Genomic DNA, 227,445 nt, shown 5'->3' on the forward strand with positions numbered 1-227,445 from the left:
TCAGTGTGCACCCAGCCGCCCTCCGGTGGCACACGACACGCCGCGAGGGCAGCGAATCCTCCCCGGGGCTACTTGCGGGCCACGGCCTCGGCTTGTTAGCGTCGGCGCTTCCGACCCGTTCATCCACCGGTCTTCCACATCCTGTGGATAACTCTGGGGATGGCTCGTTGTCCCGTGTCAAACACCAGAGAGGGGCTGTGCCCGCCCATGAGCCCGCTCCCGGTCGACCACCAGGCCATCTGGCAGCGGGTGGTCTCCGACCTGGAGAAGAACGGGCTCCAGCCCCGGGAACGCGCCTTCCTCCGGCTGACCAGGTTGCTCGGGCTGCTGGACAGCAACGCCCTCCTTGCGGTGCCCTACCCGCACACCAAGGAGATGCTCGAGACCACCCTGCGTCGGCCCATCGAGGACTCGCTGTCCCGAGAGCTGGGGCACGACGTCCGGCTGGCGATCACCGTCGACGAGGACCTGCGCAAGGCCGTCGACGACGACAGTGACGACGTGGCCAGCGACCATTCCGTGGACTCCCGCGGGCCAGGCGCTGTCCCGGGAGCTGCCGTGCCGCAGACTCCGGCGGGTCCCGCCGGCCCGGCCGTCACGGGGGTCGCCGACGACGCTCGGCTGAACCCGAAGTACACCTTCGACACCTTCGTCTCCGGACCCTCGAACCGGTTCGCGCACGCCGCCTCCCTGGCGGTGGCCGAGTCCCCGGCCCGTGCCTACAACCCGCTGTTCATCTACGGCGAGTCCGGACTGGGCAAGACGCACCTGCTGCACGCCATCGGGCACTACGCCCGCAGCCTCTACCCCGGGGTGCGGGTGCGCTACGTGAACTCCGAGGAGTTCACCAACGACTTCATCAACAGCATCCGCGACGAGAAGGCGGGCGCCTTCCAACGGCGGTACCGCAACGTGGACTTCCTCCTCATCGACGACATCCAGTTCCTGCAGGGCAAGGAACAGACGGTCGAGGAGTTCTTCCACACCTTCAACACCCTGCACAACAGCGAGAAGCAGGTCGTGATCACCTCCGACCAGCCGCCCAAGCGCCTCTCCGGCTTCGCCGAGCGCCTGCGCAGCCGCTTCGAGTGGGGGCTGCTCACCGACGTCCAGCCGCCCGACCTGGAGACCCGGCTGGCGATCCTGCGCAAGAAGGCGGCGCAGGAACGCATGCAGATGCCGGACGACGTCCTGGAGCTGATCGCCACCCGGATCACCACCAACATCCGGGAGCTGGAGGGCGCCCTCATCAGGGTGATGGCCTTCGGGTCCCTGTCCGGGCAGCCGGTCACCAACGACCTCGCGCAGCACGTCCTCAAGGACATCGTCCCGGGCAGCGACCCCTCCCGGATCACCGTCACGACGATCATCGACGAGGTCTCGGACTACTTCCAGATCACCAAGGACGAGCTCTGCGGGACATCCCGCTCCCGCACCCTGGTCAACGCCCGGCAGATCGCGATGTACCTGTGCCGCGAGCTCACCGAGCTCTCGCTGCCCAAGATCGGGCAGGCGTTCGGCGGTCGTGACCACACCACGGTGATGCACGCCGAGCGCAAGATCCGCACCCAGATCGGCGAGCGGCGGGCCCTCTACGACCAGATCGCCGAGCTGACCGGCATCATCCGCAAGGCCTCTGCTCGCTGACCCGCGCTGGTCGAGCAGCCGCCCGGACCTCTCACTGTCCCCGGTTTATCCACAGGTTGTGGATGAGCTGTGCATTGTTGACTTCCGTTCACCTTCGTCACATCCGTCCCGCCGGATCCGTGTCTCGCTCGGCTTGGAAGCCCCTCTGGGGATGTGCACAAGGTTGTGGACAGGATGCGGATTTGCGCAGGTCAGGCTGGGGACGGGCGGTGCACGACCCGGTATGTCGTGGGGACGGAGCGGCGCCGTCCACACCCGCGGGGTGGTCGTCCACCGGGGTGTCCAGAAGGCATACACAGGCTGGCGGGTGGTGCAGAGGCGGTGCTTCACGCGGGGCCACCTGCACGGATGGCCGATCGGCCGAGGAGTTATCCACAGTGTCCACAGGCCCGATGACGACGACGAATCCCTAGAACGAAGCACAGTGTCATCCACGTCCCTGGGGCTCAGGGCGCCCGAGGCCGTGGGACACCATGGCGGGGGACGTGGCAGAGTTGGCATCCCACATCCATGTCCTGACCGCCGAAGGGCCACCGTCGTGAAGTTTCGTGTCGAGCGTGATGTCCTCTCCGAGGCCGTCGCCTGGGTCGTCCGCGGCCTGAGCAACCGTCCCCCCGTGCCGGTCCTGGCCGGTGTGCTGCTGACGGCCGACGAGGAGGGCACGCTCACCTTCTCCGCCTACGACTACGAGGTCTCCGCCACGGTGACCGTCGAGGCCGATGTCGAGGAGGGTGGGCAGGTCCTGGTCCTGGGCAAGCTGCTCGCCGACATCTCCCGCAACCTGCCGGTCAAGCCGGTACAGGTGGCGACCGAGGGGGCCAAGGTGCAGCTCACCTGCGGCTCCAGCCGGTTCTCGCTGATCCAGATGCCGGTGTCGGACTACCCGCAGCTGCCGGCACAGGCCCAGCCGAGCGGGTCCATCCCCGGCGACGTCTTCACCCAGGCGGTGCAGCAGGTCTCCATCGCTGCCGACCGCGGCGACACGCTGCCGATCCTCACGGGGGTCCGCGTCGAGGTCGACGGCGAGAAGGTCACCCTGCTGGCCACCGACCGCTACCGCCTGGCGATGCGCGAGCTGACCTGGAACCCCGGCACCTCCGACGCCAGCCACATCAGCCTGATCCCGGCCCGGACCCTGTCCGAGACCGCCAAGGCGCTGGGTGCCGCCGGCTCGGTCGACGTCGCCTTCGGCGACGCCTCGCGCAGCGACGGCCTGGTCGGTTTCGAGGCCGGCCAGCGACGGACCACCACCCGCCTGCTGGACGGCGAGTACCCCAAGGTCACCTCCATCTTCCCCACCTCGGTGGACACGGTCGCGGTCGTGGACACCCAGGGCCTCATCGAGGCGGTCCGCCGCGTCGCCCTCGTCGCCGAGCGCAACACGCCGATCCGGCTGCGCTTCACCGAGGACCACGTCGCCATCGAGGCCGGCACCGGTGACGACGCACAGGGCAGCGAGGCCGTCGAGGCCACCCTCACCGGGCCGCCCGTCGAGATCGCCTTCAACCCCCAGTTCCTGCTCGACGGACTGGGCGTCCTCGGTGCCCCGTACACCCGCCTGGCCTTCACCCAGCCCTCGCGACCCGCCGTCATCTCCGGGCAGAAAGAGGTCGACGGAGACTCCGACGAGTCCTACCGCTACGTCCTGATGCCGGTGCGGTTCGCCGGCTGACCCGAGCCCGCCGACGGGCCACGCCGGCCCGCGCGCGGCAACCCTCGACATACCCCATCCCCATCCCACCCCCACGACGAGGAGTCACGATGAGAATCGGCATGATCGGCCTGGGCAAGATGGGTGGCAACATGCGCGAGCGGCTGCGCCGCGCTGGCCACCACGTGGTCGGTTACGACCTGGACGAGAGCCTGCGGGACGTCGGCAGCCTGCCGGAGCTGGTCGAGGCGATCGACAACGACGGCTTGCGGGTGGTGTGGGTCATGGTCCCGCACGGCAAGCCCACCCGGTCCACGGTGGAGGACCTCGCCGAGCTGCTCACCGAGGGTGACCTGGTCATCGAGGGCGGCAACTCCAAGTACACCGAGGACCTCGAGCTCGACGCGCTGCTGGCGCCGAAGGGCATCGGCTACCTGGACTGCGGCGTCTCCGGCGGCATCTGGGGGCTGGAGAACGGCTACGGGCTGATGGTCGGCGGCCGTGCCGAGGACGTCGAGAAGGCGATGCCGATCTTCGACGCGTTGCGTCCGGAGGGACCGCGCGAGGAAGGGTTCGTGCACGCCGGCGAGGTCGGTGCCGGGCACTACGCCAAGATGGTGCACAACGGCATCGAGTACGGCCTCATGCACGCCTACGCCGAGGGTTACGAGCTGCTCGCCGCCAAGGACATCGTCAAGGACGTCCCGGGCTGCTTCCAGGCCTGGAGCCGGGGCACCGTGGTCCGCTCCTGGCTGCTGGACCTCGCGGTCAAGGCGCTGGAGGAGACCCCCGGCCTGGAAGGGGTCAGCGAGTACACCACCGACTCCGGCGAGGGCCGTTGGACCCTCGAGGAGGGCATCGAGATGGCGGTGCCGATGCCCGTGCTCGCCGCGGCGCTCTTCGCCCGGTTCGCCTCCCGTCAGGAGAACTCCCCGGCCATGCAGATGGTCGCGGCCCTGCGGGGGCAGTTCGGCGGGCACGCGGTGCAGATGCTCGACGGCCACGACGCGGGCCAGGTGGAGGTCCACCAGGGCGCGGAGCCGAAGCACGACGCGGATCGTGCGCGGGTGGACCAGGGCGGCGGACCCGGTGGACAGGGCGGTGACGTCAGGGCGGCCGAGGGCGCCGACGACGCCGGTCCCTCCTCCGGGAGCGGGTCCACCGGCGGACCCGTCGGCCCCACCTCGGGCACCGGTGACGTCGACGACCGGGGCTAGCAGCCAGCCCCAGGCGCCACGTCTGTGCACCTTTCTCACCTCTCCCTCGCCGACTTCCGCAGCTACCCCTCCGCCGACGTCGACCTCACGCCCGGCGTGACCGTCCTGCTCGGCCGCAACGGGCAGGGCAAGACGAACCTCGTGGAGGCGGCCGGGTATGTGGCCACCCTGGCCTCCCACCGCGTCGCCCAGGACGCCCCGCTGGTCCGGGCGGGGGCCGAGTCGGCCATCGTCCGCGCCACCGTCGTGCGTGAGGGCCGTGAGTCGCTGGTGGAGCTGGAGATCCTGCCCGGACGGGCCAACAAGGCCCGGCTCAACCGGGCGCCCGTCACCCGCCAGCGCGAGGTGCTCGGCACGCTGCGCACCGTGCTGTTCGCCCCGGAGGACCTGGCGCTGGTCAAGGGCGACCCGGCCGAGCGGCGGCGTCTCCTGGACGAGCTGCTGGTGGCCCGGCAGCCGCGGTGGGCGGGGGTGCGGGCCGACTACGACAAGGCCGTACGGCAGCGCGGGGCCCTGCTGAAGTCGGCGGCCCACCTGTGGCGCGAGCCGGGCCGGTCGAGCGGGTCGAGTGTGTCGAGGGGATCAGGAGCACGCACCGGGTCCGGACCCCGGTTGTCCCCGGGGGAGACCCTGGAGGAGGCTCGGGCGTCGGCGCTCGCCACGCTGGCGGTCTTCGACGAGCAGCTGGCGCAGATCGGCGGGGCGCTGCTCTACGCCCGGCTGCGGCTGCTGCGCGATCTCCGCCCCTACCTCGCCCAGGCGTACCGGACGATCAGCGACAGCGAGGCGGCCGCCGAGGCGACCTACCGCTCCTCCCTCGACCCGCAGTCCCCCGTGGCGCAGCAGGTTGCTGCCGGCCAGGTCCCCGGCCAGGACGAGCTCGTGGCGGCCATCCTCGCCACGATCGAGCAGGTGCGCCGTCAGGAGCAGGAGCGCGGGGTCTGCCTCGTCGGCCCGCACCGGGACGACCTGGTCCTCACGCTCGGCGAGCTGCCCGCCAAGGGCTACGCCAGCCACGGCGAGTCCTGGAGCCTGGCCCTGTCCCTGCGGCTGGCCGGCTTCCACCTGCTGCGTCATGACCTGGGCACGGACCCGGTGCTGGTCCTGGACGACGTCTTCGCCGAGCTCGACGTCGGTCGGCGGGAGCGGCTGGCCGAGCTGGTCGCCGACTGCGAGCAGGTGCTGGTGACCGCGGCGGTGGCCGCGGACGTGCCGGCCCAGCTGCTCGGCACTGACGGCCGGGTGCTGGACGTGGTGCTGGGTTCGGTCACGCCGCGCGAGGCGGGGGCGGGTGAGGATCCCGATGATCCCGACGATCCCGACGAGCGCCAAGGAACTGCCGGGGTTGCTGCTGGAGCAGCGGCGCCGGAGGACCCGGGGTCCCGGTGACCGAGCAGGAGCCGCCCGACCCGCTGCACGCCGCCCGGGAGGCGCTGGCGCGGGCCAGACGCTCGGCCCGGGAGAAAGGGCTGCGGCCCGGGTCACCGGCGTCCGCGGGACGGCGGCGCGGCGTGGGACAGGCGCCGGCCACCCGTTCCGGCCGCGACCCGCTCCTGGTCGGCGACGAGGTCGAACGGCTGGTCGCCAGCCGGGGCTGGGACGCGGAGGTGCAGGTCGGCTCCGTGGTGGGCCGGTGGCCCGCGATCGTCGGCGACCAGGTCGCCCGCAACGTGGAGGTGATCGCCTTCACGGGCACCATCCTCACCGTCCGGGCCAGGTCCAGCGCCTGGGCCACCCAGATGCGCCTGCTCCAGTCCTCGGTCCTGGCCCGGATCGAGGCGGAGGTGGGGGCCGGGGTGGTGACCGACATCCAGGTGCAGGGACCGGCCGGGCCACACTGGCGCAAGGGTCCGTTGTCGTCCGGCGGCCCCGGCCCGCGGGACACCTACGGCTGAGTGGTGATGGCTGAGGGTGACGTCAGAGCGAGGACAGAGGCAGATACGCGCGGAGCGGGCGGCGAGCCGGTGAGGGTGCGGGTGCGAGGGGGGAGTCCTGACCGGGGGGTCGAAGCCGTCAGAACCGCCTTCACGGGCCGCTGGCACGGCATACCCTCCCCGAATCACCCCGTGGAAAGTCGGGTTCCGGCCTCATAACGGGTAGACTGAGACGTCTTTGCCCATCCTGTGAAGGAGCCCCCTTGTCGTCTGTCGGACCCGAGATCGGACCGGAAGAGCCGGTGGAGCCCGCGATGCCCGAGCTGCCGGAGGCGCCCGCACAGGACGGAGAGCCGGAGTCCCTGGCGACCGCCTCGGCCTACGACGCCTCGGCGATCACCGTGCTGGAGGGCCTGGAGGCCGTCCGCAAGCGCCCCGGCATGTACATCGGCTCCACCAGCGCCCGCGGCCTGCACCACCTGGTGTGGGAGATCGTGGACAACTCCGTCGACGAGGCGCTGGCGGGGTATGCCGACCGCATCGACGTCACGTTGCTCGCCGACGGCGGGGTCAGGGTGCGCGACAACGGCCGCGGTATCCCGACCGACATCCACCCGGTGGAGAAGAAGCCGGCCGTCGAGCTCGTGCTGACCCAGCTGCACGCGGGCGGCAAGTTCGGGGGTGGCGGCTACAAGGTCTCCGGTGGTCTGCACGGCGTGGGTTCCTCCGTGGTCAACGCGCTCTCCGCGCGCCTGGACGTGCAGGTGCGCCAGCGCGACAAGGTCTTCGAGCAGACCTACCACCTCGGGGTGCCGCAGGAGCCCCTGGCCGAGCGGCCCGCGGCCGACGAGGGTGAGCGCTCGACCGGCACCACCATCACCTTCTGGCCCAGCGTGGACATCTTCGACGAGGTCATCTTCGACTTCGAGACGATCCGCGCCCGCTTCCAGCAGTACGCCTTCCTCAACAAGGGCCTGACCATCGCGCTGACCGACGAGCGGCCCCGCGAGGCAGCACCCGTCGACGCGCTGGACGAGGACCTTGACGACCTGGACGGTCTTGGCGACGTCGACGGCGGCACCGACGTCGACGGCGAGACGCTCACGGAGGAGAACGGCGGCACCGAGGCTGCCGGCGGTGGCGCGGGGCCCAGCGGCACCGGGACCACGGCCAAGCCGCGCACCGTCGTCTACCGCTACGACAACGGGCTGCTCGACTACGTCACCCACCTCAACAAGAGCAAGCGCAGCGAGCCCGTCCACCAGGACGTGATCGCCTTCGAGTCCGCCGACGAGGAGCGGATGCTCTCGGTCGAGGTGGCGATGCAGTGGACCAACGCCTACACCGAGTCGGTGCACACCTACGCCAACGCGGTGAACACGCACGAGGGCGGCACCCACGAGGAAGGCTTCCGCGCGGCGCTGACCCGGATGGTCAACGACTTCGCCCGCGAGAACAAGCTGCTCAAGGAGAAGGACGTCAACCTCACCGGTGAGGACATCCGCGAGGGCCTGACCGCGGTCATCTCGGTCAAGCTCGGTGAGCCGCAGTTCGAGGGCCAGACCAAGACCAAGCTCGGCAACTCCGAGGTCCGCGGCTATGTCCAGTCGGCGATGACCGACCAGTTCGGGCACTGGCTCGAGGCGCACCCGCGCGAGGGCCGGGAGATCGTCGGCAAGGCGGTGCACGCGGCGCACGCCCGGATCGCTGCCCGCAAGGCGCGGGACGCCACCCGCCGCAAGGGTCTGCTGGAGTCCGGTGGCCTGCCCGGCAAGCTCAAGGACTGCCAGACCAAGGACCCCGCCAAGTCCGAGGTGTTCATCGTCGAGGGCGACTCGGCCGGCGGCTCCGCCGTCTCCGGGCGCGACCCCCACCACCAGGCGATCCTGCCGATCCGGGGCAAGATCCTCAACGTGGAGAAGGCCCGGATCGACCGGGTGCTGGCCAACCTCGAGGTCCAGGCGCTGATCAGCGCCTTCGGCACCGGGATCGGCGAGGAGTTCGACCTCGACAAGGCGCGCTACCACAAGATCGTGCTCATGGCCGACGCCGACGTCGACGGCCAGCACATCCGGACCCTGCTGCTGACCCTGCTCTTCCGCTTCATGCGGCCGCTGATCGAGGCGGGCTACGTCTACCTGGCCCAGCCGCCGCTGTACCGGATCAAGTGGACCAACGCCGAGCACGAGTTCGCCTTCTCCGACCGGGAACGCGACGGTCTGATCCAGGCGGGGCTGGCGGCCGGCCGGCGGCTGCCCAAGGACTCCGGCACCCAGCGCTACAAGGGTCTGGGCGAGATGAACGCCCAGGAGTTGTGGGAGACGACCATGGCGCCGGAGACCCGGGTGCTGCTCCAGGTCTCCCTGGACGACGCGGCCAAGGCCGACGAGATCTTCTCCATCCTCATGGGCGAGGACGTGGAGTCCCGCCGCAACTTCATCCAGCGCAACGCTCGCGACGTGCGGTTCCTCGACATCTGAGGGGTCGCGCGACGACCCGCCCGCCCTATATACCTGCCTGCCTGAACCACGACGACACAAGGTGACCGATGGCTGACGACGAGACCCCAGACCTGCCGCAGAACCCCGACCCCACGACCGCGAAGGTCGACCGCTCGCCCGGGGAGATCGACAAGGTCGACATCGTCGACCTCAACACCGAGATGCAGCGCAGCTACATCGAGTACGCGATGAGCGTGATCGTCTCCCGGGCGCTGCCGGACGTGCGCGACGGTCTGAAGCCGGTGCACCGGCGCGTGCTCTACGCCATGTATGACGGCGGCTACCGTCCCGACCGCGGTTTCTCCAAGTGCGCGCGCGTCGTCGGCGACGTCATGGGCAACTACCACCCGCACGGTGACTCGGCGATCTATGACGCCATGGTGCGGCTGGTCCAGCCGTGGTCGCTGCGCTACCCGCTGATCCAGGGCCAGGGCAACTTCGGCACCCCGGGCGACGAGGGCGCCGCCGCCCCGCGGTACACCGAGGCACGGATGGCGACGCTGGCCATGGAGATGGTGCGCGACATCCGCGAGGACACCGTCGACATGGTCGACAACTACGACGGGCGCAACAAGGAGCCCTCGGTCCTGCCCTCCCGGTTCCCGAACCTGCTGGTCAACGGCTCGGCCGGCATCGCGGTCGGGATGGCGACCCAGATCCCGCCGCACAACCTGCGCGAGGTCGCGTCCGGCGCACAGTGGCTGCTGGAGCACCCGGAGGCCACCCGTGAGGAGCTGCTGGAGAAGCTGCTCGAGCTCATCCCCGGCCCCGACTTCCCCACCGGCGCCCTCATCATGGGCAAGAAGGGCATCGAGGACGCCTACCGCACCGGCCGTGGCTCGATCGTCATGCGGGCCGTCGTCGAGGTCGAGGAGATCCAGGGCCGCACCTGCCTGGTCGCGACCGAGCTGCCCTACCAGGTCAACCCCGACAGCCTGGCCAAGAAGATCGCCGAGCTGGTCAAGGACGGCCGGATCCACGGGATCGCCGACCTGCGCGACGAGAGCTCCGGTCGGACCGGCCAGCGGCTGGTCATCGTGCTCAAGCGGGACGCGGTCGCCAAGGTCGTGCTCAACAACCTCTTCAAGCACACGCAGCTGCAGCAGAACTTCGGCGCCAACATGCTGGCGCTGGTCGACGGGGTGCCGCGCACCCTGCCGATCTCCGCCTTCGTCCGGCACTGGGTCGACCACCAGGTCGAGGTCATCGTCCGGCGGACCCGCTACCGCCTGCGCGACGCCGAGGAGCGCATCCACGTCTACCGGGGCTACCTGAAGGCCCTGGACCAGCTCGACGAGGTCATCGCACTCATCCGTCGCAGCCCCAGCGCGGACGAGGCCCGGGAAGGGCTGATGGCGCTGCTGGAGATCGACGAGATCCAGGCCCGGGCGATCCTGGACCTGCAGCTGCGCCGCCTGGCCGCCCTGGAGCGCCACGAGATCCAGCAGCGTCACGACGAGCTGCAGGCGATGATCAGCCAGTACGAGGCGATCCTGGCCTCGCCGGAGCGTCAGCGGGAGATCGTCTCCGAGGAGCTGACCGAGATCGTCGACAAGTACGGCGACGACCGGCGGTCCACGATCGTGCCCTTCGCCGGCGACATGTCGATGGAGGACCTCATCCCCGAGGAGGACGTGGTCGTCACGATCACCCGCGGGGGCTACGTCAAGCGCACCCCGGTGCGGGAGTACCGTGCCCAGAACCGTGGCGGCAAGGGTCGCCGCGGGGCGGCGCTGCGGGCGGACGACGTGGTGGAGCACTTCTTCGTCACCAACACCCACCAGTGGATGCTCTTCTTCACCAACCAGGGCCGGGTCTACCGGGCCAAGGCGTACGAGTTCCCCGAGGGCGGGCCGACCGGCAAGGGTCAGCACGTGGCCAACCTGATGGCCTTCCAGCCGGACGAGCGGATCCGGCAGGTGCTGACCATCGAGGACTACGAGCAGGAGCCGTACCTGGTGCTGGCCACCCGCAACGGCCTGGTGAAGAAGACCCGGCTCACCGACTACGACTCCCGCCTGTCCCGCGGCCTCATCGCGATCAACCTGCGCGAGGGTGACGAGGTCGTGGGTGCCGCGCTGGCGTCGGCGCAGGACGACGTGGTGCTCGTCTCCCGCGGCGGCCAGTCGGTCCGCTTCACCGCCACCGACGAGGCGCTGCGCCCCATGGGCCGCGCCACCTCCGGCGTGACGGGTATGAAGTTCCGCCGGGAGGACCAGCTGCTCGCCATGCAGGTCGTGCCGCAGGGTGAGGACCCCTATCTCTTCGTCGTCTTCGAGACCGGGATGGCCAAGCGCACGCCGGTCTCCCAGTACCGCGTCCAGGGCCGCGGCGGCCTGGGCATCAAGGTGGCCAAGACCAACGGCAAGGGCGGCGACCTGGTCGGTGCCCTGACCGTCCATGAGGGCGACGAGGTCATGGTCGTCATGGAGCGAGGCAACGTCGTGCGCTCCCCCATCGACCAGGTGCGCTCCACCGGCAGGGACACCGCCGGCGTCATCTTCGCCACCCCGGGCCGGGGCGACTCGATCGTGGCCGTGGCCCGCAACCCCGAGGCCACCGCGGAGGTGGAGGAGGAACTGGAGACGGCCTTTGCCGAGGCCGAGGCCGCTGAGGAGCTCGCCGAGGAGCTGGTGGAGGACCACACGGTGGACGGCGCGGATGACGGCCCGGGCGCTGACGATGCCGTACCGTCGGAAGGGTCCGAGGCACACCTGGTCACGGACCTGCCGGACGCCGAGGAGGCGTCCGAGGACGATGACGGCACAGGAGACGATGCATGAGCACCACGCACGACCCGTCGGGGGGCCGGTCCTCGTCGTCGGAGGGTGACCCCGGCTCCGAGGGCCGGACGGGCGAGGGGTCCGGTGCGGACCAGGACCGCTCGGCCGCCGAACGGATGCGGGACGGCGCCATGGCGCGGACCGCGCAGGGTCGTGACCTCGCTGCACGCAAGGCCCGCGCGTTGCGCGGCACGACCGCGGGGCTGGCTTCCGGGTCGGCTGCCGGCGCGACCGCCGGCCGCGGCGGGCAGCAGGGTGCTCAGCGAACCGCGACCGCCGGTGGTGCACCGGGCAGCCGCCCTGGTGGCTCCGCGCCCCGGCCCGGCGGCCAGCGTCCGGCGTCGCGGCCGCCGCGGCGGGGTGCACCGCGCAGGGTGCGGCTCACCGCGCAGCGGATCGACCCGTGGTCGGTGCTGAAGATCAGCTTCCTGGTCTCGGTCGCGCTGGGCATCGCGGGTGTCGTCATGGTGGCCGTGCTGTGGACCGTGCTGTCGGGGATGAACGTCTTCTCCACGGTCAACGAGTTCCTCGCGCAGGTGACCAGCGGTGAGACCGGCGGTCCCTCGATCAACCTCGAGGACTACCTCGGCTTCACCCGGGTGACCGCCCTGGCGGCCGTGCTGGGCATCCTCAACGTCTTCCTGCTGACCGCCCTGGCCACGCTCACCGCCTTCCTCTACAACATCTGCGCCGCCCTCGTCGGCGGCGCCCAGCTGACCCTCTCCGACGAGTAAGACCGGCCCCGGCCCCGGACCGAGCGCACCATTCGCACCGACCGGGCGCACCATTCGCACCGACCGGGCGCACCATTCGCACCGACCGGGCGCGCGATTCGCACCGTCCGGGCGCGCTCAGCTGCCCAGGCGTGGGAACGGCTCGAGGGAGAAGATCACCTCGACCGGCACCTCGAAGTAGGCGGCCAGGCTCAGCGCCAGGTGCAGGGACGGGGCATACTCGCCGCGCTCCAGGTAGCCGACGGTCTGGTAGTGCACACCCAGGGCCTCGGCGAGCTCGCGGCGGCTGATCCCCCGCTCGGCGCGCAGCATGGCGATGCGGTTGTGGATGGACTCGGACGACGACGCAGTGACCATCCGCCCTCAGTACCCCCGCGCCATGACCCGCTCGCGGGCCGCGGCCACCGCGGACCCGGACTGCCGTCGCGCCATCCGCCGCAGGAAGACCGAGGCGAGGACGAGCCCGAGGACCGCCCAGCCCACCAGCACGAGCACGGTGAGCTCGCTGCGCCATACCTCCCCGATCTCCAGGGCGGCCGCCTCGTCGGGCAGCATCGCGCCCCGGATGCCGAGCCCGACCCAGTAGATCGGGGTCAGCTGGACCAGGGCCTGCGCCCAGCCGGGCAGCATCGTGACCGGGAAGAAGAAGCCCGAGACCGCGGTGACGCCGTAGATCACGAGCATGGCCACGCTGATGCCCATCATCGAGCGGAAGATCGAGCCGAGCACCGCGCCCCAGGGCAGCATCGAGGTGGTGCCGAGCAGGATGGTGGCCAGGAGCACGACCCAGCGCCCAGCACCCGAGGGCAGCGCCTCGGGGGCGATGAGGGCGATGCCGATGAGCAGCGGCACGATGGCGATCGCCAGCTCGATCGGCACCGAGATGAGCTTGGCCAGGAGGTGGCCGGTGATGCCGTGGGGGATCGCCTTGGCCCGCAGCAGGGTGCCGGACTCCCGCTCGAGCTGGATCTCGCTGGCGATGGTCAGCATGGCGCCGGAGACGACGGTCAGCGCCAGGAAGCCGGCGAAGAGGTAGGCCGCGGCGCCCACCGCATCCATGAACTCGGTGTCGCGGAAGAACCAGATGATGACCACGAGGAAGGCTGCGGTCCCGATGGCCCCCAGGCCCTGAGGGCTGGTGTACTTGCGGGTCATCGCGACCTGGGCCTGCCGGGCTGCGGCGCGGACGACCGAGGCGGGGATGCGGCGGTTCATCGGGCGGCTCCTTCGGCGAGCAGGTCGGCGACGTCGGTGAAGTCCTCGCCGGCCTCGGCGCGGCGGACTAGATCCAGGTAGGCGTCCTCAAGGCTCGCGCCCCGGACCTCGACCACCTCGACCTCGCCGGAGCGGGTGCCCAGCACCTCGGTCAGGTATGCGGTGGGGTCCGGCGTCGGGTGCACGCTCACCTCACCGGTGCCCCGGTGGCGCAGGCGCACCTCCTTGTTGGCCGAGAAGGCCAGGCGCAGCGCGTCGGGGCTGTCGTCGGCGATGAGCTGGCCGCCGGCCAGCACCAGCATCCGGTCGGCGACCACCTCGGCCTCGGCGAGGTCGTGGGTGGTCATCAGGATCGTGGTGGACAGGTCGGACAGGTCGGCGAGCAGGTGGTGGATGTCCCGCCGCCCGCCGGGGTCCAGGCCGGTGGTGGGCTCGTCGAGGAAGAGCACCTCGGGGCGTCCGACGAGCCCGACGGCGATGTCGAGGCGACGACGCTGCCCGCCGGAGAGCTTGTCGATGCGCTTGCGGGCGTGCTCGGTGAGGCCGACCCGGTCCAACAGCTCGTCCGTGGGCCAGGGCCGCTCGGTGCGCTCGTCCCCGTAGGGCTCGTAGTAGGCGGCGGCGACCTCGAGCAGGTCCTTGACCCGCCAGGTGGCGTTGTCGCGCCAGCTCTGCAGCACGATGCCCACCCGGGCCCGCCACGCCTCGGGGGCCCTGGCAGGATCCTGCCCGAGCACCTCGACCTGTCCGCTGGAGGGGCGGCGGAAGCCCTCGAGGATCTCGATGGTGGTCGTCTTGCCCGCCCCGTTGGGCCCCAGGAGCGCGACCACCTGGCCCTGCGGGATCTCCAGGTGCACGTCGTCCAGGACCACCTTGTCGCCGTACGCCATCGTCACTCCGTGAGCCCGGATGGCGGTCTGCTCAGTGATCATGCGTCAGAATGTAGTAGGAGTACTACAGACTGTGCAACTGTCACGGTGCCCGGCACGGCTGTCTCGGTCCTCACCGCCCGGCGGGCTGGGCTGTTTTGGTCCGTCGCGGTCTGTACGGTAATCTCGATCGTCGCGCGTGTTCACCTCGTGAGGACGTCGTCACGGGCCTATAGCTCAGTCGGTTAGAGCGCTGTCCTGATAAGACAGAGGTCACTGGTTCAAGTCCAGTTAGGCCCACCACCCTGCTGATCCCGACCCTTCCAGGGAGCTGATCGTATGAAGCGTTTCCTCCTCCTCGCCGCGGCTGCCGCCGGTCTGGCCGCGCTGAAGAAGATGCAGGACCAGCAGGCCGAGCGCGAGCTCTGGGCCGAGGCCACCGACGAGGTGCCCACCGACTCCGGTCGCTGACCGCGGCCAGCACCACCCTTCGCTGTCCGGGACGGGCAGCGGCAGGCACAACTGAAGACCCCCCGGGGGCGTGGCGCAATTGGTAGCGCACCTGCTTTGCAAGCAGGGGGTTAGGGGTTCGAGTCCCCTCGCCTCCACCCAGGTCAGAGGCCCTTCCCGCTTTGCGGGGAGGGCCCTTTCGTGCCCCGTACCCCAGGAAAGTACGGCTGCAAACGCGTCGATCATGGGCCTGACCTGCAGGTATGGGGTCATCTGCGGCGCCCCGAGACGTCCGGCGAGCTGACGGTCGCCTCATGTGCTGAGAAGGACGTCGAGGACGGCAGGGGCGAAGAAGCGGCGGCGGTAGGTCTCACCCGTTGACGAGAGGACGCCGAGGTCGACCAGCTGAGCGACGAGGCCGTTGGCCCGGCCGTAGGACAGCTCTAGGTCCCGCTCGACCTGCCGCACCGTGAAGGAGGGGTGTGCGACCGCGTAGTCGACGAGGGTGTGGGCCTTGTCCGCGCGGAGAGACGAGGCGCGGACCCTCTCCTTCAGCTTGGCATGCACATCGACGAGCCTCAGCATCTGCCCACGGGTGGTCTGGGCCGACTCCTCGAGGCCCTGGGCGAAGAAGGAAATCCACTGGTCCCACTCGCCGGCGCAGCTCACCGCCAGGAGGCGGTCGTAGTACTCGGTGCGTCGTGCCTCGAACCAGGGCGACACTGTGAGGGTCGGCTCGCTGAGGACCCCAGAGGCATAGAGCTGCAGGACGATGAGAAGGCGGCCGATGCGTCCGTTGCCGTCGTGGATCGGGTGCAGGGTCTCGAACTGGTAGTGCGAGAGCGCCGAGACGACCACCGGGTCCATGGTGTCCTTGTGGTCCGCGGCCATCCAACGCACCAGGTCGCACACGTTCGCCTCGAGGTCCAACCCGGGAGGAGGGGGGACGAACCTGGCGGCCTTGACCGGGAGCTCCCCGACGGCAGCCGTCCGGTGCTGCCCGATGACGACCTGGATCGTCCTGATCTGCCCGGACGAGGGGCTCTCCGCCGGGGTGCCGCGGACCAGCGTTTGCTGCAGCTCGGCGAGCATGGGGACGGACAAGGTGCGCCCTTCGTCCACCCAGCCGAAGGCCAGGTCGGCCATCCTCACGAAGTTGAGCACCTCGCGCATCGTGAGGCTCACCGGACCCTCGTCGTCGGCGGTCAGCACCGCGTGCAGAGGCTCGTACGTGCCCTTTAGCGCCGAGGTGCTCTGGGCCTCCCTCTGCAGCGAGGGTCGCCGGAGCAACTGGGGGTTGGGCAGCTGACGCGCCGTGCTGTCCAGTGCCGCCAGGGCAGCGCGCGCGTCGGCGACTCGCATCCATGTCTGAGAGCTCAGGTCGGGCAAGTCCTCCGTCAGGGGCGCGGGAACGAAGGCGGAGTGTGTCCACTCCCCGGATCGTGGGTCGACACCCGAGATCGGCACGAGAGTCCCGGTGCTCTTGGTCCCGATCATTTCGATGTCCACAATGTCAATCTACACGGACTTCACAGCAACTTCGTCGGTGTGATGTGCAGTAAGCGGACAAGTCTCACCCTGGCGCGTGGCTCGGCCGCGTGGGTGGTGTCCTGGCGCCACACGTGAGAGCACTCAGCGCAGCGGTACCAGCGGACGGTGATCAGCAGCGTGCTGGGGCGCCACCCGAACGGCTCGTGCGTCAGCTTTCTGGTCACGGTGTCCCGCAGGACGCCTTGGCAGCCGCATCGCCGGCACCAGTCGTCCGGTTCGACGACCCGGCAGGCGAGCACCGCACGGTCGGGTTCGAGCAGCTGGCCGGCGACCTCCAGTCCGAGGCCGTCCAGGCGGGCGAAGGTGGTTAGGTCAGGGCGCGTGAAGGTAGCGTCAGCCACGTCGACGTCTTTCGGATGGATTGCGTGAGAACTCCCATCTTCGGAAGACCTCGACGCCTACATCCGGACCGACGCGCCCGCGCCCGCTACACCCTCATCTGTGAAGAGCCACTCAACCTATCACCCCCACCGCAGTTGGGAAGAGCCCCTTTACCATCCTGGACCATCACGCCCTCGATCCGTGCGATTCTCTGGCTCGCTGAAACCATAAGACATGCCGCGAGGGGATCGAGAACCCGCGCTGACATGCTTGCGGCCTCCTCTCACCAACCAGCAGGACACGCGGACAAGAACGCCGAAACAGGGTCGGTCGACGTCGCAACGGCTAAGTACGAACGCCTTTCTGGAACTGGGAGGACGCTACCGACCATCCACACATTCGCCCAAGCTCCAACGACCGTTGCGGTTCGGCCGCATGCATCTTGAAAGTAGTGGCCGCGCAGATTGATGCTCCAGTGAACGTCGAACAAGGCCTGGCGGGCGGAATCCGCATCGCTGTTGGGAGGCATGCGTCTTAAACGATCGGCAAAAAGTTTGAGATCGTGAGCCACCTTGGCATGTCGGATATACCCAAACTGTTCCGCATCCCAGTCCCGCAGCCCTCCGTTTCGTAAGTTCGAACCTACGAGGCAAGTGTTAACTGCCAACAGTACGTCCACGGACATATCAGGCGGGTCAAAGCCATTCAGTAGGGCCACCGCAGCAAGGACGCGTCTTCGCACGTCTTCGGTCGAGCCTCCGGCGACCGGCCGCGGCTTGTGCGCTGAGGACGAGGTGTCCACAGACCCAGTTTCGTACGTTCGAGACAGCCTCGACACGCAGGCCAGCACACGCTCTTCCGATTGGCCAGCGATCACGAACCCCTCACAGGCGGCACCTGAGGATTGAGTCTGGCATATGCTCGAAGCAAGAAACCTCCGCGCATATCTTTCTTGATCCACCAGCGCAAACCGTACCCAGGAAGAGGTCCGTCAGCTGCTCTTTGCAATACGTGGCAGTGAACGTGCTCCACTGACTGACCCGCGAGTCCGCCGAGATTCCAAACGACGTTTGTACCAACCCCCCGCTCCGCAGCATTCCATTCTCTATGGACTTCACGGAGTGCCGCGTGGATAGAGAGTATATCCGCGTCCAGGAGTGCTTCAAATTCGGTCACGTGCCGGAGCGGGGCGATCATCCACGACCGGACAGCACTGTCCTCGTGTGGCCAAACTCCGACCTCTCCCAAGTGTCGAATTGGCCTGCGCGTACAGAATATACACGAACCAGGCGTGGTCGAAGTCGAGGTGTTTGGCACAGACTGTCCCGAATAGGATCGACTAACCAGCATATAACACACCAGGCACCCTGAGCATGCCCAGTTTACCGTTGGGTAAGGAAGCAGGACAACTAAGTGGAATACGCGGGCCGAAGCGTGCACCGCTGGCGAAGTTCAGAATTGATCCGCGCAACCGTTCAAGCCCACCACCGTCGTGGCCCTCAACATCCTTCACTACCACGGCAACGCGAGAACCCTCCACTACCGTGGGCGAATGGACGATTAGGATCAAGCCGTCGGAGCATTCGATACGAAACTCCCGTGCCGCTGAATCCGCGACGAGGAAGGTGCCCGCAGCAGAACTGTCCTGCTTAGGAGCCTCGACCTTGTACGCCGTACTCACCGTCTTCACATTCCAACCTCCGCTTTCAGGCTCCGAACCAGGAGCTGGGCCACTTGTTGGCGCATCTCGACATCGGCGACGAGATGTGAGAATCGAGGGCTAACAAAAATCCTGCTGATCTTGTTAACGTCTTCGTGCTGCTCCTTTAGCCCCCCATATAAGGGGGACTCCGTCTTGAGGTCGTTCCCTTGGCCTGCTACCTGCTTTCGGTCGTAAACGAAAACCTTCCCGCCGCGCTCTCCAGAGGGCTTCTCCCGCTCCTTAGAGGGAATGTCCAGTAAAAGCTCGCCCTCCCTGATTCCACGGAATTGCGAGATTGCGCTTAGTTCTTCCGCCAGGTTGGACTGGATTGCGAGAGTCTGATCATAGGAACGCTTGACGAGATGGTTATTCAGTTCCCTCGCTTCATCGACTCGGGAGGGGTGCACCTCGCATACTCGCTTATACAGAGAGCGACCCCCGCCGAGGAGCCCACGTATCGGATTCAATTCTTTGTCCCCCTGAACTGTGGAGAACAGTTCGCTGATCGAGTTCAGGCATTCGTCTCGCGAAGAGAATAGCGCCCTCGTAACGTAGTCGGGTAAGTTGAACGAGCCCTCCGCTAAGAGCCGCATGATCGGATACTTGACCATCGCAGTTATGGCGCGGTTATTATAGTGCCAGTACACCTGAGAGAGCATTTGGTTCCGGTTTACCGCCACTGATTGCGCTGCCTGCACCCCTGCTCGCCGTATGCCGATGACAGGGTTTGGCGCAACTCTAGAAAAGTCGTCGGGCGTGGGCATGCACACGTTGCCCAAGATGCCGTCCAGATCCACGCCCATCCCATAGGGGACCCCAGTTCGTTGGGCGTCCTCCACAAGGTAGGCAGTCTTGTCAGCGTCTATGTCGGACGAGAGAACCGCCGCCAACACCCTTTGGGCGGGGGTGGCGTCCTCCGGCTTCTTCTGAGCATAGATGACGTCGTGAAGGCGGATCAGCGAGTGCGCGGTGGACTCTCCGAATCCCTCGATGAGTATCTCCCAAAGCGTCGCATACGGCCCCTCGCTTTCTTCTGTGAACGATGCGGCGCGGGCCTGGATCGCCTCACCAAAGTTGCCGCGTAGACGGCTGTTAGGGCTGCCTAAGACATCGGCAAAGAGCGTATCGTCCGTGGGTATGTCTGCCTCGAGTTCGCGCCAACTGGCGGCCGTCCTGTCCGCAGCTTGATCAGTTGCGAGATCCTCGAACATATGGCTCAATTGAAAGTGGCCCACGTCATGAAGGAGCGCCAATAGCAGCGTGGCTTCGAGATCTTCTCGCTCGGCCTGACGGCGGAATCGACTATCGTTCAGGAGGTGGCTGACGTAGTACCGGGTGTTTCGCAGGACGGCGACGCTGTGACTAAAGCGCGTGTGTGTGGCACCGGGAAAGGTGAGGTAGGTCGCTTCTAATTGGTGGACTTGATGAAGCCGGTTCAGAAGACGATGGTCTGTCAGCTCACTGATACGTCGAGTCATTACAGCCCTGCCCGTGGCGGTGGGCACCGAATATTGGAACTCCGCAGCGAGTGATAATTCCGGAACACCAGCGGGCGAAAGGTAGTTGCGATGCAGCTTCTTGAAGTCAGCATACACCTCGTCGACTGTGCTGTAACCGTCCCCTGTGGGGGATGAGCGTAAGTCGAGAATCATTTCGTCTAGGACTTGGACGCCTTGTTCTCCCAAGGTCCGGCCCAGTTTCGTTCGAACCTCCTGGGACCACGGCTCAGCGGGCGAGATAATTTTCTCCAGCAGGACACCCAGAGTGTGCAGCTCATGTTGCGGAACGACGTCGCGCAACTCCTGTGGTGAGTAGGTCCCACCATTCAGGTATGGCAAATGCCGCGCGTGGGTGATGTCGGAAGTGCTTATAAATCTGCGGCGGCTACGTGGGTCAATGTCGAGCTCCAGCGTCGTTGCCGACGGGGTCTCGTTAGCTTCCGTGTGTAGAACTTGCGCAGCGCCCCAATCGAGCAAAACGACGTCGTATTGCTTGGGGCGGGCGGCCCGCATTCGTATGTTATCGAGCTTGATGTCGCAATGATATATGCCATGATGGTGTAGATAGCTAACTGCATCTAGCAAATCACTTACGATCTTGTAAACGTCGTCGCCAGTGATGGTGGTCTGCTTCAACGCGTCTTCTAGCATGGGACCCGCCACGTGATCCGTAATCAGATAGTGCCATTCCCGCCCGGCGTCATCGGTGTGTATGCCATCCTCGTGAAAGATCGAGATGTGGGAATGGGACAACTGCGACAGAATGGCCCGCTCGGCAGCGAACGTTTGCTCGAAATCTTCCTTTCTTCGACCCGTTCTGCCTTCATCTAACTTGTTCAGCGTAAGGAACTTCACGGCACGCGGCTGTTCATGCGTGCCGTATAGGCAGGGGTAGACACTGCCGGCCCCCCCTTTTCCAAGCGCCTGGGCCCTCTTGGTCCTTGGGGTCTTCTTTCGCTCCGCCGAGCAAATCACGTGGAGACGCCCCTCCCCGAAGGCTTCACCAAGGCGCAGGGTCAAGGTCGGCTCGGTCACCTTCGGCATCTGTCCTCCTGCTCGCGTGGGCCGCCCGTGCGACGTTGCATCGATCCTCTCACCTCACACCGACAGACGTAAGGGACACGCGCGCGGCGGGCCGAGGGGCCCGTTGAGGGAGGGGGAGGGCGGCGGCGGTTGCGTTTGCCCCCGGTGACGTCCCTTCCAGTGGTGCAAGTCGCGTCCTCGCTGACGTGAGGGGACCATCGCGCGAGTCTTCGCGTGTACCCGCCGAGGAAGACGTGAAGGGAAGCCACGCGATGGCCCTGTCCCAGTCTGCACTGCTAGAGATCCTCGACGCGATGAAGGAGGCCGATGTGGCCGAACGAGTCCGAGAGTTTGCAGCCACGATCTACCAGGCGCTGATCGAGGCCGAGCTGACCTCGATGATCCGGGCCGAGCCGCACGAACGTACCGAGGCCCGGACTGCTCAGCGCAACGGGCACCGGTCCCGGACCCTATCCACCGCCGCCGCCCCATGGTGCGCACTGGAGCATGGTCCCGGTCTTCCTCCGAACGATCTGCGTAGCGGGAACCTGGGCGGTGACAGGATGGGGCATGAGCTCCCATCCCTCCCGCGGCGTCCTGGTCACCGGCTCCTCCCGGGGGGTGGGGGCCGCGGTGGCCCGCGCCTTCGCGGCGCGGGGTGACCGGGTCGTCGTCCACTACCTGGGCAGCGAGGCGGCCGCGCACGAGGTATGCCGTTCTCTCCCGGGCGACGGGCATGCCGTCGTCCAGGCAGACCTCGCCGACCCGGACGCCGTTCAGCGGCTGGCGACCGAGGCGATCGGGGCCCTGGGCCGGGTCGACGTCCTGGTGAACAACGCGGCCATTCTCACCGCTCCGTGGGAAGGCAGGGGCCGGCGCGGCGACCACCCGCTGGAGGAGACCTCCTACCCCGAGTGGGTGAACATATGGCGGCGCACCCTGGAGACCAACCTGCTCGGCCCGGCCCACCTGACCTGGCAGGTGGCCCGCCACATGATCGACGCGCCGCCCGCAGACGGCGTCCCCGTCGGGCGGATCGTCAACGTCGGCAGCCGCGGCGCCTACCGGGGCGAACCGGACATCCCGGCTTACGGCGCCAGCAAGGCCGGCCTGCACTCCTTCGGCCAGTCGATGGCGCTGCGCCTGGGTCGGCACGGGATCGCGGTGACCTCGGTAGCCCCGGGCTTCATCGAGACCGAGATGGCCGGGTATGCGCTGGCAGGGGACCGGGCGGCGGCCACCCGGGCGCAGAGCCCGTTCGGCCGGGTCGCCCGGCCCCACGAGGTCGCCGTTGCCGTGCTCGCACTGGCCGACCCACGGGCGGAGTGGGCCTCGGGGGCGGTCCTCGACCTCAACGGGGCCAGCCACCTGCGCTGACATCTCGCCGGGCCGGTCGTGGTGTGCCTACCCGGCCGGGTCATCACCCAACCGTCCGCCGAGCTGGCGCAGCGCCCCGCGAGTGGCCTGGGACTCCGGCCACGCTCCCCAAGGCGGTGCCACAGGGTGACGATCACGATCAGCGGCAGCACCCTGCCCGTCTCTGGGTAGTCAATCTGGGGCCTGACCTGGTCGGTGGTGCTGTCTGGTGGGGGTGATCAGCATCGACGGTGACCTGCCGACGGTGCCCCGCACGCTCCGGAGAGCGCAGCCCGGGAGGTCGCCGAGAAGCAGTAGGGCGACGCTGGCCCGCACCGGGCTGGATTGCGCGCCGATATGTACATTCCGGCTGTTCGGCGCACACTGGAGCCGTGAAGGAACTGACCGTGACCGATGCGCGCGCACGCCTGGCGGACGTCGTCGACGAGGCACGAGTGCGTCACGACCCGGTCTACCGGACCAGGCGCGGCCAGCGGGTCGCCGCTGTGATCGACGCCGACGACCTAGATCGCCTCATCGAGGCGGCCGAGGACCTGGCCGATCTGGAGGCCGCTCGCCTCGCGCGTGCGGAGATCGCGGACGAGGGCACGATCCCCTGGGAGCAAGTGAAGGCTGACCTCGGTCTGGCATGACCTACAGGATCGAGTTGAGCCCGTCTGCGGCGAGCCAACTGGGCAAGCCCGACGGCTCGGCGCGTCGGCGTGTGCAGGCCGCGGTCGAGCTGCTCGCCCACGAACCCCGTCCCGCAGCAGCAAAGAAGCTGGTCGGAGGCGACGGGGAGTGGCGCGTCCGCACCGGTGATCACCGGATCGTCTACGAGGCCAGCGACGGAGTCCTGCTGGTCCTGATACTGATTGTCGGACACCGCTGGGGCATCTACCAACGCCGCTGACACCCGGGGCGCCGGAACCGTGACCTCTTCGCTCGCCCCACTGGCATGGAGGCCGCTTCACCCCGCCGAGCTATCACCCAACCGCCCGCCGAGCTGGCTCAGGGCCTCGCGCGTGGCCTGGGAGGAGACCTGGGAGTAGACCTCCATGGTCATCGAGATCCTGCTGTGCCGCAGCACCGCCATCGCCACGCGCGGGTGCACGTCGAGCGAGACGAGCAAGCTCGCGCAGGTCCCACGCGTGGCGTGGACCGGGACGATCGGGACACCGGCCTTGCGCGCCCGGGTCTTGAACGCCGTGTGGAAGTTGCGCGGGTCCAGCGGGTCGCCGAGGCGGGTGGTGAAGACGAGGCCGCAGTCGCCCCACATGTCGCCGGCGGCGAGCCGTCGCCGGCTCTCCTCAGCCCGGTGCCGACGCAAAGCCGCCACGGCGATCTCCGGCAGGGGCAGTGGCGCGTCCGAGGAGGGGGTCTTTGTCCGCCGCCGGAGCAGCTGGCCGTCGACCCGCTGGACCTGCCAGGCGATGTACGCCTCGCCCTGCTCCAGCTCGACGTCCTCCCACGCCAGTCCGAGCACCTCACCACGTCGCAGCCCGAGCACGAGGAGGAGCACGTAGGCGGCATACATCGCATCCCCGGCAACACGGGCGGACTCGAGGAACCGCCGTGCGTCGTCCACCGACCACACGGTCGATCGCTTCGCCCGGGGCACGGGCACGCGCACGAGCGCGGCCACGTTGCGGAAGACGAGCTCCTCCCGCATCGCCTGGGTCAGGGCTCCGCGGAGCACACGCCACGCCTGGTGGACCGTCCACTCCGAGGCGACCTCGCGGCAGCAGTGACCGCGTGCGCAGCACTGCGGCTCCGGTCGTGCGGCGTCCTTGCCCTGGAAGCAGCACTGGCACCGCACCCGCACCTCGTCGACCCAGGTCTGGACGTCGCGGACCGACAGCTTCTCGAGCTTGCGGTCCCCCAGGTCTGGGACGATGTACAGCCGGGAGAACATCTCGTAGTTGCTCGCCGTGGCCGGCGAGAGCCCGGGGCGGACGGTCTCCGCCAGCCACTGTTCGAGGAAGTCGCGCAGCTTGGGCGAGACCGGGACGACGGGGCCGCGCCGCGCCTGCTCGTGCAGCCGCAGCCACTTCTCGTGCACCTCGGGCCGAGTCTTCCCGTAGACGGACTTGCGCTGGCGCCGGCCCGCGGGGGTGGTGATCCACACGTGTGCTGCGAAGCCGTTCCGGTACGGGTAGATCGACCCCTCCCCGTTGGCCCGGCGGCTCACGGCCAGTCCGCCTCTGCCTCGGCCGCCCGCTTGGCGACGTACTCGTCGACCCACGCCGGCAGGATGCGCCGGGACCCGCCGTCCTTGAGCGAGCGCAGGTCGCCGGAGATGCACAGCATCCGCACCTTCGTGGGCCCGTAACCGAGCATCTCCGCCACCTCGGGCACGCTGTACCACCGCCGCTGCAGCGGCCCGACCGGTGCTTTGCTCCGCTGCCCCGAACTCCCGCTTGCCATCGTTGACATGTCCACTCCCTTCGTCAGGGACCAACCTCCAGTAGGCCAGATCCCGTACTTACCCGAAAGGCACTCAACCGTCCCTGTGGATAACCCACCCGACGACGAATTTGCCTCATCCCCTAAAGCGACGAGATCCCCCGCTGGGACTCACTTCTTGGTGACTGTTTTCGAGCAGCCCTGCGACCTGCGGTTATGTGAGTTCTCCGGTGGCCTCCGGACCGACAGGGGAGGACGACTGCCTGCACGCCGTCTTGTCCGCCGATCCACTAGCCTGGCGGAGAATGGGCGCCCAGACACAAGGAAGCCAAGGACTGACGATGCCGAACGACCCGGACCACGGCCAGGGGCGAACCGCCCACGAGGAGGCTCAAGCCCTCGGCGTGCAGAAGCACCCCCACGGTGACGTCGATGAGTGGCGTCACCGCAACGACGAGGACGAGGAGCGGGGTCCTGTCATCCACGCGGAAGAGCCGGACCGCGAGGGCGAGGTGTTCGACGAGCCGGGGTCGCGTGACGCGGGCGAGGGCACCCTGGTGAAGCTGCCGGTCGGTGCGAAGTTCGGGATGGACCACGAACCGTCCCCGCAGGAGCGCGAGGAGCTGGTCCGGTTCGCCGCCGAGGCCGACGCCGAGCTGCGCGGCCAGGACGACCAGGACGCGGAGGACGAGACCCCGGGGACGTGATGGCGTAACGCTGGTCGCTCCACATGTATGCCTCTTGGACGAAGTGTCCTCTACACGGTCACGACGGCTGACGACACCGACGACTGCCTCGAACACACGCTACGGCTAGACATCGTCACCTAGATCGAACCGACCCACCACCAGCGCCCACCAGCATCCGGCAAGACCACCCGATCGAGCTCGAGATCTCCTACTGGCCCCTCAGACGGCCTGGCCCACGACACCCGATCACGGCTCCCAAGCGCACGACCGGCCTGACCGACCGACAGCATCTGCAGGAGCAGATCGAGGACACACCCGGTGCACTCGGTCGCCGCGGTGAGACCCTGGGCCTCGCTCGTCCGCTTTCTATGGGTGTGATGACGTTGCACAAGCTCGCTGCGGGGTCCGGGTACACGTACCTGACGAAGCAGGTCGCTGCCCACGACGCCACCGAGAAGCGGCAGGCCGGTCTCGCGTCCTACTACGAGGAGAAGGGCGAGTCGCCCGGTCGGTGGCTCGGCACCGGGCTGGCCGGACTCGACCTGGCCGTCGGCGACGTGGTGAGCGAGGAGCAGATGAGGCTGCTCTTCGGGCAGGGCCGCCACCCCCGCTCCAGCGAGCACGACGCCGCCGCTAAGGACTGGGGTGCGTTGGGGCGGGCGTTCCCTACGTTCGACGCCACGTCCTTGCGGCAGGTCACGGCGCGGGCGTTCAGCGAGCACAACACCAACCAGGGACTGTCGTGGAACGCACCGATCCTCCCGGAGGAGCGAGCACGCATCCGGACCCAGGTCGCCCGGGAGGTCTTCGAGCAGCGGCACGGCCGCGCCCCCGTGGACGAGGCCGAGCTGACGACGTTCGTCGCCAAGGCGTCGCGGCCGGCACAGGTGCCGGTGGCCGGGTTCGACCTGACGTTCTCACCGGTGAAGTCAGTCTCGACTCTGTGGGCCCTCGCCCCACCGGAGATCGCCAGGCAGGTGGAGGCTGCGCACCACGAGGCAGTGCACGCGACCCTGGAGATGCTGGAGGCCGAGGTCGCGTTCACCCGTGTCGGCAAGGGCGGCATCCGCCAGGTCCCCGTCACCGGCCTGATCGCGGCGGCCTTCGACCACCGCGACTCCCGCACCGGGGACCCGGACCTGCACACCCACGTCGTAGTCTCAAACAAGGTGCAGTCCCTGCCCGAGGAGGGCGGGCGGTGGCTGACCCTGGACGGGCGGATGCTGTTCAAGGCCAAGGTGATGGCGTCCGAGCACTACAACACCCACCTCGAGGCCGGCCTCGTCGAGCGCCTCGGCGTCCGCTTCGCCGACCGCCCCACTCCGGAGGGCAAGCGCGCGGTGCGGGAGATCGACGGGATCGACCCGGCCCTGCTCGCGGCGTGGTCGTCCCGGCGGCAGGCGATCGAGGCCCGGCAGCGCGAGCTCGCCTCGGCCTTCCGGGCCGACCACGGGCGCACCCCCACGACCATCGAGTCGCTGGTCCTGGCGCAGCAGGCGAACCTGGAGACCCGCCCGGGTAAGCACGAACCCCGCTCCGAGGCCGAGCAACGCCAGACCTGGAGGGCACAAGCCGAGGCCGTGCTCTCCACCACGGGACGCCCCCTGGAGGAGATGGTCGCAAGTGCGGTGGGGGCGCTGTGGGGGCGCGACCGGATATGCGGTGGGGAGGCTGGCATCGTCGCAGGTGGATGGGTGGGAGCGCTCCCGGGACACCTCCGGGGACGCGGGGGTGGTGGGGACGTGCGCCCCCAGGTCGTCGCCGCCCGTGTCCTGTCGGTGCTCGAGGGGTCGCGGGCGACGTGGCAGGTGTGGCACGTGCGCGCCGAGACCCTGCGCCAGCTCCGCACCGCTCAGGTCCCCCTGGACAAGCTCGAGGCGTACCGCCGGAGCTGGGCGAGCCCGAGGTTCTGCGCCGCCCGGACGGGCAGCCCGCCCACGTCGTGCACGGCAGTCAGGCCTACACCTCGAAGGCGATCCTGGCCGCCGAGGACGAGCTACTCGCCCTGGGGCTGCGCCGCGACGGCCGCCAGGCCGACCCGGACGTGGTCGAGGCCGTCTTGGCCGCCTCGAGCGTGGACGGTCCGAGCCTGGACCGGTCGCAGGTGGCGATGGTCCGCAGTCTCGCCACGAGCGGGTGCCGGGCACAGGTCGCCCTCGCTCCGGCCGGGGCCGGCAAGACCGCCGCGCTGCGGGTGCTGGCCCGGGCCTGGGAGGCCTCCGGCGGGACCGTCCTCGGGCTGGCGCCCACCGCTGTCGCGGCCGACGAGCTCGGCCGCGCCACCGGCATCCCGGCCGACACCATCGCCAAGCACCTCCACCACACCCCCGCGGGCAGTGCGGTCGGTCCGGGGATGTTGGTGCTGATCGACGAGGCCGGGATGGCCGGCACCCGCGACCTGGCGGTCGTGGTCCGCCACGTCGTCGACGCGGGCGGTTGCGTGCGGCTGGTCGGGGACGACCAGCAGCTGGCCGCCGTGGCTGCCGGCGGGATCTTCCGGGACCTGGCCGAGCAGGGCCACTCGCACGGCACCACCGCCACGCTGACCGAGCTGCACCGGTTCACCGATCCCGCCGAAGGCGCGGCCACCCTCGCGATCCGCGACGGCGACCCCGCCGCGCTGGACCACTACCTCGACCGGGACCGGGTCCACGCCGGTGACACCCGGGACGTGATCGAGGCGGCGTACGCGGCCTGGGCCGCCGACCGGCACGCCGGCCGGTCCAGTCTGCTGCTGGCCGCGACCCGGGACACTGTGCGCGAGCTGAACCAGCGCGCCCGGCAGGATCGCCTCGACACCGAGTCACCGCCCGGACGCGAGGTGGCCCTGGCCGATGGCACCCGCGCCAGCGCCGGCGACACCGTGATCACCCGCCGCAACGACCGCACCCTCCGGACCGGTGACGGGTCCTGGGTCAAGAACGGCGACCGATGGCGCGTCGTCGCAGTCCACCTCGACGGCGCCGTCTCGGCCGAACGCCACCGCAACGGGCCGGGAACCAGGTTGGCCCACGTCACCCTCCCGGCCTCCTACGTGGGCGAGCACGTGCAGCTCGGGTATGCCAGCACCATCCACGGCGCCCAGGGCGCCACCGTCGACAGCACGCATTCGGTTCTCACCGGAGCGGAGTCCCGGCAGGCTCTGTACGTCGCCCTCTCCCGCGGGCGCCAGAGCAACCACCTCTACTTGGGCACGCCCACCGCCTCGCTGGACGACGTGGTGCCCGCGGTTCAGGACACGGCCGTAGAGCCGCGGCAGGTGCTTACCGACATTCTCGCCCGCGACGGCCGCGCCCAGTCGGCGACAACGGTCGAGCGCGGGGACGCAGCCCAACTGCTGCGGCAGGCGGTGCTGGCCTACCAGGACGCCCTACCCGTCTTGGCCCAGCAGCACCTTGGCGTAGAGCGCATGGTGGGGCTGGACGACGCGCTCGAGCGGTGGCTACCGGGCGTCACTGAGCAGCCGGCCTACCCGCACCTGCGCGGCCAACTCGCGCTGCGCTGGATCGACGGCACACCACCGCAGAAGGTGGTTGAAGAGGCGACCTGGTACCGCGGCACCCAGTCCCTCACCGAGGCCGACGACCCCGCCGCCGCCCTCGCCTGGCGCATCGCTGGCGCCACCCCACCCTCGTACCGGGACGCGCCCCTGCCCTGGCTGCCTGACATTCCACCCGTCCTGCGGCAGGACGCGGAGAAGTGCGAGTACCTCGACCGGCTCATCCAGCGGATCCACGACCTCGAGCAGCGCGTCGCCGACGAAGCCAAGCAGTCAAGTGTGTCCGACCGGGTGCCCTGGCAACGCACTCTGCCCCCGGACGTCGACGGCCAGCTCATCGGCGACCTCGCCGTCTGGCGCGCCGCGCAAGGCATACCGCCGACAGACCCCAGCCCCATCGGTCCGCCTTTGAAGGAACCTGAAACCGCCAGGCACCAGAGCCGACTCGTTCGGCGGCTCAGCGCGCCGTCGGCGGTTTCCGGCAGCCGCACGGCAGGCGCTCAGCGCGAGAGGTTGCGAACCAGCGAGCGACAAGCCGAGCGTCAAACCTTTCATGAACGCCCCGCACGCGAGGTGTCCGGTCCGTCGCGGTGAGCGGTCGTCCGCGCGAGAACCATTTCCGATGGCACCGCCGCGGTCGATAATTGCGTTACCGCCGAGTTGCGGATGCATGAGTCGAGGTCACATCAGACCGGCCGGCCGAGCGCTCTTATGGCTGACGTTTGTTACTACGCTTGTTCATGCCACGCCCCGGGTGTCTACGTCACCGAGCGTGAACAGGAATTAAGACAGTCCTACCCCAGCCCCCGCCGCCGCAAGTATCCACGCGTCGATCAACATATTTGCAAAATCGTCATCACTGGAAAGCCTCTCAATATCCGCCTCCGTGACAAGGATGAGGTGGATACCGTCGTTTGCTGCACCGAAGGCAATCGAATGCGCCGCGGTTTGATCCTTCGCGCTACCCGTCAGGCCGTTCTTAGAAAAGATGATCGCAAGTTTTGCCTTCCGACTGCGACAGATATTTATAAAGTACCCAACCGCCTTGCTGTCCACCTTATCTTCCCAGTACTTGCATTCGATAATGAAGAACGTGGGAAGCGGGTTCAGTGCCCCGAGGTGCACGCCAACGAGATCGAGTTGCTCGCTATGTAACGGGCTTGTGATGTTGCGCTTGGTGCGGCAACCGAGGCACTGAAATAGAAATTCTGCGAGGGCCTCAAACGCCTTTCCTTTGGCGTCACTCGTGGACTGGCCACGCACCAGCGCAAGCTGTCTGGTGACTGCACTCTTGCTGATGGAGCCCCCAGCCCCAGTCGCCGCGGCCCCGCCTGTCATAGTTTGTGAATCGCTTCGTTGCGGGCGTAGAGGAGCCAATCCTCCAGGCTCTGTCGGGACAGTCGATGTTCCAGTTCGTCTACGGAGATGACGACCGTCATAGGACTTCGTGGAGGGGTAACCACCGAGCCCTCGTAGATCAGTAGACCAAGGCCAGCACGGGACGCAAGAACGCGTGCGGACAATTTCTTTGCCGCCTCCGCCAATAGGCTTTTTGAGCCTTTGTGGCTGCCGCGCGCTGGCAAGGATTTCGCCTCCACAAGCACCACTCCAGGGTTTCTTCCGAACTTCGCGAAGTAGATCGCGAAATCAGGTTGGTTTGCGCCTTGAGGAAACTCTAAATGCTCGATAACTTCTGCTCCAGTCGCCTTCAATAAGGAGCCGACACGCAGCTCGAAGTCCTGGGCTTGACCTGCGGAGCGGGGATCGGTTGCACGGACGGCTCTCGCCGAGGTTGGCCTTGAGGACCACGCCGCCTGACGGGGCGAGCCTTCCTCCACCGCCTGGAGCAGCAGGTCCAACTGGGTCGCCAAGAGGTGCTCGTCGTCCGCAAGGTCGATACGCGGTATGCCCGTAAGGAAGGGGAGGGAAAGCCCCGCCTTAGCCACGAGCAAGATTGGCAAGCCGCGTTCTAGGGCGATGCCAATCTCAACCCCAACGGTGCCGAACCGCTGACGTGACGAACGGCCGGAAACCAGTGCGGCCACCATGACGTCTGCCTGCCACGTCGTGTTGGCAAGAAGGGTGCCCGCCCCAACGGTGCCTGTATCGAGCACCCGGTGCCCCAACTGCATCAGAGAGTCACGGAGGAGCTCGTTGCCGAGCTTGGAGTCGGAGGTGACGAGAACGTCCACACAGCGAACTTAGCCGACTGCGGCTCTTCCCCACGATGTCATCAGCCACCCGCGCTTGGCGCGAGCTGCAGCAAACCCAGAGTCGCTGACCTGTTCTCCATCCTCTGCGTCGGGTGCAAGGACCCGCCCTACAGCGTGGACGCCCCCCACGAGCGACGCAGGCCTCGCCTGATCCACCCATCCGCCGGGCGCGAGAGGCCCTTGGTGCCTCACAGTTCTGCACACTCAGCCGCGTACCCTCACCCCATGGATGCTGCAGGGTGGGCGAATATCATCGCGGTTATAGCACTCGTGGGCGCTGCCGTTGGGTGGTTCACGAACGCTCGGGCCACCCGTTACGCTGACGAGCGCGCGGGCAAAGCCCTGGAGGAGTCCCGGGGCGCACGGCAGGAGGCCGCCCGAGCGGCGAACGCGCTGGAGCGAATGGCCCGGGCAGCCGAACAGCAAGAAGAGCGAGCAGCCAAGGAGAGCCAAGTAAGCCGGGTAGCTTGGGCCATCCATCACCACCGCGGGTCCACGTTCCGACTAGAGAACACCGGTACAGCCACCGCGTACGACGTGGACATCACCGTCGACGTCGCCCGCTTCGACCCGCCGTCCGAGTGGACTCTCGACATGCCGACGCACATGGCCCCGGGGGAAGGCGTTACTTTCGGTGCCACCTTGGCTTTCGGGGACGACGACACAGCAGTCATCACTTGGGCTGACGCGGAAGGCGCCGAGCACCGACACACATGGCGGCGGCCTCTGCCGCCGAAGCCGACTAGCTGATCGCGCGCCTTCCCCATCGATCACCTCGCTTCCGACCCTGCGGCAACCGGGGCTGCCTTACAACTACCCAGGCAGCCGTGTGGCGCGGAGTGGTGGGCGGCGTCTAGAGCGGCCAGCAACGCCAGGGCGTTGTCGACCAGCGCGGTGACCAGCTCCTCCCGGCCGGTCTCGTGGTCCCAGACTTCCGCGGCTTGGCGGTGGCGCTGTAGTCCCGACCCGTCACCCCTCGCCAGCCGGGTGCAGTGCGCGGTGACCAGCACGGCCGCGTCCGGGACGTCGCGGCCGACCCGGCGGATGCTGGCGATCAGCTGGGTGATGGTGTCCTGCCGGGCGACCGCGTCGTCCAGCGCCGTGGAGTCCAACGCTCGCCGGGTCTATGCCCGTGAGCGCGCCGGTGGCGGTGATGACCTGCCGCACCGCCTCGAAGATCCGGTCCGGACGCTCGCTGGCGGCCAGCCGCCTGCGCCATGCCGTCAACGCCGTCGGGTGGAACCCGGGCCCCGTCGGCCGCGTACCCGCACGCGGCCTTCCAGCGCAGGTCGAACGTGAGCGCCTCGACCGCCTCGACCGCCTCACGGTCGGAATGCCCGTACAATACAAGGACTGCAGCACGAGCACCGAGGTGATGACCTCCGGCGGGATCGAGGGCCGACCCCGACCCGAGGGGAACAGGTCAGCAAACATCTCCGGCGGGAACAACCGCAGCCGATGCTCGGCCGGGAACGCGAACACACCCGGGCACCAACAGATGCCCCGCCAACGCCTCCACGTCCAACAGCTCCCGCTGCCGATCAGCCTCACCCTGCATGAAACTAGGATCGCAACCATGCCATCAGCCCGCGCGACGCGCTGATTGTTCAGCAGGGTCCTAGGGGTGGTCTTGAGAAGGCAGCCTAGGCACGGTCATGCATCGCGGAAGACGTCGGCCTCTACCGTCACATCCTCAACCATCCTCGTTGTTACACCGATCTCGTACTGCTTCAAGAGGTCACAGAGGCGGGACCCGTCGATCAGATCCACGGGCGGTGCGCCGTCTCGTGTGGCCTCCCGCTTGGCGTCGGCAGTGAAGGTTCCCGTGGTGATAAGCAGTCCCTTGTCCCCGCGTCCCGACATCGCGCCCCTGAAGTCCCTCACGGCGCCAGGTCCCACGCTTCCGCGGTATCTCTTACACTGGAAGAAGACCGGAAAACTGACCAATCCGAGCCTGTACACGCCCAAGCCATCGATGCCACCGTCCCCGGAGCGGCCCGTCACATTGACACTGTCGAAGTCGGCCTCCCTGAGGAGTCTCTGCGCGAGCCGCTCGAAACCTGCGGGCGCCATGGACATCAGCACGTCAAGCAACTCCTCCTGCCACGTCGCTCCTCCGTCAGCCATCCCCCCGTCCGTATCCACCTTCTTCCTCGGGTTGGTGAGTCGTCGCTTGTCGCGAGTTGTCGCGATGTACGCGGCCCTCATCTGCATCACGCGACGCTCTCTGCCCTTACTGTCTACAGTCGGGTCGGAGAGCAGCCGCTTGCCGGCTTCTGTAAGCGACCAGACGCCACGACTGCTGTTGTCGAGCAGTCCCATGCCTTTGAGGTAGGTGCGCGCCCAGGCTTGCCGGTACCGGATCTCGGTCTCAGGTCCGTCCTTTTGCAGGACAGCCTGCTGCTCCTCTGAAAAGCGCTCGCGCCGTTGCACCGCCTCGACGATCTCGTTGATCGACCCCGAGCCGCCCAGCTCGTCTACTGCCTCAAGCGTGGGCAGCAGGAGGGTCCTGATACGGCGGTAGCTTGGGTGGGGTCACGTGCACCAGCCTGCCAGACCCCGCTCTGCGAGTGGGGAACAGTCAGCCGATCGCGGGTGCATTCCCGGCTAGGCGCATCAAGTTCGCCGCGATGCGGGAGCAAGCGCATCCCGTCACTGCACTGCTGAGAGAAGAGAGGCAGCTCCGCAGGATACGAGCCTGTCGTCGCGCGCGGTGGCCCGTGCAGAGTCGCGGTCGTTCTGCCCGGACGACCCCTTGTGGTGAAGGGACGCTGCCCCCTCGAGGAGCGTCGCGGTAGCTTCTCTCTCACGGAACTGGGAAGCTCAGTTTATGCCTGACAAATCAGTCCTTGAAACGTGGATCGTCGAGGCTCTGCGGGAACATGGGGGCTCGGAGATCTACTCGTCGTCTGCAAGACGGTGTGGCGGAGGCACGAGGACGACCTGCGCGCCCCTGTGCGTCAGGATGGGGTGAGACACCAGCACTGTTGACCTTCGCACTGCACGGGGCGAGATCGGATCAATACTGAGATGACGATGACGACTGCTGATGTCGGCACCGATGATGGGGTCATGTCCCCTCGTGCTGACCAGCCGAAGCGGCGGAGGTTCACCGCCGAGTTCAAGGCCGCGATCCTTGCCGAGTACGACGCCGCGGAACGTGGTGAGCGGGGCGCGATCTTGCGCCGGGAAGGGTTGTACAGCTCGCACATCATCGAGTGGCGCAAGGCAGCGCAGGCCGGTGCGCAGGCCGGGTTGGGTGGCAAGCGACGAGACCGCCAGGAACGGGAGCTGCAGGCGCTGCGGGCACGGGCGGAGAAGGCCGAGGCCGAGCTCGCCCGCACGAAAGCTGCCCTGGATCTGGTGGGAAGAGCACACGCGCTCTTGGAGACGCTCTCCGAGAGCGCGGACAAGCCGCCGCGGTCGCGGCGGTGATCGACCCGGCCGTCGACGACCTGGCTGAGCAGGTCGGCACCGCAGCTGCGTGCGCCCTGCTGGGCCGCTCCCGCGCGGGTCACTACCGGGCCAAGAACCCGCCCCGGCCACGCCCGACGACACCGCGCCCGGCCCCGGCGAACAAGCTCACCGAGGCTGAACGGGCGCACGTGCTGGCGGTGCTGACCAGCCAGGAGTTCGCGGACAAGTCGGTCGCCCAGGCCTGGGCCACGCTGCTGGACGAGGGCACCTACCTGTGCTCGCAGTCCACGATGCACCGCATCCTGCGCGAGCACGACATGGCCGGCGAACGACGCCGGCAGGCCACCCACCCAGCCAGGACCAGGCCCGAGCTGGTGGCAACCGGCCCTGGACAGGTTTGGAGCTGGGACATCACGAAGCTGCGAGGACCGGAGCGGGGCGTGTACTACGACCTGTACGTCGTGCTCGACATCTTCTCCCGGTTCGTCGTGGCCTGGACCATCGCGGCCCGCGAGGACGCCGACATCGCCAAGAACATGCTCGAGCAGGCCATGGGCGTGCACGGTGTCCCGGACGCGGTGCACGCCGACCGGGGCACCTCGATGACCTCCAAACCGGTCGCGCAGCTGCTGGTGGACCTGGGCGTGGCCCGGTCCCACTCCCGCCCGCACGTCTCGAACGACAACCCGTACAGCGAGGCCGCGTTCAAGACGTTGAAGTACGCCCCGGTCTTCCCCGAACGTTTCGGGTCCCTGGCCGACGCCGGCGCGTTCGCCGAGCAGTTCTTCGCCTACTACAACCACGAGCACCGCCACTCCGGCATCGGGCTGCACACTCCCGCCAGCGTCCACTACGGCACCGTCGGTCAGGTCCGCGCCCAACGCCAGTCCACCCTGGACGCTGCCTACGCCGCCCACCCCGAGCGGTTCGGCCACCGCCGACCCCAGGCGCCCAAGCTGCCCCAGGCCGCGTGGATCAACCAGCCCTCACAGGAGTCCCTCATACAGACCGCCTGACGGAAACTGTCTCACCCGACTTGACACCTTCCGCGCCGCGGGAGACCTCTTCTACACGTGGCAGTACGACATACGATGGGCCGGCACCAAGCTCCGGCAGCGAGGAATCCTCGCTCCGGCCTCCAGAGAGAAGGCCCGGGAGCCCTGGCAACTGATGTAGTTGACGGTGTGCGGTCCTCTGCTGTGTGCAGAAAGGGAACGCTGACGTGACGACGAACTGCTACTGCGTATCCGCTCCCTTGCCGTCCGGAACGAGTTCTGTCGGCGACGGTTGAAGACTGTCCACTGAGCGACGGTGAGTGGAACACACCCCGTCGCAACCTGGATACTCTGCAACCGTCGTTGTCAAGTTCGTCAGTGCCCATGCCGCCCATCCCCCTGGTCGAACACACGCAGCGCTCTATCTCCCCGGGTTCGGGAAGAAGGGTCGTCATGACCAAGACACTGGCGGTTATGACTCCCCTTCCCTGGAGGAGAGCGAGCACCGGAAGCTGGCGCCGCTTGACCCAGCCGTGAGAACAGGATGGTGCCCTGGTGCCCAGGTGACGCTCCGTTGGTCAGTCCCGCGGGGTGGGTTCGGCGGTGCTGGACTGGCTCACCTCGCGCACAAGAGCGGGGTGGGCAGGAACCGCGGTCAATAGACCGGACAGGGCCTCTTGCCTTTGGCGGTCTGGCGGTGGTGCCCGGCGAAGCGGCCCGCGTCAGCAGCCGTGGCGGTCGGGATCCGCTTGACTGCCGACCACATAGTGCGCCACCGCACGCCCGACCTGGCGTTCCACGCCGACTCACACGAAGGCTTGCTCCCGATGATCTGGGGTGATCGCACACGCGCAGCGCGGGTGGTAGGCAGCACGCGGTCGACCAGATCGGGCACCAGCTCGGTGAGCGTGCTCACCTCGCCGTCCTCGCGGCAGCGTAGCGGCGCTTGTGCCAGATGACCACGACCGGGGTGTCGAGGCAGGGCGCGCCGACGAGGCAGACGACCCGCCGCCCGCTGCCGGAAGAGGTAGTTTCCTCCGATCTCCGGACCTTGCCCCATCACCGACCCAAGAACGAGCTGCGGTGGCTCGCGCGCTCCCCACCGCCCAAAGCGAAGAGTCGGTTATCCACAGATCGCTCGCTGCTGTCGACACCGTGCTGCGGTCAGACAAGCCTTGTCACCAACCAGAGACACAAGGAGGAACGATGGACCAAGCCAGCGAGCGAGTGGTCACGCCCACGAGCGAACGGTGGGAGGCGTCGCTCGATGACACCAGTCACACTCCGGCGTCGCTACGGGAGCTGTCGGTGCCAGGCCGTAGGCTTCACCCCATGACGAGACCGACCGTGATCGACCTATTCGCAGGGTGCGGCGGTATGACGGTCGGCTTTAGCCTAGAGGGATTCGACCCCATCCTGGCGGTGGAGCAAGACAAGTTCGCGGCAGCGACGTACGCGGCCAACTTCGGTGAGGATCATGTCCATGCCGGCGACATCGCCGATGTCATGAACCAAGAGATCCCGACTGCCGACCTCGTGATCGGTGGACCGCCTTGCCAGGGGTTCTCCAACCTTGGGCTCAAGCGACTCGATGACCCTCGAAACCAGCTCTGGCGCGAGTACATGAGGTTCATCACCATGGCGAAGCCCCAAGTCTTCGTCATCGAAAACGTGGATCGCTTCAGCAGTTCGCCGGAGTTCCACATGCTCTTGGCCGAGGTCGACCGCGGCGTCCTCAAAGATTACGAGATCTCTTACGGCGTTCTGAACGCAGCCGACTACGGAGTGTCGCAGCGCCGGCGCCGAACGATAGTGATCGGATCGCGCGTCGGGAAGATCCAGCTTCCAGAACCCACGCACGCACGCAAGCCCTCTCCTGCATCAGGCCTGTTGCCGTGGCGGACTGTCAAGGACCGCATCCATGGACTTCCTGCCATTCCCGACTCCACAGAGCTCCCGGATTCACTCACAGAGTTCTTCGGTGAGACTATGCCAGGGATGTTCAAGGGGCTTGAGATCCATTTTCGCCGTGACCCGAGGCCCATCTCACTTGCCCGCTACTCCTACGTCCCCCCAGGCGGCGGTCGATTCGACGTGCCCACCGACCTTCTCCCGCGGTGCTGGCGTGAGAAACCGACAGGAACTACCGACGTGATGGGGCGGATGCGATGGGACTTCCCGTCACATACTATCCGCACCGAGTTCTTCAAGCCCGAGAAGGGCTCGTATCTGCACCCTCAGTGGGTGCCCGGTCGGCCGCGACACGGCGAGGACGCCAGATGGATCAAAGGCGATCCGATGAAGTCCGTGAACCGCGTGGTGACCCACTACGAGGCGAGTCTTCTGCAGGACTTCCCCGAGGATTACCTCTGGGTGGGAACGAAGATCGCAATCGCAAAGCAAATTGGCAATGCCGTTCCCTCCGGCCTCGCACGGGCCATCGCCCGGCAGGTTCGACCCGCTGTCGCATGACCACGAACCTCTAGACGCTACCCGCGTGACCTCTCGAGGGCGGCGGCTGCAAGACTGCCCTGGTGACCGAAGAGAATGGCCAGCCGTGTGACAACCAGCCCCTGGCGGCCACGCAGGATTCTCGTGCCCGTGCCATCCGCCGGAAGCGCAACGTGTTCCGGTACCACGCTGTACCCACCAGGCCGATGGGCACGGTCCCTGCAGCTTGGGCCATCAGGAGCAACCTGAGTCAGGCAGACCTGAGTTGGGTCACAAGTCGCTGATTCTTCGGGGCGCGGGGCTGTGACCTGCGGTGATGTAGTGGCTTGGTGCGTCGTTTAGGCACTAACCGGGGCCCTAGGATCGGGTGATGGCGTGGATTCGGCGGGTGCGGACGGCCTCGGGTGCGACCGCGGTGCAGATCGCCGAGTCCGTGGGCGGGCGGCGGCGCATCGTGCGGCACGTGGGGTCGGCGCACGATGAGACCGAGCTCGGGCTGCTGATGGATCGGGCGCGCAAGCTGCTCGAGGACGACGCCCAGGGGCAGCTGGACCTGGGACTGTCGCTGCCGGTGACCAGGGCGGCCATGGTGCCGGCCCCGACCCAGACGCTGTTCGACGAGCCAGCCACCGTCCCGGCACGGCGCCCGGTGGTGGCCGCGCCGCAGGTGCTGCGCACGTCTTCGGCGGTGCTGTATGACGCCCTGGCCGGGGTGTACACCGACCTGGGCCTCGACGCCCTGGAGGATGAGGTGTTCCGCGACCTGGTCATCGCCCGGGTGGTGGAGCCGACCAGCCTGCTGGACGTCGACCGGGTGCTGGCCGACCTGGGCCGGACCTCGGCGAGCCTGTCGACCCGCAAACGCACGCTGGGCCGTTGCCAGGACGGGCCTACCGTGACCAGATCGCCGAGCTCTGCTTCCAGCACGCCCGGGCCAGCGGAGACGTGTCGCTGTGTCTGTACGACGTGACCACGCTGCACTTCGAAGCCGCCGAGGAAGACGCCTTGCGCAAGGTCGGCTACTCCAAGGAGCGTCGGGTCGACCCATAGATCATCGTCGGCCTGCTGGTCGACCGACACGGCTTCCCTCTGGAGATCGGCTGCTGGGAGGGCAACAAGGCCGAGACCCACACCATCGTGCCGATCATCGAGGCGTTCGCCGCGCGGCACGGCATCACCGACCTGGTCGTTGTCGCGGATGCCGGGATGCTGTCCGCGGCCAACCTGAGAGCCCTGGACGAGGCCGGGCACACCTTCATCGTCGGGTCCAAGACCGCCAAGGCCCCGATCGACCTGATCTCTCACTTCCGCTGGCACGGGGATGCGTTCACCGATGGCCAGATCATCGACACCGTGACCCCCAAGGTCGGCAAGAACACCGACAACGACCCCGCCCTGCGTCGCGAGCCGGCCTGGGACCCCGAGCAGCACCCCAGCTCCTGGCGGGCGGTGTGGTCCTACTCGGCCAAGCGGTTCGCGAGGGACAACAAGACCCTCACCGCCCAGGAGAACCGAGCCCGCGCGGCCATCGAGGGCGACAAACCAGCCCGCACCCCCAGGTTCGTCAAGACCCAGAGCGACGGCCTGGTCCTGGACGAAGCGGCGCTGGCCAGAGCCCGCCGGCTGGCCGGGCTCAAGGGCTTCGTCACCAACATCCCGGCCACGGCCCTGCCCGCGGCCGAGGTGATCGACTCCTACCGAGACCTATGGCACGTGGAGCAAACGTTCCGGATGTCCAAGAGCGACCTGCGAGCCCGTCCCTTGTTCGCCCGACGACGCGACTCGATCGAGGCGCACCTGACCATCGTGTTCACCGCCCTGGCGATCGCTCGCACCGTCCAGGCCCGGACCGGACTGTCCCTGCGCCGATTCCTGCGCCAGATCCGCCCACTGCGCTCAGCCACCATCGAGGCCAACGGCGCCGTCCAGACCCTGCCACCAGCCCTCAGCTCCAGCGATCAAGCCGTCCTCAACGACCTCAAGAACGGCGCGACCTAGGCACTAAGCCTTTTGACCCAACTCAGGTCCGCCGGAAGCGCAACGTGTTCCGGTACCACGCTGTACCCACCAGGCCGATGGGCACGGTCCCTGCAGCTTGGGCCATCAGGAGCAACCTGAGTCAGGCAGTGCCTGTCGACCTTGTGCCTTTCAAGGACTGGTTCGACGCCCAGGATGACGCCCGCGAGCGCTTCCGGTGGGCTCTCCGAGACTCACTTGACGAGCTGTTGGATGGTCAACGCACAGGGCGATGGGCCTACCAGCACCTCTCCAAGACCGAAAAGACGTACCTGGGCACCGCGGTTGAGGTTAACCTCACTAAGGAGTTTGAATTTCGCAACGGGGCTCATCTTGATTGGCAGATCGCTGGCGGCGACATCGACTGCAAGTTCTCCAAGGATCTCGGTGGCTGGGAAATCCCAATGGAGATGTACCTATGTGAAGACCACGGCGACCGTCAGGGCAAGGCCAACCAAGCTGCGCTGGTGACATGGCTCAACGACGACACCAGCCAGTGGGCCGCTGGACTCATAACGGTTACCGACGAGCGACTGCGCTGGCGTAGCGACACGACGACCGGCCAGCTCGTCCGCGCGTACAACCGGGACAACAAGCGCCGCCTTAACGACTCAGCACGTAAGGACATCCACTGGCTCTGGGGTGGTCTTCAAAATGACCTACCACGTAATCTCCTGCTCCACCTCAACGCTGACGTACGGGCTCGGGTTTTCTCTTTCCCGAAATCCGGACAAGCTCGTGTCAACCAGTTGTTCCGTGAAGTGCACGGGCGCATCGTGGGACGCCAAACCGTGCTCACGGTTGCTCAGCAGGAAGATGCCCCTAAGCGCGCCCGCGACGCCCGGTTGGGTCTACGCTCCGAAGGCATCCTGGTGCTCGGGCATCAGGACTCTCACCGGCATATCGCCCGTGCTTTAGAGCTTGCGACGCCAGTCAAGGGAGAGTGGATTGCGGTGCGCGTGGTGCCAGTGACCGAAGCTGATTCCCGGCCATTCTTCACGCTGAACGGCCTGCGGTGGGCGATGGCTCAGGACGCCGAGCCGGGATCCCCTGCACCCGAGTTGCCGAAGAAGGTCGTTTCGTAGCTTGTTGGGCTTGCCATAGTTAGGGAGAGCTGGCCGAGGCTCCGTCACCGTGCGCACTGCCACTCCAGACAAGAGCGGATCCTGCTGATGTGCGTGTCCGTATCCGGGAGCGAGCCCGGTTGCCAGCGAAGAGTCACGAGCATCCGCACCGGAGCGGCAAGCCGGGGCGAGGTAAGCCTGGCACGGGCCAGAGTCAAGCCTGGAACAGGTACTGTTGCGGTGAAGTTAACCCTCGGCTAACATTGGGAACGGCCGCGAGTCAGCGATCTGGTGGACTAGCTACTGGCAAGGGATGGAGCGACGGATGAAGGTGCACGAGCGGCTCGACCAAGAGCTGAGCAAGCAGGGCAAGACTCAAGCAGCGCTCGCCGAGGCGGTGGGCGTGTCCTCCGCAACCGTGTCGCAATGGCGGTCAGGCACCAAGACCCCCAGCGCCACGAATCTGGTGAAGGTGGCGGGTTTCCTCGGCGTCCAGCCGTCTTGGCTGTCTTACGGGGAACTTGGCGGGAAGACCAAGACTGTGGACCCGAAGCAGCGCGATGCCTACCGGCGCGAGTGTGTCTGGTACCACCGACCCGCACCGCAGGACGCCGGAAGGGAGCTCGGCAACGCTGCCGGCTTCGCGTTCCATGGTGGATTGTCGACCTTCGGACGGGAGACGAGCCAAAACATCCTCGACGAGGCGCAGCCGGGCCAGCCCACCGTGGAAGCCCGCTACACCCTCATTGAGATCTCCGGGTCACGCCTCAACAGCTTCCTAGAGGCCATCAAGTTCGACGACCTCAAGCCCCACCTCGAGGCCGCGGCCGACAGCCGCCAGAAGGTGGCAGCGGTCATTCGACGCGGGCTGAGTGCACTCGCTGACGACGGAAGGCTCATACTGCTGCGCGTCGAGGACTACGGGGCCAAGGGGCTCGTTGGGCCAGAGTACGACGACGGCAACTACATGGCCGTGGTACGCAACATCCTCGACTCGTTCAAGGGTGACAACGCAGGCGGCTCCTACGGGCTGGGCAAGTCCGTGATGTGGGCCTGCTCGCAGTTCGGCATGGTCCTCATCAACAGCACGCTCTCCGTTGCCCAGGACGGCAAGCGAGAAGGACGGTACATCGGCCGACTCGAGCTGCCCTGGCACCGTCTGACAGCCGCCGAAGCGGGCAGTCCCGAGGCCTATGCCGGACCGGCATGGTTCGGTGAGAAGGACGAGGCACGCGGCGATGTCACGCGGTCCTACTGGGGCAACGAGGCCCTCGCGCTCGACACCTATCTCGCCCGGGACGAGGATCAGCCTGGTACGTCGTTCCTCATCGTAGGTGCATACGACCCCGACGAGCGCTTCCAGACGATCGAGGACATGCACGACGAGCTCGTGAGGGCACTGGCGGCGAACTTCTGGCCAGCCATGGTGGAACGCGCAGGTGACGACCCCGGCATGATGACCGCGCTGGTCCGGTCCGAGCGGAACGGCGTCACCATCAAGTCCGACCTCGTCGACCCCCACTCGTACACACCCGCCAAGGCACGGATGCTCCGGATGCACCGCGACGACCTCACCGTTGACAGCCTAGAGCAGCCAGGTGACGTCGTTCGGCGCCGTATCACTCTCGAGGTACCAAAGCGCTTGTCCGACGGCGCGCATGGCTCTCAGCAGCACGAGGCGGTTCTGCTAGTGACCGAGGCCGACGAGGACGATACCGACGCCAACCGGGTCGCCTTTCTGCGCGGCAGCCACATGGTCATCCGCGAGGAGCTAGTGCCTGGCCTTCGCATGGGCAGCCGAACCTTCCACGCCGTGGTGCTCGCTGGCCTTGCTGCTGGCGGCGAGCCCGCCGACAAGGCTGCGGACCGCTTCCTCCGGGCCGCCGAGCCTCCTGAGCACGACGACTGGATGGTGACTCCCGATGTGTCGAGCTCCTACGCCCGGGGTTACGGCACGGCGCTCAAAAACTTCAGGATCGAGGTCCGCAAGGCCATCCGCGAAATCGTCGGGCGTCCCACCCGTGACCTTTCCGATGGTCCCGATGCGCTCAAGGAGCTGCTTCGCATCAACCCGCCGACTGTCGACACGACGAAACGTCCCCGGGTCAAGAGCGCCGTTGGGAAGCCGGACGCCGAGGGACGGTGGTCCCTCGATGTAAGGGTCAGCCTTCCGGCGCGCGAGGCCCCCTGGCGCTTCAGCCCGGTTCTGCGGTTCGGAACCGACTCCGGCGCGGCCATCCCGGTCGTGTGGGAAAAGCTGGTCCCCGAGACCAGGTGCACCGTGACCGGTGACGTCGTCGTTGCGGAGGCAGGGGCCCGCGAGGTCCGGTTCCACGGCACCTCCAGGGCCGACACCCACCCCGTTATGGCAAGTCTTGCGACGGCACTGGTTGACGTCCGCGTCTACAAGGAGGCGTCCAAGTGATCGCCATCTTCCCGTACGAGACGCTCGTCGGAGACGTCCGCGTCTCGATCGACAGCGTCGTCATCGACGGCAAGCCACTGTCAACCAACTACATTGACCCTGATCTGCCCGAGGTGGCGTTCCGTGATCTCGACGCGGACCACTGGGATGAGGCCCATATCGACATCACCGTCACGGCTCCCGCTGCCGAGCTCGCTGGCCACAGCAACTGGCTCGACCCCAAGGCCGCCGCACAGACGTTCTGCTCACACACGAACACGCGACGCGTGCTACCCCTCACGCCCGACCCCCACACCCCGGGCCGTTGGCACGGCACGGTCGTGTTGACCCGCGACGAATGGTATGGGCGTGCCACCTTGCGTGCCCTCGTGGCAGCCACCGTCGACGGCGTGGCGCACCGCGTCATCGGATCGAGCGAGTCTTGGGCTCTTTCCTTCGACGACCTGCCGCCGTCGCCGGTGCATGGCAGCATCGCAGTCCAGTGGGTGGACTTCGCCATCGACACCGAGCGCGGGCTCAAGAAGTTCAGCGAGGACGCTCACCACCTGCGGCTCGACCCCGACGCGCCCGTCCTCTACCTCAACAGCGGATTCCAGGGCTTGGAGGCACTGTTGGGTGACCGCCGGCGCAGGCCACGCGCGGAACAGGCTATGCACGACAGCACGCGGGTGGGTATCGCCAACGACGCATGGCAGGCCATGTTCGTCAACGCGCTCGACGCGGTAGAGATCCCTGAAGAGGGGCAGCCTGAATGGCCAGCCGAGGAGTGGAAGACGGTGGTACTGAAGACGCTCTTCCCGCGCATCTACGAGAACCTGGGCCCGGACGACGCCCTCATAGAGGCCGTGCAGGCGCGGCAATCGGGAGAGGGGTCCGGGGATCTCCTGGAGCGTCTCCTCCCGGCGGCCGCCAAGCAGGTAGGCGCCTCCCCCCTGTTGCGCCGCGGCATCTTGCTGCTGGAGAAGGATGCCGAAACGAAGGAGATGCCACAGTGACCGGACTCGCAACACCACTAGACGAGAAGAAGACCCTGGGCGGGGTAGCATCGTCGGTCCGCCTCACGCCTGCCTTCCGGCTCGGCAGCGCCGGTCTGGACGCCCAGGACTACCTGACAGAAGTCAGCGGCCTGCGGACCCACAAGCTGGAGCCGGTCCACGTCCTGCTGGAGGAGGTTATGGCGCGGTACGACCAAGCTGAGGCAGCCGCGTCCGACTCGTGGCTCGGTCCCAGGCTGCACGCTGTGCTGCGCCTTTCGCGGCGTGAGGCCGGAAACCGTGCCGTCTGGCGCTTCCTGGGCCTGTGGGGTGCCGACTACACCCGCTGGCGGTTCGGACCACCAGTTGGAGAGGACGACCCCGAGCAGGCCGCCAAATCGGAGCGCTTCGTGGGGCCAAGCAGCAAGCACGCACTCGCGCGCCTGTGGTGGATGGTCGAGGTCTTTCGCAACGGCAAGAACTACGCTCCGGCCGCGCTCGCCCTAACGAACCAGGACATCGTCAACAACCTGTTCCGCATGCGCATCTCGAACCACCGCCCAACAGCGTTGGCGGCTCTGGCGGTGCTCCCGTCGAGCGCGGACGGGACGATGCTCACCGGCGGCCGTGAAGCCAACGCTCTTGCCAAGGCCGCCAACGCTGCGGCCTCCACACTGGTGCTCGACCTCATAGGGCCGGACATCGAACTAGATGCCTCGGCGAGGGTGCAGTGGGAGAGCGTCCGTGGTGACCACGATCCTCGGGTGTACTTCGACAAGCTGCCCGAGGGCCCTGACGACGGGGAGGCGCCTGAGGAGTCCGTCGAGGCCATGAAGGTGTTGCTCACCGAGCTTATGACCGGGGCGAAGGTACGGGGCAGGAAGTCGTCGGACTGAGGCCGGCAGAGCAGGACCAATAAGCAGGCGGGGCTGGAGTTCGGCGAGCGAGCGAGCCTGCGTCGTTGGACCACGACGCGGGCCCCATGGGACCTGCGTCGCGAGCTCGCAGAACAAGGGCTTGCGCATGTCCTCTACCGCGGGCCCTGCCTGGCGCTGTGCGAGGGGCTTACCCCTTCCTCCCTCGGTTAAGGTGGCGTCTTTGTCGAGTCTGCTGGTGGCACGGCTGCCCTCGGTACGGTGGTCGCCTGATGACGTACGACGCCTCCCGCGCCGACAAGATCGAGGGCAACCGCATGGCCACGACGAGGGCCGCGCAGCGCCGGGCGGGCTCGCCTTGGTGTATGTACGCCATGCACGTACCCACCACGGCTAGTCGATCAGCTTGACGGCAAGGCAGGGGTGGTCGAACTCGATGAGTGAGCTGGGCGGGACTTCCGGCCCACGTCCGCTGTACCCAGGTTCGTACGCCAGAAAGTACTTGAACGCGGTACCCGACCGGCGCCCCTAAGGTGCCTCCCGCGATAGAGCCCCGCTGAGTGGTGGGCTTTGAGGTGATGCTCGTTGCCTACCGGTCGCTCTTTTCGAGGGCGACGCTTCCAGTATCGCTGGTGGGGTAGATCTTGGCCATGGAGCCTTCGGAGAGGTAGCGGCGGTCGTCGACCTGCCACTCGTCGTGGGTGTCGGTCAGGACGGCGCCGACGAGGCGGATGACGGAGGCCTCGTTGGGAAAGATGCCCACGACGCGAGAGCGGCGCTTGATCTCCTTGTTCAGCCGTTCCAGGGGGTTGGTGGACCAGATCTTGCGCCAGTGCTCTCGCGGGAATGCGGCGAACGCGAGCACTTCGGACTTTGCGCCGTCCATGAGCGGGCCGGTCTTGGGGTACCGGATGGCGAGGTCGTCACGGACCTTGTCCCACTGTTTGGCCATGGAGGCCAGGTCGGGTTGGGCGAAGATGGTGCGGAACACCGCGGCGACCATCTCGGTCTCGGCCTTGGGCACGTGCGCGAGCACGTTGCGGATGAAGTGGACCCGGCACCGTTGGTGGGACGAGCCCTGGAACACCCGGGTCAGGGCGGCGACCAGGCCGGCGTGCTGGTCGGAGATCACCAGCTGAACACCGCCCAGGCCGCGCTTCTTCAGGCCGGTCAGGAACGCCTGCCAGAAGACCTCGTCCTCGCTGTCGCCCACGTCCAGGCCCAGGACCTCGCGGCGGCCGTGCTCGGTGACGCTGGTGGCGATCACCACGGCCTTGGACACGACCATGGCGGCCTCGGTGCGCACGTGCAGGTAGGTCGCGTCCAGGTAGACGTAGGGGAAGCGGGCGTGGTCCAGGCTGCGGGTGCGGAACGCCCCGACGGACTCATCCAGACCCGCACAGATCCGCGACACCTCCGACTTGGAAATCCCGGTCCCGCCCAGCGCGACCACGAGGTCGTCGACCGAGCGGGTTGACACGCCGTGGACGTAGGCCTCCATCACCACCGCGTACAGGGCCTGGTCGATCCGCCGCCGAGGCTCCAGGATGCTGGGGAAGTAACTGCCGGTGCGCAGCTTGGGGATGGCGACGTTCACGTCGCCGCCCTTGGTCGTCAACAGCTTCGGCCGGGTGCCGTTGCGCTCGGTGGTCCGCTCCGGGGTGCGTTCGTACCGGGCGGCGCCGATCACCTGCGCGGCCTCGGCCTCGATCAGCTCCTGCAGGACCATGCGCACGGACTCGCGCACCAGGTCCACGCCGTCACCGGCGCGAAGTGCGTCCAGCAGGTCGGACACGGCAGACTTGGGAAGGGTCATCGGTGAGATCTCCTCTGGTGAGTACTTGGCGGTACACACCGAGCATCTCGCCGATGACCCCCCTACGTCAGGGAGCCACACCCACTCCCCAAACCCCACCACTCCACGGGACTCTTACCCTCCCGCTGCCCGGAAATACGCGGATTTAGCCGCGCCAGAACGACTCCCGTGGACTCTGCAATGGACGGGTTGTGGCTCAGGGGACCTTCGTGCCATCGTCAATCATGGCGAAGTCACGCGAGTCGTGGGCCACGTCACCGGCCGTCCGCCGCAGCATGCGATCCAACAAGCAGCGGGACACGGCGCCCGAGTTGGCCTTGCGCAGGGCCGTCCATGGACTGGGGCTCCGATACCGCGTGGATTACCGACTTCCGCTCCCGGGTGCTACGCGCCGGGCTGATCTGGCATTCACCCGGGTGAAGGTCGCGGTCTTTCTCGATGGCTGCTTCTGGCACGGCTGCCCCGAGCACTTCACGGTCGCTAGGGCTAATGCTGAATATTGGGCTGGCAAGGCGATGCGCAACGTTGAGCGGGATCGCGACACCGATCTTCGGCTGGCTGGAGTTGGCTGGATCTCGATGCGGGTGTGGGAGCATACGGACCCAGCGGAGGCCGCCGAGCGTGTCGCGGTCGTCGTGCGCGAGCGTCGCAGGGACGGAAGCTGAGAGTGTGCCTCGTAGGGTCCGGCGGCCGCGCCCCTCCCCGGGCGCTCAGCGGACTTTGACCCCGCATGGGCGGCGCCCCGCTGACGGGGCAAGGATGGCGCCGAGTCATGGTCCCTCCCGGGGAGGTGGTGATGGCCCTCCGCTTCGTCACCTACGCACGCGGACCGTACCCCAGAAAAGTACTGCAGTGGGGGAAAGCTTTGGCGCGGTTGGGTGCCCCGCAACGCGACATACCCGCAGGTCAGAGGGTTCTCGCGTACCCCAATCGTGGACTTTGCAAGCAGGGGGTTAGGGGTTCGAGTCCCCTCGCCTCCACCCAGGTCAGAGGCCCTTCCCGCTCCGCGGGGAGGGTCTTTGTCGCGGTCCTACCCCAGATAAATGCTGGAGCCTCCAGCGCGGCTGTCGTCGACGTGTGACACCTGGTTGCCTCCGCAACTCGCCCCCGCCGGGTGACAGGATGGGAGTATGAGCTCCCATCCCTCCCGCGGCGTCCTGGTCACCGGCTCCTCCCGGGGCGTGGGGGCCGCGGTGGCCCGCGCCTTCGCGGCGCGGGGCGACCGGGTCGTCGTGCACTACCTGGGCAGCGAGGCAGCCGCGCACGAGGTATGCCGTTCTCTCCCGGGCGACGGGCACGCCGTCGTCCAGGCAGACCTCGCCGACCCGGACGCCGTCCAGCGGCTGGCGACCGAAGCGATCGAAGCCCTGGGCCGGGTGGACGTCCTGGTCAACAACGCGGCGATGCTCACCGCCCCGTGGGAGGGCAGGGGCCGGCGCGGCGACCACCCGCTGGAGGAGACCTCCTACGCCGAGTGGGTGGAGATCTGGCGGCGCACGTTGGAGACCAACCTGCTCGGCCCGGCCCACCTGACCTGGCAGGTGGCCCGCCACATGATCGACGTGCCGCCCGCAGACGGGGTCCCCGTCGGGCGGATCGTCAACGTCGGCAGCCGCGGCGCCTACCGGGGCGAGCCGGACATCCCGGCCTACGGCGCGAGCAAGGCCGGCCTGCACTCCTTCGGCCAGTCGATGGCGCTGCGTCTGGGTCGGCACGGGATCGCGGTGACCTCGGTCGCACCGGGCTTCATCGAGACCGAGATGGCCGGGTACGCGCTGGCAGGGGACCGGGGGGCGGCCACCCGGGCGCAGAGCCCGTTCGGCCGGGTCGCCCGGCCCCACGAGGTCGCCGATGCCGTGCTCGCGCTGGCCGACCCGCGGGCGGAGTGGGCCTCGGGGGCGGTCCTCGACCTCAACGGGGCCAGCCACCTGCGCTGACACCTCCACGGGCCGGTCGTGGGTGCCTGCCCGGCAGCGGCCACACATGCCACGCGATGCCGGTGCACGGCCGCGCCAGCGGGAGCCGACCGCCTACCTAGAGCGAGATCGGCTGACCGTGCGGCGTGCGCCCGGCGGCGTCGTGCCAAGCCTGGGTCATCCGCTCCACGTCTTCCTCCGCGGCGATGCCACGGGCGGCGATCACGTCCTCCAGCGCAGCGGCCCAGCACTCGTAGTAGTCGCTGCCGTCGTCGGCGCCCGTCGCGACCCGGCGGCTGAGCGCCTGGGCCCACTCCGGCCACGTGAACACCCCGCGCTCGTGCAGGACCACGGTCATCGCGAACACCTGCGCCTGCCACGGCGCGGCGAAGACCTGCTCCTCCTCGGGTATGCCGTTCGCACCGTCTACGTACGTCGGCGGCAGCGGGAGGGCGTCGCCGCACGCGACGGAGATCTGCGAGAGGGTCTGGGCCGCGGTCGTCACGACGTCTCCTCCAGGTAGGGCTCCCAGGCGTCGATCGACACCGTGAGCGTCGGGTCGGCGTCCTCACCCCAGAGCTCGCGGCCGGCAAAGTCGACGGTGTAGAGCCACTCAGGGTCGGTGCCCGGCCGCTGACCCAGCGGCGCGGCGTTGCGGTCGGGGAAGACGTGGGCGCCGCGGACGGCCGCCACCGTGCCGACACGTCCGCGCGCGTAGCGCGGCAGCCGGGTGTGCCCGGCCGGGTTGAGGTTGCGGGCGCGCACCCGCTGCCCCACGGCATACCTCGGTGCACGGTCCGTGGGGCGCTCGTAGCTGCCGCGGCTGGAGAAGGCGGTGAGGAGCTCCTCCGCCGTCCGGGCGCGCAGACCCTGCGAGGCGGCGTCCTCCTCGAGCAGCCCGAGCGTGGCGACGGCGTTCTCCAGCGCCTGCTGCCAGATCTCGTAGTAGCTGCTGGAGAGGTACTGCGCCGGCGGCAGGCTCTCGCGCTCGTGGCGCATCTGGTCGATGTTCCACAGTCCGAGGGCACCCATCGCCAGCGTGACCGCAAGGGTGCGCCGCTCCCAGTCGTCGTGGAAGGGCGGCTCGTCGGGCTCGGGCTGCACGGGGCCGAAGCTCTGCATACCCCCGAGGTCGTGGACGCCGTTCACCGCGCCGGCTCCAGCGGCCGCCGCGCCAGGCCGGTGCCGATCATGCTGTCCCGGGTGACCAGCGTGGTCAGCTCCTCCTGCGACATACCCTCGGTGCCCTCGGGACGCATCGGCACGACGAGGTAGCGCACCTCTGCCGTGGAGTCCCACACCTTGATCTGCGTCGACTCCGGCAGTGTCACGCCGAAGTCGGCGAGGACGCCGCGCGGGTCGATGACGGCCTTGGAGCGGTACGCGGGCGACTTGTACCAGACCGGAGGCAGCCCCAGCACCGGCCACGGGTAGCAGGAGCACAGGGTGCAGACCACCATGTTGTGGCGCTCGGACGTGTTCTCGACCGCGACCATGTGCTCGCCCTGCCGGCCGATGTGACCGAGCGAGGCGATCGCGGCGTCGGCGTCCTCCAGCAGCCACGCGCGGAAGTCGGGCTCGTCCCAGGACTTCGCGACGACCTGTGCGCCGTTGTGCGGCCCCACCTCGTGCTCGTACCGCTCCACGACCGCGTCGAGGGCGGTGCTGTCGACGAGGCCACGCTCGGTCAGCAGCGTCTCGAGGGCACGGACGCGCGCGTCCATGGGGGAGAGGTGGCTGTATGCGGTGCCCCCAGCCTCGTGGTCGTGATCGTGGTCGCCGTGGTCGTGGCCCATCCTGCGACGTTACCTCAGCGGGGAGAGCGAAGCGGGTGAGTCCCTTCCCGGCCGTCACCCTCGCCATTGAGGCATGCTGGGCGCATGGGCGGCACGAACTATACCGGCACGTTTATCCAGGTCGCAGACGACTGCCCGACCGAGGTAGCAGAGCAACCGCCAGTCGGCGGGAAGGCCCCGACCGTCGCGGCGCTCCAGTACGCGCTCATCTCCGAGCACCCCTACGAGTACACCAGCGACGACGTGCTGTTCGACGTGTACGCCGCCCGGCAGGCCATCCCTGCCGCAGAGCAAGCCGAGGCCCGTCAGGCGTTCTTCGCCAAGGACCAGGCGTGCCTGCGATCCAGCCCGCTGGGCAAGCGGTACGGGTGGGGCATCCACCACGACTCCGACAGCCGCGTCGCCCTCGTGCCGCTTCGTTCTGACGAGTACCAGGCGCTCGCCACCGACCCCACGGTGAAGCAGCTCAAGGCCATGCGCTCCAAGCGCGCCTGACCGGCTAGAACGGCGGCAGCTCGCCCTCGCCCGGGGTGACCCGCAGGTCCGACTCCTCGATCGCCACGTCGTTGATGCTCGCCTCGCGCCGGCGCATGTAGCCCAGCTCGTCGAACTCCCACAGCTCGTTGCCGTAGGAGCGCCACCACTGGCCGTCGGCGTCACGCGACTCGTACTGGAAGCGCACCGCGATCCGGTTGTCCGAGTAGGCCCACAGGTTCTTACGCAGGCGGTAGTCGCGCTCACGCTCCCACTTGCGGGTCAGGAAGGCGACCACCTCGGCCCGGCCGCGCACGTGCTCGTCTCGGTTGCGCCATACCGTGTCCTCGCTGTAGGCGCCGGCCACACGCTCCGGGTCGCAGGAGTTCCAGGCGTCCTCGGCGGCCTGGACCTTGGCGGCGGCGCTCTCGTGGGTGAACGGCGGCAGCGGCGGTCGGGGCTCCACGGTCATCCTCCTCGTCGGGGTGCTGGGTGCTCCGGCCAGTCTAGGTGCGGCCGTCGCGGAGGGCGTCGATCGCGTCCTTGGCCTCCTTCAGGCCGGCGCCGGTCGCCTCGCGGTAGGCCTTGATGGCGGGGATGTGCTTGCCCTGGACCACCAGGGAGCGGATCTCGGGGGTGATCCCTGGCTGGGTCTGGCCGCGCAGCTGCGCCAGCTCGGCAGCACCGGCCCCGGCGCGGTGCGCCAGCCGGGCGACCAGGTCCTCCAGGACACGGACCTCCCGCGCGAGCTGGTCCACGCGCGTCTGCAGCTGCCTTGCTCGTCCGAACATGGCGCCCAACCTACCCGTGGGGCAACACCGAGCCACCCCTCCGTGCTCGCGCCACAGTTGCAACGGTGGCGGATGTCGCAAGACGTGGCGGGGTGAGCTCAGGTCCCGCAGAAGGTCCGGTAGGTGCGGCCGAAGTCCTCGGGTGCGGGTGTCGCGTAGCGCTCCAGCCCAGGACGCTCGCGGTAGGGGTCGGTGACCGCCTCCAGCAGCTGGCGCAACGGCTCGAGATCCCCCTCGGTGCCGGCGTCCAGTGCCTCCTCGACCAGGTGGTTGCGAGGTATGTAGAGCGGGTTCACGCGGTCCATCAGCTCCGCGTCCGGTCCCAGCGCGCGCCAGCGCTCGAGCCAGGCGTCGACGGCCCCGAGGTCGAGCACCACCTCGCGGACCGGCTCGGCGTCACCACGCGCCGCCGCTCCGAGGTTCCGGAAGAAGGACGTGTGGTCCACGCGTCCCTCGCGCATGATCGTGAACAGGTCGCTGACCAGCGGGACCACCGTCTCGTCCTCGACCTCTGCGCTCAGGCCGAGCTTGCGCCGCATACCGGCAGCGAAGGCGGCGTCGTACTCCCCGGGGAACGTCCCGAGCGCCTCCGTGGCCAGCTCGACCGCACGCTCCTCGTCGTCTGCGAGCAGCGGCAGCAGCGTCTCGGCCAGCCGGGCCAGGTTCCACTGGGCGATCCCCGGCTGGTTGCCGTACGCGTACCGCCCGCCGACGTCGATCGAGCTGTAGACCGTCGTCGGGTCGTAGGCCTCCAGGAAGGCGCACGGTCCGTAGTCGATGCTCTCCCCCGAGATCGTCATGTTGTCGGTGTTCATCACCCCGTGGATGAAGCCGACCAGCATCCACTGCGCCACCAGGGAGGCCTGGACGCCGATCACCGACCGGAACAGCGCGAGGTATGGCTGCTCGTCCTCGCCTGCCGCGGGGTGGTGCCGGGCGATCGCGTGGTCGGCCAAGCGGCGCAGCAGGTCGAGGTCCCCGGTGGCCCGGGCGTACTGGAAGCTGCCGACGCGCAGGTGGCTGCTCGCGACCCGGGTCAGCACCGCCCCCGGCAGCACGGTCTCCCGGCGCACCTCGCGACCCGTGCCCACGACCGCGAGCGACCGGGTCGTGGGGATGCCGAGGGCGTGCATGGCCTCGCTGACGACATACTCGCGCAGCATCGGGCCGACGGCCGCCAGCCCGGCCGCCCCGGGCGAACGGCGTGCGACCCGAGCCCTTCAGGTGCAGGTCGCGGAGCCGCCCGTCCGCGTCCGTCAGCTCGCCGAGCAGCAGCGCCCGCCCGTCCCCGAGCCTGGGTGAGTAGCCGCCGAACTGGTGACCGGCGTAGGCCTGCGCCACCGGCGTCGCACCGTCCGGCAGGTGATGACCGGTCAGCAGGCCCACCCCGTCCGGGCTGCGCAGCCAGGTCGGGTCCAGGCCGAGCTCGCGTGCCAGCGGCTCGTTGAGCACCAGCAGGGTGGGGTCGGGGACGTCCTCCGCCTGCCAGGGCAGGGCGAGGTCGGCCAGCTCCTGGGCGAAGCGGGCCTCCAGGTGCAGGGTGGTCGGACCGGCGAGGCTCACCTCATCGAGACTACGTCAGCAGGCTTCCGCTGACGCCCTGACCGGCCTGCGCCGGCCTCAGAGGAACTGCTGCGGGTCGAACTCCTCGATCGGGATGATCCGCAGGCGCGGTAGCGGGGCGTTGAACGCCTTGGTGTCGTGCTCCAGGTCGAAGAACTCCATACCCTGGCGCACCAGGTCGTGGAAGCCGGAGTTGCGGAACTCCTCGAAGGCGATCAGGCCGACCCGTCGCTGGCCGTCCATGAGCGGCGTGATCGCCTCGAGGAAGTCACCGTCGTGGCTGACCAGCATGACGTCGTCGTCACGGTCGCCGAGCGCCTCCAGCGTCCGCTGGATCGCGATGTCGACGACCTTGTCCTCGGCGCTGCCGGAGAGCGGGACCGGGACGTAGCCCAGCGCCCGCAGGGCCTGCACGAAGGCCATCGGCAGGCCGGAGCTGGCGTTGAGGAAGAACAGGCCCTTGGCCGGCTGCGCCCAGCGCTCCTGGGTGAAGGCGAGCAGCCGGTCCCACCGCGGGCGCTCGTCCGGGTGCGGACGCCGCCCGAGGATCGAGTTGCCCAGGGTCGCGTCGATGTTCTCCCCGTCGACGAGCAGGTATGACGTCTTCTCCATGAACTCCACCGTGCTTACCTCATACTTTCTCTAGGTCTCTACCATTATTCATAGACATACTTCTGCGGCCCGGGGAAGACCCACGACAGGCCGTCGCGGAGCCGGTCGCGCCAGTTCTCCCAGGAGTGCCCGTCCCGGGACTCCATGTACTCCACCTGGGCCCCGGTGCTCTCGAAGACCGGCACCATCGAGCGGTTGGGCACGATGAGCGGCTCGTAGACGCCGCAGGTGATGAACATCCGGTTCGCCACCTTGCGCGGCCTCTCCCGGTAGCGGTTCATGAACTTCACCACCGGGTCGAAGACCGGGCCGCCACCGTGGTCGGTGCCGATGTCGGTGAAGACGAACGACCCGGACTGCAGGAGGAGGTTGTCCCAGACCCCCGGGTTGCGGTAGGCGGTGGTCAGCGCGGCCACGGCGCCGAAGCTGGCCCCCATCAGACAGCGGGCGTCCGAGCGGCGGATCACCGGCCAGCGCTCCTCGATCGCGGGCAGCAGCTCGCGGGTCAGGTGCCGGGCGTGCGGGGCGTAGTTCGGGTACTCCCGCAGCCGGTCGCCGGGGTTGGAGAAGACCACGATGGTCTCGGCCATGTCGATGCTGTGGATGAGGTTGTCCAGCACCGTCTGCATCGAGGAGTAGTTGAGGAAGTCGTCGCCGTCGTGCACCACCAGCAGGGGGTAGTGGCTGCTGGGCCGGAACCGGGCCGGCAGGTAGACCCGGTTGTGGGTCATCCGGCGCAGCGCCTTGCTGGCCAGCGGGAAGTCGACCAGCTCACCGGCCCGCGTCTCGGGGTGCGGCAGGGACCAGTGCGGCACCTCGTAGCCGGCGGCCTGGCAGACGCTGGAGGAGCCGACCGGGCTGTGCGCCAGGCGCGGGTTGAGCGGGTCGTTGATCGTCTCGACCGCGTCCCCGAGGCGCACCTCGAGCTGGTACTCCACCCGGCTCTGCGCCGGCAGCTCGATCGTGACGTACCACAGCGAGGTGCCCTCCACCCGCCGCATCGGCACGTGCTGCGGCTGGTTGACGATGCGGTGCAGCACGGCGACCGCGTCCACCTCGCCCCGGAAGAGGAAGGTGCACCGCGAGCCCTCGACGATCGGCACCTCGCGCTCGTGCAGGAAGCCGTCGACCGCCGCCTCGTCGAGGTTCGGGCGGGTGCGTAGCTCGTTGACCGCCAGCTTGCCCTTGTGGCGGGGCGGGGTGGGGTATGGCGTGGACAGCAGGTTCATCCGGTCGCCTCCCGGGCTTCCCCGGACTCCTCGGCACGCGGGTCGTGGCCGACTTTCCCGGCCGCCCGGGCCTCCCGGTCGTGCCGGACGATCGTGCCGTCGTGGTCGACGACCCGGGCACCGGTCGGCACCTCGCCGCCCGCGGTCAGCGTCACCTGGGCGCCCGGGTCGAGCAGCAGGGGCAGGCGGGGGTCGCAGCGCTGGGCCAGGACCGCCATCCGCCTGCGGTCCTTGACCTCCAGCCGGGCGGTGGCGTTGGGCAGCGCGACCAGGCCCCTGGTCAGCGCCAGCCCGTCCATGAGCACCTCGGAGACACCGGGGGCCACGACCGCGTCGTCGTAGAAGAGCACCACCCGCTCCGTCAGCGCCATCGCGCCGGCGCCCCAGGCGATGATCGGCCGGTAGAGCGTCGGCGCGGGGTCCGGGTCGTCGGCCGTCTCGGGCGTGGGGGCGGCGAGCGCGGGCGCGAGGTTGGCGATGTGCAGGGAGCCGAGCAGGACCCCGACGTGGCCGCCCGGGATGACGACGGCGTCGCAGTCGGCGATCCGGCGACCGACCAGGAAGCGGGCCTCGACGACGGCCGGCCGGTGCTCGGGCTCGTGGGTGGCGTAGAACTCCAGGTGCACCTCCTCGACCCGCTTCCGGTGCCGGTCGTCCATGTCCCGCATGATCGCCAGGATGTCGTCGGAGGCCATCTGCATCACCCGCTCGTCGCGGGACTCCCGGGCGCGGATCTCGCGCAGCGCCTCGGCCGCCTTCTGCAGGCCGAGGACGTAGAGCTCCTGCATCTCGGTGAGCACCTGGCGCCGCCTCCGGTCCGCGGCCTCCAGCTCGGGGTCGGCCTCCCACAGCTGCTGCAGCAACCGCCACAGGCGCAGGTTGACGGTGTTGCCGCCGAGCTCGGCGTTCAGGACCTCGTCCTCCCCCTCCCGGTCCTGCCAGCCCGCGGTGATGGTCGCGAACCGGCACCCCTCCAGCTCCAGGGAGCGCACCACGTCCGCCAGGTGAGGCTCGCGCTGCGGGCCGAGCAGCGTGATGCGGGGCTCAGCCGGCATACACGTGCACCATGCGACCTACGTCGTCGAGCATCTGGCGGAGCGTGTCGAAGTCGGGGTGCCGCATCCGGATCCAGGCATTGGCCATGTAGCCCGCCGCCACGGGCTGGGTGCCGGTGCCGGGGCTGGGGATGTGGGCGTCGATGATCCACCGGCCGTAACGGTTCTCGACGTCCTGGAGCCCGCTGTAGCCGTGGATCACGCCGTCCTGCTCCGGGCGCAGGGCGATGATGCCAGCGCTGTGGCTGCGGCTGGGCCGCTGGCTGACCCGGCCGTGCACGATGGCCTCCGCCCACGCGGCATACACGTCCATGTCGTTGGCGGCGTTGTAGAGGTCCCAGCAGCCCACCCCGGGAGGGCGGGCGCCGATCTCGGAGAACTTCAGCCCCTTGGGTCCGTGGAACCACTCCATGTGGGTGGCGGAGGTGCCGATGCCCAGGGCGGCGCCGACCCGGCGGCCCATCTCCCGGATCTCCTCGTAGAGCCCACCGCCGTCGATGCGGTTGGTGGCCACGAACTGGGGGCTGATCCAGCGGGTCCGCATGGCCTCCAGGACGCCGGGGAAGTAGTGGGAGACGAAGTCGAGCTCGATGCGTCCGTCGATGGTGATGGTGTCGTAGAATCCCTCGTGGCCGGAGATGAACTCCTCCACCGCGATCGAGCGGTAGTTGCCCATCGAGGACAGCGCAGCGGCCATCTCGGTGTCATTGTCGACCCGGACCGTGTCGGCCGCGCCGGCGGCGTCCCGGGGCTTGAGGATGAGCGGGTAGCCGACCTGGCGGGCGAAGTCCCAGACCTGCTCGGCCGAGTCGGCGCCGGTGGAGGCCGCGGTCGGCACGCCGGCCCGGCGCAGGGCCTCCTTCATCGAGGGCTTGTCGCGGCACAGCCAGGTGGTGTGCACGGACGTGCCCGGTATGCCGAGCGCCTCCCGCACCTGCGCGGCCACCAGCTGGTGGGCCTCGATGGTGGACTCCAGCCGGTCGACCCAGACGCTGCCCTGGATCCGGCGGACGGTCTCGGTCATCTCCCCCAGGTTGGTGACCGATCCGACGTGCTCGTAGTGGACCATCCAGCTCTTCAGCTCGTCGTCCAGGTAGTCCCAGGGGGTCTCACCGATGCCGATGACGTTGGCCCCCGCCTGGGCCAGCACCCGCGGAAACTCGCGCTGGTTCCGCGGGAAGTGCGGCTCGACGAAGACGATGTTCACGGTCCAGAGCCTGCCACAATCCGGCCCGGACCGTCAGGTGCTCCGACGCGCCAGCTCGTCGAAGCCGCGGGCGACGACCTCGGCGTAGACGTGCATGCCGGCGATGTCCGGGTGGACGCGGTCGGTCTGCAGGTCCTGCGGGCGCTCGCTGATGGTTTCCGACCAGCGGCCGACGACGGCGTTGGGGTAGTCCGCGACCACGTCCTCGATGATCTGGTTGGAGGGGTCGGTGAAGGAGGCCTGCACGAAGAGGTTCATCACCACGATGTTGCGCTCGGCGCCCAGGCTGTCCAGGGCCGCCCTCAGCCCGGCCTCGTCGACGCCGGCGTTGGTGCCCAGGTGGAGCACCACGTTGTCCCGGATCGCGCCCTGCGCGAGCCCGGTGGCCAGCACCTCCTCGGCCTGCCCCCACTGACGGTTCGACTGGGCCAGGAAGTTGAGGCCGTCGAAGCGGTGGGCCAGACCGTCGGCGCTGGTCACGACCAGCGAGTCGCCGATCGCGGTGAGCTCCGAGCCGGCCGGGACCAGCAGGCCGTCCTCGTCGGCGGTGAAGGTCGCGCCGTTGACTGAGGTCCCTTCCCCCGCCGGCTCACCCGCCGATGCGTCGTCCTGCCCGCCCTCGTCGTCGTTGGCGTCGTCGTGGGCGTCGGCGTCGGTGTCCTCGGTGGTGCTCCCGCCGGAGGCGTCCTCACCGGCCGCCTCGCCACCGTCCGCGTCACCACCGGTCGCACCCTCAGCCCCGGCGGCGTCGCCGGCCGGCGCCTCGCGGTCGGTCGCCGCGGCCTCCCCGGCGATCCCGAGCTCTGCGCCCAGACCGGCGGAGTCGGCGCTGCCCGCGACGGCCGGGCCGCCCAGCAGTCCGCCGTCGGTGAGGCGCGACTCCGTCTCCTCGATCTGCCGCTGGGTCGCCGACTTCTCCGGCGCGGTGGCGATGGCCACCGCGGTGCCGACGAGCAGAAGGGCCAGGCCGGCAGCCACCAGCCGGGGCAGCCGGCTGACCTGCCACGGGGTGGTCACCCAGGCGACGAGCCTGCGGACGCTGGCCCGCATGCCGTGGCGGCGCACCGGCCGCTCGACCAGGCGCAGGGACAGCTCGGACAGGACGAGGGTGGCGAGCAGTGCGCCGAGCAGGACGGCATACCCGCGCGTGGTCCCGTCGGTGTAGGGCACCAGGGCCCCCGCGATGACGAGGACGGGCCAGTGCCAGAGGTAGATGCCGTAGGAGCGCTCGCCGATCCAGGTGAGCGGCGTCAGGGACATCACCCGGCGCCACGGGGAGGGCGCCTCCAGCAGGCCGGCGATGAGCACGAGCGTGGCCACCGTCGCCAGCGCGATGCCACCGCGGAAGGTGAACGCCGAGGTGAAGGTCGTCCACCGCATCAGCGCCACCAGGACGACGAGCGCGGCGAGGACCGCGAGGCCGCGCCAGCGGCGCCAGGCAGCGGTGCGCAGGCCTGCCCGCAGCTCGGGGTCGGCCCAGGCGAGGGCGAGGGCGGCCCCGGCCATGACGCCCATCAGGTGGGTGTCGGTGCCGTAGTAGACGCGGGTGGCGTCCTGGCCAGGGGTAGAGAGGACGGCCATCAGCACGGTCGAGGCCAGGGCCAGGCCGGCGGCCGTCCAGACCCGCTGGCGGGTGGTCCGGGTCAGCGCCAGCGCCACCACCAGGACCAGCGGCCAGAAGAGGTAGAACTGCTCCTCGACGGCCAGGCTCCAGAAGTTGACGAAGAGGATGGGGCTGGTGCTGTGGAAGTAGCTGGCCCCCGCCGCGATCTCCAGCCAGTTGCTGGTGAAGGTGAGTGCCCCGAGGGTCTGGCGGCCGATCCCGACGAGCAGGTCGCCACCGACCAGGCGGGCGACCGAGACGCTGGTGACGACGACCAGGACCAGGGCGGGGAGGAGCCGGCGGGCGCGTCGGCGCCAGAAGCTCAGCAGGGCGACGCGGCCCTGGGAGTCGATCTCGCGCAGCAGCAGGGTGGTGATGAGGAAGCCGCTGACGACGAAGAAGACGTCGACGCCGAGGAAGCCGCCCGGCAGGGTCGCCGGCAGGAAGTGGAAGAGGAGCACCGCGACGACGGCGATGGCGCGCAGGCCGTCGAGGCCGGGGATGTGGCCGGGGCGGGGGTTGACCCCGCGTGGGCCACGGCCACCCCTGCGGGGTCCGGTGCGGCGCGGCGTGGGCTCGAGCAGGGTGGCGCCGTGCGGGCCGCCCTGCACCCGTAGGTCGGGGCTGCGGTGCACGACGCGGCGCGGCTTCGGGTCGACGTAGGCGCGCGGGGCGTGGGGGGTCGACCGGGGGGTCGACGGATGCACAGGGTCACGTGCAGGCACGGACATCCGCCGACCCACCTCCTTTGTTGCTGTCCACGGGAGGGTTCATCGGCAGCCTAGGACGGCGGTCCCGCCGCTCCGGGGACGCGCGCGGTGTGTCGCCCCTGAACCGTGGCGCACTCCTTCGTGCGGGCAACGCGGTGAGGGCAGTGTGAGGCCGGGTGCGGGCCGGGTGAGGGCTGTGGCGTGGTCGGAGCATGCGCAAGGCGCCGCTCCCCGGTGGGAGCGGCGCCCTGTGCGAACGCGGGCCTGAGCCTCAGGCGCGGGGGGTGTCGGGCTCCTCGCCGTCCTTCGCCGTGTCCCGGGCCACGGGCTGGTCGGACTGGGCACGAGCCGCCTCGATCTCCTCGACCGGGGACTCACCCTCGCCCTGCTCCTCGACGGGCGCGCCCTCGTCGCGGGCCAGCTCGTCGATCTCGTCCGTCGCGAGCATCTCGACGTGGCCGTCGGTGCCGGCGCCGGAGGTGGTGCCTCCGCTGCTCGTGCCGCTGGTGCTGGCACCGGCCGCGATCTCGGAGTCGGTGAGGTGGGCGTCGGCGAGGGGCGCCGTGGCGGTGATGCCGGTGCCGGTCGCCGCGGCACCGGGGGCGCCGGGGACCTCGCTCGTCGGCGCCGTGGAGGCCCACGGGTCGGTGCCCGGGTCGACCGTGGCGGGCTGGGCCCAGGGGTCGGTCGCCGGCGCCTTGCTCTGCTGGGCCATCCAGTAGGCGACGCCCGCACCTGCGGCGGCCAGCAGGCCGAGGGTGATCAGCAGCCCGCCCTTGCGCTTCTTCTTCTGCTTCTTGGGGGCAGCGACGTCCTGCGTGGACATGGCCTTGGACATCGCCTTGTCCTTGCCCGCCTGCGCCTCACCGAGCATCGCCTGCAGCTTCGGCAGCAGCTCCTCGTTGATGACGTCGCGCAGCTGGTCCACACGCGGGCCCACGGCGGCCACGCTCTCCTGGGCGCGGGGGACGGCGGTCTCGAGCCCCTGGTCCAGGCCGAGCATCGCGCGGGCCCGGGTCTCGGCGGCCTTGTCCCTGGCGGCCGCCGCCAGTGCGGCGATCAGCGCGGCGCTCGCGCCAGCGGCCTGCCCCGCACCCTGAGCGGTGGAGTGGGCGGCCGTGCCGGCCCTGTCCGCGACGGCATGGGCGACACCACTGCCGCGTTCGCGGAGCACCTCGGCGGCGTGCCCGCCCTGCTCCCGGAGCAGCTCGGCGGCGTGCCCGCCCCGCTCCCGCACCGCGTCGGCGGCCTTCTGGCTCGCCCCGGTGGCCAGGGTCCCGGCGGTCCCGGCGTAGGTGGCCAACTTGCCGCCCGCCTCCTCGCTGCGCCGGTCGAGCTCCTTGCGGCCGTGCCCGGCGGCCTTGGCGCCACGGACGCGGGCCTTCTCCGCAGCCTTGGTCGCGGCCAGCTTGTTCTTCTCGGCCAGCTTCAGCGCCTTGGCCTTGGTCTTGCGCGCGTGCTTGCGACCCTTCTTGTCGTCCTGGGGCGCAGTGACCTCGGCCAGCGAGGCCAGGGCCGCGGCGCTGAGGTTGCGCGCGCCGGTGGCGACGCTGCTGCCTGCCTCCCCTGCGTCTTGTCTGGCCTTGGCGGCCTGTGTGGCTGCACGCTCGGCATCGGTCTTGAAGAACACGGGGAGCCTCCTGTCGTGGGTCTGCTGCCCATCCTGCCTTGTCACAGCCGTCAACTCCACCCGACCCCTGACCCCGTCCCGCACCTCCTACCCGTGGGTATGCCGTGCAAGGCCGCCCGGAGATGCCTGGGTATGCCCGCGCACCGGTCCCGACTGGACCGCCCGCCGACGCGTGCGAGACTGGGGAGCATGAACGTCACGTTGCACACCAACCACGGCGACATCAACCTGGTCCTCTTCCCCCACGCCGCACCCAAGACTGTCGAGAACTTCGTCGGTCTGGCCAAGGGCGAGAAGGAGTACCAGGACGAGGCGGGCCGGACCTCCCCGCAGCCGTTCTACGACGGGCTGACCTTCCACCGGATCATCCCGGGCTTCATGGTCCAGGGTGGCTGCCCCCTCGGCGAGGGCTTCGGCGGTCCCGGCTTCACCTTCGACGACGAGATCAGCCCCGACCACAACTTCAACCAGCCCTACATGCTCGCCATGGCCAACGCCGGCAAGCGTATGGGCAAGGGCACCAACGGCTCGCAGTTCTTCATCACCGTCGAGGCGACCACCTGGCTGCAGGGCAAGCACACGATCTTCGGCGAGGTGGCCGACCAGGGCTCCCGTGACGTCGTCGACGCGATCGCCGCGGTGCCCACCGGCGCGAACGACAAGCCGGTCGAGCCGGTCGTCATCGAGCGCGTCTCCCTCGGCGAGTGATCTCCTCGCCGAGCATGCGGTGACCAGCCCCACCCACGGGCCGCCCGGCGACCAGCCGGACGGCCCGTCCGCCGTCCCCGTCTGTCCCCGCCACCCCGGCGTCGTCAGCTACATCAGCTGTCAGCGCTGCGGCCGGCCGACCTGCCCGGACTGCCAGCGCCCCGCCGCGGTGGGCGTGCAGTGCGTGGACTGCGTCCGCGAGGGCGGTCGCACCGTCCCCACGCCGCAGACCCGGTTCGGGGCACCGGTGCGGGCCGACGACCGCCCGCTGGTCACCTGGACGCTGCTGGGCCTGTGCGTCGCCGTCTTCCTGGGCCAGCTGGCGAACCCGGCCTCCGTCACCGGCACCCTGGCCTTCCGCGGCGTCCTCGCCGGCAGCGAGCCCTGGCGCTTCGTGACCTCGGCGTTCGTGCACTCCCCGAGCAGCTTCCTGCACATCTTGTTCAACATGTACATCCTGTACGCCTTCGGTCCCATGCTCGAGCAGGTCATGGGGAGGGCGAAGTTCCTGGTCACCTACCTGCTCTGCGCCGTCGGCGGCTCGGTGGGCGTGCTGCTGCTGGCCGTCCCTAACCCCGGCTGGTTCGTCTGGGTGGTGGGGGCGTCGGGCGCCATCTTCGGGCTGCTGTTCCTGTATGTGGTGCTGGCGCTGCGCACGGGGTCGGTGCCCGGCTCGCTGCTGCTGATGATCGGGATCAACCTGGCGCTGCCCTTCTTCGTGGACGGCATCGCCTGGCAGGCCCACGTCGGTGGTGCCGTCACCGGTGCCGCCATCGGCGGGTTGCTGACCCTGACCTCCGCTCCGGGGCGTTCGGAGCAGGCCCAGCGCCGTCGGCGGCTGATCTGGCCCGCCCTGGCCGGCGTCGCCGTGCTGCTCGCGGCCCTGGCGGTGTGGCGCATCCTCGCCGTGATGGGCCCGGGCGCGTTCACCCTCGTCTGACGGGGCGCGTTCCGTCGAGTTACATCCGTGTAGTTATCCCCAGGTTGTGGATGACCTGGGGATAACCCGGTCGGCTGTGGACCAGCCCTAGCGCCAGCGGGTGGCCATCACGAAGCCGGCCATGATCAGACCCATCCCGATGCCGAGGTTCCAGTAGCCCCAGGCGCCGACGGGCCAGTTGCCCGAGGTGATGTAGAAGGTCGCCACCCACAGCACGCCGAGGATCATCAGCCCGCACATGACGGGCACGAACCACGAGGGGTTGCTGGGCAGGGACTGCGTCTGGGGACCGGTCTCGGTGGCCGCCCGGGCGCGCTGCCGGGCTCCGTCTCGGCCGCGGGACTTGGGCACGGCGTTCTCCTTCGGCGGGGGTCGTCGGCACTTGAGCGTGCAAGCTTGCAGGCAGGATACGCGGCTAGGGTGGAGACGATGGACACCGACCAGCCGAGCGCCGGCCCGCAGCCCGGGCCCAGCAGCGCCACCCGCCGTGCGAGGAGCCGGGTCGGGGTCACGGTGATCTGCCTGCTGGCGGGCCTGCTCTTCGGCACCAGCGCCTCCCTGGCGCGCGAGGACCCCACCGGGGCCCCGAGCGACCTGCCCGAGCTGATCACCGCCCGGGACGGCCAGGTGCGCGAGCTGACCCGGCAGGCCGAGACGCTGGGCCAGGAGGTGGAGGAGCTGCGCGACGCCCGCGCCAGCAGCCAGACCGGCCAGGTCCTCGGCGCCGCGGACACCATCGCCCCCGCCGTCGGCCTGTCGGCCGTCCGAGGTCCGGCGATCGCGGTGACCCTGGACGACGCGGGCTACACGCAGGACACCCTGCCCGAGGGCTACTCCGTGGACGACGTCGTCGTCCACCAGCAGGACCTGCAGGGCGTGATCAACGCCCTGTGGGCCGGCGGCGCAGAGGCGATCATGGTCCAGGACCAGCGGATCATCGCCACCAGCTCGGTGCAGTGCGTCGGCAACACGCTCTACCTCGAGGGCCGCGTCTACTCCCCGCCCTACACGGTCACCGCGATCGGCGACCCCGAGGCGCTGCACGCCGCGCTCGAGGCCGACCCCGTGGTGCAGACCTACCGGGACTGGTCGTCCGCCGTGGGGCTCGGCTACCAGGTCGATGACCTGGGCGAGACCGAGCTGCCGGCCTTCGTCGGCAGCGTCCGCCCCCAGCACGCGAGGATCCTCCAGACCGACGACGACTGAGTCGGCCACGCGAGCCGGGTCAGGCTCAGGGACGAGGACCGTTGCCCCGTCCGGGCGGGTCGCCACCCTGCCCTGGTGGCGTGCCACCCTGGCCCGGCGGGACACCGCCCTGCCCCGGCGGGACGTTCCCCGGACCCGTGGGGTCGGGGGGAGAGGTCGGCTCCGTCGGCTCCGGGCTGGTCGGGTCCTCGGTGTCGGTCGGGTCGTCCGTGCCCGTCGGGTCGTCGGTGTCGGTGGGGTCCTCGCTGTCGGTCGGATCCTCCGGACCGGTGGGCGTGGGCGTGGCCGTGATCGTCTCGCGGATCGTGGTCGGCGGGGCCGGTGGCACGGGCGGTTCGACCGCCACGGTCAGGGTGATCCGGGTGTCCTGCTCCACGATCTCCCCCGCCTCCACCGACTGGCGCAGCACGGTGCCAGGCTCGACGTCGGCGTTGGGCTCGTCCTCCATCTCGTAGCGCAGGCTCTGCTGGAACAGCGCCAGCACCGCGGCGTCCCGGGTCTCCCCGACGACGTCGGGCACCTCGACCTGGCCCGAGGAGACCGTGAGCACGATCTCCTGGTCGCGGCCGACCTGGTTGCCGGCGGCCGGGGTGGTGTCGATGACCTCGCCCTCGGCCCAGTCCGGGTCGTCCTCCTCCTCGACCTGCTCCCGCACGTTGGTGAACCCGGCGCGCTCGAGCCGGGCCCGGGCCGCCCTCTCCTCCATGCCCTGCACGGGTGGGATCGCCAGCGCGGCCGGCCCGGAGGAGACCACGAGCCGGACATCCGAGCCCTCCGGCGCCTCGCCGGTCAACGGCAGCTGGTCGATGACCGTCCCCGCCGGCTGCTCGTCCTCCTCGAACCGTGCCTCGGGAACCACGAAGCCCAGGCCCACGAGCTGGGTCCGCGCGGCCGCCTCGGTGCTGCCGACGGTGGAGGGCACCGCCACCATCGGCGGGCCGTCGTCGCCACCGGGACCGAGCACGAGGTAGAGCACCCAGGCCAGGCCGGCGACGGCCAGCAGCGACATCGCCCCGAGGAGCAGCACCGCGCCGGGGTGGCGACGCTCCCGGACGGGCAGCTCGTCGGTGCGCTCGTAGCGGTCGTCGTCGTGGGAGGCCCCGCCCGTGCCCATCCCCGCCAGCGGATCGCCATACCGACCCCGGTCCCCCTGGGACTGGGACCGGGCCACCGGCTGGGTGGCGTGCGCGACCGCGGCCGCCCCGACACCCCCCGTCACTGCGCCGCCGGCACCGCCGGTCGCCGCCAGGACCGACTGCAGCGAGGCGGTCGCCGCCTCGGAGACCGGCTCCCCGGCGCGGAAGGCGTTGAGGTCGGCCCGGAAGTCGTCCGCGTCCTGGTAGCGGTCCTCGGGCCGCTTCTCCAGGGCGTGCACGGTGATCGCGTCCAGCTCCTCGGGGACCGGTCGGTGCGTGCTGGGCACCTTGGGTGCCTCGCCGAGGTGCTGGTAGACGAGCGAGACCGGGTCGCCCTGGAACGGTGTCCGGCCCGCGAGCAGCTCGTAGAGCAGGCAGCCCACGGAGTAGAGGTCGGATCGGCCGTCGACGTCCAGGCCCTGGGCCTGCTCGGGGGACAGGTAGCGGGCCGTGCCCATGACGGCCTGGGTCTGGGTCATCGTGGCGGCGGTGTCGGCCAGCGCCCGGGCGATGCCGAAGTCCATCACCTTCACCGCGCCGGCCTCGGTCACCATGACGTTGGCGGGCTTGATGTCGCGGTGGACGAGCCCGCGCTCGTGGGCGTAGTGCATCGCGGAGAGCACGGTCGCGGTGATCCGGGACGCCTCCTCGGGGTCCAGGCTCTGCTTGTCGTTGAGCACCTCGCGCAGGGTCTTGCCCTCGATGTACTCCATGACGATGTAGGGCACGTGCAGCTCGGCCCCGCCCGACTCCTCGACGATCTCCTCCCCGGAGTCGAAGACGGCGACGATGCTGGGGTGGGACAGGCCGGCGGCGGCCTGGGCCTCGCGCCGGAAGCGGGACAGGAAGGAGGAGTCGCGGGCCAGGTCGGTGCGCAGGATCTTGATCGCGACGGTCCGGCCCAGGCGCAGGTCATGACCGAGGTGGACGTCGGCCATCCCGCCGCGGCCGACCAGCTCACCGATCTCGTAGCGGCCGCCGAGCAGGCGAGGGTCCTGCTGCGGCGGCGTGGGCGTCGCCTCGGTGGGCTCGTCGCTCATCGGTCCACTCCTGCCTGCAGCATGGCCCGCGCCACCGGCGCGGCGACCACTCCACCGGTCTCCCCGGTCCAGTTGTCGGTTGCCGACTCGACGATCACGGCGACCGCGATCTGGGGGTCATCGGCCGGCGCGAACCCGGTGAACCAGGCGTGCGCACCACCCTGCGCGCCGTACTCCGCGGTGCCCGTCTTGCCGGCCACCTCCACGCCCGGGACCTGGGCCAGCTGGCCCGAGCCGCGCTGCACGACCATCGTCATCATCTCCGTCAGCTCCTGCGCGGTCGACTGCGAGACCGCCCGGGACAGGGTGCGGGGGCTGGTCTGGTCGACCACCTCCAGGTCGGCCCCCCGCAGCGTCTCGATGAGGTATGGCGTCATCACGACCCCGTCGTTGGCGATCCCCGCCGCCATCATCGCCACCTGCAGGGGGGTGACGCGCACGTCGTGCTGACCGATGCCGGTCAGGGCCAGCTGGGGCTCGTCCAGCTCGGCGGGGTAGGTGGAAGGGGTCACCGGCAGCGGCACCTCCAGCGCCTGCCCGAAGCCGAAGTCCTCGGCCTGCTCACGCAGGGCGTCGGCGCCCAGCTCCCCCGCCAGCCAGGCGAAGGAGGTGTTGCAGGAGACCTGGATGGAGACGGCCAGCGTGGGCCGGCCCTCCGGGTCGCAGGCGGCGCCCTGGAAGTTGGGCAGGTCGGTGCTGGTGCCCGGCAGCGTGTAGGTGAGCGGCCCCTCGAGCTCGGTGTCCGGCTCGAAGTCACCGCTCTCCAGCGCGGCCGCCGCGGTCACCAGCTTGAAGACCGACCCGGGCGGGTAGAGGTCGCCACCGATGGCCCGGTTGACCAACGGGCGCTCGGGGTCCGCCGCAAGTTGCTCGTAGGCCTGCTCGACGGCGGTGAGGTTGTGGCTGGACAGTGCGTTCGGGTCGTAGGCCGGCCGGCTCACCATGGCCAGGATCGCGCCGGTGCGAGGGTCGAGCGCGACGGCGGCGCCGCGCCGGTCGCCCAGGGCGTCGACGGCGGCCTGCTGCACCGCCGGGTCGATGGTCAGCTCCAGGTTGGTGCCCGTGGCCGGTCGTCCGGTGAGCACGTCGGCGAGGCGCTGGTAGAAGAGGCTGTCGTCGGTCCCCGCGAGCAGGCTGTTGGTGGTGCGCTCCAGCCCGGCCCCGGCCCCGTAGATGAAGGAGTAGTAGCCGGTGATGTGGGCATAGCGGTTGGGGCTGTCGTAGACCCGCAGCCAGCGCAGCTCGTCGTTGGTGGGCTCGGACCGGGCCACGGCGGTGCCGTCGACGAGGATGGCGCCCCGGTCGCGGCTGTAGGTGTCTATCAGCGTGCGCCGGTTGTCGGCCCGTTCGCGCAGGTCGTCGGCCTGCACGAACTGGATCCAGGTGCTGGCCATGAGCAGTGCGGTGAACATCACGAAGATGACCACGGCCAGCCGGCGGATGGGGGTGTTCACCGGCCCACCTCCTGCTCGGTCGTGCGCGTCTGCCGGCTCTCGTTCTGGCGGCTCTCGTTCTGGCGGCGTTCGGACACGGGGCGGCGGGCGTGGTCGCTGATGCGCAGCAGCAGCGCGACGATGATCCAGTTGGCCAGCAGCGAGGAGCCGCCCGCGGACAGGAACGGCGTGGTGAGACCGGTGAGCGGGATGACCCGGGTGATGCCGCCGACGATGACGAAGATCTGCAGGGCCACGGTGAAGGACAGCCCCACGGCCAGCAGCTTGCCGAAGCCCTCACGGGCGCCGATCGCGGTGCGCAGCCCCCGCTCCACGAGCAGGGCGTAGAGCAGGAGGATCGCGAACAGACCGACCAGGCCGAGCTCCTCCCCGAAGCTGCCGATGATGTAGTCGCTGTTGGCGAAGTAGGTCAGGTAGGGATAGCCCTCGCCCAGGCCGGTGCCGAAGATGCCGCCGTGGGCCAGGCCCATGAGCCCCTTGGCCACCTGGTCGGACTGGCCGGCGGCGAACGGGTCCAGCCAGAGCGTCACCCGGCTCTGCACGTGGGTGAACAGCTGCCAGGCCAGCAGGGCCCCGCCCAGGAAGAGGGACAGCCCGATGACGATCCAGCTGGTGCGCTCGGTCGCCACGTAGAGCATGGCGACGAAGAGGCCGAAGTAGAGCAGGGAGGCGCCCAGGTCGCGCTGCAGGACGAGGATGAGCATCGACAGCAGCCAGGCCACCAGGATCGGGCCGAGGTCGCGGCCGCGGGGCAGCTGCAGGCCCAGGACCCGCCGACCCACGAGCGAGAGGGCGTCGCGGGTGCTGACCAGGTAGCCGGCGAAGAAGATCGCCAGCCCGATCTTGGCCACCTCACCGGGCTGGAAGCTGAACGGGCCGACCCGGATCCACAGCCGGGCGCCGTACTCCTCGACCCCCAGCCCGGGGACCATCGGCAGCAGCAGGAGGAGGAAGGCGGCGGCCATCGCGATGTAGGTGTAGCGGCGCAGGACCCGGTGGTCCCGGACCAGGATGAGGACGGCGGCGGCGATCACGACGGACAGGCCGGTCCAGATCAGCTGGCGGTCGGCGACCCCGGAGGTCCCGCCGGGGGCGCTGACGAGGTCGATGCGGTGGATCATCACCAGCCCCAGCCCGTTGAGCAGGGTGGCGATGGGCAGCATCAGCGGATCGGCATACCGGGCCCGCCAGCGCAGGACGAGGTGCAGGGTCAGGGCGAGGCCGCCGAAGCCGGCGACGTGCCACCAGGCGTGCTCGGGCAGACGGCCGACGGCGGCCAGGTTGACGTTGGCGTAGGCCAGGGCGACGATCCCGACCGCGAGCAGGATCAGCAGCAGCTCGATGGTGCGCCCGCTGCGCACCCGCATCTGGGTGATGGTGGAAGGGCTGGGGAAGGCGCTCACGGGCAGTCCTCCGGCCAGACGACGGCGACGGTGGTGGGGCGGGTCGCGCCGGTGGGGGCACCGGTGGGGGCCGGCGTGCCGGCTGCCCCGCCCAGGGTGCCGGCGCCGAGGCCAAGACGGTCCAGGAGGGCCTCGGTCAGTGGCCCGGACGCCAGCTCCTCGCGGCCCTCCTCGACGCTGGCCACCGTCACGGCCTCCACGTCGGCGGGGACGGCGGTGGTGGTGCTCCCGTCGGGAAGCAGGACCAGCGGCGTGCACCCCTGCGCACCGGGCCGCCCGTCGGCGCGGGTCGGTTCCGGACCGGTGAGGAGGTCACGCAGGTCGGCGACGATGCGGTCGGCCCCGGCGCGGTCGTCCGCGGACAGGGTGCGGCGGACCTGGTCGCGGTAGTAGGCGGGCAGGGCGTCGACGGCGACGTCGGACTCCTCCTCGACGGTGGACAGCGGGATCGGGCCCAGGTCCTGGGACAGCCCGCGGAAGATCGCCACCTGCCCGTCCTGCTCGCCCACGTAGTACTGCTGCTGGCTCCAGGTCCACCCGCCCCAGACCGCGACCGCGAGGACCGCGACGACGGACAGGGCCACGAGCGAGCCGCGCAGGACGCGGGCCAGCCGGCTGGTCTGCTCCTCGGCCAGCACCGGCGGCTCGACGGCGGCGGGCACCCCGCTGGCCTCGCGGCTCAGCTCGGCCGCCTTCTCGGCGGGCGTCAGCGCGGAGACGCGTTGCACGCCGCGGCGCTCGCTGGCGGCGCCGACCACCTGCGGCTTGGTGGTGCCGTCGCCCGCGGGGACGGCCTCGGCCACGATGACCGTGACGTTGTCACGGGTGGAGGCCCGCAGCGCCGTCTGGATCAGGCTCTCCGCGATCTCCCCGGGCGTGCGGTCGGCCTCGCCCAGGATCTCCGCGACGGTGTCCGTGGAGACGTAGTCGGTCAGGCCGTCGCTGCAGATCATCAGCCGGTCGCCGCGGTGCAGCTCGCGCAGGGACAGGTCGGGCTGGTCCTCGGGCCGTCCGGTGAGGACGCGGGTGACCAGGGAGCGCTGCGGATGGTGCAGCGCCTCGTCGGCGTTGATGCGCTCCTCGTCCAGCAGCTGCTGGACGAAGGAGTGGTCCTTGGTGATCTGGGTCAGCCGGCCGCCGCGCAGCAGGTAGGCGCGCGAGTCGCCGATGTTGGCGACCGCGAGCTTGGTGCCGGCGCGCATCATCGCGATGCAGGTGGTGCCCATCCCGTCGGAGTCCGGGTAGACCTCCATCACGTCCGCGAGCCGGCTGTTGGCCTCCTCGATCGCCCGCTCCAGGATGTCCAGGGAGTCGTCGGCGCCGTGTGCCTCGCCGTCGAGGTGGACCAGCTCGCCGACGACCAACGAGGAGGCGACGTCGCCGGCCGCGTGCCCGCCCATGCCGTCGCAGAGCACCAGCAGCTCAGGACCGGCGTAGGCCGAGTCCTCGTTGCGGGACTTGCTGCCCAGCCCCACATTGCTGCGGGCGGCGTATCGGAGGGCGACGGGCATGGGTCAGCGGCGCAGCTCGAGGACGGTCTGGCCGATCCGGATCTGGGCGCCCGGGTCCAGGCGGGCCCCCGTGCCGATCTCCTCGCCGTCCACCACGGTGCCGTTGGTGGAGCCCAGGTCGTCGGCATACCAGGCGTCGGCCCCCGGGTAGATGCGCAGGTGCCGGCCGGAGGCGTAGTCGTCGGTGAGGACCAGGGAGCACTCGGGGTTGCGGCCGATGAGCACACCGGACTCGTGCAGCGGCACCGAGGTGCCGCGCAGCCGACCCTCCGTCACCACCAGGTGCGTCGGCGAGTGGCGGCGCTGGCGGGTCTCCGCCCTGGACTCGCGCGGGCGGGCGGGGCCGGCGTTGCGGGACAGCACGCGGGTGCCGTAGAGGTCACCGCGCAGCGCGCCCACGACGGAGAAGACGAAGGCCCAGAGCAGGACGACGACACCCAGGCGCAGGAGGTTGAGGGTGAGCTCCCCCATCAGGTCTCCAGCTCGACGGTCAGGTGCGTGCGACCCAGGGTGATGCGGTCACCGCGGTGCAGCTCCTCGCTGCCGACCTGCTCGCCGTTGAGGTAGGTGCCGTTGGTGGAGCCCAGGTCGCGCAGGATCACCTGCAGGTGCGGACCGTCGTGGGTGATGCGGATCTCGGCGTGGCGACGGGAGGCACCCGGGTCGTCGATGACGATCGTGCAGCTCTCGTCCCGGCCGATCGTCGACACGGCGCCTTTGAGCGGGACCCGGCGCCCGTCGACCTCCAGGGCCACCGGCGAGTGGCCGCTGGGTGCCGGGCGGCGGGGCCGCTGCACGGGCGCCTCGGTGGTCTGGGCGGGACGACGGTATGCGGCCTCGGCCTCCGCAGGCCTCTCGGCGCGGTCGGCGCTCCCTGCCACCTGCTGCTCGCGCTCGCGTCGGGGGGCGGGCCGCTCCCGGGGCTCCGGTGCATCGCCGCGCCGGCCGTCCTTGGCGACGGGCCGGACCCGGAAGATGCCGGTCTCCAGGTCGTCACCGGAGATGAGGCGCACCTCGAACGGGCCCGGTGAGACGTAGCGCTGGGCGTCGGCGTGGTCCTCGGCGGCGGCGACGAGCTCGTCGGTGAGGGCCCGGTCGTAGGAGGAGAGCCGCTCGTAGTCGGTGTCGGCCAGCTCGATGGTGAAGACGTTGGGGACCATGGTGCGGCCGGGCCCGAGGACGGCGGCGCGGTCGTCCATCGACTTGCGCATGGCAGAGGCGATCTCGACGGGCTGCACCTCGGCCTTGAAGATCCGCGCGAAGGGTTGCTTGACGGCACGCTCGAGCCGACGTTCGAGCTTGTCGAAGACTCCCACGGCCGTTCCTCCTGTGCTGGTGGCAACCGGCAGGACGTCACTCCTGCCCCATGGATCGTACTGTCCGGGACTGGCAGAAGGCTGGACCTTCCGGTTCCGCGCGAGGGCCGGACCTGGGGGCGATCGGGGATTTCGGGGGCGGACCGGCGCCGTGCTAATGTCGTACGGCACTCGCGCGAGTGGCGGAATAGGCAGACGCGCACGGTTCAGGTCCGTGTGTCCGAAAGGACGTGGGGGTTCAACTCCCCCCTCGCGCACGTAGCGGTCGCAGGCGAAGGTCCCGGTCAGAGCACTCTGACCGGGACCTTTCCGCTTCCCCGACGGCGACGCCGCCGTCGGCCGGCTCAGGCCGGGGCTGAGGCGGCCAGGAAGTCGTCGATCTGGTTGATCGAGGAGGTCGCGCCCTCCTCGACGCCCATCGCTAGCACCTGCTCGAGCCCTTCGGCGGTGGCGTACACGGAGGTGAACACCACGCGGGTGCCGCCGTCGACGGCCTCGAAGGAGTAGGTGTTCTCCGAGACCGGCATGTCCGCCAGCGGCCGCAGGTCCGCGTCGGCGAAGCCGTCGTGGAAGCGGAAGCTGTGCGGCTCGTCCACCTCGGTGATCTCCCACCAGCCACCGAAGCGATGTCCCTCCGGGCTGGTCATGTAGTAGGTCATCCGCCCGCCGGGGGTGAGGTCGTGGTCGACGAAGGTGGCCGGGAACTGCGGCGGCCCCCAGACCTGCTCCAGCTGGCGTGGGTCGGCATACAGGGCCCAGATCCGCTCGGGCGGGGCCGCGAACTGGGCGGTGATGGTGATGGTGCGGGTGTCGATGTCCTTGGTGACGTCGATGACAGGCATGTCAGTTCTCCTCCAGGAGTGCGTCGATGCGGTCGATGCGACCGCGCCAGATGTCCTCGAGCTCGGCGAGCATCGAGACGACGGAGCGGACGGCCTGCACGTCGCCGCTGGCCAGCTGCTGCCGGCCGTCGCGACGCTTGGTGATCAGGCCGGCCCGTTCGAGCACGGCGACGTGCTTCTGCACCGCGGCGAAGCTCATCTCGTAGTTCGCCGCCAGGTCGGAGACCGAGTGCTCACCCGCCAGCACCCGGCGCAGGATGTCGCGCCGCGTGCGGTCGGCCAGCGCCTGGAACATCGCGTCCGCGCGCTGCTCCTCGGTCCCGTCCACGGAGCAAACATACAACCAGTTGGTTGTATGTTGTCAAGTGCCGGGGACAGTGGGGGGCTCACCCCGGGCAGGTGTCCCCCGCCGGGCTGCCCGCCAGCCGCTGCGTCGTCCACGTCAGCAGCTCCTCCATGGCCGGCGAGTCGGCTGCGACGAGCGAGAGGTGGTCCCGGCCGGGGTAGGTCCGGTAGTCGACCTCCTGCCCCTCGGCGCAGCGACCGGTCACGTAGGCCTCCTGCGCGGCGGGGGTGATGAGAGTGTCTGCCTCGCCCTGCGCCACCAGCAGTGGTGCCTCGACGCGCCCCGTCGGCACGTTCTGCTCCAGCCGTGCGCCGAACGGTCCCGTGGTGGGGTCCCGGTCCCAGATCGGCCGGTCGAGGAGCAGCGACTGACCCAGCGAGACGAGCACGCCGCGGTCGGGCAGGCAGCGCTGCGCCATCTCGCGTGCCAGCAGCTGCGCGCCTGGACGCACATAGTCCTCGTAGCGGACCTCCGGGTAGACGGAGGTGTACGCCTGCACCACGTAGACGGCGAACAGCGCCCCCACGGGCGACTGCTCGATCACCTGGACCAGCGCCTGGAGGTTGCTGGCGGGCGCCAGGGCTGCGACGCCGTCGATCGACAGCTCGGGCGCGTAGTCGGGGGCCAGGATCCCGGTCCACAGCGCCGCGTGGCCACCCTGCGAGTGTCCCCAGACGACCGTGGTGTCGGCCAGGACGGGGCCCTCCAGCTGCTGCGCCGCCCGCACCGAGTCCAGCACCGACCGGCCCTCGCCCTGGCCGATGACGTACGGGTGCGGGCCCTCGGTGCCCAGGCCGACGTAGTCGGTCGCGACCACGGTCCATCCGCGCTCGAGCATCTCCTCCAGGACGAAGAGCGCGCCCGCCTCGAACGGCTCGTCGAGCAACGACGGTGCACACCCCGGTGCCCAGCCGGTGGTGCCGTGCGCCCAGGCGATGACGGGGCTCGCACCGGGCTGCTCCCGTCCGGTCACGACCAACCCGCTCGCCACCGCCGGTATGCCGTCCTCCCGGGTGGTCGTGTAGAGGATCCGCCACGCGGACGCCCCGTCCGGCACGCCGGTGACGAAGGGCTCGGCGGCCAGGAGCTGTCCCGGCTGCGCCGGGACCTCCTCGGGCGCTGAGTAGAAGGCGTCCGGTCGCGGGTGACCCAGCTGGACCAGCACCCCGACGACGGCGAGCGCCATGGCTCCGGTGACGGCGAGGACGGCGCGCGTGAGCCGCCGGTGCGGTGAGGTGGGGCGCGGTCTCCCGGGGCGATGGCTGCGGTGGGTGCGGTGGGTGTTCTTGGCGCCGCGCACCAGGTGCAGGCCGAGCAGCACGAGCCGCAGGCCGAACGCGACCGCGACGACGAGCAGCGCCACGTCCCGCCAGGCCAGGGCCAGGATCCCGACCACGGTGAGCGCCAGGCCGGTCAGGGCGGCGGCCCAGCGGTCCTCGCCGGTGGAGCGGAGTCCCTCGACCATGCCCAGCACGCCGTCGACGACGAGCGCCGCCGCCACCACGAGGGTGAGCACCCCCAGCCCGAGGCCCGGCCAGAGCAGGAGGCTCAGGGCGGCGAGCAGCTGCACCAGGCCGTGCAGCGGTCCCCAGGGACGGTGACCGCGGGCAAGCTCACCGAGACCCGAGAGGAGCAGGCCACCCACCAGGAGGATCACCAGGGCAGCCAGGGAGCGGAAGGGCCGTACGGCCAGGACCAGCCCGAGGAGCACCAGGGCCGCCCCGAGCACCGTCACCAGCCATCGAGGGACCCGTCCGGTCAGACCACCCGCACCGGCCAGCACCTGCCGCGCCATGCGGGCACTCTAGACCCCGGTGTTAGAGCTGCGCGGGACCGCCCGGGGTGGCCCCGTCGGTGCCGTCGCCGGCCGCGGCGCGGGCCTCCGCCTGCTTGGACAGGTTGCGCAGCATGGATCCGGCCAGCAGGTTGAAGGCGGCGAAGCCGGCGATCAGCCAGACGAACCAGCCCGTCTCCCCGGCGGAGAAGCGCATGAACGCGAAGACCGCCAGGATGGCGCCGAGCACGATGTAGAGGATCGACCGGCGGCGCAGCATGGCCGGGTCCATCTGCTGCAGCGCGGCCGCACCGGCGGGGGCGCCTCCCGCCGGACCGACGGCCGTCTCGCCGGCGGTGACGCTCGCCGGCGCGCCGGGGGCGGCGAAGGCGAGGTCGTCGGGGCTCAGCCCCTCCTCCTCGATGAGCCCGTCGAAGGAGCGGCCGGTCTGCGGGTCGTAGGCTTCGTAGCCGGTCTCCGTGGCCACGATCCGCACGGCCCGGCGGACCTGGTCGAGGAAGTGCGCCCGGTCCTCACGCGCCCGCACCGGGAACGACACCGAGGCCGAGCGGTCGTAGAGCTCGACCTGCAGCCCACTCTCCGGCGCGGTGAGCTCACCGAAGACGTCACCGTCGGTCTCCTCCGCGACCCAGACCTCCACCGGTTCGGTGAGGTGCTCGCGCAGCCGCGCCTCGATCCGGCGGAAGGTGGCCACGCCCGCCTCGAGGGCCGCCTCGTCGATCGGTGGGCCGTCCTGCTCGTCGGCAGCGACGACGTCGGCCCAGGTCTGGCCGGGCGTGCGCGGGTAGAGGGCGATGTCGTACGTCATACCCCCATCCTGCCTGGGCCCTGCGCGAACGCCCCAAAGAGTCTCAGCGGAACGGGTCGGTGATCTCGCGCAACGAGGCCAGTGCCTGGTGCAGCGCGTCCATCTGCTCCGGACCCAGGTGCGTGGCCCACTCCGCCTCCAGCTGCTCCTCCATCTCGCGCGCGGCGACACGGACGGCCTCCCCGCGAGGACCGAGCACGATGCGGCGCGCGCGGGCGTCGAGCGGGTCCGGCCGGCGCTCGACATACCCGGCCTTCTCCAGCTGGTCGACGAGGAATCCGGCGGTCTGCTTGGTGACCTGCGCGGCTGCGGCGAGGGAGGTGAGCCGGCTGCCGTCGTCGTCCAGGCGGGCGGCGATCCGCAGCTGCGCCAGGGTCAGGTCGGTGAAGCCCCGGTCGTGCAGATGGCCCAGGATGCGCTGCTCCGCGTGGCGGTAGGAGACGAACATCAGCATCGGTATGCCGACCGGCACGGTACCCCCTTGACAGGAAAGGTCAGAGAGTCTGACCATAGGAGAAGTAGTCAGAGAATCTTACCAAAGGAGCGGGTGTGATGGACCGGGAGCAGCTCTGGGACACCATCGTCGGGGAGCGCCAGGCGCTGGCGGCCGAGCTGGCCACGCTCACCGAGCAGGAGTGGGCCACGCCCTCGCTCTGCGCCGGCTGGACGGTCAAGGACGTCGCCGCCCACGTGATCTCCTCCCCCCAGCTGACCTGGCGGGAGATGGGCCGGTTCGCGCCAGGCATGGCCCGCTACGGCTACAACGGCGCGATCCTGCGCGACGGTCTGCGCAGGGGCAGGGTCCCCACCGCGCAGCTGCTCGCCGACTACGCGCAGTGGGCGTCGGTGCGGCGAGGCCCGGCCACGGTCACCGATGTGGAGCCGCTCATCGACGTGCTCGTGCACACGCAGGACATCCTGCGTCCGCTGGGGCGCCGGCACCCGATGCCGGTGGAGGCCGTGCCGGTCGCCGCCCGTCGGGCCAGGCTGCTCGCCGGCCTGCTGGGGGCCGGACCGGTCCGCCGGCTCCGCCTCGTGGCCACCGACGTGGACTGGGCGTTGGGTCCCGAGCAGGGCCAGCGGGTCGAGGGAGCTGCGGAGGAGCTGCTCATGCTGCTCTGCGGGCGTCCTGCCGAGGTGTCCCCGAGCCTGTCGCGGGCGCGGTCTGACCTGCCATGATCTGTGCATGCGCAATGTGCTCGGCGGCGAGCTGCAGGACTGCGGCACCGACCCGATGACCGGGTTCACCCGCTCGGGCCGGTGCGAGGTCACGCCGGACGACCTCGGGGTGCACGGCGTGTGCGCGGTGATGACCGAGGAGTTCCTGCAGCATCAGCTGGGCGTGGGCAACGACCTGGTGACGCCCCGCCCGATGTGGTCCTTCCCCGGCCTGCAGCCCGGTGACCGGTGGTGCGTCGTCGCGGTCCGGTGGCTGCAGGCGCAGCGGGCGGGTTGCGCTGCTCCGGTGGTGCTCGCGTGCACGCACGAGTCGGTGCTCGAGGTCGTGCCGCTGACGCTGCTGCAGCAGCACGCCGTCGACGTGCCCGACGACGTCTCGGGGTTGACGCACGGCTGAGCCCGGCCACCCGGGCCGGCACGCAGCATGCCTACCATCGCCGGGTGCTGCGGATCGCGACCTTCAACATCAACGGGATCAGGGCCGCCGAGCGACGGGGGTTCGGCGCCTGGCTCGAGGGCTGCGCGCCCGACGCCGTCGCCCTGCAGGAGGTCCGCTGCCCCGTGGACGCCCTGCCTGCCGACGTCTTCGGCGAGCACCACCTGACCTACGACCCGGGCACGATCCCGGGCCGCAACGGTGTCGCCGTGCTCACCCGTCAGGCCCCGGCTGCGGTGCGCACCTGGGGCGCCCCGGTCCTGCTCCGCCCACCCGGGGGGAGGATGACCGACCTGACCGAGGCGGAGGACGGCATACCCCTGGCCCGTGGGTTGTCCCGGTTCGTGCCCGAGGGCCGCTACGTCGAGGTCGACCTGGCGGACGAGCCGCTGACCGTGGCCAGCCTGTACCTGCCCAAGGGTGGGCTCCCCGCCCACCTGCAGGTGGCGGGCCGCATGCGGGAGGCTCCGGACGGCGGGGCCCGGTATGCCCGCAAGATGGGTTTCCTGCAGGCCTTCGCCCGTCACCTGCACCGGGCTCGGCGTGCCGCCCGCGCCCGGGGCCGGGAGTTCCTGCTGCTCGGCGACCTCAACGTCGCGCACACCGAGCAGGACGTCGCGCACTGGCGCCGCCACCAGCGCTCGGAGGGGTTCCTTCCGGAGGAGCGGGCCTGGATGGGTGACCAGCTCTCCGCGCGCACCCTCGTCGACGTCGTCCGACGGCTGCACCCGGACACACCCGGACCGTGGTCGTGGTGGAGCTGGCTCGGGCGCACCTTCGAGCGCGACGAGGGCTGGCGGATCGACTACCACCTGGCCACCCCCGGGCTGGCCCGCCGTGCCCGGGCGACGCACGTCCACCGCCAGGGTGAGGACGGGGTCCGGGTCAGCGACCACGGGGCGGTCGTCGTCGACTACGGCCCCTGACGCGTCGCCGGACGGGTTGCGGACTGGTGGCGACGTCCTGCCGACGGGCTCGTGTTGCCGGGTCGGCCTGGGGCAGGCACCGTGGGGGCATGAGCGATCAGTCTTTCGAGGACCAGTCCGACGAGACCCGGAACGACGGTTTCGGCACCATGGACCGCACCGAGGCGGAGGAGGAGACGGCACAGATCAACCTGGAGGAGCCGAGCTCCACCGACGACGTGCCCTGGAACCCGCCCGACAAGATGCCCATCCACTCGGAGTTCGGGGACGACCGGGAGGAGGAGACCATCGACCAGCGCATCGCCCAGGAGGTGCCCGAGGAGGGCACCGCCTACGGCGCGCCGGAGCCGGAGGGGATCCTCGGGGGCGCCGACGACCTGAGCGGGGAGGGTGTCGACGGCACCGGACCGACGCCGGATCAGATGCTGGGTGGGGACGACCCCGACGCCGTCCCGGCTGACGAAGACGTGCTCGACAGCCCGCTCTGAGGCCTGCGGCGCGCACGTCCGGTCGGAGCGAGAACCGCACCCTGACTCCCGGTCATCCGACGCGACCGGGAGGCCACGGTGCGGCGCTCGTGGAGCCCTCCGTGACAGGCTGGGGGACAGGACATGATGCAATACCCTCGGCAAGGTTAGACAAGGCATGGACGATCAGCGGGGAGAGCGACGCACGGGCGCTCCGACCGGCCGGCGCAAGCAGGATGGAAGCAGGGACCAGGTGAGCGTGACCCAGACGGACGAGGTTGTCCTCGTCGCCGACGACGGAACCCCGCTCGGCGCGGCGCCGCGGACCAGCGTGCACACCGCCGAGACTCCGCTTCACCAGGCGTTCTCCCTCTACCTCTTCGACGAGCAGGGACGGGTGCTCATCACCCGTCGGGCCCTCGACAAGCTCACCTGGCCGGGCGTGTGGACCAACGCCTGCTGCGGCCACCCCCGGCCCGGGGAGGAGCTCGGCGACGCCGTCCGCCGCCGGCTGGGCGAGGAGCTGGGCCTGACCGTCGACGACCTGCAGCTCGTGCTCCCCGACTTCCGCTACCGCGCCGTCGACGCCAGCGGGATCGTCGAGCACGAGCTCTGCCCGGTCCTGGTGGGACGAGCCGTCGGAGACCTGCGTCCGGACCCGACCGAGGTCAGCGAGCACGCCTGGGTGTCGTGGCCCGATCTGGTGACCGCGATCCGGGCCACCCCCTCCGTCTACAGCCCCTGGTCCGCCCTCCAGGTGCCCCTGCTGGAGGACGAGCAGGTGCGGTTGCCGTTGGACAGGCGGTCGACCGGCGCCGCACCCGCGCCGGGGCCCCAGGCCACGGCCGAGGCCGTCCCCGCCTCCTCCACGTTGACGGCGGTCGACGCGCTGCTGAGCTCGGAGCTGACCTGGATGCGCCAGGTCTGGGGAGCCATCGCCCCCGACGGCGAGCCAGACGTCCTGGGTGGTGAGCCGGGGGACCTGCCGGAGTGGCTGCATACCCTCCTGGTGGGTCAGGGCAAGCGGCTGCGGCCCCAGATGTGCCACTGGGGGTTCGTCGCCAGCGGCGGTCAGCTGGACACCCGCTGCCACGACGACGTCGTGCGGGTGGCGGCCGCCCTGGAGACGCTGCACCTCTTCGCGATGCTGCACGACGACGTGATGGACCAGTCGGACGAACGTCGCGGACGGCCCGCTGCGCACGTGGTGGCGGCCCGGCGGCACCGGGAGGTGGGTGGCCACGGTGACCCGCTGCGCTTCGGGGAGAACATCGCCCTCCTGCTCGGCGACCTCGCCCACAGCGAGGCGGACCGGCTCGTGCACACGCTGCCGTCGGTCATGCGCGACTACTGGTATGAGCTCAACCTCGAGCTCATCGTGGGGCAGCGCGCCGACCTCACCGGGGCAGCCGCACGCCGCACCGACCTCGCGCACGCCGAGGCGGTGGCGGCGCTGAAGTCGGGCGCGTACACGATCGAGCGGCCGCTGCAGCTGGGCGCGCTGGCGGCCAGCGCCACCCCGCAGCAGCGTGAGGTGCTGGGTCGCTTCGGCTGGCACCTGGGCCGGGCCTTCGCCTGGCGCGACGACGTGCTCGGGGTATGGGGCGACCACGCCGTGACGGGCAAGCCGTCCGGGGACGACCTGCGGGAAGGCAAGTCGACGCTGATCTGGGTGCTCGGCACCGAGCAGCTGCGCGGGGAGGCCGCCGCCGCCATGCAGCGGGTCGGGACCCCCGAGGCGCTGGAGTCGGACGTGCCGCTGCTGCAGCGGGCCCTGGAGGAGGCCGGCGTGCGGGAGGAGGTCGAGGTCCGCATCGCCGCGGAGATCGAGGCGGCGGAGGCGGCGCTGGTGGACTCTCCCCTCACCCCGGAAGGCGTCGCCGGCCTGCGCGAGACGGCCCGTCTCGTGGCCTGGAGAACTGCATGAGCCACGTCGTGGTCATCGGGGCGGGGTTGTCCGGGCTCGCTGCGGCGTGCCACCTGGTCGGGGCGGGGCACCGGGTCACCGTGCTGGAGCGTGACGACGTCCCCGGCGGTCGCGCCGGACGCCTGGAGCGCGGTGGGTTCACCTTTGACACCGGCCCGACCGTGCTGACCATGCCCGACCTCATCGACCGGCCGCTGCGGGCGGCCGGGTCGAGCCTGGACGAGCGCCTGGAGCTGCAGCTGCTCGACCCGGCCTACCACGCCTTCTACGCCGACGGCTCGGAGCTGACGGTGCGGCACGGCCACGAGGCGATGCGTGCCGAGATCGAGCGGGAGTGCGGCAGCGCCGACGCGGCGGCCTTCGACGACTTCGTGGTCTGGCTGCGCAAGCTCTACGAGGCCGAGATGCCGCACTTCATCGACCGCAACTTCGACAGCCCGGCCGACCTGCTGGCACGGCCGCGCGCCGCGGCGCAGCTGATCTCGATGGGCGGCTTCGGCCGGCTGGGACCGACGATCCGCAAGCGGTTCCAGGACGACCGGCTGCACCGCCTCTTCTCCTTCCAGGCCATGTATGCCGGGCTGGCGCCGGACGAGGCCCTGGCCATCTACGCGGTCATCACCTATATGGACTCCATCGAGGGGGTCTACTTCCCCCGCGGCGGGATGCGTGCGGTGCCCGAGGCGCTGGCCGGTGCGGCGAGCGACGCCGGGGCCGAGATCCGCTACGACACCACGGTCAGCGAGCTGCTGAGGGACGGCAGGAGTGGGCGGCGGACGCTGCCGGGCCGTGGGACCGGGGGACGGGTTCGCGGTGTGGTGACCGAGGACGGCGAGGTGATCGCTGCGGACGCGGTGGTCTGCACCCTCGACCTGCCCACCGCATACGAGCAGCTGCTGCCCGACCTGCGGGCGCCCCGGGCGGTGAACGGGGTGCTGGGCGGCAACTACTCCCCCTCCGCCGTCGTCTGGCACGTGGGCGTGCGTGGCGTCCCGGAGGGCAAGGCCCACCACAACATCCACTTCGGGCACGAGTGGGCCGGTGCCTTCGACGACCTGATGAAGAGCGGGACCCTCATGGGTGACCCGTCCCGGCTGGTCACCGTGCACTCCCTCGACGACGAGGAGGCGGCCCCCGAGGGGCACAGCACCCTCTATGTCCTGGAGCCGGTGCCGAACCTCGACGTGGGGACGATCGACTGGGAGCGGGAGCGGGGACCGATGCGTGAGCGGCTGCTCGGCTTCCTCGAGAGTGCCGGTTACCCCACCGACATCGTCGAGGAGGAGCTGGTCACCCCCCTGGACTGGCAGAGTATGGGGATGGCAGCCGGGACCCCGTTCGCGCTGGCGCACACCTTCCCCCAGACCGGCCCGTTCCGTCCGTCCAACGTGGACCGGCGGGTGCCGGGGCTGGTCTTCGCCGGGTCGGGGACCGTGCCCGGTGTGGGGGTGCCGATGGTCCTGCCGTCCGGTCGGCTGGCCGCGCTGCGGGTCCAGGAGATGGTGGGATGAGCCTCATCGGGCCCGGCTCGGCGGGCTCTCCGCACCGCCCGTCGGACCCGCTGCTGGTCGAGGGCTACCGCCGCTGTGCGGAGCTCACCCGCCAGCACGGCACCACCTACTACTGGGGCGCCCTGCTGCTGCCGCCCGAGCAGCGCGTGGACGTCTACGCCGTCTACGCCCTGTGCCGGCTGGCCGACGACATCGTCGACGAGCCGGACAAGGTCGACCTGGCGGTGCCGAGGCACGACGACCCTGCGGTGCGGCTGCGGCTGTTCGAGCAGACCTTCACCGAGGCGCTCGCGGCCGGTGGCGGCGACGAGCCGGTGATGGCGGCCGTCGTGGACTCGCTGCGGCGCCGGGGCACCGACCCCGAGTGCTTCGACCGGTTCTTCCGGGCCATGGAGCTGGACCTGACCCGGGAGACCTGGGCCTCGTGGGAGGAGCTGCGCGACGGCTACATGGAGGGCTCGGCCGCGGTCATCGGCGAGATGATGCTGCCGGTGCTGGAGCCGCCTACCCCTCTGGCGCAGGCACCGGCCCGTTCTCTGGGCCTGGCCTTCCAGCTGACGAACTTCCTCCGCGACGTGGGCGAGGACCTGGACCGGGGCCGCGTCTACCTGCCGCAGGACGACCTGGCCCGGCACGGTGTCGACCCGTGGGAGCGCAGGGTGACGCCGCAGTGGCGGGCGATGATGGCCGAGCAGATCGAGCGCAACCGGGCCTTGTACCGGGACGCCGCCCGTGGTGTGGGGATGCTGCCCAAGCCGAGCGCCCGGTGCGTGGCGACCGCCCTGCGGATGTACTCGCTGATCCTGCGCCGCATCGAGGAGGCGGACTACGACGTCTTCTCCGAGCGTCGGCGCGTCCCCCGGCGCACCAAGGTCGCCATCCTCGGTGACGTCCTCGTCCGCGGCCCCTCGCGCAACCTGGTCCGCCGGTGAGGGCCTCCTGATGCCCTCCCTGCCGCACCCGCACCTCATCGCGCTCCGGCTGGCGGCGACGGTGCTGCTCAGCGCCGTGATCGGCCAGGCTGGTTGGGCGGCGGCCATGCTGGGCGGTGAGTCGCGGTATGCCGCGTTCCACCAGGCGGGGGCCTGGGTCACCCTGGCGGTCGCGGTGCTCAGCGCCGTGACGTATGTCGTGCTGCGGCGCTCCGCCGGGCCGATCAACCTCTGGTTGGCCCTGGGCCTGACCGTGGCGATCGCGGTGCAGATCGGCCTGGGTCAGACCGGCCAGAGGGCTGTGCACATCTTCTCCGGCGTGCTCATCGCGATGCTCGCCACCGCGCTGACCTCGTGGACGTACCGGCACAAGATGCCTGACGCTGAGGGGTCCTCGGGCGGTCCGGTCGAGGTGAGCAGCAGCTGATCCGTCAGGCGTAGTCCTCCGCGGGTCAGCGCTCGTCGCCCTGGGTGTCGTCGCTGTCGTTGTTGTCGTCGTCGTTGTCGTTGTCGTCATGGCCGGGGATGCCCAGGATGTCTTGGGGGGTGGGGGTGTCGGGGTGGGGTCCTGGGTGGGTGTAGCCGGTGTGGGGGTCGGTGTGGGTGAGGTGGACCCAGGCTTCGTCGTGCAGGGCGGTGCGGTCGCCGGCGAGGTAGAGGGTGCGTTGGTGTTGGGTCTCGTGGGCGTAGACGGCTCGGGAGGCGAGGTCGCGGCGTTCGGCGAGGTCGTCGGGGGCATGGGTGCGTAGGTATTGGGTGTAGTTGTGGACGCGGGTGGTGCGGTGCTGGTTGAGCAGGGTGGTGAAGGTCAGGTCGCGGCGGGTGCCGATCTGGATGCGCCAGTGGCCGAGGGTCTTCTCGTGGTGGGGGCGTTTGTGCAGGGCGGCGAGGTTGGTCTCGGTGGTGGTGCCGCCGGGGGTGCCCCAGGGGGTGACGTGGTCGAGCTCGAGGGCTTGGCCGGTCAGGCGGGAGCCGGGGGCTCGGGAGTAGAGGTCGGCGGCCAGGACCTGGCGGCGCATGTCGACATCGGGTCGGTAGGTGGTGATGGTGCGTTCGATGAGGCGCCCGTCGGCGGGGTCGGTGAGGAGGCGGTGCAGAGTGGTGCCGGGCAGCAGGACCAGCTCTCGGGCGTGTCCGGGGGTGAGGAACATCGGGTGGGACCCGGTGAGCTCACCGACCATGCCCCGGCCCGGTGGTTCGCGGTCCAGGACGGGCGAGCCGGAGCGCCCAGGCCTCGGCGCAGCTGCGGGTCCGGGTAGGCAGGCAGGATCTGATGCTGCTCGTGGGTCCGGACCTGGACCTGGGTCTGGACCTGGGTCGGGATTCGGGCCTGGATCCGGGGCTGGGTCTGGGTCTGGTGGGGTTTCGTCCGGCAGCTCCGGTTCCGGCGGCTCGTGTGCTTCTGGTGGGCTGGCCCAGGGTGGTGGCTTGGTGCTCGGGCCGGTCTGGCTCCACGGGGTAGCTGCGCTGGCATCGCCAGCGTCAAGGTCGGGGTCTAGCTTCAGTCCTTGGTCGGGGTTGTTGCTGTTCTGCAGGTCCGGCCCCGGTCCTGGTGGGTTGGATCTGTTCTGCGCAGGCGGGGCACAGGGGCAGTCCCGTTTTGAGGGCGTCGACGGGGATGATGATCTGGGCGTGGATCTTGGGTTGGGCGTGCAGGACGGCGAGCAGGTCGGTGAGGCGTTCGGGGGTGAGGACCTCATCCAGGGTGTCGGTGTGGGTGTCGGTGGTGGTGAGGTCGAGGATGCCGTGCAGGTGCAGGGCGGCGGCGAGGTCGAACCGCAGCTGGGTCAGGGTGCGTTCTTCCCCGGCGGCGCGTAGGGCGCGGGCGGCGACATCGAGGCGGTGCCGGATCCCGGCGATCATCACTGCTGGGCCGGTCATGGTGAGGGTGCCGGTGCCGTCGTCGTGCAGCCGGATCTCGACCCGCCGGTTCGCATAGGCCCGGCGGCGCCGCGCCGCGTCGGCGTCGGGGTCCTGGCCCAGGCAGGCGGTGATCTCCCGGGCCAGCGCGCCCTGGTAGGGGTGGTGGGCCCAGACCGTGTCGAGGTCGAGGTGGCCGTCGATGTCGAGGCGTTCCTCGCAGGCCAGGGCGGGGTCGGTCCCGAACAGGGCGTAGGCGACCAGGAGTTGTTGGTCGTGGGTGAGGTGGGCGCGGGTGGTGCGTTCCCAGAACGTCTTGACCTGTCCCCACCGTGCCTGGCCGCGGCGTAGCGCGGCGAGCAGCATCGACCGTAGCTCGCCACCGCAGGTGGCGACCGCGGCCAGGGTGGTGGCTTCGGTCGTGCTGGTGCCGGTGGCCAGTTCCAGCTCCATCACCGCGGCCTGGCGGACGGCGGCGTCCACGCTGCGCGCGGCCGCGGGCGAGAGGGCCACGCCGGTGAGGCCGCGGCGCTCCAGGATCCGGGCCCGGCACTCATCCACCACCTCCGCGGCGGCCTCGAGCAGGTCCGCCTCCACGCCGCACCGGGCCCGAGCAGCAGCCTCCACCGCCACCACCGACACGTGCGGGACCGGCACCGGCGTCGGCGTAGGTGGAGCAGCTGACTCGGTGAGGTTGACCGGCTCGGTGCCACCGGACGGGGCGGTGTCCTCGCCGCTGCCGGGGCCAGCGTCAGCATCTGCGTCCTCAGGCTCTGGCCCGTCGCCGGCGGTGGGCAGCGCCGAGATCTCGACCTGGATGTTGCCGCAGGTCAGGGCCGCCAACACATGCAGGGCGTCCTGTTGACGCCGTTCGGCCAACGTCGCCAGGTCGGCCGCCGTGGCACCACGCAGGTCCCCGCGCAACTCATCGAGCTGGGCGTACCCGATCAACCGCTGCTCAGCCGCTGACCACCCAGCCCCCGGCCCAGGCAGCGCTGCTGCAGGTGGTGCGTCCATCGTGTCCCCCTCCCCGGCGGCTCAACGTTGATCCTGAGACCAGTTTAGCACGTACGTTCGATTCGCGGAAGGCCCTGTGGAGAACTTCCCACAGTTCGAAGGTAGTCGTGAGGTCCGACAGACCCACACGCAAGCTCTCGCTCGGACTCCCGGACCGCTACGTCAGCCGCAGCTCCAGACCTCGCAGGGTGTAGCCCTCGATGAGGTCGTCCCAGCCCAGCTCCGGCTCGCGCACCGCCTGCGGCCGCCGGGAGAGCAGCGCGTGCAGCAGGACGTCGGACTCCAGCATGGCCAGCGGCTGACCGGGGCACTTGTGCTCCCCGTCCCCGAAGGCCAGCCCGGCGGGGTTGACCCCAGCCGGCAGCTGCCGCCCGGGGCAGAGGTCGAGGGGGTCGGGTCCGACGACGTCGGGGTCAGCATTCGCCGACCGGATGCACACGTCCATGAGGTCGCCGGGCGCCACGACGTCCTCCGGCTGTCCCTCGTGCCCCCCGACCGCAACCTCCACCTGCGCCCGCCGGTAGAGGTGCCCCACGACCGGCTCCAGCCGGATGATCTCGTGCAGTATCGCCATCCTGTCAGCCTCCTCGCCCGCGAGGTAGCGCTCCAACAGCTCCTCGTCGGCCAGCAGGTGCCAGGCCGCCATCGTGATGAACTCCCGCGTCGTCACCATGCCGGCCGTGCCGTAGGTGACGCACTCGACGAGGATGTCCGTGTTGCTGTACCCCTCGTCGATGAGGTGGCTGATGATGTCCTCGCGCGGCTGCCGGCGTCGGGAGCGCACGGCCGGGCGCACGTCGTGCCACCAGAACCGGAGCACCGGGACGAGGCCGTTGAAGGCTGCCGAGGCCCACTGCCGGCCGGTGCGGCCCAGATCCGCCCGAGTGATGTCGAAAGGCGGCTGGTTGAAGAAGGTGACCAGCCTGCGCGCCATCCGCGGCACCGACGACTCCGTCAGCCCGACCACCTTGGCGGTCACCTCGACCGTGTAGTCGAGCGCGAGGTCGTCCAGCCGGCAGCCACCGGCCCGGGTCGCCTCCCCGAGCAGCCGGTCCGCCGAGGCCTGCATCAGCCCCGGATAGCGGTCCTGCACCACCTTGGGCGCCAGGAAACGGGCCACCTTGCGCCGCTGCTCGTCGTGCAGCGGCCCGTCCGAGACCAGGACGGGGTGCAGCTTGAGCCGCTGCGGGATCTTCTCCGCGGTGAAGCCGGCCTGGGTGGTCGCGTGCCGGGCACGCAGCACCTGGCGGGCCTCCCGCATCCCGCGGACCCGCCAGATCGCGCTGACCCCGCTCCGCCCGCCCGGGTCCTCCCGCTCCAGGGTCGGACAGCTCGGCTCACCGGGGCGGACGGCCCGGCGCCGGTCCGTCATCGCCCGAGCTGGGCCGACTGGGCAGCCTGTGCTGCTCGCGCACCCGACCCGACCGGTATGCGGTCACGCACCGTGCGCCCCACCCTGCGCCCCACCGTTCGCCCCAGCCTCGCCACGGCCGAGCGTGGCCGGCGCAGGACGCCCTCGAGGGGGACCGTCCAGATGTCCTCGCCCCGGACACCCCAGCCGGCCAGCAGCTGGTTGGCGGCCAGCACTCCGGTGACCGCGGCCCGCTCCATGAGTGCGATCGGCCAGTCGACCCGCAGCCCGTCGCCGGCCAGCACCAAGCCGGCGTACGGAGTCTCGACCGTCAGCCGCTGCCGCCAGGGCCCGGTCCCGACCAAGCCGCAGTCGTCGTCCACGAGGAGCTCCTCGTGGACCACGCCCAGGCTGGCGGTCTCGGGGTAGACCTCTCGCATCGCGGTCATCAGCCGCTCCCGCAGCCGGTCCAGGTCGAGCCCGTGCGGGCTGCCCCCGGCCAGGTCGACGTCACGGGCCGGGTCGGCCGCGTAGGCGTGCAGCTCCACCACCGACCCGCCGTGCTCGGCGCTCCAGCGCGCCGCCCCGTCCTCGAAGCGCTCCAGCACGGTGACGTTGTCGAGAAGGTCGTAGCCACTGGTGCCCAGGAAGGCCTCGCGCTCCGGGGCCACCTTGCCGTCCAGCCACAGCCGCAGCACCGCGAACGGCGGGGCGTTGTTCCCCGCCCTCACCCGCCCGTGCCAAGCCTCCTGCCCCGGACCCTCTGCCGGGAGGTCGGCGAGCAGCGCCCGCGTGGCTCGGGGGTCGGTCGCGAGCACCACGGCGTCGGCCACGTGGGTGACCTCCGAGCCCTGGACGCGCACACGCCATACCCCGTCGTCGTCCTGCGTGAGCGAGCCGACCCGCTCGCCTGTCCGGACGTCCACCCCCAGCCTGGTGAGGTAGCGCCCGAGCGGCGCCCACAGGGCGGTGTCGTAGTCGTCGTCGGGCACGTCGAAGAGCAGTCCTTCGGAGCTCCCGGTGAAGTAGGTGTGGAACATCCCCACCAGCTCGCCGGCGCCGAACTCGCTGGGGTGGGCGAAGAAGGACCGGGCGAAGACCTCCAGGGCCAGGTGCCGGGCGCCCTCGGGGAAGCGCAGCCGGTCCAGGAAGTCCTGCGCGGACTCGCCGTCGTAGCGCTCGTGGCTGGCGGGGTAGGAGACGTCGATGAGCTCCAGCGCGCTGGGCAGGTGCACCGAGGGCAGGGCAGAGACCGGGAAGGTGGGGCTGCGCACGACGAAGGCGGCCAGGTTGGCGGGCGGGGTCACCGGCAGGGCAGCGAAGGAGTCGGTCAGGCCGTCCCCACGTCGCAGGGGGTAGTCAGGCACCGGCACCAGCCTCGACAGTGTCGGGTCGGCACGGCGCAGCAGGGAGCGCAGCGTGTAGTACTGCCGGAAGAAGGCGTGGAAGCCGCGGCTCATCGTCCGGCCGTCCCCCAGCGGCCAGGCGCGGACCCGCCCGCCCAGCTGCTCGCACGCCTCCACGAGGGTGACCCGTACGCCGCGCTCGGCGAGCACGGCCGCGGAGGCGAGCCCGGCGATGCCGCCGCCGACGACCACGACGTGTCGAGGCTCGGTCAGCCGGGCCGCGCCGGGCGCTGAGGGGTGGCGGACGGCGCCGCGGTCGCGGCCGGGTGGGACGGTGCGGGCCATGGGGTCCTCTGCTTCGGGGGTGCTCGGGGGTGCTCGGGGGTGCTCGGGGGTTCGGGTCAGCCCGGACGGCGGGCGAGGACGGTGTGCAGGATCCCGCGCTGCCAGCCACGGGCGGTGCTCCACGTCTGCTCGGTCAGGCCGGCCCGGTCCAGACGGGCCGAGAGCTCGGCGGTGCTGTCGTTGTCGAGCACGCTGCGCCACAGGTAGCGGTAGATGGCGGGGTTGCCGCGCAGCACCACCGACAGCGGCATCACCACGCCCCAGCAGACCAGGGTCCACACGGCGACCGCCACGGTGTCGCCCTTGACGTGATAGTCCTGCAGCGCCACCCAGCCGCCCGGACGGACCTGGTCGTGGATCGCGCCCACGGTGGCGTCCCGCTGGTCCTCCGGCACATTTCTGAGCAGGTATGCCGCGAACGCCCCGTCGGCCTGGCCGCCCAGCTCCTCGGCGGCGACCCCGGGCAGGTCCTGGGCGTAGGCCTCGACGAACCGGATCCCTGCCGGCCAGTCCTTGGCGCGGGCCTGCTGGAGCATCCCGGGCGAGGAGTCCAGGCCGACCACCGTGGCGTCCGGTCCGGCCGCGTCGACGAGCGCCTGCGTGGACAGCCCCGACCCGCAGCCCAGGTCCCACAGGCGCAGCGGCGCCGACGACCCTCCGGGTGAACCTCCCGACGACCTGTCCGACGCCCCCCGCAGCCGCGACACGAGTGCGGTAGCCGCGTCGCGCAGGGCCCGGTGGTAGCCGGGGTTCAGCCTCGTCAGCACGTCGTAGCGTCCGGCGGCACGGTCGAACTGCTCGGCAAGCTGCATACCGGGCAGCCTAGTCCGGCCAGGGGGACACTCCCGTGCCGGAGGGCGGTGTTCGCCCGGGCAGGTGCCTGCAGGCCGTAGCGTGCGCGGTATGACGAGCACCCCTGCCCTCGATGCGGTCGGACTGGTCCGCCGCTTCGGCTCGCTGACCGCCGTCGACGACGTCAGCCTGCGGATCGCCACGGGCGAGACGGTCGGCCTGCTCGGACCCAACGGGGCAGGCAAGACGACGGCGATCTCGATGATGGCCGGGCTGCTCACGCCGGACGTGGGGAGCGTCCGGGTCGCCGGTTCCTCGATGCTGGAGGAGCCGATGCAGGCCAAGCGTCACCTGGGCCTGGTGCCCCAGGAGCTGGCGATCTACCCCGAGATCTCCGCGCGGGACAACCTGCGTTTCTTCGGCCGCCTGCAGGGTCTGCGGGGCGGTGACCTCGACGCCCGGGTGGCCGAGGTGCTGGAGCTGGTGGGCCTGCAGGACCGGGCCAAGGGGCCGGCCAAGGAGTTCTCCGGCGGGATGAAACGCCGGCTCAACATCGCGATCGGGCTCCTGCACCGGCCGACCCTCCTCATCCTCGACGAGCCGACGGTCGGGGTGGACCCGCAGTCGCGCAACGCCATCCTGGCGTCGGTCGAAGCTCTGACCGACGAGGGCATGGCGGTCCTCTACACGACCCACTACATGGAGGAGGCCCAGCGGCTGTGCGACCGGATCGCGATCATGGACGCGGGACGGGTGCAGGCCGAGGGCACCCGTGAGGAGCTTGTCGCGCTCACGGGGGGCGTGGACACGATCACGCTCACGGGGACAGGTGAGGTCGCCGAGGCCGAGACGGCCGTCGCCGCCCTGCCGCCCGTCCAGCAGGTGGTCCGCGACGGCCACCGGCTCCACCTGTCGGTGCGGGGAGCGGCAGCGGTGGTGACGCAGGTCGTGACCGCAGCGTCCCGGGCGGGGATGGAGCTGGAGGACGTGCAGATCAGCCGCCCCGACCTGGAGTCGGTCTTCCTGCACCTGACCGGCAAGGCGCTGAGGGACTGATGGGCCGGGCCCTGCTCATCCTCGTGGTCCACGACCTGCGCCAGCGGCTGCGCGACCGGTCGGTGCTGATCTTCGGTCTGCTCGTGCCCTTCTCCCTGGCGTTCGTCTTCTCCCTCGCCTTCGCGGGGCTGGAGGACGTGGAGCTGGAGCCGGTCACCGTGGCGGTGGCCGCGCCGGACGGCGATGAGTATGCGGCTGCACTGGTGGGGACGCTGCAGGCCCTGCCGGCGCAGGACCTGCCGGTGACGGTGCGGCGGGCCGCGGCCGACGAGGTGCCTGGACTGGTGGACACCGGGGAGGCGGGGGTGGGTGCCGTGCTGCCGGAGGGCTTCGGGAGCGCGCTGTCGGGGGGACCGGCGCCGGACTCGGACGTCGTCATCCGGGTCGGCCCGGACGCCGGCCTGTCCGGCGACGTGGTCGCCGACATCGTCCGCTCCGTCGTCGCGCAGATGAACGCCGACGCGGCGGCGCTGACGGCCGCAGGCGACCAGGCGGGCCTGTCCGAGCAGGAGCTGGGGGCACTGGCCCAGGAGCTGGGGCAGGTCTCGCCCGAGGTGGCCTGGACGGGCAGCCAGGTCGAGGGTGAGGACCTCTCGTTCACCTCGGGCATCGTCTCGGGGCAGGCCGGCATGTTCTTGTTCTTCACCGTCGGCTTCGCCGTGCTCACCCTGCTGACCGAGCGGGAGTGGGGCATCCTCGCCCGGCTGCGCTCGCTGCCCGTGCCTCGCTGGCTGGTGCCCCTGTCCAAGGCCGTGGTCGCCGTGCTGCTGGGCGTGGCCTCGACGAGCACCCTCCTGCTCGCGGGCGGCGCCTTCCTCGACGGGGTGCATTTCGGTTCCTGGTGGGTGGTGCTGCCCCTCGTCGTCGCAGTCGTCGTCGCGGCCACCTCGGTGATGTTCATCATCGTCAAGGTCGCCCGCACCTCCGAGCAGGCGGGCATGGCGATGTCGGTCATCGCCATCAGCCTCGGCGTCGCCGGGGGCAGCTTCTTCCGCCTCCCCGCCGATGGCTGGGTCGCCCAGGTGGTGCAGATCAACCCGGTCGCAGCCCTGACGCGCGGGCTGGGCATCAGCGCCGGCGGCGGGGGCCTGGCCGACCTGACGCCGGTGCTGCTGAGCCTGCTCGCGTTCACCGCGGTGGTGCTGCTCCTCGCCCGTGTCCTGCCGAACCGGAAGGACGCGCTGTGAGGGAGGACACCCTGTGAGAGCCGTGCTCGCGCTGGCGGCCCTGGAGCTGCGCCGCTTCCTCTCCGACCGGATCAACCTGTTCTTCGTCCTGGTCCTGCCGCTGATCCTGGTGGCGGTCCTCGGTCTGCAGTCCGGTGAGGGCCCCGCGGCCCGTGTCGCGCTCGGGGGCGATGGCCCCGTGGCGGAGCACGTCGGCGCCCAGCTCGAGCGGGCGGAGGTGAAGGTCGACCGGCACCCGGGCCGCGACGGAGTCCTCGGGTCCCTGGGTGAGGCTGCGGCCGACCTGGGCGTGGTCGTGGTCTCCGAGGACCCGTTGCAGCTGGAGCTGGTCTCGGTCGGGGAGCCCAACCCGGGTGTTGAGATGATGGTCCGCGCGGCCGTCGACGAGGTCGCCGTCAGGGCGGCCCGGGTCGAGGTGCTCACAGGGGCCGGTATGGAGCCCGGCCAGGCCGAGCAGGTCGTTGCCGATGCACGGGAGGGCGAGCCGGTCCCGGTCCGCGTCGAGACGGACAACCCGATCGCCGAGGAGCTCGCCGGTGCCGGCCGGTTCGAGGTGGGCGCGAGTGCGCAGATGCTCCTCTTCGTCTTCCTCAACACCCTGGGAGCCTCGGCCGCCATGATCCAGGCGCGCCGCAGCGGCGCCGTCCGCCGCGGGCTCGCGGCACCCGTGACCGCGGGCCAGACCGTCACCGGGCTGGCCCTGGGGCGCCTGGTCATCGCGTTCTTCCAGGCCGGGTGGATCATCGGGATGTCCAGCCTGCTCTTCGGCGTGAGCTGGGGATCGCTGCCCAGCGTCCTCGTCGTGGTCGCCCTCTTCGGGCTCGTCGCGTCCGGCCTGGCGATGGTCGTGGGCGTCGTCATGGACAGCGAGGGCCCGGCCAGCGGGGTGTCGGTCGGGGCCGGGCTGGTCCTGGCCGCCCTCGGCGGCTGCATGGTGCCGCTGGAGCTGTTCACGGACGGACTGCGCCGGGTCGCCATGGTCACCCCGCACGCCTGGGGCTACCAGGCGCTGGCCGAGATCCAGCGCCGCGACGCCGGCGTGCTGGACGTGCTGCCGCAGCTGGCCGTGCTGGCCGGGATGGCGGCGGTGGTGCTGGTGGCCGGCTCGGTCCTGCTGCGCCGCAGCCTGGCGCGGGCGATGTGAGCCGGTCCCTGGGGGTCCCTGAGGCCTGTGCCGGACAGCTCCTCCACCAAAGCCGTTGCCCGGACTACGCGGGTGCGTCAGGCTGTCGCTGCGTCCCGCCGCAGCCGTGCCGAGCCGCAGACAAGGCAGACCAGGCAGACAGGAGAGAACATGCACACCGCGCTGTGGGTGGCGACCGGGGTCCTGGCCGGGCTCGTGCTGATCGCCGGGCTCGTCAAGGCCGTGCAGCCCAGGGACAGGCTCTACGCCTCGGGGCTGACCTACGTCGAGGACTTCCCCGCGTGGTTCATCCGGGCGCTCGGTGTCGCCGAGGTGCTGGGTGCGGTGGGCCTGGTGCTGCCCGGGCTGGTCGGGACCGGGCAGGTTCTGGTGCCGACCAGCGCCGTCTGCCTGGCCGTGACCATGGTCGGGGCGGTCGTGGTGCACCTGCGCCGGCGTGAGGCGGCAAAGGTGGCCATGCCGGCGTTCCTGCTCGCTCTGGCCGTCTTCGTCGCGTGGGGCCGTCTCGGCGCCTGGCCTCTGTGAGTTTCTCCACACGCCACACGCTGTCGGCAGATGAGCGCGTCCGGTGGCTCACCCACCCGCACCGCATACCCCCTGCCGTGGGGAGCAGCTCCGGTCCCACGACTGGGCCGCGCGGACCTGCGTCCCGCCACCCCTTGCCTCGACCGGCCTCCTGGGAGCACGATGCTCGTGGGTCCGGTGCGCGGGCCGTTGCGAGGAAAGGGGGCCGCTCATGGCCCGGCTCGTGTTCGGGATGAACCAGTCCCTGGACGGCTACGTCGACCACACGGAGTTCGCCCCTGACCCCACTCTCTTCCGGCACTTCGTCGAGGAGGCCAGGTCCCAGACCGGCTCGATCTACGGCCGGCGCACCTACGAGCTCATGCGCTACTGGGACGAGGACGACCCGGCCTGGGACGCCGACGAGCAGGCCTTCGCCGCCGCGCGCCAGGCCCAGCGCACGTGGGTGGTCTCCAGGTCCCGCCCCCCGCTCGGCCCGGGGGCAAAGCTGCTCGAGGGCGACCTGGCAGACGCGGTCCGCCGGCTCAAGGCCGAGCACGAGGGGGAGATCGAGGTCGCCGGGCCCGACCTCGCGGGCAGCCTGACCGACCTCGGCCTCATCGACGAGTACCGGATCTACCTGCACCCGGTCGTGCTGGGTCGCGGTGCGCCGTACTTCACCGGCCCGCGTCCGCCCCTGCTCCTGCAGGACCACGCCAGGATCGGCCAGGACGTGGTGCGGCTGTCCTACGTGCCCGCCTGAGCCGGCAGCGGCTCAACGGCTCAGCGGCCGAGCGTGGCCCTGGCCAGCTCCAGCTGCGAGCGCGGCGGCATCCGGGTGAACATCCCCCACATCGAGGCCGCCATGCCGCCCGCCCCGGTCTCGCGGGACCAGAAGGCCCGCTGTCGGTCCCCGGGCAGCCGACCGAAGGCGTCGAAGAGGTCCAGGGTCCCCTGGACGTCGAGGCGCAGCAGCGCTCGCAGCCCAGCCTCGCGCAGGGCGTCGCTCGGGGCCACCGGGTCGACCTGTCGGGGAGCGCGGCCCTGCACGATCCGGGCGGCCAGGGCGTCGGCGCTGAGCAGCGAGTGGGTGACGGAGTAGCCGGTGACGATGTTGCCGCCGCGCCCGGCGGTCCCCACCGCGAGCACGCCGCCGGGTGGTGTGCGCCCGCGGCCACGCATCGGGATCCGGACCACCTCGCGCGTGATCGGGTCGTCGACCGCTGACGCAGCCATCCCGCGGGCGAGCAGCCGTCGCCGCAACCGGGTCCTCAGCTCCTCGATCGGCAGGCCGGGCGCCGCGGCCAGGCAGGTCTCCTCCAGCAGGACGGTGCCGTCCCCGAGCGGTATGCCGTACAGGAAGGTGGCCGGGCCCCGCCCCGTCCCCGAACCCGCGGGCGCCCAGTCCCTGCGCCAGTCCATGATCAGCCCCTCGGCGCCGTCCAGGGCAGGAGCGGCCTCCGCCGCGGGCACGACGACCCCGTAGGCGGTCTGGGCAGGGGCGGGGTCGCCCGCGTCCCGCCCGGCGGGCCGGGCACCCCGCGCGTCGACGACCACCTCCGCCTCACGGCGCAGCGCCACGACCTCCTCGTCGGTCAGCCGTCCGGTCCGCACCTGCACCCCGTCCAGCGGCAGGGCGCGCTGGAGGGCGGCGTTGTCCAGCACGGCATACCGTCGCGGCAGCACGTGGTGGCCGTGGGCCCGGATCTGCGGACGCCGGACGAGGGAGCGGATCACCCCCTCGGGAGGGCTGCCCAGGTCCTCCGCCCAGACGCCGTAGGTCGGTGTCCACACCGCCTCCGGCCGCGGGTCCACGGCCAGCACCGACGCGCCCCGGGCCACCAGCCGCGAGGCCAGCGCGCGTCCCGCCGGGCCCAGCCCGACGACGGCCACGTCGACCATGGCTCACCTCCTGCAGGTGACCCTACGCGGGCGTGCGGACGGCCTCAGGACTGCCTCAGGCCTGTCTCAGGGCTGCGGCACCGGGATCGACAGCAGCGGGGGGTACTGCTGGCAGCCGAAGACGTCGCTCTCGCCCGGCCCGCCGCTGGGGGCGAGCCGCTTGAGGGTGAACTTGATCGCGAACGCCGGGTCGAACTCGACGAAGTCGGTGATCCGGTCGTCCTCGACGCCGAACAGGCCGCAGACGGTCTCCCGGGTCAGCGCCCCGGACTGGCGCACGTGGTCATAGGTCTGCTGGTCGGAGAAGATGACGTCGAAGGTGATCCGGTCGGTGCCGGCGTTCTTGCTCCGGACCGTCTTGGCCAGCTCGCCCAGGGTGGTGTGCTCGTGCATGGTGGTCTCCTAGAAGAGGGTTGGCTCAGGCCTGGGGCTGCAGGATCATGGATCCCACCTCGACCAGGTGCAGGTCGAACAGGGACATGGGGTCGTCCACCGGCACGATGTGGTTCATCGTCCAGCGGTAGGAGGTGGTGGCGGGCAGCACCTCGTCGGTGACGAAGGCGGCCGTCCCCGCGGTGCCCTTGACCTCGGGCAGCCGCGCGTAGAAGAGCTGGCGGGTGGCGTAGAGGGTGACCGACTCGGCGACCTCGGCCGAGTCGGCGATGCCCTCGATGGCGATCCCGAGCTCGTGGGAGGTGATCTCCTTGACCGGCTCCAGGTCGCCCATGACGCCGTTCTTGCCGTAGACGGTGAAGGCCAGGTGGTAGTCGATGTCGGAGAACTCGTCGGCGACCTGCTGACGGGACAGCTCGATCACCTTGTCGATGTTGGCGATCGTGTACGGGTCGCGGATGCCCGCGATGCCGAGGTACTTCTCGCCGACCCGGCCCGAGCCCTCGATCTTGACGGTGACCTTGCCCTCGACCGGGACCACGCGCTGGCCGGTGACCCGGGTGGTGCGCTCGTCGTACTGCTCGTAGACGCAGTCGGTCATGTCGAGCATGCCGCCGGCGAACCACTCGAAGTAGGGGTTGGAGCGCTCGTACATCGCGTGGCCCGCGACGCTGGCCACGGTGCAGCGCTGCCACGGCGCCATCGCCGTGACCTTGACGTCGTCGTGGGTGATGGTCGCGATGACCGACTCCTTGGCGCCGTAGGGCTCGGCGCAGAACGACGCGCACTCCAGCACCTTGCCGGCGTAGTAGGCGTGCTCCTCCGGGAAGCCCTCGAAGATGGCCGGGGCGGCGAAGACCGCGCAGTCGCTGGACCGGCCGCCGATGATGACGTCGGCGCCCTGCTCCAGCGCCGCGACGAAGGGGTGCACCCCGGCCACCGCGACCGCGCGCGTCGTGGCGTCGATGTCCTCGATCGTCAGCGCTGCCCGGTCGTCCAGGCCCTCGATGGTCACGCCGTCATCGTGCAGCTGCCGCAGGTATGCCGTGTCCACCTCGGAGTAGAAGTAGGCCAGGCGGAACGGCGGCAGGTCGTGCTCGGCGGCGATCTCCTTGATGAACCGCACGAACATGTCGACCCGGCTGTTGCTGCCGCAGTCACCGGCCGAGCCGATGATCATCGGCACGTCCTGCTCGCGGGCCGCCAGCAGCATCAGCTCCAGGTCGTGGCGCTGCCAGCGCTCCATGCTCACCGAGCGGTCGGCGCCCAGCGCCGTGGCACCGATGTCGTCACTGCCGGAGTCGGCGCAGTAGTAGTCCGGGCGCGTCTCCACCGCCAGCCGGAAGCTCTCCTCCTTGGTGGGGGCGAAGCCGAGATGGCCGTTGGGGCTGACGATGCGCAACTGTTCCTTCACGGAACTCTCCTGATCTGTGACCGGCTGTGGTTATAACCAGATATACCAACGATGCCGGGCAGGGTCAAGAGGAGCGCTTGGGCTGTGGCGCGAGCCGGCGCTCCAGGGCGAAGGTGTAGCGGTCGGCCCGGTAGTAGGCGCGGCGAAACTCCAGGGGCCCCTCGGCGTCGGAGATCACCGACTCGATGGCCAGGATCGGCGCGCCGACCGGGATGCCGAGGTGGCCGCTGAGCTCGGCGGTGGCCAGGACCGCGTCGATCGTCTGGCTCAGCCGTTGCGGGTCCCGGCTCACCCGTTCGTGCCGGTAGAGGTCGAGGGTGGAGAACGCCCTGCCGGCCGCGTGGAACTCCTCGGCGGCCGTCACGATCTCCTGACCGAGGGCGGGCGCGAAGTAGCTGTCGTAGTAGACGACCGGGCTGGCGTCACCGCTGCCCAGGAGGCGCAGGTTGCGCAGCGGCGTGGCCGGCTCCACGCCGAGCACGCCGGCCAGGGCGAGGTCGGCGATCACCGAGCCGGAGCTGAGGATCTGGGTGCTGGCCACATACCCCTGCTCGGCCAGGGTCAGCTCGAAGCTGCGGATCTCCGCCAGGTCCTGGGCGAGCCGCTCCCGGGAGGCGACGAAGGTGCCGACACCGCGCCGCTGCTCGAGCAGGCCCTCCTCGACGGCCAGCCGCACCGCATGGCGCACGGTGATCCGGCTCACGCCCAGCAGCTCGGACAGCTGACGCTCGGAGGGGACCCGCGAGCTCTTGGGCCACTCGCCGGTCTCCACCCGAGCCCGGATCTGCTGCAGGACCTGGTCGTAGAGCGGTTGGGTCGTCGTGCGGGAGAGCGCCATCGATGCTCCCTTTCGGTGGTGGTCCTGCCCGGGTCCTGAGCACGGCTCCGGATGAACCAAGGTAGTACCACAGCGCCGCAGGCGGATCCACCGGGACTTTTCCGCCCGGGCCCTTGTCGCCGGGTCGGGGCTTTGGTACGTTCACTGGTCTACCCGGTTATATCCAGACCCCAACGGTAGCGCCCACCGGATCGAGGAGGATGCGTGGAGCTCGAAGTCCCACCGGCCACGGGCGCCCCGACGCCACCGCGCACTGCGACACCTCTGCTCGAGGTGCGCGACCTGAGCGTGCGGCTCGGGCACGTCGCCGCGGTCAACGGGCTGTCCTTCGACGTCCGCCGGGGCGAGTTCCTCGGCATCGTCGGAGAGTCGGGCTCGGGCAAGAGCGTCACCGCCAAGGCCATCCTGGGGCTGCTGCCCAGGAGCGCCCGCATCGGCGGCAGCGTCAAGCTCGAGGGCGAGGAGCTGCTCGGTGCGCCGGCAGAGGTGATGCGGCGCATCCGGGGGGCCAGGATCGGCCTGGTCTTCCAGGACGCACTGGCTGCCCTGGACCCCGTGTACACGATCGGAGACCAGCTGGTGGAGGCGCTGCGCGCCCACGTGGACATCTCGGTCAAAGGCGCCAGGGCGCGGGCGGCCGACCTGCTCGGCGAGGTGGGGATCCCGAACCCCAGGGAGCGCCTCGACTCCTACCCGCACCAGCTCTCCGGCGGCCAGCGCCAGCGGGTGATCATCGCTGCGGCCCTCATCGCCGAGCCGGACCTGATCATCGCCGACGAGCCGACCACCGCGTTGGACGTCACCGTGCAGAAACAGGTGCTGGACCTGCTGGCGGAGGTCTGCCAGCGGCGCGAGGCCGCGGTGATGCTGGTGACCCACGACCTGGGTGTCGTCGCGCAGACCTGCGACCGGGTGGCGACCTTCTACGGCGGGCTGCTGGTGGAGGAGGCCGATGTCTACACCCTCTTCGAGGAGCCCAGGCACCCCTACACGCGGGCGCTGCTGCGCTCGGTGCCCAGGCTGGGCGAGGACTCGCCCTTCGAGGCCATCCCCGGGTCCCCGCCCCAGATCCACGTGGCCCTGTTCGCCTGCCCCTTCGCGCCCCGCTGCGAGCACGCCGAGGCGGTCTGCACGTCGAGCATCCCGCCCGAGTTCACCGAGGGCTCGCGACGCCATCGTTGCGTCCGCGTGGGACGGGGAGAGCTGTGACGCCGATGCTGCGGGTCCACGACCTGGTCAAGACCTTCACCTCCGGCCGGGCCCTGCTCGGCAAGGCCGAGCGCTCGGTGGCCGTGGACCACGTCTCCTTCGAGATCGAGGCGGGGGCCTCGTTCGGCCTCGTCGGTGAGTCCGGGTCCGGCAAGTCGACGACCGCCCGGATCGTCGCACGCCTGCTGGACGCGGACTCCGGCAGCGTGGAGCTCAAGGGCGTGGACCTGCTGGCCATGCGGGGCCGGGACCTGCTGCGGGCCCGGCGCGAGGTCCAGATGGTCTTCCAGGACCCGTTCGCCTCGCTCAACCCACGGTGGAAGGTCGGCAGCCTGGTGGCGGAGGGGCTGCGCATCCACCACCGGCAGAGCGCCGAGTCCCGGCGGACCCGGGTGCTGGAGTTGCTGGACATGTGCGGGCTCCCGGCCTCGGCGGCCGACCGCTATCCCCACGAGTTCTCCGGCGGGCAGCGCCAGCGGATCGGCATCGCCCGCGCCCTCGCGGTCGAGCCCGAGGTGCTGATCCTCGACGAGCCGGTCTCCGCGCTCGACGTCTCGATCCAGGCCCAGATCCTCACCCTGCTCACCCGGCTGCGGTCCGAGCTGGGCCTCACCTACCTGTTCATCGCCCACGACCTGGCGATCGTGGAGCGCTTCTGCGACCACGTCGCGGTGATGCAGCGCGGACGCATCGTGGAGCAGGGACGGCCGCGCGAGCTCTACCAGAACCCGCAGGACGACTACACCAAGACCCTGCTGAGCGCCATCCCGATCCCCGACCCGCGGCGCCGGGCCACACCACACCCTGGAGGTACAGCGTCATGAGAAGCGCACCACGCACGTTCGTTCGCCGGGTCGTCCCGGTCTCCCTGGCCGCGTTGCTGGTCACCGCCTGCGCCAGCGGCGAGAGTTTCGACGAGGGCGCCCCGGCACCCGCGGGCGAGGGCGGCGACGACGCGCCCGCGGCCGAGGCGGGACAGCTGGTCATCGCGCAGTCCTCGGACATCCTGACCATGGACCCCCACATGCACCGCAACCGACCCACCCAGAACGTGGTCCACACCGTCTTCGAGTCCCTGGTCAACCAGGACAACGAGCTCACCGCGGTGCCCGAGCTGGCCACCGAGTGGGAGCAGGTGGACGACCTGACCTGGCGGTTCCACCTGCGGGAGGACGTGACCTTCCACAACGGCGAGGAGTTCGACGCCGAGGACGTCAAGTTCAGCATCGAGCGGATCCTGGACCCGGAGCAGGTCTCCCCGCGGGCCTCCATGCTGGAGGTGATCGAGAGCGTCGAGGTCGAGGACGACCTGACCGTGCTCATCACCACCACGGCGCCGGCGCCGACCCTGCTCTCCGGCCTGGCGGTCAACGAGATCGTTCCCGCCGAGTACGTGGCGGAGGTCGGGGACGAGGAGTTCGCCGCCAGCCCGGTCGGGACCGGCCCCTTCGTCTTCGACAGCTGGACCCCCAACGAGGCGGTCAACCTCACCGCCAACCCCGACTACTGGGGCGGTGAGCCGTCGGTCGACACCCTGATCTTCCGGCCCATCCCGGAGGTCTCCTCGCGGATGGCCGCGCTGCAGGCCGGCGACGCCCAGATCGTCGCCGAGATCCCGGCCGACCTCACCAGCCAGCTCGGCAGCGGCACCGAGGCCGTCGGCGTGTCCGGCACCCGGATCTTCTTCCTGGCCATGAACGTCACCGTCGCACCGTTCGACGACCACGCCGTCCGCGTCGCCGCGAACCAGGCGGTGGACAAGGACACCCTGGTCAGCGCGCTCTACGAGGACCGTGCGCGGGTGCTGAACCAGCCCGCGTTCCCCGAGATGGTCGGCTACACCGACGAGGTGCAGGGCTACGACTTCGACCTGGAGGCCGCGCAGGCGGCCCTGGAGGGCGTCGACGGGACGGTCGAGGTGGACAGCACCGAGGCCACCCGGATGCTCGCCGAGGCGGTCGCCGGCCAGCTGCAGGCCGCCGGTCTCGCCGCCGAGGTGAACGTGCTGGAGGAGCAGGCCTTCCTGGACCGGATCGAGTCCGGCTCGTCCACGGCATACATCTCCTCCTGGGGCGTGGCCGAGGGCGACGCCGACGTCATCCTCGCCCGGCACTTCTGGAGCCCCTCGCGCGACGGTGCCTTCTACACCGGCTACACCAACGAGGAGCTGGACGAGCTGATCAGCGCCGGCCGGAGCACCACCGACCAGGCCGAGCGGGAGGAGCTCTACGCCGAGGCGATGCAGATCGTCGTCGACGACGCCCCGTGGGTGCCGCTGCTCAACCCCGAGGAGATCTACGGCGTCTCCAGCAGCGTCCAGGGCTGGGAGCCGTCCCCGATCGGTCGCTTCAACGTCGCTGACGTCACGGTCAGCTCCAGCTGACGCCAACCCACCACGCCCACCTGACCGCACCCAGCACCCGCTGCCGGACTCGCGGACTGACCCACTGGGAGCAGCATGCTCGCGTTCATCCTCAGACGGCTGTGGCAGACCGTCCTCGTGCTCTTCGGCGTGTCGATCATCGTCTTCTCGTTGATCCACATCACGCCGGGGGACGCGGTGGACGTGATGTTCGCCGGCGAGAACGTCAGCCCCGAGCAGCGGGAGCTCTACCGCCAGCAGCTGGGGCTGGACCAGCCGCTGGTGCAGCAGTACCTCAACTACATGCTGGGTGCGGTGCAGGGTGACCTCGGCACCTCGATCCGACGAGGCACCTCGGTCGCGGGGATCATCGGCGCCACGATCCCCGCGACCGTCGAGCTGACCCTCGCGGCCCTCGTCGTCGCCATCGTCATCGCCGTCCCGGTCGCCGTCGTCTCGGCGCTGCGCCAGGGCAGCATCTGGGACCGGGGCGGCAGCGTCCTGGCCCTGTTCGGCATCTCGATGCCCAGCTTCTGGCTCGGGATCATGCTCATCCTCATCTTCGGCGTCGGCCTCCAGTGGTTCCCCGCCAGCGGGCGCATCGCCTCCGGCACCGGGCTGACCCAGATCACCGGGTTCGTCCTCGTCGACGCCCTGCTGCAGGGGAACTGGGCCGCCTTCCGCTCCGGTCTGCTCCATGTCGCGCTCCCGGCCGTCACGCTGGGCACCGCGATCACCGCCACGCTGTCCCGGGTGCTGCGCTCGGGCCTGCTGGAGGTCAAGGGCCAGGACTACGTGGACGCGCTGCGCGCCCGCGGCCTCGACTTCGCCACGGTGCTGCGGCACATGCTGCGCAACGCCCTGCCGGCCACGGTCATCGTGATGGGGGTGCGGATCGGCTCCCTGCTGGGCGGCGCCATCGTCATCGAGGTGGTCTTCGGCTGGCCCGGCCTCGGCCGGCTGGTCGTCGACGCGATCCAGAACAGGGACTTCCCGCTCGTGCAGGGAGCGGTCCTCGTGCTCGCCGTCCTCTTCGTCCTGGTGAACCTGCTCACCGACATCGTCCAGGCGTGGCTGGATCCCCGCATCAAGCTGACCGGAGGGTCCCGATGAACGCCATCCGCAAGACCTACCGCTACTTCGGGCGGTCCACGCTGACCATGGTGGCGATCGTGGTGCTGCTGGGTTTCGTGCTCATCGGCCTCTTCGCCCCCTGGCTGGCCCCCTACGACCCGAACGCCCAGAACCTGGCCATGCGCCTGCAGCCGCCGCTCACCGAGGGGTACCTGCTCGGCACCGACAGCCTGGGCCGGGACGTGCTCTCCCGCCTCATCTACGGCAGCCGCGTCTCCCTCATCGTGGGCTTCAGCGCGGTCCTGCTCGCGGCCATCCTCGGCATCGCCATCGGGCTGATCAGCGGCTACCTCGGCGGCTGGGTCGACAGCCTGCTCATGCGCATCGTCGACGCCTTCCTCGCCTTCCCCTTCCTGCTTCTGGCCATCGCCATCGTCGCCGTCCTGGGCCGGGGTCTGGACAACATCGTCATCGCCCTGGTGGTCACCGGGTGGGTGCTCTACGCCCGCCTCGTCCGGGGGGAGACGCTGTCCCTGCGCGAGCGGGAGTTCGTGCTGTCCGCCAAGGGGCTGGGCACCAACCCCTTCGCGATCATGGTCAAGCACATCCTGCCCAACTGCATGGCCCCGATCCTGGTCGTCGCGACCCTGGAGATCGGCGTCGTCATCGTCACCGAGGCCTCGCTGTCCTTCCTCGGGCTGGGCGCCTCCGCCTCCGAGCCGAGCTGGGGCAGCATGCTCGCCGACGGCCGGGCCTACGTCACCCGCGCCTGGTGGCTGGCCACCCTGCCCGGCCTAGCCATCTTCGTCATCGTGCTCGCCGTCAACATCCTGGGCGACGCCCTGCGCGACGCCCTGGACCCGCGGCACGAGAAGGTGTCCCCGGAGCAGGTGCCCGCCTGAACCGTTTCGTCCGCCTGAACCACCCGGCTGGAACCACCAGGTGAACCACCGGCCGGAACCATGCTCGATCGCCTCCTCGTGCTGCAGGGGCGGCCCACGTCAAGGAGAACCAACCTGATGCGAACCCCCGTGATCGACGCCTCCGGTGACGACCTGACCATCGGCAGGTCCCACGCCGCGGGCTCCATGGGTATGCGGCAGGCCGTCGCCGACTTCGCGGCGGTCACCCGGCAGAGCTACCCCGCCACCGACCCGTCGGTCAGGGACCGGGTGCAGGAGGTCCGCGAGGCCTGGGCCGAGCTGACCCCGGGCACGCTGGCGCAGATCGCGGGCATGGCCGAGGTCTACCAGATCCCCGCGGACGACCTGCTCACCACCGTGCTGGGCACCTACCTCAAGAGCGGTGACCGGGCCGCCGGCCGCACCTCCGACGCACTGTCCGACGTGCCCTCGGACGGGTGCACGACGGTGGCGCTGACCGGTGAACGACCGCTGCTGGCCAAGAACCGGGACAACGACCCGCGCTACCTGGAGCTGCAGACGGTGCTGCGGGTGCGCCCGGAGCAGGGCTACCGCTGGCTCGCCCTGTCCACGGCGGGCGCGCCCGGCGTGCACTCCTCGGGGATGAACGAGGTCGGGCTGGCGGTCGCCGACACCCACGTGGCCTCCTCCGACATCGGACCCGGCCTGCCGCGCTTCGCCTCGATGATGCACGTGCTGCAGGAGTGCCGGACCACGGCGGCGGCGGTGGACCGGCTGCTGACCACCCCGCAGATGGGGCTGGGCACCGTCACGATCGTGGACGAGCACGGCCAGGCCGCCGTCGTGGAGTGCGGCTACCGCACCACGACCGTGGCGGGGGGAGCCGCCTCGACCAGCACCTCGATGCCAGCGCCGGCCACCGGCTCCAGCACGGGTTCGCCCGCTGCCGGCGTGGTGGCGACCAACCACTACACCGACGCCGTCCTGTCCTCCTGCGGCCTGGGCCCGGAGGACGGCACCCCGGCGGTCAGCTCGCTGGCCCGTCGGGCCGCCGCCGACCGGCTGCTGTCGCAGGGGCAGGTGGACGTGGACGACGTGCGGAAGCTGCTCTCCTCGCACCTCGACTTCGACGGCGTCCACGGCGCGGAGGGCTCGGTCTGCCAGCACGGCCCCACGCTGGTGTCCGAGACCATCTCGACGGCCATCTTCGACCCGGTCGCCCGGCACCTGGACCTGTGCCTGGGGCGCCCGTGCAGCTCACCCTTCCACCGCATCCCCGTGGTGGGCCCCGCCGCCTGACGGCTCAGCCCGCGGCGCCCTGCTCCGTCGCCGCCTCGTCCACCGCGACGGCCGCCCCGGCGAACTGGGCCCGGTGCAGGCGGGCATAGGCACCGTCCGCCTCGAGCAGCTCCTCGTGGCTGCCCTGCTCGACGATCTGGCCCTGCTCCATCACCAGGATGAGGTCGGCGTCCCTGATGGTGGACAGCCGGTGGGCGATGACGAAGCTCGTGCGGTCGGCCCGCAGCCGGGCCATCGCCTCCTGCACGAGCAGCTCGGTGCGGGTGTCGACCGAGCTGGTCGCCTCGTCCAGGATGAGCAGCGAGGGCTGGGCCACGAAGGCCCGGGCGATGGTGATGAGCTGGCGCTCGCCGGAGGAGACCGTGGAGCCCCCGTCGTCCAGCACCGTGTCGTAGCCGTCGGGCAGGTGCTGCACGAAGCGGTCGACGTAGGCCGCCTCGGCCGCCGCGAGGACGTCCTCGCGTGCGGCGCCGGGCCGGCCGTAGGCGATGTTCTCGGCGATCGTCCCCTCGAAGAGCCAGGTGTCCTGCAGGACCATGCCGACCCGGGAGCGCAGGTCCTCGCGCGTCATCGTGGTGATGTCGCGGCCGTCCAGGGTGATCCGTCCGCCCTGCAGCTCGTAGAAGCGCAGGATGAGGTTGACCAGGGTCGTCTTCCCGGCGCCGGTCGGCCCGACGATCGCGACCGTCTGGCCCGGCTCGGCGACCAGGGAGAGGTCCTCGATGAGCGGCTGCTCGCCGTAGGAGAAGGTCACGTCCTCGAAGGCGATGCGCCCGCTGCCCGCCTGCCGCCCGGCCGGCAGGGCGTCCACCGGGTCCGGGACCTGCCGCTCGGCGTCGAGCAGCTCGAAGACCCGCTCGGCGGAGGCGACCCCCGACTGCATGAGGTTGGCCATGGAGGCCACCTGGGTCACCGGCTGGGTGAACTGGCGGGAGTACTGGATGAAGGCCTGCACCTCACCCAGGGAGAGGCTGCCGCCCGCCACCCGCAGCCCGCCGACGACGGCGACCAGCACATACCCCAGGTTGCCGATGAGGAACATCGCCGGCATGATCACGCCGCTCATGAACTGCGCCCGCCAGGTGACGTCGTAGAGCTGGTCGTTGGTCTCCCGCATCCCTGCCGAGATCTCCGCGCGCCGGCCGAAGACGGTGACCAGCTCGTGACCGGTGAAGGCCTCCTCGATCTGGCCGTTGAGCGTGCCGGTCCTGGCCCACTGGGCCTTGAACAGCTTCTGGCTGCGGCGGGCGATGAGGATGGTGACCAGCACCGAGACCGGGATGGTGGCCAGCGCGATGAGGGTCAGCAGCGGGCTGATCCACAGCATCATGGCCAGGATGGCGACCACGGTCACCAGCGCGTTGAGCAGCTGCCCGAAGGTCTGCTGCAGCGTCTGCTGCAGGTTGTCCAGGTCGTTGGTGACCCGCGACAGGATCTCCCCGCGCGGGCGTCCGTCGAAGTAGACCAGCGGCAGCTGGTGCAGCTGGTCCTCGGCGTCGCTGCGCAGGTCGCGCACGGTCCACATCGAGATCCGGTTGACCAGTCGCGTGCTCACCCACATCAGCAGGGCCGACGCGGCGTAGAGCGCCATCACCGTCAGCACGGTGCGACCGACCGCCCCCAGGTCGACGCCCTGCCCGACCACCAGGTGGGGCGTGCCCTCGATCATCTCGGCGAAGGTCGTCTCCCCCTGGGCGCGCAGCCCCTGTGCGGCTGCGTCGACGCTGGTGCCCTCGGGGAAGGCCTCGCCGAGGCGGTTGCCCAGGTAGCCGGCGAAGATGAAGTCGGTGGCCCGGCCCAGGACCCGCGGCCCGAGCGCGGAGAGCACGACGGCCCCCACGGTCAGCAGGACCGACAGGCCGATGAGCATCCGGTATGGGGCCAGTCGGCCGAGCAGCCGCTTGGCCGAGCCGGCGAAGTCGCTGGGCTTCTCGACCGGCACCCCCATCCCGCCGGGCCCGCCGGGGCGCGGACCAGGAGGCCCGGGCGGGGGACCGGTCCGAGCCTCGTCCTGCCCGTCCTGGCCCTGCCCGTCCTGGGCTTCCTGGGCGTCCTGGTCGTCCCGGCCCTGTCCGCCCTCGGCCTGCGGGGCGCTCTCGTCGGGTGACTCGTGCCTGCTCATGCTGCCTCCTCCCCGCCGACGTGCTCCTGGGAGCGGACGATCTCGGCATACGTCTGGTTGCTCTCGAGCAGCTCGCGGTGGGTGCCCAGACCGACGATGCGGCCGGCCTCCAGCACCACGATCTGGTCGGCATCGACGATCGTGCTGATCCGCTGGGCGACCACGATCATCGTGGCGTCGCGGGTCAGGGGTGCCAGCGCCGCCCGGAGCCGGGCGTCGGTGGCCAGGTCGAGGGCGGAGAAGGAGTCGTCGAACAGGTAGATGTCGGGCCGGGCGACCAGCGCGCGGGCGATGGCCAGGCGCTGCCGCTGCCCGCCCGAGACGTTGGTGCCGCCCTGCGCGATCGGGTGCTCCAGGCCGTCGTCGTAGGCGGCCACGAAGTCCTCCGCCTGAGCGATCCGCAACGCCGCCCAGAGCTGCTCGTCGGTGGCGTTTGGGTTGCCGAAGCGCAGGTTGGAGGCGACGGTGCCGGAGAAGAGGTAGGGCCGCTGCGGGACCAGGCCGACCCGGGTCCAGAGGTCCTCGGGGGCCAGCTGGCGCACGTCGACCCCGTCCACCCGCACGCTGCCGGCGCTGACGTCGGCGAGGCGGGGGATCAGCCGCAGCAGGGTGGTCTTGCCGGAGCCGGTGCCGCCCACGATCGCGGTCGTGGTGCCCGGCCGCGCGGTGAAGGCGACGCCCTGCAGGACGGCCGCCTCGGCGCCGGGGTAGGTGAAGCCCACCCCCTCCAGCTGGACCGTGCCCGGCCGGCCGTCCGCGGGTCGACCCGGCGCCGCGGGCGCCTGCGGCGCGACCACGGTGGTCCGCGTGCCCAGGACCTCCTGGATCCGCCCGGCCGAGACCGCCGCGCGGGGCAGCATCGTGGCCACCATCGTCGCCATCATGATGGACATGAGGATCTGCATGAGGTAGCTGATGTAGGCGGTCAACGCCCCGACGTCCATCGCCCCCGCCTCCACCCGCTGCGCACCGAACCAGATCACGCCCACGCTGGAGAAGTTCATCACCAGCATCACCGTGGGGAACATCAGCGCCATCAGGTCGCCGACCGACAGGCCGATCCGGGTCAGCTCGGTGTTGGTCTCGCGGAACCGCTGCGTCTCCTCCCGCTCCCGGGTGAAGGCCCGCACCACCCGCACGCCGCTGATCTGCTCGCGCAGCACCCGGTTGACGGCGTCCAGCTGCTTCTGCTGGGCCCGGAACAACGGCACCATCCGCCAGATGATCAGCCCCATGACCAGCAGCAGGACGGTGACCCCGACGGCGATGAGGGGGGACAGCCCCACGTCCTGGCGGATCGCCATGATCACCCCACCGAAGCCGGTGATCGGTGCCGCGACCAGCATGACCAAGGTCATGAAGGTCACCTGCTGCACCTGCTGGACATCGTTGGTGCTGCGGGTGATCAGCGTGGGTGCGCCGAACTGCCCGAGCTCGCGCGAGGAGAAGCTCAGCACCCGGTCGAAGACCCCGGCCCGCACGTCGCGGCCGAGCCCCATCGCCACCCGGGCGGCGGCCCAGGTGGCCGCGATCTGGGACACGGCCTGGACCGCGCTGACCGCCAGCATCACCGCGCCCAGGCGCCAGATCAGCCCGGTGTCCCCCCGGGCGACCCCGTCGTCGATGATGTCGGCGTTGAGGGAGGGCAGCAGCAGCGCGGCGATCGCCGCCACCAGCTGGAGCGCCAGGACCGCGACCACGAGTCCTCGGTAGGGCCGCAGGTGGTCGCGCAGGAGACGGATCAGCACCGGATGATTGTGCACCCCCGGGCTGACAGTCCGTTCAGCTACGGCGCTGGGACCGGAGCAGGGGACCGATGTGGGCCTGCGCGACCGTAAAGGGCAGGTCAAGAACAAGTCGTCGTGATTCTCCTGTGATCTGATCGTGATGGAATCGTGATGGCCAAAGGGGTCACTTCTGCGGGGGCGCAGCCTAGGGTCAGGGGGTGCGCGCCGTCCGGCGACGCACCGGAGATCAAAGGAGATTCATTCGTGAGCTCACGTACGCCACGGGGTTCGACCCCACGTCGTGCTCTCTCGGGTGTCGCCGTAGTGGCGCTGAGCGGGGCCATGCTGGGCCCGCTCGCCGCGTCCGCGGACGACGACGCCTACCTGGGTGCGGGGTCACCCGCACCGGAGAGCAAGATCCATGACGGCGCCCTGACCGGCGCCGACTTCGTGCCCAACAGCTACCTCGTCCAGCTGGCCGCCCCGGCGACCGCGGAGGGTGGCTCCGTCCGGGACATCCAGAGCCAGCGCGACCAGTTCCTGTCGCACGCGCAGTCGGCTGGTGTCTCGGTCGAGGTGACCAGCGAGTACGACACGCTCTGGAACGGCCTGGCAGTCACCGCGGACGCCGGCGCCCTGTCCTCCCTGGCGACCTCCGGCGTGGTCGAGGCGATCTTCCCCATGGGGCTCATCGACGCCCCGGAGCTGCCGGCCAGCAGCCACGCCCCGCAGATGCACTCCGCCGTCGGCATGACCGGCGTGGACCGGGCGCACGAGCTCGGCTACACCGGCGAGGACCTGCGGATCGGCATCATCGACACCGGTGTCGACTACGACCACCCCGACTTCGGCGGCGGCGGCACCCCCGGCGGTGACACCTTCCCGACCGAGCGCGTCGCCTACGGCTACGACTTCGTCGGCGACACCTACAACGCCGACCCCAGCGACACGGCATACCAGCCGATCCCGATGCCCGACGAGGACCCGGACGACTGCCAGGGTCACGGCACCCACGTGGCCGGCATCTCCTCGGCCGGCGGCGAGGTCGTGGGTGTGGCCCCCGACTCGATCATCGGTGCCTACCGCGTCTTCGGCTGCGCGGGCTCCACCACGGCCGAGATCATGCTGCACGCCATGGAGAAGTCGCTCGAGGACGACATGGACGTCGTCAACCTCTCCATCGGCTCCGCCTTCTCCTCCTGGGCCGAGTACCCGACCGCCCGGGCCACCGACGCGCTGGCCCGCGAGGGTGTCGTCGTGGTGGCCTCGATCGGTAACTCCGGGGCCAGCGGCCTCTACTCCAGCGGCGCCCCCGGCGTCGGCCGGGACACCATCGGTGTCGGCTCGGTCGACAACGTCACGGTGCGGGCCAACGCCTTCCTGGACGAGGACGGCGAGCCGGTGCCCTACACCGGGAGCTCCCCCGCGCCCGCCCCGCCCACGGAGGGCACGGCTCAGCTGCTCGCCTTCGCCGAGCCGGGCACCCCCGAGGCCCAGCACTGCGAGCCCTTCTCCGAGGAGGAGGCTGCGCAGATCGAGGGCAACTGGGTGCTCGTCCAGCGCGGTGAGTGCACCTTCCACATCAAGGCGCTCAACGGTCAGAACGCCGGCGCGGCCGGTGTGGTGATCTACAACAACGCGCCCGGTGCGCTGAACGCCAGCGTCGCCGGCGACCCGCCGATCACGGTGCCGGTCATGGGCGTCATGCAGCAGGACGGCAGCCGGCTCGCCACCGAGGCGCTCGCCTCGGACGGCATCACCATCACCTTCACCGACGAGCAGGCGGAGTCCCCGAACCCCACCGGTGGCCTGATGAGCGCGTTCAGCTCCTTCGGCACCACCGCCGACCTGATGTTCAAGCCGGACGTCTCCGCCCCGGGTGGCTCGATCTACGCGCCGTACCCGCTGGAGTCCGGTGGCTACGCCACCCTGTCCGGCACCTCGATGGCGGCCCCGCACGCGGCCGGCGCCGCGGCGCTGCTGCTCGACGCCCACCCCGACCTCACCGTCGAGGAGGTCAAGCTGCGGCTGCAGAACTCCTCCGTCCAGGTGGGGCTGAGCATCGCTCCCACCGCGGGCCTGGAGGTCGTGCACCGCCAGGGCAGCGGCTTGATCCAGGTCGACCGCGCGATCGAGGCCGACATCACCGCCGAGCCCGGTCTGGTCCAGCTGGGCCAGCAGCTCGCGGGTGAGACATCCACCAACACGGTGACGGTCCACAACCACACCGACGAGGACGTCACCTACGCGGTCTCGCACGCCCCGGCCACGGCCACCTCCGGCACCGCCAACGTCTTCGGCTACTGGCTGGTCGCCGCCGAGGTGGACCACCCGGAGAGCCTGACCGTGCCCGCCAACGGCACGGCCGAGCTGACCTTCGCCGTCACCTCCCCCTCGCTGGCCGAGGAGGAGGAGATGGACCCGACGTTCGGTGGCTACCTGCACCTGACCGAGGGTGACGACAGCCCGGCCTACTCGATCGCCTACGGCGGGTCTGCCTTCGACCTGCAGGACATCGAGGTGCTGGCCGACATGATCGACGCCGAGGGCAACGTCGTCCAGGAGCTCCCGGCCCTGGTCACCGTCGAGTCCTGCGGGTTCTGGGACGGCATCAACTGTGTCGACCCCGAGGTCGTCTACGACCCCGTCGACGAGGACCACGTCTTCACGATGGAGCAGGGCGAGCGTCCGGTCTTCGCGATCCACTTCGAGCACCAGGCCCGCAACATGACCTGGGAGGTCTTCGCGGCCAACGAGGACGGCACCGCGGGCGAGTCCCTCGGCACCGTCTCCTCGGTGGACTACCTGGCCCGCAGCTCCAGCCGTAACGCCATCACCGGTTACGCCTGGGACGGCATGGTCATGACCGAGGACGGCGCCCGCGAGCGGCTGCCCTCCGGTGACTACGTGATGCACATCGACGTCACCAAGGCCAGCGCCTGGAACGACGACCGCGAGCCCGGCGTGGAGTCCTACACCAGCCAGGCGTTCGCCATCGACTGGTCCGACGAGGGCCTGGTCGACTCCCCGGTCGTCACCCGCATCGAGGGTCACAACCGGTACGCCACCGCCGCCGAGCTCGCGGTCTCGCGCTTCGAGCCCGGTGTGCAGACGGTGTTCCTCGCCAACGGGCTGGACTTCCCGGACGCCGTCGCGGGCGGTGCCCTCGCGGTGGCCGAGGAGGGCCCGGTCCTGCTCACCCGTGCGGACGAGCTGCCCGGCTCGACCGCGATGGCGCTGCAGGACCTGGCGCCGGAGCGGATCGTCGTGCTCGGTGGTGACGGCGTCGTCTCCGACGACGTCATGGACGAGCTGGAGGACTACGCCGACGACGTCGAGCGCGTCGCCGGCCTCGACCGCTACCGCACGGCCGCCAGCATCTCCCAGCAGTGGGAGAGCTCGGACATCGTGCTCCTCGCCAGCGGTATGGACTACCCGGACGCCCTGTCCGCGGCAGCCGCTGCCGGCGTGGAGGGTGCCCCGGTCCTGCTGACCCGTCAGCACGGGCTGCCCGGCGCCACGATGAACGAGCTCGAGCGGCTCGACCCCTCGACCATCTTCGTGATCGGCGGTGACGCGGCCGTCTCCGACGACGCCGCCGACGAGGCCTCGGCCTACGCCGACGACGTGGTGCGTCTGGGTGGCAAGGACCGCTACGTGACCGCCTCCACGGTGGCCCAGGAGTTCTTCTCCGGCCCGGTCGCCGAGGCCTTCCTGGCCACGGGTCGGGACTTCCCCGACGCTCTCGCTGCAGCCCCGGCCGCCGCGATGAACGGCGGCCCGGTCCTGCTGACCCGTCCGGACTCCGTGCCGGCGGCGACGATGACCGCGCTGAACGAGGTGCGTGCCCAGGCCGTCACCCTCGTGGGTGGCTTCGGTGCCATCTCCCTGGCGGTGCAGGAGGGCCTGGGTGAGCACGTCTACCCGTGAGGTCTGACCGCAGGGTCTGACCGCGAGTCTGACCCGAGGACTGACATCACTGGGTGACCTGCTCGACAGGTAGCTCGACGGGAAGCCCCCCGGACCAACCGGTCCGGGGGGCTTCCTCGTGCCTGCCCGCCGACGCGCCTGCACGTCGAAGCGGTCCGCGCTCCGGTGCGGTCAGCGCAGGTGCTGCGCGAGCAGGCTCAGGCCCTCCTCGCCCAGCACCTCGCCGGGCAGCAGCGGCACCTCCTGCACCGGCTGGTGGGGCAGGGCGGAGGTGAGCTGGTCGACATACCCCTCCTCGACCTGGCGGCGCGCGGCCAGCAGGTCACCGGCGTCGGAGGGGGACCGCTTGTTGATGACCAGCCCGCCGACGTGCATCCCCGCCCGACGCAGCTGCTCCTCCAGCTCGATGGTCTCCAGCACGGGCAGCCGCTCGGCCGCGAGCACGATGACGAAGGCCGCCCGGTCCGGGTCCTGGAGCACCTCGCGCAGCGCCCGGAACCGCTCCTGCCGCCGGTCGAGGACGGCCCGGATCTCGGCGTCCCGCCGGGCCCGCCGGTCGCTGACCCCCGCCTCCCGACGCGGGTCGCTGACCCCCGCCTCCCGACGCGGCGCCCGCCTCGCCCCGACGATGTCGACCGCCTGCTGCTCGCCGGGGTCGGTGCGCCCCTCCAGGCCGCGCAGGGCGGCACCGAACCGGGCGGAGCGGTCCTGGCGCCGCAGCAGCCCCTCGGTCCACGCCTGCATGAGCTCCGGCAGGGCCATCAGGCGTGAGGTGTGGCCGGAGGGGGCGGTGTCGAAGATGATCAGCTCGTCCGGCGTCCGCTGCTCGACGACCTCGGCGACCCGTTCGAGCACGGCGGCCTCGTGGGTGCCCGGTGCCTCGCGCGCCAGCTCCAGGTGCTTGCGCACCTCGCCCTGCAGGTGCTCGGGCATCAGCCGCTCCATCGTGGCCCGGACGGCCCGGAGGTGCTCGTCGGTGGTGCGGGCCGGGTCGATCTCCACGCCGCGCAGCAGGGGTGCCAGCTCGACCGGCGTGTCGCCGACCCGGCGCTGCCACAGGTGGCCCAGGTTGTGCGCCGGGTCGGTGGACACCACGGTCGTCCGCCGCCCGGCGCGGGACTGCGCCAGCGCCAGCGCGGAGGCGACGGCCGTCTTGCCCACGCCGCCCTTGCCGCCGACGAAGAGCACCTGGCGGGTGGCGGCGAGCTCGGTCAGGGTGCTCATGCAGGTCCTCGGTCTCAGGCGCAGGGTTTCGGGGCGGGCTCGTCGGGCAGGGTCGTGGGGCAGGGTCGTGGGCGTCCGCTCGGGAGCGGCTCAGCAGCAGGAGAAGTGGTCCAGCGGGCTGCGGTCCAGCCCCATCCGCCGGTGCCAGTCGTGGAACTGCTCGTAGACCACGGGCAGCAGCTCGACCGTGTAGTAGCTGGCCGGGTTGGGCACGCCGAGCGCCTCGGCCATGACGATCACCAGGAACAGGTCGTCCTCGTCCTGCCGGGCCCGGGCGAAGGTCTTGCGGTAGGGGCCGACGTAGAACTCCCGCAGCCCCGCCGCCACCTCGGCGAGGCGGCTGCGGGGCTGCGGGGTGTCGCTCATCCGACCAGGGTATGCCGTGCCCCTCCCGGCCGGTGCCTCGCCGAGGCGGGGCGGGGCGGGGCTGCGGCCGGAGGGGTGGGTCGGTCAGTCGCGCGTCGGCGGCTGGTCGTCCCGGCGGTGCTGGTCGGGGCGGCCGGGGTCGGTGCCCTCGTGCGGCACGGGGCCCTGGCCCCCGATGGCGATCTGCGCGGCGCTGAGCTCCCGGAGCTCTGCGTCGTCGTCCCCGGGGTAGTCGCGGGCGGTCCGCATGGCCAGGAGCGCCTCGACGATGACCCAGACGGCGGCCACGATGATGACGACGTCGATGATGAGGAGCAGCCAGTTGCTGGTCTCCCAGAAGGTGCCGAGCTGGATGACCGCGGCGTAGAGCGTCATGAAGGCGACGAACGCCAACGGGATGAGCGCCGGCAGGGCCGAGCGCCGGCGCCGCATGAGCATGATCGCCAGGATCGACAGGGTGAGCGCGGCCATCAGCTGGTTGGTCGTGCCGAACAGCGGCCAGATGAGCAGACCGCCCGAGCCGTCGGCGCCGGAGCCGAAGGTCAGCGCGAGCGCGATACCGACGGCGATGACGGTCGCCACGATCTTGTTGAGGGAGACCCCCGCGATCTCGCCGATCTCCTGGACGACGAAGCGCTGCAGGCGCACACCGGTGTCCATCGTGGTCGCCGCGAAGAGGATCGCGGTGGTCGCCATGATGGTCGCCGACAGCGACTGCGGCAGGCCGATCCCCGACTCGACGATCGCGGCGCCACCGTTGACGAAGGCGACCACGCCGCCGTCGTTGAACTTCTGGTAGACGGCCTCCCAGTCGGCCAGGGTGGCGAAGCCGGCGGTGGTGGCGATGATCGAGCCCAGGGCCAGCAGGCCCTCGCCGACGGCTCCGAAGTAGCCGACGAAGCGGGCGTCGCTCTCCTTGTCCAGCTGCTTGGAGCTGGTGCCGGAGCTGACCATGCCGTGGAAGCCGGAGATGGCGCCGCAGGCGATGGTGACGAAGAGCAGCGGGACGATCGAGGGAGTGCCCTCCGGCGGGGAGGAGTTGTACATCGGGGCGACGATCTCGGGGCGGGCGATGAGCACCGAGACGTAGAGGATGCCCAGGGCGATGAACAGCTGCAGGCCGTTGATGTAGTCACGCGGCTGGAGCAGCATCCACACCGGCAGCATCGAGGCGATGCCGGCGTAGATGAACAGCAGCAGGATCCACATGGAGCGGTCGGGCAGACCCAGGACCGTCTCGGGCAGCGCGATCGGGTTGTTGTCACCGACCCAGATGAGCGCGTAGAGCGCGACGACGCCGACGACCGAGACGATCGGCAGGTTCCAGTTCAGCCGGTAGATGGCCTGCCCGATGAGCAGCGCCACCACGAGCGCCCCCCAGGTCGGGATGACGGCGGTCGGCGTGGAGACCAGCAGGTTGGCGATGACGACCGAGAAGGCCGCGTTGACCATGAGCAGCAGCAGGAAGATGACGACCAGGAAGAGGTTGCGGCCGCGGGCGCCGATGTAGCGCCCGGACAGGGCGCCGATCGACTGGCCCTTGTTGCGGATGGAGGCCCACAGGGCACCCATGTCGTGCATGCCGGCGAAGAAGACGGTGCCGATGGTGACCCAGAGGAAGGCGGGCAGCCAGCCCCAGATCACCGCGATGGCCGGGCCCACGATGGGCGCGGCACCGGCGACGGAGGTGAAGTGATGGCCCCACAGGACGTACTTGTTGGTCGGGACGTAGTCGACGCCGTCCTCCAGCTGGTGGGCCGGGGTCGGGATGGAGTCGTCGAGGGCGTAGATCTTCTCCGCGAGGAACTTGGAGTAGAGGACGTACCCCGCGACGATCATCACCACGCCGATGAGGGCGAGAGTGAGCGAGTTCATGGCAGTTCTCTCCGTGAGGGGGCATGGGTGCGACGCCTCGACGGTAGCGGTCGCCGACAAGACGGTCCGGCCGGCGCCGAGATCGTTACCGAGTTGTAACTTCAACCACTTCTGTCACATGCGTCTCAGCCGACCGGCACCATCCGGATGGTGCCCAGGCTCGTCCGGGCCCGGAGGGTATGCGGTGCGTCCGGGTCGCGGACGACCCGGATGTCCTCGTCGCCGCCGCTGGTGTCGCTGTCCACGGCGTAGGACACCCCGCCCGGCACCTCGAGGCGCACGTCGCCCAGGCTGGCGGTCGCCGACACCAGGTCCGGCGGCACCTCCGCCTGCACCCGGATGGTGCCGAGGCTGGCCTCGGCCAGGACCGTCTGCGGGGTGCCGCTCACCCGGATGTCGCCCAGGCTGGTCTGCACCTTCACCTGGCCAGGGGCGCCGGCGACCGTCACGTCGCCCAGGCTGCTGACGACGGTGACGTCCCCGGTGGAGACGACGTCCACGTCACCCAGGGAGGCACGCACCTCGACGGCGGTGCCGGCCGGCACGGACAGCCGGATGTCCGCGGTGCAGTTGCCCCAGTTGCCGTCCGGGCACGGCGCGGAGACGAGCAGCCCGCCACCGGGTCCCTCGTCCACCCGCAGCTCCGGCTCCCGGAAGGACCACCGTGAGTGGAGGGTCACGGTCGGGGTCTCCCCGGTCCGGAGCTCCCGCACCACGACGCCGCCGCGACCACCCTCGACCAGCACCGTGCCGGCCTGCTCCAGGGTGTCCAGGGCAGCGGCCTCCAGCACCTCCACGCTCGTCGCCTCCTGCCGCGCCATGCTCGGCACCAGGGACAGGCTCGACCCGGTGATCATCAGCGCGGCGACCAGGGCACCGACCCCGCGGAGCACGGCATACCCCTGCCGGGAGCCACGCACCTGGGCCGGGGGAGGAGGCTGCCCGCCCCGTGCCGCTGCGTGCGCGCCCGGGCGTCCGCTCGGGGTCCGCTCAGTCACCGCCGTGCTCCAGCCACTGGAGCACGGCGAGCACGCGCCGGTGGTCGTCACCGGTCGGGGGCAGCTCGAGCTTGGTGAAGATGGAGGAGACGTTCTTCTCCACGGCGCCCTCCCCGATCCACAGCTCGCGGCTGATCGCGGAGTTGGTCCGACCCTGTGCCATCAGCCGCATGACGTCCCGCTCCCGCGGGGTGAGCCGCTCCAGCGGGTCGATGTTGCGGGCCCGCGACATCAGCTGGCCGATCACCTCGGGGTCGAGGGCGGTGCCGCCGCCGGCGACCGTGCTCAGCGCCTCCACGAACTCGCTGGTGTCCGCGACGCGGTCCTTGAGCAGGTAGCCGACCCCGCGTGGTCGCCCGGCGAGCAGCTCGGTGGCATAGCGCTCCTCGACGTACTGGCTGAGCACGACCACCCCGGTCTGGGGCAGCTCCTGGCGCACCACGAGCGCCGCCTGCAGGCCCTCCGCGGTGAAGGTGGGCGGCATGCGGACGTCGACCACGACCAGGTCCGGGCGGTGCTCCCGCACCGCGGTGAGGAAGCTCTCGGCGTCAGGGCAGGCGGCGACCACGTCGAAGCCGGTCGCGGTGAGCAGCCGGACGATGCCGTCCCGCAGCAGCACGGAGTCCTCGGCGAGGATGACGCGCAGGGGCCGGGTCTGGCCGTCGGCCCCCTCCTGGCTGGCGAGGGGGTGCTGGCCGGTGGGGCGGCCCTGGCCGGTCGATCCGCCCTGGCCGGTGGGTCGGTCGGCGTTCGGGTCTGCGGTCATCGCGCTCCTCCGGCCAGGCTCAGCGGCAGAGTGATGGCCACGGTCGTGCCGGTGCCGACCGGTGAGTGCACGTGCACCTGGCCGTCCACGGCGGCGACCCGCTGCCGCAGCCCGGTCAGGCCGCTGCCCGCGCCGACCACGGCACCGCCCCCGCCGTCGTCGGTGATGGTGACGGCCAGCAGGTCGCCGTCCAGGCCGCGGGCGGTGCCGAGCTCGACCGTGGCCCGGGAGGCGCCGGAGTGCTTGGCGACGTTGGTCAGCGCCTCGGAGATGCAGAAGTAGGCGATCGCCTCGACGGTCGGCTCCAGCCGTCCTCCGGGGAGCCGCGAGCTGACCGACACCGGCACCGGCGAGCGGTCGGCCAGGGCGGAGACGGCCGCGTCCAGCCCCCGGTCGGCCAGGATCGGCGGGACGATCCCGCGCGCGACCTGGCGCATCTCGGTGATCGCCTCCTTGCTGGAGGCGTGGGCCTCGTCCAGCAGGTCGCGGACCAGGCGTGCGGCTGCGGGGTCGTCGGGGTTGCGGTCGAGCGCGTCGCGGGCCAGCCCCAGGTTCATCGCCACCGAGACCAGCCGCTGCTGCGGGCCGTCGTGCAGGTCGCGCTCGATCCGGCGGCGCTCGGCCTCCACCGAGTCCAGGGTCTCGGTGCGGGTCGTGGTGAGGGTCTGCACCCGCTGGCTCATCGCCCGCAGCTGCGTCTGCGGGTCGGAGCCGATCAGCCACCGGGCCAGGGCCACGTCGACACCGGCGAGCCCGCGGGCGGCGGCGGGCAGGAGCACGAGCAGCCCCAGCCCCAGGCCGCACAGCACGCCCAGGGACAGCGGTCCGGTCGAGACCGGGATCGCCCACAGCACCCAGACGTGGGGCACCGACCAGCCCCACAGCGGCAGCGAGGCCAGGATGAACGCCTGCGCCGCCAGCGCGAGCAGGAGGCTGGCGCTGACGAGGCCCCACAGCGCATGCAGGCCGGCCCAGCCCAACGACTTCAGCCGCGGCTGGTCCAGGCCGAGGGTGCGCAGCCACGGCGGCGCGGACGACGGGGGTGGGTCACCGATGTCGATCCCGAGAAAGGCTGCGATCCGGTGCCGTTCGAGCCGTGCCAGACCCCAGGCGCCCCAGATCGCCGGGGTGAGGAGCAGCACGCCCACGCCGACGGCCGGGAGGGAGAAGAAGCCGCCGATCGCGATCGAGACCAGCACGATCGCGACGATCGCGGTGAACAGGCTGGTGAGCACGTGCGCGACCGACCACAGCGCGGTCACGCTGCGCCGGCGCCAGGACGCCGTGCCCTGTGGGTTCGGTGGCGCGCTCGATGCGTCAGGGGCGCCAGGGGCGCTGTCCTCCTGCCCGTCCCAGCCCTCGGCGGGCCCGGTCAACCTGGGCAGGGCAGGAGGGCCCTGCATGGGCAGCCCTGGGGCCGCGTAGGGGGTTTGCCCGCCGGACGCGGGAAGCACGGTGCTGCTCATGCTCATCACCGTAGTCACCCGGTTGTCAGGGGACAGAACGTTCACCCCCGGCCCGGTGGGGGGATATCCCCCGTCGTCCGCCGCCTGCGCCCCTGCGGTGCCTGCCGGACGCCCCCGGGCCCACCGGTGTGCGGGCATTGGGGGAAGGGCGCGCTGGGCCCGTGACTTCCCGCGCGCCCTTCCCAGGGTGCAACCCGCCCCCCGGTGGTCGCGACTACGGAGGGAGGATCTCTCTCCGTGTGCGGTGCCAGCCGGTGCACCTGGACCGTTCGGCCGATTCTGTGGGAACAGATCCGACCTTCGGTGGCGGTCACTCCCCACTGTAGGTCGGGCTTCACCAACTCGGGGTATGCAACTGGTAAGGACTTGGTCAAGTTTTCCCGCGCTCATCTCCAGCACCCGCGCCAACCGTCAGCGCCCTCGCCGGGCAGGTCGGACGGGGCTGGTGCAGACTCCCGAGGTATGCAGCTCGCCCGCGTCATCGAGACCTCCGCCGCGGTCGCTGCCACCCGGTCGCGGACGGCCAAGACAGCGCTGCTGGCCCAGGCCCTGCGCGAGGCGGCAGACGCCTCGTCGGCACGGCTGGTCGAGGTCGTGGCCGACTACCTCGCCGGCACCCTGCCGCAACGTACCGTCGGTGTCGGCTGGCGCGGCCTCAGCACGCTGCCCGACCCCGCGCCCGAGTCGACCATGGCCGTCCTCGAGGTGGACGCAGCCCTGGAGGACCTGCGCGCCCTGAGCGGGACGGGCTCCGCCGCGGCCCGTGCCGCGGCGGTCGACACGCTCTTCGCCCGCGCCACCGAGCCCGAGCAGCGCTGGCTGGTGGGCCTCATCACCGGCGAGCTGCGGCAGGGGGCCGGCGACGGCGTGCTGCTCCCGGCCATCGCCCAGGCCGCCGACGTGCCCGAGACCCTGGTGCGACGCGCAGTCATGCTCGCCGGCTTCCCCGGCCCGGTAGCCAGGGCGGCGCTCGCCGGCGGGGCGGACGCCCTGGAGGCGATTCGGCTGGAGGTGGGCCGACCGCTACGCCCGATGCTCGCCGGCTCGGCCCCGGCCGTCGAGGATGCGGTCGACGGCTCGCGGGAGGTCGGCGTGGAGACCAAGCTGGACGGGATCCGGCTGCAGATCCACCTGGCCGCGCGGCCCGGAACCCCCGACGCCGCGCAGGGGCCCGTGGTGCGGCTCTTCACCCGCAGCCTGGAGGAGATCACCGACCGCCTGCCCGAGGTGGTCGAGGCCGTCCGTGCGCTGGACGCGACCACCGCCGTCCTGGACGGGGAGGTCATCGCCCTCCAGGACGATGGGCGCCCGCACCCGTTCCAGGTCACGGGGGCACGCACCGCCTCCAGCGCCGACCCGGAGGCGCTGGCGCGGAAGACCCCGGTGACGACATACCTCTTCGACCTGCTGCACCTGGACGGACGGGACCTGGTGGACGAGCCGGCCCACGAGCGGTGGGCGGCGCTGCAACGGCTCGCGCCGGGTCTCGGCGTGGACCGTCTGGTCACGACCGACCCCGCAGCCGCCCGGACCTTCTTCGCGGACGTCCTGGTCCGCGGGCACGAGGGCGTCGTGGTCAAGGACCCGGCGGCTCCCTACGCGGCGGGTCGGCGTGGCGCCGGCTGGGTGAAGGTGAAGCCGCGCCGGACCGCGGACCTGGTCGTCACCGGCGTGGAGTGGGGCAGCGGGCGCCGGCGGGGGTGGCTGTCCAACATCCACCTCGCCGCCCGCGACCCTGCGACCGGGGAGCTGGTGATGGTCGGCAAGACGTTCAAGGGCATGACCGACGCGCTCCTGGCCTGGCAGACCGAACGCTTCCTCGCCCTGGAGACGGGACGTGACGGGCACGTGGTGCACCTCCGTCCCGAGCAGGTCGTGGAGGTCGCCTACGACGGGGTGCAGACCTCCCGGCGGTACCCCGGCGGCATCGCGCTGCGCTTCGCCCGGGTGCTGCGCTACCGGGACGACAAGGGGCCCGAGGAGGCGGACACGCTCGACGCCCTGCGGTAGGGGTGCGGCGCCTCGGGGTCAGTCAGCGGGTCAGCGGTCCGCGGCCTCGACCGTCGGCACCGGTCCCGGGTCGACGTCGGCCCCCCTCAGGACGGTGCGCTCCTCGGGGATCGGCAGGGTATGGCGGACGGGTGGCTCGGTCCGGAACTCGCCGGGCCGGATGTCCTCGTGGATCGGCAGGGTATGGCGGACGGGTGGCTCGGTCCGGAAGTCGCCGGTCCGGATGTCCTCGTGGATCGGCAGGGTGTGCCGGACGGGCGGCGGGACGACCCGGAAGCAGCCGGGGCGGAGTTCCCGGCGGATCGGCAGGGTCCGGCGGATCGGTCCGACCTGCCTCGGGTCGAGCAGGACGCGGTCGCCACGGATCGGCAGGGTGTGCCGGATGATGCCGCTGGCGACCAGCTCGCGCCACACCTGCGAGGGCACCAGGCTGCGCAGGAACTCCGGGGCCGTGCCGTGGGGGAACATCGCCTCCAGGTCGTCGCGGACGTGCGCGAGCCGGTCGTGGCAGCGCTGGTCCTGCGCCTCGAGGTCGTCGACGTGCTGACGGATCAGACGCTCGCGGTCGTCGTCCACGGGAAGGAGCTCCCGCCACGGCTCCACGGCGGGGCCGCCGAGGCCGGACGGCAGACCCGCCCCTGCCGAGTCGCCCGGCTGCACGGGCAGCCCGACGACCGGGTCGCGGGGGTCGGCGCCGAAGATCGGCGTAGGTCCCCCGGGTGAGCCGAGGCGGGGACCCGGGCCGGAGTCATCAGGGCCTTCGGCGAGCAGCTCGACCAGCCGAGGACCGTGCCAGGACATCGCCGCGGACAGCTCCAGCAGGGCCGACCCGGCCGCCTCGCAGCAGTCGGCGAGGCGGGTCAGCATGGTGCGGGTGGTGCTGGCGGCCTCCTCGGCCCGGTCGGTGACCTGACCCTGCCAGCCGAGGGCGGTGACCGCCGAGCCGAGGGTCGAGGCGACGGTGACCTCGACCCGGCCCAGGAGCGCCGCCAGCTCTCGCAACCGGTCCCCGGTGGCCCGCACGCCCGCCCCGTCGTGCAGCATCCAGGGGCTGACCAGCGGATGGGCCGGCATCACGCGTCCCCCGTCGCCCTGGCGGTGCGCTCGGCCAGCTCGTCCATCGCCGTGCCGACGACCCTCAGCTCCCCGCGCACCTGCCACAGCCTGCGGTCGACCAGGCCGCGGAAGGGGTAGAGGGCGCGCAGGGTGCGGGAGCCCTGCAGCTCGGCCGCGGCCTCGTCCCACCCGGCGCCCCGGCCGGCACCCTCGACGTCCGTCCCCGCGTCCGCCACCCGGCGCGCTGCCTGCCTCGTGGCCTCGATGTCGATGTATGGCATACGGCTCCTCTTCGGTCCCCCGGGTCCCCTTGGTCCCGTTCCCTCCGCCCTCGCGGCCTGTCCACCCTAACCGGCACCGCACGGTGCTGTCCTGCTCCGGCCGACTCGAGCCGACTCGAGCCGACTCGAGCCGACCATCGCCACCTCACCTCGCGCTCCTCCGCCCGGCTGCCTGCCTTGCACGGCACCAGCACCCTGCCTAGCCTCGACACAGTTCAGCCACACGGGACGGAGCGAGGGTATGGGCGGTCGACGCGCGTTGGTCACCGGGGCGACCGGCTACGTGGGCGGGCTCCTGGTGCCCAGGCTCCTGCAGGAGGGCTGGTCGGTGCGGGTGCTCACCCGGAACGCCGACCGGCTGCCCGCCGCCTGGCGGGACGACGTCGAGGTCGTGGAGGGGGACGCTGGTTCCGCGGACGACCTGGACCGCGCCCTGGCCCCGGAGGGTGAGCACGCCCTCGACGTCGCCTACTACCTCCTGCACAGCATGGACGGCGACGGCGACTTCGTGGCCCGCGACCGCCGCCTGGCCCGCAAGTTCGGGGCCGCCGCCCGCCGAGGTGAGGTCCGCCGCCTCGTCTACCTCTCCGGTCTGCACCCGGACGGCACGCTCTCCGCGCACCTGGCCTCCCGCGTGGAGGTCGGGCGGATCCTGCTCGGCAGCGGCGTGCCCAGCGCCGTCCTGCAGGCCGCCACCATCATCGGCGACGGTTCGGTGTCGTTCGCGATGCTGCGGCACCTGACCACCCGGCTGCCCGTCATGGTCGCCCCCCGCTGGCTGCGCAACCGGATCCAGCCGATCGCCATCGACGACGTCCTGCACTACCTCGTGCGGGCGGCCGAGCTGCCCCCCGAGATCAACCGGACCTTCGACATCGGCGGCCCCGACGTCCTCACCTACGAGCAGATGATGCAGGTCTTCGCGCAGGAGACCGGACAGCGCCGCCGGCTGATCGCGACCCTGCCGGTGCTGACCCCGCGCCTGGCCAGCCACTGGGTCGGCCTGGTGACGCCCGTCGACGCAGGGGTCGCCAAGCCGCTCGTCGGCTCGCTGGTCCACGAGGTGGTCTGTCGCGAGGACGACATCCTCGCCCTGGTCGGCCCGCCCCCCGGAGGCCGGACGGCATACCGGGACGCGGTGCGGGAGGCCATGAGCGAGGCGGCGCCGGACACCGCCCTGCGGCGGCTCGGCCAGACCGCAGCTGCGGTGACGGCGACCTCCGTCCTCGGCGGCCTCGCGACCGCGCCCGACAACCGGTGGTACCGCCGTCTGGACAAGCCGGCGTGGCAGCCCCCGGCCGCGGCCTTCCCCATCGTCTGGGCGACGCTGTATGCCGACATCGCCCTGGTCTCCGGGCTCACCCTCGACGATCTGGACCGGCGAGCGGCGGGCGAGGGCGGGGACGCCCGGCGGGCGGACCGGAAACGGCGGGCCTACGAGCGCGCCCTCGGGATCAACCTGGCCCTCAACGCCTCCTGGAGCGCCAGCTTCTTCCGTGCCCGCCGGCCCGCCCTGGCCGCGGCGCACAGCGCGGCGCTCGCCGTCAGCGCCGCCGACCTGGCGCGTCGCGCCGGCCGGGTGCGGGACACCCGGGGCTGGGCTCTGGCCCCGTATGCCGCGTGGTGCGCCTTCGCGACCGTGCTCTCGGGCGAGCTGGCCCGGCGCAACCGCTGACGCGGGGGCTCAGGCCTGGCGGCGCCGGTCTGCGAGGCTCCGGGCCACGTCGACGGGGTCGCCCTCCAGGAGCGTGGCACCGAGGCGGTCCGCGACCTCCCGGGTGGCGCCGGCGCCGGCGACGATGACCTGTGCCCTGGCCAGCGCGGTGGTTGCCGCCTCGGGGAGCTCGGCCAGGTGGTCGGCCGCCTCCTCCAACGGCTGCGCACGCACGGCGGACAGCACCACGAGGTCGGGCTCGAGCGTCTGCACGGCGGAGCCGAGCGTGGACAGCGGGGTGTCGGCGCCGAGGTAGCGGACCCGCCAGCCGGCCCGGCCGAGGACCACGCCGAAGGCGAGCAGGCCGAGGTCGTGGCGCTCGCCCGAGGGGCAGGCCAGGACGGCCAGCGGGCCGGTCCCGGCGTCCCAGGCCAGGCTGAGGCTGGACAACCGGGTGCGGATGAGGTTGCTGGCGAAGTGCTCCTGGGCGACGGTGAACCTCCCGGCCGCCCACCGGTCACCGGTCTCGTGCAGCACCGGCATGACGATCTTCGCGATCGCGTCCTCCACCCCGAGGTGCTCCAGGGCGACATCCAGGATCGCCTGCGCGGCCGTGCCGTCGAACTCGCCGATCGCCTGCAGCAGCCGCTCACGGAGCCGGGAGACACCCCCGTCGTCGTCCGACCCGGCCTGGCCATCCTGGTCCGTCGCTGCGCCGTCGGTGCTGACGAGGTCGTCGAGCTCGGGCGGAAGCCTGCGCGAGGCCTGCAGCGCGGTCGCCGCTGCCTGCGCGGCGGGCATCCCCTCCTCCCGCAGCCGGGCGGTCTCCCGGACCCGCCACTCGTCCTGCGGCCCGTACATGCGGTACCCCCCCGCCGATCGGCTGGGGGTGAGCAGGCCGTAGCGCCGCTCCCAGACGCGCAGCACGTGCACGCTCACCCCCGTGCGGGCGGCGAGCTCTCCGATGCGCATCGTCGGTGGGGGCGTGGCCATGCCGTCACCCTACAACCTTGAACAAGCCGTGGACAGAACACTAGACAAACCCTAGACAGTTATGTCATGCTCCATCTCAGCGCCGGACACCGCCGGACTGATCCACCCTCACTTCGCACACCGCAGTAGCACCGAGGAGAAACCATGAAGCGCACCGCAGTTGCCCTCACCGGCGGGCTGGCCCTCGCCGTCACCGTCGCCGGCCCCGCGCTGGCCGACAACCACGAGTCGTCCGTCTCGGTCCTGCACGGGGTGCCGGGCCTGACCGTGGACGTCTACGTCAACGGCGAGGAAGCGATCCCGGACTTCGCGCCCGGCACGCTGACCGACCCGATGACCATGGCCGCCGGCACCTACGACATCGCCGTCTACCCCGACGGGGCGGACCCGGAGGCCGACGAGCCGGCCATCTCCGCCGAGGGCCTGGAGGTCCCCGGCGGCGCCAACCTCACCCTCGTCGCCCACCTGGCCGCGGACGGCACCCCCACCCTCTCGGCCTTCGCCAACGACACCAGCCAGCTGGAGGCGGGCGAGGCCCGGCTCACGGTCCGGCACGCCGCGGCGGCCCCGGCGGTCGACGTGCGGGCAGGCGGTGAGGCGGTCATCCAGGCCCTGGAGAACCCGAACGAGGAGGTCCTGGACCTGTCGGCGGGCACCGTCTCGGCCGACGTGGTCGCGGCCGGCACCGACACCGTCGTGCTCGGCCCCGCCGACCTGACGCTGACCGAGGGCACCAACACCATCGTCTACGCCTGGGGCTCGCTCGACGAGGACACCCTGGACCTCGCGGTCCAGACCGTCGACGGGCTGCACGGCGACCCGGGCGGGGTCCCCAGCGGCGAGGCCGGCCTGATGGGCACCAGCACTGCCGCCCTGTGGGTGCTTGCCGCGGCCGGTGCCGGAGGCGTCGCGCTGGCCGGCCGCCGGCTCGCGACGAACCGCTGACGAGAGGACCGAAGACGCAGTCACGACAGCAGTCACGACAATCGTCACAGTGGTGACGGCAGTGGTGACGGCAGCATGATGACGTCACCTGGCGGCCGCCGAGGGGAGCTCTCCCCTCGGCGGCCCCGGTGCTGAAGGAGGTCGGAGATGGACGGACGGACGCCGGTGCGCCGCCGGGTGTGGTGGGCGGTGCTCGCCGGTGGGTGCGCGCTGCTCGTGGCCGCGGCCGTGCTGGCCCTCACCGCCCGGGTCCCGGCCGACTTCAGCGCGAGCGCTGCTGTGGCGGATGGTGCCGCCGTGACGACCTCTGCTCCGCTCGGCGACGGCACCGCGAGGCCAGCCGAATCGGGAGACGGCACGGGTCGGGACAGCACGGGTGGGGAAGAGCCGGAGCAGGGTCTGGCCGCCACGTCGGAGGGCACCCGCACGGTGCCGCTCGTGCCGGCAGAGGCACGGCGCCCCGCTACGCCCCCAGAGCTTCCGGCGCCCTCACCGCCCGTCGGCCTGCAGATCCCGGCCGTGGACATCGCCGTGGACGTGGTCCCGGTGGGTGTCGACGACGACGGCCAGATGGAGATCCCGGAGAGCGGGTTCGACGTCGGCTGGTACCGCTACGGTGCTGCCCCCGGCCAGGACGAAGGCTCCGCGGTGCTGGCCAGCCACGTGGACACCCTCGCCGAGGGCAAGGGGGTGCTGGCTCGGCTCACGGACCTCCGGGCCGGTGACCTCGTCTCGGTGACCCTGGAGGACGGGAGCGTCCTGGACTACCGGGTGACCGGCCGGCGCACCGTGCCCAAGGCCGAGCTCGACGTCGGGACGCTCTTCGACCGGTCCGGGCCCGAGCAGCTGCGCCTGGTGACCTGCGGCGGACCCTGGCAGCCGCAGCGGTCAAGCTACCGCGACAACGTCATCGTCACGGCCGAGCCGGTCCCCGCGGAGTCGTGACCCGGCCGCATGAGCCGGCGGGCCACGCGAGGGGCGGCGGCACGGCATACCGTGAGGAGGTGGACGGACGCGGGCTGCGGTGGGACGAGCTGCGCCACTTCCTGCATGCGGCCCTCGTGCGCAAGGTGCCGCGCGACAACCGCGACACCCCGCGGGTGCTGCGCCGGCGGCGCCTCGTCTGCGCCCTGACCCTGGTCGTGGGCGCGGTCATCCTCGGCATCGGGCTCAACGTCCCCCCGGGGGAGCCCCTCTTCCTGCTGCTCACCGGGCTGCTCGCGCTGGTGTGGGCGGCGGGCGCGGCGCTGGCGGGGAGGATGCACCTGGGGCGGGCCTGGACGCGGGACGGGCGCCTGGCCAGGCCGCTCGTGCAGTCGCTGGCGCTGGGCCTGCTCGCCGTCGGGATCTTCTGCGCCGGCGCCGTCCTGGTGGCCCAGGTGCCGATGCTCCGTGACCCGGTGGACGCCGTGCTCGACCACGCCCGCTACGCCTCCCTGCCGGTCATCGTCCTCATCACGCTGGTCAACGGGCTGGCGGAGGAGCTGTTCTTCCGCGGGGCGCTCTACGCGGCGGTCACCCGACGACCGGTCCTGGTCACGACCGTCCTGTACGCCCTGGTCACTGCCGCCTCGGGCAACCTGATGCTCGTCTTCGCCGCCGTCGTGCTCGGGGTGCTCGTCGGGGCGCAGCGCCGGGTGACCGGCGGTGTGCTCGGCCCGATGGTCACCCACGTGACCTGGTCGCTGTCGATGCTCCTGCTGCTCCCGCCGTTGCTGACCGCGGTGGGCTAGCTGTCGGATGCGCCTCGGACGCGTCAGACCCCGGTCGGGGTCTTGGCCCCGATGCGGGTCAGCCAGCCGTCCGCCGCGCGCCGTCCGCTGACCATGGCGCCCTGCACGGACGCGGTGTCGACGTGGTCGCCGGCCAGGATCAGCCCCGTCTCCACCTCGAGGGCGGAGCGGTTGGTGAACGGGGCCGGCTGCTCGGGCTGGGCGTAGGGGATGTCGTGTCGGCGCACCAGCTCCCAGCGGGAGGTGTCGGTGGCGTAGATCTGGCTCAGGTGGGTCAGCACGTCGGCGTCGGGCACCGGGTCCTGCCCGGGCCGCAGCAGCGAGGAGGCCTGCACGAGGTGCCGCCCGACGGGCGCATAGCTGGGGGCGACGTTGGAGATCACCGCCGTGGTCACCACGGGCCCCACCTCGCGGTCGCACTGGTCCAGCACGATCGCCTTCAGGTCGGTGGGGGGTTCGTCCATCGCGTACCAGTGGGTGGTCACGCCCTTGCCGGCCGGCGCGGGCCGGCCGGTGAGCCGCTCGGCCGTCACGGGGTCGGTGGCGACGACCACCAGCCCGGCCTCGATCGTCTCCCCGCCCGCCGTGCGCACGCGGCCGCCGCTGGCCTCCACGACGGGGGTGTTCAGCTCGACCGGGGTCTGCAGTGCCGCCGCAAGCTGCTCGGGCAGCTGCTGCATCCCCTGGGCCGGCAGTGACGGGGTCCCTTTGAGGAACTTGCGGGCGAGCAGGAGGGAGAAGGCGTTGGAGGTGCGTCCCTCGTCCTCCAGCAGCACCCCGGTGAGGAAGCTGGTGACCACCTTGCGCAGCGGGCCGCTCAGGCCGGCCTGGTCGAGGGCCTCGCGGGTCGTCATGTCACCCTCACCGGTGACGATGTACTCCTCGCGCATGCCGGGGGCGTACCAGCGCGCCAGGGCCGCCAGGCTCGCCGGGTGCAGCTTGCCGGAGGCGAAGGTCTGGCGGATCAGCTGGGGCTCGCGGCGCACGTCAGCCAGGATGACCAGGTCGCCGTGGCGCGGGCTGCGGCAGGCGACCGCGTTGGTGAACGGCTGCAGGTCCAGGGCGTCCACGTCCACGATCGCCCGGATCATCGGGTAGGCGGGGTTGAGCACCTGGAACCCCCAGTCGACCAGGAAGCCGTCGACCTGGTCGGTGCGCACCCGGCCTCCGACGGCGTCGGAGGCCTCCAGCACACGGACCGGTACGCCCGCCTCCTGCAGGGTCAGGGCACAGGTGAGGCCGGCCATACCGGCTCCGACGACGACGACTTCGGCTCCAGGCATGGGGGACAGCCTAGGCGGCGCTCGGTGTTCCGTCCTGTCGGCCCCCGCAGGGGCGGTCAGCGCAGCTCGCGGGTGTGGTCCGGGAGCATCCCGTGCTCCATGCCCCAGCGCACGGCCTGGCTGCGGCGGGTCACCCCGATCTTGCGGTAGGCCGTGCGGATGTAGGACTTCACCGTGTTGATCGACAGGTAGGCCCGAGCGGCGATGCCCTCGTTGGTCATGCCCTGGGTGATCAGCGCCAGGATCTCCGCCTCGCGCGCGGACAGGCCGTGCTCCTTGCCGGGCCAGGTGCCGTAGGGCGTCTCGCCGCTGGGCTCGGGCCGAGGGGTGAGGGTGACCACCTCCCCGGCGGCGATCCGCTCGATCGCCGCCACCAGCTCCTCCGCGCCGGTGGACTTGTCCACGTAGCCGGCGCAGCCCCGCTCCAGGGCCTGTCGCACCAGCTCGGGCTGGGCGTTCCAGGAGTAGACGACGACCCGCCCGTTGGTGGGGTTCTCGACGATCCTGCTGATGTCCTCGGAGTCGGCCTGGCTCTGGGCGAAGGTGTCGTAGAGCGTGACGTCCACCGGGGTGACCGTGGCGGTGTCCACGTTGAGCTCGACCACCTGCACCCGGTCGGCGAAGGGGGCCAGCATGGCCTCCAGGCCGTGCACGACCACGTCATAGTCATCGCGGAGGGCAACGGTCACGGGACTCACACCGGGGATCCTAGCCCGCAGCCGTGCGGGGCCACCCGAAAGCAGACCGAAAGAAGACCCGCAGCAGACCGGCAGCAGACCGGCAGCAGACGTGGTGCTGCATCGCCGCACGTCACGCTTCAGGTGGACCCGGATGGGGTCCCGACCGACACTGAACGTCGACCCGGGTGCATCCCGGGGACCGGTGCTCCTGTCCTACCCGCTGCAGGGGCACCATGGTTGTCCGGGCCGATCACAGGAGGGGAGCGTCGTGCACGTCGTCGTCATCGCGCACACGCGGCACCCGATCAGCCAGCCCTTCGCCGGCGGCCTGGAGTCGCTGACCTGGCACCTGGTCCACGGCCTCGTCGCCCGGGGCCACCGGGTCAGCGTCTTCGCGGCGAGGGGCTCGGAGCCGATCCCCGGCGTGGAGCACCTGTGGCCCGACCAGCTGCAGCTGTCGCCGGCCGCCCGGCAGGACGTCTCGATGCCCGAGGCGGGCTGGATGCAGCGGCACCACTCCTACCTGAGCCTCATGCTCGCCCTCGCCGCACGGCACGACGTCGACATCGTCAACAACCACTCCCTGCACTACCTGCCGACCGCGATGGCCCCCACCCTGCCCGTCCCCACCGTGCTGACGCTGCATACCCCTCCCACGCCGTGGCTGGAGTCGGCGCTGGTCAGCGCCCGCGCCGTGCCCGGCCCGCCGGTGCACGCCAGTGCGGTGAGCCGCCATACCGCTCGCGCCTGGTCCCACCTGCTGCCTGCCCAGGTGGTCGCCAACGGCGTCGACACGCGGACGTGGCAGCCCGGCCCGGGTGGGCAGCGGCTGGTCTGGTCGGGCCGGATCGTGCCCGAGAAGGCCCCACATCTGGCGGTGCGGATCGCCCGCGCCGCGGGGATGCCCCTCGTGCTGGCCGGTCCCGTCTCCGACGAGGAGTACTTCCGCGAGGTGGTCCAGCCGCTGTGCGGGCCGGAGGTGGAGTATGCCGGGCACCTGCGAGCCCCGGACCTCGCCGAGCTCGTGGGGACGAGCGCGGCAGCGCTGGTGACGCCGGCCTGGGACGAGCCCTACGGGCTGGTGGCTGCCGAGGCGCTCGCCTGCGGCACGCCCGTCCTCGCGCTGGCCCGGGGCGGCCTGCCCGAGGTCGTGGGGCCGGACGTCGGCCGGCTCGTGCCCGTGCCGGACGGCTCGCTGGCCGAGGAGGAGGTCGCCGCCCAGATCGTGGCCCACGGTGCCGCGGTGCTGCCGGAGGTGCTGGCGCTCTCCCGGGAGGACTGCCGCCGGTATGCCGTCACCCACCACTCGGTGGACCGGATGGTCGACGACTACGTGCGGTTGTACGAGCAGATCATCGCCGACGGGACGGGGGAGGCCGCCGGGGCGGCGCAGACAGCCGGGACGGCGGGCACAGACCGTCGCGGCGTGTCGCTCGTGGGTCGGCGGCCCATCCCGGCGCAGGGGGTCCGATGAGGATCGCCTACTACGTGCACCACCAGGGTCAGGGCCACCGGCGACGAGCCACCGCCGTGGCCCGGGCGCTGACGCTGCCGGTGACCGGGCTCGGCAGCGGGCCCGCGCCGGAGGGCTGGCCCGGGGACTGGGTGGAGCTGGCCCGCGACGACGACCCTGCCGTCGAGGATCCCGCGCTCGCTGACGTCTCTGCCGGCGAGACCCTGCACTGGGTCCCCCGGCATCACCCCGGGCTCCTGCAGCGGCAGTGGCAGATCGTGGACCGGCTCGCGCGCGAGCGGCCCGCGCTGCTCGTGGTCGACGTGTCCGTCGAGGTCGCGCTCCTGGCGCGGTTGTGCGGCATCCCGGTCGTCGTCGGGGCCATGCCGGGGGACCGTACGGACAGCGTGCACGCCCTGGCCTACGACGCCGCGGAGGCGCTCCTGGCCCCGTGGCCCTACGCCGCTCACCCCGACACCGGCTGGCACGCGGACTGGTGGGAGAAGACCTGGCACGTGGGCGGGATCAGCGCCCTGGCCTCGCTCACCGGGCGACCGGCAGCACCATCCAGGGAGGTGGGAGCCGCTGGCGACTCTGGGGCGACGGGGACGGACCGGCGCTCGGCAGCGGGTCATGCCGACCGGGGCGACCGCCGGGTGCTGGTGCTGTGGGGGCAGGGTGGTGACCCGCTGTCGCCGGACGACATCGAGCGTGCCCGTGCCACCACTCCCGGCTGGGAGTGGACGGTGTGCGGGGGTGGCTTCCCCCCCGCCGCCGACCTGCCGGCGGAGCTGGCCGCCGCCGACGTCGTCGTCACGCACGCCGGTCAGGGCAGCGTCGCCGACGTTGCCTGGGCCCGGCGCCCGGCCGTGGTGCTGGCCCAGCCCCGGCCCTACGAGGAGCAGGACGCGACCGTGCACGCCCTGGACCGTCTCGGGCTGGCCGCGGTCGGGTACGGCTGGCCGCGGGAGCACCGCTGGCCCGAGCTGCTGGAGCGGGCCCTGGGCCGGGGCGGCGACGGCTGGTCGGTCTGGGGCGCCGACGGGGCCATGCACGCCGCTGCCCGGCTGGAGGACCTGGCCCGTCGCCTCGGCCCCGCCGACGTGCAGCGGAGAGCCTCGTGACCGACCAGCTGGTCGCCGTCCTCACCATCGCCCACGGCCGGCACGACCACCTGCGCGGCCAGATCGCCGGGCTCGCGCAGGGGTCCCGGGTGCCGGACATGCACGTCGTGGCCGCCATGGACGACCCGGGCATCACCCGGGTCGCCACCGAGGCCTGGGGGGAGGGGCCCACGCGTCTGACGGTCGTCGACGTGCCGGCGGACCCGTGCGGCCTGCCGTTGGCGGCGGCCCGCAACCAGGCGGCGGCCGAGGCCACCGCGCAGGGCGCCGACCAGCTCATCTTCCTCGACGTCGACTGCATCCCCGGTCCCTCGACGGTGGCCGCCTACGCCGACGCGCTGGCGGACCTGGCCGAGCGGCGTCCCTCGCCGGCGATGCTCGGCGGTGACGTCGCCTACCTGCCGCCGCTGGCGCCCGGCCAGCGTGACTGGACCGGGACCCTGGCCCGACTGTCCGAGGCCGGCCAGCACCGGTCGGACCGGGTCCGGCTGGCCCCCGGGGACAGCCGGCCCGAGCCCGACCTCACCCGGTTCTGGTCCCTGTCCTTCGCGATGACCGTGACCGACTTCTGGGCGACCGGCGGCTTCTGCCCCGACTACGTGGGCTACGGCGGGGAGGACACGGACTTCGCCCAGGTCGTCGCTGCGCGCGGCGGCAGCCTGACCTGGGTGGGCGGGGCCACGGCCTACCACCAGCACCACCCCTCCCCGTCGCCCCCGTTGAACCAGCTCGAGTCCGTGGTCCGCAACGCCGGCGTGTTCGCCGACCGCTGGGGCTGGTGGCCGATGGAGGGCTGGCTCGAGGGGTTCCGCGAGCGGGGCCTGGCAGCACCGGACGAGAGCGGTCGCTGGCGGGTGACCCCGTGACCCCGCTGCGCGTCCGCCAGGTGCCGGCGGCGCACGCCTACGTGGAGCACCTGCTGCCCGTCGACGACCCGGGCCGGGAGGTGGTCCACCTGCCCGACCCCCCGGTGCCAGGGGCACCGGCCGGGCAGTGGTGGCCGCACCCGGCCCTGGAGGTGGAGTGGGTGCACAGGCACGCCTCGGAGCAGGACGTCCTCCACCTGCACTTCGGCACCGAGGGCCGCAGCACCGCTCAGCTCGCCAGGTGGCTGCGGGCGGTGCGTGGGGCGGGCCTGCCGCTGGTCTACACCGTGCACGACATCGACCACCCGCACCTGGTGGACCAGTCGCGCCACCGCGAGCACCTCGCGCTGCTGGTCGAGGGGGCCGACGGTCTGCTGACCCTCACCGAGGGCGCCGCCGGGGTCGTCGAACGGGACTTCGGCCGCCGGCCGCTCGTCGTCCCCCACCCGCACGTCGCACCGCTGGACCGGATCGGCCGGGCGGTGCCCGCCCGTCCCCGTCCCCTGCGGGTGGGGGTGCACCTGAAGAGCCTGCGCACCAACCTTGCGCCGATGCCGCTGCTGCCCGCACTCGTCGAGGCGGTCGCGGTGCTGCGTGACGCGGGGACCGCGGTCGAGCTCGAGGTCCGGGCCCACCCGGAGGTGCTGGACCCGGCTGCGGCCCGGCACGACCGGCAGGTGGCGGCCTGGTGGCGGCGCCATGCCGCCGCGCCGCCCCCGGGCGTGAGCATGGTGCTCGCGCCCCGTCTCGACGACGAGGGGCTGTGGGACTACCTGGCCGGGCTGGACGTCTCGGTGCTGCCGTACGCCTGGGGGACCCACTCCGGCTGGGTGGAGGCCTGTCGCGATCTGGGCACGTGGGCGCTCGCGCCCGACGTGGGGCACCTGGCGGAGCAGGGTGCGGGCACGGTGCTCATTTGGGATGATCGGGGCATGTCCCTCGATGTCGCGCTGCCCCCACGGCAGCTGACCGGTGAGCTCGTCGGCCTGCTCGCGCAGGCCGCGGACAGGCCGCCCCAGGCGTGCACCCGGGACTGGCGGGAGGACCAGCGGCGACAGATCGCCGCGATGCACGCGGGGGTGTATGCCGCCGTCGTGGAGGGTGACCGGGTGGACGCGGCGGCGGAACTGGTGTAGCCATGGCCCCCGACCGGCGCATGCGGCACTACGGCGCGTTCTACGGGCTGGAGCGGCTGCCCGGCCCGCGGTCCGGCAGGGGGAGCACCGGCGCCGCGCGCGGGACCGGCGGCCGCCGCGGGGAAGGACGCACCGAGGCACGCACGGACGGGCAGGCGGATGAGCACGCACCGCGGGTCCTGGTCTACGGCAACTGCCAGGCCGAGGCCCTGCGGGTCAGCCTGGACACGGCCGGCTCGGTGCAGTCGGTCCGGATGCCCCCGGTGCACGAGCTGACCCTGCAGGACCTGCCTCAGCTGGACCGGCTGCTGGCCTGGGCCGACGTCCTGGTGGCCCAGTCCGTGGGCGAGGGTTACCGCGGCCTGCCCCTGGGGACCGGCCAGGTCGCTGCCCGGCTGCGGCGCGGCGCCCGGGTGGTGCGGGTCCCGAACTACTTCTGCACCGCGCTCTACCCCGAGCAGGTGCTGGTCCGCCACGAGGACCCGCGGGTGAGCGACCCACCGCTCGTGCCCTACCACGACGTGCGGCGGCTCGGGAAGGCCGGCGGCTGGAGCGGACCCGCGGAGGTGCCGGCGACCGCGGTGCGCGCGGGAGCGGAGGCCTCCATCGCCGAGCTGGCCCGCCGGGAGAGCGAGCAGGGCTCGCTGGTGATCAGCGACGTCGTGCGCAGCAGCGGGGCCGAGGCGGGCTGGACGGTGGACCACCCCGGCAACCCGGTGCTGCTGGCGCTGGCCCAGCGGGTGCTCGACGAGGTCGGCGCGGGAGGCACGGTCCGCGACCCGGGGCGGATCCTGCTCTCGGAGGTGATGACCCCGCTGCGACCGGAGGTGCTCGACGCCCTCGACCACGATCCCGCGGCGGAGCGGACCGCCTGGGTCGTCGGGGGCAGGCAGGTCAGCGACGAGGAGGTGGCTGCGGCCCACGAGGAGTTCTACGCCGCCCATCCCCGCGTCGTGGAGGTCGGCCTGGAGAAGAAGGGTGCCGTGCTGCGCCGCCTGGGATGGAGGCCGTGACCGGGCAGGACGACCCGCTGCTGCACGTGGTGCCGGGGCCGGAGCAGCACGGGGTGACGCGGCACGGGCTGGGGCTGCAGCGGCACCTCGCCGCCGCGCACGGCGGAGGCGTCGAGCTGCTGCGCTGCGCCCGGTTGGACGAGGTGCGGGACGGGGCCCTGGAGGGTCGGGTCGCCGCGGTGCAGGTGACCGACCGGCTCGTCGCCGGGGACCCGGCCAGGGCCACGTCCACCTGGCGCCGGCTCGTCGCGGGCGTCGCCCGGCTCACCGTCGTCCTGCACGACCTGCCGCAGCGCTCCGACGGGCGCACTCGCCCGGCCCGTTCACGCCTGTACGCGCTGCTGGCCGCCTCCGCCGACGAGGTGGTCGTCGCCAGCCGCCACGAGCGGCTGCTGCTCGCCGCCGTCCTGCGCTGGGCCTGTCCCCGGCAGGCCGAGGCGGTGCTGTCCCGGACCCAGGTGGTGCCGCTTCCCATCGAGCGGGTCGCGGGGCGTGACCGGGCCGGTCATGCCCACGGTGCCGACCTCGTCCCCGATGACCCTGACGACCCCGACGACCCTGATGACCCCGCCGACCCTGGTGACCCCGCCGACCCTGGTGACGGGGTGCTCACGGTCGTGACGCTGGGTTTCGTCTACCCGGGCAAGGGGCTGGAGGAGGTGGTCGACGCGACCGCCCTGGCCGCCCGCGACCCCCGGTTCGCCGGGCGGCGGATCGAGGTGCGCAACCTCGGCCGGGCCTCGGAGGGGCACGAGGATCTCCTCGAGCAGCTGGAGGCGCGTGCGGCGGCGGCCGGGGTCACCTGGTCCACGAGCGGCTGGGTGGACGACGCGGACCTGCCCCGGCTCCTCGCCGTCGACGCGGCGACCGTCCCGGTCGCGGCCCACCGGCACGTCTCCGCCTCGGGCTCTGTCGCGACCTGGCTCGCCGCGGGCCGCCGGCCCCTCGTGCTCAGCTCTCGGTACACCGAGGAGCTGGCGAGCCGGTTGCCCGGAGCCGTCCGGGTCGTCCGACCCACCGAGCTGGCCCGCGCGATCGCCGACGCCCTCGCCGATGCCCTCACCGATGCTGCCACGACCATGCTCGACGGGACGCCGCTCGGGCCGAGCTGGGCGGAGGCCGCGGCCGCGCTGCACGAGGTGGCCACCCGGCCGGCCGTGTCGGTGGTCATCCCCTACTACCGGGACCAGCGGATGCTGGACCTGATCCTTGCCCGCCTGCGGGCGCAGACCGGCGTGGCGGGTGGCCTGGAGGTGGTCGTCGCCGACGACGGCTCCCCGCGGGCACCCGACGTCGGCGCCGGCCCCGGTGTCGACCTCGACGAGCACCCCACCCCCGGCGCGATCCGGTCTCTCCGGGTGGTCCGTCAGCACCGCGACGGGTTCCGGGCCGCCGCGGCGCGCAACCTGGGCGCACGGCACTCCCGCGGGCGGGTGCTGTGCTTCCTGGACGGTGACACCGTCCCCGAGGACGCCTACGTCGCCGCCCTGCAGCGCGCCTGCCTGCGGGCGCCCACCCTGGCCGTCGGCCGTCGGCGGCACGCGCACCTGACGGGAGCGTGGCCGCCGGCACCGCAGGACGAGCTGCCGGAGCCGGCCTGGCTGGACGAGGGCTACCGGGCGAGCGACCACCTGCGCGCCGCGGACGACGGCTCGTTCCGGTTCGTCATCTCCGCGGTGATGGCGCTGTCGCGGTCGGTCTGGGACGCGGCCGGCGGGTTCGAGGAGCGCCTGACCGGGTACGGAGGGGAGGACTGGGAGCTGGCCTGGCGCTGCTGGCTGGCCGGCGCCGACCTGCGCCACGTGCCCGAGGCCGTCGCCTGGCACGACGGGCCGGACCTGGCCGGGCGGGCCGAGCAGGTCGCCGCGGTCAAGAACGTCGAGACCCTGCGGCTCTCGCCCCTGCTGCCGCACCCCCTGGTCCGAGGCCGGGGCTGGACGCACCCCCAGCCAGACGTCGCGGCGGTGGTCCGGTCGAGGGGGTGGACACCGGGCCAGGTCGTCGTGGTCGTCGAGGCACTGCTGCGGCTCGGCGACGTCGGCGTCTGGGTGGAGCCGTCGTCGCTGCCTGACCAGCTCCTCGATCCGCGCGTGCGCCCCGGTTGCGCGGACGCGACGGTCCTGGCCCGGGCCCGGGCCACGATCGAGGTGACCCGGCCGGTGGCGGTGACCAGGGTGCCGTGGACGGCATACCCCCTCGACCTGACGGCGACCGTGTCCCCGCCGAGCTCCCCGCTGGTGGGCTCCGACAGCTCCGGCGTGCGGGTGACGGCCCAGCGGCACCGGGGCCGGGTCGACCTGCACGGGGAGCAGCTGCCACCGGTCTGGCTCCCACGGGCCTGGGTGGAGCCGGTGCCGCCGGAGGTCATGGTGGAGCGGTGGCGGCAGGACCGGCCGTAGGGTGAGCCGGTGATCCGCTTCGAGGCAGTGACGAAGCGCTACGGGCCGACGGTCGCCGTGGACGACCTGAGCCTGGAGGTGCGCCGGGGCGAGATCACCTGCTTCGTCGGGCCCTCCGGCTGCGGCAAGACCACGAGCCTGCGGATGGTCAACCGGATGGTGGAGCCCACGCAGGGTCGCCTCCTCATCGACGACGAGGACATCTCCCGGCGCGACCCGGCGCAGCTGCGGCGCTCGATCGGCTACGTCATCCAGCACGCGGGTCTCTTCCCGCACCGCACGGTCCTGGCCAACGTCATGACCGTGCCCCGGCTGCTCGGCTGGGACCGCGCCCGGGCCCGGGCCGCGGCGATGACGGCGATCGAGACGGTGGGGCTCACGGCCGACCAGGCGCGCCGCTACCCCGCCCAGCTCTCCGGCGGCCAGCAGCAGCGGGTCGGCGTGGCCCGTGCGCTCGCCAGCGGCCCGGAGGTCGTGCTCATGGACGAGCCGTTCAGCGCGGTGGACCCGGTCGTGCGGGCCGACCTGCAGGAGGAGGTGCGCCGGCTGCAGCGCGAGCTGGGCATCACCATCCTGCTCGTGACGCACGACATCGACGAGGCCCTGCTGCTGGGTGACCAGGTCGCCGTGCTGCGCCAGGGCGGGCGGCTGGCCCAGCTCGCCAGCCCGGCGGAGCTGCTGGCCCACCCCGCCGACGACTTCGTCGCGGGCTTCGTCGGCAAGGACCGGGGGTACCGCGCGCTGGGCTTCACCCGGGTGCCGGTCGCGCCCCGGCCGGTCGACACGGTGCGGCTGGGGTCCAGCGTGCACGCAGGTGCCGGCTGGGTGCTGGTCGTGGACGCGGAGGGTATGCCGCTGGGCTGGGTGGAGGCCACCGGCTGGGGCGGTCCCGTGCGGGAGGAGCGGCTGCAGCGGTTCGGCAACGTCGCGCGGGTGGGGGACAGCGCCCGGCTGCTCCTGGACGCAGCCCTGTCCTCCCCCAGCGGTCAGGGCGTGGTCGTCGACGCACAGGGACGCCTGGCCGGCGTGGTCGGTGCCGACGACGTCCTCGCCGCCCTGGACAGGGACGCGCGGCGGTGATCGGCGGGGTCGCCTGGTCCACCCTGCTGGACCTGTCCCTGCGGCACCTCTACCTGGCCGTGGTGCCCCTGGTGTGCGGACTGGCCATCGCGCTGCCGCTGGGCTGGGCGGCGGCTCGCTACCGCTGGGCAGCCCCGACCATCGTGGCCGGCACCGGCCTGCTGTACACCATTCCGTCCCTGGCGCTGTTCGTCATCCTGCCGCTCATCACCGGTGCCCGGATCCTCGACGACTCCAACGTGCTCATCGCCCTGACCGTCTACACCGTGGCGCTGCTGACCCGGACCGTCGCGGACGGGTTCGCCTCGGTGCCCTCGGTGACCCGCCAGGCGGCGACCGCCATGGGCTACGGCGAGCTGCGGCGCACGCTCGTCGTCGACCTGCCGCTCGCGGTCCCCGTCCTCACCGCCGGGCTGCGGGTCGCGGCGGTGAGCAACGTCTCGATGGTCTCGGTCGCGGCGCTCATCGGGGTCAGCCAGCTGGGCAGCCTGTTCACCCAGGGCTTCAACCGCAACACCCTGGACCCGATCGTCGTCGGCGTCGTGGCGAGCGTGGCGCTGGCCCTGGCGCTGGACCTGGCGATCGCGCTGGGCTCCCGGCTGCTGACCCCCTGGCTGCGGGCGGCACGATGATCGAGCTGACCTGGCAGTGGCTGACCGACGCGGGATCGTGGAGCGGCCCGGGTGGGATCCTGGCCCAGGCCGCGACCCACCTGCGGATCTCCCTGGTCTCCCTGCTCCTGGCCGCGGTGCTCGCCGTCCCTGTCGGCCTCTACATCGGGCACACCGGCCGCGGCCGCTGGCTGGCGATCAACCTCGCCGGGGCCTTCCGTGCGATCCCCAGCCTCGGCGTGCTCTTCATCGCGATCATGCTGCTGCTGCCGCGGCTGCGGGGCGAGCTGGCCTTCGAGGCGCCGGTGATCATCGTCCTGGTCCTGCTCGCGGTCCCGCCGATCCTGTCCGGCACCTACGCCGGCGTGGAGTCCGTGGACCCCGCGGCCCGGGACGCCGCCCGCGGGGTCGGGATGACGGGCGGCCAGGTGCTGCGCCAGGTCGAGCTCCCGGCCGCGCTGCCGCTCCTGCTCTCCGGCGTCCGTGCGGCGATGATGCAGATCATCGCCACCGCCACGATCGCGGCCGTCGTCGGGGTCGGCGGGCTGGGCCGGTTCCTCATCGACGGGCAGGCCGCGCGCCGCTACGAGGAGATGGCCGGCGGCGCCCTCACCGTCGCCGCCCTTGCCCTGATGGTCGACCTGGTGCTCGCCGGCGGGCAGCGGCTCGCGGTCTCGCCCGGCCTGCGGGCACGCGCGCGGTGAGCCGCGCCTGACCGAGCTCGAGGCGCACAGCGACCAGCTCGAGGTGGGTCGGGGCAGGTACGAGGTGGCGCCGCCGGAAGTTTCCGGTGGCGCGCCACCCGCTGCCCGTGCCACCGTGGGAGCCGCCGACCAGGAGGACGCCATGCGCCGCACCACGATGATCGCCCTGACGCTGACCGCTGCCCTCGGGCTGGCCGGTTGTGGGGCCGGTGACGACCCCCTCGAGGACGCCGGCAACGACAGCGGCGCGGACGCGGACAACGGCACGGGCGACAGCGAAGGCACCGACGACGGTGCCTCACCCGGGGAACCGGTGACCGCCGAGGGCGGTGGGGTCACCATCGGCTCGGCGAACTTCCCGGAGAACGAGCTGCTCGCCGAGATCTACGCGGCGGCGCTGTCCGACGCCGGGGTCGAGGTCGACACCCGGCTCAACATCGGCAACCGCGAGACCTACCTGCCCGGGCTGCAGGACGGCTCCATCGACCTCATCCCGGAGTACCTCGGCGGCCTGGGTACCTGGCTCAACCCGGAGATCACCGCGACCTCGACGGAGGACGTGCGGGCGGACGTGGAGGCGAACCTGCCCGAGGGGCTGACGCTGCTGGAGCACAGCGAGGCCGAGAACAAGGACGCGATCGTGGTCAGCTCTCAGACCGCTCAGGAGCACGGGCTGAACCAGATCGGCGACCTGGCCGACGTCGCCGGCGAGATGTCGCTGGGCGGCCCGCCGGAGTTCGAGTCGCGACCCAACGGCGTGGCCGGGCTCGAGCGCGTCTACGGCGTGGTGTTCGGCTCGTTCCGCTCCCTGTCGGCGGGCGGCAACCTCAGCGTCCAGGCCCTGGCCAGCGGTCAGGTCGACGCCGCCAACATCTTCACCACCGACCCGGCGATCGAGGAGAACGGCTTCGTGGTGCTGGAGGACCCCGAGAGCCTCTTCGCCGCGCAGAACGTGGTGCCGCTGGCCTCCACCGACGTCGTCGACGACACGGTGGAGCAGACGCTCGACGCGGTCTCCGCGGCCCTGACCACGGAGAACCTCACCGCGATGATGGTGCAGGTCCTCAGTGACGGGCAGGCTCCCGCCGACGTGGCCAGGGAGTTCGTCGACGAGCACCTCTGACGCGCCCGGCCGGACGTCCCGCCGGGCCCGAGAACCGCTACACCCTGACACCCGGGTCCGGGCTGGCTAGCGTGGCTGGATGAGCACACGCCATACCTGGACCTCCTCCCCACCCGCATCTCGCCCGTCGACCCTGCGCCGCGACCAGATCCTGGTGACGGTGGCCGCGGTGATCTGGGTGGTCGGGAACCTGTTCGGCAGCGGCCTCATCGGCAGCGACGACGGGGTCAGCGACCAGGGCGACGGGCTGTTTACCGACAGCACGACGCTGATCGCCCCGGACGGGCCCGCGTTCTCCATCTGGTCGGTGATCTACGTCCTGCTCGGTGCCTACGTCATCTGGCAGTGGGTGGCGGCCGACTCCCGCTGGGCGGCGGTGACGCGGCTGCCCGCGGCCGCGTCCATCGCCCTGAACGGGATCTGGCTCGTGGTCGTCTTCGCCGACTGGGTCCTGGTGTCGGTGCTGGTCATCCTCGGCATCGCGGCCTCGCTCGGGTTCGTCCTGGCGCGCACGGCCACCCTGCCGGGCGAAGGGTGGGCGCCGACCGTGTCCGTCTCGGTCACCTTCGGCCTCTACCTGGGCTGGATCTGCGTCGCGACCTGCGCCAACATCGCCTCCTGGCTGGTGGGGCTCGGGGTGCCCGAGGACGGCACCGGCCCCACGATCACCACGGTCGCCGTGCTGCTCGTCGTGGTCGGGCTGGTCGCCTTCCTGCTCAGCCGCACCCGGCAGCAGGTCTTCCGCACGGCGCTCGCCGCGGCCGTCGTCTGGGGCCTGTCCTGGGTGTCCTGGGGCCGGTTCACCGGCGACCTGGAGAACACGGTGGTCGGGTATGCCGCCGCCTTCGCCGCCCTGTGCGTCGTCGGCCTGCTGGTCGTCTTCCTCCTCCCGCAGCGCCGCCGCGCCGAGGTCCGAGCCTGAGGCCCCTGAGGGTATGCGGAGAGCCCGCCACCGCTGCTAGCGGTGGCGGGCTCTCGCGTCGGTGCCAGGTCCGGTCGCCGGTCGCGGCCGGCGCCACGTCCTACGGCTCGGGGGTGACCTCCTGGCGACGGTCCTCCGGAGCGGTCAGCCCGGGGTTCTCACCCAGGTAGCCGACCAGGTTGGCCAGGTCCTCCGGGCCGCCCAGCAGGTTGGTCCCGTTGGTGAAGGCGGTGAAGTCGTCGCCGCCCTCGGCCAGGAAGTTCAGCGTCGAGACCCGGTAGGTCTCTTCCAGGTCGATCGGCTCACCGTTCAGCTCCATGGTGCCGACCTTGCTGCCCTCGGGCTGCGCGTCGTCCCAGGTGTAGGTGAAGCCCTCGCTGACGCCCAGCGCGAGGTACTCGCGACCACGGCCGGGGACGTACTGCTGCTCCAGGACGGCCTTGATGTCGGCCCCGGTGAGGTCGATGGAGACCAGGATGTTGCCGAAGGGCATGACGTTGTAGGCCTCCTGGTAGGTGACCTCGCCCGGCTCCTCCTCGTTGCTGATCTGGTCGTAGACGAGGCTGGCCCGCACGCCGCCGACGTTCATGAAGGAGATCTGCGCACCGCCGTCCTCGGGGGCTGAGGTGCCCCAGAGGATGGAGTCGGCGACCACGTTGGCCATCGGCGTCTCGATGCCGCGGTCACCACCGGCGTCACCGGTGATGTCCTCGGCGATGGTGCCCACGACGGTGCCGGCGACGACGTCCGCCAGCGCCTCCCACTTGGCCACGACCTCGGCCACCACCGGGTGGTCGGGCACGGACTGGAGCACGAGGCGGTTGTCCGCCCAGGTGCTGTCGCGCACGACGTCACCGGTGCTGCGGCTGATGACCAGCGCGGTCTCGGTGACGACGCGGGCGTACTGGTTGGCGCTGGTGACCAGGCGGTCGTTGCCGTCCGGGTCGGGGATGGAGCAGACGTAGGGCTCGTGGGTGTGCCCGGTGACCACGGCGTCGATGGCCGGGTCGAGCTGCTCGGCGATCTCCACGATCGGGCCGGAGATGCCCTCGCACCCGTTGTAGGTACCCGTCTGGTAGCCACCCTCGTGCAGCAGCACGACGATGCTCTCGACCCCTTCGGCCTGCAGGGCGGCGGCCTGGGCGTTGGCGGTCTCCACCTCGTCGAGGAAGTCGACCGTCGCCACGCCGCCGGGGCTGACCAGGCTGGGGGTGTCCTCCAGGGTCATCCCGATGAAGCCGACGTCCACGCCGTCGACCTCGCGGACCTCGGTGGCGGGCAGGACCGGCTCACGGGTTTCCTTGTCGACGACGTTGGCCGCCAGCCACTGGAAGTCCGCGCCCTGGTAGGGCTCGTCCTCGATGAAGCAGCCCAGCACGGGGTGGCAGCCGCCGTCCTGCATCCGCAGCAGCTCGTCGACGCCCTCGTCGAACTCGTGGTTGCCGACGCTGGAGACGTCCAGCCCGGCGACGTTGAGGGTCTCCACCGCCGGCTCGTCCTGGAACAGGCCGGAGACGAAGGTGGACCCACCGATGAGGTCACCGGCGGCGACGGTGATCGTCTTGCCCTCGAAGGCCCGGACGCGCAGCATCTCCAGCGTGGTGGCCAGGTTCACCGCACCTCCGACGGCGTGCTGCTCCGGGTCGTGCTCGGGGGACAGCCGCGCACCCTCGTCGACCGAGATGTGCCCGTGGTAGTCGTTGAAGGACAGCATCTGCAGCACCATCTCGTCCGCCCAGGCCGGGAGCAGCGCGTCCAGCGACCCGGTCACGGCGTCGGAGACGGCGACCGGCCCGCCGAAGACGGTGAGGCCCTCGGGGGAGATCCGGTCCAGGGCGGCCGTCGTCGCGCCCGGCACCTCGGCCGGGCGGGTCAGCAGCAGCGGCTGCCCGTGGTAGGCCGCGAGCGCACCACCGGTGAGGGCGTCGGGGTAGTCGTGCCCGCTGGCCAGGTAGGCCTCGGTGTCGAACTGGTAGGTCTCCGTCAGCGCGGCCGCCGTGCCGTAGCGGTCGGGGCCGAAGACCCGCGTGGTGTCCGGGACCAGCTCGGCCAGCTCGGCGACCCGCTCGTCGGACAGGGCGCCGGAACCACCGAGCACGACGATGCTCTGCGGCGCCAGGCGGGTGATGGCCTCGGCGGTGACGCCCCGCAGGCGGTCGGGGTCGGTGAGCAGCAACGGCATACCGTCCCGCCCGGCCACGGCGCCACCGGTCAGCGCGTCGGGGAAGTCGTCGCCGGTGGCGACGAAGAGGACCGGGACGCCCTCGGGGTAGCCGTCGACGATGGCGGCGGACGTGGCGTAGCGGTTGGCGCCCGCGACGCGGACGACCTGGTCCGCGTACCCCTGCAGCTCGGTGAGGACGGAGGCGGAGACAGCCTCCGACCCGCCCATCACGATGATGTTGCTGGGTGCCAGGTCCCTCAGGGCGGACGCGGTCGGCCCGGGCAGCGAGCCCGGACGGGTCAGCAGCACCGGCACCTGCATCTGGGCCATCAGCACCTCGGCGCTCGAGGTGCCGTGGGTGATGGCCTCCGCGACCGGTGCCGGCACGGCTGAGCTCAGCGCGTCGGGGAAGGTGCGGCCGGTCGCGATGATCACCGTGTCGGCGGCCTCGGCCGGGAAGGCGCGGGCGATCTCCGCGGCCGTCTGGTAACGGTCCGCGCCGGCGATCCGGCCGGTCGTGACCGCGTCCTCGGCTGGGGACGCGGGGGACGTCGCGACCGGTGCTCCGGCCGCTGGCAGGGAGGTGGTGGACGATGCCATGGCGGCTCCGCTGGCCACCAGGGCCAGAGCTGCTGTCGCCGCCAAGGCTGCGCGCGGCGGCGCCAACCTACGCTGAGACATGGGGTTCTCTTTTCGTTGGGGGTCACGGCACCCATCGGCGTCGATGTGTGCTGGGACGAAGGTAACCGACCGGTTGTGGGGCCCAACAGGGTCGGCGTGACGCGTGTGACTGGTGTGACGACTGAGGCGCTGGCCGGCGCAGTGTTCACCCGGAGTTGGCGCGAAAGCAACGACCCCCCTAGCGTCGACCGGCACGGCGACATAAGGTCAGGGGGTCGGTCACCGACGTGGGTGCCCGACGTCGCACGACGATGCAGTGACACGACGATGCAGTGATGGGCGGCCGACGACGGCCGATGATGGCACCGGCGCGAGAGCGCCTCGACGAGGAACCAGGGGTAGGGCGTATGCGAGGACCAGGGGGTGTGCGCCGCCAGGGGCGGGGCGCACGAGGCGGCATCACGGTGCTGCTGGCCTGCGGTTTGCTCGTGGGTGGGCAGGCAACGGCGTTCGGCACCGGGCAGGCTCCCCCCGAGCAGGGTGAGGCGCCGGCGCAGCCCGCGCCCCCCGTCGAGCCGGTCGAGCCTGTCGCCCCGCCGGCCGACGGCGGCGACCAGCCGGCCGAGCCCGGCAACGGGCTGACCTATGTCGGGGGTTTCGTCGCCAACGGGCACGCCGCCGGACCCACCACGTTCAGCCCTCTCCCCGCCGACGAGGCCTTTCCCGTGCCCGCCCCGCCCGTCAACGAGGTCCTGCCCGTCGAGGTCGACGAGCTGGGCCCCTACGTCCGGCAGATCTCCTGCGACCCGCAGGACCGGCCTGGGATCACCGCCTTCGCGATGCTCATCGGCGACCACTACGACCGTCCCGCCTACAGCGGCTCCCGTCCGTGCGTCGCCTACAACAGCTTCCACCACGACGGCCGCGCGCTGGACTGGGCGCTGAACGCCTACGACCCCATGGACCGCCGCCTCGGCGACGCCGTGGCCCTGTGGCTGACCGAGAACGACGGCGAGATGGCCGCCCGCTTCGGCATCGAGAACCTCATCTGGAACCGGCAGGTCTGGGACCGCTGGAACGGCTGGCAGGTCTACGCCGGGCACCCCCACGACGACCACATCCACTTCGCCTTCACCTGGGACGGCGCCCAGATGAACACCTCGTGGTGGACCGGCGTGGCCGTGACTTCGCCCGACCTCGGCCCGTGCGAGATCGCCGGCCAGTACTCCGCCCTGCACGTCTTCCCGCGCCGCCAGGCCTGCCCCAGCACCGACTTCCTCCCCCCGCTCACCGGGTTGCCCGAGGTGCAGCCGGGCGGCGCCGACACCGGGTTGGCGACCCTGCAGGAGAAGCTGGGCGTCCCGGTCACCGGCGTCCTGGACACCACGACGCGCAACGCCCTGGTGCAGTGGCAGCTCGAGCACGACGTGCCGGCCACCGGCGTGCCGGACGATCTGACCCAGGCCGGGCTGCAGGGCTGGACGCTGCCCGACCTCGCGCTCGGTCTGCAGGAGCTCCTGCCGCAGGAGTGGCAGAAGACCGAGTACACCCCCTACCTGCGCACCACGCTGACGGAGGGTGACACCGGTCCGGCGGTCGTGCTGCTGCAGGAGGCGCTGGGTGCCGAGCCGGACGGTGACTTCGGCCCCCTCACCGCGGAGGCGCTGCGCGAGTGGGAGGACTCCGTCCCGGTCCTGCAGATCCAGGCGGAGCGCCGCGGCGAAGGACCAGCGGTCGTCACCCCGTTGACCTGGACCCTGCTGGAGCGGGCCGTCCACCCGACCATCGACGTGCGCGAGCTCGAGCTGCGCGAGGGCGATGTCGACCAGGTGGCCGACCCCGAGGGTGCCCGGGCGACGCAGGCGCCGCGGTCTGGCGAGGACGGCGCCCCGGTCCCGACCTACGCCGGCGGCGCGGTCACCTTCCTGCAGACGCTGCTGGGCATCGAGGCGGACGGCGACTTCGGGCCGAAGACCGCCGAGGCGGTGCGCGAGGTCCAGGAGGCCGCCGAGCTGGAGCCGACCGGCGTCGTCGACGGCCCGACGTGGAGGGCGATCGAGGTCGAGGCGGTCGAGGCCGGCCACGCACCCGGGCCCCCGGGGCTGGCGGCCCAGCGGGAGCGCGAGGCGATCGAGGAGGCGGAGCGAAAGGCCGAGGAGCAGGCCCGTCGCGAGGCCGAGGAGGCCGAACGGGAACGTGCCGCCGCGTTCCGCGCGTCCCTGGCGAACGCGTCGCGCTGACGCCCGGATGTCCATGACTGCGGCCCGCTCCCGACGCCGCGCCACCCGGCGCACCGCCCTGGCCGGCGTGCTCGCGACGGGTCTCGCAGCCACCCTGCTGGCCGGCGCCGACGGAGCACCCGCCGGGGCAGGCCCACCGACCTCCCGCCTCCCGGTCGACGTCAGCGCACCGGCCGCGTCTGCCACAGCCGTGCCCTGGACCGGCGACCTCGCCGGCCAGGCGCCCTGCCCGGAGGGGACCACCCGGTCGTCCCTGCTGCACCGGGAGAGCTTCGAGGTCATCCCGCAGCAGCAGTTCAACGACGGCTGGTACCGGATCACCGGCGTGGAGGGCAACTACGCCGCGCGCGCCCTGGTGGACTCCACCGACCCCGTCGACCACATGTTCCTGCCCTATGTCCAGGGCACCCGCAACGCTCGCACCATGCTGGCCATCGCGACCAGGAGCTCGCAGCCGGACTCCGCCTACACCCGCACCCAGGTCAACTCCGTCGACCTGCGGGTGCCCGCCACCGGCAGCTGGGCGGGCCGCGTCTTCGACGTCACCTCCGCCACGCTCGACGAGAACGGCTGGCTGGGGAGCTGGTTCGAGCACCGCACCAAGGGTGGGGCGCAGAGCACGTGGGACGTGGACAACCTGCAGATCTACACCTGCCGCACCGCGCAGGTGAGCCGGATCGCGGGCACCGACCGCTACGCCTCCGCCGCGCGGATCGCCGAGACGTACCCGAGCGGGGTCCCGGTCGCCTACCTCGCGACGGGAGCCAACTACCCGGATGCGCTCAGCGCCTCGGCGCTGGCCGGTCGCCAGGACGCGCCGGTGCTGCTCACCCGACCGGGCAGCCTGCCGTCCGCGACCCGGACCCAGCTGGAGCGGCTGGCCCCGCAGCAGCTCGTCGTGCTGGGCGGGACAGGAGCGGTCAGCGCCGCCGTGGAGCAGGCGGCCGCTGCGTACGCGGGGAGCACCACGCGGGTCCAGGGCCAGAACCGCTACGACGTCTCCGCCGGCCTGGCCCGCAGCTACAGCCCAGGGGTCCCGATCCTCTACGTCGCCAGCGGTGCCAACTTCCCCGACGCCCTGTCCATCGGCGCCCTGGCCGGTCGGCAGAACGCCCCGCTGCTGCTCACCCGACCCGACGAGCTGCCGCCGGTGATCGAGGCGGAGGTGGCCCGGCTCAACCCCGGGCGGGTCGTCGTCATCGGCGGCCGCGGCGCCGTGCAGGACCAGGTCCTGGACGCCCTGCGTCCCCACACCTCCGGCACCGTCTCCCGGATCGCCGGGGCGGACCGCTACCAGGTCTCCGCCGCCATCGCCGACCAGTTCCCGAGCGGCCAGAACCGCGTGTACGTCGCGACCGGCACCGCCTTCCCCGACGCCCTCGTGGGCGCCGCCCGCGCCGGCAGCCAAGGGGTGCCGGTGGTGCTCTCCCGCTCGACCTCGCTGCCGGGCGCAGCCCGGCAGGCCATCACCTCCCTCGACGCCGCCCGTGGCGTCCTGCTCGGGGGACAGGGCGCCCTCAGCCCGCTGGTCATGGACCAGGTCGGCGCGCGGGTCGGCTGACGGCACCTGGGGCCCAGCCGAGCGCGCGACGCACCACCAGCACCACCCCGCAACGACGAAGGACAAGCATGCAGACCACCCACCGCCTGCTCAACGGCGAGGCCGTGCGCATCGACGTGCCCGGTGCCGTCGGCCTGCCTGGCGGCACCAGCCTCGGCGTGCTCGCGCTGGACGGCGCGGGCGAGATGCAGGTCACGGCCGGACGGGCCGCCGACCTGTCCTTCTTCCTGCAGGTGACGGGGACCGCCCTGGACCGCGAGATCGGCCTGAGGGGTGGACGCACCCTGCAGCACGGGCGCTACTCCGGGGACCCGGCGCAAGGGATCGGCTGGTCGATGACCGTCGGCGAGCATCACCTCTTCGGCTTCACCCTGCCGACCGTGGACCTCGAGGCCCTCACCGGCTTCCTCGCCGACGTCGACGTCCAGGCCGACCCGGTCGGGCCGGTGCTCACCCCGAGCGGTCGGGTGACCTGGTCCCCCTACCGCACCTTCTCGATCGCCCAGGTCGTCGAGCTGCCGCCCTCGCCCGAGGGCGACCCGAACGAGACCCTCGGCTACCTGCTGGACAGCCGCAGGGCCCGCACCGGCGACCTCGACGGGGACCGCCCGGGGATCCAGGTCCGGGGTGGCCGGCTGAGCCGGTCCGGCGCGCAGGAGCGCCACCGCTACGGGGTCCTGGAGAGCCGCGACTTCGTGAGCTACGGACTGCCCGGCCAGGACGAGGCGGTGGACCTCGTCCTGACCTCCCTGTCCGAGGTCCTCGTGGAGCTGGCGCGATGATCGCCGCTGCCGCAGGCGTGCCCCTCGTCGCCGCTGCCGCAGGCGTGCCCCTTGTCGCCGCTGCCGCAGCTATTGCCGTCGGCCTCGTCCTCCTCGCCGCCGCCACCGGCCACCTCCGCGACCGCCGCGGCACGCGGGCGGCTCTGGCCGCTCACGACGTGCTGCCTGCCGGGCTGCGAGGAGTCGTCGCGGCCCTGCTCCCGCCCCTGGAGCTCGTCCTGGGCAGCGCCCTCCTCCTGGGGGTGCTCGGTCCTGACGTCCTCGGGCCAGCAGCGACCGCGGTCCTGGCCAGCGCGGCGGGGGCGACCGTCCTCCTGCTCGCCGGGTTCACCGCATACCTGGCTCTCGTCCTCCGCCGCACCCGCGGAGCGGCGGACGTGCCCTGCGGCTGCGGGCTGGGGACCACCCCCGTCTCGCACTGGGCGGTCGCCCGGGCCGGCGTGCTGCTCGCCCTGGCCCTCGCCGCCACCGTCGCCAGCCTCCTCGGCGGGGCCCCGGACTGGTCCGCGCTGCCCACCGACGAGGCGCCGGTCCTGGCGCAGGCCCTCGTCGTCCTGGCGGCCGGGCTGACTCTCGCGCTGGTGACCGCGGCGCTCCCCGCAGCCCGCGCCGTCCCCACCACGCTGACCACCCTGCGCCCCGTTGGAGGTGCCCGATGACCTTCACCGCCTCGGCCCTGGTGCTGGCCTGGGTGGCCATCCTGCTGCTGGCCCTCGGCCTCGCCGGGCTGCTCCGCCAGGTCTCCCTCCTCACCCGCCAGCTGGAGACCGGCGCCCCCGGGGCCACCGGGGGCCCGGCCACGCGGGCGGTCCCCGCCGGCGCGGGGGCCAGGACCACCCGTGAGCTGATCGGCTTCACCGCCCCGGCCGACGTGGTCGACCGGCTACGTCACGACGACGCCGATCTCACCGTGGTCGCCTTCGTCGCGCCCGGGTGCAGCTCGTGCACGATCACCCTGCGGACCCTGGCCACCGACCCGCTGCTCGCCGAGGGGCGCGTGGGCCTGACCATCGTGTCGACCGGGTCCTGCGGGCCGGCGACCGCCGACGCCGACGGGGTCCAGCGGCTCTCGTGCATCTCGCAGGGACGGGACCTGCTGGACCGGCTCGCCGTCCCGGCCACCCCCTACCTGCTCGTCCTCGACCACGACGGCGTGGTGCGCGCGGCCACCCTGCCCGACGAGGACACCGACCTGGGTGCCTGGCTCCGCCAGGCCGGCACCCCCGCCCCGCTCACCGTGGAGGAGACGAGCCGATGATGCGCTTCGAGGACCTGCCGGAGGCCGACACCTCCTGGCTGCGGGAGCGGATGCGCGACCGGCCCACCCGGCGCGGCTTCCTGACCCGTGTCCTGGGGGCCGGGACCCTGGTCGGGCTCGGCTCGCTGGCCTGGGTGAACCGCGGCACCGAACGGGCGGAGGCGGCCTACTTCCAGGACTGGACCAGCACCACGACCGGACCGTGCGCCACCTACGCCAGGGACCACACCGAGCAGGGCATCCAGTGCGGGCCGTCGCCGATGTGCCTGGACCGGTCCTGCTGCTGGCGCTACCGCTCCGGCGCGGGCAACCTGGTCGCCTGGCACAAGCGTGGCCCGGGCATCGGCCGGTACTACCTGCACCGCCCGGACGACTGCTGGCAGGGGATCTACGACTCCTGGCACTGGAAGTTCAGCGACGGCAACACCTGGCGCTGCTCGGACGGCTGGACCTGCAACGCGAACGGCAGCTGCACGCCCACGATCTGCCCGTGGATCGTCTGAGCGGGAGGCCGATGAGCACCACGGGCCGGCGGGAGGAGGAGGGCGACGGCCTACCGGTCGTCCTCGACGAGGCGACCAGGATCTCCCCGGCCCGACGCTGGGCGGCCGACCCGTTGCCGCTGCTGCTGCTGGTCGGCGTCACCGGGATGGCGGTGGTGGCGCTGCCGCTGCTCGGGCTGGTGGGCGGCACGGCCGCCTGGCTGGTCCCCGCCCTCTTCGGCGTCGTCGTGGCCGGGCTGGCGCTGTCCGGCTCCACCTGAGGCGTCAACAGCGCGTGGGCGCTGGTGGCCTCGGTCCGAGGCCCTCGACTGCAGCTTCCGCTCTGGGCGGCGTTCGCGGCGGGCACGACGCTCGGCGGGCTGGGCACCGGAGTGGCCCTCGGTGTCCTGTCCGGGCTGCTCAGCCCGGTCCCGGCCCCGGTCAGGCTCGGGCTGTTCGGCGCGGTAGCCCTGGGCCTGGTGCTCCTCGACCTCCGCTCGCCCACCCTGCGGCTGCCGCAGCGCACCGAGCTCATCCCCCAGGAGGTCTTCCAGCGCGGCATGGCCCGCGGCGGCTTCCTCTTCGGGCTGGAGTACGGCTGCGGCTGGCGGACGCTGATCCCCTCGGCCGCCTCCTACGTCGCCGCCGCCTTCGTGCTGCTGCTCGTGCCTCCGCTGGGCTGGGCGGTCCTGCTCGGCACTGCGTTCGGGCTCTCGCGGTCGCTGGCCGTCCTGCAGTACGTCCTGCTCGGCGCGCCCGGCTGGCAGGCCTTCCTGGGCCGGCACTCGCGGGTCCTGGAGCGCACGGGATCGGTGCTGGCCGCGGCCCTGCTGGTCACCGCCGCCGTCCTCCACGGCGGGTGACCGGGGCCGACTAGGGTGTCCGGTATGGCGCGTCCCCACATCGCCGCCCGGATCGAGGACTCCGTCCGCCGGCGTATCGGCCACGGCCTGCGCCGGCGCGGCTGGCACGAACGGGTGACCGGGTTCACCGGCTACGGCAGCCCGGACGAGGCCCGGGTCTTCGCCCGCATCGTCCTCTCCCGGCACGAGCCGGAGGAGGCCCGCAAGGCGATGACCCACGCCGAGGACACCCTCCTCGACATCGCCCAGAGGGGTTACCGGTACTTCCTCACCGCACCCGCGCACGGGGTGCGCGTGACGGTCCGGCTCGGCCGGGCCCAGACCACCGTGCTGTCGGACCGGGGCGGCTACGTCGACGTCGTCGTCACCGGGCACGGGCTGGCCCCTGGCTGGCAGGAGGCCCAGCTGGCCCTCGACAACGGCGACACGCTGTCGGTCTCGGTGATGGTCGTCGACCCGCGTGCCGAGGTGGGCCTGGTCAGCGACATCGACGACACCGTCATGGTCACCCACCTGCCCCGCATCCTCATCGCCGGCTGGAACACCTTCGTGCGCTCCGAGCTGGTCCGGGAGCAGGTGCCGGGGATGAGCGCCATGTACCGCGCCCTCGCGGCGGAGCACCCGGGCATGCCGGTGTTCTACCTGTCGACCGGGGCCTGGAACACGGCCCCGGCCCTGACCCGGTTCCTGCGGCGGCACGACTACCCGGTCGGGCCCCTCCTGCTCACCGACTGGGGACCGACCAACACCGGGTGGTTCCGGTCCGGCCAGGAGCACAAGGAGCGTGAGCTGCGGCGGCTGCACGAGGAGTTCCCCGACATCCGGTGGATCCTGGTCGGGGACGACGGCCAGCACGACCCGGTCATCTACGGCGAGTTCGCCCAGGAGCACCCCGAGGCGGTCCGGGCCGTGGCGATCCGCGAGCTGACCCCGGCCGAGCAGCTGCTCTCCTCGGGTCTGCCGTTCGCCACCGACGAGCTGCTCGGCAAGCGGGTGTCCACCCCGATGTTCAAGGCGCCCAACGGCTACGGCCTGCACCAGCTGCTGCACGAGGTCGCGCACGTCGATGTCAAGGAGACCGGCGATGCCTGAGCTGCCGGAGGTGCAGGCGCTCGTCGACTTCCTCGCCGAGCGGATGATCGGACGGGTGGTCACCGACGTCGAGCTGGGCTCGATCGCGGTGCTCAAGACGTATGCGCCCCCGCCCGACGCCCTGGTCGGCTCGCCGGTCGACGGGGTCGTACGGCACGGCAAGTTCGTCGACGTGGACGTCGACGGGACCCACCTCGTCTTCCACCTGGCGCGGGCCGGCTGGCTGCGCTGGTACGACGAGGTGCCCGCGACCCGGGTCCGCCCGGGCAAGAGCCCGATCGCGCTGCGGGTGCGGCTGGACGACGGCTCCGGCTTCGACCTGACCGAGGCCGGGACCAAGAAGGGCCTGGCGGCGTACGTGGTGACCGACCCGACCGCGGTGGCCGGCATCGCCTCCCTCGGGCCGGACCCGCTCGCCGCGGAGTTCGACGAGGACGCCTTCGCGGCGCTGCTCGCTGGCCGGCGCACCCAGGTCAAGGGCGTGCTGCGGGACCAGTCGGTGCTCGCCGGCGTCGGTAACGCCTACTCCGACGAGGTCCTGCACGCGGCCCGGCTGTCGCCCTTCGCGCTGGCCGCGTCCCTGACGTCCGAGCAGGTCAGCGAGCTCTACCAGGCCCTGCGGACCACCCTGGAGGCCGCCGTCCTCGCCGCCGCCGGCAAGCCTGCCGCAGAGCTCAAGGACGCCAAGCGGGCGGGGATGAACGTCCACGGCCGCACCGGCGAGCCCTGCCCCGTCTGCGGGGACACGGTGCACGAGGTCGCCTTCGCCGACTCCTCGCTGCAGTACTGCCCCACCTGCCAGACCGGCGGCAAGCCGCTCGCCGACCGCCGGACGAGCCGCTTCCTCAAGTAGCCCACACTGCAGGAATCTGAGGCCTTATAAGACACAGCCTAGATTCCTCTAGATGAAGCACGAGACGGTAGTCTCGGCCCCGCCATGCCGACCTTCCGCGACGACGCCGAGCGACCCGACCCCCGGGCGGTGCTGCGCCGCATACCGCTGGGCCGGCGCGTGGTCGTGCGCTCCCTCATCGAGGACGGGGAGCGGGCGACCGACGCCCTGGGGGAGCTGGTCGGGCGGGACGAGGCCTCGGTGCGGGTCCGGACCAGGACCGGAGTGGTGCGCATCGAGCTGGCACAGGTGGTGGCCGCCAAGCCGGTCCCGGCGAGCCCGGCCGGGGTATGGCGCGTCGCGCCGTTCCTGCGCCGCGGAGGCGTCGCCGTGCTGGGGGAGGGCACCCTGCGGGCGTCCGACGGGTCCGTCCTCACCGCGACGGTGGACCTGGTCGAGACGCTGCTCCGGACGGGCAGGCCGGTGTTCGTCCTCGGGGACAGCGACAACCGCGACGACGGGGCGCCCGACGCGGACCGGCCGCAGCACCCCATATCTGTCCTGCCCCACCTGGATGCCCCCGGCGAGCTCGCGCCCGAGGTGCTGGCCCGGGCGCACCGCGAGATCGAGGAGCGCGTGGGGCGCACGGTGGGCCGGGCCCACGTCCACTACACCGACGTCCGCCCGCAGGCGGTGGACGCCGCGCGCGTCTTCGGCTGGCAGGGTCGGGTCTTCACGCTCCCGCCGGGCACGGACGAGCCGTAGGGGACCTCAGCGCCCGCAGCGTCCGCAGCGTCCTCAGGGTCCTCAGGGTCAGTCCGACGAGGCGGCCAGGCACGGCGACTCGACGTTCAGCTCCACCCGGCCGTCCGACCACTCGGCCACGGTCACCGTGTAGCCGTCGAGCAGATGACTCGTGATCGTGCCGCCCTGCCGGGACTGGACCTGCTCGTAGCCCTCGGCAGCCAGCCACTCCCGCGCCCGGCCCGCCTGCTCCCCGGGAGAGTCCACCGGCAGGAAGACGATCTCCGTCCACGCCGTGGCGGGGTCCGGCTCCTGCAGGGTGCAGACCGCCTCCGCGCCGGGTGCCTTCTGCTCGGCCAGCGGTGGCTTGTCGGCGACCTGCAGCTGGTCGTAGACCTGCTCCAGGATCGCCAGCGTGCGTTCCTGCGCGGACCGGGCGTCGGGGCCCGGCGTCGCGCTCGAGGTGGGCACCATGGTGGTCCGTCCTTCCGGGGACGTGGGGGTCGTGCCGCATCCGGCGAGGAGGGCGAGGAGGGCGAGGAGGGGCAGGACGGCGAGGGTGAGCGCCGTGCGGGGGGTGGTGGGCGGGGTCACGGGGTGCCGCCCGGCAGGCTGTCGAGGGGCACCGGGTCGGTGCCGGCGTAGTCCTCGTCGTCGTAGACGTTGCGGTGCTGGCCCCACCACGTGCGGGTCTCCATGAAGGGCAGGACCTCGCCGCCCTCGATGACACCCACGATGTTGGTCCAGGCGTCGGTGTCCTCCTGCACGACCCAGCTGTGGGCGTCGAACCCTTCCAGGCGCTGGCCGGCGCGGTCGCCGCCGGTGAAGCGACCGGTCTCCAGCCGGATGAACTGCGGGTGGGTGTTGGGGTCCAGGCCGTGCCCCCAGTCGTCGGGGATCCCGACCCAGAAGCGGACGTCCTCCGACTTCTGCGCGACGACGATCGAGTCACCGGGGGCGGTCATCGTGTACCGGTCGACCTCACGCTGCTCACCCAGCCAGTCCTCGCCGGGGTACTCGCGCGGGGTCAGCGGTTCGGCGCCCCAGGGGTCCAGCGGCCAGGGCAGGGGGGACTGGATCCCCAGCGCCGAGCCGGAGGGCGCGATGAGGAAGGTCCGGTCGACCCGCATCCCCAGGACGTCGGCATACCCGACGATGCCACCACCGGCGGAGTGGCCCACGGCGGTGACCGTCCGGTCGGTGAGGTCGAGGCCCTCCACGAAGCGCAGCAGCGCGGCGCCGCCCTCGGCCGAGTAGCGCGTCTGGGTGGCGTCGGCCACCACGGCGTCGGGGAGGTCGATGCCCATCCAGGTGACGGTGGCGGTGTCGCCCTTGGCCAGGAGCTGCATGCGCCGGGCGTAGCCGGCGATGCTGGCCAGGTCGGTGGTCGTGCCCGGGACGAAGATGCCCACGTTGCTCGCCTCGAGTGCGCCGTGCCACTCCGCGAAGCGTCCGTCACCGCGGGGGTCGAACAGCAGCACGGCCCGCTCGTCGGCGCCCAGCAGCGTCCCGGTCGGGTCGGTGACAGCACCGGCACGCAGGCTCGGGACGGGGGTCAGCAACCCGGTGTAGAGCTCGATCCGGCTGCGTGACCGCTCCAGCTCCTGGTCCCGCAGCCGCAGGTCGGTCAGCAGGCCCTGGGCGCTGTCGGAGGTCAGGCCCTCGAGGATCCTGCCGGTCACGAACCGTTGCAGGCCGGTGCCGGGCAGCCCGTCCTTGAGCTGCTGCAGCGAGGTGGCGTTGTCGGGCATCTGCTCCAGCACGGTCAGCCGCGCCAGCTCCTGGTCCAGGGCGCTGCGCACCAGCAGGCGGTTGGCCGCTGCGCGGTGCTCGACGGGTATGCCGTCCAGGTTGCCGATCAGCGCGGGGTAGAACAGCCGCATGCGCAGCTGCTCCTGCGGGTCCAGGTCGTTCCAGAAGTCGCGGATCCGGGCGATGTTGCCGGGCTCGAGGACCTGGCCCTCGTCGGAGATCACGCCGATGACGTCCCAGAGCCCGGAGAGCGTGGGGTCGGAGGGATCCCTCGGCAGGTAGCTGTCCGCGAGGATGGCCAGGGCCACCGGGTGCCGGGCCAGGAAGTTCTGCACCCGTTCGACGGGGAGGTCGCGGAGGAGCTCGCGCAGCTCGGTCGCCGTCAGGTCCTCGCCGAGCTGCTCGGCGATCGCCGCTTCCTCCGGGGTGTCGGTCACGCCGACCTCGCTGAAGTGGCCCCAGACCTCCGAGGGCACCAGGCTGCGCAGGAACCCGGGGCTGGTGCCCGGGGGGACCAGGGCCGCGATGTCGTCCTCCACCCGGGCCAGCGCGTCCCGGCACCGACGGTCGGCCTCGGTCAGGGGGTCCCGGTGGGCAAAGATCCGCTGCTCCAGGCGCTCTCTCGTCTCGCGGTAGGCGGCGTGGTCGGTGACCGTGACCTCGCCACCGTGGTCGTCGGGGACCTCCATGGTGAAGTCGCCGGCCCGCAGCCCGGCATGCTGGCGGACCAGCTCGTCGAGGGCCGGGCCACGCCAGGACAGGACATCGGCGAGCTCCTGCAGCGCCCGGCCACCGGCCTGGCAGGCCTCCGACAGCCGCCTCACGAGGCCGGCACCCGGCTCGGCCGCCTCCGCGGCCCGCTCGGTGATCTCCCCCTCCCAGCCCAGGGCGCTGGCCGCCGAGCCGAGGGTGCGGCGCAGCGTCTGCTCGATCTCGTCCAGACCGGCGGCGACGTGCACCAGCCGTTCCCCCGCCGTGCGGGTGTCGGCGCCGCTGGTGCGCATCCAGGAGGTCACCCCCAGCTCCGACGCCGACATCAGCCGGTCGCCTGCTCGGTGTGGTCGGCGAGGTCGTCCATGCCGCGGGACATCGCCTCCAGCTCCTCGGCCAGCTGCCCGAGGCGCAGGCTGAGCAGCCCCTCCAGCGGGTGCAGGAGGGGCTGGCTGACCGACTCCGAGAGCTCACCCGCCGCGGTCGTGGCAACCCTGGCCGGGTCCACCCGTCCTCGGGCGTCCTCGGCGGCCGCCGCGATCTCGGTGGCGGCGGTGCGCGTCGCGGCGATGTCGACGTGCGGCATACCGCCCCTCCCTCCACCTCCGGCGGCCTTGCCCCGAAACTAGCAGAGTCGCAGGCTCCCCACCTGCGGATCTGTGCCGACGGAAGGGTCGGGGAGCTGGCCTAGAGCACGTACGGCTCGTCGGTGTGCTCGCTCGTCAGCGGCTTGCCGGAGGTGCCCCAGGCACGCATCCCACCGTCGACGTTGACGACGTCGAAGCCCTGCTGCACCAGCCACTGGACGGCGCGCTGGGAGCGGCCGCCGCTGCGGCAGATCACCGGCAGCGGCTCGTCGCTCTCGGGCAGCTCGCCCAGGCGGGCGGGGACCTCACCGAGGGGGATGTGGACGGCGCCCGGGGCGTGCCCGGCGGCCCACTCGTCCGCCTCGCGGACGTCCACCACCAGGGCGTCGTCGGGCAGGTCGGTCACGTGCACGGTCGGGATCTGGTCCATGCTCTCCATCCTGCCACCGACCTGCCGGGGGTGCCGGTCGTCGGTCGGCGGAGCGGCGGCCCCCAGCAGCTAGGATTGGCGCCGCATCCATGCGTCAGCCCCGACCGGGCCGACCGGAGAAGGGGAAGAGCCACCAGATGAGCACCACCACCGCCGCGCGCCCCGGGGTGGCCGGCGACCGCCTGCCCTCGCGTCCCCGCGACCGCCGACCCGCGCTGGCGATCCTGGCCCTCCTGCTCGTCCTGCTCGGTGCGCTCGGCAGCGCGCTGCTGGTCTACCGCACCGGTGAGCGCGTGCCGGTCCTGGTCGCGCAGGGGCCGATCCAGCAGGGCCAGGTCGTGACCGCCGACGACTTCTCGGTCACCGAGATCGCCTTCGACGACGGCACGCAGGTGGTGCCGGCCGGGTCGCTGGGCCAGTTCGTGGGCAGCACCTCGGTCGCCTACGTCCCCGAGGGGAGCATCATCTCCGCGCAGATGTTCACCACCCGGGCGTTGGCCCCGGCCGGTGCCGAGCAGGTCGGCGCGGTCGTCGCCTCGGTCGGTCGCCCGTCGTCCGCGGTGCAGGTCAACGACATCGTCCGCGTCTACCGCACGGACCCCTCCGGCACCGGGGGCGCCGAGGCGGCCGACGCCGAGGAGCTGGTGGCTGCCGCGAAGGTGGTCGCGGTCGGCCCCGCCCTGGAGACCAGGGACACCGTCCACGTGACCCTGCTCCTGCCCGAGGACGCGGCGCCCTCGGTGATCGCCGCCAGCGCCGCCGGCACGGCGGCCGTCTCGGTCCTGGCCTCCGACACCTCGCCGGTCGTGGACTGGCGCACCGAGTGAGGCCGCGATGGCACTGATCTCCTTCTTCTGCGCCAAGGGCGCCCCCGGCACCACCAGCACCGCGATGCTGGCCGCCGCCCTGTGGCCCCGGCCCACCCTCCTGGTCGACGCCGACCCGGTGGGCGGGGACCTGCTCATGCGGCTGCCGACGGAGGCCGGGCTGGCGCTGACCCAGCGTCCCGGCCTGCTGACCCTCCTGCCGCTGGCCCGGCACGGACTGGCTCCCGGCGTGGTCCTCGACCACAGCCAGGTCGTCCAGGGCGGGCAGCGGGTGCTGGTGGGCCTGGACTCCCCGGAGCAGGCCGAGGCCTCGGCCGCCCTCTGGCCGATCCTGGGCCGGAGCTTTCGTGAGCTGCCGGGCACCGACGTGGTCCTCGACCTCGGCCAGCTGAGCGTCCGGTCCAGCCAGATGCCGTTGGCCGAGCGCAGCGACATCCTCATCGGGGTCATCCGGCCCACGCCCGCCAGCGTGCTGCACATGCGCCAGCGCCTCACGGCCCTCACCCGGACCCTGGCCACCCTGGGGCCGGACGCGCCCCTCGTCGGGCTCGTCGCGATCGCCGACGTCCAGCAGCAGGGCGAGGCCTCCTCCGCGCTCGCGACCGTGCTGACCGACGTGCCCGACGTGCACCACCTGGGCATGGTGGCGCACGAGCCGCGGGCCGAACGGATGTTCCACGGCGACCTGCTCGTGCGCCCGGAGCGGACCATGCTGGTGCGCTCCGGACGCACCCTCGTCGAGAAGGTGCGCAGCCTGGTCGAGGGCGCGGCACCCGAGCCGGCGGACCGGGCCGGCGCCGACGCTTCCGACACCCGTGCCGGCTCCGCTGACACTCAGGCCGGGCAGGTGGAGCAGCCCGACGGTGACGAGCCCCGGACGCGCCGTGACCTGAAGAGGAAGAAGTGGAGGGTCCAGCGATGAGCCTGACCAGCGCCACCAGCACCGACATCATCCCCGGCAGCCGCGAGGAGCAGGCCGCCACCAACAACCTCGTCCGCACCCTGCGCGCCCAGGTCGCCGACCGGCTCAACCAGCAGCGCCGCCGCGACGAGGTCGCCGGGCGGCGGCCGATGAGCGCCGAGGACGAGCGGCACTACGCACGCTCGCTGATCGTGCAGGTCCTCGAGGACCACGCCACCCTCCAGATCAGCGAGGGCCGGGTCCCTCCGACGGCGGCCGAGGAGGAGCGGATCGCCGGCGCGATTCACGCCGCCCTGTTCGGGGTCGGCCGCCTGCAGCCGCTCCTGGAGGACCGGGACGTCGAGAACATCGACATCAACGGCTGCGACAAGGTCTTCGTCGGCTACGCCGACGGCCGCGAGGAGCTGGCGCCGCCGGTCGCCGACAGCGACGAGGAGCTCATCGAGCTGATCCAGATCCTGGCCGCCAACGTCGGGCTGACCTCCCGGCCGTTCGACTCCGCCAACCCCCAGCTGGACCTGCGGCTGCCCGACGGCTCCCGCCTCTCGGCCGTCATGGGCGTCTGCCAGCGGCCCAGCCTGTCGATCCGCCGCGCGCGCCTGGGTCAGGTCACGCTGGAGGACCTCCGGGCCACCGGCACCTTCTCCGAGGACGTGATGCACTTCCTGCGGGCCGCGGTCGCCGCGCGCAAGAACATCATGATCGCGGGCGCCACCAACTCCGGCAAGACCACCATGCTGCGGGCGCTCGCGGCGGAGATCCCGGCCCGCGAGCGGCTCATCACCGTCGAGCGCGCGCTGGAGCTGGGCCTGGACAAGTTCGAGGACCAGCACCCCAACGTGGTGGCCTTCGAGGAGCGCCTGCCCAACGCCGAGGGCATGGGCGCGGTGACCATGGCCGAGCTGGTCCGCCGGTCGCTGCGGATGAACCCCTCCCGCGTCATCGTCGGCGAGGTGCTCGGCGACGAGATCGTCACCATGCTCAACGCCATGAGCCAGGGCAACGACGGCTCGCTGTCGACGATCCACGCCAACTCCTCGATGGAGGTCTTCAACCGCATCGCGACCTACGCCCTGCAGGCCGAGGAGAACCTGCCGGTCGAGGCCACGCACATGCTCATCGCCGGGTCGATCAACTTCGTCGTCTTCCTGCGCAAGCGCAACGACCACGCCATCGGCGGCGGGATGGCCCGCGGCGTGCAGTCGATCCGCGAGGTCACCGGGATCGACGGCCGCGTGCTCTCCTCCGAGGTCTTCGCGGCCGGTCCCGACGGCGTCGCCCGCGCCCGGGCCCCGATCGAGTGCATCGACGACCTGGTGGCGCACGGCTACTCCCCGTCCATGCTCCACCGTTGGGAGTGAGCGTGGGCGGGGGGCTCTACCAGCTGCTGCTGCCGATGGCGGCCGGTGCCCTGGTCGGGCTCGGCCTGTACGTCGCCGTCCTCGCCGTCGTGGGGCTGCCCGAGCGGGACCCCGGCACGCCCAGCCGGTTCCGTGACGTGACCCTCAAGGGGGTCACCACCCGGCTCTCCCTGGGCGTGGTCTCCGGCCTGCTGGTGCTGCTGCTCACCGGCTGGGTCGTGGCCGGCGTCGGCCTCGGCCTGCTGATCGCCTTCTGGGACCAGCTCACCGGCGACGCGCGGGCCGAGACCCGGGGGATCAACACCCTGGAGGCCCTCGCCACGTGGACCGAGTCGCTGCGCGACACCATCGCCGGTGCCGTCGGCCTGGAGCAGGCCATCCCGGCCACGGCCACGAACGCCGGGGCGACGATCCGACCGTCGCTCAACCTGCTGGTCGACCGGCTGCGCATCCGCGAGCCGCTCCCCGACGCCCTGATCCACTTCGCCGAGGACCTGGACGACCCCTCCGCGGACGTCATCTGCTCGGCGCTGGTGCTCAACGCGCGGCTGCGCGGACCGGGTCTGCGGGACGTGCTCGGGGCGCTGGCCCAGTCCACGCGCGAGGAGCTGGACATGCGCCGCCGGATCGCCGCCGGACGGCGCTCGATCCGCCGGTCGGTCAAGATCATCGTGGCCATCGTGCTCGGCGTCATGGGCGGTCTGGCGGTCTTCAACCAACGGTATGTGGAGCCCTACGGCTCCCTGGAGGGCCAGCTCGTCCTCGTCCTGGTCGCCGCTCTCTTCGCCGCCGGGCTGCTGTGGATGCGCCGGCTCTCCCAGCCGCAGCAGATCAGCCGCTTCCTCGTCGTGGACCGCACGGCTCGGGCCCGCGACATGGAGCGGCTCCTGTCGCAGGTCGAGGACGGCGTGCGTGAGAACGGGACCGCCCGGGCCCAGACCCGGGACGGTGGCCGCCGGTGACCCCCCTGCTGTGGCCGATGCTGGCCGGCGGCCTGGCCGGTCTCGGGGTCTACCTGTTCATCCGGGTCCTGCTCCGTGCCCGCCCCGGGGTGGCCACCCTGGTGGCCAGGATCGACGCCGGCTCGCGGTCCATGCAGACGCACACGCTGAGCGAGTTCGACACCTCCTTCGCGGAGATGAGCCGGCGCGGACGGACCGTCATGACGGCCCTCGCCGACCGGCTGGAGGTCGTGGCGGCGCGCCGCGGCTGGCAGCTGTCCCGGCACCGTGCCGACCTCACCATCCTCAACCGCAGCGTCGGCGCCATGCTGGCCACCAAGGTGACCAGCGGCCTGATCATGCTCCTGGTCGCACCGCTGGCCTGGGGCGCGGCCCGGCTCGGGGGGCTGGACCTGGGCAGCACCCTGCCCCTGGGGATCGCCCTGCTGCTGGGCCTCTTCGGCTTCTTCCTGCCCGACCTGACCCTGCGCGCCGAGGCCGACAAGCGACGCCGCGAGTTCCGCCGCACGGTCGGGATCTTCCTTGACCTGGTCTCGATGAACCTGGCCGGCGGCCGCGGTCTGCCCGAGGCGCTGCTGGCCGCCTCCTCCGTCAGCGACCACTGGTCGATGGTCCGCATCCGCCAGACACTGGCCAACGCCCGCCTCTTCGGCACCACCCCGTGGGAGGCCCTCGGCGGGCTCGGCCGTGACATTGGCCTGGAGGAGCTGGAGAGCCTGTCCGGGGCCCTGCTCCTCGCGGCGGACGACGGCGCCAAGATCCGGCAGTCGCTGTCGGCGCGCGCGGCCACGATGCGCCGCAAGGCGCTCTCGGAGTCCGAGGGCGACGAGGGGGAGCGGTCGCAGTCGATGCTGGTCGCGCAGATGCTCCTCGTCATCGCCTTCCTGGTCTACCTGTCCTACCCCGCCCTCACCGCCCTGATGACCCAGCCCACCTGACCGGCTTGGCGTAGCGTGTGCGGCGTGGAAGGATCGGGCGGGGGTCAGGGGCGGGGTTTCCGGACCATCGCCTCCCCACCTGGCGCACCACGAACGTCAAGGGCCACCAGGGGCCCATCGCGCACACCATGAGCACACGCCCGTCATGACGAGGAGAGCACGAGGATGAAGCCTGTCACCTACCTGCACCGGGTGCGCCGCGACCTGCTGGCCCGCAAGGACCGAGGGGCCTCGGCCCTGGAGTGGGCGCTCATCGCCGCCGTCGTCGTCGTCGCGGCAGCCCTGATCGGCGCCGCCGTCTACAACGTCATCGAGACCCGGGCCGCACAGGTGCAGCAGTGCGGGACGGTCGGCCCCGGCGGCACCTGCTGACGTGCCCGGCCCGGTGACGGGTCGTCGGCGCCTCGCGGGCCCACGGCCGCGGAACGCCCGGGAGCGGGGCAGCGCCGCCCTCGAGCTGGCCATCGTCGCGCCGGCCCTGCTGGCCCTCATCTTCTTCAGCCTGCAGGCGGCCTTCTTCTTCTACGGGCGGGCCGCCGCGACCCAGGCGGCCCGCGAGGGCGTCTCCCAGCTACGGCTCGCGGAGGACCAGGAGACGTATGCCCTGCTCCGGGGCCCGGCCCTGGAGCGCACCGAACGCTTCGCGGCCAACGTGGGCGGCGCCGGGCTGGTGGACCCGACGGCCGACAGCAGCTACCTGGAGGAGGGCGACGGGAGCGCCCGGGTCAGCGTGACCGTCACGGGCCGGGTCATCACCCTGGTGCCCGGCCTCGACCTCACCGCCAGCGCCGAGGCCTCCGGCACCGTCGAACGGTTCCTGGAGCCAGCCGGTCCCTAGCGCCGTCCCACCCCCGTCGGACGCGGACGGCATACCCGTGCACGACCCCCGACGACACGTCCACGACACGTCCACCCACCGGTCCGTCCGCCCAGCCGACCACCCAGCCGACCACCGTCACCGCACCGAGAGGAGCCCGTATGGCCACCCGCCCCACCGGCCGGCACCGGCGTCCCCGGCGTGCTGGGCGTGCCTGGGGCCCAGGAAGGCCAGGGCGGGGCGGCGAGCGGGGTTCGATCGCGCTGGAGATGGCCTTCGCCGCGCCGATCGTGCTCCTGCTCCTGGCCCTGGCGTGGACCTACGGCCGCGTGGCCTGGGCGAACGGCCACCTCGAGGCCGGTGCTCGCGACGCGGCACGGGTGGCGACCCAGTCCCGCTCGGCCGAGGAGGCCCGCGCCAACGCGCTCGCCGTGGTGCAGGAGAACACTGCCGCGGTCGCCGGCTGCGGGGAGAGCGCGGCCGTCCTGCTGACCGGCAGCTTCGAGCCGGGCAGCACGTTGACCGTGCGGGCGAGCTGCAGCTACAGCCTGTCCGACATCGGGCTGCCCGGGGCGCCGGGCACGATGACCCCGACCGCGACCTTCTCCTCGGTCATCGACCAGCGGCGGGGGATCGCTCCATGAGGGTGGCAGGGAGTGAGCGGGGCTCGATCCTGCCCGTCGTGCCGATCATGGCGCTGGTGATGCTCATGCTGGCCGGGCTGGTGATCGACGCCTCGCGACAGCTCAACGCCCGCGGCCAGGCCGTCGCCTACGCCGAGGAGGCGGCCCGCGCCGGGGCGCAGGCGATCCAGCCCGAGGTGCCGCTGAGGCTGGATCCCGCCGAGGTCGGCGACCTCGTCGCGGAGTACTGCTCCACGGTCCTCGGGCAGCAGCACGTGACCGCCTGCGAGCTGGTCCGGCTCGACCCGGCCCCGGACGGCCCGCCCCGGCCCCTGGTCGTGGTCGTCCGGGTGCAGACCCAGATCCCCACCACCTTGCTGGGGATGGTGGGCGTCCGGTCCTTGTCCGCGTCCGGCGAGGGCCGGGCCCAGCCTGTCGAAGGAGTGCTCGATGTCCCTGAGCCCACGCCGGAGCCGTAGCCGGCCCAGCCGAGCGGCGCGCCCCGCCGGTCTGTCCGTGCTGCCCCTCGTCCTCCCCCTGGTCCTGGCCCTCGGCGCCTGCGCCGGGGACGACGGCGGCACCGACGCCACCGCAGCGGTCACCCCCGGCGCGCTCGCCGGCAGCACGACGAACCCCTCCCCGACGCCCACGCCGAGCCAGCCCACCGACGTCGACGCGTCAGCACGGCCGACGACCGCCACGGGCCAGGCAGAGACGGGCCAGGCAGGGACGGGCCAGGCAGGGACGGGCGAGGTGGTGACCGACAGCCCGGAGGACGAGGAGCCCGAGGTCTGGGCCACCTTCACCGCCGAGCCGGGGCAGGCGCCGGGCGACGTCTCCGAGGCGTTCTCCGACGACCCCCGGCTGCAGGCCGTGCTCCGCTTCAACGCGGAGTTCGCGCGCGCGGTCACGGACGACGACCCCCGGCGCGCGGAGTGGCTGGCCACCCTCGACCCGGAGAGCTACGAGGCGCTCATGGACTACCTCGGGGAGGAGTTCGGCAAGGACTACCCCGGTCCGCTGCCCTTCACGCCCCTCGACGTGGGTCCCGGTGACGAGGACGGCACCGCCAGCGTCCAGGGCTGCATCATCTCCGCCGGCTTCGCGCTGGGCGACGAAGGCTTCACCGATGCCACCGTCACCTCCATCGAGTACGCTCTCGTCGAGGACCCGGCGGAGCCGGACGCATGGCTGGTCCAGGCGATGTGGGCCGGGGCATACGACTGCTCGACGACCGATGTGCCAGCCCGCCTCTGGTGACCTGGGGAGGACCGCCATGACAGCCGCCACCGACACCGACACCGCCACGACAAGTGCCGTGACCCCCACGCCGAGAGCCCGCGCCCTGCGCCGAGGGCTGGCGGGTCTGGCCGCAGCCGGGCTCGGTCTCAGCCTGCTCGCCGCACCAGCGGTCGCGCTCGGGGAGCCCCCGGTCAAGCCCGGTGACGGCGGCGGCAGCTGGAACAACGGCAAGAAGGTCCGCATCAAGACCTACCAGACCGGTGACGGCGCCTGCTCGCTCATCGCCTCGCCCAGCTCCATCGGCGGTGTCTGCGTGCGTGCGAACGCCTTCAGCGGGGTCACCATCGAGGAGATCCTCGGAGGCGACCCGCTCCCCGAGTGCTGGGACGAGCCGCTGAACGAGGAGGAGCTGGAGGCGGCCAACCTCATCAACAGCGAGGACGCCGCCTGGTACTGGCACCGCTGCCTGCAGGGGATCGACCCCGAGACGCTCGAGATCGAGCCCGAGGGCATCCACCTGGCGGTCGGGATCTGGCCCTTCGAGCACGGTGACCCCGACCTGGTCTTCCTCACCGAGAACCAGCAGCGGTTCATGGACCGTTTCGTCAACCGGGGCAATGTGCCCCTCCCCGTGCTCATGGCCTCGCCCAACCCCCTGCCGTTCGTCAACGACGACATCGCCTTCTACAACTTCGGCGACGACGAGATGCGGGTCAGTCTCGCCGCTCCGGGCGTGGAGATGCGGGCCCAGATCACCGAGATGCTCGTCTACCCCGAGGGCCGGGAGGGCGAGTCCATCACCTGTCCCGGCTCCGGCACGCAGGCCGACGCCGACGACACCCCGCAGAGCCTGCCCGACGCGTGCTGGTACGCCTACGAGCAGTCGAGCCTGAACCAGCCGGGCGACTTCTTCGAGGCCGAGATCCACGTCAAGTGGCAGGTCGACGCCCGGATCAACGGCCGCTGGGAGCAGTTCCACGAGTTCACCAAGTCAGGTACGGCGCAGATCCCGGTCAACGAGGTCCAGGCGCTGGTGCGGCCTTGAGCCGGCCGAGGCAACAGCGGGGAGAGCCCATGAGCACCACCACACCTCGACGCCCGGACCGTGGCGCAGGGACCGACAAGGGCGGCACGGGCAGCGCATACCGTCCCCGGACGGCCGCCGACCACCTGCCCCGCCCGCCACGCCAGGAGCGTTCGGTCGGCGCAGGGGTCCTGTCCCTGCTCGGCATCCTGCTGCTCGTGGTCGGTGTGCCCGCCGCGCTCGTCCTCCTCGTCGGCAACCCGCTGCCGACCTCGGCCCCCAGCACGAGCTGGCTCACCGCACCGGTCACCTCCGACGCGCTCATCAGCATCGTCGCCGTCCTGGTCTGGCTGGTCTGGGCGCACTTCGTCGTCTGCCTGGTCGCGGAGTGGCGGGCCGCCCGGGCCGGTCGACTGCCCCACCTGGTGCCGGCCGGCGGTGGCTCGCAGCTGCTGGCCCGCCGTCTGGTGGCCGGTGTGCTGCTGCTCGCCGGCACCGCGACGGCCACCGGCACCCTGCCCGGCCAGCAGGAGCCGACGGCCGTCGTGACCACCGACGCCGGCGTAAGCGCCGCAGGCGCCTCGGGCGCGCTGACGAACCTGCAGGGGGCCGAGGGAGTGCGGTCGGCGGTGCAGCGGGCGGGTGAGGCGACCGGCCAGGTGGCGCAGGACGCGGTCGACCTGGCCGCCGGTCCGCGCGCGGAGGCCCAGGTGACCAAGTTCTACGAGGTCAAGCCGCCCGAGGGCCGCAACTACGACACCCTCTGGGACATCTCGGAGCGGACGCTCGGCGACCCGTTCCGCTACAAGGAGATCTACGAGCTCAACAAGGAGCGCGTCCAGCCCGACGGGCGCCGCCTGGTCGACGCCGACCTCATCCAGCCCGGGTGGCAGCTGGTCATGCCAGCCGACGCCTCGGGCCCGGCGATCACCGCGGTGCGCGCCCACCTGCCCTTCACCAGCACGCCGCTCGAGGCCGACACCGCCGCGGTGGTGGAGGCGGGCACGGACGCCGGCGAGACCGGGCTCGACCTGGGCAGCGCCGGCCTGGCTGACGCGGCCGGCACGGCGCTGGACGGCGCGGGCGAGGCAGCCGCCGGCAGCGGGCACGACGATGCAGGTATGCCGAGCGCGCAGGTCACCCAGCCCGCCCGCAGCCGCGTCGACCTCGGCGACCTCACCCTGGGCGGCGGCATGATCCTGGCGGGTCTGGCGCTGGCCCTCTCCACGCGCCGTGGGCCCTACGGCGACCCCTCGGCGCAGGAGGAGTCCCTGCTCCTGGCCGGGACCCCCGGCCGCGCACAGCTGCTCGACCTCGCCCTGCGGGCGCTGACCGAGGGCCGCGCCCACCAGCAGCTGCCGCTGCCGGACCCGACCGCGGTCTACGTCAACGACGAGCAGGTCCTGGTGCACCTCGCCGGCTCCGGTCACCCCGCACCGCCTGCCCCCTGGCGGGAGGTCGAGGACGGCCGCGTCTGGTCGGTCCGTCGGGACGACCTGGCCGGCCTGCAGCCCACGGCGTCGGCGCCCTGGCCGGCCCTGGTCAACATCGCCGTCTCCCACGGCTTCGACCTGCTCGTCGACCTGGAGGCTGCGCCCGGGCTGGTCAGCATCGGCGGTGACGTCGGCGTGGCTCGCGAGGTCGCCTTCGCCTCCGTCGTCGACCTGCTGACCCACCCCTGGTCCGACGGGGTCCAGGTCACCCTCGTCGGCTTCGCGGGGGCCGACGCCCTCGCCGACCTGGCACCCGGCCGGGTCCACGTCGCGACCTCGCTCGAGGACGTGCTCGACCGGCTCCAGGCCGGGGTCGCGGAGCGCGAGGAGCTCACCCGGCGGCTGGGCGTGGACGGCGTGCTCGCCGGGCGCCTCGCCGGCGCCGGCGCGGACCTGCCGCCCCACGTGGTCGTGCTGTCCGGTCAGCCCGGTGCCGAGGAGGCGCAGCGCCTGACCCAGCTGCTCACCCAGGGCCGCAACAGCCTGGCCGCGCTGTGCGTCGGCCAGACCCTGGCCGCGCGCTGGCGGTTCACCGTCGACGGCGGCGGGCTGCTCGACCTCGGCGCCCTCGGCCTCAGCGGCAACGCCCGTCGGCTGCGCCACGAGAACCTGTCCTCGGTGGCGCACTGGCTGCGCGACGCGGGCGAGGCCGCCACGCAGGCCACCGCGACCGTCGCCGCGATGGGTCCGCAGGAGGCCGTGGCGACCCTGCCCGAGCAGGGCGTCCGGCACGTCCGGAGTGCGGGCTCGATGCACGACCGGTCCAGGGCGCTGGCGCACGTCCGCCTGCTCGGCCCGGTCCAGGTGCAGGCTCCGCACCAGGTCGACCCGGGCCGGGAGGCGCTGCTCACCGAGCTCGTCTGCCTGGTCGCGCTGCACCCCCACGGCGTGCACGAGTCGGTGCTGAGGGTCTCCCTGTGGCCACGGGGGGTCGAGGACGACGTGGTCGAGGCCACGCTCGCCGCGGCCGTCCGCTGGCTCGGCACCGACCCCCAGGGCACGCCGCTGCTCGGGCGGGACGACGAGGGTCGCTGGCGCCTGTCCCCGGCGGTCCACGTGGACTGGCTGGAGCTCGCCTCGGTTGCCCAGCAGCACGCCGACGACCCGCAACGGCTCAGCGGGGTGCTCGCGCAGGCCCGCGGCGAGATGTTCTCCGCCACCCCGGCCGACCGCTACCGCTGGCTGGCCTTCCACGCCGCGGCCCGGGACGGGCGCGTGGTCGCGACGGCCGTCACCCGGCGGGCCGCGGCGGCGCAGGCTGCCGCCGGCGACGACAGCGGTGCCGAGCGCACCCTGCGTTGCGGGCTGACCCTCGTCCCCCGCTCGCAGGCGCTGTGGCGCGACCTGCTCCGCCTGCTGGGTGGCCACGACCCCGACACCGCCTCCCGGGTGGCGCAGGAGATGACCACGGTGCTGGCCGGCGACGGGCTGGAGCCGGAGACCGCCGCCCTGGTGGGCCACCTGGCGCCGACCACCCGCGAGTCGGGATGACCGGGTGCGGCTGCTGATCACGGCGGTCGCCAGCCCCGTCCAGGGACAACGGGCACCGGCGGCCCCCCACGACCTGGTCGTCGACACCGAGGCCGACGCCACTGTCGGTGACCTGGCGCTGGCGCTGGCCCGGCGCCTCCAGACGCCCCTGGCCGAGAGCCGGCACGGTCGCGGCGGTCACCTCCGGCTGGTCGCGGCCGGCTCCGCCGGTGAGGGGCACGGCGGTGAGGCCGGACCGGTGGCGCCGGTCCACGGCACCGTCGACACCTCCGCCCCCGAGCTCTACCTGGGCCGGCAGCGGCTGGACCCGGGCCAGCCCCTGGCCCAAAGCCCGGTCCGGCACGGGAGCATCGTCGGCCTGGACGCGCCCGTGTCCGACGTGCTCGCCGAGCCGTCCGGGCTGGTCGAGGTGCGGATCGCCTCGGGCCCGGGTGCCGGGCTGGTCACCCGGCTCGAGGTCGGCGACCACCCGGTCGGTGCCGACCCGCAGGCGGCGATCACCCTGCCGGAGGGGCACGGCATACCCGACCTGTGCCTGACCGTGCGGGTGCAGTGGGACGGGTCGGTGGAGCTGGTGCCCGAGCCGGACCTGGTGGGCACCCTGCAGGAGCCGGTGCAGCGTAGCCGCCCGCTCGCCGGACCGATCGTCCTCGACGTGGACGGGGAGATCAGGCAGCGCAAGGCGGGGGAGAGCACCTATGCCGAGCTGCCGCCGGGCACCCGGGTGCTCAGCCCGGAGGACCCGGTGCCGATGCTGCACCTGGAGCGGGAGGAGGTCACCGACGGGCAGACCTGGGAGCCCGGCCAGTCGTTGGCGGTCGGACCCTGCCTGCTGGAGCTGACCATCCCCACCGCTCCGGACGCCTCGCTGTCGCCGAGCCCGCAGGGGGCGACGCTGGACTACAACCGGCCGCCGCGGCTGCTGCCGGCGCCGCGGGAGACCGAGTTCACCCTGCCCACGGAGCCCAAGCGCTCGGTCTCCCAGATGATCCCGTGGCCGATGATGCTGCTGCCCGCGGTGGCCGGTGTCGCGCTGTACATGATCTACCAGCGCCCCGCCGCGCTCATCTTCATCGTGCTCACCCCGCTGATGGCGCTGAGCAACTGGATCATGGGCCGCACCGGTGACCGCAAACGCTACAAGGCCGACTTCGCCGAGTTCACCCGCCGTACCCGCAAGGTGCAGCAGGCGGCGCTGGAGGGGCTCACCGACGAGCGCACCGCGCGACGCCGCGACTTCGCCGACCCCGGGGAGGTCCTGATGACCGCCATCGGCCCCCGCGCCCGGCTGTGGGAGCGCCGGCGCACCGACCCCGACTGGCTGGTCGCCCGGTTCGGGACGGCCGACCAGCTCTCCAGCGTGCAGATCAAGGTGAGCAGCCGCGAGGAGCACGAGGGTGACCTGGTGTGGACGGCTCCCGACGTGCCGGTCACCGTGCGGCTGCACGAGTCGGGGGTCACCGGTGTCGCCGGGCCGGCGCGTCGTGCGGTCGCCCGGTGGGTGCTCGCCCAGCTCGCCGTCCTGCACTCGCCCGTCGACCTCGACATGACGCTGCTGACCACCGAGGACGGCGAGGAGGACTGGCACTGGGCGCGCTGGCTGCCGCACCTGCGCTCCGACGACGGCGACCTGGAGCTGGCTCAGGTCGGGGTGGACGACCAGACGACCGCGAGGCGGATCGGCGAGCTCGTCGCCGTCCTGGAGGCACGGCTCGCGGAGGCCGGCGGGTCCGGCGGGCTGAGCTCGGCCAACCGCCCCAGCTTCCCCCCGATGATGGTGGTCCTGGACGGGTCCCGGAGGTTGCGGCTGCTGCCCGGCATGGTGGCGCTGCTGCAGCAGGGACCCTCGGTCGGCATGACCTTCTTGTGCCTCGACGACGACGTGCGGCTGCTGCCGGAGGAGTGCCGCGCCGTGGTGCAGGCCGACGAGCCGCTGATGAGCGTCCGGTTCACCCAGCGCACGGTCGTCGAGGCCGTCCGGCCCGACCTGGTCACCCCGGCCTGGGCCGAGCGGGTCGCCCGCGCCGTCGCCCCCGTCCGCGACGTCTCGGCCGCAGAGGCGGCCGCCAGCATCCCCTCCTCGAGCCGGCTGCTGGACGTGCTGCGCCTGGACCCGCCCACCGGGGCGGCGGTCGAGCAGCGCTGGCAGCAGGTCGGGCGCACCACCGAGGCGGTCGTCGGCGAGGGCGTCGAGGGCAGCTTCAGCATCGACCTCGTCAAGGACGGCCCGCACGGGCTGGTGGCCGGCACCACGGGCTCGGGCAAGTCCGAGCTGCTGCAGACCGTCATCGCCTCCCTGGCGGTGCACAACCGGCCGGACGAGATGACCTTCGTGCTCGTCGACTACAAGGGCGGGGCGGCGTTCAAGGACTGCAACCGGCTGCCGCATACCGTGGGCATGGTCACCGACCTCGACGGCCACCTGACCGGGCGGGCGCTGGAGTCGCTCGGGGCCGAGCTGCGCCGCCGCGAGCACCAGCTGGCCGACGCGGACGCCAAGGACATCGAGGACTACCTGGCCACCCGGGGACCGGACGACCCACCGATGCCGCGGCTGCTCATCGTCATCGACGAGTTCGCCGCGCTGGTTGCCGAGCTGCCCGACTTCGTCACCGGGCTGGTGGACATCGCCCGGCGGGGTCGCTCGCTCGGGGTCCACCTCATCCTGGCGACCCAGCGCCCGGCCGGGGTGGTCAGCGCGGAGATCAAGTCCAACACCAACCTGCGGATCGCCCTGCGGGTCACTGACACCAACGACTCCCAGGACGTCATCGAGGCCCCCGACGCCGCGCACATCGCCAAGTCCACCCCCGGCCGCGCCTATGCCCGGCTCGGGCACAGCAGCCTGATCCCCTTCCAGTCCTCCCGGGTGGGTGGCCGCCCCCGCGGCCAGGGCCGGACGGCGGACGTGGAGCTGCGGGGTATGCCGTTCCGCGAGCTGGGGGTAGCACCACCGCGCTCCGCCGCCGGGGAGGAGGACGCCAGCATCCCCAGCGACCTGGCGACGGTCGTGGCGGCCTGCCAGGAGGCCAGCGCGTCCTCCGGCATCCAGACCCCGCCCAGCCCGTGGCTGCCCGCGCTGGAGGAGGTCGTCACCCTCGACCAGGTGCTGGAGCAGTTCCCGCACGGCACCCCGGCCCAGGACCGGCTGGTCCTGCCGCTGGGTCTGGTCGACCTGCCGGCGCAGCAGCGCCATGACGTGGCGACCTACGACCTGCGCGCCGGGGGTCACCTGGCGGTCGTCGGCGCGGCCCGGACCGGCCGGTCCACCCTGCTGCGGGCGATCGCCGGAGCGGTCGCGCGGGACGTCTCCCCGGCCGACGTGCACGTCTACGGCGTGGACTGCGGCAACAACGCGCTGCTGCCGCTGGTGGCGCTGCCGCACGTCGGTGCGGTCGTCAGCCGCGACCAGACCGACCGGATGGACCGCCTCGTGAGCCGGCTGCGCGGCGTGATCAGCCAGCGTCAGCAGCACCTCGCCGAGGCCGGCTTCGCCGACATCACCGAGCAGCGCGCCGCGGTCGACCCGGACCGCCGGCTGCCCTACGTGCTGATCCTCTTCGACCGGTGGGAGGGCTTCTACCAGGCCTACGACGCCCTCGACGGCGGCCGCCTGGTGACCGCCTTCCAGCAGATCCTGCAGGAGGGCGGCGCGGTCGGCGTACGGGTGGTGATGACCGGCGACCGGTCCCTCTCGCTGGGCCGGATGTCCACGCTGCTGGACGACAAGATCATGCTGCGGATGACGGACCGGTCCGACTTCGCCTCGATCGGGATGAGCAGCAAGCAGGTGCCGGACTCGATGCCCGAGGGCCGGGGCTTCCGCGCCGAGGGACTGCGCGAGACCCAGGTGGCGCTGCTCGACGCCGACCCCTCGGGCACCGCGCAGGTGCGGGCCCTGCAGGAGCTGGCCCGGCGGTCCACCGCCCGGTATGCCGAGCTGCCCCGGTCCCGCCGGCCCTTCCACGTCGACGTGCTGCCGGTCCGCTTCGACGCCGAGCAGGCGGAGCGGATGGCGGCCGAGGAGAGCGAGCAGGGGCTCGCCGTGCCGGAGACCTCCCTGCCGGTCGCGGTCGGTGGCGACACTCTCGGCATCCGCTACCTCGACGCCATCGACCACGGGCCGGGCCTGCTCGTCACCGGCTCCCGCCGCACCGGCCGTTCCTCGACCCTGCTGCAGCTGGTCCACGCCGCCCTGGCCCGGGACTGGCCGGTCGCCGTGGTCACCCCCCGGACCAGCCCGCTGCGCGCGCTGGCGGGACGGCCCGGGGTGCACGGCCCGTGGGACCTGACCAGCGACCAGGGCGAGGTCACCGCCCGGCTGGCCGAGCTGGCGGCCGCGGACGGACCGCTGCTCGTCGCGGTCGACGACCTGGAGCTGGTCGGTGCCGACGGGTGGCTGGCCGACGCCCTCGTCAAGACCCTCGAGACGATGCGGGACGCGCCCAAGCTGCTCGTCGGTGCGGGCTCGCCGGGTGACCTTCAGTCCCACTACCGGGGCCCGGCGGCCACCCTGAAGAAGTCAGGCAGCGGCGTCCTGCTCAGCCCGCAGAGCAGCTCCGACGCCGACCTGTTCGGCGCCCGGCTCAACCGGTCGGCCTACGGCCAGGCCGTCCCGCCGGGCGGGGGATACCTGGTCACCGGGGGTCAGGCCGAGCGCGTGCAGGTGATCTGGGCGGGGTGAGCGGACCGCCTCGGGAACCCTGCCACGGCAGGATCGTGCCAATCACCTCCGTTGTCTCCATCATGCCTCACCAACGGTAGACAGCACCCCCGAACCCTGCATACGGTGAGCCGTGGATCGCCCCGCCGAGGGGAATGTTGGGGGGTGCGGTCTGGACCGATCAAACCCTCGGACAAAGGAGACAACCATGGGTGGTGCAGTTGGTGGCGAGCTCGGGACACTCGATCGCCTCTTCCGGACCTTGCAGAACTCTGCGGAGGACATCCAGCGCGTGGCCGGTGACATCGACGGCGCCCTGCGGGACGCCGTCTGGACCGGTGCGAACTCGGAGAAGTTCCGTGGCGCCTGGGAGGAGTTCAAGCCGACCCTGACCCCGCGTCTGGTCGACGCCCTGACCGAGGCCAAGGAGGACGTGCGCATCCAGCACAACAACCTGGCCGAGGCCACCGGTGAGGGCGCCCGCATCTGAGCGGACCTCTCCCGACCGGAAGGCCGGGTCGCGCACTGGCGCGGCCCGGCCTTTCGCATGCCGTAGCGCGGTCGAGGGTGGTGAGCTGCCAGGTCGACGCACCTCGGTGGCGTCGGGCACCGGATCGCGGTGATGATCGACTTCTCTGCGTGTCTGTATCGAAATTCCTAGAGAACTCCATACAGTCCCATCGTGGACCCGATCAGGAACCCTTATGCCCCCGGCGCCGGCCAGCGCCCACCCGAGCTCGCCGGTCGCGACGAGCAGCTGGACCGCTTCCGGGTCGTCCTGGAGCGGATCCGCCGCGGGCGGCCGGAACGCTCCATGGTGCTGACCGGGCTGCGGGGGGTCGGCAAGACGGTGCTGCTCAACGCCCTGCGGTCCGCGGCCGTGCGCTCGCGGTGGGGGACCGGGAAGTACGAGGCGCGCCCCGAGCAGGGCATGCGCCGGCCGATGGCGGCCGCGCTGCACGTGGCGGTGCGCGAGCTCGGGCACCCGCAGGGGCAGGAGGTCGACCACGTGCTGGGGGTGATCAAGGCGTTCGCGCAGAAGGACCAGCCGGGGGCCAAGCTGCGCGACCGGTGGAACCCCGGCATCGACGCCCCCGCCATCACCGGCCGGGCCGACTCCGGCGACATCGAGATCGACCTCGTCGAGCTGTTCACCGACGTCGGCGGGTTGGCCGCCGACGTCGGCAAGGGGGTCGCGATCTTCATCGACGAGATGCAGGACCTGCAGCCGGACGACGTCTCGGCCCTGTGCGCCGCCTGCCACGAGCTGTCGCAGACCGCACTGCCGGTGATCGTGGTCGGCGCCGGCCTGCCCCACCTGCCGGCGGTGCTCTCGGCGAGCAAGTCCTACTCCGAGCGGCTCTTCCGCTACAACCGGATCGACCGCCTCTCCCGGCAGGAGGCCGCCCGCGCCCTGCAGCTGCCCGCCGAGGACGAGGACGCCTCCTGGTCCCAGGACGCTCTGGACGCGATGTATGCCGCGACCGGCGGCTACCCGTACTTCATCCAGGCCTACGGCAAGGAGGTCTGGGACCAGGCGCCCCAGTCACCGATCCAGGTGGAGGACGTCCGGGTCGCCTCCCCGGCCGCAGAGGCCGAGCTGGCCGTCGGCTTCTTCGGCTCCCGCTACGAGCGGGCGACTCCCGGTGAGCGGGAGTACCTGCGGGCGATGGCGGACCTGGCCGCCGCGCAGCAGGCCGCTGGGGAGGAGCTGGACGAGGTCGAGTCGGTCGCGACCGCCGACATCGCCGCCCACCTGGAGCGCAAGCCCCAGTCGCTCTCACCGGCCCGCGACGCCCTGCTGAAGAAGGGCCTGATCTACTCCGGCGAGCGGGGCCGGATCGCGTTCACCGTGCCGCACTTCGGGCGCTACCTGCGGGCGCAGACCTGACCGACGTGACGGCAGGTCAGCGATGACCGGTTCTGAGACCTGACTGGCGAGCCTGAGACACGTGAGACAGCACACAGGTCGCAGCAGCGTGCGCGCCACGCTCCATGGGGCAGACGCGGGTGAGTGGTGGAGGACCGGGCGGACGGTTGTGGCGATGTGCTCGTAGCGGTTTGATGGTCCAGGCGTGCGACACGCCGCAGGCCTCATCGGCACAGGCGCAGACACGCCGATGGCAGGGATGCCCAAGCGGAACACGTCTCAGCAGCAAGCTCCAGCAGTGGGCCGTGTCTCAAGGGCGATCCCGGCCGACAGTCCACCACGGGACTCAGGCGGTCGCCGACCTGTCCGGCTCGACCCCCGCGTCCGGACCGGGTGCGTCCGGCAGCTCGCTGGCGCGCACCAGCCGCAACGCCGTGACGAAGACCAGGCCGCCCAGCATGTTGAGCGGCACGACATACCAGAACCAGCCCAGCCAGTCGGCATAGGAGACGATGCCCTCGGCGTGGATCGCCCCGTAGATGAGGATCGAGTCCAGGACGGAGTGGAACAGGCTCAGCCCGGCCAGCAGGAAGCCGGCGGAGAACGCGGCGACCACCTTCACCCCGTCGGAGTCGGTCCCCGCCTGCATCCGCGTCAGGACGGTGATGACGATGCCGCCCAGCAGCGACAGCGCAACCGACCTGAGGTCCAGCGGCGCATCGACGTAGTGCCGTGCCGTCTCGGTCAGGACCTCCCCGAACTCGGGGAAGCCCTGCACGACGAGCCACATGAACACCCACCCGCCGGCGAGGTTCGTCACGAGCGTGACCATCCAGAGCCGCAGCAGCTGAAGGAGCGTTCCTCGGCCGGCGGACAGCGCCAGGATCGGCAGCAGGAAACCCTCGGTGAACAGCTCGCTGTGCGCCAGGTACAGCGCCACGAGACCGATGCCGAAGGCCAGTCCCGCCAGGAGGTGGCTGTCCGTCTCGTGCAGCACCGCGAGGTAGGCCAGGACTCCCAGCCCGATCTCCATGCCGCCGAAGAGACCTGTGGTGATCAGGACCCGCCAGCTGCGGTGCAGCCGCTCGGCTCCCTTGTCCGCCCCTCCCCGGAACGACTCGACGACCTCCTCCTCGACCCGGTCGGCGGTCGGGTCGACGCCCCCTTCCGAGTCCTGGGCGACCATGTCGTCGGTATGCCGTGCGGGCTCCTGGCCCATGGTTCCTCCTGAGTGCGGGTGCCTCATGCTAGGGCGACGGGCTGGTCCTCACGGGACCGAGCTGCGCACCGCGACACTGAGCGCGTCGACCAGCAGGCAGCCCGACGACCGGAACAACCGAGGGCCGCTTCTCCTTACTTTCAGAGGGCGGGCCCGTCCGGGCTGCCGTCCCCCCAAGCCAAGGAAGGACTTCATGTCTGCACCGTCGACCACCACCGTCCGTATCGGGAACTCCGAGCTGGGCATCTACCCGCTGGGCCTCGGCACCAACACCTTCAACGACCCGGCCGCCCCGCAGGAGTACCACGCCATCCTCGACGGCTTCGTCGAGCGGGGCGGGACCTTCTTCGACACGGCCGACATGTACTCCTACTGGGTGCCCGGCAACGCCGGCGGGGAGTCCGAGACGGTGATCGGCCAGTGGCTCGCCGCGCGCGGCAACCGCGACGAGGTCGTCGTCGCGACCAAGGTCTCCGGCAAGCCTGATCTCCTCGGCCTCACCCCGGAGACGATCGCCCGCGGTGCGGAGGAGTCGCTGCGTCGCCTGCAGACGGACTACATCGACCTGTACTACGCCCACTACCAGGACGACGAGACGCCGATCGTGGACAGTGCGGCCGCCTTCGACAAGCTCGTGACCGAGGGCAAGGTGCGCGCCGTGGCGCTGTCCAACTTCTCCCCGCAGGCCATCGACGAGTGGTTCCGCGTCGCCGAGGAGAACGGCTTCGCCAGGCCCGTCGCGCTCCAGCCGCGGTACTCGCTCGTCGCCCGCGAGTACGAGAAGGACCTGGCCGCCGCGGCCGGACGGCACGGCATGGCCGTCTTCCCCTACCAGGTGCTGGCCGGGGGATTCCTCACCGGCAAGTACCGGACCGAGGCCGACACCGAGGGCAAGGCACGAGGCGGAGCGGTCAAGGGCTACCTCACGCCGGCCGGACTGGGGGTGCTGGACGCGCTGGACGAGGTCGCCTCGGCGCACGGCACCGACCCCGCCTCGGTGGCACTCTCCTGGGCCATGGCGGACGGCAAGATCACCGCACCGCTCGCGGCCGCGACGTCACTGGCTCAGCTCGACCAGCTCTTCGCGGCCTCCGCGCTGCAGCTGACCGACGAACAGGTGGCACGACTCGACGAGGCCTCCGCCAGCTTCGCCTGAGCATCCCCCCGCGAGGTGCACGTGGGCGGCCCGCCGGTCAGCGTGACTCCGGGCCGCCCCGCGGGTCGGCGATGTGCGCCAGGAAGAGGGGCCAACCGGTCAGGTCGTCGCTGACGCGGACGAGGTAGGGCCGGTCGACAGTGAGGACGAACGGGGGATCGGGCTCGGCGGAGCCGGCCAGGCCCATCTCGGTGACGGCGGCGGCCAGCGTGCCCTCCTCGTCGAGCGTCAGCACACCCTGTTGTGCCAGCTGGCTGACGGACAGCGGCTCGTCACTGATGCCGCCAAGACCACCCTTCAGCGCTGCGGGGGCACGGTCGGCGAGGAAGGGCGCCAGGTCCAGGCTGGACCTGGCGTCGACGACCGGCATCTGCAGCAGGACGGGCCGGGTCTCCCCGGTGAGGAGCAGCTCCTCCAGGACCTCCGGCGGCAACGTCGTTGCTGAGCTGCCCACCGGCGGGAGGATGACGTCGGCCACCAACCGGCCTCCGGTGTAGGGCAGCCGCACCGCCTGCCAGCCCTCCACCTCTGCGTAGAGGGTCTCCCGGGGCGCCGCGGTCGCCATCATGTCCACCTCGACCTGCTCACCCGAGGCCGTCGTGAACGGGCGCGGCCGGGTCAGGTCGGCGAGGAAGGGCTGCTCCCACCGGGCGGCGAGCACGACGGCGTCCTGCAGGGCGAGCCGCAGCTCAGGACCCGGGGTGATCGCGGAGTGCGGGACCAGCCCGCCGGTGTGCTCCTCGACCCAGGCGTCCAGGACCTGCTGGGCGCCGTCACCCCCGAGGTCGGTGGTCTCGGCCGGGGCGTCGTAGGAGCGGGCCAGGACGTCGACGAAGTCCTGCTGCACGGTCAGCGAGTCGTCCAGGAGCAGCCGGCTCGCGCGGTGCACCACCGGGTCGTCGGGCAGCTCGTCCGCACCGGCGACCGCGGGGTCCCCGTCCAGGTCAGACAGCGCGCTGCTGAGGGCGTTGATCCCGTCGGTGCGCTCCTGCCCGCTCGCCCCGATCAACACCTCCAGCTCGGCCAGCGTCTCCCCGTCGGCGCCTTCGGCAGCCATCGACAGGGTCACCTGCAGGCTCGCCGGTGAGGTCACGGTCGTCACGTCGTCAGCCGCGTCCAGCAGGGTGAGGCCGAGGGAGTCGGCGGCGGTGACCAGGTCGGCAAGCGCCACGGCTTCGGCGGGGTCGACACGGTCCCGCGCCTCGGCACTGTCCAGCTGCACCGGTGCCGGGACGGCATGATCGCCGCAGGCGGTCACCGGCAGGGCCAGACCCAGAGCCACCAGGACCGTCCGCCCAGCGGAGGTCACCGCATACCGTCCCATGGACGTCAGACTCTGCCGCACCCTGCCCCGTTCCGTTCTTCGACGACCCGTCCGCTCCCACCTGCCGGCTGGGAGCCGCGCTGGCACACTCGGTGTGGGGCAACCGGCTCCACACGGCACGAGGAGAAGGGCGGACAGCGATGGGCCTGCGCAAGGGCGACCAGGTGACCTGGAACACGCCGCAGGGCACGACCGAGGGCACGATCGTGGAGCGGCGCACCTCCGACTTCGAGTTCAAGGGCCAGACGTTCACCGCGAGCCAGGATGACCCCGCCTTCATCGTCGAGTCCTCCTCCAGCCTCAAGCAGGCGGCCCACAAGGGGTCGGCGCTCACCAGGAAGGACTGAACGCGATGGCGATACCGCCCAAGGGTGTGCAGGAGGCGGCCCAGCGCGCGGTGCGCTGGATCGAGGAGGGCCGGGCGGGGCAGGGGTTCACCGACACGGGCCGCGACCGCGCCCACCAGCTGGCGGAGGGCCAGGACGTGAGCGACGACGACCTGCGCCGGATGAAGGCCTACTTCGCCCGGCACGCGGTCGACCGCGACGCCGAGGGGTTCGCCCATGGGTCGGCAGGCTTCCCCTCGCCCGGCAGAGTGGCCTGGGACGCCTGGGGAGGCGATCCCGGCCGACGGTGGGCCGAGCGCGAGGCCGACTGAGCCAGGGCTTCCGGGGGCGAGCAGTGTCTCGGTGACACCGGGGCTCGCAGGTCGACGGAAGCAGATCTCCCCGGGGACCCCTGGGGTCGCCCACGCGTGGCCGACCCTTGGTCAGGCCGAGGACAGGTCGGGCACGTCCCACCACCCCGGCTCAGCAGTCAGCTCGAAGGTGCGTCTGCGTGCGCACCGGAAGAGGTCATCGTCGCAGCCGATCCAGTCGACCAGGTGCACGGCGTGCCGGACGGAGGCTCTTCTGGCCCGCTCGAAGGTGGCCAGGAAACCCGGTGGCGGGGGCCCGTCCGTGACCGGCTCGTCGCAGAGCACCACGGCGGCAGCATGCGTCTCGCCGCCTCGTCCGATCGTCTCGAAGTGCTCCAGGCAGGCCTCGAGCGCCCAGTCGACCGAGTCCGTGCGGCGGGCATGGAGGACGGCCAGGCCTCGACCACGATCAGGTCGCCGTCCCGCGCCCGGTGGCTCTGCTTGCTCGTGCGTCTCATGACGACACGCTACGGCGGGTGTCGTCGCAGCACGGAGGTTTTCCACAGGCCCTGCCCTCCGTCGGGGGCGTGAGTGCGGACCGTCTCGGGCGGTGTGCGCGACCCGCCGTACCTAGGGTGGTGCCGTGCCCACCTCCCCACCCTCGGTGCTGTGGCTCCGACGCGATCTGCGCCAGGGGGACCACCCGGCGCTCCTCGCGGCCCAGGAGGCGGCCGGGCCCGGTGGTGAGCTCGTGCCGCTCTTCGTCCTCGACCCGGCGCTGTGGGAGGGCGGCGGCCCGGTCCGCCGGGCCTGGTTGGCCGCCTCGCTCCGGACCCTCGACGAGGATCTCGCCGGCGGGCTGGTGCTGCGCCTGGGTGATCCCGCCGAGGTGGTCCCGCAGGTGGTCCGTGAGGTCGAAGCCACGGGCGTGCACCTGTCGCGGGAGACCACCGGGTATGGCGTGCGTCGGGACACGCGCGTCCGCGCCGCGCTCCGAAGCGTCGAGGGTCAGAACGGCGTCGCCTGGGTCGAGACCGGCACGCCCTACGCGGTCGGCCCCGGGCTGGTGCGGACCCAGCAGGGGGAGCCCTACAAGGTCTTCACGCCCTTCGCCCGCGCCTGGCGCGAGCACGGCTGGCCCGCGGCGGCCCCCCGCCCCGACCGGCTGGACCTGGTCGACCTGCCCTCCGACGGCCGGGCGGAGCAACTGCTCGACGAGGCGCTCACCGCCGACGGCCTGCCGCAGCTCCCGCCCGCCGGCGAGGCGGCCGCGCTACGGCGGTGGCGCGAGTTCCGCGAGCACGACCTTGCCGCATACCGGCAGGAGCGGGACCGCCCGGCGGTCGACGGGACCAGCCGCCTCTCGGCCTACCTGAAGATCGGCGCGCTCCACCCGCGCACGCTCCTCGCCGACCTCGCCGAGGAGTCGGGGGAGGGAGCGGAGACGTTCGTGACCGAGCTGGCCTGGCGGGAGTTCTACGCGGACGTCCTGCACGAGCGGCCGGCCAGTGCCTGGCGCGACCTGCGGCCCGCACTCGCCGGGCTGCGCTACGACGAGCCGGAGGACGCGGTCCTCGCGTGGCAGCAGGGGCGGACCGGCTATCCGATGGTCGACGCCGGGATGCGCCAGCTGCTCGCGGTCGGCTGGATGCACAACCGGGTGCGGATGATCACCGCGAGCTTCCTCACCAAGGACCTGCACGTGTGGTGGCCGGTCGGTGCGCGCTGGTTCCTGGAGTGGCTGGTCGACGGCGACCTGGCGTCCAACAACCACGGCTGGCAGTGGGTGGCCGGCACGGGGACCGACGCCGCGCCCTACTTCCGGGTCTTCAACCCGGTCACCCAGGGGGAGAAGTTCGACCCCGACGGGGACTACGTGCGCCGCTGGATCCCCGAGCTGCGGCACCTGCCGGGTGCGGCCGCCCACCGGCCGTGGGACCACGCGGACGGCTACGCCCACGACTACCCGCGCCGGATCGTCGACCACGCCGAGGAGCGGCGGGAGGCGCTGGCACGCTACGAGGCCGCCCGGTGAGCGCACCGGACGGCCTCGTCGCTGGGGCCGGAGGGGTGGCTCAGGGCGTCGGGGAGCCTCCGTTGACGTTCAGCGTCTCGCCCAGGACGTAGCTGGACTCCGGCGAGGCCAGGAAGACGTAGGCCGGCGCCAGCTCCGTGGGCTGCCCGGCCCGGCCGAGGGGCACGCTCTGCCCGAACTCGGGCAGGTCCTCCGACGGCTGGCCGTGCGAGGGCTGGATCGGTGTCCAGATCGGCCCGGGGGCCACGGCGTTGACCCGGATCCCCTTGGGTGCCAGCTCCTGCGCGAGCCCCTTGGTGAAGTTGTTGATCGCCGCCTTCGTGGCCGCGTAGTCCAGCAGCGGCGGGGAGGGCTGGTAGGCCTGGATCGAGGTGGTGTTGATGATCGCCGACCCGGCCTGCAGGTGCTTGAGCGCCTCCCGGGTCAGGGTGAACATGGCGACGATGTTGATCTGGAAGGTCTGCTGGATCTGCTCGTCCGGCGTCTCCTCCAGGCTCTCGTTGGCCACCTGCTTGCCGGCGTTGTTCACCAGGATGTCGAGCCCGCCCAGCTCCGCGGCGGCGCGGCGGACGACGTCCCGGCACTGCTCGGGGTCGATGAGGTCGCCCGGCACCTTGACCGCCCGGCGACCCGTCTCGGTGATGATCCGCACCACCTCGTCGGCGTCCACCTCCTCCTCGGGCAGGTAGTGCACCGCCACGTCGGCGCCCTCACGCGCGAACGCGACGGCCACCGCGGCGCCGATGCCCGAGTCGCCACCTGTCACGAGCGCCTTGCGGCCCTCCAGGCGGCCGGTGCCGCGGTAGGAGAACTCGCCGATGTCCGGCTGCGGCGTCATCTCCGCCTGCAGCCCCGGCTCCTCCTGAGTCTGCTCCGGCGGGCTGATCACCGGGTAGCGCTTGACGGGATCCTGGAAGACGAGCTGGTCGGTCCGGGTGGTGTCGGTGTCCTGAGTGTCCTCAGCAGCCATGGTGTCTCCTTCTCTCTAGGGGTATGCCGTCCGGTCAGGGCAGGTCGACGACCGTGGAGGATCCCTCGTCCTTCTTGTTCCGACCGGTGAGCGCCCTGACGGTGCTGACCGCGGTGCCGACCAGCGACTCCCCGCCCCAGTAGTGCGCGGTGTCTCCAGAGACCTTGAGCACGACGTTGTCCGGGTTGTCCGGACCGCCCTCCATGAAGGCCTCGGCGCCCTTGGACCACAGCCGTTCGACCAGGTCAGGGTCCTCGACCAGCGTGGCGGTGCCGGTCAGCGACACCCACGCCTTCATCGAGGAGTAGGCGACGTTCACCCGCGGGTCGGCGCGGACGTCCGCGGCGACGGAGCTGCTGCTGCGGACCAGGAAGAGCACGTCGCCGTCGTCCTCGGCGACCTGCGTGGACAGGGGGCGGCTCACGAGCCGCCGGTCCGGGGAGCCGGAGTCGACGGTGGTCAGCATGGCGACGTCCATGTCGGAGATGAGCGAGTGCACCTTCTCCACGTCGGCGGGGTCATCGCTCACCCGCACGCTGTCGTCCGCGCTGCGGTCCTGGTGCTCGGTCATGGGTCCTCCTGCGTCGGGATGGTGTCCTCTCGCGACGCTAGTCGCGGATCGCCGGGTCGGCAGGTCGGAGCGGCGTGCCGGGGGCCCGCTCCCACGTGGCGACCGGACCGTCCACCACGGTGAACAGGGGGTGCGCCCGCAGCTCCAGCTTCAGCTGCACAGCGTGGTCCGCCGGGCTGCGCACGGCGAGCTTGTCGAGCAGGTGGGTGCGCTCCAGCTCGAGCTGGCCGGTGGCGACCGTGAGCCGCCCGGCCCACCGCTGCACGTCGTCCAGCCGCGCCGGGTCGAAGCGGTAGCCGCGCACCGTCGCCTCCTGCCGCACCACGTCCAGGTATGCCGCCAGCGCGCCTCGGGGAGAGGGACACTCCCGGAAGCGCTCGAGCTGGGGGTGGTGGCGGTATCCGCGGGTCCGGCCGGCGAGCACCGCCTGGGCGAGCAGGGCCTCCCGCCACAGGGCGACCAGGCCCGGCCGGTCCAGGTGTGCTGGGTGCAGGCTCCACAGGCGCATCGTCCGATCAGACACGGTTCCTCCCGCGTACGCCAGTCGGCGGCGGCGGATACCGGGTCGTAGGCTGCCCCGGGCGGCCGTCCGGCCGCCGAGACGACGACGGAGGGAGAGCCATGTCGAGCCCGACGGTCAAGGGTTCAGGACGTTCATGGGAGCTGGTGCAGGGGCTGCTCATCGCGCTGGCCGCGGTGCTGGCCGGCGTCGCCCTGGTGATGGGCGACATCACCGTTCCGCAGAGCGCCGTGGGTGGTGGGGCGCTCGTGCTCGCCGGGATCTGCTGGGCCGCGGCGGCCGTGCTCAAGGCCCGGTCAGGGCGGTAGACGAGGTAGGAGCCTGGTCATCCGCCCGTTGTGACGGGCGGGACCGACAGTGAGCTGTGCCCTCAGAGCGAACGGGCGACGAGCTCCTTCATGATCTCGTTGGTGCCGCCGTAGATGCGCTGCACGCGGGCGGAGGTGAACATCCGCGCGATCGGGAGCTCCGCCATGTAGCCGTAGCCGCCGAAGACCTGCAGGCAGCGGTCCACGACGCGGCCCTGCACGTCCGAGCACCAGAACTTGGCCAGCGAGGCGCCGGCGGCGTCCAGCGTTCCCTGGAGGTGCTGCTCGATGCAGGAGTCCACCAGGGTCCGTGCGGCCAGCGCGTCGGCCGCGCACTCGGCGAGCACGAACCTGGTGTTCTGGAAGGCCATCAGGGTGCTGCCGAACGCCTCACGCTCCTTGGCGTAGGCGGTCGCCAGCCGCACCGCGGCCTCCGCCGCCGCGGCCGAGACGACGGCGATGACCAGCCGCTCCTGAGGCAGCTGCGCCATCAGCTGGGCGAACCCCCTGCCCTCCTGGTCCGCTCCGCCGAGGATGTGCTCCACGGGCACCCGCACGTCGGTGAAGGACAGCTCGCGGGTGTCCTGCCCGTGCTGGCCGATCTTCTCCAGCACCCTTCCGCGCGCGAAGCCGGGCAGGTCATCCGTCTCGACGACGAGCAGGCTCAGGCCGCGCCCGTCCTCGTGCTCGCCGGTGCGCGCGGCCAGCACGACGAGGTCGCAGTGGGTGCCGTTGGAGATGAAGGTCTTCGAGCCGTTGACGACCAGGTCGTCGCCATCCCGGACGGCGCGGGTGCGGAGGCGTTGCAGGTCCGAGCCGGTGCCGGGCTCGGTCATCGCGATCGCGCCCACGAGGTCGCCGCTGGCCAGCCGGGGCAGCCACCTGCGCTTCTGCTCCTCGGTCCCGTACGCCAGCAGGTAGTGCGCGACCATCACGCTGTGCACCGCGTTGCCCCACGCGTCCTCGCCGGCGAGTGCCTGCTCGCGCAGCACGACGGCCTCGTGGGCGAAGGTGCCGCCCCCGCCGCCGTACTCCTGGGGGATGCTCAGGCACAGCAGGCCCGCGGCTCCTGCGGCCGTCCAGACCTCCCGGTCCACCTGCTGCTGCCGCGCGAACCGCTCCTGGTGGGGGAGCAGCTCGCGCTCGATGAAGGTCCGCGCCAGCCGGGCGAGGTCGTCGAGCTCCTCGTCCATCCAGGGCGAGCGGAATCCGTCCAGGATCATGCGGGTCCCTCCTCGGGGGCTGTCGAGCGAGATCGGCGGGCAGGGGTATGCCGTGCCGCCCGCCCGCGCACCGCCGCGATCGGCAGGTCCTCCCGGCGGGCGAGCGCCTCCCAGTGCTCGGAAGGCTCTGTCGCGAAGCGCTCGGCGAGCTCCTCGCGGCTGGCGCCGACCGTCTCGGCGAGCCGCCGGGCGAAGTGCGGTTCCAGCGCGGCCACGGCGACGTGACCGTCCGCCGTCGGGTAGACGGCATAGGAGGGGAGGGCGCCGCCGAGCGGCCCACCGGGGGCCGTCAACCCGTACCGGACACCGTCGGCCGCGGACCGGGCCACGTCCTCGAGGACGACCCGCTGCCGCACCGGCCCACCGTGCAGGTCGCGCTGCCGCAGGCCGGCGAGGGCGGCGCTGACGGCGCGCTCGCCGCCCAGCAGGTCGGCGACGAGGACCGGGGGCAGCTGCGGGGGCTGCAGGGTCCCGGCGGAGGCCTGGTAGGTCAGGTCGTGCCCCGCCTCGTCCGCACGGTCTCCGTCGTGGCCCACGATCTCCACGTGCAACAGGCCGTGCTCGTCCACGTCGCGGTCCAGCCCGAGGCGGGCCAGTGCCGAGGGTCGCATCGCGGTGATGAGCACGTCGACCGTGGCCAGCAGCCGGGACAGCTCCGCGCGGTCGCGCTGGTCCTTGAGGTCGAGGGCGAGCACCTGCTGGCCGCGCGCCAGCTCGGCATACCAGCCCGGCGCATACTGCTCCAGCGGGTCCCCGCTGGGCGCCTCGACCTTCGTGACCTCGGCACCCAGCTGCGCCAGGCGTGCCGCCGCGAGCGGGCCGGGCAGGTTCGGGGCGAGGGAGGCGACGCGGACACCGTGCAGCGGCTGCATTCGGCTCAGGCGTCCTGGGTCGCGCGGGCACGGGTGGTGGGGGTGATCCACATGGTGATGTCCGCGCGCACCACGCCCTGGCCTTCCGGGTCGGTGATGTCGACCGCCACGAGGACCTCGCGCGCCTCGTGGTCGCCGAGCCCGGTGAGGTCCTCGAGCGTCGCGACCGCGGTGAGCCGGCCGCGCGCCTTGGCCAGGTAGGACACCTGCATGCCCTTGGGGATCCACCGGTGCGACTCGGGCAGCGACATCTCGATCGTCGTCCCGGCCACCAGCTCTGCCAGGTTGCACATCGCGATGGCGTGCACCGTCCCGAGGTGGTTGCGGACGCCCCAGCGGTCGGCCATGGTCGCCACCCCGCGCCCCCGCTCGAGGCTGACGACCGTGGCACGGATGGTGCGGAAGTACGGCGCGGTCAGCGCCACCGCCGCGCTGAACAGGTGCCGCCCGAGCGGCTTGTCGGCGAGTGCGGCATATACCTGCCGCAGCGGAGAGCGGGCCATCGTCGGACCTCCCGGGTATGCGGTGTCCGCAGAGTCTGCCACGTCCGGCGCTGCCGCAGGGACCACGGAATGCGGAGTAGTCCTACGTCACCGTGGCCGAGCTCAGCGGCCGCCGTCGCCAACACCTGTGCAAGGAAACCGGTCTGCCGCAGACGATATATCCCCTGCGCCGGAGACGTTTCCTTGCACAGAGCGCCCCGCTCCGCAGCGCGGCACCAGGCGCCCGCCCTGACAGCGCGGCAGCACGTGCCCCCGCAGCGTGGCACCAGGCGCCCGCCCCGTGGCCCGGCAGCGACTCGGGTCCCGAGGACGCTCAGCTCAGGCGCCGTCCTCGACCCGGTCGACGTAGACCCAACGCCCGGCCCTGCGGGCGAACCGGCTGCGCTCGTGCAGCACGCCGCGGCGGCCGTCCAGCCGGTAGCGGGCCCTGAACTCGACCTCGCCCTCCGCGTCGTCCCGGCCGCCTGCGCGCGCATCGACGATCACGAGCCCGTCCCAGGTGATACCGGCGTCGGCGCCGACGTCGGCCGGGCGGGTGCGCGGGTGCCAGGTCCGCACCAGGTGGTCGAAGTCGCGCACCACGTAAGCGGCGTAGCGCGAGCGCATCAGCTCCTTCGCGGTCTCCGCGAGCCGCTCTTGCTGGTGCAGGGGGCCGCAGCACTCGGCATACGCTCTCTCGCTGCCGCACGGGCAGGGTCCGCCGGCGACCACCTGACCCAGGGCTCCGACCATGGAGCCACGGTAGCCCGACGGTCGGAAGCACCCACCGTGGCCTGGATCTCGGGCAGACTGCCCGTCATGGGCGAGCACGATGAGCCAGAGCAGCAGGAGTCGGAGCAGGAGCCCACGGAGCAGGGACAGTCGGAGCAGGGACAGCCGGAGCAGGGGCAGCCGGAGAGCCTCGCCGGCCGCACCTTCACTCATCGGACCCTGCGTGAGTCCCGCTTCGTCGACTGCGACCTGAGCGGTGTCGTGATCCGTGGCAGTGAGGTAGCCGGGATGGAGATCGACTCACCCTGGCTCCTGGAGGACGGGAACCGGCTCGTGGTCAACGGCGTCGACGTCGTGCCGCTGATCGACGCGGTGCTCGACGAGCGCTTCCCGGGGCGTGAGCTGCGCGTGGCCGAGGAGCCCGCCGGCCTCACCCAGGCCTGGTCGGCGCTGGAGCGGACCTGGGCGGCCACCACCGAGCGGGCGAGGGCGATGCCGCCCGGCAGCGTCGAGGCCTCGGTCGACGGCGAGTGGTCCTTCACGCAGACGCTGCGACACCTGGTCATGGCGACGGACACCTGGCTCGGCCGGGCGATCCTCGAGCGCGACCGGCCCTACCACCCGGCCGGGCTCCCGGACGGCAGCAGCTCCGGTGCCTACGACGACGCCGACTTCTCACCCGACCCGCCCACCGTCACCGAGGTCCTGCAGGCGCGTGCCGACCGGCAGCGGATGGTGCGTGACTTCATCGCCGGTCTCACCCCGGACCTCCTGGCGGAGGGACGACGCAACCCGCACGATCCGGCATACCCCGAGACCGTGCTGTCCTGCCTGCGCACCGTCCTGGAGGAGGAGTGGGAGCACCATCGGTATGCCGTCCGCGACCTGGACGCGCTTGCTCAGGCGGACGAGCCTCGATGAGGTTTTCTCACGCGATCTGGCGTATGTCCTAGATGGAGGGATACACCTCGATCGAGACGCCACCGTCACAGACAGACAACGTCCTGCACCACATGCGACGTCGGCGACGTCGTCTGCGGTGCAGGACGTTGTCCTTCCCGGTCTGTCTCCGGAGACAGGTCAGGTTGGCTGCGCGACGTGGCCCTGCGACTCGTTGGTGACCTCGGCGCTCGGGTCGGAGTCGATGACCGGGGCGCCCGGGCCGGAGTCGGCGACCGGCGTGCTCGGGCTCCCGCCGGTGGCGCGAGCTGCCGGGTCGTCCCTGCGGCGCAGCAGGCGCATGGCGTTGACGATGACGATGAGCACGGACGCCTCGTGGACGAGCATCCCGACGGCCATGGTCACGCCGCCGAACAGCACACCGACCATCAGCAGCGCCACGGTGGCGAGGGCGATCACGATGTTCTGCCGCATGTTGTTCACGGTGCGCCTGGCGAGCGAGACCGCCTCGGGCAGCTTGAGCAGGTTGTCCTGCATCAGCGCGATGTCGGAGGTCTCGATCGCGACCCCGGTGCCGGCGGCGCCCATCGCCACGCCGATGTCGGCAGTGGCCAGCGCGGGGGCGTCGTTGACGCCGTCGCCGACCATGGCCACGGTGTAGCCCTGCTGACGCAGCTCCTCGACCGCCTCGAGCTTGTCCTCGGGCAGGAGCCCGGCGCGGACCTCGTCGATGCCCACCTGGCCACCGACCGCGCGGGCGACCGGCTCGATGTCGCCGGTGAGCATGACGACCTTCCTGACGCCGGCAGCGTGCAGCCGGCGCACCATCTCCGGGGCGTCCCGGCGGATCTGGTCGGCGACGGCGACCACGCCGATCGCGTGACCGTCGCAGGCGACGACCATGGGGGTGCGACCCTGCGCGGCCAGCTCGGCCACGACCTTCGCCGCCCCGTCGGCGTCCGCACTGACCTCGACCTGCTCGGGTTGCATGGCGTGCTCGGCCTGCTCCGCCCGCAGCAGGGCCAGGTTGCCGACCGCCACCCGGTGACCGTCGAGGGTGGCCACGATGCCCTTGCCGGGGACCGGCTCGGTGTGCTCCGGCAGGCCGATCACCGGCAGACCGCGCTGTGCGGCGGCCTCCAGGATGGGGCGGGCCAGCGGGTGCTCGGACCCGGCCTCGGCGCGAGCGGCATACCGCAGCACCTCGTCCTCGTCGACCGGCGGGTGGTCCGGACCGAGTGCATTGGCGCCGTCAAGCAGGACCACGTCGGTCAGCTGCGGACGACCCTCGGTCAGGGTGCCGGTCTTGTCCAGCGCGACGGCGTCGATCTTGGCAGAGGTCTCGAGGAACTCGCCGCCCTTGATCAGGATGCCGTCCTTGGCGCCGCGGCCGATGCCGGCGACGATCGAGACGGGGATGGAGATGACCAGCGCGCCGGGGCAGGCGATGACCAGCAGGGTCAGGGCCAGGACGACGTCCCGGGTGACCAGGCCGACAACGGCCGCGAGCGCGATGATCGCGGGGGTGTACCAGCCGGAGAAGCGGTCCATGAACTTCTGCGTCCGCGCCTTGGCGTCCTGCGCCTCCTCGACCCGGTGGATGATCCGGGCCAGGGTGGTGTCGGCGCCGACGCCGGTGGCCTCGACCTGCAGGAAGCCCCCGGTGGAGATGGTGCCGGCGAAGACCTGGTCGCCGGTCGTCTTCTCCACCGGGATGGACTCGCCGGTGATGGAAGCCTCGTCGAGCGCGCCGGTGCCGCCGGTGACCTTGCCGTCCACCGGCACCTTGGCGCCGTTCTTGACCAGGACGGTCTCGCCGAACCCCACCTCGTGGGCGGGGACCTCGACCTGCTCGTCGTCGCGCAGCACCACGGCCACGTCGGGGGCGACCGCGACCAGCTCGGCGAGTGCCGAGCGGGTCCTGTTCAGGGTCGCGTCCTCGAGGGCGTGCCCGATGGCGAACAGGAAGGTGACGGCGGCCGCCTCCCAGTACTCACCGATGATCACCGCGCCGATGGCGGCGACCGAGACCAGCAGGTCGATGCCGATCACCCTGACGCTGAGCGCCGTGACGGCCTTCTTCACCACGGGGGTGCCGGCCACGACCGCGGCGGCGACCATGAGGAGGTCACCCCACAGCTGGTTCTGCCCAAGACGGCTGGCCGCGACCGAGGCCAGGATCAGCAGTCCCGAGACCGCGGGGACGGCCCAGCGGCCGACCAGCCACGACTGGACCTTGTGCATGTGTTCTTTCCTCTCAGGAGCGTGTGAGGTATGCGGCGGCAGCCGCTGGCAGGGTCCGCCGTGTCAGAAGGCGGCGGGCGTGGCCTGGTAGCCGGCCTTGCCCACAGCGGCGACGAGGTCGTCGGCGGTGACCCGGACCGGGTCGTGCGCGACCTCGACACGGGAGGAGGCGAAGTGCACCGTGACGGACTCCACACCCTCGAGGCGGCCGACCTGCTTCTCGATCTTGGCCACGCAGCTGGGGCAGGAGAAGCCCTCGGCACGCAGGATGGTCTTCTTGGTGGTGGTGGTGCTCATGGTCTGTCCCTTCGTTGTCCAGTCCCCCTCTCAAGGGGGTTGCTCACAACGTACGGAGATCGCGCAGACGGTTCCTTGACGCAGGTCAAGTCCCTGTCATGCGAGGTCACGAGGCTGGTAGAACAGTCCCATGGGGCTCATCGACGCCGACGCTCTGGTCATCGACCAGCTCACCCGACTCTTCCGCAGCGACTTCGAGATCCACGAGGGTGACGAGGTCGTCGGCCGCATCACCACGCAGGGCAGCACCATGGCGCGGATGTTCGGCGGTCACCGGGAGTTCGAGGTCACCGAGCCGGACGGCACACAGGTGCTGCGGCTCGTGGACGTGATGAACTTCATGAGCCGGGACACCTACCAGGTGCTCGACGGGGCCGACCAGCCGCTGGGGACGCTGCGCCGGGAGTTCACCCTCTTCACCAAGAAGGTCTCCTTCCTCCCCTCCGACGGCGGGGACCCGCTCGAGGTGCGTGGCTCCTTCCTCGGCTACGACTACTCGATCATGGTCCGCAACGAACCGGTGGCCCGGATCTCCCGTCGATGGGCCGGGCTGACCACCAGTCTCTTCGGCGGGCAGCGGTATGCGGTGAGCTTCCTCCCCGGCGCCAGCCCCCGGCTGCGGCAGATCATCCTGGGCACGGTCATCGCGATCGACCTGATGAAGGCCAAGGACGACGGTGCGGCCGCGGCGTCCTCAGGCTGACCACCCCGCCCGAGGCCGGTCCGATCGGCGACGGACGGGCTGATCGCGAGCCCGCCGGGGCGCGCGCCGCTCTACCAGCTGCGCACCCGGACGAGGTGCCCCACGACCGAGGGCACCCAGCCCTGCTCGCGCCGCATCCAGCGGACCGCGACGAGGTTGCTCGGCACCACGACGAAGTCACCGGCGGCGACGGCCAGGTCGGTGCCGAAGACGTCGGTGACGACCTCCCAGGCCAGGTCGGTGTGGCGGTGCAGGTGCTCACCGACCGCCACGGCATACCGCTGCACGATCGCGTCGTGGTCGGCGCTCCGGTCGGCCAGCCAGGACGTGAGCGCGCGGTCCAGCCCGGCACTGATGGAGGTCAGGTCGTCCACGTCGACGTCCTCGGCGGCCAGCTCCTCCAGGGCCCGGGCGATGTGGGCCTTCTCCTCCTCGCCGAGCCGGCGCGACTCAGGAGTCAGGGGCAGGTCGCTCACCGGCTCGCCGCCGGGGTCGGGCAGGGTGGACAGCCGTGGCTCGGGCTCGGTGGTCTCCCGCGTCGCCACGGCCCGCTTGACCCGGTCGAGGAAGCTCATCCACCCAGCGTAGTTCGATGGACGCTAGACCGGGGGCCGCGGCGGGAAGGGTGGCCGGTGCTCCGGGGCGTCGGACAGGCGGCTGTGGCGACCGCGGCGTGACCAGCTCCAGCGCTGCAGGTGGCGGAAGATCCAGGCGGTGGCCACCTCGCGGCCGGTGGCGACATACTCCACCGCCGAGTCGTTGAACAGCGTGGACGCGATCAGGTCCAGGTCAGCTTCCCGCCCCAGCAGCAGGAGGATGTCCCCTTCCTGCAGGGGGGCCCGCAGGTCCGGGGTGAAGGTGCGTCGCCCGGCGCGGACCAGCACGGCCGGGTATGCCGCGAGCCGCACCTCGCGGTCGTCCGGGTCGCGCAGCACGTCGCCGACCAGCAGCTGCTCGCTGCGCAGCCAGCGCACCGCAGCGGGGGCGTGCGCGACGTCGATGTCGATGCGGGCGGAGACCGGCGTCTCCGCCCCGACCACCGAGACGATCTCCTCCATCACCCGACGGCACCAGTCGTCGTCCTCGTGCAGCACGTGGTCGACGAAGCTCCAGTAGTGGGGTGAGGTGATCCGAGCCACCGCCTCGCGTGCCAGCAGCTCGGTCGGGATGAACACCGAGTCGGGGTCGAAGGCGGCCAGCGGGGCCTCGTTGACGGTGGAGTTCTGCCGCACCGCGACGAAGAGCTCGTCGTTCTCGATCCGGGCGTGCGCGGCCATCGCCAGGTTGACGATGTCTGACTCCGCCCCCGCGACGAAGCCGACCGCGCCGGAGACGTCCGGCTTGCCGTGGGCGGGGTCGACGAGCACCACGTCCAGCCCCGCGCTCTCCAGGTCGCTGGTCACCTCGACCCCGAAGGAGCCGTCGGCGCAGACCACCCATCGTCCTTCCGCGAGGTGCTCCAGATGGTGCGGCAGCTCCGCGCTGCGCCGGCTCATCAGCCAGGACGCGAACCGGAAGCTGAACGGCCGCCGCAGTGCCATGACGAGGTAGGCGCCATACCGGTCGAAGGGGTTGACGACGACGTCAGCGGCGAAGTCGTGCATCTGCTGGGCGTGCTCGCGGTTGGCCGACCGGGCGATGACCATGAGCTCGGGCCGGAGCAGGTTGACCGCCATCACCACGGCCAGGTTGGTCTCGTCGCTGTCGGTGAGGGCCAGCACCGCCTCGCACTGGTCACGCCCCAGCCCTGCCAGCCCGAGCATCCGCGGGTCGCGCCCGCTGCCCACCAGGCCAGGGTGGTCGGTGAGGTAGCCGTCGAGGGCCAGCTGCTGGACGCGCTCCTCGTCCTGGTCCAGCACCACGAAGGCCCTCCCCTGCTCCTCCAGCGCCCGGCAGACCGCCTCTCCCGCGCGACCGTAGCCGACCACCAGGACGAAGGGGGTCCGCACCGCCCGGAGCTTGCGGCTGAACCGTTGCAGCGCGAGCGCCTGCCGGAAGGTGCGGTTCTGGGACAGGGCGAGCAGGGCAGCGATCGAGTAGGTCCAGGCGAGCACCGAGGAGTAGATGGTGAGCATGACCCACATCCGCTGCTGGGTGCTGAAGGCGTGGGGCAGCTCGCCGAAGCCGATGGTCAGACCCGTGTAGCTGACCACGTAGAAGCTCTCGAACAGCGACAGCGGCTGCGGGTTCTCCTCCGTGCCGGGCATGAGCGAGAGGCCGAAGGTCATGAGGGCGAAGACGGCCACCACGACGACGAGCGGCGCGCGCATCTGACGCAGCACCAGGAAGAGAGCGTCCGTGGTCGGCGGCTCCGTGGGGACCTCGACCCGGGTCCGGCGCAGGGAGTCGGGCCGCGGCCGGGCAGGGTCGCCCCGGCGGAGCAGCTGGAGCAGGTTGGCCATCGAGCGTGCCCGTCCGCCTCAGCGGCGCCGGTAGGAGACGGTCTCGACGACGAGCAGCACGATCGAGACGATGTTGGCCAGCAGGGCGCCGGCAGCGATCGAGACCACGCTGGACATGTGGGCGTCGGTGACCTCGGCGGGGTCGACGTGGCTGGCCCAGACCCACACCAGGGTGGCGATGATGAGCTGGATGCTGGCCACCAGGCTGGTCGCCAGGTGCACGGCGCCGATCTGTGTGCGGTCGCCGAACTTGAGGATCGTGGCGATGATGTTCACCACCACCGCGGCGTACAGCTCGTAGGCGTTGTGCATGTCGGGGTCGCTCATGTCCCCGAGGACGTAGCCGAAGTTCAGCGTCGCCGCCATGAGCACGAAGAAGCCGAAGACGACCTTCTCTAGGTTCACAGCCCGACCATAACGCCGCTGGTCCGTCAGCGGTGTTTCCTACCATGGCGGGTATGGAGCTGCACCGGGCCGCCGCGCTGGCCGAGCGCCTGCTGCGCGAGCACGGGCTGACCGGTTGGGGCTTCGCCTTCGACCGCGCTCGGGTCCGGGCCGGAGCCTGCCACCACCACGACCGCAGGATCACCCTCAGTCCCCACCTGACCCGGGCGCACGACGAGGAGCAGGTGCGCGAGACGCTCCTGCACGAGATCGCGCACGCCCTGGTCGGGCCCCAGCACGGCCACGACGAGGTATGGCGGGCCCGCGCCCTGGCGATCGGGTCGACCGGGCGCCGGTGCTACCCGGTGGGCGAGGAGCCGGTGGTGCCCGGACGGTGGCAGGGCCGGTGCGTGGCGGGGCACGTGGTCCACCGGCACCGTCGGCCGACCCGGGTCCTGGTGTGCACCCGTTGTCGAGGCGTGCCGACCCTCGACCGGGTGCTGCGGTGGGCGCACGACGGGAGGACCGTGGCCGAGCGGGAGCTCGGCCCCCAGGTGGTGCGGGTGATGGCCCAGCTGCGCGCCCAGGACGGCCCGGCCCGGGAGGACCCCGACCGGCGATGATGAACGTGATCAAAGCGTGATCCGCTTCAGTGTGATCTGGAGCACCTTCCTGTACTAGCGTCACCCCAGGAGTGTCGGTGTCAGCATGCCTGTCCCGCCCCCGGCGACAGGCCACCGACCCCGCGGCGGAAGGAGCCAAAGGTGGCGAACTCACGGTGGAGAAGGCTTGCGCCCCCCGCGATCGCGGCGGTGGCGGCACTGAGCCTCACTGGATGTCTGCAGAACCCTGACGCCGGTCGCGGCAATGCCGCGGCCGCCGGTGTCGGTGAGCCGGAGGAGGGAGACGGCAGCGTCTCGATCATGGGTGCCTTCGGTGGTGATGAGGAGGCACAGTTCCTGGCCTCGCTGGAGAAGTTCCAGGAGGAGAGCGGGATCGACATCACCTACGTGAGCGACCAGGACTTCACCAACACCGTCCAGGTGCGGGTCAACGCGGGTGACCCTCCCGACATCGGCCTGTTCCCCCAGCCCGGTGGCGTGATGAACATGGCCGACGCCGGCCACGTGGTGCCGATCGACGCCTTCCTCGACTACGACGCCCTCGACGCCTCGCTGATCCCCGGCTTCCTCGACTCCGCCCGTTACCAGGGCCGGGTCTACGCCGCCCCGATGCGGATGGCGGTGAAGTCGGTCGTCTGGTACCCGAAGAAGGCCGCCGAGGAGGCCGGCTGGGACATGGAGCCGGAGACCCTGGCCGAGCTGCAGGAGCTGGCCGACCAGATCCAGGCCGACACCGGTGCAGCTCCCTGGTGCATCGGCTGGCAGGCGGACCAGGCCACCGGCTGGGTGGGCACCGACTGGATCGAGGAGTACATGCTGCGCCTGCACGGTCCGGACGTCTACGACGACTGGATCTACCACCGGATGCCGTTCAACGACGAGAAGGTGGTCCAGGCGTTCGAGGCCTACGGCGAGCTCGCCAACAAGGAGGGCAACGTCCTGGGCGGCTCGCAGGGCATCCTCAACACCCCCTTCGGCGACGCCATGAACCCCGCCTTCCGGGAGGACCCGGGCTGCTACCTCATGCGCCAGGGCAACTTCGCGACCGGCTTCCTTCCCGAGGACGTCCAGGCGAACCTCGACGAGGAGGTCGGCACCTTCATCTTCCCGCGGGCCGAGGAGGGCTACGACGGCCAGCCGATCCTGGGCGGCGGCGACCTGGCCGCGGCGTTCAGCTACGACACCGACACGATCGCGGTGATGGAGTTCCTCACCAGCGCCGAGTTCGGCGGCCCGTGGGCCGAGGCCGGCGGCTGGCTGAGCCCGCACAGCACCTTCGACCTCTCGCTCTACCCCGATGAGACCACTCGCGGGATCGCCCAGATGGCCATCGAGGCCGACGTCTTCCGCTACGACGGCTCCGACGTCATGCCGCGCGAGGTCGGCTCGGGCACCTTCTGGACCGGCATGGTGGAGTTCCAGGCCGGCGACCGGACCGCCCAGGAGGTCACCGACATGATCGAGGACCAGTGGCCGGAGGAGGCCGTCGAGGACCAGTCGGACGTCGGTGAGGAGGGTGATGACCAATGACCATGTCCCAGTCCACCCCACCGGTCGGGGAGGACGTGCCAGACAGCCCGGACGTCAGCCCCGTCCAGACGCAGAACCCCTCGACCGGGCCCAAGGACGCCGGGCTGCAGCCGGTCAAGCTGCTCATCGGCGTGGTCGGCATCGCGGTCACCGTCTGGGCGCTCGGTAACCTCTTCCTGGCCTTCGCCTGGTACCCCGGCTGGTTCTTCAACAGCAAGATCCTGATGGCCGCGCTCGGCCTGATCGCCGGCGTCGGTGGGGCAGCGGTGCTGTTCTGGTTCCTCAACCTGGCGATCGAGGCGCTCCCGCGCCGGCTCGAGCACGGCGTGATGCCCTACGCCTTCCTCCTGCCCGGCTTCAGCCTCATCGGGCTGATGCTGCTCTACCCGACCATCCAGACGATCCACTACAGCTTCGCCAACCGCGACAGCACCGAGTACGCCGAACCGATCTGGGCCAACTACCAGGCGCTGTTCGAGAGTTCTGCCTTCTGGTCGGCGATCTTCAACAACCTGCTGTGGATCGCGATCGTCCCGGCCGTCACCGTCGCCATCGGCGTCGCGGTCGCGGTCCTGGCCGACAAGCTCTCTGCCGCGGGGGAGAAGTGGAGCAAGAGCTTCATCTTCCTGCCGATGGCGATCAGCTTCGTGGCCGCCTCGACGATCTGGCTGACCACCATCTACGGCTACCGTCCCCCGGGCGAGCCGCAGATCGCGGTGCTCAACGCCTTCGCGGTCAACGTGCTGGGCATGGACCCGCAGCCCTGGCTGGACATCTCCGACGGCCGGCTGAACTCGCTGCTGCTGATGGTGATCCTGATCTGGCTGCAGACCGGGTTCGCGATGGTGCTGCTGTCCTCGGCGATCAAGAACGTGCCCGAGGACACCATCGAGGCGGCGCGCATCGACGGGGCCACCGAGCTGCAGATCTTCTGGCAGGTCGTCATCCCGCAGATCTGGGGCACCATCGTCACCGTCTTCATCACCGTGCTCATCCTGGTGATGAAGGTTTTCGACATCGTCTACGTGCTGACCAACGGCCGCAACGACACCGATGTCATCGCGAACATGTTCTTCCGCGAGCTGTTCACCAACCAGAACGCCGGCCGGGCGACCGCGCTCATCGTGGTCCTCCTCGTGGCGGTCATCCCGATCCTGATCTACCAGGTCAGGGACTTCCGGAAGCAGGAGGCCATGCGATGAGCGCCCACACCACGACATCGGAGACATCGGATCCCACGTCGAGGCCAGCGACCAGGACCAAGACGCAGAAGCGGATGAAGGACGGGCGCCGCCGCAGCCCGTTCTCGATGGTGACCATGTTCCTGCTGGCCCTGCTGTGGACCCTGCCGACCGTCGGTCTGCTGGTCACCAGCTTCCGCAGCCGTGACGACGCCCTGTCCAGTGGCTGGTGGGACGCGATCATCAACCCCTTCGGCACCTCGTGGACGCTGGACAACTACGCCGCCGTCTTCGAGCAGGCCAACATGGGGACCGCGTTGATCAACGGGCTGGCGGTGGCCATCCCGGCCACGATCATCCCGATCATGTTCGCGGCCTTCGCGGCCTACGCGTTCACCTTCCTGCAGTTCCGGTTCAAGGAGACGCTGTTCATCGTCATCGTCGCGGTGATGGTGGTGCCGATCCACGTGGCCTTCCAGCCGCTGCTGGACCTGTTCGGGCCGCGCGGCCTCGGCATCTCGGGCGAGTACCTCGCGGTCTGGCTGCTGCACACCGGTTTCGGTATGCCGTTGTGCATCTACGTGCTGCGCAACTACATGGCCTCGCTGCCGTTCAGCATCGTCGAGTCGGCCCGCATCGACGGGTGCACCAACTTCCAGATCTTCTGGCGGCTGGTGGCGCCGATGGCGATGCCGGCGATGGCGGCCTTCGCCACCCTGCAGTTCCTGTGGGTGTGGAACGACCTGCTCATCGCCAAGCTGTTCCTGTCACCGGACAACACCACGGTGATCGTCCAGCTGCAGCAGCTGCTGGGCACCCAGGGCCAGGGCGCCGAGCTGCTCACCGCCGGGGCGTTCATCTCCATGGTGGTGCCGATGATCGTCTTCTTCGCCCTCCAGAACTTCCTGGTCCGCGGCATGACGAGCGGCGCCGTGAAGGGGTAGTCCTGCTCCAGACCCGCCCCGTGACCGCACCGGCCCGGACCTGCCCGCACGGCAGGCCCGGGCCGGTGCGCTGGGGCCGATGGTCGGGCTGGACGACGTCACCGGGGGCCGGAGGCAGAGGCACGTTCTGCCCCGCCGCTGACTAGGGTGGGGCCATGGAGCTCCTCGACCTTGTCGCCGCCCTCGATGCAGAGCTGGTCGACACCCCGAGTCACCCCAGCGGCGTGCTGGTCACCGGGGTCAGCCACCAGGCCAACTGGATCCGTCCGGGCCAGGCGTTCGTCGCCATCCGGGGGGCCCACTTCGACGGGCACGGCTTCATCAGCGACGCCATCGAGCGCGGTGCCGTGGCGGTCATCGGCGAGGGCCTGCCGGCCAACACGATCTGCAACGTCCCCTATCTCATCGTGCCTGACGCGCGCGCGGCACTCGCCGACGCGGCCACCGAGGTGGCGGGGCGACCCAGCGACCGGTTGACCGTGCTCGGCGTGACCGGCACCGACGGCAAGACCACCACCTCCGCCATCGCCCTGCACCTGCTGCGCACGGCCGGTCACCGGACCGGCCTGCTGTCGACGATCGGCTACGAGCTGCCCGACGGGGTCCTGCGCCAGCCGCCCGCGCACTTCACCACCCCCGAGGCGCCGCAGGTGCAGCAGATCCTGCGCGACATGGTCAACAACCAGGCCACGCACGCCGTCGTCGAGTCCTCCAGTCACGCGCTGGCGATGGACCGGGTCCGTGGGGTGTCCTACGACATCGGGATCTGGACCAACCTCACCGGCGAGCACCTCGACTTCCACGGGACGATGGAGCAGTACTTCGCCGACAAGGCCAAGCTCGTCCGGCGGGCCCGGCACAGCGTGCTCAACGTCGACGACCAGCCGTGGTTCGAGCGGCTGGTCCCGCTGGCGGAGGAGGACGGCGGGACGTACACCTCATACTCCGCCGAGGGTGGGCAGGCCGGCTGGCGGGCCACCGACGTGCAGGAGGAGCCGCACGCCCTGACCTTCACCGTGCACAGCCCGGACGGCAGCGCCGAGGCGACGCTGCCGATGATCGGGCGGTTCAACGTGGCCAACGCGCTGGCGGCCATGGCCGGTGTCGCCGCTGCCGGTGTAGGGCTCGAGGACCTGGTGGCCGCGCTGGCGACCTTCCCGGGAGTGGCCGGCCGGATGGAGATGGTCGAGCGCGGGGCGGGGGAGCCGCGCGTCATCGTGGACTTCGCGCACACCGCTCCGAGCCTGCAGAAGGCGCTGGAGACGGTGCGGGTGACCACAGACGGGCAGCTGTGGGTGGTGATCGGCTCGGCCGGCGGGCAACGCGACCCCTCCAAGCGCGCGCCGTTGGGCCGGGTCGCGACGACCTACGGCGACCATGCGGTCTTCACCGAGGAGGACCACCGCACGACCCCGCTGCAGGACATCCTGGAGGAGATGGAGCGCGGCGCCCGCGAGGCCGGCAACGCCAACTTCGTCTCGATCGGGGACCGCACCGAAGCGATCCGGTATGCCGTGCGTGAGGCCGGCCCTGACGACACCGTGGTCCTGGCCGGCAAGGGTCCGGAGCAGACCCTGGAGCGCGGCACCGAGTTCATCCCCTGGGTGGAGATCGACGAGGCCCGCCGCGCGCTCGCCGCCCGCCGCGGCGAGGACGTCTGACCGGCGACACGGTCTGCCCCCGACCGGCGACACGGTCTGCCCCCGACCGGCGACACGGTCTGCTCGTCAGTCGGTGGTCGCGCCCGGCTTCTCCTGCCCCGAGGCCCCGCTCTCTGACGGCTCCATGGCGAGCGCCGGGACGGGCGGGTGGCGACGCGCCCACCACAGCAGGCCGACGCCGAGCAGGATGAGCGGCACGGTCAGCCACTGGCCCATCGACAGCCCGGTCGTCTCGACCAGCCAGGTCAGCTGGGAGTCGGGCTCGCGGAAGAACTCGACGACGAACCGTGCCAGTCCGAGCGTGAGCGCGAAGACGCCCGCCAGCAGGCCGGGCCGCAGCCGGGCCCCGGTCCGCCAGAACAGCCAGCTCAGGACCAGCAGGGGGATGAGTCCCTCGCCGATGGCCTGGTAGAGCTGGCTCGGGTGCCGGGCCTGATCGTCGGCGGCCGGGAAGACCATGGCCCAGGGCACGTCGCCCGGGCGACCCCACAGCTCCCCGTTGACGAAGTTGGCCAGCCGGCCCAGCAGCATGCCCAGCGGCACCACGGTGGCGACGTAGTCGGTCACCCGCAGCACGTTGAGCCGGTGCCGCCAGGCCACCCAGCCGACGGCGAGCAGCACGCCGATGAGCCCGCCGTGGAAGCTCATCCCGCCCTCCCAGACCTTGAGCAGGTTCAGCGAGGTGAGCAGGCTGGGGTTGTAGAAGAGCGCATAGCCCAGGCGGCCGCCGGCGATGATGCCGATGATGACGCCGAGGATGAGGGTGTCGAGCTGGTCCCGGTCCATCGGCGACCCGGGGCGGCGGATCATCCGGGTCAGCAGCCAGTAGCCGCCGAGGATCCCGACCAGGTAGGCCAGGGAGTAGAACCTGAGCGTGAGCGGTCCGAGCTCGATTCCCTGCCGCAGCCCCAGCTCGTCCCACTGCAGCGGCTCTCCGGAGGCGGCGAGCACGCCGGGATCGGTCATGAGCCCCGACCCGGGGTCGGTCACGAGGTGGGCCAGGTAGGTCAGCAGCAGCACGCCTCGACCCTAGCCGGTGCGTCTGGGCACGGCAGGGGCATGGCAGGGGCCCACCATCTCCCCGACAGAACACGCCAAAAGGCCCGACAGAACACGCGAGAAGGCTTTTCAGAACACGGGAGAAGGCTTTTCAGAACACGTGAGAAGGTGCGACCGGACACGTCATCCCGACTGCTGATCCTGCTCGCGAGGTCAGAGGCGCGGGGCGATCTCGTGTAGACGGTGTTCCCGTGTCCGGTCGGGCTCCTTCCCGTGTTCGGTCGGGCTCTTTCCCGTGTCCGGTCGGGCCCTTTTCCCGTGTTCGGTGACCTAGTGGCCCGCGTTTGAAGTTGCTTGACGGTTCGCTTTCTTGAGAATCTCGTCGGCGGTCTTGGTCCACACGAACGGGTGGCACCGGTCGTTCCAGCCGTCTATGAAGGCGCGGATCTTGGCGTTGAGGTCCTTGACGGAGCCGAAGCTGCCGCGGTGGATGGCCTGGCGCTCGATGATGGAGAACCAGACCTCGACCAGGTTGAGCCAGGAGCCAGAGGTTGGGGTGTGGTGGACGTGGATGCGTGGGTTCTTGTCCAGCCAGGTCCGGACCTCGGCCTTCTTGTGGGTGGCGTAGTTGTCCATCACCAGGTGCAGCTCGCCTTCGGGGTAGGCGCGGGCGACCTGCTTGAGGAACGCGAGGAACTCCTGGTGCCGGTGCCGGGGCTTGCAGGCGCCGGTGACCTTGCCGGTGGCGATCTCCAGCGCCGCGAACAGCGTGGTCGTCCCGTGCCGCTTGTAGTCGTGGGTGCGCCGCTGGGGCAGGCCGGGTTGCATCGGCAACATGGGCGCGGTCCGGTCCAGCGCCTGGATCTGGGACTTCTCGTCCACGCAGAGCACGATCGCGTTCTCCGGCGGTTCCAGGTAGAGACCGACCACGTCGGTGACCTTGGCCACCAGCTCGGGGTCGGTGGAGAACTTGAACGTCTCGACCCGCCACGGTTGCACCCCGTACTCGCGCCAGGCCCGCGCCACGGTCGCGTCCCCGATCCCCAGGTGCTTGGCCAGCAACCGGGTCGACCAGTGCGTCACCCCCAACTTCTTGGGCGGCGGCGTCAGCGTGGCCGCGACCACGTCACGGTGATCCACCTGCCGGGGCCGGCCCGACCGTGGTTCGTCGAGCAGCCCGTCCAGTCCCTTGTCCTGGTACCGGGCCCGCCACTTGATCACCGTCGTCCTGCTCGTGCCCAACCGGTCCGCGATCGCCTCGTTCGCCTCACCGGCCGACGCGGCCAGCACGATCCGGGCACGCAACACCAGCCCGGCACGCGTCGCCGTCGACCGGGTCCACCGCACCAATTGATCTCGGTCGTCCTCGCGCAGCATCAGGGCCGGGGCAGGTCGATTCGCCATACTCCATGATCCCAGCCCAACAACCGTTTAGGAACTAACGACGCGCCGCACTAGTCGCCGAAGGCGGTCAGGACCTCGGCGCGGGGGACGTCGGCGACGGAGGCGTGCGTCCAGCGCGGGGAGCGGTCCTTGTCGACCAGCTGGGCGCGGACCCCCTCGGCGAAGTCGGGGTGCCTGGCGAAGGCCGGACCCAGCGACAGGTCCTGGGCCAGGACCCCAGCCAGATCGAGGGATGCCGCCCGCCGGAGCGCCTCCAGGGTCACTGCGACCGAGTGCGGGGACCGCGACGCGATCGTCTCCGCCGCCTCCCGTGCCTCCGGCTCCGGCCGGGCGCGCAGTCGCTCGAGGATCTCCGCGGCGTCGTCCCCGGCGTAGCACTCGTCGACCCAGCCCCGTTGGGCCTGCAGCCACGACTCGGCCTCGTCGCCGCCGAGCGCCCCCACCAGCTGCGTCAGCGCCGCGGCGTCCAGCGTCGGGTCCTCGCGCAGCGCGTCCACCAGGCGGGCATGGGCGTCGCGAGGTACCTGCGCGTCCGCGAGCCCGAGCAGCACCGCGTCCGCGCCGCTCACCGGTGATCCGGTGAGGGCGAGGTGGGTGCCGGTCTGCCCAGGAGCCCGAGCCAGCAGGTGCAGCACCCCGACGTCGGGGAAGAAGCCGATGATGACCTCGGGCATGGCCAGCTGGGTGCGCTCGGTGACGAGGCGGACTGACCCGTGCGTGGACACCCCGAGCCCGCCGCCCATGACGATGCCGTCCATCCAGGCGATGTAGGGCTTGGGGAAGTCGGCGATCAGCTGGTTGACGGCATACTCCGCCTCCCAGTAGTCGACCGGCAGCTGCACGTCCCCCGCCACGACGGCCTCCCGCAGCGCCCGGACGTCGCCGCCCGCGCACAGCCCGCGCTCGCCGGCCCCCTCGATGAGGACGGCCCGCACGCTCTCGTCCGCCGCCCAGTCGGTGAGCACCTGCCGCAGCGAGTCGACCGAGGCCTGGTCGAGGGCGTTGATGGCCCGGGGCCGGTTCAGCCGGATCCGCCCGAGGGGACCGTCCACCGCATACAGAACCTCGTCCCCGTGCCCGGCCGCGGGCGTCCACCTGACCTGTTCCTCGCTCATGTCCAGCCACTCTAACGACGCACGTAGACTCCCCCGCATGGGTAAGGCATCACGCAAGAAGCGGCAGGCCACGGGTTCGTCGGAGCAGAAGGCGCAGCGCGCACCGTTCGTCGCCCGCCCCTTCGAGGGGCTGGCTGACGAGAGCGACTGGGTGGCGATGCGCGAGATCCTCCCCGCGGCGACCGCGACCGTGCAGGTCGTCATCCCCGAGGGGTTGCAGGTCGGCGGACGTGACGTCCCCGCGGGCGAGCGCGAGATCACGCTCGTGTCCGTGCTGCCCGCCGCGATGCCGGCCGTGCACCGCGATACCGGCGAGGTGCTGGTGGCCCTGCAGTCCCGCACGTCCAGCGGTGACGCCTCCCGCGACGTGGCCCAGGCGATCCTCACCGCGCTGGCCAGCGAGCCGGGCACCTCGATCAACTCCGTGCGCCCGGCGAGCGCCGACACCCCGCGGCTGCAGGACCTGCTGCCCGAGGGGCAGCGTCTCGAGGTCCAGGTGCAGGACGACTTCGGCTTCTGGCTCGGCGAGAACGCCACAGAGGAGCAGAAGGCGGCCCTGCAGGAGATGAACGACACCGCCGTGCCGATGGCCCGGGTCGAGGGTGCACCCTCCGCCTTCTGGTGCCACATGAGCGGCCGCAGCTATATCCGGTGGATCCTCGAGCAGGACGAGGACACCGCACTCGAGGCGCTCTCCCGCCTGTCCGCCGCCGGCGAGCACACCCTGGGTGACGACACAGACCTGCTCGGTGCCTTCCGCGCCTGCGGGCTGCTGGTCCCGGTCCTGGAGGTCGACCCGCAGAGCGAGGCCGCCTCCCATGCCGACGCGCTCGCGCAGCTGCAGGCGCGCTACGAGAAGGCGCTGCAGCAGGAGGGCGAGCTGACCGCCGAGGAGCGTCGGGCTCGCAACGGCCTGGTCTCCCGCCAGGTCACCCTGCGCTGACCTCAGACGCGGGTATGCCGTGAGCGCGCTCCCCTCCTCTCGGCCACTCGAGCCCTCCGGGCCGCTCGAGGTGGTCGCGGTCGTCCCGGCCAAGGACGAGGAGACCCGCATCGGGGCCACGATCGCCGCGCTCGAGCAGCTCGGCACCGTCGGGTGGATCGTGGTGGTCGACGACGGGTCGACCGACCAGACCGCGGCGGTCGCGGAGTGGACCGGCGGGGTCGAGGTGGTGCGGCACGACCGCAACCGCGGCAAGGCCGCGGCCATGACGACCGGTGCCGCCCGGGCCGCCGAGCTCGCGCCCGGGGCGCCTGTGCTCTTCGTCGACGCCGACCTGGAGGCCTCGGCCGGGAACCTGGGGCCGGTGGTCGAACCGGTGCTGGCCGGGGAGGCCGACATGACGATCGCCGTGCTGTCACCGCAGTCGCGTGCCGGTGGCGGCTTCGGGATCGTGGTGCGCACCGCCCGGGACGGCATCCGTCGGTTGACCGGCTGGGCCCCGACCCAGCCGCTGTCTGGTCAGCGCTGTCTGAGCCGTGAGGCTCTGGACGCGGCACTGCCGCTGGCGTCCGGCTGGGGCGTGGAGGTCGGGCTGACCGTCGACGTGCTCCGGGCTGGAGGCCGGGTGCTGGAGGTGCCGTGCGAGCTGCACCACCGCGTCACCGGCCGCGACCTGCGCTCGCAGGTGCACCGGGCGCGTCAGCTCGCGGACGTCAGCCGCGCTCTGGTCGACCGGTCAGGGGCGAGGGAGAAGGCCACTGCGAGGGTCGCGGCGACTGCGCAGCAGGCGCGCGGGCTGGCCGGTCGAGGGGCGCGCGGTGCCGCCAGCGGCGTCATGCGCGGGGTGACGACGGCCGTCAGTTCCGCCTCCCGACGGTTGCCGCGGAAGACGGAGGACCGCCAGCCTTGAGTGTCGAGGCCTGGGGGTGGGCCAGGAGGGCCACACCTGCGGCGATGAGCACCGCCAGGCAGGCGCCCATCGCGGGCAGGCCGGAGTCGTTGAGGAGCCAGGCCAGGATCATGGCGGCCACAGCGGCGAGGGCCGCGGGGCGGGCGCCGGCATGCTGCCAGAGCCGCTCGGACCAGGCCGGTCGCCTGATGATGACCAGGATCATCAGGATCAGGAGAAGGACCACGAGCCAGGCGATCGGGTAGTTGAGCAGGATCCCCAGGCTCTGCGCCAGCTTGCGGCTGACGATCCGCCAGGCCTCGCCGTCCAGGACGGACTGCACGAAACCGCCCAGGTGGGTACGCCGCTCCGGCCCGCGGAGCCAGTCCAGCGCCATGAGTGCCGCGGCGGCCAGCCCGCCGGCGACCGCCACGCCCAGCAACGAGCGCCAGGTCCAACGGATGCCGAGGGCGTGCAGGACCAGAAGGCCGGTCGCGACCACCAGGGCCGGCACCCCGCCGAAGTCGGCACCGGCTGTCGGTGCGCCGTTGAGCACGGTGGCGCCCAGCCCGACGAGTGCCACGGCCGCCGCTGCCTGTCGAGGTCGGTCGCGCAGCCAGGTCAGCAGTGCAGCCATCACCACCAGGGTGGCCCCGAGGGTGAGCCCCAGGCCGACGTTGCCCTGCCCGTAGAAGCGACCTGCGGTGACGGGCTGAAGCCCCAGCACGGACACCAGCCCGAGCCGCGCGGACCAGAGCACGTCGACGTAGATCACCACCACCGTGATTGCAGCGATGACCGCCGGTGGTCCGAGAGGGTCCGCCCGCCAAGGCCCCGCCCACGCGACCGCCGCGACCACGAGTGAGCACAGCGCGACGGCACCGAGGAGCGCTAGCGACGGCTGACCGGCACGCCACCACGGGAACAGCCCCGCCAGCCACGTCGCGACCGGACCGGCCAGCGCGAAGCTCGCGGCGACGAGGACGAGGAGCCTGCCGGTAGGTCTGGCGCGGCCGCGCTGCCGTCCCCAGCGGAGCAACGCCGTGCCCAGCGCCAGCAGCCCCAGCGCGGCCGCGACCAGGACCCCGAGCACCAGTGGGGCGACCGCCTTGACCCAGGAAATTCCACCAGCGAGGTCTTTCGCCTGGGCGATCGCCGCCTCGCCAGCTGACGTGACACCGGCTGCTGGGTTGCCAACCCCGGGACCATCGGGCTCCTCCGGGTCGGTGTCCGGCGCGCCGGCGACCACGGACTGACCGGCCAACGGCGCCGCGGTCGGCACCTCGACCCCCGCGAGCGACAGCAGGGTGGGCGTCAGGTCGGTCAGCTGCACCAGGCTGGCCTGACGCGTGGTCCCCGACGTCAGGGCCGCTGCCCCCGGGTGCTCGCCGACGGGGGCGGCCACCAGCACCTGGGCCGTGGGTCCGGAGGCCGGTTCGTGGCCCATCCCGGCGACCAGGAGCGTCGTCCCGTCCGGCAGCCCCTCGGCCAGTTCGCCGACGGCCGCATCGAGCTCGGCCAGCACGTCCGAGCGGTCTCCCGGGTGGACCTGCGGCCCGGACACCAGGTGGATGCGGCACCTGGTCTCCAGATCGGACGGCACCTCCAGACCGGTAGCCCGCACCACCGCCGCCCGCCCGTCCGCGTCGGCCGCGCCGATGACCGCTGCAGGGCCGTAGGCCGCGACGCACGTCCCACCCTGCTCCGCCAAGCCGGCCAGGGTGCCCAGCTGGGGGCCGAGCGCACGCCCGGCCGCGGCCTCCTCCCAGGAGCGCCAGCGCTGCTCGTCCACCTGCTCGTCCACCTGCTCGTCGGTCTGCTCGTCGGTCTGCTGGCCGATGACCGCGGTCCGGGTCCCCGTCCCGTCGGCGTCCCCACCCTCCACGTCAGGGCCCTCGGCATCTCCGCACCCCGGCAGGTCCGTCGCCGCCCGCTGCCCGGCCCCCACCGTCAACCACGCGTCGGCCTCGCAGGTCACCTCGTGGGTCCCGCGCAGGACCAGGGCCGCTGACCCGCCCTCCATGCCCAGGCGCGCCAGTTCCGGCGTCGTCTCCGGCGACACCAGGTCCCACGTCAGCCCCGGCACCCCGATGAGCACGGCCTGGCGCTCCTCCGTCGGCAGGTCGGCCGACGTCCCGAGCGCGACCCTGTCGTCCGGCTCGGCGACGGAGGGTGCCACCCCGACCCACGCCGCGAACGCCGCCAGGAGCCACCCGACCAGCACGGACACCACGAGCGCCCACGCGCCCACGGTGCGGCGTGACCGCATACTCCACCTCCTGCCGGCCGGTGACGGCATGGTTGCACGGGTGACCGACAGGAGCCTGGACGGCATACCCTGGGCCCCGTGAATCATGAGGTGCTGACCTGGGTCGCGGTGGGGGTGGCGGTGCTCGCGCTGCTGCTCGCGGTGGTGGCCTGGGTACGCCTGCGGGTCGTCGACCGACGGCTCGGGTCGCTGATCGACGCGGGGGCGCCGACCACGCCGGAACGGGAGCGTATAGAGGCGCTGGAGGGCGAGGTGGACGCCCTGCGCGGTGACCTCGCGCAGGCCCTCCGGCACGTCGCGGTGGTGCGGTATGACGCGTTCGGCGACATGGGCGGGCGGATGAGCTTCTCGGCCGCGATCGTCGACGACACCGGCGACGGCATGGTGATCAGCTCGATCCATGCACGGGGGGAGAGCCGCACCTACGCCAAGGGCATCGTCGGCGGCGACTCCGAGATCGTGCTCACCCCCGAGGAGCGGCAGGCGCTGGACGCTGCACGGACGGGCAGCGAGAACTGACCGCGGGCGCGACCCAAGGAGGCTGCCTCAGCGCGGCAGACGCACCAGCAGGCTGTCGGGGTCGACGGCGACGCGCATCGCCGAGACCGTGCCGAGGGTGTCCCCGTCCAGCTCGATCTCGACCGGCTTGTCGCAGACCACCCGGATCTCCTGGGCCTGGAAGTGGTCCACGCGGGAGTGGCCGATCCGCTGCCGGGTGATGAGCTGGCCGGTCATCGCTGCCCAACCGACGATGCCCTCGGGCGACAGCAGGACGGCGTCGATCGCGCCGTCGTCGGCCACGGCGTCGGGCAGCAGCTCCATCCCGCCCTGCAGCCGGCCGACGTTGCCGACCATCACGCTGCGCACCCGGCGGCGGAGCGGCTCAGCCCCGTCCACCTTGAGCGCCACGGTGAACTGGGGGCCCTTCAGGTGGCGCAGCCCCGTGATCAGGTAGGCCAGCCAGCCCATCCGCGCCTTGAGCCCTTCGGGGGCGGCGGCCATGACCTCGGCGTCGAAGCCCAGACCGGCCATCACCAGGAACCGGTGCTGCTCCCGGACCTCCTCGGAGGTCCGGTCGTCCACCGCGTCGCGGAAGTCGATGGTCTGCGCCGGGTCCTCCTCGTCCCGCAGTCGCGCGGCGAGCTCGCCCGACGTGGGGCGTACGAGCTCCAGAACGCAGCTGTCGATCGCGGCGGTCCGTCCGGTGAGCGCGATCTCCAGCGCACGTCCGAGGGAGTCGACCGGGAGGTCCAGGTTCCGGGCGAGCAGGTTGCCGGTGCCTCCGGGCAGCAGACCCACCGGGATGCCGGTGTTGGCCATCGTCGAGGCGACCGTGCGCACCGTGCCGTCGCCGCCGAGCGGGCACACCAGGTCGACGCCGGCCTCGATCGCCTGCTGCGCCTGCCCCTGTCCCGTGTCCTCGGGGGTGGTCTCCAACCACATCGGTGCGGACCACCCGTTGCGGGTGCACGCGGCCTCCACCCGGCGACGGACGAGACCGAGGTCGGTGAACTTCGTCGGGTTCACCACGACCGCTGCCCTCCCCTGATTCTGCATGGGCCTCACGCTATCCGGCGGGCCCTACCCCGGCGGCGCAGGCGCACGGCAGCAGGCCGCACGGCATACCGGTCAAGCCTGTGGACGGCCCGGATAGGCTGGCGCCATGCTCGACCTCCGCGACCTCCGTGCCGACCCCGACCGTGCCCGCCTGAGCCAGCAGGCTCGCGGAGCCGACCCGGCGGCGGTGGACTCGGTGCTGGCCGCGGACACGCGGCACCGGGAGGCGCTGTCCGCCTTCGAGGCCGCCCGCGCGGAGCAGAAAGCCTTCGGCAAGAAGGTCGCGCAGGCGAAGGGCGAGGAGAAGCAGCAGCTGCTCGCGCAGGTCAAGGAGCTGGCGGCCCGGGTCAAGGAGCTCGACGCCGAGGCGGGTGCGGCCGCGGCCGAGCGAGACGCCGCGATGCGGCAGATCGGCAACCTCATCATCGAAGGCGTCCCCGTGGGTGGCGAGGACGACTTCGTCGTGCTGGAGGAGGTCGGGACTAGGCGCGACTTCGTGGCCGAGGGGTTCGCCCCCAAGGATCACCTGGAGATCGGCGAGGCGCTCGACATCGTCGACATGACCCGTGGCGCCAAGGTCTCGGGCGCGCGCTTCTACTACCTCAAGGGCGACGGTGCCCGCCTCGAGCACGCGCTCATGGGGCTGGCGCAGCAGATCGCCCAGGAGGAAAGTTTCAGTCCTCTCGTCGTGCCCAACCTGGTGCGGCCCGAGACGATGTTCGGCGCGGGCTTCCTCGACGCGCACGCCGACGAGGTCTACCACCTGCCGGCTGACGACCTCTACCTCACCGGGACCTCCGAGGTCGCGCTCGCGGGCCTGCACGCCGACGAGATCATCGACCTCTCGGGCGGGCCACTCCGGTATGCCGCCACCTCCACCTGCTACCGCCGCGAGGCTGGGTCCTACGGCAAGGACACCAAGGGCATCTTCCGGGTGCACCAGTTCCAGAAGACCGAGATGTTCGTCTACTGCCGCGTCGAGGACGCCGAGGCTGAGCACGCCAACCTGCTGCGGGTCGAGCGCCGCATCCTCGACGCGCTCGAGCTGCCCTACCGGGTGATCGATGTCGCTGCGGGTGACCTCGGCGGACCGGCCGCGCGCAAGTTCGACTGCGAGGCGTGGATCCCGACGCAGGAGAAGTACCGCGAGCTCACCTCCACCTCCAACTGCACCACCTTCCAGGCGCGCCGGCTGAACACGCGGGAGCGCGATCCGAACGGCTCCGGCACCCGGATCGTGGCGACGCTCAACGGCACCGCCGCGACCAACACCCGGCCCATCGTGGCGCTGCTGGAGAACCACCAGCAGGCCGACGGGACCGTGCGCGTCCCGGAGGCCCTCCGGCCTTTCCTGGGCGGTATGGAGGCCCTCGCCCCTCGGTGAGAGGTTCGGCTCCCTCCCTGGTGGGTGGAGACACCTCGGTGCGTGTCGGCGGTTCTGCTGCCGCGGCGCGGTCAGAGCCAGCCGAGCGACCGGAAGGTCGCCTGCGCGAAGGGCCCCACTTCCGGGTTGCCGAGTTCGTCGCGCTGGAACCACCGGACTCTGTCAACCTCGACGCCGTCTGGGCGGAGTGCGCCTGGGTCGGTGAGCTTCGCCTCGTAGACGACGCAGACGTAGGCCGTCTCGTCGCCGTTCGGGTAGGTGATCCGGAACTCGGGTCCGCCAAACGCGCCGGCCAGCCTGGTGATCACGACGTCGGAGCCGATCTCCTCGCGTGCCTCCGGCGAGCCGCGTCGAGGGGTGACTCGTCGACATCGACGGAGCCTCCAACCGTGGCGTAGGTGCCGAACTCGGTCTGTCGGGCGATGAGGACCCGTCCGCTGTTGTCCAGAGGGAGCACCGCCACCGAAGGCAGGAGAAGCAGATCGTGGCCCACTTTCTCCCGTAGGCGAGCGATATGGGGAGCGACGGGCATGGCCTTGACGCTACCGAGACTGTGTCGTCGCCAGTGAGTCCACCGGTTGTTCACATCCTCGGAGCGGCACTGCGGATTGGTGACGCGCTGTGGATAAGTCGAGGGTGTGTCGTACTGGTGTTCTACCATGGTGGTGTCGGTCACGAACCGTCGGGAGGGGGAGTTCCGGGCGGGGGTGCCGGGCCGGTTGTGGGCCCACTGGAGAGGGGGTGGTTGGGGATGAAGCGGGATGGGTCTCGTGAGGGTGCGGGGGCTTCGGCCGTCCCTGGCCTGCGGGGTGAGTTGGAGGCGGTGCTGGCGCGGGCGGGCCTGGATGCGGGGGCGGTGGCGGTGTTCGCGGACGCGGTCCTGCTCGCGGGGGCGGCGACGGCGGGTCGGCCGGTGGCGGGGGTGGAGGCAGGGTTTGTGCCGTTCTCCAGGCCGGCCCTGCCGGAGGGCATCACTCGTCAGTCCGATGAGGCCGGGGGTGAGGAGGCGGGGTCGGTGGATGGGTTGTGTGCGGTGGCGGATCGTGCGCAGACGGCGGTGGAGGCGGTGAACCAGGTCATTGCCCGCCTGGAGCGGGTGCGGCTGGTGGCGGTGGCTGAGGGGGTGAGCGCGATGGGCCGGGTCGAGCTGGCCCGTCGTGGGGTGTTGGACGTGGGGGAGTTGTCGGCGACGGGTCGGCAGCGGTGGCGGTGGCGGACCAAGGCGCGGGTGCGGCAGGACCTGACGCCGGCCACGGGCTGGTCGCGGGCGGAGACCGCGACCCTGGTCGGGGTGGCGACCGCACCGGTCGCGTTCCGGACCCCGGTGAACAGTGCCCTGTCCCGCGGGACCGTCACCTGGGCCCTGGTGCGTGGCCTGTGGCGGGCGTGTGACAAGGCGAAGCTGTCCGCGGCTGATGCCGCGCACGTGGCGAGCGTGATGCTGGCCGATGAGGCGGGCACGTGCGTCCCCGAACGCCTGGAGGCCGATGGGACCGTGACGAGGGCGCCGTGGGGGCATGGGGTGTTCTGGGCGGTGCTGGAGCGGGAGGTGGGCAAGGTCGCGGCCTGTCCCGACCCGGGCGACCAGGCGTCGGTGGAAGCGGCGGAGGCGGCGCGGGCGGCGCGGGAGGCGGCGTACCGGGCCCGGTCGATGTGGGTCCGGGTCAATGAGGACGGCACCGCGCAGGTGTGTTTCACCGGCACTGCCCTGAAGGTGCTGGCGTTGGGGGACCGGTTGGACAAGGCCGCGCGTGCTGCCCGCGGCGCCGGTGATGCACGGTCGGTGGCGCAGCTGGCGAACGATATCGGGATCGCCTTGTTGGGGCATGCGACGATCGGGGCGCACGAGCTGCCCGACCTGGACATCTTCAAGTCGACCCAGCCCGCGCCGGAGGATCTGGTCGCGGCCGGGTGGACACCACAGGTCATCGCGGCCCTGTCCGCCCTGCCCCCGGCGATCCTGCAGGTGATCGTGCCGCTGTTGGCGTTGCACGACCCCGCCACCGCCCACACCCTGCCCGGCGTCCACCGCACCACCACGACCCAGGACCCGCACGGGCACGCGGGCCAGGGTCCCGACGGGGCGTACGGAGCGACGGGCGATGAGGGCGGCGGCGCGGCGGGCGAGAGTGTCGGGCCGCCGGGTGAGGCAGTTGGCGGGGCGGCCCAAGAGGCAAGCGAAGGCTCCGGCGGTACAAGCATTGAGGCTGGGCATACGGGCGCACCGGGCTGCCCCGCCTGCCTGCCCTCGGTCCGTGCCGCCCGCAACCACGACATCGACCACGCCAGTAGAGCAGCCCGACAGGACCCCGGGGAGGACTCCGCCCACCGCGAGTGTCTGGGAGAGGACTCTGCCCGTGGCCGGGATCCGGACCGTGGGGAGGACTCTGCCCATCACCAGGGCCAGCGGAGGGTGCCGCGGGTGGCGTGGGTGGGTCGGGTGCTGGGCAAGCAGCCGAAGTTCCTCGGACCGGACCTGGTGCGGCGGCTCGCGTTGTCGCCGGGGAGCACGTTCGTGCGGCTCCTGGTCGACCCGGCCGACGGGCGGTGCCTGGAACGGTCGACCACGGCGTACAGCTTCGATGCGGCGATGCGGGCCCAGCTGGCCGCGGCCGACGTGACCTGCCGCGCACCGGGGTGTGACCACCACGCCGGCAGTTGTCAGGTCGACCACGTCATCCCGCACGGCACCGGCGGCCTCACGAGGGAGACCAATGGGCAGGTGTTGGACACCTGGCACCACGACCCCAAGACCGCGAAAGCCTGGGACGCGGTGCTGCACGCCAACCGTGACGTCACCTGGACCACCACCCTGTCCCGCGTGTACCGGACCCGGGTGCATGACTACCGGGAGCTGGTCACCCTCATGGTCGACGCCCTCGACCGCGTCGCCACCGTCGATGAGGACGACGTGGCGGACCAGATCAACCGCGAGGTCTACCAGGCCCTGTGTTACCGGGGCGCCGGGGAGCGGTTGAACGAGGGCGATGACGACACCTACGACGAGGCGCACCTGGCCCGGTTCGGGGGCGACATCACCATCGGCCTGTCCCACCGCGACCCCCTCACCGGACGCCGTACCCCCGGACCCTCACCCACCGCCCGCGACCGCGCCGACACCGCAGCAGCACTCGCCCGCACCACCCCACCCAGCACCGCGCCCGGCGATACCCGTGCAGGCGACTCGTCCGGCGGTGACACCACCTCCGGGGACGGGGTGGCCGTCCAGGGCAAGACTTCCCTGGGCAGCGGACAACGGCAACCGCCTGCGACCAGTGACCAGGACAGGCCCCGCTACCCCGGCGGCCGCCGGTGGGGACTCACCGACCGCCCCAACCGCCCCGAGCAGGACCGGCAGACACCCTGGAGCCAGCGTCGTAACGACGACCCACCACCCTTCTGACCCTCGCGGCTCCATCCCAGGTCGGAGACGGCCGACGTAGCCATGGCCGCAACTCCCTCTGAAGGGGGAGGCCCGCCTCTCCACCGGCACCTAGGCTGAGGCGGCAGGCAGCGTCATACCTGTCAGCGAGGGCAGCAAGGGCAGCGAAGGCGGCAAGGCGTAGCGGGCAGCACAGCAGCCGACGAGGTCGGCGAGAGCGAGGCGGACGGATCATGGAACGGCTGGAGCACTGGTTCGGCGCCGAGGAGCGCTGGGAGCGGGTGCCGACCTCGGCGGATCGCCGCCAGGATGTGCACTGGGCGATCTTTGCGTTCGCGGTGGCCGCCCTGGGCCTGGAGTTCATCCGGATGGGCGGAGGCCTGACCGACGAGGCGTTCGGGGTGGGAGCGCAGTACGTCGCGGTCGTCTCTGGTGCGGCGTTGGTGGCGTTCCGCCGTATCGCTCCCCTGACCGTCATGCTGCTGGCCGCTGCCCACTTCATCGTCGCGGGCGAACTGATGCCCGTCGTCATGGCGTCCCTGCCGATGCAGCTGCTCGCCTTCTTCCTCTTCTTCTCCGGCGTCGCCTGGGCACGGGACCGGCGCGGGGCACTGTTCGCCACGCTCGCGGTTCTGCTCGTGATGGCCATCTGGCTGGCCTGGTGGTTCGCACTCGGCTCCGGGTACAGCCAGATGCAGGAAACCCTGAGCGAGGAGGGGGTCGAGCGGTACGGCTTCCTCAGTCCCGTGGTGGCCCTGATCCTCTACACGATCCTGGTCAACATCATCTACTTCGGTTTCGCCATCGCTCTCGGCCTCGTCAGCTGGCGGGGGGCCCTGGAGCGGCACCGCTCCGAGGAGCAGCACCGGACCATCCAGGAGCAGAACTTCCGGCTCCGCGACCAGGCGGTGGTCGCCGAGCGCCTGCGGATCGCGAGGGAGCTGCACGACGTCGTCGCGCACCACGTCTCGGTCATGGGTGTGCAAGCGGCCGCTGCACGGCGGGTCCTCGACCGCGACCTCGACGCCGCGCGGGAGTCCCTGGCGGTGATCGAGAAGTCTTCCCGCAGCGCGGTCGGGCAGATGCGGGACCTGCTGGGCACGTTGCGTAACGGGGAGCTCGAAGCCGGCTCGGACGACACAGACCAGGACCCGCGCAGCCCTCAACCCACCCTCGATGACCTGCCGGCCCTGGCGGCAGAGGCGGGCACCCCGACGTGCGCCGTCACCGTCGAGCTCGTCGAGTCCGAGCCCGGGGCTGCGGCGCACGTGCCCGCACCCGTTCAGCTGTCCGCATACCGGGTCGTCCAGGAGGCCCTGGCCAATGTGCGCCGCCACTCGACCGCCCGCAACGCCTCGGCGGTGGTGCGCGTCGACCTGCAGACCCAGCAGGTGGAGGTCGAGGTGGTCGACGACGGGACCGCCCGTGTCGGCACCTCCGGATCCGGCCTCGGCCTGCTCGGTATGCGGGAGCGCGCCCAGCACCTCGGCGGCGGCGTCGAGTGCGGACCGCGCACCGCACATCCGGGATGGCGGGTGCGGGTATGGTTCCCGCTGGACGGTCGCGCGGTAGAGGACGGACAGACGCTCGTGCCGACCCGGGCCTGATCGTCCGACCTGCGGTCGACGCCGGACCGGACACACGCCGGGACCGCCCACACCCCTGACCCTGTCCACCGTCCAGCCAGCCGAGCCACCGAGGGGACCCCTGTGACCATCCGCGTGCTGCTGGTGGACGATCAGCCGCTGCTGCTGCAGGGCTTCGCGATGATCCTCTCCATCGAGGACGACATCGAGGTCGTAGGTCAGGTCACCGACGGGGCCAAGGCGGTCGCCGCGGTCCCCGAGCTGAGGCCTGACGTGGTGCTGATGGACGTGCAGATGCCCGTCCTCGACGGCATCGAAGCTACCCGCCAGATCGCTGCCGCCTCCACGGACGTCAAGATCATCATCCTGACCACCTTTGACCGCGACGACTACCTCTTCGACGCCCTGACCGCTGGCGCCAGCGGCTTTCTGCTGAAGAACGCGGATGCCGACGACATCGTCGACGCCATCCGCACGGTCGCCCAGGGGCACGCGCTGCTGGCCCCCGAGGTGACCCGACGCGTGATCGGCGCGATGACGACGGGCGGCTCTGGCAGCGCCCCTGCCTCTGCCGATGCGGCTGCCCCCGTCACTTCTGCCGCTGCCAGCCCCGCTGCCCCAGCCCCCGAACCGCTGCCCCAGCTCACCAGCCGCGAGCGCGAGGTGCTCGTCCTGGTCGCCAAGGGCCTGTCCAACGCCGAGATCGCCCAGCAGGTCTTCGTCAGCGAGGCGACGATCAAGACCCACGTCTCCAACATCCTGGCCAAGCTGGGCGTGCGGGACCGCGTCCAGGCCGTGGTCAGCGCCTACGACTCAGGGCTGGTCCGGCCGGGCTGAGGACCCGCTCCTCCGTCCCAGGGGGGAGACGGAATCTCCCGCCTGCAGCCGATGTGACGGCATACCCCGCACCCATAGCGTGGTGGCAAGGTCGAGATCCGGCCGCTACGACGAAGGGGAGAACCGTGCTCGAACTGCAGGGCCTGACCAGGCGCTACGGCGACGTCACCGCGGTCGACGACGTCAGTTTCACCGTCCCCACGGGGGCCATGGTGGGCTTCGTCGGCGGCAACGGTGCCGGCAAGACCACCACGATGCGGATGATCATGGGCGTGCTCGCTCCCACCTCGGGTCAGGTCCTCTGGGACGGGCGCCCGGCCGGTCGGGCCGAGCGCAGCCGGTTCGGCTACATGCCGGAGGAGCGCGGGCTCTACCCCAAGCAGCCGGTCCTGGCCCAGCTCACCTACCTCGGCCAGCTGCACGGTATGACGCGCGCCGCCGCCCAGGACCGCTCCCAGGAGCTGCTCACCCGGTTCGGTCTGGGGGAGCGGCTGACCAGCAAGGTCGAGGAGCTGTCCCTCGGCAACCAGCAGCGTGCGCAGATCATCGCCTCCGTGCTCGGCGATCCGCTGCTGCTCGTCCTCGACGAGCCCTTCAGCGGCCTGGACCCGGCCGCGGTGGACCAGATGAGCGAGCTGCTGCGCGAGCACACCGCAGCCGGCGTGCCGGTCCTCTTCAGCTCCCACCAGCTGGAGCTCGTCGACCGGCTCTGCGACTCGATCGTCGTGCTCAACGCCGGCCGGGTGGTCGCCCAGGGCACCTCGACCGACCTGCGCAGCGGCGCCCCGCTGCGCTACCGCCTCACCATGGCCGGCGACACGGGCTGGGTCCGTGGCCGCCCCGGCATCGAGGTGGTCGACCTGGACGGCCCCAGCGTCCTGCTGGCACCCGTGGACGAGCAGGCCGCCGAGGGGCTGCTCGCCGAGGCCGTCGCCCGCGGCGGAGTCCGTGAGTTCAGCCGGGTCATCCCGACCCTGTCCGAGATCTACCGAGAGGTGGCTGCCGCATGAGCACCGTGACCGACCCCCGCAAGACGCCCACCACCAGTCCGGTCCCCGGCCAGGACGGCACCTCCGCGAGTGGCACGCGGTCCCCGTGGACCCTGGTCATGCAGCGCGAGATCGCCGTCAAGCTCAAGGACAAGAGCTTCATCTGGGGCACCGTCCTGACCCTGGTCCTCCTCGTCGCCGCGTTGATCCTGCCCACCTTCCTGGGCGGCGGCGCGGCCAGCTACCAGGTCGCGGTGACGGATCAGACCGCCGCTGCCGTGGTTGCGCAGGCCGAGGCCACTCTCCAGGCCGAGGACGACGAGGCCAGCCTCACGGCGGAGACGGTCGCGGACCGGGCCGCCGCCGAGCAGGCAGTCCTCGCTGGGGACGTCGACGCGGCCCTCATCGGGGGGCCCGGGGAGTGGGAGCTGCTGTCCGACGGCATGCCCTCGCTGGAGCTCGACACGGTGCTCTCCGACACCGTCCGGGCCCAGGCGCTGGCCGAGCAGGCGGAGGCCGCGGGGATGACGCTCGAGGAGCTGACCGCAGGCTCGCTCCTCGTCCCCGTCGACCTGTCGGAGTCCGAGGACGGCATGCCCGGCTTCCTGCAGTTCCTCCTCGGCTTCGTCTTCGCGATCCTCTTCTACATGGCCGCACTCACCTTCGGGCTGCAGATCGCCAACAGCGTGGTGGAGGAGAAGCAGTCGCGGATCGTGGAAATCCTGGCCGCGATGATCCCGGTCCGTCAGCTCCTGCTCGGCAAGGTCCTGGGCAACACGATCCTGGCTTTCGGGCAGATCGCGCTCATCGTCGCCGTCGCCCTGGTCGCGCTGCCGCTCACCGGCTTCGACGTGGCACTGCCCGGGATCGCCGAGGCGCTGCTGTGGTACCTGCCGTTCTTCGTCCTGGGCTTCCTCGCCCTGGCCTGCATCTGGGCCGCAGCCGGGGCGCTCGCCTCGCGCACCGAGGACGTGCAGTCCACCTCGATGCCGCTGACCATGTTCCTGGTGGTGATCTTCATCGCCGCCCTGAACTCCTCGGGCATGCTGCGGGACGTCCTCTCCTTCGTGCCCGTCGCGTCCACCTTCGTGATGCCGATGCGGATCGTCGAGGGCGACACCGCCCTGTGGGAGCCGCTGCTGGCGCTGGTCATCGTGGCGATCTTCTGCGCAGGGTCGATCTGGTTGGGCGCCAAGCTCTACGAGCGGGCGCTGCTGCACACCCAGGGCACCCTGACCTGGCGGGCCGCGCTGGGCCGCAAGGACTGACAGACCCGGCAGGTAGGCCACCGCTCCAGGGGACGGCATCGGCATACCTGCCCAGGGCGACGCCCCCGCCGCACGACGGCGGGGGCGTCGGTGCGTCCCGCACGTGGTTAGGGTTGCCAGGGTGACCAGCACCCTCGCGGCCCAGCCGCTCCTCATCGCCCTGGACGTCGACGGGACGATCCTGCACCACGACGGCCACCTGGCCCCGCGGGTGGCCGACGCCATCCGCGCCCTGGACGCCGTGCCCCAGGTGACCGTGGTCATCGCCACCGGACGCTCGCTGGAGGCGACGCTACCGGTGATGGACGCCCTCGGGCTGTGCACCCACGGGCGGCCGGCCGTCTGCTCCAACGGGGCGGTGACCCTCGAGATCGACGAGGGAGCGGCCGACGGCTACCGGCTCGTCGACGTGGTGACCTTCGACCCGGCACCGGCGATCGAGCTGGTCCGGCGCGAGATGCCGCACGCGCTCATCGCCGTGGAGGACATCGGCGCCGGCTTCAAGGTGAGCACGAACTTCCCGGCCGGCGAGCTGTGGGGTCAGGAGAAGATCGTGCCCCTCGAGGAGCTCGCCGCCGAGCCGGTGACCCGGGTGACCTTCCGGGACCCGTACGCCACCTCAGAGGAGTTCACCCGCCTGGTGGAACGGATCGGGCTGCACGGCGTCTCCTACGCCGTCGGCTACAGCGCCTGGCTGGACCTGGCCCCCGAAGGGGTGAGCAAGGCCTCCGGCCTGGAGCTGGTCCGTCGCTCCCTCGGTGTCCAGCCGCACCGGACCGTCGCGGTCGGGGACCAGCGCAACGACCTGGAGATGCTGCGCTGGGCGGCTCTCGGCGTCGCGATGGGGCAGGCGCCGCCGGAGGTGGTCGCCGCGGCGGACGAGCAGACCGCGAGCGTGGAGGAGGACGGCCTGGCCATCACCCTCGACCGCGTCCTCGCCGAGTGGGTCTGACGGACGGCGCGGCGTGCCCAGACCGCTGATCATCACCTCCCCGGCCAACCCCCGGCTCAAGGGGTTGGTGGCCCTGCGCCGGCGCCGGACGCGGGAGCAGGAGCGCCGCACCCTTGTCGAGGGGTATGAGGAGCTGGGCCTGGCCCTGGACGCGGGGGTGGTCCCGGAGGAGCTCTACTTCTGCCCCGACCTGATGGGCGACCAGGCGCGTGCCGGCGACCTGGTGGAGCGGGCCGGCGGGCTCGGCGCGGACCTGGTGCAGCTCTCGCGGGCTGCCTTCGAGAAGGTGGCCTACCGGGAGGGGCCGGACGGCTTCCTCGCGGTCGTTGGCACGGTCGACCGACGGTGTGCCGACATGGGCCTGCCGCCCGACCCGCTCATCCTGGTCTGCGAGGGGGTCGAGAAGCCGGGCAACCTGGGGGCGATGCTCCGCACCGCCGACGCCGCCGGGGTCGACGCGGTCATCGCCGCGGACCCCGTCACCGACTGGGGCAACCCCAACACCGTCCGCGCCTCCAAGGGCACGGTGTTCTCGGTGCCGTTGGCGAGCGACAGCTCGGCGGGGACGGTGGACTGGCTGGCGGAGCACGGCATACCTCTGGTGGCGGCGATCCCGGACACGGGCACGATGCACACCCAGGTCGACTACCGCGGCCCGGTCGCGATCGCGGTCGGCGCGGAGAAGACGGGGCTGACCGAGGCGGTGATCGCCGCCGCGACGCACCGCGTGCGGATCCCGATGGTGGGCCGGGCGAACTCCCTCAACGTCGCCACCAGCGCCGCGATCATCGTGTACGAGGCGGTCCGCCAACGGGGATGAGGGGCCCTGTCTGACCGCCCGCAGCTGTATGCCACGATGACGGCATGCGTATCGACCACGTCAGTTATGCCGCTGGCCCCGAGGGTCTGCAGGCGACGGCGGAGCGGCTGGGGGAGCTGCTCGACGTCACTCCGTGCGACGGCGGGGTGCACCCCCGGTTCGGCACCCGCAACATCATCCTGCCGCTCGCCGAGCGGCGGTATCTGGAGGTGGTGGAGGTCCTGGACCACCCCTCCTCCGACAAGATGCCGTTCGGTCAGGCCGTGCGTGCCCGCTCGGCTAAGGGCGGCGGCTGGATGGCCTGGGTCGTCGCGGTCGACGACCTCGCCCCGGTCGAGGCGCGGCTGGGCCGCACCGCGGTGGAGGGCAACCGCCACACCCCCCAGGGCGTCGACCTGCGGTGGCGCCAGATCGGCGTCAAGAACGTCATTGACAACGGCAACCACCCGTTCTTCGTGCGCTGGGACTCCCCGGCGGAGGACCATCCCTCGCAGCTGGGACCCTCCACCGTCCGGCTCAAGGGTCTGACGATCGGCGGCGACGTCAACCAGGTCCGGGACTGGCTCGGCCTGAGCGACCAGCCGGCCGGCTCGTTCGAGAGCCAGATCGAGTTCGGCTTCGTCGAGGGCGACGAGCACCCCTGCCTGTTCCACGTGACCTTCACGACCGAGCGCGGCGACGTCGAGATCTGAGCCTCGCGCTCCGGGGGTGCTGGCGCGCCACACGCCTGCCCACCCGACGGTTTGCCTACTCCATCGTTCACGCCGGTCACACCTGGAGCCGCTCGGTCATGCGTGAGCCGGTTCTTCCCGGCTCACGCATGACGAACTGGCTGCCGGTGCGACGGGTGTGACCGGAGTCAGTTCACCCGCTGCGCATACCCCTTCAGCCGCAGGCTGTTGAGCACGACCAGGACGCTGGACAGCGCCATGGCGGCTCCCGCGATGAGCGGCGTGAGCAGGCCGAAGGCGGCCAGCGGGATCGCCAGGGTGTTGTAGCCGAAGGCCCACACCAGGTTCTCCTGGATGACCCGCAGGGTCTTGCGGGACAGGCCGATCGCGTCGGCGACCGTGTCCACGTCCGAGCGCATGAGCACGATGTCGGCGGACTCGGCGGCCACGTCCGTGCCCGAGCCCATCGCCATGCCCAGGTCGGCCTGGGCCAGGGCGGCGGCGTCGTTGACCCCGTCGCCGACCATGGCGACCACCCGGCCCTGCTCCTGCAGGGCCTTGACGTGCTCGAACTTGTCCTGGGGCAGCACGCCGGCGTCGACGTTGCGGGGGTCGATCCCGACCTCGGCGGCGACGCGGCGGGCGGTGTGCTCGTTGTCTCCGGTCAGCAGGTATGGCGTCAGGCCCAGCTCCTTGAGCCGGGCGACTGCTGCGGCGCTGCTGGGGCGCGGGGTGTCCGCGACGGTGATCGCGGCACGGGCCACTCCGTCCCAGCCGACGAGCACCGTCGTGCCGGTCCCGGCCGCCAGGACCTCGCTCAGCACCTCGGGCACCTCCTGGAACAGCTCGGGCTTGCCGACGCTGACCGCGGTGCCCTTGATGCGGGCACGGGCACCCTGCCCGGGCAGGGTGACGAAGTCGGTGATCGGGGACGGGCGGACACCGCGCTCGCGGGCTCCGGTGATGATCGCGCGGGCGACCGGGTGCTCGCTGCCGGTCTCCACGCTGGCTGCGGCCTTCAGCGCCGCATCGGCGGGCAGGTTGCCGGCCGGGACGACCTCGGTGAGCACGGGCTCCCCGGTGGTGATGGTGCCCGTCTTGTCCAGCACGACCGTGTCGACCAGGCGGGTGGACTCCAGGATCTGCGGGCCTTTGATGAGGATGCCCAGCTCGGCTCCCCGTCCGGTGCCGGTGAGCAGCGCGGTCGGCGTGGCCAGGCCCAGCGCGCAGGGGCAGGCGATGATCAGCACCGCAACGGCCGGCATGAGGGAGCGGGCCACGTCGCCGCCCGAGACGAAGAGCCAGACCACGAAGGTCAGCAGCGCCACGACGAGCACGATGGGGACGAACACCGCCGAGATCCGGTCGGCGAGCCGCTGGATCGGGGCCTTGCCCGTCTGGGCCTGCTCGACGAGGGCGGTGATCCGGGCCAGCGTGGTCTCGCCGCCCACCCGGGTGGCCCGCACGATCAGCCGGCCGTGGCCGTTGACCGTCGCCCCGACCACCTCGTCCCCGGCGGTGACCTCGACCGGCATCGACTCTCCGGTCACCATCGAGGCGTCGATCGTGCTGGTGCCGTCGACGATGCGGCCGTCGGTCGCGACCTTCTCCCCGGGCCGGACGACGAACCGGTCCCCGACCGCCAGCTCCTCGACCGGGACGCGGTGCTCGCTCCAGGCGCCGCTGCCGGTCTCGTGCCGCAGGATGGCGACGTCCTTGGCGCCCAGCTGCATCAGCGACGTCAGCGCCGAGCGGCCCTGCGCCTTGGCACGGGCCTCGATGTAGCGGCCGATGAGAAGGAAGGCGATGACGACCGCCGCCACCTCGAAGTACATGTCGTGGCTGAACCCCGTGAGCAGCGCGACGACCGACCAGCCCATCGCGGCCGTCGTGCCGACCGAGACGAGGGTGTCCATGGTCGAGGAGCCGTGACGGGCGTTGATCGCCGCGGCGCGGTGGAAGGGCCAGCCGGCCCAGAAGTAGACCGGCAGCGTGAGCAGGAACTGGAGCCAGTGCCCGGCCGTGCCCAGCGCGTCCCGAACGGGCGGCACCATGTGCAGCAGGAAGACCACGAAGGCCAGCACGCCGGCCACGATCATCCGCAGCCGCAGCGACTCCCGGTCCACGACGTCGTGCGTCATGGCCGGGGGTCGACCGCCGCGCTCCTGCTTCACGGGCGTCGCGCCATACCCGGTCTTCTCCACCGTGGCGACGATGTCGGCCACCGACAGGTCGGCCGGGAAGTCGACGCTCGCCTTCTCGGTGGCCAGGTTGACGCTGGCCTGCACCCCGTCCAGCTTGTTCAGCTTGCGCTCCACCCGGGCCGAGCACGACGCGCAGGTCATGCCGGTGATGTCCAGGTCGACGTGCTGGAGCCCGGCCGGTGCTGTGGGCCCGCCCGTCGCGGACCGGTCGGGACCGGTGCCGCCCGTGCCGGGACTGCTGCTGGTCCTGGTGCTGGTGCTGCTGCTCATGCTGCCTCGCGTGTCCTGTCGGCGTCAGAGGGTGGCGGTGTAGCCGGCCTCCTCGACGGCGGCACGTGCCGCGCCGAGGTCGAGCGGGCCGTCGGAGTCGACGAAGACGTCGGTGTCGCCGCCCGCGACGAGGTTGTCGATGCGGACCTGGAGGACGCCGGGGACCTCCTTGAGCTCCTCGGTCACCGCAGAGGTGCAGTGGCCGCAGGTCATGCCGCTGACGACGACCTTCGTGGTCTGGACCTGCCCGGTCTCCTCGGCCTGCTCGACGGCGGGGGAGTCGCTGCGCTGCTGCTCGGTCATGTTCTCTCCTCGGATGGTGGTGGTATGCCGTGCGCCGGCCCTGGTCGGTCGGGTCCCGTCAGCTGCGGACCAGGCGGGCGATCGCGTCGGCGGCCTCGCGGACCTTGACGTCCTTGGCCTCCTCCGACTCGGCCGCCGCCTCGACCACGCAGTGGCTGATGTGGTCCTCCAGCAGCCCCAGGCTGACCGCCTGCAGTGCCTTGGTGACCGCGCTCACCTGGGTGAGGACATCGATGCAGTAGGTGTCCTCCTCCACCATGCGGGCGATGCCGCGGACCTGCCCCTCGACGCGGCGCAGCCGCTTGAGGTAGTCGTCCTTGGTCCCGGAGTACCCACGCACAGTCATCCCTCCAACATACCCCCTCGGGGTATGTGAGGGCAAATGGTAGAAGTTGCGAAGGTGGCCACGTACAGCGTACTGAGTCAAGGAGTCTTGACACTGTGCGGTGAGGTCAAGTACCTTTGACACGTCAAGGTCGCTTGTCACCCAGGCGACCGTCGTCATGACCACAGGAGGGTCGATGCGCAACGAGGTCAAGAGGCTCCGGATGGCCGCGGGCCTGTCGCAGCGGGAGCTCGGCGAGCAGCTGTCCGTCTCGCGCCAGACCATCAACTCGATCGAGACCGAGAAGTACGACCCGTCGCTCCCGCTGGCCATCGCCATCGCCCGCCACTTCAACACCACCGTCGAGGAGATCTTCCATGTGGACCAGTGAGCTCACCGCCCGGCAGAAGACGGGCGCCTTCCTGGGCGTCGGGCTGCTGCTCGCCCTCGTCATCGGGGTCGGCCTGCTGCTGCGCGAGTACGGCCCCGGCAACATGGGCACCGGCTTCCTGCAGGGCGCCGCCGTCGGCCTGGTACTGGCAGGGGTGGCGCTCTGGCGGGTCTCCCGGGCCCCCGACAAGGCGTCGACCTTCGAGCGCGCCTTCACCTCCGCCGGGGACGAGCGTGACGACGCGCTGCTGACCCGGTCGCTGGCGGTCCTGGGTCTGGCCGCCTTCCCGCTCACCGGCGCCGCGGCGGTCGCGATCGGGCTGGGCGCCGAGGTCATGATGATCATCTTCTTCCTGCTCATCGCCCAGCTGACGGTGGGTGCGGTCGCGTACGTCGTGA

The 227,445-nt window shown here is 71.5% G+C and carries 201 protein-coding genes, 3 tRNA genes and 6 pseudogenes (1 of these 210 only partly in view); 121 read left to right on the forward strand and 89 right to left on the reverse strand.

Translation table 11 applies throughout. The features are described from left to right. Window positions 1–207: 207 nt before the first annotated feature. The 8 genes from dnaA (at window position 208) to ESZ52_RS00040 (ending at window position 12,407) form a co-directional block, all read left to right on the forward strand. Entirely contained in the window at window positions 208–1,647 is a 1,440-nt protein-coding gene (gene dnaA, locus ESZ52_RS00005; protein ID WP_131103124.1) for a chromosomal replication initiator protein DnaA, read from the forward strand. 538 nt (window positions 1,648–2,185) lie between these two features. Next, window positions 2,186–3,319: a DNA polymerase III subunit beta gene (dnaN, locus tag ESZ52_RS00010; protein ID WP_131103125.1), complete on the forward strand. Its 1,134-nt coding sequence runs from the start codon at window positions 2,186–2,188 to the stop codon at window positions 3,317–3,319. 89 nt (window positions 3,320–3,408) lie between these two features. Then, entirely contained in the window at window positions 3,409–4,515 is a 1,107-nt protein-coding gene (gene gnd / locus ESZ52_RS00015; RefSeq protein ID WP_131103126.1) for a phosphogluconate dehydrogenase (NAD(+)-dependent, decarboxylating), read from the forward strand. 24 nt (window positions 4,516–4,539) lie between these two features. Next, window positions 4,540–5,904 carry a DNA replication/repair protein RecF gene (locus ESZ52_RS00020; RefSeq protein WP_131103127.1) on the forward strand — a complete coding sequence of 455 codons (1,365 nt, stop codon included), beginning with the start codon at window positions 4,540–4,542 and terminating at the stop codon, window positions 5,902–5,904. Further along, window positions 5,901–6,410 carry a DciA family protein gene (locus tag ESZ52_RS00025; protein WP_131103128.1) on the forward strand — a complete coding sequence of 170 codons (510 nt, stop codon included), beginning with the start codon at window positions 5,901–5,903 and terminating at the stop codon, window positions 6,408–6,410. The genes ESZ52_RS00020 and ESZ52_RS00025 overlap by 4 nt, the downstream gene beginning before the upstream one ends. A 293-nt stretch (window positions 6,411–6,703) precedes the next feature. Continuing rightward, window positions 6,704–8,869 (forward strand): DNA topoisomerase (ATP-hydrolyzing) subunit B, encoded by a 2,166-nt coding sequence (gyrB, locus tag ESZ52_RS00030; RefSeq protein WP_131106326.1) that lies wholly within the window; start codon window positions 6,704–6,706, stop codon window positions 8,867–8,869. A 68-nt stretch (window positions 8,870–8,937) separates the two neighbouring features. Continuing rightward, window positions 8,938–11,673, forward strand: a complete 2,736-nt coding sequence (gyrA, locus tag ESZ52_RS00035; protein WP_131103129.1) for a DNA gyrase subunit A — start codon at window positions 8,938–8,940, stop codon at window positions 11,671–11,673. Further along, window positions 11,670–12,407, forward strand: a complete 738-nt coding sequence (locus ESZ52_RS00040) for a DUF3566 domain-containing protein (protein ID WP_238154387.1) — start codon at window positions 11,670–11,672, stop codon at window positions 12,405–12,407. Before gyrA ends, ESZ52_RS00040 begins: the two co-directional genes overlap by 4 nt. Window positions 12,408–12,524: 117 nt before the next feature. Here ESZ52_RS00040 and ESZ52_RS00045 read toward each other — a convergent pair whose 3' ends face one another. The 3 genes from ESZ52_RS00045 to ESZ52_RS00055 are packed head-to-tail and all read right to left on the reverse strand — an operon-like array spanning window position 12,525 to window position 14,554. Further along, window positions 12,525–12,764, reverse strand: coding sequence for a helix-turn-helix transcriptional regulator (locus ESZ52_RS00045; RefSeq protein WP_131103130.1), 240 nt, complete (start codon window positions 12,762–12,764; stop codon window positions 12,525–12,527). Window positions 12,765–12,770: 6 nt separating this feature from the next. Beyond that, window positions 12,771–13,622 (reverse strand): ABC transporter permease, encoded by an 852-nt coding sequence (locus tag ESZ52_RS00050; RefSeq protein WP_131103131.1) that lies wholly within the window; start codon window positions 13,620–13,622, stop codon window positions 12,771–12,773. Then, window positions 13,619–14,554, reverse strand: coding sequence for an ABC transporter ATP-binding protein (locus ESZ52_RS00055; RefSeq protein WP_131103132.1), 936 nt, complete (start codon window positions 14,552–14,554; stop codon window positions 13,619–13,621). The genes ESZ52_RS00050 and ESZ52_RS00055 overlap by 4 nt, the downstream gene beginning before the upstream one ends. Window positions 14,555–14,717: 163 nt before the next feature. Between ESZ52_RS00055 and ESZ52_RS00060 the strand changes: the two genes are divergently transcribed. From ESZ52_RS00060 to ESZ52_RS00065, 3 genes are all read left to right on the forward strand, one after another. Beyond that, a tRNA-Ile gene (locus ESZ52_RS00060) sits at window positions 14,718–14,794 on the forward strand. Window positions 14,795–14,830: 36 nt separating this feature from the next. After that, a complete protein-coding gene (locus tag ESZ52_RS19550) occupies window positions 14,831–14,962 on the forward strand; it encodes a DLW-39 family protein (protein WP_238154388.1) in 132 nt (43 codons plus the stop codon). Window positions 14,963–15,026: 64 nt separating this feature from the next. After that, window positions 15,027–15,099 (forward strand) — tRNA-Ala (locus tag ESZ52_RS00065). Between the two features lie 154 nt (window positions 15,100–15,253). Here ESZ52_RS00065 and ESZ52_RS00070 read toward each other — a convergent pair. The 4 genes and pseudogenes from ESZ52_RS00070 to ESZ52_RS00085 form a co-directional block, all read right to left on the reverse strand. Next, window positions 15,254–16,303, reverse strand: a complete 1,050-nt coding sequence (locus ESZ52_RS00070) for a Fic family protein (RefSeq protein ID WP_202865383.1) — start codon at window positions 16,301–16,303, stop codon at window positions 15,254–15,256. A 212-nt stretch (window positions 16,304–16,515) separates the two neighbouring features. Then, window positions 16,516–16,833: pseudogene (locus ESZ52_RS00075) on the reverse strand (ISL3 family transposase); the annotation flags it as partial. An 853-nt stretch (window positions 16,834–17,686) separates the two neighbouring features. Beyond that, window positions 17,687–18,163, reverse strand: a complete 477-nt coding sequence (locus ESZ52_RS20045; protein WP_425600058.1) for an HIT domain-containing protein — start codon at window positions 18,161–18,163, stop codon at window positions 17,687–17,689. A gap of 336 nt (window positions 18,164–18,499) precedes the next feature. After that, complete coding sequence (locus ESZ52_RS00085; RefSeq protein ID WP_131103134.1) at window positions 18,500–21,058, reverse strand: protein kinase domain-containing protein; 2,559 nt, start codon at window positions 21,056–21,058, stop codon at window positions 18,500–18,502. Window positions 21,059–21,309: 251 nt separating this feature from the next. Here ESZ52_RS00085 and ESZ52_RS19555 point away from each other — a divergent pair. From ESZ52_RS19555 to ESZ52_RS00105, 4 genes and pseudogenes are all read left to right on the forward strand, one after another. After that, window positions 21,310–21,522 (forward strand): annotated as a pseudogene (locus tag ESZ52_RS19555) (transposase); the annotation flags it as partial. An 85-nt stretch (window positions 21,523–21,607) separates the two neighbouring features. Continuing rightward, window positions 21,608–22,414 carry an SDR family NAD(P)-dependent oxidoreductase gene (locus ESZ52_RS00095; protein WP_131103135.1) on the forward strand — a complete coding sequence of 269 codons (807 nt, stop codon included), beginning with the start codon at window positions 21,608–21,610 and terminating at the stop codon, window positions 22,412–22,414. 371 nt (window positions 22,415–22,785) lie between these two features. After that, the gene (locus ESZ52_RS00100; protein ID WP_131103136.1) at window positions 22,786–23,046 is read left to right on the forward strand and encodes a type II toxin-antitoxin system Phd/YefM family antitoxin; all 261 of its coding nucleotides are present in this window, start codon (window positions 22,786–22,788) and stop codon (window positions 23,044–23,046) included. After that, on the forward strand, window positions 23,043–23,306 hold the full coding sequence (locus tag ESZ52_RS00105; RefSeq protein ID WP_131103137.1) for a type II toxin-antitoxin system RelE family toxin: 264 nt from the start codon (window positions 23,043–23,045) through the stop codon (window positions 23,304–23,306). Before ESZ52_RS00100 ends, ESZ52_RS00105 begins: the two co-directional genes overlap by 4 nt. Window positions 23,307–23,363: 57 nt before the next feature. On the opposite strand, the gene ESZ52_RS00110 is transcribed toward ESZ52_RS00105, so the two are convergent. After that, a complete protein-coding gene (locus ESZ52_RS00110; protein WP_131103138.1) occupies window positions 23,364–24,584 on the reverse strand; it encodes a site-specific integrase in 1,221 nt (406 codons plus the stop codon). Further along, window positions 24,581–24,829 (reverse strand): helix-turn-helix domain-containing protein, encoded by a 249-nt coding sequence (locus ESZ52_RS00115; RefSeq protein ID WP_238154389.1) that lies wholly within the window; start codon window positions 24,827–24,829, stop codon window positions 24,581–24,583. Before ESZ52_RS00115 ends, ESZ52_RS00110 begins: the two co-directional genes overlap by 4 nt. Before the next feature lie 311 nt (window positions 24,830–25,140). On the opposite strand from ESZ52_RS00115, the gene ESZ52_RS00120 reads away from it, so the two are divergent. The 3 genes and pseudogenes from ESZ52_RS00120 (at window position 25,141) to ESZ52_RS00130 (ending at window position 29,581) form a co-directional block, all read left to right on the forward strand. After that, the gene (locus tag ESZ52_RS00120) at window positions 25,141–25,506 is read left to right on the forward strand and encodes a hypothetical protein (RefSeq protein ID WP_131103139.1); all 366 of its coding nucleotides are present in this window, start codon (window positions 25,141–25,143) and stop codon (window positions 25,504–25,506) included. Between the two features lie 359 nt (window positions 25,507–25,865). After that, window positions 25,866–27,008: pseudogene (gene mobF, locus ESZ52_RS20050) on the forward strand (MobF family relaxase); the annotation flags it as partial. A gap of 422 nt (window positions 27,009–27,430) precedes the next feature. Next, window positions 27,431–29,581, forward strand: coding sequence for an AAA family ATPase (locus tag ESZ52_RS00130; protein WP_186364089.1), 2,151 nt, complete (start codon window positions 27,431–27,433; stop codon window positions 29,579–29,581). Window positions 29,582–29,770: 189 nt separating this feature from the next. Here ESZ52_RS00130 and ESZ52_RS00135 read toward each other — a convergent pair whose 3' ends face one another. Together ESZ52_RS00135 and ESZ52_RS00140 are read right to left on the reverse strand one after the other, a co-directional pair. Next, window positions 29,771–30,250, reverse strand: coding sequence for a restriction endonuclease (locus ESZ52_RS00135; RefSeq protein WP_181009860.1), 480 nt, complete (start codon window positions 30,248–30,250; stop codon window positions 29,771–29,773). A gap of 71 nt (window positions 30,251–30,321) precedes the next feature. After that, window positions 30,322–31,179, reverse strand: coding sequence for a hypothetical protein (locus tag ESZ52_RS00140; RefSeq protein ID WP_131103143.1), 858 nt, complete (start codon window positions 31,177–31,179; stop codon window positions 30,322–30,324). 246 nt (window positions 31,180–31,425) lie between these two features. On the opposite strand from ESZ52_RS00140, the gene ESZ52_RS00145 reads away from it, so the two are divergent. Further along, on the forward strand, window positions 31,426–31,950 hold the full coding sequence (locus tag ESZ52_RS00145) for a hypothetical protein (RefSeq protein ID WP_131103144.1): 525 nt from the start codon (window positions 31,426–31,428) through the stop codon (window positions 31,948–31,950). Window positions 31,951–32,054: 104 nt separating this feature from the next. On the opposite strand, the pseudogene ESZ52_RS19560 reads toward ESZ52_RS00145, so the two are convergent. Beyond that, window positions 32,055–32,758, reverse strand: a pseudogene (locus tag ESZ52_RS19560) (transposase); the annotation flags it as partial. Window positions 32,759–32,853: 95 nt separating this feature from the next. Further along, the gene (locus ESZ52_RS00155; RefSeq protein ID WP_131103146.1) at window positions 32,854–33,714 is read right to left on the reverse strand and encodes a restriction endonuclease; all 861 of its coding nucleotides are present in this window, start codon (window positions 33,712–33,714) and stop codon (window positions 32,854–32,856) included. A gap of 516 nt (window positions 33,715–34,230) precedes the next feature. Here ESZ52_RS00155 and ESZ52_RS00165 point away from each other — a divergent pair. The 7 genes and pseudogenes from ESZ52_RS00165 to ESZ52_RS00200 all read left to right on the forward strand — a co-directional run bounded on the left by ESZ52_RS00165 (window position 34,231) and on the right by ESZ52_RS00200 (window position 45,438). Beyond that, window positions 34,231–35,633 (forward strand): IS3 family transposase gene (locus ESZ52_RS00165; protein WP_420886837.1). Its coding sequence is split into 2 segments (ribosomal slippage): window positions 34,231–34,564 and window positions 34,564–35,633, totalling 1,404 coding nucleotides; the frame shifts between segments, so codons are not numbered across the junction. Window positions 35,634–36,944: 1,311 nt separating this feature from the next. After that, window positions 36,945–38,084 (forward strand): DNA cytosine methyltransferase, encoded by a 1,140-nt coding sequence (locus tag ESZ52_RS00175; RefSeq protein ID WP_131103149.1) that lies wholly within the window; start codon window positions 36,945–36,947, stop codon window positions 38,082–38,084. Window positions 38,085–38,433: 349 nt separating this feature from the next. Next, window positions 38,434–40,061, forward strand: a pseudogene (locus tag ESZ52_RS00180) (IS1634 family transposase). A 77-nt stretch (window positions 40,062–40,138) separates the two neighbouring features. After that, the gene (locus ESZ52_RS00185; RefSeq protein ID WP_131103150.1) at window positions 40,139–41,164 is read left to right on the forward strand and encodes a NaeI family type II restriction endonuclease; all 1,026 of its coding nucleotides are present in this window, start codon (window positions 40,139–40,141) and stop codon (window positions 41,162–41,164) included. Window positions 41,165–41,468: 304 nt separating this feature from the next. Further along, complete coding sequence (locus tag ESZ52_RS00190; protein WP_181010081.1) at window positions 41,469–43,568, forward strand: helix-turn-helix domain-containing protein; 2,100 nt, start codon at window positions 41,469–41,471, stop codon at window positions 43,566–43,568. Continuing rightward, complete coding sequence (locus ESZ52_RS00195; RefSeq protein ID WP_131103152.1) at window positions 43,565–44,563, forward strand: hypothetical protein; 999 nt, start codon at window positions 43,565–43,567, stop codon at window positions 44,561–44,563. The genes ESZ52_RS00190 and ESZ52_RS00195 overlap by 4 nt, the downstream gene beginning before the upstream one ends. Next, window positions 44,560–45,438: a DUF6339 family protein gene (locus ESZ52_RS00200; protein WP_131103153.1), complete on the forward strand. Its 879-nt coding sequence runs from the start codon at window positions 44,560–44,562 to the stop codon at window positions 45,436–45,438. The genes ESZ52_RS00195 and ESZ52_RS00200 overlap by 4 nt, the downstream gene beginning before the upstream one ends. A gap of 568 nt (window positions 45,439–46,006) precedes the next feature. Here ESZ52_RS00200 and ESZ52_RS00205 read toward each other — a convergent pair. Continuing rightward, a complete protein-coding gene (locus tag ESZ52_RS00205; RefSeq protein ID WP_131103154.1) occupies window positions 46,007–47,233 on the reverse strand; it encodes an IS256 family transposase in 1,227 nt (408 codons plus the stop codon). A gap of 224 nt (window positions 47,234–47,457) precedes the next feature. Here ESZ52_RS00205 and ESZ52_RS00210 point away from each other — a divergent pair, with 224 nt between their 5' ends. Both ESZ52_RS00210 and ESZ52_RS00215 read left to right on the forward strand, forming a co-directional pair. Then, window positions 47,458–47,898, forward strand: coding sequence for a very short patch repair endonuclease (locus tag ESZ52_RS00210; RefSeq protein ID WP_131103155.1), 441 nt, complete (start codon window positions 47,458–47,460; stop codon window positions 47,896–47,898). Between the two features lie 465 nt (window positions 47,899–48,363). Beyond that, the gene (locus ESZ52_RS00215) at window positions 48,364–49,170 is read left to right on the forward strand and encodes an SDR family NAD(P)-dependent oxidoreductase (protein WP_131103156.1); all 807 of its coding nucleotides are present in this window, start codon (window positions 48,364–48,366) and stop codon (window positions 49,168–49,170) included. A gap of 97 nt (window positions 49,171–49,267) precedes the next feature. On the opposite strand, the gene ESZ52_RS00220 is transcribed toward ESZ52_RS00215, so the two are convergent. Genes ESZ52_RS00220 through nthA form a run of 3 tightly spaced genes read right to left on the reverse strand, consistent with a single transcriptional unit; the run spans window position 49,268 to window position 50,945 of the window. Beyond that, complete coding sequence (locus ESZ52_RS00220) at window positions 49,268–49,654, reverse strand: nitrile hydratase accessory protein (RefSeq protein ID WP_202865387.1); 387 nt, start codon at window positions 49,652–49,654, stop codon at window positions 49,268–49,270. After that, the gene (gene nthB / locus ESZ52_RS00225; RefSeq protein WP_131103157.1) at window positions 49,651–50,298 is read right to left on the reverse strand and encodes a nitrile hydratase subunit beta; all 648 of its coding nucleotides are present in this window, start codon (window positions 50,296–50,298) and stop codon (window positions 49,651–49,653) included. The genes ESZ52_RS00220 and nthB overlap by 4 nt, the downstream gene beginning before the upstream one ends. Then, window positions 50,295–50,945: a nitrile hydratase subunit alpha gene (gene nthA / locus ESZ52_RS00230; protein ID WP_131103158.1), complete on the reverse strand. Its 651-nt coding sequence runs from the start codon at window positions 50,943–50,945 to the stop codon at window positions 50,295–50,297. The genes nthB and nthA overlap by 4 nt, the downstream gene beginning before the upstream one ends. A gap of 84 nt (window positions 50,946–51,029) precedes the next feature. Between nthA and ESZ52_RS00235 the strand changes: the two genes are divergently transcribed. Next, window positions 51,030–51,440 (forward strand): DUF6157 family protein, encoded by a 411-nt coding sequence (locus ESZ52_RS00235; protein WP_131103159.1) that lies wholly within the window; start codon window positions 51,030–51,032, stop codon window positions 51,438–51,440. A 4-nt stretch (window positions 51,441–51,444) separates the two neighbouring features. On the opposite strand, the gene ESZ52_RS00240 is transcribed toward ESZ52_RS00235, so the two are convergent. From ESZ52_RS00240 to ESZ52_RS00280, 9 genes and pseudogenes are all read right to left on the reverse strand, one after another. Then, entirely contained in the window at window positions 51,445–51,891 is a 447-nt protein-coding gene (locus ESZ52_RS00240) for a nuclear transport factor 2 family protein (protein ID WP_131103160.1), read from the reverse strand. A gap of 34 nt (window positions 51,892–51,925) precedes the next feature. Then, on the reverse strand, window positions 51,926–52,210 hold the full coding sequence (locus tag ESZ52_RS00245) for a ribosomal protein L7/L12 (RefSeq protein WP_131103161.1): 285 nt from the start codon (window positions 52,208–52,210) through the stop codon (window positions 51,926–51,928). A 98-nt stretch (window positions 52,211–52,308) separates the two neighbouring features. Beyond that, window positions 52,309–53,773: pseudogene (locus ESZ52_RS00250) on the reverse strand (protein adenylyltransferase SelO). A 57-nt stretch (window positions 53,774–53,830) separates the two neighbouring features. After that, on the reverse strand, window positions 53,831–54,385 hold the full coding sequence (locus ESZ52_RS00255; RefSeq protein ID WP_131103162.1) for an NYN domain-containing protein: 555 nt from the start codon (window positions 54,383–54,385) through the stop codon (window positions 53,831–53,833). Between the two features lie 44 nt (window positions 54,386–54,429). After that, complete coding sequence (locus tag ESZ52_RS00260; RefSeq protein ID WP_131103163.1) at window positions 54,430–55,614, reverse strand: alpha/beta hydrolase-fold protein; 1,185 nt, start codon at window positions 55,612–55,614, stop codon at window positions 54,430–54,432. Beyond that, window positions 55,611–56,669 carry a hypothetical protein gene (locus ESZ52_RS00265; protein WP_131103164.1) on the reverse strand — a complete coding sequence of 353 codons (1,059 nt, stop codon included), beginning with the start codon at window positions 56,667–56,669 and terminating at the stop codon, window positions 55,611–55,613. Before ESZ52_RS00265 ends, ESZ52_RS00260 begins: the two co-directional genes overlap by 4 nt. Beyond that, on the reverse strand, window positions 56,659–57,876 hold the full coding sequence (locus ESZ52_RS19840) for an ATP-grasp domain-containing protein (protein ID WP_131103165.1): 1,218 nt from the start codon (window positions 57,874–57,876) through the stop codon (window positions 56,659–56,661). Before ESZ52_RS19840 ends, ESZ52_RS00265 begins: the two co-directional genes overlap by 11 nt. Window positions 57,877–57,909: 33 nt before the next feature. Further along, complete coding sequence (locus ESZ52_RS00275; protein WP_181010082.1) at window positions 57,910–60,186, reverse strand: acyltransferase family protein; 2,277 nt, start codon at window positions 60,184–60,186, stop codon at window positions 57,910–57,912. A 274-nt stretch (window positions 60,187–60,460) separates the two neighbouring features. Beyond that, complete coding sequence (locus tag ESZ52_RS00280) at window positions 60,461–61,819, reverse strand: hypothetical protein (protein WP_131103167.1); 1,359 nt, start codon at window positions 61,817–61,819, stop codon at window positions 60,461–60,463. Window positions 61,820–62,008: 189 nt separating this feature from the next. Between ESZ52_RS00280 and ESZ52_RS00285 the strand changes: the two genes are divergently transcribed. Together ESZ52_RS00285 and ESZ52_RS00290 are read left to right on the forward strand one after the other, a co-directional pair. Continuing rightward, window positions 62,009–62,527, forward strand: a complete 519-nt coding sequence (locus tag ESZ52_RS00285) for a peptidylprolyl isomerase (protein ID WP_131103168.1) — start codon at window positions 62,009–62,011, stop codon at window positions 62,525–62,527. 19 nt (window positions 62,528–62,546) lie between these two features. Then, window positions 62,547–63,467 carry a rhomboid family intramembrane serine protease gene (locus ESZ52_RS00290; protein WP_131103169.1) on the forward strand — a complete coding sequence of 307 codons (921 nt, stop codon included), beginning with the start codon at window positions 62,547–62,549 and terminating at the stop codon, window positions 63,465–63,467. 87 nt (window positions 63,468–63,554) lie between these two features. On the opposite strand, the gene ESZ52_RS00295 is transcribed toward ESZ52_RS00290, so the two are convergent. Next, window positions 63,555–63,818 carry a cell division protein CrgA gene (locus tag ESZ52_RS00295; protein ID WP_131103170.1) on the reverse strand — a complete coding sequence of 88 codons (264 nt, stop codon included), beginning with the start codon at window positions 63,816–63,818 and terminating at the stop codon, window positions 63,555–63,557. Between the two features lie 78 nt (window positions 63,819–63,896). On the opposite strand from ESZ52_RS00295, the gene ESZ52_RS00300 reads away from it, so the two are divergent. Beyond that, entirely contained in the window at window positions 63,897–64,673 is a 777-nt protein-coding gene (locus tag ESZ52_RS00300; RefSeq protein WP_131103171.1) for a DUF881 domain-containing protein, read from the forward strand. A 25-nt stretch (window positions 64,674–64,698) separates the two neighbouring features. Here ESZ52_RS00300 and pknB read toward each other — a convergent pair whose 3' ends face one another. Genes pknB through ESZ52_RS00330 form a run of 6 tightly spaced genes read right to left on the reverse strand, consistent with a single transcriptional unit; the run spans window position 64,699 to window position 72,533 of the window. After that, entirely contained in the window at window positions 64,699–66,849 is a 2,151-nt protein-coding gene (pknB, locus tag ESZ52_RS00305; protein ID WP_131103172.1) for a Stk1 family PASTA domain-containing Ser/Thr kinase, read from the reverse strand. Next, the gene (locus tag ESZ52_RS00310) at window positions 66,846–68,303 is read right to left on the reverse strand and encodes a peptidoglycan D,D-transpeptidase FtsI family protein (RefSeq protein WP_131103173.1); all 1,458 of its coding nucleotides are present in this window, start codon (window positions 68,301–68,303) and stop codon (window positions 66,846–66,848) included. The genes pknB and ESZ52_RS00310 overlap by 4 nt, the downstream gene beginning before the upstream one ends. Beyond that, window positions 68,300–69,670 carry an FtsW/RodA/SpoVE family cell cycle protein gene (locus ESZ52_RS00315; protein ID WP_131106331.1) on the reverse strand — a complete coding sequence of 457 codons (1,371 nt, stop codon included), beginning with the start codon at window positions 69,668–69,670 and terminating at the stop codon, window positions 68,300–68,302. The genes ESZ52_RS00310 and ESZ52_RS00315 overlap by 4 nt, the downstream gene beginning before the upstream one ends. A 32-nt stretch (window positions 69,671–69,702) precedes the next feature. Then, window positions 69,703–71,217 carry a PP2C family protein-serine/threonine phosphatase gene (locus tag ESZ52_RS00320; protein ID WP_131103174.1) on the reverse strand — a complete coding sequence of 505 codons (1,515 nt, stop codon included), beginning with the start codon at window positions 71,215–71,217 and terminating at the stop codon, window positions 69,703–69,705. Between the two features lie 3 nt (window positions 71,218–71,220). Continuing rightward, the gene (locus ESZ52_RS00325) at window positions 71,221–71,688 is read right to left on the reverse strand and encodes an FHA domain-containing protein FhaB/FipA (protein ID WP_131103175.1); all 468 of its coding nucleotides are present in this window, start codon (window positions 71,686–71,688) and stop codon (window positions 71,221–71,223) included. Next, a complete protein-coding gene (locus ESZ52_RS00330) occupies window positions 71,688–72,533 on the reverse strand; it encodes an FHA domain-containing protein (RefSeq protein ID WP_131103176.1) in 846 nt (281 codons plus the stop codon). Before ESZ52_RS00330 ends, ESZ52_RS00325 begins: the two co-directional genes overlap by 1 nt. A gap of 173 nt (window positions 72,534–72,706) precedes the next feature. On the opposite strand from ESZ52_RS00330, the gene ESZ52_RS00335 reads away from it, so the two are divergent. Next, window positions 72,707–72,790: transfer RNA gene (locus ESZ52_RS00335), tRNA-Leu, on the forward strand. 87 nt (window positions 72,791–72,877) lie between these two features. Here the strand turns inward: ESZ52_RS00335 and ESZ52_RS00340 are convergent. The 5 genes from ESZ52_RS00340 to ESZ52_RS00360 all read right to left on the reverse strand — a co-directional run bounded on the left by ESZ52_RS00340 (window position 72,878) and on the right by ESZ52_RS00360 (window position 76,796). Then, a complete protein-coding gene (locus tag ESZ52_RS00340) occupies window positions 72,878–73,375 on the reverse strand; it encodes an SRPBCC family protein (RefSeq protein WP_131103177.1) in 498 nt (165 codons plus the stop codon). A 1-nt stretch (window position 73,376) separates the two neighbouring features. Continuing rightward, window positions 73,377–73,670: an ArsR/SmtB family transcription factor gene (locus ESZ52_RS00345; protein WP_202865441.1), complete on the reverse strand. Its 294-nt coding sequence runs from the start codon at window positions 73,668–73,670 to the stop codon at window positions 73,377–73,379. Window positions 73,671–73,761: 91 nt separating this feature from the next. Then, entirely contained in the window at window positions 73,762–75,516 is a 1,755-nt protein-coding gene (locus ESZ52_RS00350; protein WP_131103179.1) for a lipase family protein, read from the reverse strand. 22 nt (window positions 75,517–75,538) lie between these two features. Further along, window positions 75,539–76,324, reverse strand: a complete 786-nt coding sequence (locus tag ESZ52_RS00355; RefSeq protein ID WP_131103180.1) for a hypothetical protein — start codon at window positions 76,322–76,324, stop codon at window positions 75,539–75,541. A gap of 43 nt (window positions 76,325–76,367) precedes the next feature. Beyond that, the gene (locus ESZ52_RS00360) at window positions 76,368–76,796 is read right to left on the reverse strand and encodes a MarR family winged helix-turn-helix transcriptional regulator (protein WP_238154694.1); all 429 of its coding nucleotides are present in this window, start codon (window positions 76,794–76,796) and stop codon (window positions 76,368–76,370) included. 80 nt (window positions 76,797–76,876) lie between these two features. On the opposite strand from ESZ52_RS00360, the gene ESZ52_RS00365 reads away from it, so the two are divergent. The 8 genes from ESZ52_RS00365 (at window position 76,877) to ESZ52_RS00400 (ending at window position 84,129) form a co-directional block, all read left to right on the forward strand. After that, window positions 76,877–77,503, forward strand: coding sequence for a maleylpyruvate isomerase family mycothiol-dependent enzyme (locus ESZ52_RS00365; RefSeq protein ID WP_131103182.1), 627 nt, complete (start codon window positions 76,877–76,879; stop codon window positions 77,501–77,503). Between the two features lie 7 nt (window positions 77,504–77,510). Continuing rightward, the gene (locus ESZ52_RS00370) at window positions 77,511–77,900 is read left to right on the forward strand and encodes a DUF2237 family protein (protein WP_202865388.1); all 390 of its coding nucleotides are present in this window, start codon (window positions 77,511–77,513) and stop codon (window positions 77,898–77,900) included. A gap of 44 nt (window positions 77,901–77,944) precedes the next feature. Beyond that, window positions 77,945–78,865 (forward strand): exodeoxyribonuclease III, encoded by a 921-nt coding sequence (locus tag ESZ52_RS00375; protein ID WP_131103183.1) that lies wholly within the window; start codon window positions 77,945–77,947, stop codon window positions 78,863–78,865. Between the two features lie 89 nt (window positions 78,866–78,954). Continuing rightward, window positions 78,955–79,353: a hypothetical protein gene (locus ESZ52_RS00380; RefSeq protein ID WP_131103184.1), complete on the forward strand. Its 399-nt coding sequence runs from the start codon at window positions 78,955–78,957 to the stop codon at window positions 79,351–79,353. A gap of 232 nt (window positions 79,354–79,585) precedes the next feature. Next, window positions 79,586–81,259 (forward strand): isopentenyl-diphosphate Delta-isomerase, encoded by a 1,674-nt coding sequence (gene idi / locus ESZ52_RS19960; RefSeq protein ID WP_337590181.1) that lies wholly within the window; start codon window positions 79,586–79,588, stop codon window positions 81,257–81,259. After that, on the forward strand, window positions 81,256–82,770 hold the full coding sequence (gene crtI, locus ESZ52_RS00390; RefSeq protein ID WP_131103186.1) for a phytoene desaturase family protein: 1,515 nt from the start codon (window positions 81,256–81,258) through the stop codon (window positions 82,768–82,770). Before idi ends, crtI begins: the two co-directional genes overlap by 4 nt. Then, the gene (locus ESZ52_RS00395) at window positions 82,767–83,702 is read left to right on the forward strand and encodes a phytoene/squalene synthase family protein (protein ID WP_131103187.1); all 936 of its coding nucleotides are present in this window, start codon (window positions 82,767–82,769) and stop codon (window positions 83,700–83,702) included. The genes crtI and ESZ52_RS00395 overlap by 4 nt, the downstream gene beginning before the upstream one ends. A 10-nt stretch (window positions 83,703–83,712) precedes the next feature. Then, window positions 83,713–84,129: a hypothetical protein gene (locus ESZ52_RS00400; RefSeq protein ID WP_131103188.1), complete on the forward strand. Its 417-nt coding sequence runs from the start codon at window positions 83,713–83,715 to the stop codon at window positions 84,127–84,129. 25 nt (window positions 84,130–84,154) lie between these two features. Here ESZ52_RS00400 and ESZ52_RS00405 read toward each other — a convergent pair whose 3' ends face one another. The 5 genes from ESZ52_RS00405 to ESZ52_RS00425 form a co-directional block, all read right to left on the reverse strand. Continuing rightward, complete coding sequence (locus tag ESZ52_RS00405) at window positions 84,155–84,883, reverse strand: hypothetical protein (RefSeq protein WP_131103189.1); 729 nt, start codon at window positions 84,881–84,883, stop codon at window positions 84,155–84,157. A gap of 301 nt (window positions 84,884–85,184) precedes the next feature. Continuing rightward, complete coding sequence (locus ESZ52_RS00410; protein WP_131103190.1) at window positions 85,185–86,579, reverse strand: hypothetical protein; 1,395 nt, start codon at window positions 86,577–86,579, stop codon at window positions 85,185–85,187. Between the two features lie 157 nt (window positions 86,580–86,736). Then, window positions 86,737–87,951 (reverse strand): cytochrome P450, encoded by a 1,215-nt coding sequence (locus ESZ52_RS00415; RefSeq protein ID WP_131103191.1) that lies wholly within the window; start codon window positions 87,949–87,951, stop codon window positions 86,737–86,739. After that, window positions 87,948–89,621 carry an FAD-dependent oxidoreductase gene (locus ESZ52_RS00420; RefSeq protein ID WP_131103192.1) on the reverse strand — a complete coding sequence of 558 codons (1,674 nt, stop codon included), beginning with the start codon at window positions 89,619–89,621 and terminating at the stop codon, window positions 87,948–87,950. Before ESZ52_RS00420 ends, ESZ52_RS00415 begins: the two co-directional genes overlap by 4 nt. 56 nt (window positions 89,622–89,677) lie before the next feature. Continuing rightward, on the reverse strand, window positions 89,678–90,433 hold the full coding sequence (locus ESZ52_RS00425; RefSeq protein ID WP_131103193.1) for a methyltransferase domain-containing protein: 756 nt from the start codon (window positions 90,431–90,433) through the stop codon (window positions 89,678–89,680). 91 nt (window positions 90,434–90,524) lie between these two features. Between ESZ52_RS00425 and ESZ52_RS00430 the strand changes: the two genes are divergently transcribed. The 5 genes from ESZ52_RS00430 (at window position 90,525) to ESZ52_RS00450 (ending at window position 95,067) form a co-directional block, all read left to right on the forward strand. Next, the gene (locus ESZ52_RS00430) at window positions 90,525–91,469 is read left to right on the forward strand and encodes an ABC transporter ATP-binding protein (RefSeq protein ID WP_131103194.1); all 945 of its coding nucleotides are present in this window, start codon (window positions 90,525–90,527) and stop codon (window positions 91,467–91,469) included. Then, window positions 91,469–92,656: an ABC transporter permease gene (locus tag ESZ52_RS00435; protein WP_131103195.1), complete on the forward strand. Its 1,188-nt coding sequence runs from the start codon at window positions 91,469–91,471 to the stop codon at window positions 92,654–92,656. The genes ESZ52_RS00430 and ESZ52_RS00435 overlap by 1 nt, the downstream gene beginning before the upstream one ends. A 13-nt stretch (window positions 92,657–92,669) precedes the next feature. Next, window positions 92,670–93,800 carry an ABC transporter permease gene (locus ESZ52_RS00440; protein ID WP_181010062.1) on the forward strand — a complete coding sequence of 377 codons (1,131 nt, stop codon included), beginning with the start codon at window positions 92,670–92,672 and terminating at the stop codon, window positions 93,798–93,800. A gap of 150 nt (window positions 93,801–93,950) precedes the next feature. After that, window positions 93,951–94,325, forward strand: a complete 375-nt coding sequence (locus ESZ52_RS00445; RefSeq protein WP_131103197.1) for a DoxX family protein — start codon at window positions 93,951–93,953, stop codon at window positions 94,323–94,325. Between the two features lie 211 nt (window positions 94,326–94,536). After that, window positions 94,537–95,067, forward strand: a complete 531-nt coding sequence (locus ESZ52_RS00450; protein WP_131103198.1) for a dihydrofolate reductase family protein — start codon at window positions 94,537–94,539, stop codon at window positions 95,065–95,067. A gap of 20 nt (window positions 95,068–95,087) precedes the next feature. Here ESZ52_RS00450 and ESZ52_RS00455 read toward each other — a convergent pair whose 3' ends face one another. The 4 genes from ESZ52_RS00455 to ESZ52_RS00470 all read right to left on the reverse strand — a co-directional run bounded on the left by ESZ52_RS00455 (window position 95,088) and on the right by ESZ52_RS00470 (window position 98,851). Beyond that, on the reverse strand, window positions 95,088–96,206 hold the full coding sequence (locus ESZ52_RS00455) for a lycopene cyclase family protein (RefSeq protein WP_131103199.1): 1,119 nt from the start codon (window positions 96,204–96,206) through the stop codon (window positions 95,088–95,090). Between the two features lie 66 nt (window positions 96,207–96,272). Next, entirely contained in the window at window positions 96,273–96,599 is a 327-nt protein-coding gene (locus ESZ52_RS00460; RefSeq protein ID WP_131103200.1) for a DUF4387 domain-containing protein, read from the reverse strand. A 25-nt stretch (window positions 96,600–96,624) separates the two neighbouring features. Continuing rightward, the gene (locus ESZ52_RS00465; RefSeq protein ID WP_131103201.1) at window positions 96,625–98,013 is read right to left on the reverse strand and encodes an acyclic terpene utilization AtuA family protein; all 1,389 of its coding nucleotides are present in this window, start codon (window positions 98,011–98,013) and stop codon (window positions 96,625–96,627) included. Window positions 98,014–98,077: 64 nt separating this feature from the next. After that, the gene (locus ESZ52_RS00470) at window positions 98,078–98,851 is read right to left on the reverse strand and encodes a GntR family transcriptional regulator (RefSeq protein WP_131103202.1); all 774 of its coding nucleotides are present in this window, start codon (window positions 98,849–98,851) and stop codon (window positions 98,078–98,080) included. A gap of 204 nt (window positions 98,852–99,055) precedes the next feature. Between ESZ52_RS00470 and ESZ52_RS00475 the strand changes: the two genes are divergently transcribed. The 6 genes from ESZ52_RS00475 to ESZ52_RS00500 all read left to right on the forward strand — a co-directional run bounded on the left by ESZ52_RS00475 (window position 99,056) and on the right by ESZ52_RS00500 (window position 105,679). Further along, window positions 99,056–100,060 carry an ABC transporter ATP-binding protein gene (locus tag ESZ52_RS00475; RefSeq protein ID WP_131103203.1) on the forward strand — a complete coding sequence of 335 codons (1,005 nt, stop codon included), beginning with the start codon at window positions 99,056–99,058 and terminating at the stop codon, window positions 100,058–100,060. A 5-nt stretch (window positions 100,061–100,065) separates the two neighbouring features. Beyond that, on the forward strand, window positions 100,066–100,884 hold the full coding sequence (locus ESZ52_RS00480; protein ID WP_145968815.1) for an ATP-binding cassette domain-containing protein: 819 nt from the start codon (window positions 100,066–100,068) through the stop codon (window positions 100,882–100,884). Then, window positions 100,881–102,443 carry an ABC transporter substrate-binding protein gene (locus ESZ52_RS00485; RefSeq protein WP_131103205.1) on the forward strand — a complete coding sequence of 521 codons (1,563 nt, stop codon included), beginning with the start codon at window positions 100,881–100,883 and terminating at the stop codon, window positions 102,441–102,443. The genes ESZ52_RS00480 and ESZ52_RS00485 overlap by 4 nt, the downstream gene beginning before the upstream one ends. 75 nt (window positions 102,444–102,518) lie before the next feature. Continuing rightward, on the forward strand, window positions 102,519–103,535 hold the full coding sequence (locus ESZ52_RS00490; protein WP_131103206.1) for an ABC transporter permease: 1,017 nt from the start codon (window positions 102,519–102,521) through the stop codon (window positions 103,533–103,535). Beyond that, window positions 103,532–104,398, forward strand: coding sequence for an ABC transporter permease (locus ESZ52_RS00495; protein WP_131103207.1), 867 nt, complete (start codon window positions 103,532–103,534; stop codon window positions 104,396–104,398). Before ESZ52_RS00490 ends, ESZ52_RS00495 begins: the two co-directional genes overlap by 4 nt. Window positions 104,399–104,515: 117 nt before the next feature. Then, window positions 104,516–105,679 carry a C45 family autoproteolytic acyltransferase/hydrolase gene (locus ESZ52_RS00500; RefSeq protein WP_131103208.1) on the forward strand — a complete coding sequence of 388 codons (1,164 nt, stop codon included), beginning with the start codon at window positions 104,516–104,518 and terminating at the stop codon, window positions 105,677–105,679. A 4-nt stretch (window positions 105,680–105,683) separates the two neighbouring features. Here ESZ52_RS00500 and ESZ52_RS00505 read toward each other — a convergent pair whose 3' ends face one another. Both ESZ52_RS00505 and ESZ52_RS00510 read right to left on the reverse strand, forming a co-directional pair. Further along, window positions 105,684–107,627 carry an ABC transporter ATP-binding protein gene (locus ESZ52_RS00505; protein WP_131106333.1) on the reverse strand — a complete coding sequence of 648 codons (1,944 nt, stop codon included), beginning with the start codon at window positions 107,625–107,627 and terminating at the stop codon, window positions 105,684–105,686. 170 nt (window positions 107,628–107,797) lie between these two features. After that, a complete protein-coding gene (locus tag ESZ52_RS00510) occupies window positions 107,798–109,549 on the reverse strand; it encodes an ABC transporter ATP-binding protein (RefSeq protein WP_131103209.1) in 1,752 nt (583 codons plus the stop codon). A gap of 243 nt (window positions 109,550–109,792) precedes the next feature. On the opposite strand from ESZ52_RS00510, the gene ESZ52_RS00515 reads away from it, so the two are divergent. Beyond that, window positions 109,793–113,458, forward strand: coding sequence for a cell wall-binding repeat-containing protein (locus ESZ52_RS00515; protein ID WP_238154672.1), 3,666 nt, complete (start codon window positions 109,793–109,795; stop codon window positions 113,456–113,458). Window positions 113,459–113,629: 171 nt separating this feature from the next. Here the strand turns inward: ESZ52_RS00515 and ESZ52_RS00520 are convergent, their stop codons facing one another. From ESZ52_RS00520 to ESZ52_RS00545, 6 genes are all read right to left on the reverse strand, one after another. Then, the gene (locus ESZ52_RS00520) at window positions 113,630–114,682 is read right to left on the reverse strand and encodes an ArsA family ATPase (RefSeq protein WP_131103211.1); all 1,053 of its coding nucleotides are present in this window, start codon (window positions 114,680–114,682) and stop codon (window positions 113,630–113,632) included. Between the two features lie 90 nt (window positions 114,683–114,772). Beyond that, entirely contained in the window at window positions 114,773–115,048 is a 276-nt protein-coding gene (locus ESZ52_RS00525) for a cory-CC-star protein (RefSeq protein ID WP_131103212.1), read from the reverse strand. A gap of 84 nt (window positions 115,049–115,132) precedes the next feature. Continuing rightward, window positions 115,133–116,923, reverse strand: coding sequence for a carbon starvation CstA family protein (locus tag ESZ52_RS00530; RefSeq protein WP_131103213.1), 1,791 nt, complete (start codon window positions 116,921–116,923; stop codon window positions 115,133–115,135). 125 nt (window positions 116,924–117,048) lie between these two features. Further along, the gene (locus ESZ52_RS00535) at window positions 117,049–117,921 is read right to left on the reverse strand and encodes a DUF4097 family beta strand repeat-containing protein (RefSeq protein WP_131103214.1); all 873 of its coding nucleotides are present in this window, start codon (window positions 117,919–117,921) and stop codon (window positions 117,049–117,051) included. Beyond that, the gene (locus ESZ52_RS00540) at window positions 117,914–118,567 is read right to left on the reverse strand and encodes a response regulator transcription factor (protein ID WP_131106334.1); all 654 of its coding nucleotides are present in this window, start codon (window positions 118,565–118,567) and stop codon (window positions 117,914–117,916) included. The genes ESZ52_RS00535 and ESZ52_RS00540 overlap by 8 nt, the downstream gene beginning before the upstream one ends. A gap of 116 nt (window positions 118,568–118,683) precedes the next feature. Then, complete coding sequence (locus ESZ52_RS00545) at window positions 118,684–120,153, reverse strand: sensor histidine kinase (RefSeq protein ID WP_181010061.1); 1,470 nt, start codon at window positions 120,151–120,153, stop codon at window positions 118,684–118,686. Between the two features lie 462 nt (window positions 120,154–120,615). Between ESZ52_RS00545 and ESZ52_RS00550 the strand changes: the two genes are divergently transcribed. Further along, window positions 120,616–122,163: an ATP-dependent DNA ligase gene (locus ESZ52_RS00550; RefSeq protein ID WP_131103216.1), complete on the forward strand. Its 1,548-nt coding sequence runs from the start codon at window positions 120,616–120,618 to the stop codon at window positions 122,161–122,163. A gap of 30 nt (window positions 122,164–122,193) precedes the next feature. Here ESZ52_RS00550 and ESZ52_RS00555 read toward each other — a convergent pair whose 3' ends face one another. Continuing rightward, window positions 122,194–123,237: a hypothetical protein gene (locus tag ESZ52_RS00555; RefSeq protein WP_131103217.1), complete on the reverse strand. Its 1,044-nt coding sequence runs from the start codon at window positions 123,235–123,237 to the stop codon at window positions 122,194–122,196. Next, window positions 123,237–123,500 (reverse strand): hypothetical protein, encoded by a 264-nt coding sequence (locus ESZ52_RS00560; RefSeq protein WP_131103218.1) that lies wholly within the window; start codon window positions 123,498–123,500, stop codon window positions 123,237–123,239. Before ESZ52_RS00560 ends, ESZ52_RS00555 begins: the two co-directional genes overlap by 1 nt. 241 nt (window positions 123,501–123,741) lie before the next feature. Here ESZ52_RS00560 and ESZ52_RS00565 point away from each other — a divergent pair, with 241 nt between their 5' ends. Beyond that, a complete protein-coding gene (locus tag ESZ52_RS00565) occupies window positions 123,742–125,175 on the forward strand; it encodes a tryptophan-rich sensory protein (RefSeq protein WP_131103219.1) in 1,434 nt (477 codons plus the stop codon). Window positions 125,176–125,184: 9 nt separating this feature from the next. Here the strand turns inward: ESZ52_RS00565 and ESZ52_RS00570 are convergent, their stop codons facing one another. Continuing rightward, window positions 125,185–126,147 carry a B12-binding domain-containing protein gene (locus ESZ52_RS00570; protein WP_131103220.1) on the reverse strand — a complete coding sequence of 321 codons (963 nt, stop codon included), beginning with the start codon at window positions 126,145–126,147 and terminating at the stop codon, window positions 125,185–125,187. Window positions 126,148–126,291: 144 nt separating this feature from the next. Here ESZ52_RS00570 and ESZ52_RS00575 point away from each other — a divergent pair, with 144 nt between their 5' ends. From ESZ52_RS00575 to ESZ52_RS00585, 3 genes are all read left to right on the forward strand, one after another. Beyond that, window positions 126,292–127,092, forward strand: a complete 801-nt coding sequence (locus ESZ52_RS00575; RefSeq protein ID WP_131103221.1) for a DUF4397 domain-containing protein — start codon at window positions 126,292–126,294, stop codon at window positions 127,090–127,092. Between the two features lie 147 nt (window positions 127,093–127,239). Continuing rightward, window positions 127,240–128,037 (forward strand): class F sortase, encoded by a 798-nt coding sequence (locus tag ESZ52_RS00580; protein WP_131103222.1) that lies wholly within the window; start codon window positions 127,240–127,242, stop codon window positions 128,035–128,037. Continuing rightward, window positions 128,034–128,825 (forward strand): CPBP family intramembrane glutamic endopeptidase, encoded by a 792-nt coding sequence (locus tag ESZ52_RS00585; RefSeq protein WP_337590182.1) that lies wholly within the window; start codon window positions 128,034–128,036, stop codon window positions 128,823–128,825. Before ESZ52_RS00580 ends, ESZ52_RS00585 begins: the two co-directional genes overlap by 4 nt. 23 nt (window positions 128,826–128,848) lie before the next feature. Here ESZ52_RS00585 and ESZ52_RS00590 read toward each other — a convergent pair whose 3' ends face one another. Beyond that, entirely contained in the window at window positions 128,849–130,108 is a 1,260-nt protein-coding gene (locus ESZ52_RS00590) for an NAD(P)/FAD-dependent oxidoreductase (RefSeq protein WP_131103223.1), read from the reverse strand. A gap of 56 nt (window positions 130,109–130,164) precedes the next feature. Further along, complete coding sequence (locus ESZ52_RS00595) at window positions 130,165–130,806, reverse strand: response regulator transcription factor (RefSeq protein ID WP_238154671.1); 642 nt, start codon at window positions 130,804–130,806, stop codon at window positions 130,165–130,167. 250 nt (window positions 130,807–131,056) lie between these two features. Here ESZ52_RS00595 and ESZ52_RS00600 point away from each other — a divergent pair, with 250 nt between their 5' ends. The 11 genes from ESZ52_RS00600 to ESZ52_RS00655 all read left to right on the forward strand — a co-directional run bounded on the left by ESZ52_RS00600 (window position 131,057) and on the right by ESZ52_RS00655 (window position 143,219). Next, window positions 131,057–132,262 (forward strand): glycosyltransferase, encoded by a 1,206-nt coding sequence (locus tag ESZ52_RS00600; RefSeq protein ID WP_202865389.1) that lies wholly within the window; start codon window positions 131,057–131,059, stop codon window positions 132,260–132,262. Beyond that, window positions 132,259–133,365, forward strand: a complete 1,107-nt coding sequence (locus ESZ52_RS00605; protein WP_131103225.1) for a glycosyltransferase — start codon at window positions 132,259–132,261, stop codon at window positions 133,363–133,365. Before ESZ52_RS00600 ends, ESZ52_RS00605 begins: the two co-directional genes overlap by 4 nt. Further along, on the forward strand, window positions 133,362–134,231 hold the full coding sequence (locus tag ESZ52_RS00610) for a glycosyltransferase family 2 protein (protein ID WP_238154670.1): 870 nt from the start codon (window positions 133,362–133,364) through the stop codon (window positions 134,229–134,231). Before ESZ52_RS00605 ends, ESZ52_RS00610 begins: the two co-directional genes overlap by 4 nt. Continuing rightward, window positions 134,228–135,367: a glycosyltransferase gene (locus tag ESZ52_RS00615; protein ID WP_131103226.1), complete on the forward strand. Its 1,140-nt coding sequence runs from the start codon at window positions 134,228–134,230 to the stop codon at window positions 135,365–135,367. The genes ESZ52_RS00610 and ESZ52_RS00615 overlap by 4 nt, the downstream gene beginning before the upstream one ends. A gap of 2 nt (window positions 135,368–135,369) precedes the next feature. Further along, window positions 135,370–136,380 (forward strand): WcbI family polysaccharide biosynthesis putative acetyltransferase, encoded by a 1,011-nt coding sequence (locus tag ESZ52_RS00620; RefSeq protein WP_131103227.1) that lies wholly within the window; start codon window positions 135,370–135,372, stop codon window positions 136,378–136,380. Continuing rightward, window positions 136,377–138,779, forward strand: a complete 2,403-nt coding sequence (locus ESZ52_RS00630; RefSeq protein WP_181010060.1) for a glycosyltransferase — start codon at window positions 136,377–136,379, stop codon at window positions 138,777–138,779. The genes ESZ52_RS00620 and ESZ52_RS00630 overlap by 4 nt, the downstream gene beginning before the upstream one ends. Window positions 138,780–138,788: 9 nt before the next feature. Further along, window positions 138,789–139,859, forward strand: a complete 1,071-nt coding sequence (locus ESZ52_RS00635; RefSeq protein ID WP_131103230.1) for an ABC transporter ATP-binding protein — start codon at window positions 138,789–138,791, stop codon at window positions 139,857–139,859. Next, window positions 139,856–140,491 carry an ABC transporter permease gene (locus ESZ52_RS00640; protein ID WP_131103231.1) on the forward strand — a complete coding sequence of 212 codons (636 nt, stop codon included), beginning with the start codon at window positions 139,856–139,858 and terminating at the stop codon, window positions 140,489–140,491. The genes ESZ52_RS00635 and ESZ52_RS00640 overlap by 4 nt, the downstream gene beginning before the upstream one ends. Then, window positions 140,488–141,174, forward strand: coding sequence for an ABC transporter permease (locus ESZ52_RS00645; protein WP_131103232.1), 687 nt, complete (start codon window positions 140,488–140,490; stop codon window positions 141,172–141,174). The genes ESZ52_RS00640 and ESZ52_RS00645 overlap by 4 nt, the downstream gene beginning before the upstream one ends. Window positions 141,175–141,316: 142 nt before the next feature. Continuing rightward, on the forward strand, window positions 141,317–142,297 hold the full coding sequence (locus ESZ52_RS00650; protein ID WP_131103233.1) for an ABC transporter substrate-binding protein: 981 nt from the start codon (window positions 141,317–141,319) through the stop codon (window positions 142,295–142,297). 79 nt (window positions 142,298–142,376) lie between these two features. After that, window positions 142,377–143,219, forward strand: a complete 843-nt coding sequence (locus ESZ52_RS00655) for a TspO/MBR family protein (protein ID WP_131103234.1) — start codon at window positions 142,377–142,379, stop codon at window positions 143,217–143,219. A 100-nt stretch (window positions 143,220–143,319) separates the two neighbouring features. Here ESZ52_RS00655 and ESZ52_RS00660 read toward each other — a convergent pair whose 3' ends face one another. After that, window positions 143,320–145,983: a cell wall-binding repeat-containing protein gene (locus tag ESZ52_RS00660; RefSeq protein ID WP_181010059.1), complete on the reverse strand. Its 2,664-nt coding sequence runs from the start codon at window positions 145,981–145,983 to the stop codon at window positions 143,320–143,322. 446 nt (window positions 145,984–146,429) lie between these two features. Between ESZ52_RS00660 and ESZ52_RS19410 the strand changes: the two genes are divergently transcribed. The 11 genes from ESZ52_RS19410 to ESZ52_RS19580 all read left to right on the forward strand — a co-directional run bounded on the left by ESZ52_RS19410 (window position 146,430) and on the right by ESZ52_RS19580 (window position 155,879). Then, window positions 146,430–148,244 carry a peptidoglycan-binding domain-containing protein gene (locus ESZ52_RS19410; protein WP_202865390.1) on the forward strand — a complete coding sequence of 605 codons (1,815 nt, stop codon included), beginning with the start codon at window positions 146,430–146,432 and terminating at the stop codon, window positions 148,242–148,244. Window positions 148,245–148,251: 7 nt separating this feature from the next. Next, a complete protein-coding gene (locus tag ESZ52_RS00670; RefSeq protein ID WP_131103236.1) occupies window positions 148,252–149,805 on the forward strand; it encodes a cell wall-binding repeat-containing protein in 1,554 nt (517 codons plus the stop codon). A 68-nt stretch (window positions 149,806–149,873) separates the two neighbouring features. Beyond that, window positions 149,874–150,587 carry a hypothetical protein gene (locus tag ESZ52_RS00675; RefSeq protein WP_131103237.1) on the forward strand — a complete coding sequence of 238 codons (714 nt, stop codon included), beginning with the start codon at window positions 149,874–149,876 and terminating at the stop codon, window positions 150,585–150,587. Continuing rightward, the gene (locus ESZ52_RS00680) at window positions 150,584–151,246 is read left to right on the forward strand and encodes a MauE/DoxX family redox-associated membrane protein (RefSeq protein WP_131103238.1); all 663 of its coding nucleotides are present in this window, start codon (window positions 150,584–150,586) and stop codon (window positions 151,244–151,246) included. Before ESZ52_RS00675 ends, ESZ52_RS00680 begins: the two co-directional genes overlap by 4 nt. After that, window positions 151,243–151,845 (forward strand): hypothetical protein, encoded by a 603-nt coding sequence (locus ESZ52_RS00685; RefSeq protein WP_131103239.1) that lies wholly within the window; start codon window positions 151,243–151,245, stop codon window positions 151,843–151,845. The genes ESZ52_RS00680 and ESZ52_RS00685 overlap by 4 nt, the downstream gene beginning before the upstream one ends. Then, entirely contained in the window at window positions 151,842–152,348 is a 507-nt protein-coding gene (locus ESZ52_RS00690) for a twin-arginine translocation signal domain-containing protein (RefSeq protein ID WP_131103240.1), read from the forward strand. The genes ESZ52_RS00685 and ESZ52_RS00690 overlap by 4 nt, the downstream gene beginning before the upstream one ends. A gap of 11 nt (window positions 152,349–152,359) precedes the next feature. After that, window positions 152,360–152,608 carry a hypothetical protein gene (locus ESZ52_RS00695; RefSeq protein ID WP_131103241.1) on the forward strand — a complete coding sequence of 83 codons (249 nt, stop codon included), beginning with the start codon at window positions 152,360–152,362 and terminating at the stop codon, window positions 152,606–152,608. Between the two features lie 24 nt (window positions 152,609–152,632). Continuing rightward, a complete protein-coding gene (locus ESZ52_RS00700; RefSeq protein WP_131103242.1) occupies window positions 152,633–153,190 on the forward strand; it encodes a hypothetical protein in 558 nt (185 codons plus the stop codon). Between the two features lie 24 nt (window positions 153,191–153,214). Next, on the forward strand, window positions 153,215–154,282 hold the full coding sequence (locus tag ESZ52_RS00705) for an App1 family protein phosphatidate phosphatase (protein ID WP_131103243.1): 1,068 nt from the start codon (window positions 153,215–153,217) through the stop codon (window positions 154,280–154,282). Beyond that, window positions 154,275–155,135 (forward strand): Fpg/Nei family DNA glycosylase, encoded by an 861-nt coding sequence (locus ESZ52_RS00710; protein WP_131103244.1) that lies wholly within the window; start codon window positions 154,275–154,277, stop codon window positions 155,133–155,135. Before ESZ52_RS00705 ends, ESZ52_RS00710 begins: the two co-directional genes overlap by 8 nt. 84 nt (window positions 155,136–155,219) lie before the next feature. Continuing rightward, the gene (locus ESZ52_RS19580) at window positions 155,220–155,879 is read left to right on the forward strand and encodes a putative acetyltransferase (RefSeq protein ID WP_238154668.1); all 660 of its coding nucleotides are present in this window, start codon (window positions 155,220–155,222) and stop codon (window positions 155,877–155,879) included. A 48-nt stretch (window positions 155,880–155,927) separates the two neighbouring features. Here the strand turns inward: ESZ52_RS19580 and ESZ52_RS00720 are convergent, their stop codons facing one another. From ESZ52_RS00720 to ESZ52_RS00735, 4 genes are all read right to left on the reverse strand, one after another. Beyond that, window positions 155,928–156,452: a hypothetical protein gene (locus tag ESZ52_RS00720; RefSeq protein ID WP_131103245.1), complete on the reverse strand. Its 525-nt coding sequence runs from the start codon at window positions 156,450–156,452 to the stop codon at window positions 155,928–155,930. After that, window positions 156,449–158,647 carry an alpha/beta hydrolase gene (locus ESZ52_RS00725; RefSeq protein ID WP_131103246.1) on the reverse strand — a complete coding sequence of 733 codons (2,199 nt, stop codon included), beginning with the start codon at window positions 158,645–158,647 and terminating at the stop codon, window positions 156,449–156,451. The genes ESZ52_RS00720 and ESZ52_RS00725 overlap by 4 nt, the downstream gene beginning before the upstream one ends. Next, on the reverse strand, window positions 158,647–158,907 hold the full coding sequence (locus ESZ52_RS00730) for a hypothetical protein (RefSeq protein ID WP_131103247.1): 261 nt from the start codon (window positions 158,905–158,907) through the stop codon (window positions 158,647–158,649). Before ESZ52_RS00730 ends, ESZ52_RS00725 begins: the two co-directional genes overlap by 1 nt. Window positions 158,908–159,008: 101 nt before the next feature. Then, entirely contained in the window at window positions 159,009–159,338 is a 330-nt protein-coding gene (locus ESZ52_RS00735) for a rhodanese-like domain-containing protein (RefSeq protein ID WP_131103248.1), read from the reverse strand. A gap of 137 nt (window positions 159,339–159,475) precedes the next feature. Here ESZ52_RS00735 and ESZ52_RS00740 point away from each other — a divergent pair, with 137 nt between their 5' ends. The 15 genes from ESZ52_RS00740 to ESZ52_RS00810 all read left to right on the forward strand — a co-directional run bounded on the left by ESZ52_RS00740 (window position 159,476) and on the right by ESZ52_RS00810 (window position 177,592). After that, complete coding sequence (locus ESZ52_RS00740; RefSeq protein WP_181010057.1) at window positions 159,476–160,165, forward strand: SAF domain-containing protein; 690 nt, start codon at window positions 159,476–159,478, stop codon at window positions 160,163–160,165. Between the two features lie 7 nt (window positions 160,166–160,172). After that, entirely contained in the window at window positions 160,173–161,087 is a 915-nt protein-coding gene (locus ESZ52_RS00745; RefSeq protein ID WP_131103250.1) for a CpaE/TadZ family protein, read from the forward strand. Continuing rightward, entirely contained in the window at window positions 161,084–162,448 is a 1,365-nt protein-coding gene (locus ESZ52_RS00750) for a TadA family conjugal transfer-associated ATPase (protein ID WP_131103251.1), read from the forward strand. Before ESZ52_RS00745 ends, ESZ52_RS00750 begins: the two co-directional genes overlap by 4 nt. After that, window positions 162,445–163,410 carry a type II secretion system F family protein gene (locus ESZ52_RS00755; RefSeq protein WP_238154674.1) on the forward strand — a complete coding sequence of 322 codons (966 nt, stop codon included), beginning with the start codon at window positions 162,445–162,447 and terminating at the stop codon, window positions 163,408–163,410. Before ESZ52_RS00750 ends, ESZ52_RS00755 begins: the two co-directional genes overlap by 4 nt. Further along, the gene (locus tag ESZ52_RS00760; RefSeq protein ID WP_238154667.1) at window positions 163,407–164,348 is read left to right on the forward strand and encodes a type II secretion system F family protein; all 942 of its coding nucleotides are present in this window, start codon (window positions 163,407–163,409) and stop codon (window positions 164,346–164,348) included. Before ESZ52_RS00755 ends, ESZ52_RS00760 begins: the two co-directional genes overlap by 4 nt. A 165-nt stretch (window positions 164,349–164,513) precedes the next feature. Further along, window positions 164,514–164,720 carry a hypothetical protein gene (locus ESZ52_RS00765; RefSeq protein WP_131103252.1) on the forward strand — a complete coding sequence of 69 codons (207 nt, stop codon included), beginning with the start codon at window positions 164,514–164,516 and terminating at the stop codon, window positions 164,718–164,720. A gap of 13 nt (window positions 164,721–164,733) precedes the next feature. Continuing rightward, window positions 164,734–165,186 carry a TadE/TadG family type IV pilus assembly protein gene (locus ESZ52_RS00770; RefSeq protein ID WP_181010056.1) on the forward strand — a complete coding sequence of 151 codons (453 nt, stop codon included), beginning with the start codon at window positions 164,734–164,736 and terminating at the stop codon, window positions 165,184–165,186. 140 nt (window positions 165,187–165,326) lie between these two features. Next, entirely contained in the window at window positions 165,327–165,809 is a 483-nt protein-coding gene (locus tag ESZ52_RS00775) for a TadE family protein (RefSeq protein WP_131103254.1), read from the forward strand. Next, window positions 165,806–166,267, forward strand: a complete 462-nt coding sequence (locus ESZ52_RS00780; RefSeq protein WP_131103255.1) for a Tad domain-containing protein — start codon at window positions 165,806–165,808, stop codon at window positions 166,265–166,267. The genes ESZ52_RS00775 and ESZ52_RS00780 overlap by 4 nt, the downstream gene beginning before the upstream one ends. After that, the gene (locus ESZ52_RS00785; RefSeq protein WP_131103256.1) at window positions 166,239–167,048 is read left to right on the forward strand and encodes a hypothetical protein; all 810 of its coding nucleotides are present in this window, start codon (window positions 166,239–166,241) and stop codon (window positions 167,046–167,048) included. Before ESZ52_RS00780 ends, ESZ52_RS00785 begins: the two co-directional genes overlap by 29 nt. 16 nt (window positions 167,049–167,064) lie before the next feature. After that, window positions 167,065–168,075, forward strand: a complete 1,011-nt coding sequence (locus ESZ52_RS00790; RefSeq protein WP_131103257.1) for a hypothetical protein — start codon at window positions 167,065–167,067, stop codon at window positions 168,073–168,075. 29 nt (window positions 168,076–168,104) lie between these two features. Further along, a complete protein-coding gene (locus ESZ52_RS00795; protein ID WP_131103258.1) occupies window positions 168,105–171,038 on the forward strand; it encodes a LysM peptidoglycan-binding domain-containing protein in 2,934 nt (977 codons plus the stop codon). Window positions 171,039–171,042: 4 nt separating this feature from the next. Continuing rightward, the gene (locus ESZ52_RS00800; protein ID WP_131103259.1) at window positions 171,043–175,722 is read left to right on the forward strand and encodes an FtsK/SpoIIIE domain-containing protein; all 4,680 of its coding nucleotides are present in this window, start codon (window positions 171,043–171,045) and stop codon (window positions 175,720–175,722) included. Between the two features lie 187 nt (window positions 175,723–175,909). Next, window positions 175,910–176,191, forward strand: coding sequence for a WXG100 family type VII secretion target (locus ESZ52_RS00805; protein ID WP_131103260.1), 282 nt, complete (start codon window positions 175,910–175,912; stop codon window positions 176,189–176,191). A 192-nt stretch (window positions 176,192–176,383) separates the two neighbouring features. Next, window positions 176,384–177,592, forward strand: coding sequence for an ATP-binding protein (locus ESZ52_RS00810; RefSeq protein WP_131103261.1), 1,209 nt, complete (start codon window positions 176,384–176,386; stop codon window positions 177,590–177,592). 325 nt (window positions 177,593–177,917) lie between these two features. On the opposite strand, the gene ESZ52_RS00815 is transcribed toward ESZ52_RS00810, so the two are convergent. Continuing rightward, the gene (locus ESZ52_RS00815) at window positions 177,918–178,790 is read right to left on the reverse strand and encodes a formate/nitrite transporter family protein (RefSeq protein WP_238154666.1); all 873 of its coding nucleotides are present in this window, start codon (window positions 178,788–178,790) and stop codon (window positions 177,918–177,920) included. 193 nt (window positions 178,791–178,983) lie between these two features. On the opposite strand from ESZ52_RS00815, the gene ESZ52_RS00820 reads away from it, so the two are divergent. After that, the gene (locus ESZ52_RS00820; RefSeq protein ID WP_131103262.1) at window positions 178,984–179,946 is read left to right on the forward strand and encodes an aldo/keto reductase; all 963 of its coding nucleotides are present in this window, start codon (window positions 178,984–178,986) and stop codon (window positions 179,944–179,946) included. Window positions 179,947–179,983: 37 nt separating this feature from the next. On the opposite strand, the gene ESZ52_RS00825 is transcribed toward ESZ52_RS00820, so the two are convergent. Beyond that, entirely contained in the window at window positions 179,984–181,270 is a 1,287-nt protein-coding gene (locus ESZ52_RS00825) for a serpin family protein (protein WP_202865391.1), read from the reverse strand. 140 nt (window positions 181,271–181,410) lie between these two features. On the opposite strand from ESZ52_RS00825, the gene ESZ52_RS00830 reads away from it, so the two are divergent. Then, the gene (locus ESZ52_RS00830) at window positions 181,411–181,617 is read left to right on the forward strand and encodes a hypervirulence associated TUDOR domain-containing protein (protein ID WP_131103263.1); all 207 of its coding nucleotides are present in this window, start codon (window positions 181,411–181,413) and stop codon (window positions 181,615–181,617) included. A gap of 5 nt (window positions 181,618–181,622) precedes the next feature. Continuing rightward, entirely contained in the window at window positions 181,623–181,928 is a 306-nt protein-coding gene (locus ESZ52_RS00835; RefSeq protein ID WP_131103264.1) for a hypothetical protein, read from the forward strand. Window positions 181,929–182,039: 111 nt separating this feature from the next. On the opposite strand, the gene ESZ52_RS00840 is transcribed toward ESZ52_RS00835, so the two are convergent. Beyond that, window positions 182,040–182,255 carry a hypothetical protein gene (locus ESZ52_RS00840; RefSeq protein ID WP_131103265.1) on the reverse strand — a complete coding sequence of 72 codons (216 nt, stop codon included), beginning with the start codon at window positions 182,253–182,255 and terminating at the stop codon, window positions 182,040–182,042. A gap of 295 nt (window positions 182,256–182,550) precedes the next feature. Between ESZ52_RS00840 and ESZ52_RS00845 the strand changes: the two genes are divergently transcribed. Further along, complete coding sequence (locus ESZ52_RS00845) at window positions 182,551–183,942, forward strand: cryptochrome/photolyase family protein (protein WP_131103266.1); 1,392 nt, start codon at window positions 182,551–182,553, stop codon at window positions 183,940–183,942. A gap of 40 nt (window positions 183,943–183,982) precedes the next feature. Here ESZ52_RS00845 and ESZ52_RS00850 read toward each other — a convergent pair whose 3' ends face one another. From ESZ52_RS00850 to ESZ52_RS00860, 3 genes are read right to left on the reverse strand one after another with little or no spacing between them, the layout of a single operon-like run. Then, on the reverse strand, window positions 183,983–184,912 hold the full coding sequence (locus ESZ52_RS00850) for a glucose 1-dehydrogenase (RefSeq protein ID WP_131103267.1): 930 nt from the start codon (window positions 184,910–184,912) through the stop codon (window positions 183,983–183,985). A gap of 34 nt (window positions 184,913–184,946) precedes the next feature. After that, complete coding sequence (locus tag ESZ52_RS00855) at window positions 184,947–185,483, reverse strand: pyridoxamine 5'-phosphate oxidase family protein (protein ID WP_131103268.1); 537 nt, start codon at window positions 185,481–185,483, stop codon at window positions 184,947–184,949. A gap of 37 nt (window positions 185,484–185,520) precedes the next feature. Then, window positions 185,521–185,991 (reverse strand): pyrimidine dimer DNA glycosylase/endonuclease V, encoded by a 471-nt coding sequence (locus ESZ52_RS00860; protein ID WP_131106343.1) that lies wholly within the window; start codon window positions 185,989–185,991, stop codon window positions 185,521–185,523. A gap of 113 nt (window positions 185,992–186,104) precedes the next feature. On the opposite strand from ESZ52_RS00860, the gene ESZ52_RS00865 reads away from it, so the two are divergent. Next, complete coding sequence (locus tag ESZ52_RS00865) at window positions 186,105–186,311, forward strand: hypothetical protein (protein ID WP_131103269.1); 207 nt, start codon at window positions 186,105–186,107, stop codon at window positions 186,309–186,311. A gap of 62 nt (window positions 186,312–186,373) precedes the next feature. Here ESZ52_RS00865 and ESZ52_RS00870 read toward each other — a convergent pair whose 3' ends face one another. The 4 genes from ESZ52_RS00870 to ESZ52_RS00885 all read right to left on the reverse strand — a co-directional run bounded on the left by ESZ52_RS00870 (window position 186,374) and on the right by ESZ52_RS00885 (window position 189,641). Then, a complete protein-coding gene (locus ESZ52_RS00870) occupies window positions 186,374–187,534 on the reverse strand; it encodes an acyl-CoA dehydrogenase family protein (RefSeq protein ID WP_131103270.1) in 1,161 nt (386 codons plus the stop codon). Further along, window positions 187,531–188,406: a CoA transferase gene (locus ESZ52_RS00875; protein WP_131103271.1), complete on the reverse strand. Its 876-nt coding sequence runs from the start codon at window positions 188,404–188,406 to the stop codon at window positions 187,531–187,533. Before ESZ52_RS00875 ends, ESZ52_RS00870 begins: the two co-directional genes overlap by 4 nt. A gap of 5 nt (window positions 188,407–188,411) precedes the next feature. Next, window positions 188,412–188,909, reverse strand: a complete 498-nt coding sequence (locus ESZ52_RS00880; protein ID WP_131103272.1) for a hotdog fold domain-containing protein — start codon at window positions 188,907–188,909, stop codon at window positions 188,412–188,414. Window positions 188,910–189,227: 318 nt separating this feature from the next. Further along, the gene (locus ESZ52_RS00885; RefSeq protein ID WP_131103273.1) at window positions 189,228–189,641 is read right to left on the reverse strand and encodes a YchJ family protein; all 414 of its coding nucleotides are present in this window, start codon (window positions 189,639–189,641) and stop codon (window positions 189,228–189,230) included. 66 nt (window positions 189,642–189,707) lie between these two features. Between ESZ52_RS00885 and ESZ52_RS00890 the strand changes: the two genes are divergently transcribed. After that, on the forward strand, window positions 189,708–190,541 hold the full coding sequence (locus ESZ52_RS00890) for a DinB family protein (protein ID WP_131103274.1): 834 nt from the start codon (window positions 189,708–189,710) through the stop codon (window positions 190,539–190,541). 159 nt (window positions 190,542–190,700) lie between these two features. Here ESZ52_RS00890 and ESZ52_RS00895 read toward each other — a convergent pair whose 3' ends face one another. After that, window positions 190,701–192,764 (reverse strand): heavy metal translocating P-type ATPase, encoded by a 2,064-nt coding sequence (locus tag ESZ52_RS00895; protein WP_131103275.1) that lies wholly within the window; start codon window positions 192,762–192,764, stop codon window positions 190,701–190,703. A gap of 63 nt (window positions 192,765–192,827) precedes the next feature. Further along, a complete protein-coding gene (locus ESZ52_RS00900) occupies window positions 192,828–193,061 on the reverse strand; it encodes a heavy-metal-associated domain-containing protein (RefSeq protein ID WP_131103276.1) in 234 nt (77 codons plus the stop codon). Between the two features lie 130 nt (window positions 193,062–193,191). Here ESZ52_RS00900 and ESZ52_RS00905 point away from each other — a divergent pair, with 130 nt between their 5' ends. After that, entirely contained in the window at window positions 193,192–193,764 is a 573-nt protein-coding gene (locus tag ESZ52_RS00905; RefSeq protein ID WP_131103277.1) for an LURP-one-related/scramblase family protein, read from the forward strand. A 71-nt stretch (window positions 193,765–193,835) separates the two neighbouring features. On the opposite strand, the gene ESZ52_RS00910 is transcribed toward ESZ52_RS00905, so the two are convergent. From ESZ52_RS00910 to ESZ52_RS00920, 3 genes are read right to left on the reverse strand one after another with little or no spacing between them, the layout of a single operon-like run. After that, complete coding sequence (locus ESZ52_RS00910; protein ID WP_131103278.1) at window positions 193,836–194,339, reverse strand: DUF3806 domain-containing protein; 504 nt, start codon at window positions 194,337–194,339, stop codon at window positions 193,836–193,838. 24 nt (window positions 194,340–194,363) lie between these two features. Further along, the gene (locus ESZ52_RS00915; protein WP_131103279.1) at window positions 194,364–196,166 is read right to left on the reverse strand and encodes an NAD-binding protein; all 1,803 of its coding nucleotides are present in this window, start codon (window positions 196,164–196,166) and stop codon (window positions 194,364–194,366) included. An 18-nt stretch (window positions 196,167–196,184) separates the two neighbouring features. Next, a complete protein-coding gene (locus tag ESZ52_RS00920; RefSeq protein ID WP_131103280.1) occupies window positions 196,185–196,571 on the reverse strand; it encodes a DUF6394 family protein in 387 nt (128 codons plus the stop codon). Between the two features lie 53 nt (window positions 196,572–196,624). Between ESZ52_RS00920 and ESZ52_RS00925 the strand changes: the two genes are divergently transcribed. The 5 genes from ESZ52_RS00925 to ESZ52_RS00945 all read left to right on the forward strand — a co-directional run bounded on the left by ESZ52_RS00925 (window position 196,625) and on the right by ESZ52_RS00945 (window position 202,489). Further along, on the forward strand, window positions 196,625–197,173 hold the full coding sequence (locus tag ESZ52_RS00925) for a SprT-like domain-containing protein (protein ID WP_131103281.1): 549 nt from the start codon (window positions 196,625–196,627) through the stop codon (window positions 197,171–197,173). 141 nt (window positions 197,174–197,314) lie between these two features. Beyond that, entirely contained in the window at window positions 197,315–198,703 is a 1,389-nt protein-coding gene (locus ESZ52_RS00930; protein WP_238154665.1) for an ABC transporter substrate-binding protein, read from the forward strand. After that, window positions 198,700–199,905 carry a carbohydrate ABC transporter permease gene (locus tag ESZ52_RS00935; protein ID WP_238154664.1) on the forward strand — a complete coding sequence of 402 codons (1,206 nt, stop codon included), beginning with the start codon at window positions 198,700–198,702 and terminating at the stop codon, window positions 199,903–199,905. The genes ESZ52_RS00930 and ESZ52_RS00935 overlap by 4 nt, the downstream gene beginning before the upstream one ends. A gap of 74 nt (window positions 199,906–199,979) precedes the next feature. Further along, the gene (locus ESZ52_RS00940; protein ID WP_131106346.1) at window positions 199,980–200,828 is read left to right on the forward strand and encodes a carbohydrate ABC transporter permease; all 849 of its coding nucleotides are present in this window, start codon (window positions 199,980–199,982) and stop codon (window positions 200,826–200,828) included. Between the two features lie 155 nt (window positions 200,829–200,983). Continuing rightward, a complete protein-coding gene (locus ESZ52_RS00945; RefSeq protein ID WP_131103282.1) occupies window positions 200,984–202,489 on the forward strand; it encodes a UDP-N-acetylmuramoyl-L-alanyl-D-glutamate--2,6-diaminopimelate ligase in 1,506 nt (501 codons plus the stop codon). A 66-nt stretch (window positions 202,490–202,555) separates the two neighbouring features. On the opposite strand, the gene lgt is transcribed toward ESZ52_RS00945, so the two are convergent. The 3 genes from lgt to ESZ52_RS00960 form a co-directional block, all read right to left on the reverse strand. Then, complete coding sequence (lgt, locus tag ESZ52_RS00950) at window positions 202,556–203,509, reverse strand: prolipoprotein diacylglyceryl transferase (RefSeq protein ID WP_238154663.1); 954 nt, start codon at window positions 203,507–203,509, stop codon at window positions 202,556–202,558. 309 nt (window positions 203,510–203,818) lie between these two features. After that, window positions 203,819–204,892 carry an IS630 family transposase gene (locus ESZ52_RS00955; RefSeq protein ID WP_131103283.1) on the reverse strand — a complete coding sequence of 358 codons (1,074 nt, stop codon included), beginning with the start codon at window positions 204,890–204,892 and terminating at the stop codon, window positions 203,819–203,821. Between the two features lie 50 nt (window positions 204,893–204,942). Next, entirely contained in the window at window positions 204,943–206,007 is a 1,065-nt protein-coding gene (locus tag ESZ52_RS00960) for an enoyl-CoA hydratase/isomerase family protein (protein WP_131103284.1), read from the reverse strand. Between the two features lie 37 nt (window positions 206,008–206,044). On the opposite strand from ESZ52_RS00960, the gene ESZ52_RS00965 reads away from it, so the two are divergent. Both ESZ52_RS00965 and ESZ52_RS00970 read left to right on the forward strand, forming a co-directional pair. Next, window positions 206,045–206,950 (forward strand): DUF5926 family protein, encoded by a 906-nt coding sequence (locus tag ESZ52_RS00965; protein ID WP_131103285.1) that lies wholly within the window; start codon window positions 206,045–206,047, stop codon window positions 206,948–206,950. A gap of 19 nt (window positions 206,951–206,969) precedes the next feature. After that, complete coding sequence (locus ESZ52_RS00970; RefSeq protein WP_131103286.1) at window positions 206,970–207,860, forward strand: glycosyltransferase family 2 protein; 891 nt, start codon at window positions 206,970–206,972, stop codon at window positions 207,858–207,860. Here the strand turns inward: ESZ52_RS00970 and ESZ52_RS00975 are convergent. Next, entirely contained in the window at window positions 207,808–210,108 is a 2,301-nt protein-coding gene (locus ESZ52_RS00975) for a hypothetical protein (RefSeq protein ID WP_131103287.1), read from the reverse strand. The two genes, ESZ52_RS00970 and ESZ52_RS00975, sit on opposite strands and share 53 nt — an antisense overlap. A 78-nt stretch (window positions 210,109–210,186) precedes the next feature. Between ESZ52_RS00975 and ESZ52_RS00980 the strand changes: the two genes are divergently transcribed. After that, a complete protein-coding gene (locus ESZ52_RS00980) occupies window positions 210,187–210,627 on the forward strand; it encodes a DUF4446 family protein (protein ID WP_202865392.1) in 441 nt (146 codons plus the stop codon). Between the two features lie 27 nt (window positions 210,628–210,654). Here ESZ52_RS00980 and ESZ52_RS00985 read toward each other — a convergent pair whose 3' ends face one another. Next, window positions 210,655–211,665 (reverse strand): diacylglycerol/lipid kinase family protein, encoded by a 1,011-nt coding sequence (locus tag ESZ52_RS00985; protein WP_131103289.1) that lies wholly within the window; start codon window positions 211,663–211,665, stop codon window positions 210,655–210,657. A gap of 106 nt (window positions 211,666–211,771) precedes the next feature. On the opposite strand from ESZ52_RS00985, the gene serS reads away from it, so the two are divergent. Continuing rightward, window positions 211,772–213,049, forward strand: a complete 1,278-nt coding sequence (gene serS, locus ESZ52_RS00990; RefSeq protein ID WP_131103290.1) for a serine--tRNA ligase — start codon at window positions 211,772–211,774, stop codon at window positions 213,047–213,049. 71 nt (window positions 213,050–213,120) lie between these two features. On the opposite strand, the gene ESZ52_RS00995 is transcribed toward serS, so the two are convergent. Next, window positions 213,121–213,357, reverse strand: a complete 237-nt coding sequence (locus ESZ52_RS00995; protein WP_131103291.1) for an NUDIX hydrolase — start codon at window positions 213,355–213,357, stop codon at window positions 213,121–213,123. Window positions 213,358–213,800: 443 nt separating this feature from the next. On the opposite strand from ESZ52_RS00995, the gene ESZ52_RS01000 reads away from it, so the two are divergent. From ESZ52_RS01000 to ESZ52_RS01035, 8 genes are all read left to right on the forward strand, one after another. Next, complete coding sequence (locus ESZ52_RS01000; RefSeq protein ID WP_131103292.1) at window positions 213,801–216,452, forward strand: HNH endonuclease signature motif containing protein; 2,652 nt, start codon at window positions 213,801–213,803, stop codon at window positions 216,450–216,452. Between the two features lie 212 nt (window positions 216,453–216,664). Then, window positions 216,665–218,038, forward strand: a complete 1,374-nt coding sequence (locus ESZ52_RS01005) for a sensor histidine kinase (protein WP_131103293.1) — start codon at window positions 216,665–216,667, stop codon at window positions 218,036–218,038. A 102-nt stretch (window positions 218,039–218,140) separates the two neighbouring features. Continuing rightward, the gene (locus ESZ52_RS01010; protein ID WP_272948393.1) at window positions 218,141–218,854 is read left to right on the forward strand and encodes a response regulator transcription factor; all 714 of its coding nucleotides are present in this window, start codon (window positions 218,141–218,143) and stop codon (window positions 218,852–218,854) included. Between the two features lie 125 nt (window positions 218,855–218,979). Next, window positions 218,980–219,864, forward strand: coding sequence for an ABC transporter ATP-binding protein (locus ESZ52_RS01015; RefSeq protein WP_131103294.1), 885 nt, complete (start codon window positions 218,980–218,982; stop codon window positions 219,862–219,864). Then, window positions 219,861–221,111: an ABC transporter permease gene (locus ESZ52_RS01020; RefSeq protein WP_131103295.1), complete on the forward strand. Its 1,251-nt coding sequence runs from the start codon at window positions 219,861–219,863 to the stop codon at window positions 221,109–221,111. The genes ESZ52_RS01015 and ESZ52_RS01020 overlap by 4 nt, the downstream gene beginning before the upstream one ends. Before the next feature lie 121 nt (window positions 221,112–221,232). Then, window positions 221,233–222,063, forward strand: a complete 831-nt coding sequence (locus ESZ52_RS01025) for an HAD family hydrolase (RefSeq protein WP_131103296.1) — start codon at window positions 221,233–221,235, stop codon at window positions 222,061–222,063. Window positions 222,064–222,076: 13 nt separating this feature from the next. Then, window positions 222,077–222,883, forward strand: a complete 807-nt coding sequence (locus ESZ52_RS01030; protein WP_181010085.1) for a TrmH family RNA methyltransferase — start codon at window positions 222,077–222,079, stop codon at window positions 222,881–222,883. A gap of 44 nt (window positions 222,884–222,927) precedes the next feature. Then, window positions 222,928–223,575: a VOC family protein gene (locus ESZ52_RS01035; RefSeq protein ID WP_131103297.1), complete on the forward strand. Its 648-nt coding sequence runs from the start codon at window positions 222,928–222,930 to the stop codon at window positions 223,573–223,575. Between the two features lie 167 nt (window positions 223,576–223,742). On the opposite strand, the gene ESZ52_RS01040 is transcribed toward ESZ52_RS01035, so the two are convergent. The 3 genes from ESZ52_RS01040 to ESZ52_RS01050 are packed head-to-tail and all read right to left on the reverse strand — an operon-like array spanning window position 223,743 to window position 226,671. After that, a complete protein-coding gene (locus ESZ52_RS01040; RefSeq protein ID WP_131103298.1) occupies window positions 223,743–226,028 on the reverse strand; it encodes a heavy metal translocating P-type ATPase in 2,286 nt (761 codons plus the stop codon). 24 nt (window positions 226,029–226,052) lie between these two features. Then, the gene (locus ESZ52_RS01045; RefSeq protein ID WP_131103299.1) at window positions 226,053–226,331 is read right to left on the reverse strand and encodes a cation transporter; all 279 of its coding nucleotides are present in this window, start codon (window positions 226,329–226,331) and stop codon (window positions 226,053–226,055) included. A gap of 58 nt (window positions 226,332–226,389) precedes the next feature. Next, window positions 226,390–226,671 carry a metal-sensitive transcriptional regulator gene (locus tag ESZ52_RS01050; RefSeq protein ID WP_131106350.1) on the reverse strand — a complete coding sequence of 94 codons (282 nt, stop codon included), beginning with the start codon at window positions 226,669–226,671 and terminating at the stop codon, window positions 226,390–226,392. 181 nt (window positions 226,672–226,852) lie between these two features. Here ESZ52_RS01050 and ESZ52_RS01055 point away from each other — a divergent pair, with 181 nt between their 5' ends. Both ESZ52_RS01055 and ESZ52_RS01060 read left to right on the forward strand, forming a co-directional pair. Continuing rightward, window positions 226,853–227,047, forward strand: a complete 195-nt coding sequence (locus ESZ52_RS01055) for a helix-turn-helix transcriptional regulator (protein ID WP_131103300.1) — start codon at window positions 226,853–226,855, stop codon at window positions 227,045–227,047. Continuing rightward, a protein-coding gene (locus ESZ52_RS01060; protein ID WP_131103301.1) for a hypothetical protein crosses the window boundary here: on the forward strand, window positions 227,034–227,445 show its 5' portion. 17 nt of this gene lie beyond the right edge of the window; the window shows 412 of its 429 coding nt (coding positions 1–412); its start codon is at window positions 227,034–227,036; its stop codon lies beyond the right edge, outside the window. The genes ESZ52_RS01055 and ESZ52_RS01060 overlap by 14 nt, the downstream gene beginning before the upstream one ends.

The organism is Ornithinimicrobium sufpigmenti (assembly GCF_004322775.1).
Lineage (GTDB): Bacteria > Actinomycetota > Actinomycetes > Actinomycetales > Dermatophilaceae > Ornithinicoccus > Ornithinicoccus sufpigmenti.

Coding starts and splice junctions, on each gene's coding strand:
- dnaA (WP_131103124.1), top strand. CDS start 208: ATGAGCCCGCTCCCGGTCGACCACCAGGCCATCTGGCAGCGGGTGGTC.
- gnd (WP_131103126.1), top strand. CDS start 3,409: ATGAGAATCGGCATGATCGGCCTGGGCAAGATGGGTGGCAACATGCGC.
- gyrB (WP_131106326.1), top strand. CDS start 6,704: ATGCCCGAGCTGCCGGAGGCGCCCGCACAGGACGGAGAGCCGGAGTCC.
- gyrA (WP_131103129.1), top strand. CDS start 8,938: ATGGCTGACGACGAGACCCCAGACCTGCCGCAGAACCCCGACCCCACG.
- ESZ52_RS00040 (WP_238154387.1), top strand. CDS start 11,670: ATGAGCACCACGCACGACCCGTCGGGGGGCCGGTCCTCGTCGTCGGAG.
- ESZ52_RS00045 (WP_131103130.1), bottom strand. CDS start 12,764: ATGGTCACTGCGTCGTCGTCCGAGTCCATCCACAACCGCATCGCCATG.
- ESZ52_RS00050 (WP_131103131.1), bottom strand. CDS start 13,622: ATGAACCGCCGCATCCCCGCCTCGGTCGTCCGCGCCGCAGCCCGGCAG.
- ESZ52_RS00055 (WP_131103132.1), bottom strand. CDS start 14,554: ATGATCACTGAGCAGACCGCCATCCGGGCTCACGGAGTGACGATGGCG.
- ESZ52_RS19550 (WP_238154388.1), top strand. CDS start 14,831: ATGAAGCGTTTCCTCCTCCTCGCCGCGGCTGCCGCCGGTCTGGCCGCG.
- ESZ52_RS00070 (WP_202865383.1), bottom strand. CDS start 16,303: ATGCGAGTCGCCGACGCGCGCGCTGCCCTGGCGGCACTGGACAGCACG.
- ESZ52_RS20045 (WP_425600058.1), bottom strand. CDS start 18,163: ATGCTGGTTAGTCGATCCTATTCGGGACAGTCTGTGCCAAACACCTCG.
- ESZ52_RS00085 (WP_131103134.1), bottom strand. CDS start 21,058: ATGCCGAAGGTGACCGAGCCGACCTTGACCCTGCGCCTTGGTGAAGCC.
- ESZ52_RS00095 (WP_131103135.1), top strand. CDS start 21,608: ATGAGCTCCCATCCCTCCCGCGGCGTCCTGGTCACCGGCTCCTCCCGG.
- ESZ52_RS00105 (WP_131103137.1), top strand. CDS start 23,043: ATGACCTACAGGATCGAGTTGAGCCCGTCTGCGGCGAGCCAACTGGGC.
- ESZ52_RS00115 (WP_238154389.1), bottom strand. CDS start 24,829: ATGTCAACGATGGCAAGCGGGAGTTCGGGGCAGCGGAGCAAAGCACCG.
- ESZ52_RS00120 (WP_131103139.1), top strand. CDS start 25,141: ATGCCGAACGACCCGGACCACGGCCAGGGGCGAACCGCCCACGAGGAG.
- ESZ52_RS00145 (WP_131103144.1), top strand. CDS start 31,426: ATGGATGCTGCAGGGTGGGCGAATATCATCGCGGTTATAGCACTCGTG.
- ESZ52_RS00175 (WP_131103149.1), top strand. CDS start 36,945: ATGACGAGACCGACCGTGATCGACCTATTCGCAGGGTGCGGCGGTATG.
- ESZ52_RS00185 (WP_131103150.1), top strand. CDS start 40,139: ATGGGCACGGTCCCTGCAGCTTGGGCCATCAGGAGCAACCTGAGTCAG.
- ESZ52_RS00190 (WP_181010081.1), top strand. CDS start 41,469: ATGAAGGTGCACGAGCGGCTCGACCAAGAGCTGAGCAAGCAGGGCAAG.
- ESZ52_RS00205 (WP_131103154.1), bottom strand. CDS start 47,233: ATGACCCTTCCCAAGTCTGCCGTGTCCGACCTGCTGGACGCACTTCGC.
- ESZ52_RS00210 (WP_131103155.1), top strand. CDS start 47,458: ATGGCGAAGTCACGCGAGTCGTGGGCCACGTCACCGGCCGTCCGCCGC.
- ESZ52_RS00215 (WP_131103156.1), top strand. CDS start 48,364: ATGAGCTCCCATCCCTCCCGCGGCGTCCTGGTCACCGGCTCCTCCCGG.
- nthA (WP_131103158.1), bottom strand. CDS start 50,945: ATGGGCCACGACCACGGCGACCACGATCACGACCACGAGGCTGGGGGC.
- ESZ52_RS00235 (WP_131103159.1), top strand. CDS start 51,030: ATGGGCGGCACGAACTATACCGGCACGTTTATCCAGGTCGCAGACGAC.
- ESZ52_RS00240 (WP_131103160.1), bottom strand. CDS start 51,891: ATGACCGTGGAGCCCCGACCGCCGCTGCCGCCGTTCACCCACGAGAGC.
- ESZ52_RS00245 (WP_131103161.1), bottom strand. CDS start 52,210: ATGTTCGGACGAGCAAGGCAGCTGCAGACGCGCGTGGACCAGCTCGCG.
- ESZ52_RS00255 (WP_131103162.1), bottom strand. CDS start 54,385: ATGGAGAAGACGTCATACCTGCTCGTCGACGGGGAGAACATCGACGCG.
- ESZ52_RS00260 (WP_131103163.1), bottom strand. CDS start 55,614: ATGAACCTGCTGTCCACGCCATACCCCACCCCGCCCCGCCACAAGGGC.
- ESZ52_RS00265 (WP_131103164.1), bottom strand. CDS start 56,669: ATGCCGGCTGAGCCCCGCATCACGCTGCTCGGCCCGCAGCGCGAGCCT.
- ESZ52_RS00285 (WP_131103168.1), top strand. CDS start 62,009: ATGAACGTCACGTTGCACACCAACCACGGCGACATCAACCTGGTCCTC.
- ESZ52_RS00300 (WP_131103171.1), top strand. CDS start 63,897: ATGGACACCGACCAGCCGAGCGCCGGCCCGCAGCCCGGGCCCAGCAGC.
- pknB (WP_131103172.1), bottom strand. CDS start 66,849: ATGAGCGACGAGCCCACCGAGGCGACGCCCACGCCGCCGCAGCAGGAC.
- ESZ52_RS00315 (WP_131106331.1), bottom strand. CDS start 69,670: ATGCGGGTGCGCAGCGGGCGCACCATCGAGCTGCTGCTGATCCTGCTC.
- ESZ52_RS00320 (WP_131103174.1), bottom strand. CDS start 71,217: ATGCCCGTCGCCCTCCGATACGCCGCCCGCAGCAATGTGGGGCTGGGC.
- ESZ52_RS00325 (WP_131103175.1), bottom strand. CDS start 71,688: ATGGGGGAGCTCACCCTCAACCTCCTGCGCCTGGGTGTCGTCGTCCTG.
- ESZ52_RS00340 (WP_131103177.1), bottom strand. CDS start 73,375: ATGCCTGTCATCGACGTCACCAAGGACATCGACACCCGCACCATCACC.
- ESZ52_RS00345 (WP_202865441.1), bottom strand. CDS start 73,670: ATGTTCCAGGCGCTGGCCGACCGCACGCGGCGCGACATCCTGCGCCGG.
- ESZ52_RS00350 (WP_131103179.1), bottom strand. CDS start 75,516: ATGGCGCGGCAGGTGCTGGCCGGTGCGGGTGGTCTGACCGGACGGGTC.
- ESZ52_RS00355 (WP_131103180.1), bottom strand. CDS start 76,324: ATGACGTACGACATCGCCCTCTACCCGCGCACGCCCGGCCAGACCTGG.
- ESZ52_RS00365 (WP_131103182.1), top strand. CDS start 76,877: ATGGACCGGGAGCAGCTCTGGGACACCATCGTCGGGGAGCGCCAGGCG.
- ESZ52_RS00370 (WP_202865388.1), top strand. CDS start 77,511: ATGCGCAATGTGCTCGGCGGCGAGCTGCAGGACTGCGGCACCGACCCG.
- ESZ52_RS00380 (WP_131103184.1), top strand. CDS start 78,955: ATGAGCGATCAGTCTTTCGAGGACCAGTCCGACGAGACCCGGAACGAC.
- crtI (WP_131103186.1), top strand. CDS start 81,256: ATGAGCCACGTCGTGGTCATCGGGGCGGGGTTGTCCGGGCTCGCTGCG.
- ESZ52_RS00395 (WP_131103187.1), top strand. CDS start 82,767: ATGAGCCTCATCGGGCCCGGCTCGGCGGGCTCTCCGCACCGCCCGTCG.
- ESZ52_RS00400 (WP_131103188.1), top strand. CDS start 83,713: ATGCCCTCCCTGCCGCACCCGCACCTCATCGCGCTCCGGCTGGCGGCG.
- ESZ52_RS00405 (WP_131103189.1), bottom strand. CDS start 84,883: ATGGTCGGTGAGCTCACCGGGTCCCACCCGATGTTCCTCACCCCCGGA.
- ESZ52_RS00410 (WP_131103190.1), bottom strand. CDS start 86,579: ATGGACGCACCACCTGCAGCAGCGCTGCCTGGGCCGGGGGCTGGGTGG.
- ESZ52_RS00415 (WP_131103191.1), bottom strand. CDS start 87,951: ATGACGGACCGGCGCCGGGCCGTCCGCCCCGGTGAGCCGAGCTGTCCG.
- ESZ52_RS00420 (WP_131103192.1), bottom strand. CDS start 89,621: ATGGCCCGCACCGTCCCACCCGGCCGCGACCGCGGCGCCGTCCGCCAC.
- ESZ52_RS00425 (WP_131103193.1), bottom strand. CDS start 90,433: ATGCAGCTTGCCGAGCAGTTCGACCGTGCCGCCGGACGCTACGACGTG.
- ESZ52_RS00430 (WP_131103194.1), top strand. CDS start 90,525: ATGACGAGCACCCCTGCCCTCGATGCGGTCGGACTGGTCCGCCGCTTC.
- ESZ52_RS00435 (WP_131103195.1), top strand. CDS start 91,469: ATGGGCCGGGCCCTGCTCATCCTCGTGGTCCACGACCTGCGCCAGCGG.
- ESZ52_RS00445 (WP_131103197.1), top strand. CDS start 93,951: ATGCACACCGCGCTGTGGGTGGCGACCGGGGTCCTGGCCGGGCTCGTG.
- ESZ52_RS00450 (WP_131103198.1), top strand. CDS start 94,537: ATGGCCCGGCTCGTGTTCGGGATGAACCAGTCCCTGGACGGCTACGTC.
- ESZ52_RS00455 (WP_131103199.1), bottom strand. CDS start 96,206: ATGGTCGACGTGGCCGTCGTCGGGCTGGGCCCGGCGGGACGCGCGCTG.
- ESZ52_RS00460 (WP_131103200.1), bottom strand. CDS start 96,599: ATGCACGAGCACACCACCCTGGGCGAGCTGGCCAAGACGGTCCGGAGC.
- ESZ52_RS00470 (WP_131103202.1), bottom strand. CDS start 98,851: ATGGCGCTCTCCCGCACGACGACCCAACCGCTCTACGACCAGGTCCTG.
- ESZ52_RS00480 (WP_145968815.1), top strand. CDS start 100,066: ATGCTGCGGGTCCACGACCTGGTCAAGACCTTCACCTCCGGCCGGGCC.
- ESZ52_RS00485 (WP_131103205.1), top strand. CDS start 100,881: ATGAGAAGCGCACCACGCACGTTCGTTCGCCGGGTCGTCCCGGTCTCC.
- ESZ52_RS00490 (WP_131103206.1), top strand. CDS start 102,519: ATGCTCGCGTTCATCCTCAGACGGCTGTGGCAGACCGTCCTCGTGCTC.
- ESZ52_RS00495 (WP_131103207.1), top strand. CDS start 103,532: ATGAACGCCATCCGCAAGACCTACCGCTACTTCGGGCGGTCCACGCTG.
- ESZ52_RS00500 (WP_131103208.1), top strand. CDS start 104,516: ATGCGAACCCCCGTGATCGACGCCTCCGGTGACGACCTGACCATCGGC.
- ESZ52_RS00505 (WP_131106333.1), bottom strand. CDS start 107,627: ATGGGGGTGCCGGTCGAGAAGCCCAGCGACTTCGCCGGCTCGGCCAAG.
- ESZ52_RS00520 (WP_131103211.1), bottom strand. CDS start 114,682: ATGAGCACCCTGACCGAGCTCGCCGCCACCCGCCAGGTGCTCTTCGTC.
- ESZ52_RS00525 (WP_131103212.1), bottom strand. CDS start 115,048: ATGAGCGACACCCCGCAGCCCCGCAGCCGCCTCGCCGAGGTGGCGGCG.
- ESZ52_RS00530 (WP_131103213.1), bottom strand. CDS start 116,923: ATGAACTCGCTCACTCTCGCCCTCATCGGCGTGGTGATGATCGTCGCG.
- ESZ52_RS00545 (WP_181010061.1), bottom strand. CDS start 120,153: ATGAGCAGCACCGTGCTTCCCGCGTCCGGCGGGCAAACCCCCTACGCG.
- ESZ52_RS00550 (WP_131103216.1), top strand. CDS start 120,616: ATGCAGCTCGCCCGCGTCATCGAGACCTCCGCCGCGGTCGCTGCCACC.
- ESZ52_RS00555 (WP_131103217.1), bottom strand. CDS start 123,237: ATGCCGGCCCATCCGCTGGTCAGCCCCTGGATGCTGCACGACGGGGCG.
- ESZ52_RS00560 (WP_131103218.1), bottom strand. CDS start 123,500: ATGCCATACATCGACATCGAGGCCACGAGGCAGGCAGCGCGCCGGGTG.
- ESZ52_RS00565 (WP_131103219.1), top strand. CDS start 123,742: ATGGGCGGTCGACGCGCGTTGGTCACCGGGGCGACCGGCTACGTGGGC.
- ESZ52_RS00570 (WP_131103220.1), bottom strand. CDS start 126,147: ATGGCCACGCCCCCACCGACGATGCGCATCGGAGAGCTCGCCGCCCGC.
- ESZ52_RS00575 (WP_131103221.1), top strand. CDS start 126,292: ATGAAGCGCACCGCAGTTGCCCTCACCGGCGGGCTGGCCCTCGCCGTC.
- ESZ52_RS00580 (WP_131103222.1), top strand. CDS start 127,240: ATGGACGGACGGACGCCGGTGCGCCGCCGGGTGTGGTGGGCGGTGCTC.
- ESZ52_RS00590 (WP_131103223.1), bottom strand. CDS start 130,108: ATGCCTGGAGCCGAAGTCGTCGTCGTCGGAGCCGGTATGGCCGGCCTC.
- ESZ52_RS00605 (WP_131103225.1), top strand. CDS start 132,259: ATGAGGATCGCCTACTACGTGCACCACCAGGGTCAGGGCCACCGGCGA.
- ESZ52_RS00620 (WP_131103227.1), top strand. CDS start 135,370: ATGGCCCCCGACCGGCGCATGCGGCACTACGGCGCGTTCTACGGGCTG.
- ESZ52_RS00645 (WP_131103232.1), top strand. CDS start 140,488: ATGATCGAGCTGACCTGGCAGTGGCTGACCGACGCGGGATCGTGGAGC.
- ESZ52_RS00650 (WP_131103233.1), top strand. CDS start 141,317: ATGCGCCGCACCACGATGATCGCCCTGACGCTGACCGCTGCCCTCGGG.
- ESZ52_RS00655 (WP_131103234.1), top strand. CDS start 142,377: ATGAGCACACGCCATACCTGGACCTCCTCCCCACCCGCATCTCGCCCG.
- ESZ52_RS00660 (WP_181010059.1), bottom strand. CDS start 145,983: ATGGCATCGTCCACCACCTCCCTGCCAGCGGCCGGAGCACCGGTCGCG.
- ESZ52_RS00670 (WP_131103236.1), top strand. CDS start 148,252: ATGTCCATGACTGCGGCCCGCTCCCGACGCCGCGCCACCCGGCGCACC.
- ESZ52_RS00675 (WP_131103237.1), top strand. CDS start 149,874: ATGCAGACCACCCACCGCCTGCTCAACGGCGAGGCCGTGCGCATCGAC.
- ESZ52_RS00680 (WP_131103238.1), top strand. CDS start 150,584: ATGATCGCCGCTGCCGCAGGCGTGCCCCTCGTCGCCGCTGCCGCAGGC.
- ESZ52_RS00685 (WP_131103239.1), top strand. CDS start 151,243: ATGACCTTCACCGCCTCGGCCCTGGTGCTGGCCTGGGTGGCCATCCTG.
- ESZ52_RS00690 (WP_131103240.1), top strand. CDS start 151,842: ATGATGCGCTTCGAGGACCTGCCGGAGGCCGACACCTCCTGGCTGCGG.
- ESZ52_RS00695 (WP_131103241.1), top strand. CDS start 152,360: ATGAGCACCACGGGCCGGCGGGAGGAGGAGGGCGACGGCCTACCGGTC.
- ESZ52_RS00705 (WP_131103243.1), top strand. CDS start 153,215: ATGGCGCGTCCCCACATCGCCGCCCGGATCGAGGACTCCGTCCGCCGG.
- ESZ52_RS00710 (WP_131103244.1), top strand. CDS start 154,275: ATGCCTGAGCTGCCGGAGGTGCAGGCGCTCGTCGACTTCCTCGCCGAG.
- ESZ52_RS19580 (WP_238154668.1), top strand. CDS start 155,220: ATGCCGACCTTCCGCGACGACGCCGAGCGACCCGACCCCCGGGCGGTG.
- ESZ52_RS00725 (WP_131103246.1), bottom strand. CDS start 158,647: ATGTCGGCGTCGGAGCTGGGGGTGACCTCCTGGATGCGCACCAGCGGC.
- ESZ52_RS00730 (WP_131103247.1), bottom strand. CDS start 158,907: ATGCCGCACGTCGACATCGCCGCGACGCGCACCGCCGCCACCGAGATC.
- ESZ52_RS00735 (WP_131103248.1), bottom strand. CDS start 159,338: ATGGACCAGATCCCGACCGTGCACGTGACCGACCTGCCCGACGACGCC.
- ESZ52_RS00740 (WP_181010057.1), top strand. CDS start 159,476: ATGAGCACCACCACCGCCGCGCGCCCCGGGGTGGCCGGCGACCGCCTG.
- ESZ52_RS00745 (WP_131103250.1), top strand. CDS start 160,173: ATGGCACTGATCTCCTTCTTCTGCGCCAAGGGCGCCCCCGGCACCACC.
- ESZ52_RS00750 (WP_131103251.1), top strand. CDS start 161,084: ATGAGCCTGACCAGCGCCACCAGCACCGACATCATCCCCGGCAGCCGC.
- ESZ52_RS00765 (WP_131103252.1), top strand. CDS start 164,514: ATGAAGCCTGTCACCTACCTGCACCGGGTGCGCCGCGACCTGCTGGCC.
- ESZ52_RS00775 (WP_131103254.1), top strand. CDS start 165,327: ATGGCCACCCGCCCCACCGGCCGGCACCGGCGTCCCCGGCGTGCTGGG.
- ESZ52_RS00780 (WP_131103255.1), top strand. CDS start 165,806: ATGAGGGTGGCAGGGAGTGAGCGGGGCTCGATCCTGCCCGTCGTGCCG.
- ESZ52_RS00785 (WP_131103256.1), top strand. CDS start 166,239: ATGTCCCTGAGCCCACGCCGGAGCCGTAGCCGGCCCAGCCGAGCGGCG.
- ESZ52_RS00790 (WP_131103257.1), top strand. CDS start 167,065: ATGACAGCCGCCACCGACACCGACACCGCCACGACAAGTGCCGTGACC.
- ESZ52_RS00795 (WP_131103258.1), top strand. CDS start 168,105: ATGAGCACCACCACACCTCGACGCCCGGACCGTGGCGCAGGGACCGAC.
- ESZ52_RS00805 (WP_131103260.1), top strand. CDS start 175,910: ATGGGTGGTGCAGTTGGTGGCGAGCTCGGGACACTCGATCGCCTCTTC.
- ESZ52_RS00815 (WP_238154666.1), bottom strand. CDS start 178,790: ATGGGCCAGGAGCCCGCACGGCATACCGACGACATGGTCGCCCAGGAC.
- ESZ52_RS00820 (WP_131103262.1), top strand. CDS start 178,984: ATGTCTGCACCGTCGACCACCACCGTCCGTATCGGGAACTCCGAGCTG.
- ESZ52_RS00825 (WP_202865391.1), bottom strand. CDS start 181,270: ATGGGACGGTATGCGGTGACCTCCGCTGGGCGGACGGTCCTGGTGGCT.
- ESZ52_RS00830 (WP_131103263.1), top strand. CDS start 181,411: ATGGGCCTGCGCAAGGGCGACCAGGTGACCTGGAACACGCCGCAGGGC.
- ESZ52_RS00835 (WP_131103264.1), top strand. CDS start 181,623: ATGGCGATACCGCCCAAGGGTGTGCAGGAGGCGGCCCAGCGCGCGGTG.
- ESZ52_RS00850 (WP_131103267.1), bottom strand. CDS start 184,912: ATGGCTGCTGAGGACACTCAGGACACCGACACCACCCGGACCGACCAG.
- ESZ52_RS00855 (WP_131103268.1), bottom strand. CDS start 185,483: ATGACCGAGCACCAGGACCGCAGCGCGGACGACAGCGTGCGGGTGAGC.
- ESZ52_RS00860 (WP_131106343.1), bottom strand. CDS start 185,991: ATGCGCCTGTGGAGCCTGCACCCAGCACACCTGGACCGGCCGGGCCTG.
- ESZ52_RS00865 (WP_131103269.1), top strand. CDS start 186,105: ATGTCGAGCCCGACGGTCAAGGGTTCAGGACGTTCATGGGAGCTGGTG.
- ESZ52_RS00870 (WP_131103270.1), bottom strand. CDS start 187,534: ATGATCCTGGACGGATTCCGCTCGCCCTGGATGGACGAGGAGCTCGAC.
- ESZ52_RS00875 (WP_131103271.1), bottom strand. CDS start 188,406: ATGCAGCCGCTGCACGGTGTCCGCGTCGCCTCCCTCGCCCCGAACCTG.
- ESZ52_RS00880 (WP_131103272.1), bottom strand. CDS start 188,909: ATGGCCCGCTCTCCGCTGCGGCAGGTATATGCCGCACTCGCCGACAAG.
- ESZ52_RS00885 (WP_131103273.1), bottom strand. CDS start 189,641: ATGGTCGGAGCCCTGGGTCAGGTGGTCGCCGGCGGACCCTGCCCGTGC.
- ESZ52_RS00890 (WP_131103274.1), top strand. CDS start 189,708: ATGGGCGAGCACGATGAGCCAGAGCAGCAGGAGTCGGAGCAGGAGCCC.
- ESZ52_RS00895 (WP_131103275.1), bottom strand. CDS start 192,764: ATGCACAAGGTCCAGTCGTGGCTGGTCGGCCGCTGGGCCGTCCCCGCG.
- ESZ52_RS00900 (WP_131103276.1), bottom strand. CDS start 193,061: ATGAGCACCACCACCACCAAGAAGACCATCCTGCGTGCCGAGGGCTTC.
- ESZ52_RS00905 (WP_131103277.1), top strand. CDS start 193,192: ATGGGGCTCATCGACGCCGACGCTCTGGTCATCGACCAGCTCACCCGA.
- ESZ52_RS00910 (WP_131103278.1), bottom strand. CDS start 194,339: ATGAGCTTCCTCGACCGGGTCAAGCGGGCCGTGGCGACGCGGGAGACC.
- ESZ52_RS00915 (WP_131103279.1), bottom strand. CDS start 196,166: ATGGCCAACCTGCTCCAGCTGCTCCGCCGGGGCGACCCTGCCCGGCCG.
- ESZ52_RS00925 (WP_131103281.1), top strand. CDS start 196,625: ATGGAGCTGCACCGGGCCGCCGCGCTGGCCGAGCGCCTGCTGCGCGAG.
- ESZ52_RS00935 (WP_238154664.1), top strand. CDS start 198,700: ATGACCATGTCCCAGTCCACCCCACCGGTCGGGGAGGACGTGCCAGAC.
- ESZ52_RS00940 (WP_131106346.1), top strand. CDS start 199,980: ATGAAGGACGGGCGCCGCCGCAGCCCGTTCTCGATGGTGACCATGTTC.
- ESZ52_RS00945 (WP_131103282.1), top strand. CDS start 200,984: ATGGAGCTCCTCGACCTTGTCGCCGCCCTCGATGCAGAGCTGGTCGAC.
- ESZ52_RS00955 (WP_131103283.1), bottom strand. CDS start 204,892: ATGGCGAATCGACCTGCCCCGGCCCTGATGCTGCGCGAGGACGACCGA.
- ESZ52_RS00960 (WP_131103284.1), bottom strand. CDS start 206,007: ATGAGCGAGGAACAGGTCAGGTGGACGCCCGCGGCCGGGCACGGGGAC.
- ESZ52_RS00965 (WP_131103285.1), top strand. CDS start 206,045: ATGGGTAAGGCATCACGCAAGAAGCGGCAGGCCACGGGTTCGTCGGAG.
- ESZ52_RS00975 (WP_131103287.1), bottom strand. CDS start 210,108: ATGCGGTCACGCCGCACCGTGGGCGCGTGGGCGCTCGTGGTGTCCGTG.
- ESZ52_RS00985 (WP_131103289.1), bottom strand. CDS start 211,665: ATGCAGAATCAGGGGAGGGCAGCGGTCGTGGTGAACCCGACGAAGTTC.
- serS (WP_131103290.1), top strand. CDS start 211,772: ATGCTCGACCTCCGCGACCTCCGTGCCGACCCCGACCGTGCCCGCCTG.
- ESZ52_RS01000 (WP_131103292.1), top strand. CDS start 213,801: ATGAAGCGGGATGGGTCTCGTGAGGGTGCGGGGGCTTCGGCCGTCCCT.
- ESZ52_RS01005 (WP_131103293.1), top strand. CDS start 216,665: ATGGAACGGCTGGAGCACTGGTTCGGCGCCGAGGAGCGCTGGGAGCGG.
- ESZ52_RS01020 (WP_131103295.1), top strand. CDS start 219,861: ATGAGCACCGTGACCGACCCCCGCAAGACGCCCACCACCAGTCCGGTC.
- ESZ52_RS01035 (WP_131103297.1), top strand. CDS start 222,928: ATGCGTATCGACCACGTCAGTTATGCCGCTGGCCCCGAGGGTCTGCAG.
- ESZ52_RS01040 (WP_131103298.1), bottom strand. CDS start 226,028: ATGAGCAGCAGCACCAGCACCAGGACCAGCAGCAGTCCCGGCACGGGC.
- ESZ52_RS01045 (WP_131103299.1), bottom strand. CDS start 226,331: ATGACCGAGCAGCAGCGCAGCGACTCCCCCGCCGTCGAGCAGGCCGAG.
- ESZ52_RS01055 (WP_131103300.1), top strand. CDS start 226,853: ATGCGCAACGAGGTCAAGAGGCTCCGGATGGCCGCGGGCCTGTCGCAG.